Below are 230686 nucleotides of genomic sequence, written 5' to 3' on the forward strand. Positions count from 1 at the left end.
CCTCGACCACCGTGCCGGTGTTGCCGCCGGCAATCACGACCGGGCTGTCGTTGGTGCCGGTGATGGTGATGCTCACCGTCTCGGTCGCCGTCGCGCCCTTGTCGTCCGTCACCGTGGCGGTGAAGGACTGGGTGTCGCTGGCGCCCTCGGCCAGATGATCGGCGGCGCCCTGGTTCAGCGTGAACGTCCAATGCCCCGCGGCATCGATCGCGAACGTGCCATAGGTCCCCGTCGCCGAACCGCTCCAGCTCGCCGTCGCATTGTCGTCGACATCGCTCGACGACAACGTCCCGCTCGCCGCCGGCGTGCCGGGCACGACCGTGCCGTTGTCCTCATTGCCGGCCTCGACCACCGTGCCGGTGTTGCCGCCGGCAATCACGACCGGGCTGTCGTTGGTGCCGGTGATGGTGATGCTCACCGTTTGTGTGTCGGTACCGCCATGGCCGTCATTGGCCTTGACGGTATAGGTCAGTGTCAAGTTCTCGCCTGCGGCTAGGAAGTCAAAGGCCTGCGGCGTCGAATTGAACGACCAGCCTAGATTGTGAGTGTCGCCGGGATTGGCCGCGAGCGAACTCGCCGACAGCGACAACATGCCGAGAACGTCGGCGCTCGTCAGCCCGCCCTTGGTGCCGCCCAACGAGACCGAATCCACCGTTGCCGCAACCGTGTCCAACAGATCGGCATCGGTCACCGTCAGCGTGCCATTGGCGCTCAACGGCGCATTGGTCTCGGTCAGCGAGGCGGCTGCACTGTCGCCGGTCATCAGGTGGATGTCGGGCGCGTCGTTGGTGCCTGCTATGCGCACAGTCGCGGTCGCCCAGCTCAGCGTTCCGTTACCGAGCTTGATCGCATAGGTGAACGTGTCGGTAAAATACTCCCCTACACCGAACGCCTGCAATTGAGCGGTCACTCCGGTTGTATCGTAGTGGACGTAGCCGTCACTTCCGATCCAGATCTTCGCGCCCTTGGCGCTGGTATCAGAGGTACCAGAGAGTCCGGCAGCGTCGGTTGTGTACGTGACGTCCTTCGGAAGGAGATCGACGGGGTAAGTGTTGCCATTTGTGCTGGTTCCGAGCGGACCGGATGCATCGTCTACCGACCAGAGTGTCTTGGCCGCACCACCCGCGTCGTTGGCGAGCACGTCGAGCTTGAGCACACCTGTCAGGTCCTCTGTCAGTGGAACGCCTGAAGCGGTGAGCGTCAGGAGATCATCCTTGGCCTGCGGCGTGTTGGAGAAGGAAACAGTCGTACCGCCTGCGCCGGCAACCTGCTGAGTGGCCATTTTTTATCCCCCTGTCGGCAGACGCGGTGCATCTGCTCGTGGCCGCACGTGACGGCCGACAACCCATGCCGAAACCTTTAATGGCGTTCGGCGCCCAGTTACGTGAGATGGGGGTGACCATGCACCAAGCCGCGACCCCTCGCTCCGGCCGGCGGATGGCCAGCAAAAGCATGGCGATCCACGGACAGGTGGTGCTCAATGGCGATGGCTAATACGGCTATGATCGTCGCCTTGCGTTCCCCAACCCCAGTAGCGCCATGACTCGTTGTTGCCGGTCGAGAGATGTTCACGCTACCCTTATATTAGGACATTATTAACTCTGCAGATGCGTGCGTCAACGTCCAATCGAATGAAGGGTTAATGACAGTATTCGTACTTGTACGGGCCTGCTTCTAAATTGCGCTTCGGGACCTGACCCGTCGGCCCGCGCCAGGGGCCGGCCCTCGAGGCGTCATCGTGATACATCGGGAAACGCCCTTGAACGCCCGCTTCCGGCGCAACCAGGATCTCCAATTTGACGGCCGCATGTCGGCTTTCGGAAAATGGGTATATAGCCCTGAGCGACGGGAGTGCGGCGGAAGGCAGACCCGCCGATTTGCACGCCGCAGCACGCTGCTGCCCCCTGCGTAGCCAAACAGGATTTATTTCCGATGCAACGACGTGTCTGATCAGCCAAACGGCCAAAAGGAGTGCAAAACGAAAAAGTATCTGGGCGAGCATGACGACGGAGGTCGAAAGGTCCCCGGACCCTATGCTATTGCCGCAGTTCCCACTATTCCCACTCGATTGTGCCGGGCGGCTTCGACGTCACGTCGTAGACCACACGGTTGATGCCCTTCACCTCATTGATGATGCGGGTGGCGGCGGCGGCTAGGAAGTTCATGTCGTAGTGGTAGAAGTCGGCCGTCATGCCGTCGACGGAAGTGACAGCGCGCAGCGCGCAGACGAACTCGTAGGTGCGGCCGTCGCCCATCACACCGACGGTCTGCACCGGCAGGAGCACGGCGAAGGCCTGCCAGATGGCATCGTAGAGGCCGGCCTTGCGGATTTCGTCGAGATAGATCGCATCGGCCTCGCGCAGGATTTCGAGTTTTTCGCGCGTGATGCCGCCGGGGCAGCGGATAGCCAGGCCCGGACCCGGGAACGGATGGCGGCCGATGAAGCTTTCGGGCAGGCCGAGCTCCTTGCCCAGCGCCCTCACCTCATCCTTGAACAGTTCGCGCAGCGGCTCGACCAGCTTCATGTTCATGCGCGCGGGCAGACCGCCGACATTGTGATGCGACTTGATCGTCACCGACGGACCGCCGGAGAAGGAGACGCTTTCGATGACGTCGGGATAGAGCGTGCCCTGGGCCAGGAAATCGGCGCCGCCGAGCTTCTTTGCCTCTTCCTCGAAGACCTCGATGAACAGGCGGCCGATGGTCTTGCGCTTCTTCTCCGGGTCGCCCTCGCCCTCCAGCGCCGAGATGAATTTGTCCGAAGCATCGACCAGGATCAGCGGCAGATTGTAGTGCTGGCGGAACATCTCCACCACACTTGCCGCCTCGTCCTTGCGCATCAGGCCGTGGTCGACGAGGATGCAGGTGAGCTGGTCGCCGACCGCCTCGTGGATCAGAAGTGCCGCAACCGAGGAATCGACGCCGCCCGACAGCGCGCAGATCACCTTGCCCTTGCCGACCTGTTGGCGGATGGTTTCGACTGCGTGCTCCCGATAGGCGCGCATCGTCCAGTCGCCCTCGATGCCGGCGATGTTGTGGACGAAATTCCGCAGCAGCCGCGCACCATCAGGCGTGTGCACCACTTCGGGATGGAACATGATGCCGTACATCTTGCGATCGACATTGCCGAAGATGGCAAAGGGCGAGCTTTCCGACTTGCCGAGCACCTTGAAGCCCGGTGGCAGTTCGATGACGCGGTCGCCATGGCTCATCCAAACCTGGTGGCGCTGGCCGGGCGCCCACAAGCCTTCGAACAGCGGGCTTTCCTTCTCGATCTCGACAAAGGCGCGGCCGAATTCGCGGTGGTTGGAGCTTTCGGCGATACCGCCCATCTGCACGCACATGGCCATCTGGCCATAACAAATGCCGAGCACCGGCACGCCTGCGTCGAAGACGATCTGCGGCGCGCGCGGGCTGCCGATGTCGCCGGTCGAGGCCGGGCCGCCGGACAGGATCACGGCTTTCGGGTTGATGCGCTTGAAGGCGGCTTCGGCCGATTGGAACGGCACGATCTCGGAGAAGACGCCAGCCTCGCGAATGCGACGGGCGATGAGCTGCGTAAACTGGCTGCCGAAATCGACAATCAGGACGGTGTCGGGTTGATTGGCTGTCGTCATGGCGAGCCTTTAGAGAAAGAACCGATTCGACGCAATGGGTTGCGCGCTGCGGCTTTCCGTCTCTTCCCGAGCCTTTGATCAGGCTGACTGCTCGTTGAATCGTCCCTCCTGATCCAATTCGTTGTTAGAGCAATGACATACGCCGAAAGCCGGTTCCCACATTTCGGGATCATGCCCTAGGCCAGACGGATCGCTCCGGAGGCGATCGCCTGTTCGAGCAGGCCGACGGCGTCCGCCAGCTTCTCGTCGATGACATGCAGGTACTCGGTCCAGTCGTTGACGTGGCGCAGATCGGCAGCGCCGTCGGAAATGCCGCGCAGGCCAATCAGCGGCACGCCGAACAGCTGGCAGGCGCGCAGGCAGGCGAAGGTTTCCATGTCGACCATGTCGGCATCGATGGCATCGTAGGCCGCGCCGGAAATGATCGCGCCGCCGGTCGAGAGGGCAGCCGTTTTGATGCCGGGGATGACGAAAGGCAGCGGCACCGTCACCGGCAGATCGAGGAATGGCGTGGCGCCCTTTTCGAAGCCGAGCGGGGAAGCGTCCATGTCGCGATAGCTCACCGACACGGCCTGGTAGATTTCCGTCTGCTCCAGCCCGCGGCTGCCGGCGGAGCCGAGCGAGACGACGAGATCCGGCAGCGCGCCCTCAGCCTTCAAGGTAGCCAGCGAAGCGCCCAGTCGCACGGCGGCTTCCACAGGGCCAACGCCGGTCATCAGCGGCGTGAACAGCTTTTTCAGATGCGGGCCGTATTCAGCCTCCACCGCCATGACGAAGAGAACGTTCCTGCCCGCAATCTGCACGGCGCTTGCCATCGATCAGCCCTCGATGCCGTCACGGCCGACCACCGTCATCATCGTGCCGGTCATGGTGGCGATCAGCTTGGCCTCGCCGTCGGCGGCAAAGGCGTAGGCCTGGCCGTCGGCGACGATGATGGTGCGGCCGGGTTTGGTCACAGAGCCGCGGAACAGGAAGCGCTCGCCCCTGCCGGGCGCCAGCAGATTGACCTTGAATTCGATGGTCAGCACGCCGGAATTCTCCGGCATCAGCGAGAAGGCCGCATAGCCGCAGGCGGAGTCCAGCGCAGTGGAAATCACACCGGCGTGCAGGAAGCCATGCTGCTGGGTCAGTGCCGCCGAATAAGGCATCTCGATCTCGATGATGCCGGGCGTCACCAGCGTCAGCTCGGCGCCGATGGTCGCCATGGCCTTTTGCCGGGCAAAGGAAGTCCTGACGCGTTCCTCGAAGTCGGGAGCGGGTACGATCTTGGCTGCTGCCATGGCCTTCGCCTTCTCGTTTTGCTGGCGAAGCTTATTGCAGAGCCGAGCGAGACAGGCAATCTCTTATGTTGCAGCGCAGCAAAGCCTGTTCAGCCACGCGCTCAGGCAGTCTTGCGCAAGGCGTGGAAATAGAAACCATCCGTGCCGCTCAGCGCCGGCGACAGCGAGATGCCGCCGGAGTCGGCGATGCGGGCGGCCTTCCCGTGGCCGGGGAAGCGCCCGTCCCAGAGCGTCCGATGATCGACCGGCGAAAAGCCGTCATGGCGTGCGCGGAAGGCGGCGACCTGTTCGCCGTTCTCGGCGTCGAACACCGAACAGGTGATGTAGACCAAAAGCCCGCCCGGTTTGACGAAGGCCTGGGCAGTGTCGAGGATCGCCTGCTGCTCTCCCTTTCGGGCATCGAGCTGCCGATCGGTCAGCCGCCATTTGGCGTCGGGACGACGCCGCCAGGTGCCGCTGCCGGTGCAAGGCGCGTCGATCAGCACAATGTCCATATGAGCGGTGAGCGGCGCAAGCTCCGCCGGCTTGTTGACAACCTGCACATTGCGATTGTGCGAACGGCGGATGCGCTCGAAGATCGGCGCCAGCCGCACCTTTTCGGAGTCGTGGGCAAAGAGCTGGCCCCGGTTGTCCATCTCGGCCGACAGCGCCAGCGTCTTGCCGCCGGCGCCGGCGCAGTAGTCCAGCACCTGCATGCCGGGCTCGGCGCCGGCAAGTGCGGCAGCAAGCTGCGAACCTTCATCCTGCACCTCGAACCAGCCTTTCTGGAAAGCCGGCTCAGCCTGGACGTTCGGATGCCGGCCGTCGCCGTCGATCGGCGGAATGCGGATGCCATGCGGCGCGATTGACGACGGCGCAGCACCTGTGCCCTGGAGTTCGGCCAGCACCTTGTCGCGGTTGGACAGCAAGGTGTTGACCCTGAGATCCAGCGGCGGACGGGTGGCAAGCGCTGCGCCTTCCTCGACCCACGAGCCGTCATAGGCCTTCTCAAGCAGAGGCGCGCACCAGTCGGGAACATCGGCCCGCACCGCGTCCGGCGCATCAGCAGACCGGCGCCCGGCCACGGCCTTCAGTTCGGCGGCGCTGAGCAGCGGTGGCGCGAATTTGTCGCCGTCGAGCACGTCGTTGAGCGACTGCGCGGTCTGTCCCCATTCAAGCAGCAGCGCGCCGAAGCCGATGGCGCGCGGCGTGTCCTCGCCGAACAGCCAGCCAGCGGAACGCTTGCGGCGCAACGCGTCATAGACGATGTTGCCGATCGCCGCGCGATCGCCGCCGCCGGCAAAGCGATGCGACAGGCCCCAGTCGCGCAAGGCGTCGGCCACCGGCCGGTGCCGCCGGTCGATGTCTTCCAGAACCTCTATGGCCGCTGCCAGCCTTCCGCCCAATCGCATTTTGTCTTCCGTCGTTCCGTATTCTTCCGGCCGCTCTTAAAGCTTTTCCAGCCAGGATTGAAACAGTTCTGTTGCGGCGTTCATGCGTCGCCTGTGCGTGGGATGCGACAAAGCCGATGCCGGAAAGTCGGCTGGCAACATGAAAAGCCGGCCTCACAACAAGGTCTGGAGCAATTCCGGAAATACATTATCGAGCCCTAATGCAATTAACTGGCGCGCACAAGCAAGCAGCTTGGCTTAACCCCTGTGCTTTCCAAGATTCATCGGCAGGAATACTCTTTCGCCGGTGATTCGCGACGCGAGCAACGCGGTTCAGGCGGGTCCTATGAGGAGAGGGCAATGAAGACTTATCTGGCAGAAGTTCTCGGCACGTTTTTGTTGGTGTTCATCGGCACGGCCTCCGTGGTCACGGGCGGCTTCGGCGGCGCGCTGCCGCTTGGCCAGGAAGGCATCGGCCTGGCGTTCGGCATCGGCCTGATCGCAGCCGCCTATGCGATCGGTCCGATCTCGGGCGCGCATCTCAACCCGGCAGTGACGCTAGGCGTGTTCCTGGCGGGGCGGATGCCGGCCAAGGATGTCATTCCCTACTGGATCGCGCAGATCATCGGCGCCATCGTCGCCTCTCTGGCGCTGTGGATCATCGTTTCCGGCCAGACCGGCGGCCACACCGGCGGCTTCGGCGCCAACGGCTGGGACGAGGCCAAATGGGGCATGAGCTCGGCCTTCCTATGGGAGCTGATCGGCACTTTCACCTTCGTCACCGTGATCCTCGGCGTCACCAACGCCAAGCACACCACCGCTTTTGCCGGACTGGTGATCGGCCTGACGCTGGCGGGCATCCACTTCGCCATGATCCCCGTGACCGGCACCTCGGTCAATCCGGCGCGCTCGATCGGCCCGGCGCTGTTTACCGGGGGTGCTGCGCTTAGCCAGCTCTGGCTGTTCATCGTCGCGCCACTGATCGGCGGCGCCATTGCCGGCGTCGTCGCCAAGGCCGGCATCTTCGAGAAAGACTGACGGGTTTTGTCCGAGGCAATTCCGGACGGGGCAACCGCCACACGCTTTCCTGGAATTGCATCGGCCTGAATCGAAAAAGGCGCGGGGCAGGACCCCGCGCCTTTTCTTGGGAGGACGAGGCCTTACTTCGCGGCGATCTCGAAGCGGTCGGCGTTCATCACCTTGGTCCATGCCTTGACGAAATCCTTGACGAACTTCGTCTTGGCGTCGGTCGAACCATAGACCTCGGACAGCGCGCGCAACTGCGCGTGCGAGCCGAAGATCAGGTCGGCACGGGTGCCGGTCCATTTGACCTGCCTGGTCTTGCGGTCGTGCGCTTCGTAGACTTCGTCCGAACCTGGCGTCGAGCCGGCCGCCGGATCCCAGACAGTCGCCATCGACAGCAGGTTGACGAAGAAGTCGTTGGTCAGCGTGCCAGGCTTGTCGGTGAAGACGCCGTGCCTGGAGCCTCCGGCATTGGCGCCGAGCACGCGCAGGCCGCCGACCAGCACCGTCATCTCCGGCGCCGTCAGGCCAAGCAGCTGCGCCCGATCGACCAGCAGCGCCTCGACCGATAGCGGCTGCTTGCCACTGCTGTAGTTGCGGAAGCCATCGACTTTCGGCTCCAGCGCGGCAAAGGAATGGACATCCGTCTGCTCTTGCGAGGCGTCCATGCGGCCCGGCGTGAACGGCACATTCACCGGCTCACCGCCGTCCTTGGCGGCCTTCTCGACAGCAGCCGCGCCGCCAAGCACGATGAGGTCGGCGAGCGAGACCTTCTTGTCCTGCGCCGCGTTGAACTCCTTCTGGATGGCTTCGAGCTTGGCCAGCACCTTGGCAAGCTGCGCCGGCTGGTTGACCGCCCAGTCCTTCTGCGGGGCGAGCCGGATGCGGCCGCCATTGGCGCCGCCGCGCTTGTCGGAGTTGCGGAACGTCGAGGCCGAAGCCCAGGCGGTCGAGACCAACTCGGAGACCGAGAGGCCGGACGCCAGGATCTTCGTCTTCAGCGATGCAATGTCGGTCTCGCTGACCAGCTCGTGGTCGATGGCCGGGATCGGGTCCTGCCAGATCAGCTCTTCCTTCGGCACGAGCGGTCCGAGGTAACGCACGACCGGACCCATGTCGCGATGGGTCAGCTTATACCAGGCGCGGGCGAAGGCGTCGGCGAACTGCTCGGGATGCTCATGGAAGCGGCGCGAGATCTTCTCGTAGGCCGGGTCGACGCGCAGCGCGAGGTCGGTGGTCAGCATCGCCGGCGCGTGGCGCTTGCCCGGATTGTGCGCATCCGGCACCGTAACCGCCCCGGAGCCGCCTTTCGGCGTCCACTGGTTGGCGCCGGCCGGGCTCTTGGTCAGTTCCCATTCGAAGCCGAACAGATTGTCGAAGAAATTGTTGCTCCATTTGGTCGGCGTCGTCGTCCAGGTGACTTCGAGCCCGGAGGTGATCGCGTCGCCGGCAATGCCGGAGGCGTGCTTGCTCGACCAGCCGAGGCCCTGCGCCTCGATGCCCGCTCCTTCCGGCTCGGCGCCGACAAGTGCCGCGTCCCCGGCGCCATGGGTCTTGCCGAAGGTGTGGCCGCCGGCGATCAGCGCGACGGTCTCCTCGTCATTCATGGCCATGCGGCCGAAGGTCTCGCGGATGTCGCGCGCCGAAGCCAACGGATCAGGCTTGCCGTTCGGGCCTTCCGGGTTGACGTAGATCAGGCCCATCTGGACAGCGCCGAGATGGCCATGCAGCTCGCGATCGCCCGAATAGCGTTCATCGCCGAGCCATTTGCTCTCCGAGCCCCAGTTCACGTCCTGCTCCGGCTCCCAGACGTCGGCGCGGCCGCCGGCGAAGCCGAAGGTCTTGAAGCCCATCGATTCCAGCGCGACGTTGCCGGTCAGGATCAAAAGATCCGCCCAGGAGATCTTGCGGCCGTATTTCTGCTTGACCGGCCACAACAGCCGGCGCGCCTTGTCGAGATTGGCGTTGTCCGGCCAGCTGTTCAGCGGCGCGAAACGCTGCTGGCCGGCACCCGCGCCGCCGCGGCCATCGCCGATGCGGTAGGTGCCGGCGCTGTGCCAGGCCATGCGGATGAACAGCGGCCCGTAATGGCCGAAATCGGCCGGCCACCAGTCCTGCGAATCCGTCATGACATGGTGAAGGTCCTTGATCACCGCGTCGAGGTCGAGGCTGGCGAATTCCTTGGCATAGTCGAAGTCCTCGCCCATCGGGTCCGAAAGGTTCGACTGCTGGTGCAGGACGGTGAGGTCGAGCTGGTTCGGCCACCAGTCACGGTTGGTCCTCCCCGAGGAGCCGTGCGCTACGGGGCACTTGCCCGCGCTGTTGTCGTCGGTTTTCGCGTCCATCTTCGTCTCCGATTTTTGCCGAGGTTTTGCCGAGGCGTCGGGGGCAGAAAAAAGCCCCACGCCAATCTGGAATGATTCCAGACTAAGGCGGTCAGGCGATAAAGACAAATTGCCTTTCCTGTTTGTTTTGATAACCTTTGCTTATGATTGGCCTCACTGTCCGACAGATGCAATATTTCGACGCGCTGGCGCAGACACTGCATTTCGGCCGCGCCGCCAAGCTCGCCGGCGTCAGCCAACCGGCGCTCTCCGCGCAGATCGCGGAAATGGAGGAGCGGCTGAACTGCCTGTTGTTCGAACGCGGCGGCAAGACAATACGCATGACCGACGAAGCGCTGGCCTTGCGGCCGCGTATCGAGCGCATCCTGGCCGATATACGTGACGTCGAGACGACGGCGCGGCGCGGCCGTCCTTCCATGGAAGGCCGTTTCCGCCTGGGCATCATTCCGACCGTTGCGCCCTATTTGTTGCCGCATGTGCTGCCGGAACTGAAGAAGCAGTATCCGGTGCTGCAGCTCGAGCTGCGTGAAGCGGTGACCGCGGCGCTGGTGGAGGATGCGGTTTCCGGCCGGCTCGACGCTTTCATCGCCGCGCTGCCGCTCGATCATCCCGGATTCGTCACCGAAGAGCTGTTCCCCGACCGCTTCTTCCTCGCCGTGCCGACCGGCGACCCCGCCTTCGCCTCACCGCCGGTGCCGCCGGAAAGCCCGGCGCTGGAACGGCTGATGCTTCTGGAGGAAGGCCATTGCCTGCGCGAGCAGGCGCTGGCCGTCTGCGGCAATGTGCGGCCTGTGGCAATGGCAAGCTATGGCGCCACCAGCCTGACCACGCTCTTGCAGATGGTGGCGCATGGGCTGGGCGTCACGCTGGTGCCGGAAATGGCGGCAAGTGCCGCAGGTGTCATGCCAGACTTGCGGATCGTGCCATTCCAGGAGCCGATGCCGCAGCGCATGATCTGCCTGGCATGGCGCCGCAACAGGGCGCGCCAGGACGAGTGCGTAGAACTGGCACGGATTATCCGCGGGCTGGATCAGGCAGTGCTGGCGGCTTGAAGAGCTAGAGCCAGTCCGCTCCGGCTGGTGGCCGGTCGCAGTTCATTTTCCACGGCTCGGCAGCCAGCGCGCCTGCGCCCCAGAAGCTGCGGGCATTCCTTGCGGCCACCTGCCCGTGAGCGAAAACAGCTTTCTCCGATCGCCATCAACAATGGAACGGATTTCCTGCCATATCGCCTCTACCCGATCTATATATCGGATGAGATCGATGCAGGTGAAGATGGACAACGACATCATATTGAAGGCGCTGGCGCATCCGTTTCGGCGCGATGTCCTGGCGTGGCTGAAGAAGCCTGAACAGCACTTCGCCGAACAGGCGCATCCGCTTGAAATGGGCGTCTGCGCCAGCCAGTTCGACGGCCGCGGCCTGGCGCAGTCCAGCGTCTCGGCGCATCTGGCGACGCTGGCGTCGGCTGACCTCGTGACCACACGAAAGGTCGGTCAATGGGTGTTCTACAAGCGCAACGAAGAAACCATCGCCGCCTTTCAGGCCGCTCTGTTCGATCTCTGAACACATCCTCCCCGCCCCTAAAGAGTGCATGAAAGGCATTTCTCATGACTACCCTGTTTGATCCCCTGAGCGCCGGCGACCTGACGCTGGCCAACCGCGTCGTCATGGCGCCGCTCACGCGCAATCGTTCTCCGAACGCGGTGCCCGGCGACCTTGCCGTCACCTATTACAGCCAGCGCGCCACGGCCGGACTGATCGTGACGGAAGCCACCGCCATCAGCCATCAGGGCCAGGGCTATGCTCATGTGCCTGGACTCTACGGCGCCGACCAGCTAGCCGGCTGGAAGCGCGTCACCGACGCCGTCCACAAGGCCGGCGGCAAGATCGTGGTCCAGCTCTGGCATGTCGGACGCATCTCGCACACCACGCTGCAACCCGGTGGCGGCAAGCCGGTATCGGCATCGGCGATACGGGCCAAATCCAAGACCTATCTGGTCAAGCCGGATGGCAGCGGCGAGTTCGTCGAGACCTCCGAGCCGCGCGCGCTCGAAACGGCCGAACTCCCCGGCATCGTCGATGACTTCCGCCGCGCCGCGAAGGCTGCGATCGAGGTAGCCGGTTTCGACGGCGTCGAGATCCATGGCGCCAATGGCTATCTCATCGACCAGTTCCTGCGCTCGAGCACCAACCACCGCTCAGACAACTATGGCGGCTCGATCGAGAACCGGTCGCGCCTGCTGTTCGAGGTGGTCGACGCGGTGACGGGTGCTGCCGGCGCCGGCAAGACCGGGATCCGGCTGTCGCCGGTGACGCCTTCCAACGATGCATCGGATGCCGATCCGCAGCCTCTTTTCAACCATGTGGTGGAAGGTCTGGGCGCAAGAGGCCTGGCCTATATCCATGTCGTCGAAGGGGCGACAGGCGGCGCGCGCGATTTCAATCAGGGCGACAAGCCGTTCTCCTATGCCGAACTCAAGGCCACCTATCAAAAGGCCGGCGGTCAGGGCGCCTGGCTGGTGAACAATGGCTACAACAAGGAGTTGGCCGAAAAGGCCGTCGCCGACGGCCGCGCTGACCTTGTTGCGTTCGGCAAGCTGTTCATCGCCAATCCCGACCTTGTCAGCCGTTTGAAGCAGAATGTCGAGCTGAACGCCCCGGACTCGGCGACATTCTATGGCGGCACGGCCAAGGGCTATACGGATTATCCGACGGCAGCCTGAGATTCCTCGAGCGGTTCGTCGATGAACGACGAGCCGCTCGGCAAGGGCACGCCCGGAAAACGAACTCCGTAGAGCGCTTCACCGCTTCACGGCGAAGCGCTCTAACTCTTTGTTTTTACGCAATTCCAGACGGAAAACTGCTTCACGCTTTTCCTGGAAATTGCACTAGGACACGGCCCAGGATTGAACACCATTTCGAGCGTCGACTATCTCGATTGCCTTGCGGACCGCCCCACAGAATTTTTCCAGAAGTTCCGGCTCGCTCCCGAGACGACGGCGAAGAGACAGGGGCACTTCCAGTTGTGCGCCTTTGCCCGTCAGCCCTCGGTTGACGATGTTCGTATCCTGGATACCGGGAAACGGATGATTGTCCTTTTGCGTTTCGAAGCCGGCCTCCTGCAGACGCTCGACTATCTCTGAAACCAATGCGGCGTCCTTGCCGCCCATGTAGACTGTGGAGGGATCGTCCCGGTCCTGACGACCGTGGATGGTGACGACCGTGGACTTCGTCCGCAACAGTTTGAGCGCGGTCACCTCGTCGAAGTTCCGGGACGTTATGTGAAGCTCCCGGTTGCTTTCCGGCATCAGGCCTTCAAAGCAATACATGTCGAGATCGCGTCCTGCTATCGTCTCGGTGATCAGGGATGTGCGGGGTTCGATCTTCCCGCCGTGGGGAGCCATAACGATCGCATTGCCGGTCCGGGAGCCGCGCCGGACGACGATGCGATAGTCGACGTTTTCAATTTTAGCGGCTTTCAACGCCGCGAAATTTGGAAACTCGTTATCCATTAATCCGTCCAAACAAGCATGGTTGGCAGTTCGCGCCCTTGGGCGCGTTTTCAAAAGGCTGAATATTTCGGATCAATCCCGTTTCACGCCGTCTTCTGCGCCACCAGCCCCAGTTCCTCGACCATCGCCTCGCGCATCAGGAACTTCTGCGGCTTGCCGGTCACCGTCATCGGCAGTTCGGTGCGGAAGCGGATGTAGCGCGGGATCTTGTAGTGGGCGATCTGGTCGGCGCAGAAAGCCTTGATCTCCTGCTCGGTCGCGATCTGGCCGGGCTTGAGCACAACCCAGGCGCAGAGTTCCTCACCATATTTGGCGTCTGGGATGCCGAAGACCTGGACTTCCTTGATCTTGGGATGGCGGTAGAGGAATTCCTCGACCTCGCGCGGATAGACGTTTTCGCCGCCGCGAATGACCATATCCTTCACCCGGCCGACGATGTTGCAATAGCCCTCGGCGTCGATGGTGGCGAGGTCGCCGGTGTGCATCCAGCCGTCGGCGTCGATCGCCTCGCGGGTCTTTTCCGCGTCGTCCCAATAGCCCTTCATCACCGAATAGCCGCGCGTGCAGAGCTCGCCTGGAGCACCGACCGCCACGGTCGAACCGTCGGCGCCGATGGCCTTGACCTCGACATGCGGGTGGATGCGGCCGACGGTCGAGACGCGCTTTTCCAGCGGGTCGTCGACGCTGCTCTGGAACGAGACCGGGCTGGTCTCGGTCATGCCGTAGGCGATGGTCACCTCTGACATGTGCATCAGCGACACCACCTTCTTCATCACCTCGATCGGGCAAGGCGAGCCGGCCATGATGCCGGTGCGCAGGCTGGAGAGATCGAAGCTGGCGAAGTCGGCGTGGTCGAGCATGGCGACGAACATGGTCGGCACGCCGTAGAGCCCTGTGCAGCGCTCCTGCGCCACGGCCTTGAGCGTCGCGCCAGCATCGAAACCCTCACCGGGGAAAACCATGGTCGCGCCTTTGGAGACGCAGCCCATCGTGCCCATCGACATGCCGAAGCAGTGATAGAGCGGCACCGGGATGCAGAGCCGGTCGTCGACGGTGAGCTTGATCGCCGAGGTGACGAAATTGCCGTTGTTGACGATGTTCAGATGCGTCAGCGTCGCGCCTTTCGGCGCGCCGGTGGTGCCCGAGGTGAACTGGATGTTGATGGCCTCGTTCGGCTTCAGGCTCTCGGAAATGCGGTCGAGGCTGTCATGCTCGTCGCGGCCGGCCATGGCCAGCACATCGCCGAAATTGAACATGCCGGGCGAATTGTCGTCGCCCATGCGAATGATGGTCTTTAGCGCCGGCAGCTTCTTCGCCTTGAGCTTGCCGGGCTCGGCGGTGGCGAGTTCCGGCGCCAGCGTCTCGATCATGCCGAGATAGTCGGAGGTCTTGAATTTGGCGGCGGTGACCAGCGCCTTGCAGCTTACCTTGTTCAGCGCATATTCCAGCTCGGTCAGCCGGTAGGCCGGGTTGATGTTGACCAGGATCAGGCCGATGCGCGCTGTGGCGAATTGGGTCGCCAGCCATTCCCAGCGGTTGGGCGACCAGATGCCGACGCGGTCGCCCTTTTCCAGGCCCAGCGCCAGGAAGCCGGCGGCCAAGGCATCGACCGTGTCCGACAGTTCGCTCCAGGTGAAGCGCTTGTCCTGGCCGACGAAAACGGCGGCGTCTTGCGTGGCGTATTTGCTTGCCGTGTCGGAGAAGAGCTGCGGAATGGTCTTGTCGAGCAGCGGCACCGAGCGGTCGCCAGAGACATGCGCCGTGCCGTCCACCGGGGCGATGAAAGTGCCACGCGATTTTCGCCCCCGCAGACTGGTGGCGTTCTGGAGTTCGTCGAGATTGATCGCCATCGCCGTCTCCTCCCAGGATACGCCAACCTATCAGCCCGCCGGGGTAGAGGAAACCCGCCGATGGTAGAGGCGGTTCCCTCTCCTCAACGGGGCGGAAGGGCACCCATCTTCGTGGCGATGTCGCGAAGCACGGCGTCATCCGCCGGCGTACGATCTTTTCTGGACGCCACGAGGCAGGCCTGCGATTTCAGGATCGTGCCGTCGCCCAGCACCTTGAGATGGTTGGCGCGCAGCGTCGAGCCGGTGGTGGTGATGTCGACGATGACATCCGCCAATCCTGCCGCCGGCGCACCCTCGGTGGCGCCGAGGCTTTCGACAATGCGATAGACCTGGATGCCGTGCTTCAGCGAAAAGAACTGCTGCGTCAGCCGCCAGTATTTGGTGGCGATGCGCAAGCGCCGGCCATGACGCTGGCGGAAATCGGCGGCGACATCGTCGAGATCGGCCATGCTCTCGACATCGAGCCAGATATCGGGCACCGCGACCACGACATCGGCGTGGCCGAAACCGAGGCGGGCGACGATTTCGGCACTCGCTTCCCAGTCGGCGAGGTTCTCGCGTACCAGGTCCTCGCCGGTGATGCCGAGATCGACGGCGCCCTGGCCGATCTCGCCGGCGATCTCGGAGGCCGAGAGGAAGGCCACTTCGACATTGTCGAGGCCATCGATGCGGGCGCGGTATTTGCGGTCGTCGTCCGGCAAAGTGACGGCAAGACCGGCCTTGGCCAGCACCTCCAGCGACTGTTCCTTGAGACGGCCTTTCGACGGGATCGCCAGCGTGATCATCCGGTGTTCTCCCGCAAGGCTTCGATGCGGTCGAGCCAGACCGAGAAGCCGACGCCGGGGATCGGCTTCTTGGCGCCAAGCAGCGTCAGCAGCCGGTCATAGCGGCCGCCGCCGGCGAGTGGGCGGTCGCTACCTTGCGCCGCGATCTCGAAGACAAGACCGGTATAATAGTCCAGCGGCCGGCCGAAGGCGGCGTCGTAGCGGATAGTTGCCGGCGGCAAGCCATGCGCTTCGATCGCCTTGGCGCGAGTGGCGAAATTCTCCAGTGCCGGGCCCAGCGACAGGCCGGCAGCGGCGGCGAATTTTTCGAGCGAAGCGGTCGCGTCGCCCAAAGCGACGTCGATCTCGAGAAAGCCTTTCAGCGCCGAGAATGCTTCGTTGGAGAGCCTGACACTGCGCAGTTCCGCCTTCTCGATCAGACGCCTGGCGATATCGGCCGGCGCGCGGCCGGACGAAGCGGAAAGACCAGCCTGTTCCATGCCGTCGGCGATATGGGTGGCAAGGCCCTCGACATCGCCGTCGAGCACCAGCATGGCGACCGGGCCGGAAAGCTGGCTGTTGCGCGGCGGGTTGGCAAGATCGGCCAAGGCCGCTTCCAGCATCTGCGCCGAGCCGAACGCACGCGCCAGCCGCATGCGCCAGCCGCGCGGCAGGCCAAGGGCTGCCAGCACCGCCTCGAACAATGTCTGGTCGCCCAGTGTGATCGCCAGCGTCTGTCCCGGCAGCACCAGCGACAGCAGCGCATGCGCGTCGGCCAAGGAGCGGGCGTCAGCAGCGGCGATGTCGCGGTCGCCGAGATCCTCGATGCCGGCCTGAAAGAACTCGTTGCCGCCCTCGCGGCGCTGGCGGAAGACTTCGCCGAGATAGGAATAGCGGCGCGGTGTGCCGGCCTGGCTGGATATGTGATCGAGGCAGACCGGAATGGTGAATTCCGGACGCAGGCACAGCGTCTTGCCGGTCTCGCTCTCGGTCAGGAAGATGCGGCGGCGCAGGTCCTCGCCGGCCATATCGAGGAACGGGTCGGCGGGTTGGAGCACCGCGACTTCGACCGCATGGGTGTCGCGGGTGGCGAAGAGGTTGATGATGTCGGCTGCGATGGCGGGGCGGGAAGTCATTGATAGGTTGGGCGCGAAGTCCCCCTCTCTGTCCTGCCGGACATCTCCCCCTCAAGGGGGGAGATTAGCAGCTTCAAGCGCGGCGCCTTTTCTGCAACGTTGGAAATTGGCGAAGGCATGCGCGACATCCAATCTCCCCCCTTGCGGGGGAGATGGCCGGCAGGCCAGAGAGGGGGGCTCAAGCGCCACCCTTTGCGCGATCGGCCGCCTGCGCCGCCAGAATCTTCCGCACCTCTCCGACCAGCTCAGCTTCCCCCACCGTCACCTGCGCAGGCCTTGCAGCGCGCCATTCGGCGTTGTCGGTGATCTCGGCGGACATGCGCGCGCCCTCGATCAAATCCTTGATCTGCAATTCGCCCTTGGCGCGCTCGTCGCCGCCCTGGATGACGGCGACCGGGCTGCCGCGGCGGTCGGCGTATTTGAGCTGCGCCTTCATGCCGGCGCCGCCAAGATACATTTCGGAGCGAATACCGGCGGCGCGGAGCTCGGCGACCATCTTCTGGTAACGGCCGAGGCTTTCCGTGTCCTTGTCCATGACCAGAACGACGACCGGAGCGATGACGTCGGAGATGTCGAGCTTGCCGAGGTTCTTCAGTGCCGTCATCAGGCGGGAAACGCCGATGGAGAAACCAGTCGCCGGCACCGGCTCGCCACGGAAGCGTGAGACCAGCCCGTCATAGCGCCCGCCGCCGCCGACCGAGCCAAAGCGCACGATCTGGCCTTCATCGTTGGGGATTTCGGCCAGCAACTCGGCCTCGAAGACCGGGCCGGTGTAATATTCGAGGCCGCGCACGACGGAGCGGTCCATTAGGACGCGGTCCTCGCCATAGTCTGCCGCACGGACCAGAGCTTCAATCGTCGCGAGCTCGCCGACGCCCTCCTGGTACATAGCGTTGGCATTGACGCTGGAATCCTGGCCAGCCTGCGCATTCCTTGCTGTTGCCAGGAGAACCGCTTCGGCCTGTGCGTCATTCAACCCGGCGCCCTTGGCGAAGTCGCCTTCGCCTTCCTTGCCGCCGTCCCACCGTCCCGGGCCAAGCAGGAGCTTCACGCCTCCCGGTCCAAGCTTGTCCAGCTTGTCGATGGCGCGCAGGACCGTCAGCCGGCGGCCGGCATTCTCCTCGCCGCCAAGGCCGATCGCCTCGAGCACGCCGTCGAGCACCTTGCGGTTGTTGACGCGAATGACGTAGTCGCCGCGCTTGATGCCCAGCGATTCCATCACGTCGGCCATCATCATGGCCATTTCGGCGTCCGCGGCGACGCCCGGCGTGCCGATGGTGTCGGCGTCGAACTGCATGAACTGGCGGAAACGGCCGGGGCCGGGCTTCTCGTTGCGGAACACCCAGCCGGCGCGATAGCTGCGATAGGGCTTCGGCAGCTTCTCGAAATTCTCGGCGACGAAGCGCGCGGTCGGCGCGGTCAGATCATAGCGCAGCGACAGCCACTGCTCGTCATCGTCCTGGAAGGAGAAGACGCCTTCGTTAGGCCGGTCCTGGTCGGGCAGGAATTTTCCCAGCGCGTCCGTGTATTCGATCAGCGGCTGGTCGGCCGGCTCGAAACCGTAAAGCTCATAGACCGAGCGGATCGTCGCCATCATCTTTTCGACGGCGCGGATGTCCTCGGCGCTGCGGTCGGCAAAACCACGCGGCAGCCGCGCTTTCGTCTTTTCGGATTTGTCGGCCATGGGATGGGTACTCAGTGTTTCGTTGCCCGCCCTGAATAGGAAGCTTCCTACTTCCAAGGCGCGCGTGTCCTAACCGATGCTGCTTGGTGCGGCAAGCGTTTGCAGCCTGGACACCAATCGTCGCAGCCACCAACGGGTCAAAAGTAAACACCGGTATCCTTTTTGGGGATTCGGTAGCTTTTCAAAGCTCTCGAAACAAACCGCGCCAAAAACGAAACAATTCCGCCATCGGCGCGGCATGCTACCGACACAATCGACGATCATAAAGCGCGCCGAAACAAGGGCTTCGGGCAATGATCACGGCGAAAGACATCGACAGCGGCGAGCCGGCCGGCAGGTTGCGGCCTGCCGAAGGTCATGCGCTCAAGGCAGCCAGCCATCCGGCCGGTCCGTTCGACGTCGCAGTCGACGCAAGACAGTCCTCGTCGGCGCGCGATGCGCTGATGACCGGGCTGCTGGTGATCTATCCGGCCTTCGCTGCGTTGGCCGCTATCCTTGCCGGCCTGTTCCTGACCGGCGCCAGCGGCGTTTGAGCTGAGGTTTTAGCGAGAAATCTCGAAGGTCGGCGCCGCCCCTCATCCGCCCTTCGGGCACCTTCTCCCCGTAGAACGGGGAGAAGGGAAGGCGTCCCTCCTACGTCGGCCGCTTCAGCTTCTTCCTTTCCGCTTCCACCTCCTTGCGGCAGTAGCAGCCTTCGAGATGGTCGTTGACCAGGCCCATGGCCTGCATGAAGGCGTAGACCGTCGTCGGGCCGACGAAGCTCCAGCCGCGTTTCTTCAACTCCTTCGAGATCCGGACCGAGATCGCCGTCGTCGGATTGGCGCGCAGATGGGCGAGGTCGACGCTCCGGGGCCGCTCGTCCGGACCCGGCTCGAACTTCCAGAACCAGGCGGCCAAGGAGCCGAACTCGTCGACCATCTCGCGGGCGCGCTTGGCGTTGTTGATGGTCGAGACGATCTTGCCGCGATGTCGGATGATGCCTGCATTGCCGAGCAGGCGCTCGACATCCTTGTCGGTGAAGAGAGCCACCTTGTCGAAGTCGAAACCGGCAAAAGCCTCGCGGAAATTCTCGCGCTTGCGCAGGATGGTCAGCCAAGACAGACCCGACTGGAAACCTTCGAGGCAAATCTTCTCGAACAGCCGGCGGTCATCGGTTACGGGCCGGCCCCACTCATGGTCGTGATAGTGGAGATAGTCCGGCAGATTGCCGTGCCAGAAGCAGCGCGCTTTGCCGTCGGGCCCGTCGAGGATGCCGGTATTTTCAGTTCCCATTGCCGTAAATCCATTTCGTTAATGCGCTTCAACGGCGCGTTTACCGTGGCTTTACCAGATTCCTGAACCGGCCGGTAACCACACCAAAAGGTTTACTGACAGTTCCGCATTTTACGCATTCCGATTCATGTTTTGCTTGGCCCTGCGCGCCAAGGATCGCGACACCGAGGGCTATCCCCGCCCTTGGACGAGTTCGACGATCAAGGTGCGTTCCGATGAAGACAGCGTTTTGTTCCCTGCTAGGTGCCGCGGCGGTTCTTGCCGCCGGCGTCACGACCTCACTTGCCAACGACCGCTACGCCGACAGGCCGCCGGTGATGGTGAGCCCGGACCTTTCAGCACCCTGGGTGCTGCAACTTGGCAAGGCGCCCGGCATCGTGCGCCCTACCCGCCAGGCGGCAACGCAGCAGCCGCTGCGCCGGCTGTTCCAGGCACAACCCGACCAGCAGCGCACGGCGGCCGTGCAGCAGCCGGCCAGGCGCATGGTGATGCGGCCGCAGATCAACCCGATCTATTTGCCGCAGGAAGTCGCCTATGATGGACCGGCAAAGCCGGGCACCATCGTCATCGATACCCATCAGAACTTCCTCTATCTCGTCGAAAAGAACGGCAAGGCGCGGCGCTATGGCGTCGGCACCGGCAAGCCGGGCTTCGAATGGTCGGGCACGCACAAGATCACCGACAAAAAGCAATGGCCGGACTGGCGCCCACCGTCGGAGATGATCAAGCGCGAGGCAGCCAAGGGCCGCTACCTGCCGACCTATCTGGCCGGCGGCATCGAGAACCCGCTCGGCGCGCGCGCGCTCTATCTCGGCACCACCGAATACCGCATCCACGGCACCAACCAGCCATGGACGATCGGCGGCGCGGTGTCTTCCGGCTGCATCCGCATGCGCAACGAGGACGTTGTCGACCTTTATGAGCGCGTCAATGTCGGAACCACGGTCGAGGTGATATAGTCATAACGAATCAGCCGGTTAGGCGACGCAGCGCTTTTCGTCCCAAGCTGTTGCAGCGAAGTCATAGTGCAATCGCTCGGGATATGCTTAAACCGGTGAAGAGTTTACGGGGGACGGGCCGTGTGGGGATACGGCCGGTCACGAAAGGCAGCGCGGGCAACCGCGCTGCCTTTTTCGTTTCCTGACTGGGTAAGTCGCGCCTTAGGCAGGGTGGTTCGCTTTCAGGGCTGATTTTCGTGCGAACTTCTGTTATTGCAGCGCACAAATCTTGGTTTTACGCAATTCCGCACGGAAAACCGCTTCAGCGCTTTTCCCGGAACTGCCCTAGAAGGTGCCACCCATGTCCCGGACCGACGACAGCCGCTACCTGAAAGGCGGCCCTGTCGCGCAGCGCATCATTGCTTCAGTGCGCGAAGACGCTGCCATAGCCACCGCCGAAGGTTTTCCGCCGAAGCTGGTCTCGATCACCGTCGGCGACACCGACGCGGTCGATGTCTATGTGCGCAACCAGCGCGCCAAGGCCGCCCTTGCCGGCATCTCCTTCGAGGAGCGGCGCTTCGCCGCCGACATCACCGCCGGCGAGTTGGAAGCCGCGATCCACGGCCTCAACGCCGATCCACGCGTCACCGGCATCATCATCCAGCGTCCAGTGCCGGTGCATATCCCGATCAAGACGCTGCAGGCGGCGGTGCATCCGCTCAAGGACGTCGAAGGCATGCATCCGGCCTCGATCGGCAACATCGTCTACAACCAGCTCGATCTGGCGCCCTGCACGGCGGCCGCTTCGGTCGAATTGCTGAAGGAAACCGGCCTCGACCTCAAGGGGCTCGAAGTGGTGGTCGTCGGCCACTCCGAGATCGTCGGCAAGCCGATCGCCTTCCTGCTGATGAGCGAGGGGGCGACGGTAACGGTGTGCCATCACATGACGCGCTCGGTCGCCGCGCATGCGCGCCGCGCCGATGCGCTGTTCGTCGCCGTCGGCAAGCCCAGGCTGATCAAGGCCGACATGGTGAAGCCAGGTGCGGCCGTCATCGACATCGGCATCAATTCCGAGATCGGACCGGACGGGACCAGCCACATCGTCGGCGACGTCGACACCGAAAGCGTCAAGGACGTGGCGGCCTGGATCACGCCGGTGCCCGGCGGCGTCGGTCCGCTGACCGTGGCGATCCTGCTGCGCAACACGATGGTGGCGCTCAACCGCCAGCGCGCGCTCTATCGCGCGACCTACGGCGTCGCGGATCAGCTCGCGGCGGAGTAGCTATTCGGCAGCGACCAGCGCCGCTTCCAAAACGCCTTCCGGCCTCGGACCGCCATAAGCCCAGTCGAGCAGCTTTATCGTGTGCACCACCGGCAGCTTCGCCGCCGACGCGATCTGCGTGATGCAGCCGATATTGCCGGTGGCGATGATCTCGGCCCCGGTCGCCTCGATATTTTTCACCTTGCGGTCGCGCAGCTTGGCCGAGATCTCCGGCTGCAGGATGTTGTAGGTGCCGGCCGAACCGCAGCACAGATGGCTCTCGCGCGGCTCGCGCACGACGAAGCCGGCCTTGGCCAGAAGCTCCTTCGGCTGGCGCGTGATCTTCTGTCCGTGCTGCATCGAACAAGCCGAGTGATAAGCAACGACCGTGCCGGGTTTGCGCATCGGCTCGGGCAGATCGAGCGCGGCGAGATATTCGGTGATGTCCTTGGCCAGCGACGACACAAGCGCGGCCCTGTCCGCATAAGCCGGGTCAAGGCGCAGCATGAAGCCATAATCCTTGATCGTCGTGCCGCAGCCCGATGCCGTGATGATGATGGCGTCAAGACCGCCCTGGTCGACGGCGCGCGTCCAGGCGTCGACGTTCTGCCGAGCGGATGCCAGCGCCGCCGCCTCGCGGCCCATGTGATGGACGAGCGCGCCGCAGCAGCCCTCGCCTTCCGGCACCACGACCTCGACACCAAGCCTCGTCAGCAGCGAGATGGTGGCGTCGTTGATGGCCGGATCGAGCACCGATTGCGCGCAGCCGGTGAGGATGGCGACACGGCCGCGTTTTTGGGTCCCCTGCCCGGCATGCATGCCCGGCTTCGCCTTTGACGATGCCGCCGGTAACGACAATGGCGCGAGCTTCAGCATGGCGGCGACCGGCTTAAGCGCCGGCAGTTTTTCGAACAGGCCGACGAACGGACGGCCGAGCCCGGCCAGTTTCAGCGCGGCGCGGAAGCGGTTTGGGTGGGGCAGCACGAAGGCCAGCAGTGCGCGCGTCAGCCGATCGAGCAGCGGGCGCCTGTAAGTCTCCTGAATATGGGCGCGGGCATGATCGACCAGATGCATATAGTTCACGCCCGACGGGCATGTCGTCATGCAGGCGAGGCAGGACAGGCAGCGGTCGATGTGGGTGACGATTTCCTTATCCGCCGGTCGGCCGTTCTCGAGCATATCCTTGATGAGATAAATGCGGCCGCGCGGCGAATCCAATTCATTGCCCAGTGTCACATAGGTCGGGCAGGTGGCGGTGCAGAAGCCGCAATGCACGCATTTGCGCAGGATCTTCTCCGATTCCGCGACTTGCGGATCGGCGAGCTGGGCCAGGGAAAAATTGGTCTGCATATAACAATCCTACGGCAGGAAGCCCCAGCTTGCCGGCCTCGCGACAGGCTCGGATCCGAACGCGAGATTCAGGCAGCGGATCGAACGGACAACGCCCCAGATCACCAGGACAAGCAGCAACGGCAAGGTAGTCAGTACGAAATCGGCGATGAAATCTTCGCCAGCCAGTAACAGAACGATCGCAAGGGCAGCAGCAAACGCCAGCAAAGCGCAAATACCCACGGCCACCGTTCGCCGTGCCACTTGATAGTGGCCAGCTTGCCAGCCTCGCGCGCGCCCTGCCTGATACCAGGCAATGGCACCACCGAGCAGCGCGAATGGAAAGCAGACGAGGAAGCCGATCATCACTGCTGCGTTCGTCAGCCTGACCAGCCCATTGCCTGGTACGGATGCGTCCAGATTGTCTGCGCTGCCACGCTGCATACAATCAGCCTCCCATGCGACCGGGGTTGAGTATCTGCTTCGGGTCGAATTCGGCTTTCAGCCGCGTCGACAGCGCGGAGAGGTGCGGCGGCTGGGGCTCGAAGACGGGCAGCGCCGCGCGATGCGGGGCCGACGCGCGCACCAGCGTCGCGTGGCCGCCGCCATGCTTGCGGATCAAGCCGCGCAAAAGATCGGCTTCCGGATCGTCCTCGCGCATCGACAACCACACCAGCCCGCCCTGCCAATCGTAGAAGGCGTCGACCGCCGCCCGCATCCGCAGCGCCATGACCATGTGATGGGCCTCGGACGGCGCCATCGAGACGCGCCAGACCGGCCGCGCGCCGCCATCGGCGAAGGGCCGGCAATCGCGGATGTCGCGCCAAAGCGTCTCCGACGCCTCGCCGGCGATTTCCTCCAGCGGCCCGGCCTTGCCGAGCAATTGCTTGAGCGCCTCGATGCGGTAGACGACCGAAGGTCCAAATCCTTCGACGCGCAGCAGCGTCGCGGCATCGCTGCCATGCCTGCCGCCGGCAACCCGCGCGGCAATGCGCTCCGGCAGATGCGCCGCGCTCGATACTTCAGCGCTGAAGCCGAGCGCCAGCGCCATGGCGGCGACAGCGGCATCGTCGAGCAGACCGCGAATTGCCAGGGTCACTTCGGTCTCGGCGGCCGGCAGAACCTTGAAGGTGACGTCGGTCAGCACGGCCAGCGTGCCCCAGCTGTTAGCCATCAGCTTGGAAAGATCGTAGCCGGTGACATTCTTGACGACGCGGCCGCCAGATTTGAAAGCCTCGCCGCGACCGGCAACGGCGTTGATGCCTAGAATATGGTCGCGCGCCGCACCCGCCTTCAGCCGGCGCGGACCGGAGACGTTCGAAGCCAGCACGCCGCCGACCGTGCCTCTGCCCGACTCGCCGCCGAGTAGCGGGCCGTAGTCCATCGGCTCGAAGGCGAATTGCTGGCCGTTTTCGGCGAGCAGGGTTTCGATCTCGGCGAGCGGCGTGCCGGCCTTTGCCGACAGCACCAGTTCGGCCGGCTCGTAGAGTGTGACGCCGGTGAGCTTCGACAGGTCGAGCGTGTGCTCGCTCTGTTGCGGGCGGCCGATGCCGCGCTTGGAGCCATGGCCGAGGATTTCGAGCGGCGTTTCCTCGGCCGCCGCCCATTGGACGGTGGAGAGTGTTTCGGCGGAAGTGGTGGGGGTGAAGGTGGTCATTACGCAAAGACCTGGTTCCTCGCCCCCGCAAAGCGGGGGAGAGGTGGCTCGGGCGAAGCCCGAGACGGAGATAGGTCGAGTTCCTTCGCGCCCCTCTCTGTCCTGCCGGACATCTCCCCCACTTGGGGGGAGATTAGCGGCGTTGACGCCTCGCTCATTCCTGCCAGTTTGAAAGTTGGCGAAACCGGCGATAACGGCCAATCTCCCTCCTTGTGGGGGAGATGTCCGGCAGGACAGAAGGGGGCGTCGTAGACCGCCGACGCGCGAATTTGAACCCCCATCAAAACCTCGGAATGTCCGGAAAGGCCACCTGCCCCCGATGCACGTGCATGCGCCCCAGCTCGGCGCAGCGGCGCAGTTGCGGGAATACCTTGCCGGGGTTGAGCAGGTGGTTTGGATCGAAGGCGCATTTGACGCGCATTTGCTGGTCGAGGTCGACCTGGTTGAACATCTCGGGCATCAGGTCGCGCTTCTCGACGCCGACGCCATGCTCGCCGGTCAGCACACCGCCGACCTGGACACAGAGCCGCAAGATGTCGGCGCCGAAGCTCTCCGCCTTGTCGAGTTCGCCCGGCACATTGGCGTCGTAGAGGATCAGCGGGTGCAGGTTGCCGTCGCCGGCATGGAAGACATTGGCGACGCCGAGGCCGTATTTCTCCGACAGCGCGCGCATGCCAGCCAACACCTTCGGCAGCTCCTTGCGCGGGATGGTGCCGTCCATGCAGTAGTAATCGGGCGAGATGCGCCCAACAGCTGGAAAGGCTGCCTTGCGGCCGGCCCAGAAGCTCAGCCGCTCCTGCTCGGACTGCGAGATGCGGCAGGTGGTCGAGCCGTTGCGGTAGGCGATCGCCTCGACCAGGCCGATCAGGTGATCGACCTCGACGCCCGGGCCGTCGAGCTCGACGATGAGCAGCGCCTCGACATCGAGCGGATAGCCGGCATGGACGAAATCCTCCGCCGCGTGGATCGCCGGACGGTCCATCATTTCCATGCCGCCGGGAATAATGCCGGCGCCGATGATATCGGCGACGCATTGGCCGCCTTGTTCGCTGGTCGGAAAACCGATCAGCAACGCGCGCGCCATCTCGGGTTTCTTCAGGATGCGCACAGTGACCTCGGTGACAACGCCGAGCAGACCTTCGGAACCGGTCATGACGCCGAGCAGGTCGTAGCCTTCCTGGTCGAGGTGGCTGCCGCCGAGCCGCACCACCTCGCCATTCATCAGCACCATCTCGATGCCCAGCACGTTGTTGGCGGTCAGCCCGTATTTCAGGCAATGCACGCCGCCGGAATTCTCCGCGACGTTGCCGCCGATCGAGCAGGCGATCTGGGAGGATGGATCAGGCGCGTAATAAAAGCCCTCCTGCTCGACGGCGGTGGTGATGCCGAGATTGGTGACGCCCGGCTGGGCGACGACGATGCGGTTGGGATAGTCGATTTGAAGAATGCGATTGAAGCGGCTCATAACCAGAAGCACCGCATCCTCCAGCGGCAGCGCGCCGCCGGAGAGCGAAGTGCCGGAACCGCGCGGCACGACGCGGATGTTGCGGTCGTTGCAGTATTTGAGCACGCGCGAGACCTGCGCGACCGTTTCCGGCAGCACGACCACCAGCGGCAATTGCCGGTAGGCGGTCAGGCCATCGCTCTCGAAGGCGCGCATTTCGTTGGTTGCGTCGACAACCCCCTCGCCCGGCACGATAATGCGCATGTCGGCAACGATCTCGGCGCGCCGGCGCATCGTCTCAGCATCTGGCTTGGGCATGGCTAGGCCGGACATCGGGCAGCCTCTTCGCTTGACTGGTTAAAATCTTTTACCAGTGAAGCGCGACTGTTGCAAACGCTGCTTTGGCCGCGCTCGTCGGCAGGCGCAATTCCAGGCTTCCGCAGCGGCAATCTGCCGCTACGCTCCAATGACTGCCGAAGCAGGCTGGCGCCTACTCGCCGGGATGCTTCGCCGGCTCGGAGTGCATCATCCGCACCCGGCGCACGCCCCACCAGACAAGCAGGATGGCGACCGGCACGGAGGCGGCTGTGACGACTTCCGGCGCGAAGCTGTGACCGAAGACCGAGGCGCCCTTGGCGAGATAGCCGATCAGACCGACGACATAGTAGGAGACGGCGGCGACGGAAAGGCCTTCGACGGTCTGCTGCAGGCGCAGTTGCAGCCGGGCGCGGTTGTTCATCGAAGCGAGCAGATCGCGGTTCTGCTTCTCGACCTCGACATCGACCCAGGTGCGCAGCAGCGTGGTGGCGCGGGTGAGTTTGCGCGACAGATTGGCCTGGCGCTCCTCGACCGAGCGGCAGGTGCGCATGGCCGGCGCCATGCGCCGCAGCAAAAAGCCCGCCCAGGTGTCGTAGCCCTGCACCGGCTCCTCCTCCAACGCCTCCAGCCTTTCGGTGACGATGCCGTCATAGGCGCGGCTGGCGCCGAAGCGGTAGAGGCTGGAGGCGGCATCCGCCTCCAATTCGGCGGCAAGCTCGGTGAGATCGGCAAGCAGCGTCTGGCTGTCGCGGGTCTCGACCGCCTTCATTTCGAGCGTTGTCAGCGCCAGCCGATCCTCGATGCGGCGGGCGCGACCGGACAAGGTCAAGGCCAAAGGCAGGCCAAGCATGGCCAGCGTGCGGTAGGTCTCGATGTCGATCAAGCGCTGCGACAAGGCGCCGGTGCTGGCCGGCGTCAGGCCGCGATCGAGCACCAGCATGCGGGTCAGGCCATCGCCGTCCTGGCGGAAATCGGTGATAATGGCCGCCGCCCCGCGCTCGACCAGCGAATAGCACAGGCTGGTCGGATCGAAGCCGGCTATCACCTTTTCGCTCGCCTGCGTCCACTTGCGGATCTCGAGCCTGATGCCCGAAATCACCGTGCCCGGCGGCGAGAAGCCGTTGCCGAAGGGCGAATCCTCCTGGCCGCGGCCGTTCTCCGACAGCGGCCCTTCCCAGAGATAGGTCGAGAACTCGGTATGCCGCTCCCAGCGCAGCGTGCCCTTGCCCCATTTCATCGCATGGTGGCGGGCATGGCGCTCGGGCGCGGCTATGCCGAGGCGCCGCGACAGTTCCGACAGCACCGCGTGGTCGACGGCAGAGCCGCCCTCGGTCATGAAGGAGAGTTGGATGATGACGCGCGGTTTTTCGACCAACGGATGCGGGCGGGCATGCACTTCACCCAGCGCACCCGGCCGGCCCTCATGCGCGGGAAAGCCCATGACGCTGCCCTGGGCGCGTGGCTGGAATTCGAGGTTGGACGTTTCGTCCGACACGGCTGGTCCCCCTGGTTTCGACCCTCGTGTGGTCACGTCGTCTTGCGGCAATCGGTGAAGCGCGTAAACAGCAAAGTTTAACGCAGGACGGCCGGAGGGCGCCGTGTCGAAATCGACTGGTAGAGACGAATTGGATAAATAATTTGACCAGTTGGCGACAGAGGCTTTAATCTGCGCGACATCCTTTCCATTCCCGGGCGCCCCGCGTTGAGCGATATTTTCTCCAGGATCGAGCATTCGCGCACCGCCGACGAGGTGATCCAGCAGATCGAAAGCCTGATCCTCGAAGGCGTGCTGCGCACCGGCGACCGGCTGCCCGGCGAACGCGAGCTGGCGCGCCAGTTCGATGTCTCGCGGCCGATCCTGCGCGACGCGCTGAAGGCGCTGGAAGGCCGCGGGCTGCTGACGACCAAGGCCGGCGGCGGCACGCATGTCGCCGACATCATCGGCCAGCTCTTCACCAAGCCGGTCACGGATCTCATTTCCACGCATCGCAAGGCGGTGACCGACTATCTCGAATACCGGCGCGAGATCGAGGCGGTGGCGGCAGAATATGCGGCGCGGCGCGCGACGCCGGAGGATCTGGCGCTGCTCGACCGCATCATGGCGCGCATGGACGAGGCCGACCGTACAGGCGACTTCGATGATGAAGCCACGATCGACATCGAGTTCCATCACGCGGTGTGCGAATGCGCGCACAACATGATCCTGCTGCACACTTTGCGCTCCTGCTACAGGCTGCTCTCGGAAGGCGTGTTCCAGAACCGGCTTCTGGTCTTCACCGTCCCCGGCGCGCGCGAGGCGCTGCTTGAGCAGCACCGGGCGATCCATGCCGCGATCAAGGCAGCCGATCCCGCCGCGGCGCGCAAGGCGGCCATGGACCACATCACCTATGTCGAGCGCTCCATGGCGGAAGCCGAGCGCAGCGGCGACTGGCAACGCGTGTCGCGGCTGCGGCTGAGGCAACGCGCGGAAGCCGGCGACATCGAACCGACACGCAAGCGCTCCTAGCAGGGACCCACCATGAGCGAAATCCTCACCATCGCCGACCTCAAGGACCTCGCGCGCCGCAAGGTACCGAAAATGTTCTTCGACTATGCCGATTCCGGTGCCTGGACGGAGAGCACCTACCGTGCCAACGAAGAGGATTTCGGCAAGATCAAGTTCCGCCAGCGCGTGCTGGTCGACATGAGCAACCGCTCGCTGGAATCGACCATGATCGGCGAAAAGGTGGCCATGCCGGTGGCGCTTGCGCCGACCGGACTGACCGGTATGCAGCATGCCGACGGCGAGATGCTGGCGGCGCAGGCGGCGGAGGAATTCGGCGTGCCGTTCACGCTGTCGACGATGAGCATCTGCTCGATCGAGGACGTCGCATCGGCGACGAAGAAACCGTTCTGGTTCCAGCTTTATGTGCTGCGCGACAAGGATTTCGTGCTCAATTTGATCGACCGCGCCAAGGCGGCGAAATGCTCGGCGCTGGTGCTGACGCTCGACCTGCAGATCCTGGGACAGCGCCACAAGGATATCCGCAACGGCCTGTCCGCGCCGCCCAAGATGACGCTGGCCAACATCGCCAACATCGCGATGCGCCCGCGCTGGCTGATGGGCATTGCCGGTACAAAGCGCCGCACGTTTCGCAACATTGTCGGCCACGCCAAAGGCGTCGGCGACGTCTCGTCGCTGGGCTCATGGACGACGGAGCAGTTCGATCCGCATCTGTCCTGGAAAGATGTCGCCTGGATCAAGGAACGCTGGGGCGGCAAGCTGATCCTGAAGGGCATCCTCGACAAGGAGGACGCGTTGATGGCGACCAAGACCGGCGCGGACGCGATCGTCGTTTCCAACCATGGCGGGCGCCAGCTCGACGGCGCGCCGTCGTCGATATCGATGCTGGAAGAGATTGCCGATGCGGTCGGCGACAGGATCGAAGTGCATATGGATGGCGGCATCCGCTCCGGCCAGGATGTGCTCAAGGCGCTCTGCCTCGGCGCCAAGGGCACCTATATCGGCCGCCCGTTCCTCTATGGACTCGGCGCCATGGGCAAGGAAGGCGTCACCAAAGCGCTGGAGATCATCCAAAAAGAGATGGACGTCACGCTGGCGCTCTGCGGCAAGCGCCTGGTGACCGACATGGGCAAGGACCAGTTGCATCGCTAAGGCAATTCCAGGAAAAGTGTGAAGCGGTTTTCCGTCCGGAATTGCTTCAAAAAAAGAGAGAGCGGTTCGCCGTTTCGGCGAAACGCGCTTATGCCCTTGTTCACCGATCGGCGGTAGGTTCCGCCACAGCTTCCTGTCGGGAAAACGCTAGCCTTGACCGAATCCGGTATCCATTACCTCGACGCGCGCGGGCCGGACGGCATGCGGCTCTATGCCATCGGCGACGTGCATGGCCGCCATGACCTGCTCACCGCCATGCATCGCCGCATCGAGAGCGAGCTCGAATACAGGGCGCCGTCGTCGGACTGGCGCATCATCCATCTCGGCGACTATGTCGATCGCGGGCCGGACTCCAGAAGCGTCATCGACTTCCTGATCGAGGCGAAGAAGCGCGACCCGCGCAACATCATGCTCGCCGGCAACCACGACCTCGGCATGCTCGAGTTTCTCGCCAATGGCGAGCCGGACGGGCTGTTCATGAATTATGGCGGCATCCAGACGGCGCAGTCCTATGGCGTCGATCTCACGCGCGACACTCATTGGCACGGCAAGGCGGAAGTCGTGCGGCGGGGACATGCGGCCTTGGTGAAAGCGGTGCCGCGCAGCCATGTCGACTTCCTGCAGTCGCTGACGTTTTCCGTGACCTTCGGCGACTTCTTCTTTTGCCATGCCGGGATAAGGCCGGGCGTGCCGCTCGACGGCCAGAACCAGCAGGACCTGATCTGGATCCGCGATGCCTTCCACGACCACAGCGGGCTTTTTGCGAAAGTGATCGTGCATGGGCACACACCCGTGCCCGAGGCCGAGGTCAGGGCCAATCGCGTCAACGTCGATACGCTGGCCTGGAAATCGGGCATGCTGAGCGCGCTGGCTGTCGATGGAGACGACAAGCAAATCGTCACCGTGCAGGGCAAAGCGTTCTAAGCGCTATCCCGGCACGGCGTGCTTCCAGGCTTTTGAATAGGCTTGGCTTAAGGTGTGTTGAGATTCAGGTCAGGCCGAGTCGAAAATGTCGGTTTCCGAGAACCGGAGCGGAGCGTACTTGAAGTACGTGAGCACCGGAAGCGCAGGAAACCGACATTTGCAGGCCGGCATCACCTGAATATCAATACGCCTTAGTCGAGCGAGGCGGTGACGCCATAGCCGTCGACGGCTCGGTGGTTGGTGGCTGCGTCGGCGGCATAGATGCCCAGGCCGCAGATCACGATGGCAGACAGCATGACAAAAGACAGGATAGCTGCTTTCACGGACGTCATCTCTGGTTAAGCTTTCAGCATCTGGGCACGAGGCGGTTACCAATGCGTTGAAACGATAAAATGCGTCTCAATGTTTCGTCGATTTCACTCATCTAAGCAGATTCTGTTTCGCCGGTGTGTCGGCTGGATCACACAAAAGGTTCATGGCGGTTGCAACGACGATACAAAGCGCGCGCCCTCTTAGAGGAGCGACCGGACACAAACCAAGAAAGAAGAGCGTTTTCCCAAAGCGGAAGCGCCAAGGCGTGCCAATTATGCCACGCCTCACCCCACGACAGGTTCGGTGATCAGATCGTGGCCACCCAGGCGCGGGCGATCGCCAGGCCGGCAGCATCAGCGCCGGGACCATTGCGGGCCATCTCGTCGTCGAGCCGGTCATTCCAGTCGGGATGACGCTCGGCGATCATCGAGGCGAAAGACGTGCTCCAGTCACGCACCATCGGCGTATCGGCCTCGAAGTGGAACTGGAACCCGTAGACGGCACGGCCGAGACGGAAGGCCTGGTTTGCAGCGACAGAGCTGCCGGCCAGCCGCACGGCCTCCTTCGGCAGGCCGAATGTGTCGTCATGCCACTCGAAGATCGGGAAGGTTTCGGGCAAGGCCGTCAGCACCGGATCGGATTTCGCGGCCGGCGTCAGCGACACCTGGTGCCAGCCGAATTCGGTGGCGCCGCCGATCTGGTTCGAGCCGCCGAAGGCGCGGGCGAGCAACTGGCTGCCGAGGCAGATGCCGAGCACCGAGCGGTCCTTGTCGGCGAAGTCGCGGGTCAGGTCGAGCAGACCTGAGAAATACGGGCACTTTTCGTCGTCGAGCGCGTTCTGCGCGCCGCCGAGCACGACGATCGCGTCATGCCCGCTGCTGTCCTCCGGCAGCATCTCGCCGCGATAAGGCTTGCGCAGGTCGATATCGGCGCCGGCTTCGACCAGCGCCGCGCCAATCTGGCCAAGGCCTTCATTGTCGAAATTCTGCACGACCAGCACCCGCACCGAAAACCTGCTGACATGAAAACGCTGAGGCGAGCGATATCATGCGGCCCGTATTTCAGCCAAGATGCGTGCGGGAGAGAAGACTATGCCACTGCAGAACCGGGTCGATCCGTTCGGCGCTATCCATGCTGTCCCCGAGCGTGGCCTGTTCACCGGCAATCGCGGCATCATCCATGATCCCGAAACAAAGACACTGCTGAAAAAGCGCTGGGCGTTGCAGGCCTGGATCATCTGCGTGTGCCAGTTCCGCAATGTGCGGCGCGAGCCGATGGGCCGCAACCGGCCCGGTGGCAAGGCCGGCTGGACGGAGTTGTTCTTCCTCGACGAGGTGACGGCGCTGGCCGCCGGTCACCGGCCCTGCTTCTACTGCAGACGCGAACGCGCGGTCGATTTCGTGGCCCGGTTCGGCGCGGCCTTCGGCGTCGTGGAGCCCCGCGCGCCGATGGCCGACAAGCGACTGCACAAGGAACGACTGGCCTCGGGCGGCCGGCCGCCGGCAGTAAACGCGCAAGAGCTCGGCAGGCTGCCGGATGGTTCGATGATTGCCCGTGGAAGCACCGCCTATGCGATCCGCGCCGGCAATGCGCTCGAATGGTCCTTCGCCGGCTACGCAGCTCCCATAGCTTTCGACCATCTCGCCGACGAGCCTCTTCGGCTGCTGACACCAGCGACCAGTGTTTCCGTCTTGCGGCAGGGTTTCACGCCGGTCTGGCATCCTTCCGCCGATACTTGACGTCGTCTGTCGCCTCGCTCATTGCTCGGCGATGCGCGCCAATTACAAGATGCAACGGCTGTTCGTGCCGGACGACCTTGGGCCGGGCCTCGAATTCGATGCCGGCCAACAGCAGAGCCATTATCTGACGCATGTGCTGCGGCTTGGCGAAGGCGCCGAGCTCCTTCTCTTCAACGGCCGCGACGGCGAATGGTCGGCAGCGATCGCCGCCAAATCGAAAAAGGCGGTCCGGTTGAAGGTTCTGGAATTACAGCGGCCGCAGCCGCCGCTGCCCGATCTTGTCTACTGCTTCGCGCCGCTGAAACAGGGCCGTCTCGACTATCTGGTGCAGAAGGCGGTCGAAATGGGCGCCGGCATCCTGCAGCCGGTCATCACCCAGCACACGCAGGTGGCGAAGCCCGGCATCGGCCGGCTGCGCGCCAATGTCGTCGAGGCGGCCGAGCAATGCGGTATCCTGGCCGTCCCGGAGGTGCGTGAGGCCGAAAAATTCGAACGGCTGCTCTCCGGCTGGGACAAGGAACGGCGGCTGATCTTCTGCGACGAAGACGCTTCGACCAACAATCCGTTGCCGGCCTTACAGGCGCTGCGCGAGACAAAGCTCGCGCTCTTGGTCGGGCCGGAGGGCGGCTTTTCAGATGACGAGCGCAAGATGCTGCGGGCGCTGCCCTTCGTCAGCGCCATCCCGCTCGGCCCGCGGATTTTGCGCGCCGATACGGCGGCGGTGGCCGCTCTGGCGGTGATGCAGGCCACTGTTGGAGACTGGTAGGACTCCATCTGTTGCAAGAGGAGGCCCGGTGAGCGACCTTCAAATCCTGTTGACCTGTGGCTCAGGATTTTTCGCTTGATCGGCTGCCGGCATTTCGTCCATCTAGCCCCCGGCGGCCATCGGGCCGCCTGCTGAGGGGCTATTCATGGCGCGCGACACAACCGATTCCCGGCCGATCGAAGGCGTTGACGAACTCGTCGACTATCTGGCCGCGGGCAACAAGCCGCGCGAGAAATGGCGCATCGGCACCGAGCACGAGAAGTTTCCCTTCTATGTCGACGGCAACGCGCCGGTCCCTTATGGCGGCGAGCGCGGCATCCGCGCCATCCTCGAAGGCATGCAGCACAAGCTCGGCTGGGATCCGATTATGGATGACGGCCGCATCATCGGCCTGGTCGAGCCGACCGGCCAGGGCGCGATCTCGCTGGAGCCCGGCGGCCAGTTCGAGCTTTCCGGCGCGCCGCTGGAATCGATCCATCAGACCTGTCGCGAGGGCAACGCGCATCTGGCACAGGTGCGCGAGATCGCCGAGCCGATGGGCATCCGCTTCCTCGGTCTTGGCGGCAGCCCGAAATGGTCCTTGGCCGAAACGCCGAAAATGCCGAAGTCGCGCTACGAGATCATGACCCGCTACATGCCCAAGGTCGGTACCAAGGGCCTCGACATGATGTACCGCACCTGCACCATCCAGGTGAACCTCGACTTCGAGAGCGAAACCGACATGCGCCGCAAGATGCAGGTGTCGCTGAAGCTGCAACCGCTGTCGACGGCGCTGTTTGCCAACTCGCCCTTCACCGAGAGCCGGCCAAACGGACTGCAGAGCTGGCGCGGCGACATCTGGCGCGACACCGACAACCAGCGTTCCGGCATGCTGGAATTCTGTTTCTCGCCGGATTTCGGCTTTGCCGACTATGTCGAATGGGCGCTCGACGTGCCGATGTATTTCGTCATCCGCGACGGTCGTTATCACGACATGACGCACATCACCTTCCGCCAGTTCATGGCGGGTGCCGCACGCAACGAGATACCGGACGGGCTGCCGGAGATGGGCGACTGGGCCAACCATCTGTCGACGCTGTTCCCCGACGTGAGGCTGAAGCGCTTTCTTGAAATGCGTGGCGCCGATGGCGGCCCGTGGCGGCGCATCTGCGCGCTGCCGGCCTTCTGGGTTGGGCTGCTCTATGACGAGCAGGCGCTCGACGCCGCCGAGACGCTGACCGCGAGCTGGACGTTCGAGGAAGCGCTGGCGATGCGCAACGCCGTGCCCGAGCAAGGCATTTCGGCGCCATTCCGCAACACCACCTTGCGCGAGGTCGCCCGCGAGGTGCTCGGCATCTCGCGCATGGGACTGAAGAACCGGGCTAAGAAGAACCGCGACGGTTACGACGAGACCTCGTTCCTCAATACGCTTGACGAGGTGGTTGCGCGCGGCACCACCAGCGCCGAGGAAATGCTGTCGGCCTACCACACGCGCTGGGGCGACTCGATCGAGCCTGTGTTCATGGAATACGCGTATTAATCGTGCATCCCGCCGACTGAGGAAGCTGGAAAAGCTGCTTCAATCGAGGATGGAAACGAACTAGTCTGTCCCGCAGCATTGTTGCGGAGGAGAAACGCCATGCCTTCCCTGTTCGACATCTTTGCACAAGCCCAGAATGGCGCCGGCATGCAGGCGCTGGCGCAACAATACGGGCTTTCGATGCAGCAGACGCAAGCCGCGGTGCAGGCGCTGTTGCCCGCCTTCTCGCAAGGGCTCCAGCGCAACACCGCCGATCCTTACGGGATGGGCGCCTTCATGACGGCGATGGCAAGCGCCCAGCACGCCAAATATTTCGAGGACGCAACGCGAGCGTTCTCGCCGCAGGGCATCGACGAGGGCAACGGCATTCTCGGCCATCTGTTCGGTTCGAAAGACCTGTCGCGTGCCGTCGCCGCCCAGGCCGCTCAGGCGACCGGCCTCAGCCAGCAGGTTCTGCAGCAGATGCTGCCGGCGATGGCCTCGATGATGATGGGCGGGCTGTTCAACCAGACCAACAACCAGATGCGGGCTGCCGGCAGCTTCGGCGGCGGCAGCAACAACCCGCTCGGCGACATCATCGAGGAGATGATGCGGCAGGGCGGCGTTGCGCCGCAGCAACGCCAGGCGCCGCAACCGGCGCCCAATCCTTATGGCGAAAACCCGCTCGGCAAAGTGCTGCAGGACATGTTCGGCGGTGGCGCTCAGCAGCCGCAGAGCCAACCGCAGCAGGCGCCCAATCCTTACGGCGAAAATCCGCTCGGCAAGGTGCTGCAAGACATGTTCGGCGGCGGCGCGCCACAACAGCCGCAAAGCCGGCCTCAACCTCAACAGACGCAAAGCCCTTACGGCGACAATCCGCTGGGCAAGATTTTCGAGGAGATGCTGCGCCAGGGTGGCGGCGGCCTGCCCGGGGGACAGCCGGCACCGCAGCAACCGCAACAACGGCAGGCGCCACCAAGCGCGCCGCAACAGCCGCAGACCAACCCGAGCGGCCGGCCGCGAAACCCCTTCGACGACATCTTCGGCAAAATGTTCGAGACCGGCGCGCAGCAGCGCGACGAGTATGAAAAGAACGTCGGGACTATCTTCGACCAGTTCAAGCGCGACATGGACCGGCTGTAGAAGGCCTGTCGCGGTCCAAGCTGTGTCGAGATTCAGGTCAGGCCGACTCGAGAATGGCGGCTGGCGAGAACCGGAGCGGAGCGTACTTCTGGTACGTGAGCACCGGAAGCGCAGGAAGCCACCATTCGCAGGCCGACCTCACCTGAATGGCGACATAGCTTAAGAAAAATGCCCGGTCCTGGAGGCGGACCGGGCAATGTGCAGGCGGCCGGCGGGGAACCGGCAGGGAGTGTGGGAGCCTGCATGAAACTTGGTCGCGCCCGGCCTTGAAAAGGTTCAACGCGACCGGAATTTCAGACCTTCAAGCCGTTCAGCCAACTTGACGGGCGAGGTCCTCGATCGTGTCGGCGCGTTCGCTGGCAATGGCGCGCAGCTTCACCGTCGGATCGCGGCCGAAAGGCACCCCGATGGCGACATGAAGGTCGCCGCGCGTCAGGCCGATATCGGCAAGCTCGGCATCCGACATCTCGCCAAGGCGATAGAAGGCGCGGCGATTTTTCCAGGCGACAAAGGTGTTGGCGAGAGCATTGAGCACGCGCGTCGCAACGGCCGGACGCGTGGTGATGCGCGAGGTCTCGGTGGCGAATTCGATCGTGGTCATGTCGGTCTCTCCTTCGGAGTCGAGCGGACGAAACCAGGCAACCGGCGCCTGGGAGGGGCGCCGTTCCGAGTCTCGATACACTTAAAGTGATGCATGTCGTTGTCCCCAAAACCGGGGACCACTTTTGGGCGATATGCAGTGCTTTCATGTGGACAGTCCCAATTTGCCATTACGTGATTGATTAATCCAACGAATGTTTTTAATCTTTAGCATCAATGTCAATGATGGGTTGGACCGATGAAAGCGCCACTCGACCTCGATCAGTTGCAGACCTTCATCTCGATCGCCGACACCGGCAGCTTCACCCGCGCGGCTGAAGAGGTGCACCGCACGCAGTCGGCGGTGTCGATGCAGATGCGCCGGCTGGAGGAGCGGATCGGCAAGGCGCTGTTCGAAAAGGATGGCCGCACCAACAGGCTGACCGAGGAAGGTGACAAGCTGCTGTCCTATGCAAGGCGGCTGATCTTTCTCAACCGCGAGACCTTGGCCGCCTTCGACGACCAGCGGCTCGAAGGCACGATCCGCATCGGCACGCCGGACGATTATGCCGACCGCTTCCTGCCCGAGATCATGGCGCGCTTCTCGCGCTCCAACCCGCGCGTCGAGCTGACCGTGATCTGCGAGCCGACGCCGGGCCTGGTCGAGCACATCAAGCGCGGCAATCTCGACCTGGCGCTGGTGACGCACAACGATGTGCGCGGCCAGTCGGAAGTGGTGCGACGCGAGCCGCTGTTGTGGGTCACCTCGGCCAACCACGCCACGCATGAGCAGGAAATCCTGCCAATGGCCTTCGGCCGGCCGAACTGCATCTGGCGGCGCGCCGCCGTCGATGTGCTCGACCACCAGAACCGCGACTACCGTGTATTGTTTTCCAGCTTCTCGGCCACCGTCATCACCGCCGCCGTGCTGTCCGGCCTGGCGGTCTCCGTGCTGCCGGAGTGCGCGCTGCGGCCCGGCATGCGCGTGCTGGGGGAAGCCGACGGCTTCGGCGCGCTGCCCGACTGCCGCATCGGTATCATGCGCGGCCAGACTTCGCAGCCGGAGATTGTCGCGGCGCTTGCCCGGCACATTGCCGAAAGCCTCGACAACATTTCCGTCCCGGTCAGCGAAGAGGCGGGAAGCTTCGACTTCGCCGCACTTGCCTTCGCCAAGATGAAGCGCACCAAGGCAAATCAGATCATGCCTGGCTGGTAGACTGAAGCAATTCCAGGAAAAGTGTGAAGCGGTTTTCCGTAAGGAATTGCGTCGAAAATAAAGATAGGGCGCTTCCCCGTTTCCGCGAAACGGAGAAGTGCCCTATGCGCGAACGGCGGACCGCCTGGGTTCGTCGGACGAAAGACCCGGAAGCGCCAGCAGTTGGCCCGGCTCCAGCGGCGGTGACATCAGATAACCCTGTAGCTGGTGGCAGCCCATGCCGACCAGCAGGGCCTTCTGCCCGTCGGTCTCGACGCCTTCGGCGGTGACCTCGACCTTCAGCGCCAGCGCAAACTCGATCAGCGCTTTGACGATGGCGCAGGCGCTGTCGTCTTCGTCGAGCAGGCGCACGAAGGAGCGATCGATCTTCAACTTGTCGATTGCCTGGCGGCGCAGATAGCTGAGCGAAGAATAGCCGGTGCCGAAATCGTCGAGCACGATGCGGATACCGGATTTACGCAACGCGGCAATCGTCGTGCCGATCGCGTCGTTGTGCTCGAGCAACACGCTTTCGGTGGTCTCAAGCTGCAGGCGGGCGGGATCCAGTCCGGTTTCGTTGAGGATCGAGGCGACCTGTTCGGCGAACCCGGCATCACGCAACTGCATCGGCGAGATGTTGACCGCGATCCACGGCAATTCGGTTCTGACGGCAAAGCGACAGGCTTCCGTCAGCGCCCATTTGCCTAGATCGCCGATCAGGCCGCGCTCCTCGGCAATGGCGATGAATTGCGCCGCCGGCAGGGCGCCATGCACCTCGTGCCCCCAGCGGATCAAGGCTTCGGCGCCGAGAATGCGGCGGCCATCGGCCGCGAAGATGGGCTGATAAGCGAGCTTGATGCCGCCGCCGCCATTCAGCGCCTTGCGCAGTTCGGCCTCGACCTTGCGCTTGCGCAAGAGAAGGTCGTCCATGTCGCCGGCGAACACCTGGTAGCGGCCGCGGCCGTTCTTCTTGGCTTCGTAGAGCGCTATATCGGCCTTGCGCAGCAGGTCGTCGGCATCGGTCTCCTCACCGGCCGACAATGCGATGCCGATGCTGGCGCTGATGAAGACCTGGTCGCCAATCAGCTTGAACGGCTCGCGTAGCTTCTGCTGCAGCCGATCGGCGATATCCTCGGCGCTCCTGACGTCGCGGACATCGAGCAGGATGATGGCGAACTCGTCGCCGCCGAGCCGCGCCACGGTATCGACCTCGCGGATCGTGTGCCTGAGCCTGGCCGCCGTCTGCCGCACCAGCTCGTCGCCGGCCGGATGGCCGAGCGTGTCGTTGACATGCTTGAAGCGGTCGAGGTCGAGATAAAGCAGCGCCACTCTTGCCGCGTCGTGGTTGGCGAACAAAAGCGTGCGCCGCAAGCGGTCCTCGAACAGCGCACGGTTGGGCAGACCGGTAAGCGTGTCGTGGAAGGCGAGATACTGCGCCTGGTCCTGGCTGGTCTGCAGCGCGGCCGACGCGCGGCGCAGCCTGCGCAACAAGAACAGCAGGACGCCGCCGGCCAAGAGCAGCGCGATGGCCAGCGCCGGCGCGACCTTGCGCACCAGCGTGATGCCGGGCCGATCCTGATCCCAGCCGATATAGCCGAGGATGACGCCGCGGGAATCGATCAGCGGTATGGCGGCCGGACCGGTCGGTTGCGACAGCGGCACCAGACGCGCGCCGTCGAGCAGATATTTTCCGGCAATCTTGCCGATCACCGCGTCGTTGATGAATTCGACCGATACATGCAGGTATTCAGTGCCAGGCGCCTGGGTGACCCGATCCGAGCTTGGCACCAGCGGCATGACGCTCAGGATCGCCGGCTGGCCGCTGAGCGACACCAGATCCTCGGCAACCATCTTGGCCGGCTGGCCCGAAGCGTCGGCCTTTGGCGGCTCTGCCAGCATGGCACGCAGCTTTTGGACGGTGGGAGCAAGTTCCGGCTCATCCTCGCCGTAGCTGGACGCATCGACCACCTTGCCTTCCCGCATGGCATGGATCACATGGTTGGCGCTGTCCAGAATGTAGACCCGGTTGTGGCCGTAATAGGTGTACATCCAGACGCTGAGATTTTCGGCCATCCAGACCTGGTTGCCGGCTTTGGCGTTGGTGACGGAATCGTCCCAGACGGAGACGCTTTCCTGCTCGCGCTGTACATCAGCGACCTGGTCCTTCAGGCCATCGGCAATGAACAGTTTCTGCCGTTCGAGCGAGGCATGGTCGGCCTGGTCGGCGGCGTAGAAGCCGAAACCGACGACGATGGCCAACGCGAAAGCGGCGAGCGTCAGCACGGTCAGCGTGACCTGATGCGTCAACGGACTGCTGCTCTGGCGTGCGCTCATGCATTCTCGGGCCGGTTTACCTGTCGCCAGTCAAAGCAAATCGGGCTTAAGATCACGTTATAATATTAGCGAGGTTTGTCCCGGCTTGACGCGAGCCGATAAGCGCTCCCCAATCGCCAAATGAGCGAAACAGCAAGCGAATCACGCAGCAACGCCACCGAATACACGGTGAGCGAGATTTCCGGCGCGCTGAAGCGCACTGTCGAAGACACCTTCGGCAATGTGCGGGTGCGCGGTGAAATCTCGGGCTATCGCGGCCCGCATTCTTCCGGACATGCCTATTTCGCGCTGAAGGACGATCGGGCGCGTATCGACGCCGTGGTGTGGAAAACCACGATGTCCCGGCTGAAATTCCGCCCCGAGGAAGGCATGGAGGTGATCGCCAGCGGCAAGCTGACGACCTATCCCGGCAAATCCAACTACCAGATCGTCATCGACAATCTTGAGCCGGCCGGCGCCGGCGCGCTGATGGCGCTGCTCGAAGAGCGCAAGCGCCGGCTGCAGGCCGAGGGCCTGTTTGAGGCCGGCCGCAAGCGCCGGCTGCCGTTCATGCCGCAAGTCATCGGCGTCGTCACCTCGCCGACCGGCTCGGTGATCCGCGACATCATCCACCGCATCAAGGACCGGTTTCCGCTGCATGTCCTGGTCTGGCCGGTGCGGGTGCAAGGCGATACGGCGGGTAAGGAAGTGACGGCTGCCGTCAACGGCTTCAACGCGCTGACCTGGGACGGCCCGATCCGCCAGCCCGATGTCCTGATCGTGGCGCGCGGCGGCGGTAGCCTCGAAGACCTCTGGGGCTTCAACGACGAAGCGCTGGCGCGCGCGGTCGCGGCCTCCGGCATCCCTGTGATTTCGGCTGTCGGCCACGAGACCGACTGGACGCTGATCGACTTCGTGGCCGACATGCGGGCGCCGACGCCGACCGGTGCGGCCGAAATCGCCGTGCCGGTCCGGGCCGATCTCGAGGCAACGCTTGCCAGCCTCGGCGCCAGGCTGAAAGCCGCTGCATCGCGCACCTTCGAACGCAAGCGTCAGTCAGTGCGCGCCGCGGCGCGGGCACTCCCCTCGCCCGACCAGTTGCTGGCGCTGCCGCGGCGCCGCTTCGACGAGGCGACGAGCCGGCTCGGCCGCGGGTTGACCGTCAACATCGAGCGCAAGCGGGCGACACTGGAGCGACAGCGGCTGACGCCGGCGACGTTGTCGCGCCGCATCAATGAGGCACGCACGCTGACCGGCCGCGACATCGCGCGTGCGCAAGCCGCCTTCTTCGCCATCGTGCGTGAGCGCAGGGCCCGCTTCAAACGCACCGCCGCCAGGCTGTCGCCGGCACCGATCGCCAGACGGCAGAAATTGCAGGCCGATGCGCTCGTCGCTCTGTCACGCAGGCAGGACCAGGCTGTGGCGCGGCGTCTCGACCGGCTGCGCGCCGCGCTGACCCAGGCCGACCGGCTCTTGTCCACGCTGTCGCACAAGGCGGTGCTGGCGCGCGGCTTCGCGCTGGTCAAGGACGCCTACGGCGCGGTGATCAAGCGGGTCGAAGAGCTGGCGCCGGGAGCCGCCTTGCAGCTCGAATTCGCCGACGGCACCGCCGAAGCCATCGCCACCAGCGGCGGCGCGCGGCCGAAGCTCGCCGCCAAGTCTCCGCCGAAGACCAAGGCGCCCGGAAGCCAGGGTTCGTTGTTCTGAGGACCCGATGAGCAGCCACGATCCGCATCTCCGCACGCCATCCGGCAAGCCACGCCTGCGCTCGTTCGGCGTCGCGCTCGACGGCACGCCGGGCCGTTTCAATGCCATCACCGACGTTCCAGGCGTTTCGGTCGGCTATTCAACGCTGATTTCCGGCGACGGTCAGTTGCAGATCGGCACCGGCCCGGTGCGGACCGGCGTCACCGCCATCCTGCCGAGACCGCTTGCCAAGCTTGCGACGCCGATGTTTGCCGGCGTGTTCAGCCAGAACGGCAATGGCGAGCTGACCGGCACGCATATCATCGAGGAAACCGGCGCCTTCAACCTGCCGATCACTATCACCAACACGCATTCCTGCGGCGTAACCCGTGACGGCACGCTGCGCTGGATAGGCCGGATATTGCCGGACGCGCTCGACACATGGGGCCTGCCGGTGGCGGCCGAGACCTATGACGGTTTCCTCAACGACATCAACGGCCACCATGTCGGCTTCGAGCATGTCGCGGGCGCACTCGACGGCGCCGCCGGCGGTGCCATCGAGGAAGGCAGCGTCGGCGGCGGCACGGGCATGATCACCTTCGGCTTCAAGGCGGGATCGGGGACCGCCTCGCGCATCGTCGAATGGCAAGACAAGCGCTACACGCTCGGCGTGTTCGTCCAGTCGAATTTCGGCAAAAGGCGCAATTTCACCATTCGCGGCCATCGCGTCGGACCGGAATTGGCCGAGCCGGCGATCCGCGAAGGCACGCCGCGCGCCGAAAAGAGCTCGATCATCGCCATCGTCGCCACCGACGCGCCGTTCCTGCCGCATCAGATGAAGCGGCTCGCCCGGCGCGTGCCGCTCGGCGTCGCCATGACCGGCGGCTATGGCTATCACAGCTCGGGCGACATCTTTCTGGCCTTCTCGACCGCCAATCCCAATGCGGCGCTGGCAATTTCAGGCCGTATGGCGGGCGCGGATTTCATCCCGGATGTCGACATCGACCCGTTCTTCGACGCGGTGGTGCAAGGGGTGGAGGAAGCGATCCTCAATGCGCTCGTCGCCAATGAGGATATGACCGGACGCGACGGCAATTTCGTGCCGGCGTTGCCGAAGGCATGGCTGAAAAATCGCTTTGGATAGATGGGAGCCCGGCTCCGGCGGCCGGGCCTGACATTTATTCGGCGGGCTTGCCCGAATTTGCGTTGCTCAGGTCGGCCTCGGCCGCCTTTTCGAGCCGCGAGGCGATAACCTGACATCACGGTTATGCCTCCTCTCATCGCCCGGCTAGTCTAACGGCGGATTGCGAAATCGCCGTTAGACTGGTCCTTCATCGGCAGCACGGCTTGACGCTCATGGACAGCGCGACCAGCTCCGCCACGATGATGCAGATGTTCGTTTGCGGCTGGAAGGCGAAGCAGGGTCGACACACAGAGCCCAATCTTTGAGGACGAGATCCGGCTTCGCTGACTCGTAGCCACCACCTCAAGCCGTCATCACTACACGCCCGAAGGGGCGCGCCTCAATCAGATAGCGGACAGCATCCGGCGCCTGGTCGAGCGGGAACGTCTTGGCGACGGTGGGCTGGAGCTTCTTTTCCGCCAGATATTCCCGGAGTTTCGCCTGGGCCGCGCCCAGCTTTTCCGGAGTGAACAGTCTCATCGTAAAGCCTCGGATCGTGGCGGCCTTCCAGATGATGTCAGTCACGTCGACTTCCGCTTCGCGGCCTCCGGCATAGCCGACAACGGCGAGCAGTCCGCCCTGTGCAAGTGACCCCACCGAGTCTTTTGTGAGCTTGCCGCTTACGCCGTCGATGACGACGTCGACACCCTTGCCGTTGGTGATGCGCAACACGCCGTCCCTCATGCTCTCCTCGGAAAGATCGATAACGTGCTCGTATCCCGCGGCCTTGGCCTGCTCGGCCTTGGCCGTCGTGCTGGCCGTAGTGATTGCCTTCGAAGCTCTGAAGACCTTTGCGAGCTGCACCGCTTCCATGCCAACTGCACCTCCGATGCCCGGAGCAAGGATGGTTTGGCCTTCCTTGAATTGCGTAAATTCGGTGAGTACCAGATAGGCAGTCAGGTATCCCGCCCCCGCTAGGAAGGCAGCAGCGTGAGCGTCGTCAACATGGTCCGGTACCTTTGCCAGTCCGGCTGCGGGAGCGGCGACGTATTCGCGCCAGGTGCCGTCAGCGACGAGACCAAAGCCACGTCCGGTCACGAACACCCGGTCACCGACTGCGAAGTCCGCGGATTTGGATTCGGCAACGATGCCCACACCCGACTGACCACCGACACGCGGCAGGTTTTCCGCAGTTGCTGCGTAAAAGTGGCCGGACCGGAATGTGTTATCGAGAGGATTGATGCCGAACGCCTTCATGTCGACGAGAACCTCGCCGTCGGCCGCCTGAGGCTTTGGCAGGTCCACCACCCGGTTCTGATGGTAGTCGCCGTAAGCCTGATACTGGACTGCTTTCATGTCGAAATTCCATTTATGTTGGGATCAATGTTGCTTGGAGCCTCAGGCGGGCTTCCGCGCGAGAAATGCCTTGGCTGTGTGAGCGGCACCCCACAGGGATCCAGGATTGATCCGGTCGGGGTAAAGCTCGATCATGTGGTCATACAGCTCCTGCGCGGTGGCCGTCTGGCTATCGAGCCGATCAAATGCCTCGATGTACTTCCGGGTGGCGACGAGATGCGCCGCTGCATGGTCCGGATCGAGCGGACCATGGCCAACAACGACATGACGCGGTTGGAGCGCGGCGATTTTGTCGATGGCGGAAATCCACTCCAGGCGTCCAGCATGATCGGACTCGCCAAGATACGGATGTGTGTCGTTGTAGGCAGCATCTCCCGCCACGACGAGACCTATCGATGGCACGAACAAACTGGTCGTGTGGTCGGTGTCCGTGTGGCCGATCTCGATGGGAACGAGCTTTTCACCTTCTAGTTCGAACCCATCGGAGCCGACTTCTTCGGCAGCGACAAGCCTGTCAGGGATCTGGCCTGGAAATCGCTTCTCCCAGTTCTCGGCAACGAATTCGGGCGTAATGATCTTATGCATCAGTGCGACGACCTGTGGCAGGGCGATCGCGCGGGCGGTTGGAAACCGTTTCAGAAGCAGTGCGAGCCCAAAAAAATGATCAGGGTGGGCATGGGTGATGTAAATCCAGCGCAGGGTCTTGTGACGCGCCTCTATCCAGTCCCCGAGTTCGCTGTTCTGCTGGTCGCTGAGCAACGTATCAACGAGAACTGCATCGCTGTCGCCGTAGATGAGTGTGACAGCGTTCGATACCCATTTGAGGTCGTCTTTGCCGGGTGGAACTCCTTGGGTTGCGCTCGCGCGCTTGCGGATGAACACTTCCCATTCCAGAGGTAGGGCACTCTTGTTTTTCGCCATGATCGCACTCCGGCAAATGCAGTTTAAATTTGCAACCAGATTAGCTGTACGCGTTTGGTTTAAATTTGCAACAGGATTCTTTCGTGATATTATCTGTGAAATCGCAGGGGCGGCCGTCGTTCTCGTGTTGAAAGGAACGGACATCTTGAAAGGAAAGCGCACAAGTTTTGAGAAAAGCGCATGCGCCATAGCGCGCTCTCTGGGCGAAATCGGAGACTGGTGGTCTCTGCTAATCGTTCGCAACGCCTTCTATGGCACACGTCGATTCAGCGACTTCCAGAAAAGACTGGGTCTAGCCAAGAACATTCTTGCAGCCCGCCTCAAGAAGCTGGTGGACGAAAAAATCCTGGAGATGATCCCGGCGTCGGATGGCAGCGCTTATCAGGAATATGTGCTGACCGAAAAGGGCAGGGATCTGCATGTGATCATTGTGGCTCTCTGGCAGTGGGGGGAGAAGCACACGTTCGCGCCTGGAGAACTCAAGGCGAGCATGGTGGACAGTAAGCACAACGAGATACTGCTGCCTGTGGTACTTAAGGCGGCTGATGGGCGTGAACTGGACGGCTACGGATTTGAGTGGCAACGGTACGAGGGAACGCAGTAGGCCCGGAGTAATCAAGGTGCTCATCCTCCGGCTTGTTGATCTCTCGTTCACGCGCCCGATCAAGATCAACCTGTTGATTTTCGCTGAGAGCTGACCCCGGATTTTCGCCGAGAAGTGACCCGCCTTCATGTATGTTTTCGGGTTTCAGGTTTTGGTCAAGATGGGTGTTTTCTCCTTCTTTGCAGCAGTGGTCTGGGCTGAGCTGTTTTTGAAGCGGAAGCTGTCGTTGCCGGTCTCCAAGATGTGGCAGTGATGGGTGAGCCTATCGAGCAGTGCCGTCGACATTTTTCTCGCCTTCTCGACCGCCAATCCGGAGGCGGCGCTGGGGGCTTCCGGCCGCATGGCCAGCGCTGAGTTCATCCCGGACGTCGACATCGACCCGTTCTTCGACGCGGTGGTGCAAGGGGTGGAGGAAGCGATCCTCAATGCGCTCGTCGCCAACGAGAATATGACCGGACGCGACGGCAATTTCGTGCCGGCGTTGCCGAAGGCATGGCTGAAGAAGACATTCGGCTGAGGCACAAGTTCAGCCGGAATTACTGAAGGCGGTCCGCGTCGGGACCGCCGCGTGTCACTCGGACGGCTTTGCTTCGCCCCCGCTCTCCTCGACGACTTCGGCAAGGCGCGATGCGATCAGTTCCTGGATGTCGCCGACCTCTTCCTGGATGTCTTCCAGAAGTATTCCTGCCTCGGCGGCCTTGGCGCAGCACTCCTTGGCAAGGGTCTCGGCGTGCTTGTCGATCTTGATCGGCTCGTGCTGGCAATGAACCTTCTCGCCAATCCATCCGCGCAAGAACTCGATCGCATGTTCACTCATACTGCTTTTTCCCTAACGGCCAAGCCGGTTGGTAGATGCATGCCCATTCGAGCCGAGTCGGCCTCGACCGGCAAGACATCTTGCCCAAGGTCCGTGGAGCCGAAGGAATGGAAGGTTCAAGGGGCACGTTTCAGTTCGTTGAGGATGATGATGGTTCGATCGGGGCCGTCAAGCATACACCCTATTGTTTCCGCTTGCTTTTTCCCGGTTTTCCGGATCGATTCCTTAGCACGGCGCACTGCACAATCTACCGCGACTTCGCAGTCGCACTCAAGGGCCAGAGGCCGAAGGCCGCCGGTATATAGTGATATCCTCACACAATGTCGACTCCGCTTGCAGCCCTGCTTCTTTCCGCCGCGTCCACAGATCCTTGAAGGCCATGCGTGGGCTATCGCAACGGCATTTCGATCAGGCATAGGCCCAATGTCGCCATTGGCCCTTGAACGGCCAAGTTCGGGACGCTTAACATCGCCCAGTCTCAACTGAGTCTCACTTCATTCGTCCGGGCTAATGCACGGATCGGGTTGGATTTTTTCCTGTGCATAAGGATGCAAAAAGCAACGCGCCGGAGCGTGGCGGATCGTTTGCCCATGTGGCGGAAGCCTCCTGGGGCAAAGGCCTCGGCACCCTTCTGCGCATCATGCGCATGACACTGCGTCATCCCTGGCAGGTCGCGATCACCATTGTCTCGACCTTCATTGCCGCGACGCTGCAGCTGTTCATCCCCCGTCTCTTGGGACGCGCCATCGATCAGGCGCAGGGCGTCATGGCCGCGGGCGCTGGCACGGCCGCCGAGCAGGCGCTGTGGACCACCGCGCTGACATTGCTCGTCGTCAGCATCCTGCGCGGTCTCTTCACCATGGCGCAGAATTATTACGGCGAAGCCGTCGGTCATCACACCGGTTATGAACTGCGGCTCGCCTTCTACGAGAAGATCCAGCGTCTGAGCTTTGCCTTTCACGACAAGGTCCACACCGGCGATCTGATCACGCTAGGGCTGCTCGATCTCGACGGTGTGCGCATGTTCTTTTCAACAGGCGTGCTGCGTGTCGTACTGCTCGGCGTGCTGATCGGCGTCGGCGCCTATCTCCTGATCAGCACCGATCTTGTGCTCGGGCTGCTCAGCCTGAGTTTCGTGCCGTTCGTCGCCTGGCGCTCCTCGGTCACGCAACTTCGGCTGCGCAGCACCTGGCTGACGCTGCAGGAGCGGCTGTCGGTGCTGAGCCGGGTGATGGATGAGAATCTCGGCGGCATCCGAGTCGTGCGCGCTTTTGCAGCGCAACGCCATGAGTTGGCAAAATTCGATCGCGCCAAAAAGTCGGCGCTGGAGCTTGCCAATGAGCGCGTCGACATCCGCGTCGCCAACACCAGCGCCATGAACTTCTCCTTCCTCGCCGCCATGGGCCTGGTGCTGTGGTTCGGCGGCCAGAAGGTGATAGCGGGCCAGATCAGCGTCGGCACGCTGGCCCAGTTCCTCACCTTCATGACCATCCTGCAGATGCCGGTGCGCCAGCTCGGCCTGATGGTGAATTCATTCGCCCGCGCCTCGACCTGCGGCTCGCGGCTGTTCGAGCTGCTCGATACCGAGCTCGATATCACGGACGCGCCCGATGCGAAGGACCTCGTCGTCAGCGGCGGGGTGCTGCGTTTCGACAATGTCGGCTTCCGCTATGAAGGCGCTGGCGGTCGGCCGGCGCTGTCCGGCATTTCCTTCGAGACGAGGCCTGGCGACACCATCGGCATTGTCGGCCCGCCGGGCAGCGGCAAGTCGACGATCGCGCATCTCATCCCGCGCTTCTACGATGCGACGTCCGGCGCGATCACCATCGACGGCCAGGATATCCGTAAAGTCACGCTGCGATCGCTGCGCAAGGCGGTGGGCATCGTGCAGCAGGATGCCTTCCTGTTCACCACCTCGATCGAGAACAACATCGCGTATGGCAACCCCTGGGCGCGCGAGACGCGCATCGAGCGCGCCGCCGAGTCCGCGCAGTTGCACAACTACATCATCGGGCTTCCGACCGGCTATGACAGCGTCGTCGGCGAACGCGGCGCCTCGCTTTCCGGCGGCCAGCGGCAGCGCCTGACCATTGCCCGCAGCCTGATGCTGCGGCCCTCGGTGCTGGTCTTCGACGATTCCACCGCGGCCGTCGACGCCGGCACCGAGCAGCGCATACGCGCGGCGATGAAGCGCTTCGCCAAGGATCGCGTCACGCTCATCATCTCGCACCGCTTAAGCTCGTTGATGCATGCCGACCAGATCCTGTTCGTGGAGAGCGGCCGGATCGTCGAGCGCGGCACGCATGAGGAACTGCTGGCGCTCGGCGGACGCTATCGCGCGCTGCATGACCTCCAGCTTCGGCCGGACGACGAGCGATCCGCCGCGCAAGGAGCCGCCTGATGTCGACGCTTGACGACGACGAAGACGACGACACCAGCGGCCGGCCGACAAAGGCGGTCGTCGGCTCGCATCGCGACGAGGAAGAGGTCTTCGGCAAGGTCTACGATCCGCGCATCGTCCGGCGTATCTGGAGCTTCGTGCAACCGTACCAGGCGCGGATTTTCATCTCGGTCGCGGCGGTGCTGGTGTTCACGCTGACGCAGCTCGCGATCCCGTTGGTCATCCGCTACGCCATCGACCACGGCATGGCTGCGGGCGGACCGGACCGATCCGTCATGGTCTGGGCGACCGCCATTTTCGCGGCGATCATCCTCATCAACTACGCCGCAAGCTATGTGCAGGAGAGCGTTGTCGGCAAGGTCGCCGAGAACGTGCTGTCCGACCTGCGCCGCGCCATGTTCGGTCATTTGCAGCGCGTCTCGCTGAGCTTCATGGACAAGACCGAGGTCGGCCGGCTGATGTCGCGCCTGCAGGGCGACGTCAACTCGATGCAGGAGTTCCTCGAAACCTCGGTAATGTCGGTCGGCGACATCGTGCTGTTGTTCGGCATCGTAACGGTGCTGCTCTGGCTCGATTTCCGGCTCGGGCTCTTGACGCTGTCGACCATGCCGGCGCTGTTTATCGTGCGCCTGTTCTGGCTGCCGCGCGCCAAGGTCGCCTTCATGGCCGCGCACGAGACCAATTCGATCGCCAACGGCGCGCTTGCCGAAGGCATCCATGGCGTGCGCACGGTGCAGAGCCTCGAGCGCCAGCACGTCAATTTCGACCTCTATGACGAGAAGGTGCTGGCCAACCTTCGCGCGCATCTCAGGTCAGCCAGATATGCGCAGGTCATGGTGCCGATCGTCGACACGCTGACCGGCATCGCCATGGCGACGGTCATCGTTGTCGGCGGCTCGATGGTGCTGTCGCACCGGCTCGACATCGGCGTCATGGTGGCGTTCCTGTTCTACATCCAGCGCTTCTTCGACCCGATCCGTTCGCTCACCATGCAGTACAGCGTGATGCAGCGCGCCATGGCTTCGGGACAGCGCATTTCCGAAGTGCTCGACGTGCCGGTGGATGTCAGTGACAAGGAAAATGCGTTGACGCTGTCGCGCGACACGGACGGCTCGGTCGAATTCAAGAATGTCACCTTCGGCTATCGGCAGAACCAGCCGGTGCTGAAGAACATCTCGTTTCGGGTCAACCCAGGCGAGACCGTCGCCCTTGTCGGCCCGACAGGCTCCGGCAAGTCGAGCTCGATGGCGCTGGTGCACCGCTTCTACGATGTCTGGTCGGGGCAGGTCCTGGTCGGCGGGCACGATGTGCGCGAGCTGACGCAGGATTCGCTCGGCGACCAGGTGGCGATGGTGCTGCAGGAGCCGTTCCTGTTTTCCGGAACGGTGCTGGAAAACATCCGCTATCACAAGACCGGCGCCAGCCGCGACGAGGTGGTGCGCGCGGCGCAGGCCGTCGGCGCGCATGACTTCATCATGCAGTTGCCGGACGGCTACGACACCGAGCTCGAGCAGCGCGGCGGCAACCTCTCGCTTGGACAGCGCCAGCTGGTCAGCTTCGCCCGGGCGTTGGTGGCCGACGCCAAGATCCTGGTGCTCGACGAGGCGACGGCCAGCATCGATTCCTACACCGAGATGCTGATCCAGAAAGCGCTGATCAAGCTGCTGGAAGGGCGGACCGGACTGGTGATTGCGCACCGCCTGGCCACCATCCGCGGCGCCGACCGCATCATCGTGCTGCAGAACGGCGAGATCGTCGAAAGCGGCAACCACGCGCAATTGATGGCGCGCAAAGGTCTCTACGCGCGCCTCTACAACATGAACTACGCCTCGTTCGACGACATTTCCGAGGAAGAGATGGGCGTCGACGCGGTGGCCGGCAAAGCCACGTAAGAGCGCGGCTGGTCGCCTACTGCGTCACCGACGTCGACGTGCCCCAGGTGTCCGACAGCACATAGCCCTGCGGGTAGGGATCCGTCGGATCGAGATAGTAGGCATGCTCGCCGGTGATCCAGGCGCGGCCGGTGATCTCGGGCACGATCGCCTTGCGCCCGCCGATCTCGGTCAGCTCCACGATCCTGCCGGTGAAGCGCGAGCCGATGATCGATTCATGGATGAGCACGTCGCCAACGCCCATCAAGCCCCTCGCCTGCAGCACCGCCATACGGGCCGAGGTGCCGGTTCCGGTCGGGCTGCGGTCCGAGCGCCCTGGCGAGACGATGCAGGTGTTGCGCGTGACATTGCCTGGCCCCTGGAACGGCATGGCGAACTGCACGATCGATACCCCACGGACATTGTCGAACTCAGGATGCACGACGTCGAGCTGTTCGCGTGCCGCGCGCCGAACCCTCTCGCCGGCCACAGCCAGCTCGCGGGCCTCGTGGGGAACGACGGAGAAGCCGAGCGCCTGAGCGTCGACGATGGCATAGAACATGCCGCCATAGGCGATATCGACCTTGAGCGTGCCCAGACCTTCGACCTCGATGCTGGCGTCGAGTTGGTGGGCAAAGGCCGGCGCGTTGCGAAAGGTGATAGACAGGCATTTGCCGTCGCGGCATTCGGCGCGCACTTCGATGACGCCGCCCGGCATGTCGAGCTTGAAGCGGGTCTCGGGCTCCTGCATCGGCACCATGCCGGTCTCGAGCAGCACCGTGGCGACGCAGATCGTGTTGGAGCCGGACATCGGTGGGTATTCCGTCGGCTCCATGATGATGGCGCCGGCGACGCAATCGTCGCGAGTCGACGGGACCAGGAGATTGACATGGCGCGCGACGCTGCCGCGCGGCTCGCAGATCAGCATGCGCCTGATATGGTCGTGGTCACGTTCCATCGTGATCATCTTTTCCATCATCGTGCGGCCGGCCGGCGGCAGCACGCCGCCGACGATGACGTCGCCGATCTCGCCTTCGGCATGGCAGCCGACGACGCGAATGGAGGCTTTGGTGCGCATTGTTGCTCCTGTGCTTATCGCTGGCGACCGCGACTATTTGCTTGGCAAGCAGTGCTGCTCCGGGACAAACTGGTCAATCTGCCAGCCAGCCTCAAGGAGAGTCCCAATGAGCGCCAATGTCTTTTCCGGCTGCATGCCGGCCTTGATGACCCCGTGCACGCCAGACCGCCAGCCCGACTTCGAGGCGCTGGTGCGCAAGGGGCGCGAGTTGATCGCGGCCGGCATGTCGGCCGTCGTCTATTGCGGCTCGATGGGCGACTGGCCGCTGCTCACCGACGAGCAGCGCATGGAAGGGGTCGAGCGGCTGGTCAAGGCCGGCGTGCCGGTGATCGTCGGAACCGGCGCGGTCAATACCGCCAAGGCGGTGGCCCACGCGGCGCACGCCCAGAAGGTCGGCGCGCTCGGCCTGATGGTGATCCCGCGCGTCTTGTCGCGGGGCCCCTCGGTGACGGCGCAGCGCCACCATTTCAAGGCGATCCTCGCCGCCGCCCCCGATCTGCAGGCGGTGATCTACAACAGCCCCTATTATGGCTTTGCCACGCGCGCCGAGCTGTTCTTCGCACTGCGCGCCGAGCACCCGAACCTGGTCGGCTTCAAGGAGTTCGGCGGCCCGGCGGACCTGCGCTATGCGGCCGAAAACATCACCAGCCGCGACGATGAGGTTGCGCTGATGATCGGCGTCGACACCGCCGTCTTCCATGGCTTCGTCAATTGCGGCGCCTCGGGCGCCATCACCGGCATCGGCAACGTGTTGCCAAAGGAGGTGCTGCATCTGGTGAGCCTGAGCCAGACGGCGGCCAAGGGCGACGTCGAGGCGCGCCAGCGCGCGCAGGAACTGGACGCCGCGCTTGGCGTCCTGTCCTCCTTCGACGAGGGTCCCGACCTGGTGCTCTATTTCAAGCACATGATGGTGCTGAAGGGTAACCCCGAATACAGGCTGCATTTCAACGAGACGGATGCCCTGACCGACAGCCAGCGCGGCTATGCAGAAGCGCAGCTCAAACTGTTCGACGCCTGGTATGCCCAATGGTCACGGCAGCCCGGCGTGGTGGCGCGATACGCGGCCTGACCAAGGCGGCCGGTCGCTTGTTCGACCCGGCCCGCTCCAACCGGGAACCGTGGAGAATACGGTCGACCTCGACGATGCCGGCTCGCTTGCCTTACGCAGGGCGGAACCGCCCATCGAGGGGACCAAGCGCCGGCAAACTCGATAATCAGGGTTGGGGGGAGAATTTGCCGGCGCTCCGTGATCGCGGACTGGGGTGATTAGGGTGCCGCGAACTCAAGAACATTAGCATGTTCGAATATAATGAGAAGGGGCTTTCGCGCTATGGCCACCGTTATTATCGGAATGTTGCGGAGGATGACGCTGGATGGCCCGTATTCCGTCAGCAGAACGGACCGCGCGGTTCAATTGAGCTGGTTGAGAATCCCGGAGCTGTTAGCCAGCACCAGACTTTCATAGATGAGGAACGCTATCGCGCAGACTGCGGCTGCCGCTATCGGCACGCCGAATGGCACGACGCCCTTCCGATCCATATGCTCCACGTAGAGGCGAAACGCTCCCGCCGGCAGCATGAATGGATTTTTCACAAGCACCGCGGTGGCGACGGCGAAAAACAGGAGCAACACGGTAAAGACGACGAGACTGTCTCCTCCGATCAGCAATGGCATCACAGCCATCAGCTTTACATCCCCGGCGCCGATCTTGCGCAAGAGCCAGAACGGAAAGAGCGCCAGGAACAATACGATGCCGCCAAACGCGCTGAGCCCCATGTCCCACCAGGATCCGGAAAGGAGCGACATCAGCAACAGCGATCCCGCGCCAAGACAGAGCAGCAGCAGCACGTCGCGATTGGCTATTCTCTGCGTGGTAAAGTCAATGCACGCGATCCATGCGAGGAGAGGGATAGCAAGCGCCTTCAGCAACAGGGATTCGACGATCAACATGCTAGCGCTCGACGTTTTGGACGCTCGACGACAAAAGCTTCAGATTGTTGGCTACCGTCGGATCGTTAGGCGCCAGTTCATAGGCCTTGAGGAAACTCGCGCGCGCATCCTGCAGCTTGCCGCGCAGCAGGTAGGAATAGCCGACATTGTTGTAATATTCGGGTGACGCGCCAGTCAGCTTGAAGGCCCGGGCGTAGGCGCGGTCGGCAAGGTCGAAGCGGCGGATGCGGTCGCACGAAGCGGCGAGCCCCATCCAGGCGCCGCCGTCATTGGGCGCCAGCTGGGTCGCCTTGAAGAACAGCGCGCCGGCGTTGCCGTAGTTTTCGGCGCGGAACTGGTTGGTGGCTTCGGCCACGGCCTGGTCCGAGGCGTAATATTCGACGTCGCTGACGGTCTTCAACCCATCGAAGGCATCGCCAAAGGACGTGACGTCACCCTTCGACGGCTCGTTGGTACGGACGACACCTCCGGTGGTGTCCGTGCCATTCGTCTGGCAACCGGCAAGCACGAAGAGCAGCATGCTGGCTGCGGCGGTGAGGCGTATTGGCCCTGTCATTTCGTTCCTCAGGGTTCCTTCGACTCGGTTCATTAGAACCAAAGCATATTGGTTAGTGGTTGAAAATGGCCTGCATACGAATGACAACCGGCAAAAGGACGATCATTAGCACCACCGGGAAGATACAGATGCCTAGTGGGATCATCATCTTGACCGGCAGGGCATTTGCACGCTCTTCGGCTTGGAGGATTCTCTGGGACCGCATTTCGTCGCTGTAGACACGCAGCGCATCCGTCAGGCTGGTGCCGAGTTCTTCCGATTGACGGAACAGCACAGCCAACGCCCGCGCCTCGTCCAGGCCGACGCGGTCCGCCAGTTCACGTAGGGCCTCTCGCAACGGTTTACCCGCGCGCAGCTGCAAAGTCATGATCGAAAGCTGTATCCCCAGCCATTTGTGGGTCGCGACCAATTCCTGGCTCACTCGCTCGACGGCGGCCTCCAGGCTCATGCCGGCATCGGCACAGGTGATCATCATGTCCATGAAATCGGGGAAGCCGCGCCGATAGATCCGCTTCTGCGAATTTTCGAAACGATCGAGCATGATACTGGGAATGACGATGCAAGCGAGCCCAAACAAAGCTGACCCGGCAAGGGTCACGAACGCCGGCAAAGTAGGGGGCAGCACTTGAGACAGAAGCGCGTACATCAACAAGAAGCCGGCACAAACCGCTCCAAATCGCGACAAAGTGTATATCAAGGGAGCACTAGCTTGATAAAAGCCGGCGCGAAAAAGTTTCGCCTCAAGGGCGTTGGGCTCGTCCCGCTCTTTCTCTACGGACCGGAAATAGGCCTCGATCGGCCGCTGAGCCAAGGCTTTGGCCTGTTGCTCAAGGCCGAGCATTGACCGGCGATCGACGATCCCCTCCGCTTTTAGATTTTGCGCGACCAGCTTTCGTGTCTGCAACGCAGGCAAGAAAACAAAAGCGCCGAAGAGGAAAATCGCCACCGCCGCCAAAAAAACCGCGACCGAAACAAGAAACCCCAAGTCGCGTATATTTAAGAGTACGTTTATTCTACCCTCCCGTCAGAAGTCGAAATTGACCATTTTATACATGATGAAATCGCCCAGAAGCGCCCATGTCCCAAAAATCACGAACACGGGCATGATGAGTGGATTGTCCCAAACAGCACCATAGTAGGATGGCGCTAGCGCCAGGAGAACAAAGAACATCACGACAGGGAACAGCGAGATGATCCACGCCGACACTCTACCTTCCGCTGAAAGCGCTCTGATTTTCATCCCTAGCTTATGCCTTTCACGCAGCACCGACGAGAGATTGTGCAAGATACTGGTCAGATTTCCGCCTGTTTTGGCCTGAATGGACAGCGACACCGACAGCAGATGAAGGCCTTCGAAGCCGACACGCTGGGAGAGTTTCCGTACCGCTTGTTCCATGCTGAGGCCGAAGGTGATTTCGTCGGACACGATGCCAAACTCGGTGCCGAGAGGATCGGGCATCTCGCGAGCCACGAGACCAACTGCCACTGTGGAGGGATGTCCAGCCCGCAGCGAGCGCACGATCATGTCCAACGCATCGGGGAGTTGCCTGGCAAACTTCCGGATACGCTTGTTGCGAGCGCGTCGCAGAACCAGGAGTGGCAGTACAAGCCCAGTCACCAGGAAAATGATGAGTGAGACCAGGGTCGAGACACCCATGAAGAATGAGAGAACCATTGCCAAGGCAAGCCCGGCGACAAGAAATATCGCCGCGAACGTCAAGGGATTCCCGGTGACGCCGGATTGCGTGTAGAGCCTGTTCAGGCCCACGAGACCAAAAAGGAAGTCACCGGCGTTTGTCAGCCCGCGCTCGCGCAACAGTCGTTGCAAGGTCTGCTCGGCCGGAACCTCGTCAGCAAGGCGCTTCAACCGGCGATTGACCGCCCCGGCGCGCGAGCGGCGACTGGCGTAAGAAAGATACAGGGCCTCGGCGGCAAGAATGACGGACGCCGCCGCTACCGTATAGATGAAATAGAGCAAGGATTGGCCGGACAGCATCAGAGCGGAACCTGCGGATTGAAGGCGTCCTTGCCAAAATGATGTCCGAGTGTCGCCGCCTCCACCGAAAAGCGCGGGCGGACACCGGTTGCTCGAAATTCGCCGATGATCGCACCTTCCGCGGTGACGTCGCGGCGGACGAAGTGATAGATTTCCTGAAGCTGAACGACATTGCCTTCCATGCCGGTCAGTTCCGATATCGAAATGACCCGCCTGCCCCCATCCGAAAGGCGCTGGGTCTGCACGATAATGTCGATGGCCGAGGCAATCTGGGCCCTGATGGAATCATGTGTCATCGGCATGCCGGCCATGCCGACCATCTGCTCAAGACGCGATATGGCGTCGCGCGGCGTGTTGGCGTGGATGGTGGTCATCGAGCCTTCATGGCCGGTGTTCATGGCCTGCAGCATGTCGAAAGCTTCCTCGCCGCGCACCTCGCCGACGATAATGCGATCGGGCCGCATGCGCAGCGCGTTCTTGACCAACTCACGCTGACGGACCTCGCCCTTGCCCTCGACATTGGGCGGGCGCGTCTCGAGCCGACCGACATGCGGCTGCTGCAATTGCAGTTCCGCCGCGTCCTCGATGGTGATCAGGCGTTCCCTGGACGGAATGTAGCTCGACAGCGCATTGAGCAAGGTTGTCTTGCCGCTGCCGGTGCCGCCCGAGACCAGGATGGACTTGCGGGCCTGCACGGCAATCCGCAGCAGATCGACCATCGGCTGCCTGATCGAGTTCAGAGCCATCAGGCGTTCGAGCGAATAGGGATTCTTCGAGAATTTACGGATCGAGACCAGCGGGCCGTCCACGGAGATCGGTCGTACCGCGATGTTGACGCGTGAGCCGTCCTCCAGCCGCGCATCGACCATCGGCGACGATTCATCGACGCGCCTGCCAATCGCCGAGACGATCTTGTTGATGACGCGCAGCAGGTGCGCTTCGTCACGAAACCGGATGGCCGTCTCTTCAACCAAACCGCGCCGCTCGATGAATACGCGCTTATGCGTGTTGATAAGGATGTCTGTGATCGTATCATCCTTGAGCAGCGGTTCGATTGGTCCCAGCCCCAGCATCTCGTCGGCGGTGTCGATGGTCAACTGGTCGAGTTCACGGGCATTCAACGGCACGTTCCGGCCACGCACGAATTCGCGCACGATCGGCCGGATCTCGTTCAGGATTTCGTCCTTGGAGGCGCTTTCCAGTGCCGTCAGGTTGAAGCGATCGATGAGATGGCGATGCAGCTCGACCTTCAAGGTCAGGAAATCGAGACCTTGCGGTTCGGCCTCCGCCAGGATGGCGGTGGCTGTTTCATTGGCGGCAGCAACCACGCGCGACGCCTGCGGCGCCGTTTGCTCACCCTGCCCTTTGATGAAGCGACCCAACATGCCGCTCGCCCCTTTTAATTTCCCCAGGTCCGGAAACTAAGCGTTAACCACGAGGGGCACAAGCGGCCTGGAGGTCAACCGACATGTATTACTTGGGACATAGTTAAGAAATAAGTTTGGATTTCTCCTTTTTGTTTGGTTTTTGCTCCAGATTATCAGACAAAGGTCGCAGGACTAGTCCTAGGCCTTTGGTCGCATGTCGGCAAAATACCACAATAAATCATTAGATATAAAGGAATATGTCTGGATTCTAATGTTTGTGCGATGCGGCACGGCCGTGGCAAAATTGTGAATGAATGGTTAAAATCGCTTGAAAAATGAGGCGAATCAAGCCCTTGTAAAAATTAAAACGACTTCATTCCGAGTATTGAAAGGTTAAGCTTCCGTTAATCCGTTTGACACTGCTTTTTCGCACGACCTAGGATTGAACGTGACGGGGGATGCTTGGGTATGGGGTTCATCCTTGGCTCTGTCTCGTCGGGTTAGAAACTCCAAAGGGAGAAATTGACATGAAGAAGCTCATGACGATGACCCGGCAGTTCCGCGACGACGAAAACGGCGCTGCTATGGTCGAATATTCGATCCTCGTTGGCATCATTGCCGGCGCAGCCATCCTGGCGATCCTCGCCATCGGCGGCTGGGTGTCCGGCCGGTTCACCGGTCTCTGCGGTACACTGAACGGTAAGGCGGGCGGATCCTGCAACGCTGCTCTCGGTACCGGCTCCTGATCGGGACAAGCAACATGGATAGGCTCACCGCAATCACGCGGCAGTTCCGCGACGACGAAAACGGTGCTGCCATGGTCGAGTATTCGATCCTGGTTGGCATCATCGCCGGGGCAGCCGTCCTCGCCATTCTGGCGATCGGCGGATGGGTCAGCGGCCGGTTTACCGGCTTGTGCGGCAAGCTGCAGGCCAGTGGTGTTGGCGCCTGCGATGCTGTTGCTGGGACAGGAAGCTGATCGACAAGAAATCAGGCCCGGATCGTAAAATCCGGGCCTGACCCTAAATCGCGGCGGGCGAGTTCCCGCAGTATGACCTAGGGGCTTGGGTCTAATGCGCGCCAATACATTTATCATGATCGTGCTAGCCGGCGTGTTCGGCGTGCTCGCGGTGGTGCTTGTCAACATTTGGCTGGCCAACCAGCGTAGCGCCATGGCCGAGGCAAGCGGCGTCCAGCGCGACACGGTCGTGGTGGCGGCGATGCCGTTGAAGTTCGGCGACACGCTGACATCGGACAAGCTGCGTGAAATCGCCTGGCCGGCGGGCGCTGTTCCAGCCGGCGCCTTCAAGACAACAAAGGACGCGCTGGCCGGCGAAGGCGCAAAGCAGGCGCTGCAGACGATTGGTCTCAACGAACCCGTGCTTGCCAACAAGATCACCGGCCCAGGCCAGCGCGCCACGCTCTCGGCGGTGCTCGGCGAAGGGATGAAAGCCGTTTCCATCAGGGTCAATGACGTGCTTGGCGTCGCCGGGTTTGTTTTCCCGGGCGATCGGGTCGATATACTTTTGACGCGCACGGTGCGCGACAGTGATGGCCAGGACAAGAGTTTTGTCGACGTGTTGCTGCAGAGCATGAAGGTGCTCGCCGTCGACCAGGTCGCCGACGAAAGCAAGGACAGCCCGACCGTGGTCAAGGCAGTTACGCTGGAGGCCAGCACCAAGGATGCGCAGAAGCTGACCCTGGCGGCAGGCGCCGGCCAGCTGTCGCTGGCGCTTCGCCAGGCCGCGGCCAGCAAGGGCGAGACGACCGAACGCGTGACGCTGTCGGATCTGACCGGCGAAACGCCTGACGATGTTGCCAAAAGGCAGGCCGAACTAGCGAGACAAGCGGCGGCCGACGCCGCAGCTGCCGAGGAACGTAAGCGCGCCGACGACAAGATTGCCGGCCTCACCCAGGCCGTGGAGAAGGTGGGAAGCCGCCTTGACGATCTGAGCAAGATCAAACCCGCTCCGGCCGTAGCATCTGCGCCGGAAGTGCGCGAGGTCGTGAAGGAAGTGGTCAAGTATGTGCAGCCGGAACCGCCAAAGAACGTAACCGTGGGCGTATTTCGCGGCATGAAGCTCGATACATATGACGTGCCGCGACAACCATAACAGAGGCGCGGCGACGATTTGGCGCTGCCATAGGCAGCGATTGGGGAGATGGGGATGCAGGGGTTTTGGACTAGGATAGCGGCGGTTGCTTCCTGTGTGGCGGCGCTGCTGCTATCGGGCCTTGCGGCCGATGCGGCTGACCGTTTCATCGACGTGTCAAACCCCAGTGTCCATCGTGTTTTCCTGCCGATGTCGCAATCGGTTACGATCCAGGTCAGCGCCAACCTCGGCGATATCGTCGTCGGCGACGAGAAGATCGCCGATGCCCAGCCGATGACCGACCGCACGCTCTATGTCATCGGCAAGGGACCCGGCACCACCACGGTCAACCTGTTTTCACCTGAAAAGCGCTCGCTCGGCGTTATCCAGATCGAGGTCGGCGTCGACGTCAGCGACATGGCGGCGGCCATCCGCCAGGTGTCGCCAAGATCGCGCATCGAAATCGGCTCGGTCAACGGTAGGGTCAGGCTTGGCGGCCATGTCAAGGACGGTGCTACTCTGGCGGCGATCATGGAAGTGGCGCAGCAATACGGCCCCGACGCCATCATCAATTCCGTGATCGTGGATGACAGCCAGCAGGTCAATCTCGAAGTGCGCGTGCTGGAAGCCAAGCGCAACGCCGGCCGCGACCTCGGCGTCTCGATCAAGAGCACGAACAGCGACGGCACGACCAAAGTCGGAACCGGAATTGCCGCCGTGGACAGTGACAAGGTCGTGCTTGGATCGGGCACCTTGCTCAGTAGCCTGCTGTCCAATTCCACCCCGTTCGGCGCACTGCTCACCCGCGTCATCGACAGCAATATCAAAGTCGATTTGTACATCGAAGCACTTGAGGCCAAGGGGGTAGTGCGCACGCTCGCGAACCCCAATCTCACCACGCTTTCTGGCGAGCCGGCCAGCTTCAACGCCGGTGGCCAGGTGCCGATCCGCAGTGTCAACAAGGATGGCGAGGTCCAGATCGACTACAAGCAATTCGGCGTGAATCTCCTGTTCACGCCGATCGTGCTCGCCGATGACAAGATCCATATCAGCTTGGCGCCCGAGGTTAGCGACCTGACCGGCTTCACCTCCGCTGGCGACCCGATCTTCACCAATCGCAAGTTGGAAACCGTCGTCGAACTGCGCGATGGCCAGAGCTTCGCGGTCGGTGGGCTTCTGTCCAGCAAGACCACCAAGCTGCAGAACCAGGTGCCCTGGCTCGGCCAGGTGCCGGTCATCGGCACTTTGTTCCGCAATTCGAGCAGCCAGAAGGAAGAGACCGAACTGGTGGTCATCGTCACGCCGCACATCGTGCGGCCGGTGAAACCCGGCGAGCAGCTGGAGACACCGTTCGACAAGACGCGGCCGGCCAACGACCCGGAATTCTTCGTGCTCGGTCAGCTCGAGGTGAACAAGGACATGATCCGCAAATACGAAACGGGCGACGGCGTCACCGGCCCCTACGGCCACATGCTCAACTTCAAATCGAAGGACAAGATGCTTTATGTCAAGAAATAGCGCCTTGATCCTCATTCTCTGCGGGGGTGCACTGTCGGGTTGCGCCGCCGACTATCTGAACCATTACGACACGGTGACCTTGGCTGCCGGCGACACGCAGAAATACAACTCGATGCTGCAGACGGTCGATCCGCTCAATCCGGCATCCAAGAACACGCATATCGAAGGCGACGGCACGCGCGCTGCACTTATTGCCCACAACTACAAATTTCCGCCACCACCGCCACCGCCGCCGGCGATCACGGTCAATGTCGGCGGGTCTGGTGTGACGACGACGCAGTGAACTGAACGGAAGGATGCGGAGGGCGCCGGGCGTGCGAGGGGCCCTTGGTGCAAGAAAGCAAAGAGTAAGGTCATGTTGGGGACCATTCGTGCCTTCTGGAGAGATCAACGCGGCGTAGCGATGCTGTTCGCCGCAATCATGGTGCCGGTACTCGTCGGCTTGTCGCTTCTTGCCATCGACATGAGCCGCGCCAATGGTCTTCACAACGATATGCAGAAGGGTGCCGATGCCTACGCACTGGCGGCAGCGGCCGAGCTGGATGGCAATACTGACGCGATCACCAGGGCCAACAGCGCGGTTGGGAATCTTCTGAAGACCAACGCCACGAAATTTTCGACCTCGGGCGACCATACGCTGGTGCCCGCCGACCTGACCGTCACCTATCTGTCCGGCATCCCCGCCAGTGACACCATCGGACTCAGCGCCGCCGGCCGGGACGAAAACGGTCACGACTGGAGCACCACCGATCCGAAGGTGGCGAAATTCGCTGAAATAACGGTCAAGTCCACTGCGTTTGCGACAATCTTCCCGGCAAGTTTTGTCGGAAGCAATGATACCATGAATCTGCAGACGCAGTCGGTGGCAGGGTTCAACAACGCGCTTTGTCAATTCACGCCGATGTTCATCTGCAACCCCTATGCGTCTATCGGTGCTCTCCAGACAGCCTTGTCGGGAACCAAGAAGCCGATGATCTGGCTGAAGGAGCAGCAAGGCGGCGCCAGCGCCCAATATGGCCCCGGAAACTATGGGTTCCTGTCATCGCCGGAGGGCGACAAAGATACAGCCGCGATCACCGAGATGTTCGCCATTACGAATCCACCCGCCTGCTATAGTCAGAACGGGGTAACAACCCGCCCGGGCAACATCCCTCCGGTAAATGACGGCATCAACACCCGTTTCGACATTTTCACGAATGGCGGACCTTACAAGACCGATCCCGCCGTCAACCCGCCGGCGCCGAATGTTCGGAAGGGCATGGTTGTGAAGAATGCCGGCAAGCCAAGCTGTAGCTATGATGTACCCAACAGCGGGCAGGCAAACAACTATAAGGGGCTGCCTCGGGACAATTGCTTTTACTCGGGCGGCTGCACGCAGGCAGGTGTGCTCGGCGACGGCTCCTGGGACTTTGCAGGCTACTGGTCCGTGAACCACGGAAACGCCAGCACGTCCGGGGTGACAACGTCCTGCGGTGCAAGCCCTAGCCGATATTGCGTCTACAAGTATGAGATTGACAATCCTGGCTTGAAGAGCGGCCAGGAAGCGACTGCGCCGCAATGCAACACCACAACCCAGACCGCGGACCGACGGCTTCTCTACGTCGCGATCATCGACTGCGCGGCCAACTCCGTCAAAGGTGGCGGCCAGACATTGCCTGTGCAGGCCTTTGCCAGCGTGTTCGTGACCGAACCGGCAGGGGGCGCACCGAATGCCGACATTTACGGCGAGATGGAGGACATCAGCACGGTCGTCGGTCAAAACACGCTGAAGAAGCTTCAGCGCAATGAAGCCCAGCTTTACCGGTAGATGCAGCGATGATCCGGCTCAGCAAAATCATCCAGCGTTTCAGAGGCGAAGAGAATGGGGCGGCTCTCGTCGAGGTGGCGCTTGTCGTGCCGTTCCTGCTTCTGTTGTCGGCGGGTGTGTTCGAACTCTCCAACATCCTGAACACGCGCTTGCTGCTCGAAGCCGGCGTTGAGGACGGCGCGCGTTACATGGCCCGCTGCAACGACAGCAACTGGAACAATTGCGTTACCCTTGGAACAAACCTGGCGGTAAATGGCGCGGTGACCGGCGGCAGCCAGAGGGTGAAGGGCTGGCTCACTACGCAGGTCGGCGTCAAGGTGAGTCACACCCTTGCGGTCGACCCCGCCACCGGCACCGAGCTCTATCTCAGCAGCACCGCCAATGTGGATGTCGTCGAGGTCAGTACCTCGTTCCCCTACGCCGATCTCGGGCTTTGGAGCTATCTGGGCTTCGGAGCTCTCACAATAACCGTGTCGCATCAGGAGCGAGTCTTCGGATGGTGACGACGAGGAGAACATTCCGCGCGGACCAGTCCGGCGCTACCATGGTCGAAATGGCTGTCGCCATGCCGCTGCTGCTGACCCTTCTGCTCGGCTTTGTCGATTTCGGCTACCTCTTCTACCAGTGGAACGCCGGCAACAAGGCAGTCCAGACGGGCGCCAGACTGGCGCAGGTTTCGACGCCAGTCGCCATCGCGCTGCCTTCTGAAGGAAAAACCCCCGCCAACTCTTTGGATGTCGGCAATGCTGTACCGGCCGGCACCTATGATTATGTCTGCACCGCAAGCTCAGCAGGTGTCGCTTGCTGCAGTATCGGAGCAGGCCAGTGCCTACCTGCGAACGCGGACCAGACCTCGTTCGACGCCATCTATAACGGTAGTGGCGGCCGGGCGGGCATGATCACTCTTCTGCCAACCCTGCAGAAATCGGAGGTTCGGATAGAATACGCCGCCTCCGGTCTTGGCTACTGGACACGCCCGAGTGGGCCGGTGCCGACCGTCACGGTCAGCATCACCAATCATCCGTTTCAATTCTTCTTCCTGGGCGGACTGCTCGGGTTCAACAACATCACCATGCCCTCAATGCTCAGCACTGCTACGGGCGAAGACATGAAGAGCACCTTTCCATGAACGCCATCAACACCAAGGTTACACCGACCAAGCGAAAGCAGGTGGCGTTGTTCTCGTCGGATCCGAATTTCAGGCGCGAGGTGGCGACCCGGCTCGATGCGCTGGCGATCTATGATGTCAGGGTTGCCGAGACCGGCGACTTTCTCAAGGGCCCGCCGGCCGATACGCGCCCGGGCATCGTCATCCTCGATCTCGGCGATGGCGAGCTGCTTACGAGGCCAGGCATCGTCGAGGCGCGCGCTTTGTGGGCGGCCGTGCCGCTGATTGCGGTTTCCGACGAGCTGACCTCGGAACGGACGCGCGTTCTGGTGCGCATGAACGCTTCGGACTGGCTGCGCAAGCCGCTCGACGGCAAGGAGCTGCTCAACGCGGTCACCTTCCACGACACCGGCAACCAGGGCACGAAGAGCCGCATCATCACCTTCATCAGCGCCAGCGGCGGCGCCGGCGCCACGACGCTGGCGCTCTCGGCGGCCGAGCACCTGGCCTCGAAATCGACTGAGCGCGCGGCCTCCACCTGCCTGGTCGACCTCGATTTCCAGAGCGCCAATTGCGGCGCCTATATCAATCAGTTCAACCAGTTCGACCTGACCGGCATTATCGGCCAGCCCGAACGGCTCGATGTCGAGCTGATGGACGTCATCAAGCTTTCGCGCCCATCCGGCCTCACCCTCTACGCCTTCGAGCGGCCGCAGCTGCCGTTCGAGCCGCAAGGCAGCGATTTCGTCTTCCGGCTTCTCGACCTCGTCGCCTACCGCTTCGACGACATCGTCATCGACCTGCCCAATCTCGAAACGCCCTGGCACAATTCCGTGCTTTCGACGAGCGACGAGATCTTCATCGTCTTCGAGCTCAACGTCGCGTCGCTGCGGCAAGGCAAGCGGCTCTACACCAAGATCCGCGAATTGCGCGGCAACGCGGTCTCCATCACGCTCGTCGCCAACAAGCATAAGCGCAAATGGTTCGGGAACCATTTTTCGCGCAGCGAGCTGGAGAAGATCTTCAAGGCGCCGCACATCAAGTCGGTGGCGCTCGACAACGCGCTTCTCTCGGATTCGCTGAACCGGGCCATCCTGCCCTCCGAGGTGGACGGTCGCGCGCGCTTCAACAAGGATCTGAAGAAGATGTTCAAAGAGCGGCTCGATGACGCTGCCAAATAGGCATCGGATCATCCCGAGGCTGGCCGGCGCCTGCGCGCTCGGCGCGATGCTGGCGCTGTCCGTCCAGGGAACCGCAGACGCGCGGTCGGCACCCCCGTTGCCGGCGATGGGCCCCAGCCTGCGCAAGGCAGTTGCCTTCGCAACCGCCGAGCAGCCGGGAACCATCATCATCCGCAAGAACGAGAAGGCGCTTTACCTGGTGACCCGCCAGGGCCAGGCGCTGCGCTACCAGATCAGCGTCGGGCGTGACGGGTTTGGCTGGACCGGGGTGGTGAAGGTCGGGGCCAAGACGGAATGGCCGCAGTGGCGCCCGCCCCGGGAAATGCGCGCCCGCCAGCCGGAACTGCCGGAGCTGGTGCCCTCGGGTCCTTACAATCCGCTCGGCGCGCGGGCGCTTTATCTGTCGCGCGACGGGCGCGACACGCTCTATCGCATCCATGGCACCAACGATCCCAAGGGCGTCGGTTTCGACGGCACGTCCGGATGCTTCCGGCTGACGAACACCGATGTGATCGATCTCTTCAAGCGCGTCGCGGTGGGCGCAAAGGTGGTGGTTGAATGACGATGATCAGCGAGCCGGACGTTCCGGCAATCGAACTCGGTCATAGGGAAGCCGCTCCGGGACGGCCCAGCCGGGCCAGAATGATCGGTGTTTTGGCGGTGGGTGCCGCACTCGTCACCTTCGTCAATGTGACGGCCGCGGTCTATCTCTATCGCGGCGTCAACGACCTCAAGACGATGGAGGCGCGGCTGGAACAGCTCGGCCAGTTCGAGCAGCGCATCGGCGCCCGCATCGATACGGTCAACAACGGTTTCCAGAGCCGGTTCGAGACGCTGGACCACCAGCTGCAGGGCAGCTTCATCGAAATCAACGGCCACATGGCCCGGCTGGAACAGAACCTTCCCGTAGCCGGCGACGCCGGCATATCGAGCGCGCCGGAACCCGCTGCCGCGGCGAGCACCGTGGCCGAAGCGTCGTCCGACATCGAGGTCGCGGCCGAACCTGCCGCTGTCGACACGCCACGGCCGCCCAAGAGGCGGATTGCCACCGCGCCCCCCGCCCCGAACCCCGGTTACCAGCGAACCGAGACACCGGACGGCAAGGTCTATTACCGCAAGATCAACTGAAGCGCGTCGCGATGAAACGGATTCAGACGACGCGCTCTACAGATCGCGCTGCAAGGCGATGACACGCACGGCCAATGCTTGTGCGCGTTGCCGGGTTTCGCGAAGGAAGGCGACATGACAATAGGCGCAGGCCGCAAAGCCTAGGACCAGCACGAGGCTGTTCTCCCAGGTGAAGTCCACCATCAGCGAGAACGAGAAGCCGCTGGGCGCCGTGAATGCGGCAACCGTGCTCGCCGTTTCCGAATGACCGCCGACGGCGATCATCAGCCCGACGAAAAGCAGAGCCAGGTGATTGGCCAGGAAGAAGGCGGCTGAGCGTCTGACGCGGCAAGCGCTCCAGCAGGCGATCGCCGCTGCAATCAGGATGCCGGCATCCAGGGCCATCGAACCACCCAGATAGAGGTCGACCTGCTGCCAGAACATCGTCGACAAGGGACGCAACTCAAGCCAGATCCACCACATTGCAGGGCTGGCAGGATAGGTTCCGAGCAGGAGCGTCGCTGCTCGCTCGCCTGCCATAATCGCCAGGATGAATGCGGGAAAAGCGAAGAGTAATATCGACTTGCGCTTCATGTTGTCCTCGACAATCTGGCGTCAGCATAGATTGCAGAGGTTATGCGAGGCTTAACGCAGGGACGGCCCACATCGCTTGTTCATTTCGGGCCGCAGTTGAGACCGTGTCCGCTCGCCGTCCCCAAAAGCGCCGCTCGTGGATAGCCGAAGCTATTCGAACGAATAGGTGAACCCGTCGGCCGAAGCACCGACGGTGACCTTCGTCATCTTCGCGCCCTCCAGCGAGCGATTGAGCACGCCACGGCTGAGTTCCGGCAGCAATGTGTTGGTGAGGATGGCGTCTATCATGCGCCCGCCGGACTCGATCTCGCTGCAGCGCGCCTTGACCAGATCCATGACGCCATCGCCGATCACCAGTTCGGCATCGCTGGTTGCCCGCAGCCGGCGCGCGATCTTGGCGAACTGATGGCGCGTGATCGCTTCGATCATCGCATCCGAGAGCGGATAGTACGGGATCGTTACCACGCGGCCGAGGAAAGCGGCGGGAAACACTTTCAGCAGCGGCGCGCGCAGGGCGGTATCCAGATCGTCAATGCCGGTGCGCACGGTGCCGTTCTTGGTGCGGTCCATAATGACCTCGGAGCCGACATTGGAGGTAAGCAGGATCAGCGTGTTCTTGAAATCGATCCGCCGGCCCTCGCTGTCGTCCATCATGCCTTTGTCGAAGACCTGGAAGAAGATCTCGTGCACGTCGGGATGCGCCTTCTCGACCTCGTCGAGCAAGATCACCGAATAGGGTTTGCGCCGCACGGCCTCAGTCAAAATGCCGCCCTTGCCGTAGCCGATATAACCGGGCGGCGCGCCCTTCAGCGTCGATACGGTGTGCGCTTCCTGGAATTCGGACATGTTGATCGAGATCAGGTTCTGCTCGCCGCCATAGAGCGTTTCGGCCAGCGCCAGGGCTGTCTCGGTCTTGCCGACCCCCGACGGCCCGCAAAGCAGGAACACGCCGACCGGCTTTTCCGGCGCGCCGAGGCCGGCGCGACTGGTCTGCACGCGTCGCGCGATCATCTCCATCGCATGATCCTGACCGACGACGCGCTCAGACAAGGTGGCGGCGAGCTTGAGCGCTTTCTCGGTCTGACTGGAGAGCATCCGGCCCGTCGGGATGCCGGTCCAGTCCTGCACCACGGTGGCGACGGCGTTGCGATCGACCGAAGGCAGGATCAACGGCGTCTCGCCCTGCGCGCTGGCAAGTTCCACCATCAATTCGCGCAGTCGCGCCAGATCGGCAGCCGCTTCATCCGCCGGCTCGGCGGAAATCGCCTCGGCCTTGACCACATCGGCCTTGGACCCTTTGGCCTTCGACGCCTTGGTTTTCTGAGGCTTGGTCTCAGCGGCTTTGCCTTCGTCCGCCTTTTTCTCAGGTGTTTTAACGGCCGCGTCTGCGTTCTCCATTTCGACGGCGGCCTCCTCGGCTGCCGTCTCATCGAGCGGCACGCCGTCGCCACGTAATTTTGCGCGTAAGTCCAGGATTTCGGCCACCAGCGCTTTTTCTCGATCCCAGCGCGCCTGGGCGGCTGCCAAAGTGGTCTCGGTTTCGGCCAATCCAGCGTCCACGCGAGCCTGCCGCTCGGCAACGTCGATGCCGATCGCCGCCTCGCGGCCGATGATACCGTTCTCCACTTCCAGCGCCTGGCGGCGGCGCAGGATATCCTCGACCTCGGCCGGCGTCGCGTGCTGCGAGACGGCAACCCTAGCGCAGGCGGTGTCGAGAAGGCTAACCGCCTTGTCGGGCAATTGCCTGGCCGGGATATAGCGGTGCGAAAGCGAAACCGAGGCCTCGATCGCCTCGTCGAGGATCTGGACCTTGTGGTGCTGCTCGAGAACGCCGGCGACGCCGCGCAGCATCAGCACGGCCACCGCTTCGGAGGGCTCGTCGATCTTGACCACCTGGAAGCGGCGGGTCAGCGCCGGATCCTTCTCGATATGCTGCTTGTATTCGGCCCAGGTCGTGGCGGCGATGGTACGCAGCTCACCGCGCGCCAGCGCGGGCTTCAGGAGATTGGCCGCATCTCCAGTTCCCGCGGCACCCCCGGCGCCGATCAGCGTATGCGCCTCGTCGATGAACAGGATGATCGGCACCTCGGAGGACTGGACCTCGTCGATCACCGCCTTCAGCCGCTTCTCGAACTCACCTTTGACGCTGGCGCCGGCCTGCATCAGCCCGACATCGAGCATGCGCACGGAAACGTTCTGCAATGTCGGCGGCACGTCGCCCTGGGCAATGCGCAGCGCAAAGCCCTCGACGACCGCTGTTTTGCCGACGCCCGCCTCGCCGGTCAGGATCGGGTTGTTTTGCCGGCGTCGCATCAGGATGTCGACGATCTGGCGGATTTCGGGATCGCGGCCGACGACCGGATCGATCTTGCCGTCGCGGGCGCGCTGGGTGAGGTCGGTGGCGTATTTGGCCAGCGCCGAATCCCCGCCCGGGCCACGTTTCATCGGTGTTTCGGCGGCTGCGGCGGGAGGCGAGCCGGCTTCGAGCGAGCCTTCCGTGACATCGGCGAAACGGGAAATGACCCCGTCCGCATCGATCTTGTCGAATTCGGCGCTGATCTTCGACACCAGGCCTTCCAGCACCGGTGTCTTAAGGCAGGCGACCAGGATATGGGCGCTGCGCACCTCCTCGACACCGAATTCCAATGTGGCCAGGTTCCAGCCTTCCTGGATGGCGTGGAAGATGTGGTCGGAGAACTCTTCGACCGAGGTCGCGCCGTAGGGCAGCTTGTCGATGGCCCGCGTCATGTCCGCCGTCAACCGACTGGCATCGATGCCGGCGTCGGCAAGGATCATCTGCACGTCCGAGCGTTCCGACAACACCAGTTGCTGGACGAAATGGACGAGCTCGACATAGGGGTTGCCGCGCAGCTTGGCCGTGTCGGCGGCGGCCTTGAAGGCGCGCATCCCCGTCGGATTGAGCTTTGCAACGAGTTCCTTACGCTTGAAACTCTGCGACGACCGGCGCTGTTCCATTGAACCTTGCCCCCGAGATCTGCTGACCGCACCCTGCCATATAAGCGGCTGCTTGACAAAACCATGTGCCGGGCGAGGCCTTCGGACCCTATCCGGGCGGCACCTCGCGGTTACACAAGCCTTGCAAACTCCTGCAACAAACCCGGATTGCGCGCCGAACTATGCGAGCGATTTCACATACCCGGTCCGCCAATCGCGCAATGGGTTTGTCGAAAGATAACTGGGACGTTCAGCTTCTGTTAGTTTTTAAGCACGTGCTCAATTGTCGTGGCATAGGGCCGATGATAACGTTACGTCACATAGCCGCTTGCTGGGGGTAGGTGTGATTGATCTCGCACTCTGGCTGAATCCTCTGGACGGTGCGAACCCGTCGGGAGAGGATTTGCGCAACGACCCGGCTTTTCACGAGTTGGAGCGGCTCACGGAAACCCAGCTCAAGGTCGTCCATGACGGCGGCAACAAGACTTCGCAGTCCACCATCCCGGTTGACTGGGCAGCCGTTCTGGAGAAGGCGGAAGAATTGCGGCTCCGCGGCCGGGACTTGCGTTTGCTGGTTCTCGTCACACGCGCTCTCGCCAATGAAGAAGGGCTGGCCGGCCTCGCCCAAGGGCTGACGCTGATTGCGCGGACCTTCGAGCAGTACTGGGACAGCCTGCACCCGTCGCTGCGGTCGGGTGCGCCGCGTGAAGCCGCCTTGCGCCGCATGAACGCGTTGCTCGATCTGCAGAACGGCCAGGGAGGCCTGTTGGCGAACCTCAGGCAGACCGTATTCTTCTCACCGCGAGCGATCGGGCCGATCAGCGGGCGTGACCTGGAACAGGCAGCGCTCGACGAGCGCGTCATGCTCCAGGAAGCCGCCTCCGGCCTGGGAAACGCCGAAAAGGCGGCGCTGACGGCGGCGCACAACCAGTTGCTGAACCGGGTGCGCACAGGATGCGCGGCGCAGGTCGATCAGGCCGCGGACGCGATGACGACACTTTTGGCCGATGCGCGTGGCGCGATTTCGGCGCTGGAGGCGGTGGATACCGCTCTCAACCCCCGCATCGAAGGCAATGGCGCCACCGTTCCGGAATTAAGGAAGTTCCTGCAGCGTTTGCTGACGACGCTGGAGCGGAATTCCGGCCCTGGCGCCTTAGCCAACGGTGCGGCAAAGCCTGCTTCTCAGCCGGAGCAACGGGCATCGACGTCCACCCGAAACGGTCATGGAGCCGAGACGATGGCAAGTGTGGCAAGCGCTGTGGAAGCGAGCACCGGCCTGCCTGAACGGATCAATTCGCGCGACGAAGTCGTCAAATGCCTCGATCTTGTGGTCGCTTTTTACGACCGCACCGAACCGTCCAGCCCGATCCCGCATCTCGCCCGGCGCGTGCGCCGGATGGTGCACATGGATTTCGTGGAACTGATGGAAGATCTCGCCCCGTCGGGGCTGAAGGAATTCCGGCTGCTTGCCGGTGTCGCCGATCCCAAGAAGCCGGCCCAGAAGGATGAAAGGTAGAAAAGCATGCCAGCAGAGAGCAAAGCGAAGGTCATCGAAAGAAACCGCGCCCCGCGCGTGCAGATCGCCTACGACGTCGAGACCTACGGCAGCCCGACGACGATCGAGTTGCCGTTCGTCATGGCCGTGATGGCCGATCTTTCCGGCGCCTCGCAGACAAAGGAAGCGTCGAAGTCGGTGCTCGACCGCAATTTCGTCGAAACCGACGCCAACCGCTTCCCCAAATTCATGGAAGCGATGGGGCCACGCGTGAAGGCACGCGTGAAGAACACCCTGCCGCAAGCCGAGGGCCAGGAGCGAGACGAAGAACTGGCGATCGATCTCACCTTCGCGAAGATGGGTGATTTTGCGCCGGACAAGGTCGCCGAGCAGGTGCCGCAACTGGCCGAGATCCTCAAGATGCGACGTCAACTCGAGGAACTGCTGGGCTTCATGGATGGCCGCGTCGACGCCGAAAAGCGCATCGCGCAGCTTCTGAACAATGAGCCGCTGCTGAGCAAGATCGCCGACCAGGCGATCTCCGACAGCAAGGGCGAGGAGTAAATCATGGCCGAACAGCAAAAGACCGCAGCCGCCACCGCCGAGGCGGAAGCCATCGATCTTGGCGAATTCAGCGGACTCCTTGAAAAGGATTTCAAGGTCAAGAAGGACGACAGCGAGAAGCTGCAGCAACTGGTGCGCAACCTGGCGCTTGCCGCTCAATCGCGTTCCGAGACCACGACCATCTCGTCCAATGCGATCAAGTCGATCAAGTCGCTGATCGCCGGCATCGACAAGATGCTGACGACGCAGGTCAACGAGATCCTGCATGCCCCGGAGGTGCGCGAGATGGAAGGCACCTGGCGCGGCCTTTGGTACCTCATCAACAACACCGAGACGGATACCAAGCTCAAGATCCGGGTGATGAACATCTCCAAGGAGCAACTGGCCGACACGCTCGAGGATTATGAAGGCCAGATGTGGGACCAGAGCCCGGTCTTCAAGAAAGTCTACACGGACGAGTATTCGATGCTGGGCGGCGAGCCGATCGGCTGCATCATCGGCGCCTACGAGTTCTCCAACCATCCGCGCGACGTCGGCCTGCTGCGCAACATCTCGGGTGTCTGCGCCTCGGCGCATACGCCGTTCATCGCCGCCGCCTCGCCACGGCTGTTCCGCATGGACAGCTGGCAGGAACTGCCGAACCCGCAAGACCTGCAGATGATCGTGAACAACCCGGCCTATGCCTCCTGGCAGTCGCTGCGCGAGAGCGAGGACGCCCGCTATATCGGCCTCACCATGCCGCGCGTGCTGGCGCGCCTGCCCTACGGCTCGGAAACCGTTCCGGTGAAGGGCTTCACCTTCGAGGAAGAAGTGGGCGGCGACCACAACAAATATGTCTGGATGAACGCCGCTTTCCCGATGGGTGTGAACATCAACCGCAGCCACAAGCTCTATGGCTGGGGCACGCAGATCCGCGGCGTCGAAAATGGCGGTACGGTGCTGAACCTGCCGGTGCACGCCTTCCCGACCGACGACGGCTCAATTGCAATGAAATGTCCGACCGAGGTCGCCATCGACGACCGGCGCGAGGCGGAACTGGCCAAGCTCGGCCTGATGCCGATCCTGCACCGCAAGAACACCGACCTCGCGGCCTTCATCGGCGCGCATTCGCTTCAGGATGACGAGACGCGCGCCGGGCGTCTGGTCGACCCCGACGCCCAGTCCAACGAAAGGCTGAGCGCCAACCTGCCCTATCTCTTCCCGGTGTCGCGTTTCGCGCATTACCTCAAGGCGATCGCGCGCGACAAGATCGGCTCGTTCAAGGAACGCACCGATATGGAGATCTGGTTGACCGAATGGATCAACCGGTACGTGCTGGCCAACCCGGCCTTTGCCGACGACAAGGCGCGCGCCAAGCGCCCCCTCGCCGCGGCCGAGGTCCAGGTCGACAGCGTCGAGGGCCGGCCCGGTTACTACAACGCCCGTTTCTATCTGCGTCCGCACTACCAGCTGGAAGGCATCAACGCCTCGCTCCGGCTGGTGTCGGAACTGCCGTCGGTGAAGGGCTGAAATTGCAGGAAAGTCATTTTGTTTCATTGAAAGCGGTGGAGAAAGACAATGGCTACAACAACGAAAATCGATGGTTTTTTGAAAGTTCCGGACATAAAGGGCCCGAGCAAGCGCGACGGCCATGAGGACGAGATCGAGGTATTCGGCGTCGATTACAAGATGATCGCGCCTTACGATCCCAATTCGCTGTCGCGCCGCGGGCGCGTGTCGATGGGGATGATCAAGTTTTCCAAGCACTACGACAAGTCGTCGCCCTACCTGAAGAAGGCGCTGTTCGAGAACAAGGCGCTCGATGAAGTGAAGTTTTCGGCGCGCCGCACCATCGACGGCGAGACCAGCGATTATCTGGTCGTGACGCTCACCGACGCTTCGGTCATGGAGTACGACATGCGGCAGGCCGCTGACGAGGCGGACCTCATCGAGGAAGAAGTCAGCTTCGCCTACAAGAAGATCAAGTTCGTCTACAACAAGGACGACGAGATCGAAATGGACGTCTATGTCGGCAAGTGAGGCCAAGCGGCCTGGCGCGAAAGCGCAGCTTGCCGGCAGTTCGCGGGCAAAGCGCGAGGCGGTTCAGCCCTCCCTCTGGGACCGCCTCGTCAACGATTTGCCGGGGCTTACGTCGGAGATCGACGGGTTGCGCCGCCTGCTGGACGAGGAACTCGGCGCCGAGCGCATCGAGGCTCTTCTTGTTGGCAGCGCGCGCGCCATCGATGCCGACGCCGAACTCACATCCGAGCAGAAACGGCGCCTGCACCGACTGGTCTTCCAAACCGAGCATCGTGTCGAGATCGAAAGCCGCGGCGTGGTCGTTTCGGCGCGCGTATTGAGAGAAGCCGTCCGGCGCGACATCGAGGCATTGTTCAACACCGAGCGCTTCGAATCCGTACCGATGCTTTCCGACGCCGAGCACGAACAGCCGCTGGACGAGTTGCCGTCGCTCGCCGACTTTCCGGAAGTGCGCCGCAGTGTCGTCAACTATGGCGTGCCGTCCTTTTCCGGCCGCTCGTCGCGGGATTTCGACCGCGATGTGCTGGCGCGCGAAATCCGCGCGGTGCTTGCCACCTTCGAGCCGCGCCTGAAGGAAAGCGCCACGACCGTCAACGTCACGCTCGGCGACAAAACCGTCGGTCTCAAGATCGAGATCGACGCGGTGCTGATCATGACGCCGACACCGGAACGCATGCGGCTGCGCACGACGATCAATCTCGACAACGGCCTGGCACGAACCGAATTCCGGGAGGCCTGAGATGGATCGGGTCTTCGTCGAGTATTACGAAGAGGAACTGACCCATATCCGGGCGCTGGCCGCGGAATTCGCCGACATGCACCCGGCGGTTGCCCGCAATCTCTCGCTCGATACTGTGCCCTGTCCCGACCCCTATGTGGAACGACTGCTTGACGGCGTGGCCTTCCTTGCCGCGCGCACCCGGCTGAAGGTCGACGCGGAGCGCTCGCGCTTCTCGCGCGCCGTGCTCGATGTGCTTTACCCGGATCTGGTGACGCCGGCGCCGGCGACAGCCATGGCCGTGCTTAAACCCGGCCAGCAGGTGCAGTCGATGATTGCCGGCCACGCCGTCGCGCGCGGCACACGACTGGTCTCCAGCCTGCATCCAGGGCTTTCGACGCGTTCGACATTCACCACCGCGCAGGAGGTCACACTGTGGCCGATCGCAATCACCTCGGTCAGCTATTTCCAGGATCGCAGCGCGCTTGCCGCCGCCGGCATCGCGCCGCTCGGCGGCGTGCGCGGCGAGGCGGCGTTCCGCATCTCGCTCGGCCGCGCCGGAAAAGGCAAGCTTTCCGAACTGTCGCTCGACCGCCTCGATCTCTATTTCGCGGGCCGCACCAAGGCGCCGCTGCTGTTCGATGCGATCTTCGGCGCCTGCTCGGCCATCGGCGCGCGGGCGGAAGGCAAGACCAATCCGCTCACGGCCCTGCCCGAGCCAGAAATGATCGGCATACGCGACGACGAAGCCCTGATGCCGCGCACCCGCCCGACCTTCGAGGGATATCGGCTGCTGCGCGAATATTTTATGATTCCGGAGCGTTTCCATTATGTGCGGGTCGCCGGCCTGCAGCCGGTGGTGCGCAAGTGCGACGGCGGAATGGAGATCATCTTCCTGTTCCGGCGACCGGTGCCCGAGCTCGCCGATGTGGCGCCGACCGATTTCGAGCTGTTCGCGACGCCGATCATCAATCTCTTCGAACGCGAATGCAACGTCATCGAAATCGATCCGCGCAAGACGCGGCAGGTGCTGCATGCCGACCGCACGCGGGCGCGCGACTTCGAGATCTTTCGGGTCACCCGGGTCGAGGACGCCGACGCGGAGGGCAGCGAGGCGACGATCCCTGAATTGTTCAGCCTAGGGCAGAACCGTGGCAGCGGCTGGGTCTATTCGACGGAGCGGCGTCCGCGCCGGGCCACGGAAGACGAGCGGCGCGAGGGCCTGACCCGCACCTCCTACACCGGCGACGATCTCTTTATCGCCATCTCGCGCCCGGCCGGGAGCGCGCCAAACCGGCCGCTCAAGCGTCTCGACATCATGGCGCTCTGCACCAACCGCGACCTGCCGATCCTGGACGACACGCCGACGCTGACGCTGGAAACGGCCGATCCGGTGGAGGCGGTGCGCTTGCTCGGGGCACTGCGACCGCCACAGCCGGCGATTCCGGCAGCACTACCGGCGGGCGCCGAGGGCGAATCCCGCGCCGACAATCTCGCCTGGCGGCTGGTGGCGCAGCTCTCGCTCAACTTCCTCAGCCTGGCCAAGGAAGGACGTGGCGTCGATCCGCTGCATGCGCTGCTCGATCTCTATGCCGACCGGGGCGATCCGAGCCTTGCCCGCAACGTGCATTCGATCGTGCGCATCGATTCGCGCCCGGTGATCGAGCGGCTGCAGATCGACGGACCGATGTGTTTCGGACGCGGCACCGAAGTGACGTTGCATGTCGACCAATCCGTGCTGGCGGGTCAAAGCTCATTGCTGCTTTCGGCCCTGCTTTCGCGGCTGTTCGCCCGCCATGCCGGGATAAACGGGTTTGTGCGGACGCGCTCGCGGTTGCTGCAGAAACAGGAGGATGTGCCATGGCCGATGACGCCCGGCAATCGCTACCTGATCTAGCACAGCCCGCGACGAGGGCTGCCGAAACGCTGTCGGAGGGCTTCGACTTCTTCGAGCTGCTGCGACGTCTCGAGCAGCGCCGCGGATTGTTCGGGCATTCCGGAACGGCAGACCGCGAACCGGCGAGGCTTGGCCAGCACGTGCGCCTGAGCTTTTCGGCGCGCGACGTCGTCAAGTTCCAGGACACAGGGGACAAGTCACCAGCGCGTGTGACACTGGCCAATCTCGGCCTGCTCGGGCCGGAAGGACCCATGCCGCTGCATCTGACCCGCTGGGTGCTCGACCGGCTGTCGCAGCGCTGGTTCACCGGGGCCGACGCCGAGCAGACCAGCGACACGACCTTCATCGACTTCGTCAACATCCTGCAGCACCGCATGATGGCGCTTTACTACCGCGCCTGGGCCGACGCGCACCCGGCGGTGCAGGTCGAGCGATCCGTTGGCGGACGCGTCCGCGCCATGCTGGAGGCAATGTCCGGGATCGGTCTCCCCGGCACGCAGGATCCCGAACTCGACGCCGTGCGGCTGCGACAGGCTGGATCGCTCGCCAGCCAGGTCGACGGCGTGGAGCGGCTGACCCTGTTTCTCGCCACGGCCTTCAAGGTGCCGGTGCAGATCAAGGAATTCGTCGCCGCCTGGATCACCATACCAAAGGCGCTGCAGAGCCGCGTCGGCAGGGCCTACGCAACGCTCGGCAAGGGGGCAACGATCGGCCCGCGGGTCTTCAACCGCCAAAGCAGGATCGAACTGCGTGTCGGCCCGCTCGACCTCGACGACTTCAAGTCGTTCCTGCCCGGCGAGCGGCGTCTTGGCCTGTTCAAGAAGGCGGTGCGCGACATGATCGGCGAGGCGCTCGACGTCGATCTGCGCATCGTACTGGCGCGCGATGCCGTGCCGCCGCCGCGCATGGGAACCATCCAGCTCGGGCGAACCTCCTGGCTGCCACGGCGCCCCGAAAAAGGTGACGCCGACGATCTCAGACTGCGTACCATCGTCGGCTGGCGGCCGGAACTGGCGGAGGCGTCTGTATGAGCCTGCTGCTGACGCTGGAACAAGGCCCGCGCTCGCAGGTGGTCAGGCAGACCCGGCTGGACGAAGGCGAGCTGGTGATTGGACGCAGCGCCGAGGCCGGCTGGCAGATCGACGATCCGGACATGTTCGTATCGCGCGCGCATTGCAAGATCAGCGGCGGCCGCGACAGCTATTTCATCACCGACACGTCGAGCAGCGGATTGTTCGTCGACGACTCCGACACCCCTCTGGGACCCGGCCGATCGGTGCGGCTGCAGAGCGGCATGCGGCTGCGCATGGGCGACTATGTGTTCCATGTCGAGGTTCAATCCCAGGCGAGCCAAACCACAGTCGGGTCCGCCCCGGTCGCCAGCCGTCCGGCAGCTGCTTGGTCATCGCCGGAAGCCCGGACGCCCGCCAGCATCGGCGGTGACGACTTTTTCTCGGCCAGGGTCGAAGAGCAACCGCGGCCGCCACGCCCGGCGGACCTGCCGAACCCGTTCGAGCAGCCTGTTCCCGGGGCTTATGATCGCGCCTCCAGCCAACGCAGTTCGCCCGCCTTCGACGACCCGTTCAGCCTCGACCCGGTGGCGACGCCTGAATCCGGCGATGCCGCGACGCCAGGTCAACCAGATCCGTTCGGGTTCGGCGAAATGCCTTCGCGCAACGATGCGTCCGGGCCAGCGGCAAAGCCGGCTGGTTTCGATGACGATTTCAGCATCGGGCCGGCTGCGACGCCACCTCCCGCCAATGGCGCCGACATGGCAGGCCGTTTGCAGCATCAGGCTGAAAAGCCGCACCCGGCACAACCTTGGGATATGCCAGTGCAGGCAGTCGAGCCACCGCCGCAGCCACGTTCCGTTCCGGCGCCCAAGCCGGCCCGCCCGATGCAGGCCGCTCCGAACGACATGGCGCTTCGCGCCGCATTCTTGCGCGGCATGGGCGTCGAGGAGGCCGACTTTCCCGGCCGCGATGCGATCGCCGAAATGGAAAAATTCGGGCGTGAATACCGGCTGATGCTGGATGGCCTGATGCAGCTTCTGCGCAAGCGGGCCGAAGAAAAAGGAAGCGCGCGCGTGGCGCAGACGATGGTCGGCGCCTCCGAGGTCAACCCGCTTAAATTCCTGCCGACGGTCGAGGATGTCATCGTCACCATCGTCGCGGAACGCAGCCCGGGCTTTCTCTCCGGCGAGGCGGCGATCGGCGATGCGGTGAAGGATCTTGCGCAGCATCACGTACGCGCCTGGCGCGGCGTGCAGGCTGCGCTTCGGCGCATGATCGACCGTTTCGATCCGGCCGCGATCGAGGAAGAGCTCAAATCCAATTCGGCGATCGGCAACCTGCTCTCCGGCGGGCGTAATGCCAAGCTGTGGGAGCTCTACCAGAAACGCCATCGCGACATCGCCCAAAGCGCGGAATCGAGTTTCCTGGGTGAGATCGGCGCAGACTTCAGGGACGCATATGAAGAGGAGTGAGACATGATCGACAGACGCGAATTCATCATTGCCATCGGCGCCACGGGGTTGCTCGCGGCTTGCCAGAGCGGCCCGCCGAAACCATCGGTTATCTCGGTCAACGTGACCGGCGGGGCCGGCATGAATCCGGGGCCGGGCGGCGGCGACCGGCCGGTGACGGTATTGGTGATGCGGCTCGCCAGCACCGGCAAGTTCAACTCAGCCGACTATTTCGCGCTGCAGGGAGACGCGAGTTCGGCGCTCGGCGCCGACCTCATCGGCTCCGACACGATCTCGGTCGCGCCTGGCAAGACCGCGGCCAAGACCATCACGGTCGAGCCGAACGCGACGGCGCTCGGCTTCGTGGCCCTGATCCGCGAGCCGGGCGGACGCAATTGGCGCACGACCAAGTCGGTGTCGCCAGGGTCGAAATTCACAGTCAACGTCAGCCTCGGCAAGGGCGGCATTTCCGCCTAGGCGCGACGACAAGCGACAGGGCAGTGCAGAGAGTAACGGCATGAGCGATGCAAACAGGGTGCTGTGGTCGGAAGGCCTGTTTCTAAGGACCCAGCACTTCCAGCAGCAGGATCGGTTCTTCGAGGGCATGGTGCGCGGCGCGTTGCAGGCCGGCCAGCTCCATACGTTCGGTTTCCAGCAACTGACGCTCGACCAGTCGCTGCTCGATGCCGGCCAGGTTTCGATCGTGTCCGCCCGGGGCATTTTCCCGGACGGCACGCCCTTTTCCATCCCCGAGCTGATGGACGCGCCCAAGCCGTTGCCGGTCACGGCCGACACCGGCGCCGGGCCGGTGCTGGTGGCGCTGCCGCTCGAGCCGCCCGGCGGCGTCGGATTCGATCCGGCGCATGCGGCATCGACCGGCGCGCGCTATCACGGCAAGATCGTCTCGGTGCGCGACGCCGTCCAGAGCGGCGCCGACCCCGAAGAAATCGAAATCGCCCGGCCGCAAGCGCTCCTGCTCGCGCCCGGCAAATCGGTCGGCGGCTATACCGCCTTGCCGATCGCCGACATCAAAGGCGTTCGCGCCGACGGCGGCATTTCACTCGATGAAACGTTCCTGCCGCCGACGCTGATCACCGGCGCGGTCCATTGGTACCGGCAATTGCTGCAGGAGGTCGTCACTGGCCTCGACCAGATCGCCGAGGCGCATGGCAAGATGGTGATGGGCGGGGCTGGCCGCAGCGTCGAAGACCTTTTGATGCTGCACCTAGCCAATGCCGCACGGCCGCGGCTTGCCCATATGCTCGCGCAGGACGTCTTTCATCCGGCCGAGCTCTATCTCGAGCTTGCGGGCCTCGCCGGCGAGATGGCGACTTACGGCTCGAGCTCGCGGCGGCTCGGCGAATTGCCGGCCTACGATCACATGGCGCCTGGCCCTGCCTATATGGCGCTGGCCGATGCCTTGCGTTCGCTCATCCTCAGCCTTCGCTACATCGAGCCGAAATCGCGCGCGCTGCCGGTCATGCGGCACGCGACCAATGTCTGGAAAGTGCGCATCGACAATCCGAAACTGCTGGTTGCCAGCCGGATCGTCATCCGTGTCGGATCGGACCTTTCGGAAGACGCGCTGCGCAAGATCTTCGTCAACCAGGCGACTGTCGGTGCCGCCGACCAGTTCGAAGGGCTGTGGAAGTCGCGCCTGCCCGGCATTCCGCTGAAGCCGCTTCATACGCAGCCGCGCGAGATCCCCTACGATGGCGACAGGCTATGCCTGGAGCTGGATCAGAAGAGCGAGCATTGGGCCTCGCTGCTCGACGCCCCCGGCTTCGTCATCGGCGTTTCCGGTGTCCTGCCGAGCGAGCCGCAGGTCGATTGCTATTCGGTCAACAGGTGAGGCCATGAGCCGGGATGATCCTTTCGGACTGTCGGAGGATCGCGAGCGCACCCGCATCAGGCTGGCGGGCGCCACGCCCCGTCCACTGGCGCCGCTGGCGCCTGGCGCGCCGGTAAAAAGGGCGCGCGCCCATCCCAACACACTCATCAACATCTTCGCGCCGCTGCTCGAATTCGCGCCCGAGCTCGAAAGCGCACTGGCACCGGAGAACCCGGAAGTGATGCGCACGCGCCTGCTCGACGAGCTGGTTCGGGCGCGTGACGCCGCGGTTGCGGCGGGCTCCCCGCTGGAGCGCGCCGACCAGGCGGCCTGGGCCGTAGCGGCGCTGCTCGACGACCTTGCGCTCAACACACCATGGGGCGGCGCCAGCGCCTGGCCGCGCCAGCCGCTGGTGGTCATGCTGCGCGGCGACGTCGACGCCGGCACTCAGTTTTTCACCCGCCTTGACGAGCTGGAGCGCCATCCGAACCGCGACCGCGAAATGCTGGAGCTGCAGTATTACTGCCTGGCGCTCGGCTTCCGCGGCAAGTATCGAGTGCCCGGGCGCGCCGGCGACCGTTCGCTCAATGCCGTGCGTGTGGCGGCCGCGCGCTTCCTGCGCAATGCGGATGTCGAGGACGCGCCGCTGTCGCCGAACTGGAAAGGCGTGATCGCCTCTGACGAGCCGCAGCGCTTCATCGTTCCGATCTGGGTGATGGCACTTGCCGCGGTTGTCGTGGCCGCCGCTGCCTATATCGGCCTGTCGATGGGCTTGAGCAGCCAGGCGGTCGAACTCTCCGCGCTGGTGCGCACGCTGCCGCCGGCCTCGCGCGGCGACGTCACCCGCGCCGCGCCCAAGCAGGACGCCCCCGAACCCGAAGCACCGCAGCCGGTCGATTTCGCGCTGCTGCCCGAATTCAAGGCCGGGGCCCCGGATGACCTCAAGGGAGCGCTCAGCGGCACCGAGAGCGTCTCGCTCGCCAAGCTAGTGATACAGTCCTCCAACCCTGAGCTGTTCCAGTCTTCGCGACCGACACTGACCCAAGGCTACGAGCCGCTGGTCGAGTCGATCGCCAAGGTGATCCTGGACAACAAGGAGCTGATCGGAAAGATCACCGTCGTTGGCCATACCGACAATGTGCGCCTGCAAAGGTCCAACCCGCTGGCCAGCAACCAGCGTCTGTCGGAAGCGCGCGCCGAAACCATAGCCAAGCTTCTGGTGCAAGCCGGCGTGCCGCAGGAGAGTATCTCTTCCGAGGGCCGTGCCGAAACCGAACCAGTGGCCGACAACTCGACGCGCGAGGGCCGCGCGCTCAACCGCCGCGTCGAGGTCCTGGTCGAGAAGAGGCTCTGAGATGTTCATCCTGCGCTTCTTGTGGGCCGTCATCACGTCGCGCTTCCTCTGGACGCTGATCGGGATCGCGCTGCTGTCGCTATTGATCTGGGTGCTCGGCCCGATCGTACAGGTCGGTCCCTACGCGCCGTTCGAGTCCGACAATGTGCGCATCGGCATGATCGCCGGGCTGATCATCCTGTGGCTGATCTGGCTGATCATCGCGCAGCGCCGCGCAATCCGCGCCAACCGCATGTTCGTCGCCGAGATCGCGGCACCGGTGGCCGAAAAGCAGCTCACCCCCGGCGAGGAGAGCGTCGCGGCCGTCGGCGCCAAATTCGGCGAGGTGATGGTCGAGCTCAGGCGGCGCAAACTCGGCGGCAGAAAATTCCTGCGCGAGATGCCGTGGTATGTGATCGTCGGGCCGCCGGCCACCGGCAAGACCACGGCACTGCGCCAGTCCGGTCTCAACTTTCCCATCGACCTCACCGACGATCTGCAAGGCGTCGGCGGCACGCGCAATTGCGACTGGTTCTTCTCCGAGAGCGCGGTGCTGATCGACACGGCGGGTCGCTACGTCCAGCAGGAAAGCCAGCCGGACGTGGACGCCGCGGAGTGGCTGGGCTTCCTCGATCTTTTGAAGAAGCATCGGGGTCGCCGCGCGCTCAACGGCGTCATTGTCGCGCTGTCGATCGATGCGCTCTCGGAAGGCGAGGAAGCGATCAAGGCGCATGGCCGCAAGATCCGCCGGCGTCTGGCGGAGCTTAACGATCGGCTCGAAATCCGTCTGCCTGTCTATCTGATGCTGACCAAGGCCGACCTCATTAAGGGATTCGAGGCCTTTTTCGGCGGCTTGTCGACAACGGCGCGCGAGCAGGTCTGGGGAACGACTTTTCCGCTCGATGCCCGCATCAACGCCGGCACGATCCAGACCGAACTATCGCGGCTTGCCACGGAACTGGAGCGGCGGCTGGTGCCGCGCCTGGAAGACGAGGAGAAACTCGGTTCGCGCGCCGAAATCTTCCGCTTCCCGGCACAGTTGGCGAGCCTGTCCGAGCCGATCCAGGTGCTGATCGAGGCGATGTTCGGCGAAAGCCGCTACGAGGAAGCCGCCTGGCTGCGCGGTCTTTATCTGACATCGGCGACGCAGGAAGGCGCGCCCATCGACCGCCTGACGGCGGCGCTGTCGTCTTCCTTCGGGCTGCCGCCGCGCCGCGCCATGCCTGCGGCGCGAGTCGAGAAACGCAGCTTCTTCCTCAGGAACCTGCTGACCGAGGTGATCTTCAAGGAAGCCGGCCTCGGCACGTTCGACCCGCTGGCGCAGCGCCGCCGCGCCTGGATCTGGCGCGGGGCCGCCGCCGCCTGCGCGCTCGCCGCCCTCGTCGCCGGCGGTCTGTTCACCTGGTCCTATCTCGACAACCGCAATGCGATCACCGAACAGGCCGGCCAGTTCGAAGCGCTGCAGCAGCCGCTGACTGAAGTCGCCGCCATGCCGGCCGCGGTCGAGCAGCCGACGATGGATGGCGCGCTGGCGGCGATGGATGCGGTGGCGGCGGCCCGAACTGAGCCACCTAGCGCGATCCACAACCTGCTCGGTCCGACCGCCTCGCCCGAACTGGTGCGCGCGCAGACCGATACCTACGACCATGCGCTGCGCAACGTGCTCGAACCGCATATGGTCGCTCTGCTCGAAGCCACGATGTGGCGGCAGATCCGTGACCCGGATTTCATGCTCGGCGCGCTGAAGACCTACCGGATGATGACCGGGCTCTCGCAGATGGACACCGATTTCGTCCAGAACTGGTGGGTGAACAGCCTGCCGCAATTCGCGCCGGCCCCGCCCTTCCCGACCGCGGATGCCGAAGAGCATCAGCTTGCCGCCATCAGCCGCATGGCCGTCGACGACAGCTATATTGCCCCTGACAAGGAACTGGTCGCCGAGGCACTCAAGACGGTCTGCACGATCTCGCTGCCGGAGCGCGCCTATAAGCAGCTTCTGGCCGACCCGGAAGTGGCAGCCGCCAAGGAATGGGTGCCGGCCAATTTCGCCGGACCGAACGGCGCCAAGGTATTCGCCCGCCGCTCCGACAAGACGCTGCGTGTCGGCGTTCCTGGCCCCTACACCTATGCCGGCTTCCATGACGCGATCCTCGATCGGATCGAGGACGTGGCTGGCCAGGCGGCGCTCGACCGCGCGGTGTTCGCCGGCGGCTGCTCGGAGAATTCGGAAACATCGGTTTCAGCGCTGTCCGAGGACATCTTGAAACTCTACTACGACGACTATATCGCGCAGTGGGATTCCTTCCTGCGCGACATGCGGCTTGCGCCGTTGACCGACCTCAACGTCGCCAGCGAGAACCTCAAGGACCTTTCAAGCGCCGACTCCGCGCTGAAGCGCTTGCTGACCGCGGTGGTGCAGGAAACCGACCTCACCCGCTCCGACGATGCCTCCACCGACGACAAAAGCGGCGGCGCCGCCAAGACAGGCTCGAAGCTGCTCTCGAAGCTGGGCAAGCTCGGCAAGGTGGTCACGACAGGCGCCAAGCTGCTGCCGCGCGCCGGCTCCGCCAACCAGGTCGACATGACCGGCAGCCTTGTTGCGGATCACTTCAAGCCGCTGAAGGGCACGATCGCCCAGGTCGACGGCCAGCCGCCGGCGCTCGACGCCGCCGTCGTGGCGCTGACGGCGCTGTCCAACGTGCTGCAGACGGTAACCGCCAATCCCAACCCGCAGGATGCGATCAAGAAACAGGGCGGGCTGGCCGAACTGACAGGCGCGGTCGCCAGGCAGGCGCAGATTCTGCCTTCGCCGATCAACGACTGGCTGGGCGGCATTGCCGGCGATACCAGCGGCCTGTCGCAGAAGGCCGTAACCAACGAGCTCAACGCCATCTGGCGCGCCGACATCCTGCCCTTCTGCCAGGCCGCGCTCAACAACCGCTATCCGTTCAGCCCGGACAGCGCGGTTGACGTCAACGTGCGCGACTTCCAGCGCCTGTTCGGCCCGACGGGATTGATCGACGCCTTCACCAACGACCATCTGATCAACTATGTCGACACCGCCAGCGAGCCGTGGAAATGGCGCGCCGACTTCGGCCTTGACCCGGCGGCGCTCGCCGCGTTCGAGCAGGCGCGGCACATCCGCGACGACCTGTTTCCCGGCGGCACTGGACCGGTGATGAACTTCACGCTCGAGCCCAAGGACCTGTCGCCCAACGTGGCGCGGGTGACGCTCAACCTCGATGGCCAGAATCTCGTTTACTACAACAACGCGACCAGGCCACAGCCGATGACGTGGCCCGGCAAGGACGGCACGGGCGTGATCTCGCTCGCCTTCCAGCCGGTCGATGGCTCGCCCGAAACAATGCTCAACGAGACCGGCAGCTGGGCGTGGCTCAGAATGCTGCGTGGCGGCCGTTTCGCCGCGACCAAGCTCACCGACGTCTACAGCCTACGTCTCGGCACCAAGGGCATGTGGGCCGATTTCGAGCTCAAGGCCGCCAGCGTCGAGAATCCCTACACACTCGAAATGTTCAAGAAGTTCACATGTCCGCCGCAGATCTGATCCTGCCCGGCCTCTACGGCAAGATGCCCGCCGCCGGCGATTTCGTCACGCGGCGGCTGCCTGGCGATTTCGTGCGCGTGTGGGACCGCTGGCTGGCGCAGCACATCGTGCCGATGTTTGAGCTGGAAACCTGGCCGCAAAATACTGCGTTGCGTTTCCTCAGTGGTCCTGGTTGCTTCGGCGCCTGCGCCGGCATCGTCCTGAAGAGCGCCGACCGGGTCGGCCGGCAATTTCCATTGAGCGTCGTCGCAAGACTCCCGGAGGCGTCCCTCGAGCTGGCCTATGCGGACGCATGGTTCGAAAGCATCGAGGCCCTGGCGCTGGCCGCGCAACGAGGCGAGTTGACGCCCGACGAGCTCGATGCGGCGCTGGCCGGCCTGCCCGTTCCGGTCGTTGATGGCGATGGCGATGTTATCGAAGACCTTGTGATGTGGACGGCGCATACGGATATTTTCGACATCGATCAGCTGGAGCCACAGCCGACGTTAGAACAGATCTTCGCCGCGAGCTGGGAGACCAGTTGATGGAGACCTGGAACCAGGTGGGTTACCCGCATCAGTTCACCATGGGCATGGACAAGGCCGGCCACCAATGGATCGTTGTGGTGGTCAAAGGCACATTCGACTTTCCCGCGACGCCTGGCGGATTGGTGCAAAAATCGGCGGAACAGGTTCCGCTGGTGATGGCCGACACGCACACCGGCATGCCCGGCTATTCAGCGACGCTGTGGGAAACCGACTTCGCTTTCCGCAAGCCCCGTTGTGATGTCGTCGCCAACGGGTGCGCCTATGCGCCGGGCGGGCGTCCGGCCGAGCGCGTACCGGTCGGCATCAAGATCGGGAACTGGTCGAAGCGGTTCGAGGTGGTCGGACATCGCGAGTGGCGCGCCATCGGACCGGTGTTCACCGCTACCGCGCCGCAACCCTTCCTGAAATTGCCGATCTCTTACGACGTCGCATGGGGCGGTGTCGACAGGCTGGACCCGGAGGACAAACTGCCGGCCAGCTACAAATACAACCCCGTTGGCACCGGCTGGTCGCGGACCAGGAACCAGCGGCTGATCCCGGGCCTGAAACTGCCCAACACCCAGGCGGTGGGTGAGGAGATACGCTCACCCTTCGGCGATTACAGGCCGATGAGCTTCGGTCCGATGGGGCGTGGATGGCCGGGCCGCATCGAACATGGCGGTACCTATGACGACAACTGGACCGCCAACATCTTTCCCTTCCTGCCACCGGACTTCGACGAGCGTTATTTCCAGATGGCGCCGCCCGACCAGCAGATCGATGCGCCGAGGGACGACGAGGAAGTGCAACTCGTCAATCTGACGCCGGCAGGACGCGAGAGTTTCCGTTTTCCCAAGACAACGCTGCCGATTACGCTGTTCAAGGGCAGGCAAGAGGCCTTTCAAGGCGACCTTCTGCCCGACACGGTCCTGTTCGACCCGCAGAATCGTCGTTTCTCGCTGGTTTGGCGTTTGCAGCAACGCATTCAGCGCTCGATTCTCGAATTCACCGAATGCTGGGTTGGCCCGCCGACCAGAGGCATGCTGCGGGCGAGATTGACGGGCAAGCGATACATACGCGCCGACGTCCCTGCGAAATTCGACGACGAGGAGGCTGCCGCATGAAAGCCGCACTCGACTTCGTTTCGGCCGGCATGGTGACGGCGGTGGGCCTGGATGCGGCTTCGTCCTGCGCGGCCATGCGTGCCCGGCTGGACGGATTCCAGGAGACCAGGTTTGCGGTGCCCGGCGGTGACTGGCTGATTGGCGCGCCCGTCTCGCTGCCGCGCAACTGGATTGGCGAAGAGCGGCTCGCCCACATGGCCGCCGCGGCCATCGTCGAAGCGTTTGAAATCGCACCGCAGGCGCGCGGCCAAACCGCCCTCATCCTGTGCGTGGCTGAGGAGGATCGTCCCGGGCGTCCGGTTGGCAACGGACAAAACTTGTTGGGCCTGATCGAGGAAATCTCCGAGCTCGGGAAGACGATCCAGCCCCGCATGGTCGCTCATGGTCGCCCGTCCGGCCATGTCGCTCTCGACGCGGCCCGCCGTCTGCTAGCCTCGGGCAGCACTGGCTTTGTGATGATTGTAGGGGTGGATAGCTATCTGACGCCAAAGAGCGTCAACCATTATCTTGGCGAGAGGCGGCTGGTTACAACCATGAACTCGAATGGGTTCATTCCGGGGGAGGCGGCCGCTGCCATTCTCTGCGCGCCTTCTGGCGGTGTACTTCGTCTCACAGGGTTGGGTCTCGCACGAGAGCCGGCTCATATTTACAATGAAATGGATTATCCGCTCCGAGCAGAGGGGATGACGTCGGTCTACAAGAACGCACTTGCCGAGTCGCGGTGTCTTCATTCCGATGTGGTGCTCAAAATCGGAGATCTTGTAGGCGAAACTTATTGGTTTCAACAATCCGCCTTAGCCATGCTGCGCACACAACGGGAGCGCTCAGCGGTGCAGCCGATCTGGGCGCTGGCCGCTAGCTTAGGAAACATTGGAGCAGCCGCTGGACCAGCGATGTTGGCCTGGGCGGTGCAGGCTGTTCAACGCGGCTACGCTCCAGCAGGGCCGATCATGGTGGAAGCATCAGGTGACAATGGGGCCTGCGGCGCCGCCATCGTGGAGGCGCGATGACTGTCTTCGCAAACGGAAGGGAGATTTCAGCCGAGGCGCAGGGTTGCAAGGTCATCGCAGCCTTCCCCGATACCTGCTTTACGCCACCCGAGAACCCGGCAACCCCCCCCGGTGTGCCGGTGCCTTATCCCGACTTCGGCGTCGATTCCGACCTGACGTCGGGCAGCGGAACGGTAAAGATCGGCGACAAGCCGATCAGCCAGGAGAATAGCAGCTACTACAGCAAGTGCACTGGCGACGAGGCCGGGGCGGCCGCGAAGAAGGGGCTGATCACCTCGAAGAACACCGGCAAGGTCTATGCTCAAGCCTGGTCCATGGACGTGAAGGTCGAAAGCAAAGGCGTTGCGCGCTTTGGCGATATGGCAACAAGCAACCATGCCAGCAATCCCGGCGACACACCCACAATGGCGATCGTCGGGGTGGTGCATAATTCTTCCTTTGTTCAAGCGATGACGTGCGCTGAACTTGGGATACGAATTCGACAGAGGATTGAAGAATTAGAAGAGCGGCACCAAGATTTTCTAGACGACAATTATGACCTCTTCACGAATCATCGAGCGGTAACCAATCGTCATCCGAAGCCCGGAGTTGGAAGCTGGGACGGCCACGTCATCCAATATGACGGGCAGCAGCGAAATCTACGACGCATGTTGCTTGAATATAGCGGTCTCAATTGCGTTTCCATCGACTATCAACATGCAAACCATATAGCTTACAGGCCCCATCCGCCGAATCCTCGAAGGTTAAATCCAAGGTGAACCTGGTGAAAAAACAAAACAACGCCAGCGATTCTTATGCGGCCAATTTTATTGGCAACGCAAATGGTCGTATTTCGACTTTAACCAGCCCACCTTGGGTCGATATCCAGATCGAATATGACAGCTTATATCAGCAAGTATGGATTTGGGTTTTGGTCACTGACATTCATAGCGCGAAGAGAGCGTATGAGGTTCTGGTCAACAACGTTAGAATATTAGACATCGATGAAACGCAGTGCGAGCTTAATCTAATGATCATGTGTAAATTTCGTGACGGGAGAACTGGTCACATCGCCGATCTGTGCGGAAAGCAGGACGTCATCGATTTTTACTATAGAGAGACAGGTGAAGGCGATATCATCATCGGAGACGCATCCGATGCAGATATTTTTTCGAACCACTGATAGCGGGCGAGAGCGGCGGCCACCACGATCGGCGGATTACACGGCCTGCTGTAACCCTTTTCTCAACGTCGTCGAAAGAAACGCGCGAACTTTATCCAAGTTCAGGTCCCCGATGCGGACCGGAGCGCTGGCCTGCGATACTCTCAGCACGAACAATTCTCCAGGCTCCGGAAACTCTTCATACTGCTTTCGCGCGATCTTGCGCCCTTCCTCCCCCGCTACTCTCAGCCCGTCCAGATGCGCTTCCAGCCGCTCCACCAACCTGGCCAGGTGCTCTTCATCCATGTCCGGATTCTCGCCTGGATGCAGAAGATGGTAGTCGTAGACAGTCCAGAGATGTGCAGCCATCTCTGCGTGCTGGCGCACGATATTCTCGAGGATCGGAGCCTTCGCCATCAGTTCAGGTTCACCGAGCCGCCACGAATGCGGTTCGACGCGCTCGCATGACTGACAAGATAAGTTCCCCGAATGGTCAGATGCCCGTCCTTTTCCATGATGATGACCGATTTGCCGCAGCGCAGTTCCAGACGTTCGCCGGCAGTGATTTTGACCGTCTCGCCGTCGCGTGTGACGGTCATGTCGTCGCTGGACTCGGTCGGTTTTTGCGGCTGCTTTTTCGTCGGCCCCACAATCCGGCCGACAATCAGCGGCCGTTCAGGATCTCCGTCCTGAAACAGCAGCGCCACCTCCGCCCCGATCGACTCGCGCGACAGTTCCACAAGACTTCGCGCCGACAGAGCCGTCTCCTTCGGATTGCCGGAAAAGACAACCAGAGGCACATTCGCATCGAAACCGAGCAAGATACCGATTACGACGCCTTCGATTCGATCCCGGACATTGTTCATAGCCAGCGCCTCAGTTCTGATTGATTTTAGAGCCCTTCATCGTGATGTCGCTTGAAGCCTTCATGTCGATCTTGCCAGAGCCTTTGACTGTAATGTCCTTGCCCTCGATTGAGATTGAGCCATCTTTCTTCATCACTATTGTCGCCGAACCGCACTTGAGCGTGATGGAATCGCCGGCCTCGACCACAAGGTCCGTACCCATCTTGATCGCCCCGTCCTCACCGGCTTCGAGGAGATAGCCCTTGCCAACCTTTATCGCCTGCGAGCCGCCGACTTGCATCGCATCGTCAGCACCGATCTTGGTAGCCCGCCCGGCGCCTACGTCGAAGGATTGATCGGCACCAATGCTAATAGTCTGGGCAGCGCCGATGCTCACGCTCTGCCCGGCTCCGACGCTCCAGCTGTCCGAGGCGCCGATATCGTGGTTCTGACTGATCCCTACACTCACCGATCGCGTCGCGCCGATCGTGTTTGTCTGCGAAGCGCCCACGGTCCTCGCTTCGGCGGCCCCCACCGTGTCGATGCGCGCCGCTCCCACCGTCACCGTCTGAACGATCCCGACCGTCTGCGAATGGTTGGCGTCGATGTTTTCCGTCGAATTGGCGACGACGTGGATCGTCTCGTTCGCCTGGACGGTCAGCGAGCGGTTGGCGCCCACCGTCTCGGTGTCGTTCGAGCCGATGTTGGTGGTCTGATTGACCCCGACCTTGACCGTCTTGTTGTTGCCGACGTCCTCGTCGAGGTTGTGGCCGACAGAGTGTTTGGCGTCGTGGTCGATGCGATCGGACTGGTCGTGCTGCACCGTCTTGTTGCGATCATGCTTGATCAGCAGATGGTGGTCCTTCTGCGCCTGGAAGTTGACCAGTTCGGAACCGGCCTTGTCCTCGAACATCAGCTCGTTGTAGCCACCACCGCCCTTCGAGGAATTGGATTTCCAGCCCGATTGCGTGGCATTGCCCGGCAGCGCGTAAGGCGGCATCTCGGAGGCATTGTAGACGCGGCCGGTGATGATCGGCAGGTCCGGATCGCCTTCGATGAAATCGACGATGACCTCCTGGCCAATGCGCGGGATCTGGATGAAGCCCCAGCCGCTGCCGGCCCAGGTCTGCGACACGCGCACGAAGCAGGAAGAATTCTGGTCCTTCTTACCGAGGCGGTCCCAGTGGAACTGTACCTTCACCCGCGCGTATTTGTCGGTGAATATCTCCTCGCCGGAAGGGCCGACCACCGTCGCCGTCTGCGGGCCGCGCATGATCGGCCGCGGCGTGATGCGCGGCGGCCGATAAGGCAATTTCGTCGGCGCAGCGCCGAGCACGACCTTGAAGTTCTCGCTATGGGCCTCGTTCTGGGTCCGGTAGCCGGGATCGAACAGCCGATACTCGGCGCTTACCACCAGATATTCCTGGTTCTGGTCGTCACTCGGAAAACTTTCGAGCGTGAATTTGCAGCCGGAAAAGAGCCCTCGCACGGTTCCAACGGCTGTATTGCGCTGGTGCACCGCCTGAAGTTCCTCGCGGCGGATTCCCGCGATCTTATCGCCGCGCCCGACATCGAGATGCGCACCGGGCTGGCGGTAGTTTTCGCCCGAGGCCTCCTTGTGGCCGAAGGGCTGGGCGGACTTCGCCATCAGGTCCGCGCCGGGCTTTTCGAAATCATAGTCCGTATGGGCATAGGCGCCCGGTCGCACCGCGCTGCCGGGAATCCATTCGGTGATGTACTCTTTGTCGCGTCGCGAGCCGTGGCCCTCGAAATTGTAAAGCACCTTATCGTAACCCGGCGCGGGCTTCAGCTTGCTCATCGCGTCGCACAAAATGAGGGTGTGCTTGCCCTCATCATGCTCGAAGAAATAGAAGATGCCTTCGTGCTCGAGCAGCCGCTGCACGAAATCGAGATCGCTCTCGTCATACTGAACGCAATATTCGCGCTGCGGATAGGATCCCTGCAGCCGCTTCTCGAATTTGGCGATGCCATATTTCGAGAAGATCTTCTCGACAATCTCGACCGCCGTCATGTTCTGGAAGATACGGCAGTCGGTGGTGTTGCCGAGGAACCAGAGCCACGGTCTGACAGTGGCTTCGTAAAACGCCAGCCGGTCCTCGATGCGGGTCAGCTTGAAATCCGAAACCAGACCACTGAACCAGCGCTTTGGATCAGATTCACCCTCGACCGAAACAATACCGCCCAGCATCTTCAGCGGATCGACGTCGCGGCTCTTCGAAACGAATCCGACGGTGTAGGCAAAACAGCGGCTGATCTCATCGCGCCCGACGAGATGGGTAAAGGTCAGCACATCGGCGCCGAGCGGCGTCTGCACAACCGTGGCACGTTCGTTCGGCATGGGTCGTGCCCCTCCTGGACGCGGCCGCCAGTGTGATGGATTGAAGCCTCCGCTCTGTAAACTGCATCACGTTCGCGAGGTTTTCGAATTCACCGCATCGGACCGCCGCAAGCCTAGCATATGTTCAACGGAGGCCAAATAACAGCAATGGCTAAACCGTGCCGCGCATTCATGTGAAACGTACCTCGCCCGCTGCGCTGGTAAGCTGCTAGAATGTCTGGGATTTCAGGTTTGCCCACGGTTCGGATGTTCATTTCGCTGCAGATCAGTAACGTTGACAGGCTGCCCACCGGCATCGCGGCGAGCTATGCAGCCCGCGATCGAAGCTTCGAGATCGGCCGCGAAAATTGCGACTGGACCCTGTCGGACCCCGAAAAGTTCATCTCGGGCCGGCATTGCGAAATTCGCTATCAGGCAGGTTCGTTCTGGCTTTACGACGTCTCGCGCAACGGCACGTTCGTCAACGGCTCCAACCAGCGCATGAACGCCCCGCATCGGCTGACCCAGGGTGACCGGCTGCTGATCGGCCGTTACGTCGTTGCCGTTTCGATCGACGAAGAACCCGCCTCCATCGATCATCCGCAAACCAGGACCGGTTCGACGCAACGCGAGTTGCCGCCGGCGGCGGGAAGGCCGCTGGAACCTGGCAGCGCGCCACGCAATCCGCTGGAGCAGCGCCCGGCTGCGGCAGCGCCGATGCCGATGTCTTCGGCGCTGCAACCCGGCCCGGTTGCCCCGGTCAATCAGCCGGTGAAAGTGGACGAAATATTGCGTGATATCGCCAGGGCGGCCGGCATATCGCCGGAATTGTTGCAGTCGCGCGATCCACATGACGTTGCCGCCGAGATCGGCACGGTGCTGAGGACGACGGTCGAGCAATTGTCCTTGCTGCTGAAAGCGCGCGCGGCGGCCAAAGTGCTCGCCAAGAGTCCGAACCGCACGATGATCGGCGCCGAGGACAACAACCCGCTGAAATTCGTGCCGGGCACCGACGACATACTGGAGATCATGTTCGCCAAGCGCAGGACCGGCTATCTCGACGCCAGGCACAGCATCGAGGATGCGTTCCGTGACCTGAAGAGCCACGAAATCGCAACCTACGCCGCCATGCAGGCCGCATTGTCCCGACTGCTCGACGATCTTTCGCCGGAGGCGATCGCCAAAAGAATTCCGCCTGCGTCCTTTTCATCGAGAAAAAGCCAAGCCTGGGACGCGCTTGTCGCGACGTGGCGGATGATGGAGGACAAGCACGAAAACGGTATGCTGGATGTGTTCCTCGCCTATTTCGCCGAAGCCTACACAAAGGCCGGCAAACAGAAATAGCCAGAGCAATTCCAGGAAAAGTGTGAAGCGGTTTTCCGTTCGGAATTGCGTCAAACAAAGAGACAGAGCGGTTCGCGTTTCCGCGAAACGGTGAAACGCTCTGGGCGAGACTGATGCCGTCAGCGGCACGGTTGCCCGCTATGTGACGGGTCTCATAGAAGAAGCCCTCACTTTGATCATCCTGCTTTCCGATTTCCATCGGCTTCCCGTGCGATTAGAATAACGTATGGAAGCCTGCCTGGCGGGCAAAGCGGCGTGGCTTGGGGCGTGTGCGGGAATGTCATGTTTCGGCAAGATGAGCCTTTCCACCCGGCCGGCAGCTAAGGTTGAGCCTGGTCTGCGTTTCCTTTCCCCTCTTCAACATCCTCATTCCACGTCGACGGTCGCGCTCCGATGAGCTCGAAGGATGATTCCTCCAAGCCGCCGGACAAAACCGTCATCCGTGCGCCGCGGCAAAGGCAAAAGCCGCTTGCCAATCCCGATGGTTCCGGTCCCCGAGGGTTACCGTCTGCTCCTGCGCCCGCCAGGGGGTCGACGGTGTTCGATCCCGGCGTCGGCCGACAGATGCCGCCCGGCTGGTCGTCCGGGACCATGGTCTTTCAAGAGGCCACGCCGGGAGCGGCGCCCTCAGCGAGACCGGCGTTGCAGCAGGATGCTCTGCTCAACGCCACTGCCGGCGTGAAATACGCCGCGGCAAATCCCATCCTTGCCGCCGCGGCGCCATTGCTCATGCTGTTCGGCCAGTTGCGGCTGATACCGGTCGAACGGCAAGCGGCGGCGTTAGCGGAACATATCGCCGACGCCGTCGAAACCTTCGAGCGTACCGTTGCCAAGGCCGGTGTTGGGGAAGAAGACGCGCGGATTGCGAAATTCGCGCTTTGCGAAACCGCCGACGACCTTGTCGGCAACCTGCCGTGGCCAAGCAAGGAAACCTGGCTTCAGCACAGCCTGGTGCTGCAGTTCTTCCACACGCAACCGACAGGCGCCGGCTTCTATGAAGCGCTGAATCGGATGCTTGCCAAGCCCGAGGCGCATTACGACCTGCTCGAGCTGATGCATGCCTGCCTGTCTTTGGGTTTCGAAGGCCAGTATCGGGGATTGTCTGGTGAACAGAACGCGCTTGAGCGCATCCGTCGCGACGTTTACGACACGCTGCGCTATTTCAGGCCGCGTGCCTCCGAGGACATGTCGCCCCGGTGGCAAGGCATGGCAGCGGCGATGCCCAAGCCACGAGGGCGACTGCCGCTGTGGGCGGTCGCAGCCGCCGCAGCGACCCTGGTGACGGCCGCTTTTTTCGGGCTGCGGATATTGATCACAGACGAAGGCGACGCGACCGCCGGCGAGTTGCTGGCGCTCAATCCCCCTACCCCGATCACGATCGAACGCGCCAGCGTGGCGGCGCCGGCCGAACCGGTGCAGGCGACCCCGCCGGCGCCCGCCGTTCCAGGCACCTCACAGATCGATCGCATCAGCGCGGCACTTGCCAAGGACATCGCCGGGGGCGGTCTGAGCGTCGGGACGAAAGGCGACTTCATCGTTGTCGAGATCAGCAACCAGCTTTCGTTCGCTTCCGGTCAGGCTGAGTTGAAGGCGCAGTTCCCGCCCATCGCGGCGGATATCGCCGCAGCGCTCGACGCAGAGCCCGGGCCGATCAAGATCGTCGGCCACACCGACAATGCGAAGCCGAAGAAGTCGAGCACGTTCAAATCGAATTTCGACCTTTCGGTCGCCCGCGCGAAAGCGGTGCAGGCGCTGCTGGCCCAGAAATTGAAGGAGCCCACGCGGCTCAGCGCCGACGGCAAGGGCGAGGACGAGCCGATCGCCGACAATCGGACAGCAGACGGCCGCGCCAGGAACCGCCGCGTCGACGTGATGATCCCGAAACAGGAGACCTTGCAGACCGACCCGGCGGAGAGCGGCAACTGATGCCCTGGATGCTGCGGATATTCAGCCTGCTTGCCTTGGCCGGCTTCTCGGCCGTTGTCTGGTATGCCGGACCGCTGATCCGCTTCGCCGACACACGACCGCTCGGGTCTGTGTGGCTCAGGGCTGCGATCATCGGCGTCGCCGTGGCGATGTTTGCGCTGTTCTACGGCATACGCTTCTGGCAAGGCCGCAAAGCGCAAAAGGCGCTCGAAACGGCCATCGTGCGCAGCGACGACCGGAACGACGATGCACAGGTGCTCGAAGCGCGCATGAGCGAAGCAATCGCGACGCTGAAGCGGACGAACGGCAGGCGCAATTTCCTCTACGATATTCCCTGGTACATCATCATCGGCCCGCCCGGCGCCGGCAAGACGACGGCGCTTGTCAATTCCGGGCTGAAATTTCCGCTTGCGGGCTCCGGCGGCGCCCAGCCGGTGGCCGGCGTCGGCGGCACAAGATCATGCGATTGGTGGTTTACCGACGAGGCGGTGCTGATCGACACGGCGGGCCGCTACACGACGCAGGAATCGGACCGCGAGCGCGACAAGGCAAGCTGGCTCGCCTTCCTCGAATTGCTCAAGAAAAGCCGCGTCAAGCAGCCGATCAACGGCGTGATCCTCGCCATCAGCCTTGCCGATCTCATTGGCTTCGACGATCAGCAGCTCGAGGCGCATGTCACCGAGATCAGGAGCCGCCTGCGCGAACTGCACGAGACACTGAGAATCCAGTTTCCTGTCTATCTGCTTTTCACCAAGGTCGATCTCGTTTCCGGCTTCATGGATTATTTCGGCGAGTTCGACGAAGCGCGTCGGCGCAAGGTTTGGGGCGCGACATTCCAGACCGCCGATCGCACCAGGAACATGGCCGGCGAGGCGCCGGCCGAATTCGACGCGCTGGCGAAGCGCCTTGCGGAAGAAGTCGCCGACCGCCTGCAGGAAGAAACCGACCCGGTGGCGCGCATCGCACTTTTCGGCTTTCCGGCGCAGTTCGGTGCGCTCAGGACGCGGATCACGCAGTTCATCGGCAGCTTGTTCGATGCTTCCCGATCACAGGTGAATGTCAGCCTGCGCGGCCTCTATTTTTCCTCCGGCACCCAGGAAGGGACGCCGTTCGACCAGGTGTTGGGTTCGATCGGCCGCAGCTTCGGCGGCACTTCGCAGGCGCATCTTTCCGGCACCGGCAAGAGCTTCTTCCTGCATGATCTGCTGACCAATGTGATCTTCCCGGAATCGGGCTGGGTGTCGTTCGATCGGGCCGTTGAACGGCGCGCAAGGCTGGCCAGATTTGGCGGCCTTGCCGCGATTGCGCTTGCGGCCGTGGCGGCGCTCGGCTTGCTTGGCCTCAGCTTCTTCGCCAACAAGTCGCTGATCGCCTCGACCCGACAGGCGATGGCGCAATATCGCGACAGCGCGGATTCGCTGCTCAAGAGCACGGCCGTGACCGACGTTGACCTCGAAAACGTCATCGGCCCCCTCGACCAACTGCGCAACCTGCCGGCCGGGTTCGAAACCGGCGACCAGGGGAAGCCGATCGAGGAGATGTTCGGGCTCAGCCAGCGCGAGCGGCTGCTGTCGGCCTCCAAAGCCGCCTATCGGCAAGCGCTGGAGCGGACCTTCCGCTCCCGGCTCCTGGTGCAGGCCGAGCGGACCATCCAGGCCAAGATGGCCGATCCGATCGCGCTCTACGAGCCGCTGAAGATCTACCTGATGCTGGGCGGCAAGGCGCCTAAGGTCGATGACGAGCTGATCGTTTCCTGGATGCGGCAGGACTGGGAAGAGAACCGCTACCCCGGCGAGAACAACCGCGAGGGCCGCGCGCAGCTCGAAAAGCATCTGCGCGCCATGCTCGCGCTCGACGACGCCTACGATCCGGTCTTCGATCTCAACCAGCCGCTGGTCCAGGCTGCGCAACGTTCGCTTGGGCGCATGAGCCTTGCCGACCGCGCTTCGGCACTGATCAAGTCGGGTGTCTACGGCGCAAGGCTGGAAAAGTTCTCTGTCGCGGTGAAGGCCGGCCCCGAGGCACAGCTTCTGTTCGAACGCATGGATGGCAGCGATCTCGCCGATCTCAGCGTTCCGGGACTTTACACGCGCGCCGGCTTCAACCGCTTCTTCCTGCCGCAGCTTTCGCGCATCGCGCAAATGCTCGTCGACGACCGGTGGGTGCTCGGCGGCGGCGGCGAACAGGGCGGCATCGACCAGGACCTGCCCAAGCTCGGCCCCGAGCTCATCGACCGCTACGGCAAGGAATTCGCCGCCGCATGGAACGGCGTGCTCGACCAGCTGAAGTTCAAGGGGTTGCTCAAAGACAAGCCAGAATATCTCGCGCTTTCGGCCGTCGCCGCGCCGGACTCACCTCTCGATCAGCTCTTTACGGCGATCGCCGGTGAGACGGCATTGACGACTGAGAGCATCGCGGCCGAGGGGGAGAGCAGCGCGCCGCAACAAGACCTCGCCAGCATGGCCAAGGGCCTGGCCCGCATCGGCCTGCAGATCGCCGGCGGCAAATCGCAGAGCCGTGCCGGCTCGGGCCAGGGTGTTGCGCAGAATGCCGGCGCGAGCGTCGAGGCGCAGTTCCGGCCTTACCAGGCGCTGATCAGCGGCAGCAACGGACGCCGGCCGCTCGATGCGCTGACCCAGAATTTCCACGACATTTTTCAAAGCCTGAAACTGGCGGCCGATGTGCCGACCCAGACAGAACGTGTCAACACCAACCTGCAACTGCAGATCTCGACGCTGCGCGCCAATGTCTCGCGCCTGCCAAAGCCGCTGGCGCGCATGGTCAATGCGGCGGCGGACGAGTTCGAAGGCAATGTCGCCGAAGCCTCGGTGGCCAACCTCAACCAGAATCTCGACCAGACCGTCACGCGCGTCTGCGAGGAGGCGGTCAACGGCCGCTATCCCTTCGCCGGCGACGCCACGGAAGAGATCTCGATGGCGGATTTCGCCAAGCTGTTCGCGCCGGGCGGGTTGATGGACCGTTTCTTCGCGCAGAACCTTGCGCCGCTGATCGACATGACGGGCCAGGAGTGGACCTGGAAACAGGATGTCCGCTCCAGCCGCGACCTCGCGAAGTCGACCTTGAAAGCGTTCCAGTCGGCGGCGGAAATCCGCGGCGCCTTCTTCCCGTCGGGCGGATCGACGCCGTTGGTGTCGATCACCTTCACGCCCACCTCGCTGAACAGCGAAGCCGACAGCGCGGTGCTCAACGTGGACGGGCAGACGGTCCAGAGCGCGCAGGCCGGCAACGCGCCAAGCACGGTGACATGGCCGAGCGGCGCCGCTTCCGGATCGGCGAGCCTGAGCCTCGTCCCGGAAATGCCGGGCCGCGACTCCGCGCTCAGGTTCGAAGGGCCATGGGCGTTGAAGCGCCTGTTGGACAAGGCGACCATCACTGCCAATGGCGCCAACGCCGAAGCCCGCTTCGTGATCGGCGGGCGCGACGTCGCCTACACGCTCCAGACCGGATCCGGGGCCAATCCCTTCATGCTGCCGGCCCTGTCCGGCTTCAGCTGTCCGAAGGCGTTCTGACATGGCTGCGTTCCAGAGCATCGCCGGCTTCAGCCTTCATTTCGGTACTCTAATGTATGCGCTTGTGGCAAAGTGGGCTGGGCATGCGGCCCGTGGTTGTTCACAGAGGACGCTCGCGAAGCGCTTGGTGGCAAATTGAGCATTGTCGCGCTTCCCATCGAGAGCTTCGGCGTGAGCCATAAGGGCTGCGTGCGCGACCACAATGAGGACAACTACCTTATAGAGCCGCAGACCGGCCTCTGGGTGGTGGCCGATGGCATGGGTGGGCACGAGGCCGGCGAGGTCGCGTCCGCCAGCATCGTCGATCATCTGGCGACGATCGGCATTGCGAGTTCGGCGCCGGATCTTCGCGCCCGCTTCGAGGACCGGCTGAGCCGCGCCAATTCCGAGATCCGCGAGATATCGCGATCGCGCGGCATCACCATCGGCTCGACCTTTGCGGCGCTGCTTGCCATGGACGGGCGATTCGCCTGCCTGTGGGCTGGTGACAGCCGTATCTACTTGGTCCGCAACGGCACGATCTTCCAGGTCTCGAAGGATCACACCGAGGTCCAGGAACTGCTCGACCGCGGCATGATCAGTGCGGAAGAAGCGCTGACCTGGCCGCGCCGCAATGTGATCACGCATGCCGTTGGTGTCAGCGACGATCTCGAGATCGATTTCCAGCAGGGCGAATTGATGCCGGGCGATATCTTCGTTCTCAGCACCGACGGGTTGACCGCGCATGTCAGCGATGCCGAGATCGAAGCCGCAGTCAGATCGGGGACGCCGCAAGCGGCGTGCCGGAACCTGCTGGATACTGTGCTGGCGCGCGGCGGAACCGATAATGTGACTGTCGTACTCGTGAAGATCGGCGGCGAGCGCAACGGCGCGCTCCATCCGGATCGGTCCGGAGCGGAGAGCCTGGCGAAATGAGCGACGACGACAAGACCCGGATATCGACGAACGTCAATACTGGCGTCGGCACGCAACTCAGCGGCATTTACGAGCTTGATGAGAAGATCGCCTCCGGCGGCATGGGCGAGGTCTACCGCGGCCACAATATCCAGACCGGCGACCATGTGGCGATCAAGATCGTGCTGCCCGAATTCGCCCGCGACCAGACGATCCTGTCTCTTTTTCGCAAGGAGGCGTCGATCCTCAACCATCTGTCGCATGACGCGGTGGTGCGCTACCACGTCTTCACCATCGATCCGGGAATCGGCCGGCCCTATCTCGCGATGGAGTTCGTTGACGGCCAATCGCTGTTCGACGTGATGCGTCGCGGGCCGATGCCGGCCGAAGACGTGCGCCGGCTTTGTCATCGACTGACATCGGGGCTCGCCGCGGTGCACCAGGCGGGCGCGGTTCACCGGGATCTCTCGCCAGACAACATCATCCTGCCTGGCGGGCGGGTGGATCGCGCCAAGATCATCGATTTCGGCATCGCCCGTTCGGCGACCGTCGGCGGCGAAACGCTGATCGGTGGAAAGTTCGCCGGCAAATACAACTACGTCTCGCCGGAACAGCTCGGTCTCTATGGCGGCGAGGTCAGCGAGCAGTCCGATATCTACAGTCTCGGACTGGTGCTCGCCGCCGCGTTGCGCGGGAAGCCGCTCGACATGAGCGGTTCGCAGTACGAGGTCATCGAGAAACGTCGGACCGTGCCGGATCTGTCCGACATCGACCCCGATTTTCAGGAGCTTCTCGACGCGATGCTGCAGCCGGATCCGCGCGACCGGCCGGCCAGCATGGCCGAAATCGCCAGGGCAACGCGTGGCGAGGATGTCGAAGCGACATTGCCACCGGCATCGTTTGGCTCGCGTGCGCGCCCGGGCCTGCCGCGTGCCGGCTGGGCCGCACCGCCGGACTCCAAACCGCAGCCATCGACGCCTCCCGGCGAGCCGCGCTTCGTCGAACATGTGCGCCCGGCGCATCTGTCGGAGCCACGGCCTGCGCCGGTCGCGGCGCCGGCCAGCACGCCCATGCCGGCCGCGCCGCGAAAGTCCTCGCGAACGCCGGCTATCGCCGGCGGCCTCGTGACGCTGGCGGTCCTGTTGGGGGGCGGTCTTTACTTCAGCGGGATCGTGGCGCCTCCGCCGGCCGAAGAGAAACTCAAACCGCTGACGCCGAAGCCTGCGCCCAAACCCGTTGCGGAAGCACCCAAGCCGGTGGCCCCGGCACCGCAACCGGAAGCTCCGCAGCCGCAATCGCCGGCGCAGCCTCAGCCGGAACCCGCAAAACCGGACAACGCCGCCACTGACGGGACCGCGAACCCGCCTGCCCTGCCGGATGCAACGGTGAAGACGCCAACAGCGGCCGAGAACCAGGACGCGACAGCGGAGCAGAAAACGGAACCGGGAAAGCCCGCCGAGATCCCCGTGCCGACTCCCAGGCCCGAGGTGCCGCCGGCAACGGAGGCACAGCAGTCCGCCGAGCAAGCGCCGGCGCCCTCGCCGGTTGCCGCTGGCACGCAGGAGCCATTGGTGCCGCCCGCGAGCCCGTCAACGACGATGTCCCCGACTGCGGAAAGCGCGAAACCGACGCAGCCGGTCGGCGAGCCGCCAAAGACACCCTCGCCTGGCCAGGCGGAGGCAGAGAGCAAGCCGGCACCCGAGGCAATCCCGCCGGCGACAAAACCCAGCGCAACGGACCTCGTCGATATGCTGTCCAAGCTCGCCAAGCCAAAGGTTTCCCCGTCGCCGGGGAGCCAGGCGCCGACGCAACCAACCAGCCCGGCTGCTCAACCGGCGGCGCCCGCCCCATCGGCCAGCCAGCCGGCAGCACAAGCCGTACCGACGCAGCCGTCCCAGCAACCGCGGCCGCCGGCGACCACGCAGCCCGAAAATACCGACGTCGCCATCAATGTACCCAAGCCGGAGGTTCCGCCGGTGAAGACGGTCGACGAGACGGCACAACGCGCTTCATGGGTGCGCGACTTCAGCGGCGGCGACTGTTTCTACGCGTCGCTGACATCGGCAACGGATGGCGCCGCCGCCATCGAAGGCTTCGCAACAACCGTGCAGCCATTCGAGCAGATGCTCAATGATTTCAAGTCGAGGTTTCACCTCGAGCCGGACATCAGCGTTCGTCTCATCGACCAGCCGCAGTGTGAAGTGACCAACTTCCTGCGCTTTGTCGACCGCAATGGTTTGGAACGACCACAACTCGACCTCGATCGGACATCGGTGCCGGACGGCGCGCCGATCAGCGGCGCGCTGCTGACGCATGGCGGGCTCGTCTCAAACGTGATGCTGATCGACCACCGGGGCATCGCTTTCAATCTCGACGATCGCATGGTCGCGCAAACCGACAAGGCGACCTTCAGTATCCCGATCGGCCTTGGCGCCGCGGACAAGGCGGCAGGCAAGGCCCTGCCCCAGATCATGTTGGTGATCACCGGACCACGAGATATCCAGGCCGCGATGTTTACAAGACCGACACCGGTATCGGAACTGCTGCCCAAAATCCTCGAGGAGATCGAGGCGGACGGCTCGCAGTTCTCCGCCACCGCCAAGTATTTCAGGCTTGGCGGATAGACATGGACGCCGATGGATTTTCGTCCCGCGCACTCACTCGGCCAGACTTCGCGACGCAGGCGGCGTAGCTTGTTGCAGTTCCTAGCGGGAGCGGCTCGGCGTTTCACGGAATCGCCGAACCACTCTAAGTCTTTGGTTTCACGCAATTCCGGACGGAAAACCGCTATGCACTTTTCCTGGAGTTGCTCTAGCCTCTGCGGCCGCCTGGCATTTGCCGCGCTGTTGGGCATGGCGCTGCTCCCGATCCTCTCGACCGGCAGGGCGCACGCCGAATTCACCGTCTGCAACCAGACGCTCGACGTCGTCAACCTCGCCGTCGGACAGAAGGTCGACAATGCCGACCAGACCGATGGCTGGTGGACCATCGGCGCCAACCAGTGCGTGAACGTCATTCGCGAGGAGCTGGCAAACCGCTACATCTACCTTTACGCGACCGATGTATTCGGACATGCGATCCTCAACGGATCGACAGAGATGTGCGTCGATCGACGGCGCTTCTCTATCCGCGGCATCGACGAGTGCTGGCAGCGCGGCCATATCGCGGCGCGTTTCGTAGAGGTCGACACGCTCGAGCAGGCGCGCTGGACCTATTTCCTGACCGGAAACAGCCCGTGACGCACAGCATCGACACGAGCTTCAAACAGAAGAAGCTGGCGCGGCTGGCCGAGCGCAGACGCAAAATCCGGCGCGGCGTTCTTGCCGGCGTTGCCGCGCTTGGCGTCATCGCGATCGCCACCGGCTTCTATCTCACCAAGGACGATTGGTCATTTGGCGATGAGGATGAGGAACTGCATGCCGTCGAAGGCATGGAAGACGTGCCTGCCGATGCATCGGTCTATGTGCCGGCAATCATCGACCTTGCTGGTGACCCGATGTGGATCACGCTGGCGCCCGATGCCGACACCGCCACCAAGGGCCACGCTGTCGCGCGCCCGGCTGAGCTCGACAGTTCCGGGGCTTCGCCGCAGATCGAGATCCTGTCCGACGTGATGCTGAGCGCCAGCGAAAAGTTCATGACCACGATCCCGTCGACACAGGAGGATTTTGCTTTCTTCCAGGCGCAGCGGCAGGGCGCTGCCAAGCCTTCGGCAACGGCACCAGACGACCAGCAGCCGGCGCAACCCGCCCCGGAAACGACGCCGACCGACGATCAGCAAGGCGACCTGGAAAACGACCTGCAGGCGGCGCCGGAAGAGAGCGAGACTCCTGCCGGCTCGGCTCCCAAGGCGGATGCCGACGACCCCGAGGCCGGTTGGGGCGAGACCATAGACCAGGGCGAGGCGGCGCTGCCCGCCTTCAAGAAGACCGCGATCGAGAACAACACCACCGTCGCGACCGTCACCAGCGAATATCAGCGTTTCGAGGCGACTGAGGACAGTTTCGTCAAGATCCTCAACGATCGCAGCCTGGACAGCGTGGCGCTCGACGCGCATTTCTCCGCCGACGACGCCAAGCTTGCGGGCGAAGCGCTGAAGGCGCTGTTCAACCGCGACGGGCTGGAGCCCGGCTTTGTCGTCGCCATGCGCGGCTTCCGGCCGAACCGCGAGACGACGACCATGTCGCTGATGCAGGTCTCGATCTACGCCAGGAACATCTATGTCGGTACGCTGACGCGCAACGCGGCGGGCGCATTCGTGTCCGGCGTCGATCCCTGGGTGCGCGAGGACCTCTTCAACTATTCCGGCGCCTCGGATCAGGGCGGGCCCAAGCGCCAATACCGCCTGCTCGACGCGATCTATTCGACCGCGGCGCGCAACAAAGTGCCGACCAGCGTCATCGGCGAAGCGATCATGTATCTGTCGCGCGGACAGGATCTCGACGCCTTTGCCAGCGAGGACCAGCGCCTGGTGCTGATCTACTCGCAGACGCCGCGCGGCCAGGGAGAGATCTCCGGACGGGTGCTCTATGTCGGCGTCCAGGGCAAGGACAGCAAGCTCGACTGTTTCGTCTTCCAGCAAAGCGACGGCCAGTATGCCTGCGTGACCGGCGACGACCAGGTTCATTCGCTAACCGTCAGCAATGGCATGGTCACGCCGGTTAGCGGGGTGATGACGTCGACCTTCGGCCCGCGCAAGCACCCGATCCTCGGCACGGTTCGAATCCACAAAGGCGTCGACTGGGCGGCCCCGATCGGTACGCCGATCATGGCCGCCTTCGACGGCGAGATCAGCTTCCAGGGCGATGGCGGCAGCTACGGCAATCTTGTCAAGATCACGCATGCCAACGGGCGCGAGACGCGCTACGCGCATATGCAGAAATTCGCCATCGCCAGTGGCGTCGGCACCAAGGTGAAGGCCGGCGACGTCATCGGCTATATCGGCACCACGGGGCTTTCGACCGGCCCCCATCTGCATTTCGAACTCTACCAGAATGGCGAGGCGATCGACCCACTCGGGAGCGTAACCGCGGTCGCCAGCGCCGATTCCGGCACCTCTGTCGTTTACAGCGGCTCCGGTGATGCCGCCGTCGAGACGCTGACCGAGCGGATCGTGCATGTCGAAAGCGGCGGCAGCGCCCGCGCCAAGAACCCCAACTCGTCGGCGACCGGCGCCGGCCAGTTCATCACCAAGACATGGATCCGGATGATGAACACCTATCGTCCCGATCTTGCCCGGTCGCTGTCGACCGCCGACCTGCTTGCGCTTCGCTATGACGCGACGCTGTCGCGCGAGATGGTGCGCAATCTCGCGCGCGAAGGCGAGGCCTATCTGCGAGCCCGCGGCCACCAGATTACGGCAGGGCGCCTTTATCTCTGCCACTTCCTCGGCATGGAAGGAGCGCACCAGGTGCTGGCCGCGTCCGGCTCGTCGCAACTGAGCGCCGTTCTGGGATCGGCCGTGATACAGGCCAACCCGTTCCTTACCGGCAAGACCGTCGGCTACGTGATAGACTGGGCCGAGCGGAAGATGGGCCAGAAGGCGCCGCGCGTGGTGACGGATGCAAGCCAGCCGACGACCACCACGACCGAAATCCGGCAGACATCGCCGGAGTTCGAGAAGTACAAGCAGGCGATAACGGTGCTGGTCAATTCAATCCAGGATACGCTTGAGCCAGGCTAGCTCTCGGCTGAAAGGGCAGCAGCGTAGCGGTCGCCCGGTAGCCGACCGCCTACTCGGTCCTGATACGCATTTCCACGCGGCGGTTGACCGGATCGTAGGGGTCGGCGACACGCGGATGCGACTTGCCGACGCCGATTGCTTCGAGCCTGGCCGATTCGATGCCACTGGCCGTCAGGAAGGCCGCCACCGACTGCGCCCTGCGCTGCGAAAGGGTCTGGTTGTAGCGATCCGGACCGGTTGCATCGGTATGACCTTCGACAACGAAGTTGAAGGTGCTCAGCCGGTTGTCCTTCAGCGCCTTGGCGAACTCGTCGAGCTCGGTGCGCGCGGTCTGGTCGAGTTGCGCCGAATCCAGGGCGAAATTTATCATCATGTCGAGACCGGTTTTTTGAGACGAACCGCTCTTATCGGCCTTGCTCTTGCACTCTTCCTCCGTGCCGACGCAGATACCGCGCGAAGCGCCGAGATTGGCGGTCTGGCCGGCGAAGAATTTTACGATGTCTTCTGACTTCTGAAGCGGATCGGCGAAGACGTGTGTTGAAAAAAGCATGGCCGCCAATGCCAAGGCTGAACTGCCCCATCGCATGACTGTCACTCCTGTCCGAGAGGATTTCGCTGGTGCGCACGATATCAAATCGGGAAGCGATTGTCTGTGAACAAACGCACGTTGCCGATGGCTGCCACCTGCTACACGCTGAGGCTTGACCGGCTCTCGGCTAAAGGCTTGAGTGCTGTTCCGCTGGCTCTCGGGGTGTAGCAGCCATGGCCAATGAACTGGGATACAGAACGGCGCGGGACCTGTTCCTTGCCTGCCCCGCCATCGCCAGGGACATGAAATCGCCTGCCACCGGTCAGCCACCGCTTGATTTTTGCCGTGCTCTGCTTGCCGGACGCGTGCCGGAAGAAGCCGTCACCTTCTGTGCCTATCTCCTGCCTGAGCGAGCCGCCGTCTGGTGGGGACATGAATGCCTGAGCAATCTGGCTGAGCTCCTCCCGGACCGGGATGTCGAATTGCTGGCGCTTGTCCAGGACCGCGTCGGCGCACCTGACAGCCCACACCATCAAGCAGCCTTAAGCAATGCCCTGGACCTGCCTCCGGCGACGCCGGCTGCCTGGATCGCTTTGGCAGCGGCATGGCACAACCCCGGCCTCAACATGCTGTCGACCGGATTTCCGGCCGCCCACGCAGTCAATGCCGGAATTCTGGCCGGGCTGGCCCGCGCTTCGCTGGCCGACCGTTTCGCCGTGCTTGCCGCCTTTGTCGAAATGGGCATCCAGATGGTGGAGATGGAAGCGTAACGGCATTCGCCGATCCCTGCTCGCCTGCCATCAAAGCAGGCACGAGCCCGGCATCACCGGCAGCCGCCTTGCGCCCATCTGGCCAGCGCGACCTTGAAGCGGGTACCGAGCGGATGCTGCAGGCGCAGGACCGAGACGTCGTTGGCGGCGAAATTCTTCGCCTGCTCGCAGAGCCGGGCCTCGTTCCATTCATGGCAGTTGTCGCAATGCTTGCCTTGCCAGACCGACTTGTCGAGGCCTTCCACCGGGCTGAAAAGCGGTTCGCTCTTGATCAGCTGGGCGATGCTCTTGCCGTCGATCGCGGGGTCGCCGAACTTGATAGGATGATCGAAAAGGATCGGGCCGTCGGTCGCCAGCTTCGGGATCTTGGCGCGTAAAACGTTGAGCGCGAGCTGGTCGTCATTGTGGCCTGACGACGCGCCGGTGTTACGCCCATCGGAACCGGCTTCAGCCTGCGGGGCACTCGCCTCGCCGACGATCAGCGGCGCGTTGAGATCGACCTTATGCAGGACAACCTCGGTGGTCAGCGAGACATTGATCCAGGGTCGTTGCTTGCCGGCGGTCGCCTTGAAGACGTCGCTGGTCACCCTGTTCATCGCTTCGGTGATGGAGACGTTGGATTCCCCAATGTGCTGAAGCAATGCCGTCGTGAAGGGCGAGTGGTCGCCCGACCCGTCATAGGCGAGTTGGTCGGGACTGGCCGCAAACGCGACGAGCGTTCCGGCGCCGCCATTTTCGATCGGAATTTCCGCAAGGCCGCTGCTTGCACCCTTGATGCCCGCGGTCTTGGCCAACACATCGGCCAACGGATTGTCGCGGCATGCATCCAGAAACACCAGCCTTATGCTGGTCTCGCGCGACATCTGGCGCAGGATGAAATCGACCGACACGGCCTCGAAATCAAGCGAGGTCTCGTCCTCGAGCGCGGCATCCACCGGGAGCAGATAGTTCTTGCCTGAAACCTGCAAGCCATGGCCGGCATAGAAGAAGAGCGCCACATCGGAGCCGCGCACCTGCTTGGCGAATTGCGCGACCGTACTTTGTGTCTGTTGCTTGGTGAGGTCGAAGCCGGAGACCACCTCGAAACCGAGATTCTGCAAACGATCGGCCATCGCCTGGGCATCGCGCACGGGGTTGGCGAGAGGCGCGGCGTGCTGATACTGGGAGTTGCCGAGCACAAGCGCGACCCGGCGCTCGGCACTGGCGGCCGTCAACGTCAAAAGCAAGACAAACGCGGCAAGGCCGGCGCCGCGAAGCAAGCCAGCACAAAACGCGATTGGACGGGAACCCACCCGGACCTCAGTTCACGAGCTTCGTGGCGGAGAATTCGATCCGCCGATTGAGCGACTTGTTCTTGGGCGTGTCGTTGGCGGCAACCGGCTTATCCTCGCCATAACCGGCGGAACTGATCTGGTTACGCGGCACGCCATCAGCGACCAGCGCGTCGGCAACAGACTGGGCGCGCCGTTCGGAAAGCGCTTTGTTGGCCTCGGGCGAACCATCGGAATCGGTGTAGCCGGAAACCTCCACCTTGAGGCTCGGACATTTACCGACGACGCCTTCGACCTCCTTAAGCAACGGTTTGCTCTTGGCATCGAGCCTGGCGCTCGCCGTGCGGAAGTAAATGGCGCCGGTGCGCGACAGGACGGCAAACCGGTTGAGGCATTCCTCGTCGCTGAAATTGGTCTTGGCGGCGTCGGTGGCGACCGGACCTACCTCGGCTGCACCGGCAGCGACTGTCTTCACCGCGGCCGGCTTGCTGCCCTCGGCGGTAAAGACGAAATCGAACGACACCGAGGCGGTGGGCACGATGTTCGTCACATTGGCCGCCTGCTGCAACTTGTCGACGTTCGGCAGCAGGCCGAAGTCTTCGACGTGCACCGCGACGGGAGCTTCCGAAGCGACGGAGACCTGGGTGTCGCTGATCATGGTGACGACAACGCTCGCCTCCAGGTCCTTGTCGACACCGTGCATGCTCAGCCGGAACGGCAAAGTTGCCTTGATCCGGCGCTTGGTCGGCAAGTCGGCAAAAGCGGCCGGATCGACCTTCGCGGTCAGCTCGGCCGTTGGGAACTTGAATGTTTCGAAGAACAGGAAGCGCATGCGCACATTGCGAAGGTCGACGCCCGTGTCCACCGAATTGAGGTCGAAGCTGATCTTGGCGTCGCCGGCCGAGCTCAGCGTGCCGGTGATGTTCCTGATCTTGTTGGTCTCGACGATCGTGTTCTTCTTGACCGACTGATAGGTGAGCACCGAAGCGTCCGGGTCAAGCGTCCAGTTCGGCGCGGCACTCGCCATTGCCGGCCCGAAGACCAGCAATCCCAAGATCGCCGCAGCGATCAGGCCAATACGCCACGTAGCGGCTCTCGCCCGCGTTTTGCGCGACAATGCAACGACTTCGAACATGGAACGCCCCCGCCAGGACAACCTATCTCGATACCGGCACGAGGCGGGAGCATAGAGCACTTGCGCCTGCTTGGCGAGCGGTTCCAGCGGGCGTGAACGTTGCTAACCGCGGCTCAAAAAAACGTGGCGCGTCAAGACTTGTCACCACCCGCCGCCGCCACCGCCGCCAGAACCGCCACCACCGCCCAATGGCTTTATCACAGGCTTGGCTTCGCTGTTGACCGGTTCGGCCAGTTGCTTGGCAGTCGCCTTCTTCCGCTTGACCACCTTCGGCGCAGTCGTGGAGCGAATGTGCTGGGTGCGATGTTTCGTCGGCGGCGCCGGCTCCAGCCTGGGCGGCACGGTTGTGCACCCAGCGACCGCAAAGGATAGAAATGTCGCGATGACCGCCTGCTTCAATGCCCTGCCCACCATTGCCTCCTTGTTGATCAGAACAGATCCCGACGCGGATTGGCTTGCTCCCAGACGGCTCTTGCCGTCTTGACCAGTTGGTCGTCGACCGAGCCGCCCGCCGGGATTTTCGATTTGAGTTCCGAGCGCAGTTGCTTCAAGGCAGCCGTTTTCGGCTTCACGCCGAACTGCGCCAGCGTTGCGCGCGCGTTCGGCAACTCGTTGCGAAGATCGAGCCCTGCCGCGAACGCCAGGTATCGGACGGCGACGGCCTGGTCGGATTTGTCGCCCTTCTGCATCTCGATGGCCGCTCGATCATATGCCGCCGAGTAGTCGCCGCGATCGGTCGCCAACTCGAACAGCCTCTGCGCCTCGGCAAGGTTCTGGTCCACCCCCTCACCGTCACGGTACATGCGGGCAAGACTGCCGGGAGCATAAGGCTGGCCAAGATCCATCGCCTTCTGGAAAAGCGCCTGCGCCTGCTTCGGATCCTTCTCGACGCCAAGTCCGCTGAGATAGTTGCGCCCGAGAATGTTCATCGAATACATATCTTGCCGCTCAACGCCCGCCTTCAGGAAGGCAACGGCGCGCTCGGGATCGGCGGGCACGCCATTGCGGCCTTCACTGAAAATCGCGGCCAGGTCGTTCATGGCATAGGTATGCCCCATGGCCGCCGCCTTGAGCAGCAGGTCCAGTCCCTTGCCGGTGTCGTGCTCGACGCCGAGACCGTTGAACAAGGCACGCCCCCAGGCGGTCATGCCGTAGGGATCGCCTTTGTCGGATGCCTTCGCATAGAAGCCGTTGGCCTTCTTCGGGTCCACTGCCGTTCCTATTCCGGACGAGGCGATGTAACCCAGCTCGAACATGGCACGGACATGCCCCTTGTCGGCAGCTTCCTTGATAGCCGTCTTTGCGTCTTCGACCTTGCCGGCTGCAAGCAGCGCGCGTCCGAGCTCGTAACGGAAGCGGGCGACATCGGGATAGGCCTTCACCGCTGCCTGACAGGCTTTCACCGCGTCGGCGCCGATCTCGTTCGGCAACAGACCGGTGACGACACCTTGCAGGTCCAACGGCTCACCGGCCTCATTGTCGCAGGGATCGACGCTAGGCGACAACTTCATGTTGGCCGGCTTGGATGGAGTGTTGTCGGCACTGATTTGGAAGCCGACTATCAGTGGTTTGACGGCGCCTATCTGGGGTTCGTAGCGCAAATTATCGATCTCATCGGCCATCAGGCTCGAATCCGGAGACAAGGTGCGATCCGGTAAGGACAGTGTCCCGGTTGCCGGATAGGTGGCAAGTTTCAGGCTGACCGCCGGATCCCTGGTCGGGAAATCCAGCTTCAACGGCACCGGACCGACGCCGACAGGGACCTGGACGTCGCGGTTCTCGATCGCTTCGGCGGCGCCGGTGATGTGGATGCCGCGCTCCACCACCTCCTGCTTCTGCTCGGATTCGAGCGAGGCCACGAGTTGCTTACCCTCGGCGCCCTCGCCGTTCTTGACCCGGAACACCAGGATGCCCTGGGATCCGCCGCCCCAGTCGTCATGCGTGGCATAGGCCAGCATGTCGACTTCTTCCTGGGCGCCGCTACCCTTCGGCACATCCATTTGCAGTCGCGGCAGGTCCTTGCCGGCTATCGGCTCACCTGTAGCAACCGGCTTGCCATCCAGTATCAGGCGCCCGAGCGACGGCGGTCTCTCGATGCTCACGGTGACCGCGCCACCATCGACGTCGACCGGCACTGGCAAGTCGAGCGCGACGGGGCCGACGCCGGAGGGCACGACCTTTTCCAGCACCGGCGGCAGTGCAGGACGGTTGGTGCGACGCATGAGGACGACCTCGTCGATCAGCGAGGAGTTCTCCCAGGGCACCTGCTTGCCAGCCGTAGCCTCGACCACATCGCGGCGAACGGCCGCCATGACCGAGCGTATCTCCTGGTTCGGCGCCAGCGCGCGGCGCGAGAATGCGGAGGAAAACGGGCTGAGATCGCCTGTTCCGTCATAGGCGACGGCACCGGGCTCGGTGGCGAAGGCAATCAGCGTATTCAGCGAGCTTTTCACCTGCGCAAGGCCGGTGCCGCCGGCGGCGATCAACTGGTCACGCAACCAATAGTCCTTGCGCGGGAACGGGTTGTTGCGGCAAGCGTCGAGGATGATCACCTGAATCTTCGATTTCGCCCGCAACTGCTGCAGGACGTCGTCAAGCTTGACCGCCTGGACCTCGATGTCGGCCGCATTCTTGAGCGATGCATCGACCGGGATCAGGAAATTCTCGCCGCCGATCTGAAAGCCATGGCCGGAATAATAGACGACCGCCAGATCGGCGCCGTCCGCCGCCGCAAGGTAGTTGCGGAACTGCTTTTCAAAGTCGATCTTGGTGAGATCCCGGGCGACGAAGACATCGAACCCAGCCAGCCGGAAGGTCTTCGACACGTCCTCGGCGTCCTTGTCCGGATTCTTGAGGGCCGGAATTTCGCGGTATTCCGAATTGCCGATGACAAGGGCAACCCTTCGATCGGCGCGTGCCTGCATTGTCGTGAGGCCCACGAGGATCAAGGCTGCAATCAGCGCGCAGCGTCGCAGCATGGCAAAATCCCTAACCGCTATGACCTGTGGGCCACAAGAACGCAGCTTGCGACACGGAGGTCTGTTAAAGAGTTCACAATCCGCCGGGACAGACCGGAACCCTTCTGTTAACGACAGGAGGCATGCATATCGTCCAATCAGGCCGAGATTACCGTAGGGGCATCGGCACCGCAATGATCGCCCGCGAGCCGCCAGCGCCATATCGACGCCATAAACAGGGGCGGACCAAACGGGTGCTTTCAGGTCCGCGCCCGCGCCAGCCGCAGCTATTCCGCAGCCTCGACCCGATTGGCTTGAATAATTGCCCGTATCTCCGATCGGCAGGAGCCGCAATTGGTGCCGGCCTTCAGGGCGACGCCCATGGCTTCGACCGTCGTGGACCCAGCTGCCACTGCCGCCACGATCTGGTTGACCCCCACGTTGAAACAAGAGCAGATGGTCGCACCCGCGTCGGGTCGATCGGCGCCGGCGCGACCGGCGACAATCCTGAAGCGTTCGCGCGGGCTGGTGTGGATCTCGTCGAGCTGTCGTGTAGCCCAACCGCGCGAAACGACCACCGGGCCGGGCGCGACGAACAAGGCCCCGGTGAGGCGCTGGCCGTCGAAGGCGGCAATGCGATGCTGACCGGCGTTGCGGTCATGATAGGCAAGAATTTCGGCGCCAGCTGACATTCCGAATAAGGTGCCGGCGAAACCGGCCCAATCGATGTCGTCGTCGGCAAAGGCAAGTTCGACCCGCCAGCCGCCCTCGCATTTGGCCGCGGCCCAGTAATCTGCGGCTGCCGGTACCGGCTTCCGGCGCACCACCGCGAAGCCGAAGGCCTTCGCGGCGAACTTCTCGATGCGGGCGGCAACATGTTTCAGCGCCGGCTGGCCGGAAACCGGATCGGTGAGCGGCGCGGTCAGCGTGTCGAGGCGGCCCCTTGCGGCAAACTGGTCGGTCCAGTGCATCGGTGCAAAAATGCTGCCCTGGCGCTGGCGTACCGTGACCAGCGCGCGCACCAGAACGTCGCCGCGCGGACTGGAAACGCGCACGATGTCGGCGTCACCGATGCCATGACGCCCGGCATCCGCCGGGTGGATTTCGACGAAGGGCTCGGCAATGTGCTGAGACAGCCGCGAACTTTTGCCGGTCCGGGTCATGGTGTGCCAATGGTCGCGGACACGGCCGGTGTTGAGGATCAGCGGATTGTCCGGGTTGGTTCGGGATTCCACGGCTGGCCGGATAGCGATGAAGCGCGCCTTGCGGTTGGGTGTATAGAAATTGCCGTCGGCGAAGAAGCGGATGCTGGAAGGGCCGCATCGAAGCTGGGCGTCTCTTTCTTCCACGCTCCGCGCCGGCCACTGGAACGGGGCCAAGTCTTTATACCCGTCCGCATTGACACCGACATAAGCGCCAATATCGAAATCGCGCGCGCCATCATTTTCGAAACCCGACAGCTCGGCGTGTTCGGCGAAGATTTCCGCCGGCGACAAATAAGAAAACGCCGAGCCAAAACCCAGCCGTTTGCCGACCTCGGCGACAATCCACCAGTCGGGTCGCGCGTCTCCGGGCAGGTTCAGAAACGCACGCTGACGCGAGACGCGTCGCTCGGAATTGGTGACGGTGCCGTCCTTCTCGCCCCAGGCGGCGGCGGGCAGCCGGACATGGGCGTGTCGCACCGTGTCCGTGCTGGCCAGCATGTCCGAGACCACGACGAACGGACAAGCCTTGATCGCCGCTTCGACAGCGTCGGCGTCCGGCATCGAATCGACAGGGTTGGTGGCCATGATCCACAGCGCCTTGATGCGCCCGCCGGCTACGGCCTGAAACATCTCGACCGCTTTCAAGCCAGGCTTCTGCGCCACGGCCGGCGCGTTCCAGAAGCGCTGCACGCGGTCACGGTGCCCGGGGTTTTCGATCTCCATATGGGCGGCGAGCATGTTGGCCATGCCGCCGACTTCGCGGCCACCCATGGCGTTGGGCTGGCCGGTCACCGAAAACGGCCCTGCACCGGGCTTGCCAATGCGGCCGGTGGCGAGATGGCAGTTGATGATGGCATTGACCTTGTCTGTCCCCGAAGACGATTGGTTGACGCCCTGGCTGTAGACGGTGACGGTTTTCGCGGTGGCGGCAAACAGGCTGTAGAAACGGCCAAGCTCGTCCTCGCCGAGGCCGGCGGCGGCGGCAATGCCGGCAAGATCGAGTTTCGATGCGGCAAAAAGGGCTTGGCCGAAACCGGTGGTGTGGGCCGCGATATAGCTGCGGTCGAGCGCGTTGTGCCGGCCGAGCCAGGCAAGCAGACCCGTGAACAAAGCGACGTCGCCATCCGGTGCGATCGCCAGATGCATGTCGGCGATGTCCGCTGTCACGGTGCGGCGCGGATCGATAAGTACGATCTTCATCTCCGGCCGCTTTTCTCGAGCGGCGGCGATGCGCTGATAGAGCACGGGGTGGCACCAGGCGAGGTTGGAGCCGACCAGCACGATGAGGTCGGCGAGTTCCAGATCCTCGTAGATTCCCGGCACCGTGTCTGAACCGAAGGCGCGGCGATGGCCGGCAACGGACGAGGCCATGCACAGACGCGAATTGGTGTCGATATTGGCCGAGCCGATGAAGCCCTTCATCAACTTGTTGGCGACGTAATAGTCTTCGGTCAGCAACTGGCCGGAGACATAGAAGGCGACCGCATCGGCGCCGTGTTCGGCAATGGTTCGCGAGAAGGTCGACGCGACAAGGTCGAGGGCCTCGCCCCAGCCGGTGCGACGACCGTGAATTTCCGGATGGAGCAACCTGCCGTCGAGATCGATGGTCTCGGCCAACGCCGATCCCTTCGAGCAGAGCCGGCCGAAATTCGCCGGATGGTCGGGGTCGCCGCGGACGCTGACTTCACCATCCGCGGCAACCTTCGCCAGCACGCCGCAACCCACCCCGCAATAGGGACAGGTGGTCCTCACCTCGCGCGCTGCATCGATCTCCATGGTTCAGGCCGCGCGGCTGGCCAGCGCTTCCAGCGCGATGAACAGATGCTCGCCCTCGATCCGCACGGGAATGGTGCGCACTGCGCCCTCGTCGGCGCCGAGCGCCCTCCCGGTCTCCAGCGAAATGACCCAATTGTGCAAGGGACAGGTCACCGCCGTGCCGTGCACGATGCCCTGGCTGAGCGGCCCGCCTCTATGCGGGCAGTGATCGTCGATGGCATAGACCTGATCGTCCTGGGTGCGGAAGACCGCGACCTTGCCTTCAGGTGTGTAAACGCAGCGCGCCCCACGGCGTGGGATGTCGGAGAGCGGGCCAATGGCGATCCAGTTCATGGTGGTCACTCCGCCGCCTCGGCAAACCCGACCGAAGCCATCGGCCGGAACTCGTGCTTGTCCTTGCCGGAAACGCGCTCCGACCAGGGGTCGACCTGGGCGAATTTCTGGCTGAAGACGAAGCGGTCGTAATAGGCCTTGCGCTTCTCGCCATCGTCCATGATCTGGCGCTTGATCTCGGGAATGCCGATGCGCTTGGCCCATTTGTAGATGCGTTCGAGATAGCGGCCCTGCTCGCGGTACATCTGCGTCAGCGCCACGATGTGCTCCAGCGCCTCGTCTTCCGTCTTCACAAGGCCGAGCACCTCGGTGCCCTTGATGTCGAGTCCGGCGGCTCCGGCGAAATGGATTTCGTAGCCACTGTCGACGCAAATCACGCCGACATCCTTGCACGTTGCCTCGGCGCAGTTTCTCGGGCAGCCCGACACAGCCATCTTGACCTTGGCGGGCGTCCACGAGCCCCACATGAATTTCTCGATGCGGATGCCGAGCCCGGTCGAATCCTGCGTGCCGAAGCGGCACCAGTCGGAGCCGACGCAGGTCTTCACGGTGCGCAGCCCCTTGGCATAGGCATGGCCGGAGACGAAGCCGGCCTGGCCGAGATCGGCCCACACCGCCGGCAGATCCTCCTTGCGGATGCCGAGCATGTCGATACGCTGGCCGCCGGTGACCTTGACCATCGGGATCTCGAACTTGTCGACGACATCGGCGATAGCGCGCAGTTCCGCGGCGTTTGTCACTCCGCCCCACATGCGCGGCACCACCGAATAGGTGCCGTCCTTCTGGATGTTGGCGTGGACGCGTTCGTTGATGAAGCGTGACTGGTAGTCGTCGGCGTAGTCATCCGGCCAGTCGCAGACGAGGTAGTAGTTGAGAGCGGGGCGGCATTTGGCGCAGCCGCAGGAGGTCGTCCATTCCAGTTCCTGCATGACGGCAGGAATGGTCTTCAGACCCTTGGCGATGATCAGTCTTCGCACTTCGTCATGGCCGAGCGTCGTGCAGCCGCACATCGGTTGCACGGCGGCCGGGTTGTACTTGTCGCCGATCGTCAGCACCATCAGCTCTTCGACCAGTCCGGTGCACGAGCCGCAGGAGGCCGAAGCTTTGGTGTGGGCGCGTACATCGTCCAGCGAGGTCAGGCCTTTGCCCGTGATCGCGCCGGTGATCTTGCCCTTGCAAACGCCGTTGCAGCCGCAGATTTCCGCATCATCCGGCAAGGCTGCAACGGCCGCCATAGGGTCCAGCGGGGCACCCCCCTGGTATGACTGGCCGAAGATCAACGTATCGCGCATTTGCGAGATGTCGGTCTGCTTCTTCTTGAGGTCGTTGAACCAGGCGCCGTCCGCAGTCTCGCCGTAAAGCACGGTGCCGATGATGCGGTTGTCCTTGAGCACTAAGCGCTTGTAGACGCCGGCGGCGGCATCACGCAGCACGATCTCGTGGCGGTCCTCCCCCTCGGCGAAGTCACCGAGCGAGAACAGGTCGATGCCAGTGACCTTCAGCTTGGTCGGCGTGTCCATATGGACGAAGGCCGCCGCTTTGTTGCCGGCAAGCTGGCTTGCCGCGACACGCGCCATCTCGTAGAGCGGCGCGACCAGCCCATAGACCTGGCCGTTGACCTCGGCGCATTCGCCGAGCGCGTAGATGTCAGGGTCGTTGCTGCGCATGCCGGCGTCCACGACGATGCCTCTGTTGACGGCGATGCCCGCTTCTTTGGCCAGCGCCGAATTCGGCCTTATGCCGACGGCCATGACCACCAGCGTCGCCGGGATGATGGTGCCGTCGGCAAGTTCCACCTGCTCGACCTTGCCGTTGCCCGTGATCGCCTGCGTGTTGGCCTTGGTGATGACCTTGATGCCGCGCTGTTCGACGGCGCGCTGCAAGAGATAGCCGGCGGCCGGATCGAGCTGGCGCTCCATCAGCGTCGGCATCACATGCAGCACGGTGACGTCCATGCCTTGCGCGTTGAGGCCGGCTGCCGCCTCCAGCCCGAGCAGGCCGCCGCCGATGACCACGGCCTTGGCCCGCGACTGGGCGGCCAGCATCATGGCCTGGACGTCGTCGAGATCGCGATAGGTGAGCACGCCCGGCAGATTGTGGCCCGGTACCGGAATGATGAACGGCACCGAGCCGGTGGCGATGACCAGCTTGTCATAGGGCTCGGTGACGCCGTGATCTGAGGTGACGGTCTTGGCCGTCCGGTCGATGGCGACTATTCTGTGGCCCTTATAGAGGGTGATGTTGTTGGCGATGTACCAGCCATCGCCATGGATGATGATTTCATCAAAGGCCTTTTCGCCGGAGAGCACCGGCGACAGCATGATGCGGTCGTAATTGACGCGCGGCTCGGCGTTGAAGATGGTGACGGTGTAGCGCTCCGGCGCCTGTTCCAGCAGGTGCTCCAGCATGCGCCCTGGGGCCATGCCGTTGCCGATGATGACGAGTTTTTCGCTCATGGCGTTACTCCGCGGCTTCGACGAAGCGGTGGCGTTCGTAGAGGAACTTCAACACCGCCTCGCGGCAGCGCAGGAAGGTGCGGTGGGAAGAAAGCTCGACGCGCCGGCGCGGCCGCGCCAGCGGCACGGGCAGCACCTCGCCGATGGTGGCCGCCGGGCCGTTGGTCATCATGACGATACGGTCGGACAACAGCACCGCCTCGTCGACATCGTGGGTGATCATGATCGTCGTCGAGCCGAGCCTGGAATGGATGTCCATCACCGCGTCCTGCAAATGGGCGCGCGTCAGCGCGTCGAGCGCGCCGAACGGCTCGTCGAGCAGCAGAATCTTCGGCTCCATGGCGAGCGCCCGGGCAATGCCGACGCGCTGCTTCATGCCGCCCGATATCTCCGCCGGACGCTTGTCCCTGGCATGCGCCATCTGCACCAGGTCGAGATTGCGCATGATCCAGTCATGCCGCTCGGCCTTGGTCTTGCTACGGCCGAAGACTTTCGACACCGCCAGGTTGATGTTTTCGTAGACGGTCAGCCAGGGCAGCAGCGAGTGGTTCTGGAACACCACGGCGCGCTCCGGTCCGGGGCTGTCGACTTCCTTGTTTTCGAGCAGCACGGCCCCGGCGGAGACTTTGGTCAGGCCGGCGATCAGGTTGAGCAAGGTCGACTTGCCGCAACCGGAGTGGCCGATGATGGAGACGAATTCGCCCTTGTCGATGGTCAGCCTGATATCCCTCAGCACGTCGCTGACCTGGCCGCCGCGGGCGAAGGATTTGTCGATATGGTCGAGTTTCAGATAGGCGGTCATGGCGCTTTCCTCACTTTGCCGTCGTGCCACGGGTGACGAAGGCGCCGACGCCAGCGACCATGCGGTCGAGGCAGAAGCCGGTGACGCCGATATAGGCGAGCGCGACGATGATGTCGGGCAGCCGCGACGAGTTCCACGCGTCCCAGATGAAGAAGCCGATGCCGACGCCGCCGGTCAGCATTTCGGCGGCGACGATGGCGAGCCAGGACAGGCCGATGCCGATCCTGAGACCCGTGAAGATGTACGGCGCTGCGGCAGGCACCATGATCTTGACGAAGAACTCGAATGGGTTGAGCCGCAGGATGCGGGCGACGTTGCGGTAATCCTGCGGGATGTTGCGCACGCCCACGGCGGTGTTGATGATGATCGGCCAGATCGAGGTGATGAAAATGACGAACAGCGCCGACGGGCTTGAATCGCGGAATGCCGCCAGCGACAGCGGCAACCAGGCCAATGGCGGCACGGTGCGCAGGATCTGGAACACCGGATCGAGGCCGCGCATCGCCCAGATCGACTGGCCGACCAGCGCGCCGAGCGCGACGCCAACGACCGCCGCCAGGCCAAAGCCGATAGCGACGCGTTGCAACGAGATCAGCACCCGCCAGGCCAGCCCGATATCCTGCGGGCCGTTGTTGAAGAACGGATGCGCAATCAGATCATAGGCTTCGTTCCATACCTGGCTTGGCGGCGGCAGGCTCGACGTGGGCGACGAGCAGGCGACCTGCCAGACAACGAGCATGAGGGCGATGACGATAATCGGCGGCACCAGCGTGCCCGCCAGTTTGCCGGCGATGGCGAGCGGCTTGAAGCTACGCCGCGCCTTGGCGGTGAAGGCGATCACCTCCGCCGGTTTGGCGGGGAACGCCTTCACCTTGGTATCCTCGATAGTCTGGATCGACATGTCTGGGAAAAACTCCTTGGGCGGACCCTGGGTCGGTGTGGGCGACAAACGGTGCGATGCGCCGTTTGCGCGTCAAGCCGAAACCTTGATCTTCAGGCTGTCGAGATAGGCGGACGGGTTGGCCGCATCGAAGATCTTGCCGTCGAAGAAGGTCTCGACACCGCGCGACGAGGATGCCGGAATGTCGGCCGCCGCCACGCCGAGATCCTTGGCCGCCTCGCGCCACAGATCCTCTCGGTTGACCTGATCGACCAGCGCCTTGATGTCGGTGGTCGGCGCGAATTTGCCCCAACGGATGTTCTCGGCGAGGAACCAGGAGTCATGGCTCTTGAAGGGATAGGAGACGCCGCCTTTCCAGAACTTCATGTAGAGGTCGGTTCCAGAGGCGACGCGGCCGTTGCCGTAGTTGATGTCGCCCTTGAGGCGGCCGATGATGTCAGGGACCGGCACGTTCATCCATTGCCGCTTGCCGATGATGGCGGCCATCTCGTCCTTGTTCTCCTTGGCCTCGCACCATTGCTGGGCTTCCATGACGGCCATCAGGATCGCCTTGGTGGCGTTCGGGTATTTCTCGATGAATTCGGCGCGAAGGCCGAGCGCCTTTTCGGGATGGCCCTTCCACAATTCGCCTGTCGTGGCGGCGGTAAAGCCGACGCCCTGGTGGACGAGCTGCTCGTTCCAAGGCTCACCGACGCAGAACACGTCCATGTTGCCGACCTTCATGTTGGCCACCATCTGCGGTGGCGGCACAACGATGGTCGAGACATCCTTGTCGGGATCGATACCGCCGGCGGCGAGCCAGTAGCGCAACCACAAATCGTGGGTGCCGCCCGGAAAAGTCATGGCGGCCTTGACCTCCTTGCCGGCCGCCTTCTTGGCGGCGAAGGCGTCCTTCAGCTTGGAGGCATCCAGGCCGACACCGGTGGCGGCATATTCCTGGGCAACCGAAATGCCCTGGCAGTCGTAGTTGAGCCGCGCCACGATCGCCATCGGCATCGGCTGGTTGTTCTGCGTCACCTTGCCGGTGTGCATCAGGTAAGGCAGCGGCGTCAGGATGTGAGCGCCGTCAATGCCGTTGGCGGCGCCGCCGAGGATGAGATTGTCGCGTGTCGCGCCCCAGGAGGCCTGCTTGAGCACCTCGACATCGGGCATGCCATGTTTGGCGAACAGCCCCTTCTCCTTGGCGATCATCAGCGGCGCGGCATCGGTCAGCGCTATGAAGCCAAGCTTGGCGCCGGTGACTTCCGGCGCAGCGGTGGCGGCATAGGCGCCGGAGGGGAAGAGCTTGCGGGCCGCGACGAACAGGCCCGCCGTCATCGCACTGCTGACAAGAAAATCGCGACGCGTCATGTCCTTGAGCGATGTTCCCGTGCCGATCCATTTGTTCATCGTCTTCTTCATCGTCGTCTCCGGTTGAACGCGATTCCAAAACAAAAAAGCCGCCGGCCAGGTCTTCGCGCCCGAGAGACCGGGAGCGCGTTTTGACCTGAGCGGCAGCTTTGCCTGTGGCGCCCGTCATTGGACGCCTGTTCCGTGACCCGTGAAGGGCCTGATTATTTCAAAGCAGGAACCATGCCAGTTTGCGAAGAAAGGAAAAACATAAATGAAATCAGTGGCGCGCGCCCATCGACGGCGTGCCGGACACTGTGGTGGGCAGGCCAAAGATTGTTCATTAGAGCCGCCGCACGCACAATCTTTGTGCAATGCACAAGAATGGCGTGTAAATGATCAGGCTTCCGCGCGGGCCGATTTCTGTCGAGCGATGTAGCTGTCGATCTCATCGGGATCGAAGATCTGGCCGTCGAAAAAACCATCCGGACCGAGCACCAGGCCCGCCCCGGTCGCACCGACCGCGGTGGCGACCTTGAGCGCGCCCTCGACCTTCGCATTGGCGCCAGGCAGCGCGACACCGAGCGGCTTCAGCGCCGAACGGTAGAGGTCGGGCCGGTAGCAGTTTCTGGCGATGGCGAGATTGTCAGGCATATGCGCCACATGCCCCCAGCGCACCATCTGCGTGTAGAACCACAGCGCATGGCTCTTCCAGGGAAAATTGGCCGCCTTGTCGAAGGGCAGGAAGAAATCGTCGATATCCAGCGCCGCCCCGCCGCCCAACTGGAGACGTCCGGTCAGGATCGGCATCTGGACCGCCGGCGGCAGGCCGAGGAAGCCGGGTTGCGCCATCACATCTGCCAATTCGCCGTGGTTGGCCGGATCCTGACACCAGCGCGCCGAGTGATGCAGCGCGCGCAAGAGCGCGGCCAGCGCCTCGGGATTCTCGTCCGCCCAAGCCTTGCGCACGCCGATCACCTTCTCCGGGCTGTTGCGCCATATCTGCGCCTTGACGGTGACGATATGACCGGTGCCGGCAGCGACCGCAGCACTGTTCCAGGGCTCGCCGACGCAGTAACCGTCGATGCGTCCGGCGGCCAGCGCATCGGCCATGAAGGGCGGCGGCACGATGACGATCTCGATTTCACGCGCTGGATCGATGCCGCAGGCAGCAAGCCAGTAACGCAGTTCGTAATTATGCCCGGAATGCGGGTGCACGACAGCGAAGCGCAGCGGATCGCCACCAGCGGCGGCGCGCTCGCGAATGAGCAAGCCCAGTGCAGCCCCGGCACGCGCGGGATCGAGATCGGGTTCGGCGCCATGCTCTGCCATGCCGGCCCAGACGGCGTTGGAGATGGTGACGCAATTGCCGCCGAGCCCGAGCGAGAACGGCACGATGGTCTCGGAAGCGAGCGGCGTCAGCCCGAGATTGCAGGCTAGCGGCATCGGCCCGAGCATATGCGCGAGATCGAAGTGGCCAATGGCGATGCGGTCGCGGATGTTGGCCCAGGACGTCTCGCGGTGCAGCGTCAGGTCAATTCCTTCGTGCGCGGCGAAGCCAAGCTCGCTTGCGGCGACCAGCACGGCGCTGTCGAACAGCGGCATGAAGCCGGCGGTGATCTGGTGCTCGGCGCCCATGCTCATTCGTCCTCCGCCGGCCCCAGCAGCCCGGCGGCAGTCACCAGGCTCTGGGCGATATCGCTGATCTTGCGGTTCTGGTTCATCGCCGTCTTGCGCAGCAGCGTGTAGGCTGCTTCTTCGCTCAATCCGCGCGATTTCATCAGGATGCCCTTGGCACGATCAACCATCTTGCGGCCCTCAAGCTCGCCCCGAACTTCTTCCAATTCGCGCGCCATGCGTGAGAAAGCGTTGAAGCGGCTCACCGCCATGTCGAGGATCGGCTTGACGCGCTCTTGCCTGAGACCATCGACGACATAGGCCGAGACGCCGGCATCGACCGCCGCCTCGATCGAGGCCTGGTCCGATCGGTCGACGAACATGGCGATCGGCCGCTTCACCGCACGCGACAGCTGAAACATGTTCTCCAGCATGTCGCGATTCGGATTTTCGAGATCGATGACGATGACGTCCGGTTCGATCTCGGCGATCCGTCGGGCAATGCCGGTCACGTCATGGATGACGGTGACGTGCTGATAGCCGGCCTCGCGCAAACCGGCCTCGATAATCGCGGCGCGGATGCGGTTTTCGTCGATCACCAACACGGCGAGGGAGGAACGGACCATGCCGGCATTGTGATCAAGTGAAAGAATTGTGCAATGCGGGATGATCAACTGGTACTGAACGGCATCATGGGTCGCTAAGGACAGGTCCATATGATCCCCGCCCATGCCGGCTCCTTCGCAGCCTGTGCGTTACATCGGTTTGCCCAACCCGCGCACGTCTTTCGGCCCAACGCTGTCGGCCGGAGCAGGATGCTCTACCACCTTCGGAGTTAAGCGCTTCGACAAAGTCGAGATGGCTGCTTGCGTAACCGAGCCTGCCGACTTATCAGCCGCAGCAACAAGCCGGAACTGGTGGTTTGATGCGTGGGGCAAGGCGGTAGCGCTCTACCACCATCCCCCACACTCCTTTGACGTCGATGGGGAAAGCATCCTCGCCCAGAAGCGCCTTTGGACCAGCAGTGATTTTCGACTTCAATTTATCCTGGCGCCACTCTGGGCATCGAACAGGTGCACCTTTTGCACCATAATCTCCAGGTTCACCTCTTGATCCGGTTTGAAAAGTGGCTGGTCCCGGATCTCCGTTATCAGATCGACGCCATCAGCGGTTAACGTGATTTCCTGCGCTTCGCCGGTCGGCTCGACCACCTGGACTTTCGCCTTTGCGTGGCTGCCGCCGACAGCGATGTGCTGAGGCCGGATCCCGTAAACCACACCTTGCCTGTCCGCTATCCCTGCCTTGTCCGGCAGAGGCAGGCGCAGGCCTTGCTCGGCAATGAATGCTCCACCCTCGATGCGGCCCCTGATCAGATTCATTTCCGGCGAGCCGATGAAGCTCGCGACAAACAGATTGGCCGGGTTCTCATAGAGCTCCGAGGGGGTGCCAATCTGTTCGATGCGACCTTTGTTCAGCACCACGATGCGGTCGGCGAGTGTCATCGCCTCGGTCTGGTCATGCGTGACGTAGATGCTGGTACGCCCAAGCCGTTGATGAAGCTTCTTGATCTCGGCACGCATCTTCACGCGCAGCTTGGCATCGAGATTGCTGAGTGGCTCGTCGAACAGGAAGGCGGAGGGGTCGCGCACGATGGCGCGGCCCATGGCGACGCGCTGGCGCTGCCCGCCGGACAACTGACGCGGCATGCGGCCGAGCAGATCCTGCAAGCCGAGGATTTCGGCCGCAGCCTTCACCCTGGAGACGATCTCCTCCCTGGGAACCTTGGCCAGGCGAAGGGCGAAGCTCATATTGTCGGCAACGCTCATATGGGGATAGAGCGCGTAGCTTTGGAAGACCATGGCTATGTCGCGCGACTTGGCCGGCATCTCGTCGACGACGCGCCCGCCGATACGGATCTCGCCGGTCGTCTGCTCTTCCAGCCCGGCGATCATGCGCAGCAGCGTTGACTTGCCGCAGCCTGACGGACCGACCAGCACAACAAACTCGCCGCTGGCGATGTCGATATTGACGTCACGCAACACTTCCACCGCGCCGAAGCTCTTGCCGAGCTGTTCTATCTCGATTGCTGACACTTATTGTCCTCCCGTCCGGGCACCGCTCATTTCTGTTGAGCATGCCGCCATGCGCGGTATTCGGCCTCGCCCTCGGGGCTCAGCGGGTAGTATTTTCGCAGGTCTCCTCCTTGCGCCAGGCGCGAGCGCGAAAACTCTTCCCACTCGATATGCGCGCCGGCGAGCTCGACCAGCCTGGCGGCAAGGGCGATCGGAACGACGACCACGCCATCATCGTCGGCGACAATGATGTCGCCAGGAATGACCAGCACGTTCGAGCAGGCGATAGGAACGTTGACGGCGAACGGCACGATGTTGGTCTGGGCGTGGAAGTTCGGCGTGACATCTCTTACCCAGATGCCGATATCGAGCGCTGCTGCCTGAGCGGAATCACGGATGCAGCCGTCGACAACCACGCCGGCCCCGCCGCGCCCGGCGAAATAGGTCAGCATCATCTCACCGAAGATACCGCTGCCGAGGTCGCCGCGCGCATCGACCACAACCATATCGCCCGGCTGGGTGGGATAAAGCACGTGTCGATGAAGCTGCCGCTCCGGCTCCTCATACTCGGTCTCGTTGTAGAGATCCTCGCGCTTCGGCATGCACTGGAGCGTGAGAGCGGGTCCCGCCGCCGTGCGGCCAAGCCTCAGCGGACGCGGGCCTCGTATCTGCGGGTCGCGAATGCCCATCTTATGATAGAGTTCGCTGGCCAGCGTCGCCGAGCCGATCGCCGCAAGCGCGTCGACCAATTGTCTCGGCGGCCGCGAAATATCCGATATCGGCGGTATCTGCTCAGTTCCCATTCCTTGTCCTCCAATCGAGCGCCTTGCGGCGTATGTCCGCCATTCAGCCGCGAACCGCACCGGTGGTGAGGCCCTTGACCAGCAGGCCCTGGGCAAACCAGACGAACACCAGGGTCGGAATGACCATCAGGACGCCGGCAGCCGACATGGCGCCCCAGTCGATGCCGAACTGCGAGACGAAGTTGGTTAGCCCGACCGGCAGCGTCTGCGCGGCCTTGCTCGAGGTCAGGGTCAACGCAAGCAGCAGGTCGTTCCAGGTGAAGAGGAAGGTGATCACCGCGCTGGCGCCGATGCCTGGTGCAATCAGCGGCGCCACGATCTGCACCAGCGTGCGCACGGTGCCGGCGCCATCCGATTGGGCCGCCTCCTCGATCTCTTTCGGCACATCCTGGATGAAGCCCAGAAGCAGCCAGATGGCGACGGGGAGCTTGGCCGCCGTATGGCTCAGGATCAGCGCCCAGACGGTGTCGAGCAGGCCAAAAGCCGCGAACACGGCAAAGAGCGGGATGGCAAGCGCGATGACCGGGATCATGCGCATGATCAAAAGCAGCCCGAAAATCACCATCCCGCCCGGCATCTTGAAGCGTGACAGCGCATAGGCGCAGGGAATGGCCAGCAGATGCACGAGGATGACCGTCGCCACCGAGACGACGACGGTATTCCAGACATAGCCCAACGTGTCGTACTCCGTGAAAACGGAGACGTATTGCGTGAACGTCGCGGTCTCGGGGATGATGTGCACCGGCACTGAAAAGATGTCGGCCGAACTGCGGATCGAAGTCAGGAACAGCCACACCAACGGAAAGACGGTAAGCGCGACGGTAAAGGCCAGCGCCAGATACTGGCCGGCGATCCCCAAGGTGAACCGGCGGCGCCGGCGCTTTGGCCTGGGACGCGCGCTGACGGTTGCGACTTCGGTCATATCGCTCTCCGTTTCGCGATCAGCCACGGTACTCCGTAGAGGAGCCCGAGCACGAACAGCGACATGCCTAGCGCGATGTAGGAGACCGCCGCCGCGTGTCCGAAATCCACCGCCTGAAACGCCAGCAGATAGGAATAGACGGTGAGCAGGTTGGTGGCGCCGCCCGGCCCGCCCTGCGTCATCAGCCAGACGACGTCGAAGGTCCGGAACGTGTCGATGATGCGAAGCATCAGCGCTATCATGATGACCGGACGCATCAGCGGCAGCACGATGTGCCAGAAACGCTGCCATGGCGTCGCGCCGTCCACGGTAGCAGCCTCGAGCGGCTCCTGCGGCAAGGACTGCAGGCCGGCCAGGAACAGCAGCACCATCAATGGCGTGTTCTGCCAGACATCGGCGACGATCACCGAGACAAGCGCCCAGGTCGGGTGGTTGAGCCACGGAATGTCGGGCAGGTTGAACATGCGCAGCAGCGCGTCGACCAGGCCGTATTGAGTGTTGAACAGCCAGCGGAAATTCAGGCCGACGACGGCAGGCGCGATCATCGGCGGCACCAGCAGCAAAGTGCGGGCGAGCCGCATGCCGCGCAATTTGCCGTTGACGAGCACGGCGATCGCCATCCCAGCCACGACTTCTATCGAGATGGAAATGACGCTGAAGATGGTCTGATTTCGCAGCGCCTGGTTGAACTGGCGGCCGAAGAGTTCGTCGGTGTAGTTTGCCGTCCCGATGAAGGGCGCCGAACCGCTCAGATCCCAGCGGAAGAAACTCATGATGAAAGAGTATCCGAGCGGATAGATCAGGATGGCCAGCATGACGAGCAGCGCCGGGCTGGCCAGGAGGTAGCCTCGCTGCCAGGTGTAGGGCAACGGCGAACGTCGCCGACGCCCTGACACCTGGTGGTGCGCAACGGGCGGCATGCTCAATCGTAAGCTCCCGCCCGGCGCATGATCTCCTCAGCCTCGGTGGCCGCCTGGTTGAGCGAGTCTGCCGGAGAGACCTGGTCGGTCAGGGCCTGTTCGATGGCCGAGAACATCAGGGTGCAGACTTTCGAGAAGCCGGCCAGCTTCGGCCATTCCTTGCCGTTGGCTATCGTCGCCTCGAGCTGCTGCAGCCACACGGCCTGGGGGCCCTTTGCCGCCGATATCACTTCCTTGGCGACCGCCTGGCTGCTGGGGAAGTTGGTGAATTGATCGAATTGCAGCCGCTGCGCTTCCGGACCGACCGTATATTTGATGAATTCGACCGCGGCGTCCTTGCGCCCGGATTGCCCGTTTAGCGCCATGGCATGCGAGATGGCGCATGAAATCGCCGCCTTGTCCCTGATGTAGGGCGCCGTCGACCACTTGCCGACGACACGCGAGGTCTCCGGATTGGACAAGGTGGCGAAGGCGCCAGGCCAATCGAAATTGGCATAGACCGTGCCGGCTGAGAATTCGGTCGAATTCTCGTTCCATTGATAGCCGACCGCATCCGGCGGCACGATTTTGTGCTTCTGGATGAGATCGCGGTAGAAAGTGAGGGCCTTGATGCCTGCTTCCGAATTGAAAGCCGGCTTGTTGGCCTGGTCCACCCAATCGCCGCCAGCTTGCCAGAGCAGATCGCTGAAGGTGCGTTGCGCCGGATCGCCCTGCCCCGGCACGACAAGCCCATAGTGGCCATTGCCGGTGAGTTTCAGCCCGACATCGACAAGCTCTTCCCAGGTCTCGGCCGGCTTCAGGCCTTTCTCCTGGTAGATGTCGCTGCGGTAATACTGAACGCGCGAATCCATGTTGCGCGGAATGGCCGCCAGATTTCCGGTTTTGGGGTCGCGCAGATATTTGACCGCCACGGGATAGAATTCGGCCAGTTCGGAGTCGCTGAAATAGCTGTTCAGCGGCGCGAAGTGATTGAAGTAGGAATCGATCTGCGCCGTGTGGGTGCTGTAGACGTCGTATTGGCTCGACCGCGCCGCGCTCAGCGTGACCACCTTCGCCGTCAGCGGCGTGAATTCCAACAGGTCGTAGCGAACCTTGACGCCTGTCTTGGCAGTGAAATCCTGAACGATCTTTTCCCAGTATTTGGGATAGAGCGGGCCGCCGGTGATCAGCAGCGCGGTGATCTCGTTGGCGTCTGCCCTGGCAATCCACGGCGCGGCGAGCGAGCCAGCCGTCACCGCCGCGCTCGCGGCAAGGAATTTGCGTCTCGATAAGTTTGCGGACATCACAATCTCCTCCTTGGTTTGATTGGGCGGCCCATCCAGGGGCGCCGACGACTTTCAACCTTTCCGGCAAATCTTCGGCGGCTTGCTCCTCCCGCCGTGAGACTGCCTGGATTGCTCCCCGAACGACGCATGCGACCCGCGGGCGATTGGGGGGCACCTATGCTTCGCCACGCCATGGTGCTTTACGCGAAGGCGCTTCGGTCCTGATCTCGGACGACGGAAGCCTGGAGGCCGCGGTTGGAAGACCTCCACCGTTCGATCCTCCCTTCCCGCAGGCCGAGTTATAGGCTAGTGAGCGTTTCATGGGTTAAGTTGACTGCATATCTAGCTATCAGCCTATAAGCTTATCAGACAAGTGGATGTTAATGATGGATGCCATGGAGGTCAAGCTTCAAACTTTGCCCAAGCAGGTGGCCGGCGTGCTCGCGCGTCGCATCGCCAGCAGCGGCGTCAGCGGCGGCCAGGGACCGTCGGAGCAGCAGATCCTTCAGGAGTTCGGGGTCTCGCGTGCGGTCGCGCGGGAGGCGCTGAAGATGCTGGCGTCTCTGGATATGATCGAGATCGCGCAGGGACGGCGCGTGGTGCTGCGCCCCGCCGAAGAGTGGGACTATCTCAGCCCATTGCTGATCGACTGGCTGCCGCCCGAGCAGAGCCGCGAGATTCTGGCGGAAGCGCACGCGACGCGCATCATCATCGAACCGGCCATTGCCGCGATCGCGGCCAAGCATATGACCAAGGAAAACCTCGAACGTCTTGGCATCTTGCTCGCGGCGATGTCGGCCAGCGAGGACAATCCGGACGCTTATCTGAAGCTCGACCTGGATTTCCACATGGAGATTTGCCGGGCGGCGCAGAACAGGATCCTCGATCGCTTCATGTATTCGTCCCGGTGGTGGCAGATGGCGAGCAGGCGCATCAGCAACCAGATGCCTCATGCGCTTCCCTCGGCCACCGAAATGCACAGGGCTATCTACGAGGCGCTCGTGGCACGCGATGAAAAGCGGGCGGAAGAAGCAATGCGCCGGCATCTCAAGAAAACCACCGCGGTCGGCTTGCCTCGATGAAGGAGCGGCGCAGCCAGCATTTGCGCTGGCCGCGCTGCGGTGTGTCGGGAGGACACGGCTTGAATCGGGGTAATCCTGGGAACTAGGCTCTCTTCGCTTGCTGTTCCTGGCGCTGCCGCGCGCGAAAACCGAACATGTCGCCCTTGTCCTTGATTTCCGCCCATATGGGCGCGGTAATCTTTTCGATGGCCGCGAGATCCGCGTCGGAAATCGGCCAGCCGGCGCTCTCGACGTTTTCCTCCAGTTCGTTGACCGTGCGCGCACCGACCAGCGGCGAGCTGACGCCTGGCCGGCTGGTGAGCCACTGGATCGCAAGCTGCGGAACCGTTTTGCCATAGCGCGCCGCAATCGGCTTGAGGGCGTCGACGGCATCAACCGCCCGCTCGTAGGTGCCTGGCTGGAACAGCACGGTGGTGCGCCGCTCATCGCCTTCGACGAATTTGGTATCCGGCGACAGCAGCCCGGTGAGCAGCCCCTGGGCGAGACCGCTATAAGGCATGACGCCGATATTGTGCTTACGGCAGTAAGGCAGCGTCTCAACCTCCGCCTCGCGCCACAGCATGTTGTAAGGTGGCTGCAGTACGTCGATGACGCCGTGCTGGCGGGCGCTGTCCATGTCGGCGGTGCTGAAATTCGAAACGCCTACCGCCTTGATCCGCCCTGACGAGCGCAGCCGTTCCATCATCTCCATGGTCGGACCGATCGGAAAATCCGAGTTCGGCCAGTGGACAAAATAGACGTCTACATAGTCCGTCTGCATGCGTTTGAGCGAACCATCGAGCGCCGCCTCGATCGCGGCGGGTTCGAGATGATTGGGCGCCACCTTGGTGGCGATGACCGCCTTGTCGCGGCGGCCGGCCAGCGCCTTGCCGACGACCTCTTCGGCATGGCCATGTCCATAGGCTTCCGCCGTGTCGATCAGCGTGATGCCAAGCTCAAGCGCACGCCTGATCACCCGGATCGATTCCTCATCGTCAGCCGCGCCCCAAAACGCACCGGACATACCCCATGTCCCCAGGCCGATTTCCGATACCTTGACCGGCGACGGTCCGAGCTGTCGCTGTTGCATCCTGTTTCCTCCTGATTGGCCGCATGGTTGGGTTTCACCCACCCGGCCTTTAATTTATACGCTTATATACTCGTCTAACAAGTAGGGTTCGACACCTTTGTAGCGCGCAATCCGGATTCCGGGAATCTATCAAGAAACTCAACGGAATTTGCTCCAATTGCAAAGCGCCTTGAGCAAAATCATCAAGAGGGGGTTTACGTCTCATCGCTCACTCTTGTATGCTTATTAGACAAGTTGTTCCTGAGCTATCCACAGGCGTTTGAAAGCGCGGCGTGCCGTCACGGGAGAGGGTTTTATGAAGATTGTGGACATCAAGACGGCGGTCGTCGCCTATCACGGCAAGGCGACCCTGATCCGCATCGACACGGATGCCGGCATCTCCGGCTATGGAGAGGCGAATCCCGACGCAGGTGCGGCCGCGATCGTCGGGCTGATCTCGGAACTGAAGTCGGAACTCATCGGCCAGGATCCGCGCAATGTCGAATATTGCTGGGACAAGATCCGCCGCGATCACGTCTTTTCCGGCGCGCAGGCCGGCGTCTTTCTGATTGCGCTCACCGGGCTCGAGATGGCGCTGTGGGACGTGGCGGCGAAAGCTGCCGGCCAGCCGCTCTACCGCATGTTCGGCGGCAAGTTCCGCGACCGCATAAGGCTCTATGCCGATTGCGGCGACGGCGATGAGCAATCGGGATCGCCGCAGGGATGCGCGGCGCGCGCGCGCCGCATGGTGGCGGAAGGCTTCACGGCGCTGAAATTCGACATCGACAATCTGCGCCACCCGGCGAAGTTCGACGCGGTGAACCACACCATCAACGGCGCCGAGCTGCGTTTCATGATCGAACGCGTCGCGGCCGTGCGCGACGCAATCGGCCCCGACGTCGATCTCTGCATCGACCTGCACGCGCGCTATGACGTGCTGAGCGCCAGCCGCATAGCCGCCGAGATGGAGCGCTTCAATCTTCTGTGGCTGGAAGAGCCGATCCCGGCGGAAAATGTCGAGGCCTTGAAGCAGATCCGCATGCGGACCAAGACACCGATCTGCGTCGGCGAGAATCTCTATCTGCGCTGGGGTTTCCGGGAGCTCTTCCAGAACTATGGCGCCGACGTCATCATGCCCGACGTGCCGAAATGCGGCGGCCTGGCCGAAAGCCGCAAGATCGCGAATCTCGCCGAGATGTACTACGTGCCGTTCGCGCCGCACCTGGTGTCGACACCGCTGGGCACGATGGCGACATGTCATGTGTGTGCGAGCGTGCCGAACTTCCTGGTGCTGGAATGGCACGCGCTCGAGGAGCGCGAAGCCTGGGACAGCTATGTACGCCTGCCGAACGGCGCCAAGTCGATCGTTGAAGACGGCCACATCGTGGTGCCTGACGTTCCAGGCATCGGCGTCGAGCTCGATATGGATGGTGTGCGCAAGCACGCCGTCCCAGGCTACGGCATCTTCGAATAACGGATGACGGGGTTCTGCCAGCCGGCACCGGCTGCTCGACCGAACAAATCCGTTGGGAGGAAACGATGGGCAAACGGATCATTTTCACCGGCGGCAGCGGCAAGATCGGCCGCCACGCCATACCCTATCTCTTGAAGCGCGGCCATGAGGTCCTGAACCTCGACCTGACACCGCTCGATGTGCCAGGTGTGGACACAATCATCACCAACCTTGCCGACGCCGGCGAGACCTACAATGCACTGACGCTGCATTTCGGCTTCAGCGAGTATTTCGGCGGCAAAGGCCGTAGCCCGGTCGACGCCGTGGTCCATTTCGCGGCGCTGCCGCGGATCTTCCTGCGACCCGACAACGCCATGTTCGCCGCCAATGTGCAGTCGACCTACAATGTGATCGAGGCCGCCACCAAGCTCGGCATCCGCAAGATCGTCACCGCTTCCAGCGAAACGGTCTATGGCGTGTGCTTTGCCGAAGGTGTCCGCGATTTCACGTCGTTTCCGGTGGAGGAGGACTACGACGTCGATCCGACCGACAGCTATGGTCTTTCCAAAGCGCTGGGCGAGAAGATCGCGCGTTCTTTCGCCTCCCGCACAGGAGCCGACATCTACGCGCTCAGGATCGGCGGCGTCGTCGAACCGCAGGACTATGCCCGCTTCCCGGAATTCCTGGCCGATCCCTCGAAACGGCGGCGCGATGGATGGACCTATATGGACGCACGCGATCTCGGCCAGATCGTCGATCTCTGCATCGAGAAGGACGGCTTGGGCTTCCAGATATTCAACGCGGTCAACGACAATATCGTGGCCGAGGTACCGACGGCGGAATTTCTGAGCAAGCATGCACCCGACACACCCGTCACGCGCGCCATGGACGGGTTCGAGGGACCGATCTCAAACCGCAAGCTGCGCGACGTCCTCGGTTTCCGGCAAGAGCATGACTGGCGGAAACAGCGACCCGGCTGATGCGCTGACAGGCAGCTTCAGCGATCGAAGAAGCCCGCATCCTCTTCGCTGAGATATTTCCTGGCCGCTTCCGCGTCGATATCGAGACCCAGGCCCGGCGCTTCGAGCAGGTCCACCATGCTGTCCTTCACGATCTGCGATGGCAAGCCGATCACCAGATCCTCCCACCAGGGATCGGAAGCGCTTGGATATTCGAAGGCGACGTAGTTGGCGGGCAAGGTGGCGCAGACGTTGATCAGCGCGCCGAGCCCGAGCAGGCCGTTCGCGGTGCCGTGCGGGGCCATCAGGATCGAGTGCATGTAGGCGTGCTCGGCAACCCATTTGAGCTCGGCGATGCCGCCGATATCGGCCGGGTCCGGACCGATGACGCGCACCGCCTGTGTCTCGATCAACTCCTTGAAATTGTGCCGCAGATAGATCTGCTCGCCGGTGTGGATCGGCGTCGAGGTAGATGAGGTCAGTTCCCGGTAGGCCTGCGGATTGACCCACGGCACATAATCACCGGTCAGCATGTCCTCGAGCCACATCAAATTGTACTTCTCGACCGCGCGCGCGAACTTGATCGCATCGGGCAGCATCCAGCCCGGGCCGCAGTCGAGCGCCAGGCTGACCTTGTCGCCGAGCACCTCCTTCATCGCGATCACGCAGTCGAGCATGTGATTGAAACCGCGCTCGCTGATCACGCCCTGATCCATGGCGCCGTGATAGCCGGCCTTCTTCTGCGTCACGCCGTAGTGAAAACCCTCGACGCTGTCCTTCATGTTGGAGTGGAACGAGATGCCTTGCTTGACCATGAAGAAGTTCTGCGGCTGCTCCATCATCCATTTGACGTCGGCGGCATAATCCTGCGGCCGGTCGCCCGTGCGCTTGCGGCGGATCGAGCCGTTATAGACGCGCACCTTGTCGCGCACCTTGCCGCCGAGCAATTTGTAAACCGGCACGCCCGCGGCCTTGCCGGCGATGTCCCACAACGCATGCTCGATGGCGCTCACCGCGGCACCATAGGGTTTGAACGAGCCGCGCTGGCGGATCTTCAGCATCACCCGCTCGACATCGGTCGGGTCCTCGCCGATCAGCGCCTCGCGGAAATGCAGCACAAAGGGCTTGAGATAGCTTTTCGTATACTCGACTTCGCCAAGGCCGTAGAGGCCCTCGTCGGTGACGATGCGGACGATCGGGTGCTTGCCGATAACAGCACAGCGCAGGTCGGTGATCTTCATGGCGCAGTCCTATTTCACAGACGAGAAGGCCGTCGGCGTGAGCAGCTGGCTGCTGATATTGGCAACGATCTGCCCGTCGCGCTCAGACTCGTCGCGAGCCCTGTGCCATACCGGATCGGCGACGAAAGCCGTCCATTTCGCCTCACGCTCGGCCAGCGATTCCCAGGCGAGGAAATATGTGAGGCGATTGCTGTTTTCGCCGATCACCGTGGTGAAAAACCCGGCTTGACGGATGCCATGCCTCTCCCAGATGGCCAGCGTTTGGTCGGAAAAGCGCTTGAGCAAAGCCGGCAGCCTGCCCGGCAGGCAGTCATAGACACGCTGTTCGTAGATCATGGTTTCGTCCGTTTCTTCCTTCGCCTCTCCCTGGGAGAGGTCGACACGCATGGTTGGTCGTTGGCCTTGTGAGCCTGGGGGAATGAGGGAGGGTCCGGGCTAACTCCAGGTCCGGTCCCAGCTGTATTCATTGTCCCAATGCTCGGTGGATTGCCATATCCCCGTGACACCCGGTTGCAGGTGCAGCGAGATTACCTCGTCGACCACGTCGTCGATCCCCAGGCCCGGCTTGTCCAGCACGGTGATAAAGCCGTCCTTAACGAGCGGCTTGGGCAGGCCGGTGACGATATCGTCCCACCAGTCGACATCGGCCGAGTGGTATTCGAGCGCTATGAAGTTTTCGGTCGCGACGGCGACATGTGCGGCGGCCATCGCGGCGATCGGACTTTCGGCCATATGGATCGCCATGGCGACGCCGTGGTCCTGCGCCATATCGCCGATCTTCTTGGTCTCGAGGATGCCACCGCTGGTGAGCAGGTCCGGGTGGATAACCGAGAGACCGCCGCTCTTGAGCAGAGGCTCGAACCCCTCCTTGAGATAGATGTCCTCACCGGTGCAGATCGGCACCGTGGTGGCCTGCTGCAGTAGCCGGTACTGCTCGGTGTATTGCCAAGGGATCACATCCTCGAGCCAGGCGGGGACATATTTCTCGATACGGCGCGACAGGCGGATGCCGTCCTGCAGCGAGATATGGCCGACATGGTCGATGGCCAACGGGATTTCGTAGCCGATCACCTCTCGAACTTCGTGAATATACTGCTCGAGCAGGTCTATGCCTTTTTCGGTGAAATGCAGGCTCGTGAACGGGTGCTGCACGTTCTGCGCGTCGTAGGCAAGATTGCGCGCCTTGCGTTCCTCAAGCGTGCCGCCACGGCCGCGCGGACTGGCGTTGAAACCTTCGAGCGCGCCGGCGGGCGCAACCACGGCGCCCGGGACATGGGCGATCTGCATCAAGCCCAGGTCCATTTTGAGGAAGCTGAAACCACGCTCCATGCGCTGCTTGAGGCGCTTGCCGGTTTCGGTGCCGCTCGGTTTCTCGGCATCGGTATCGCAATAGACACGCACCTTATCGCGAAACTTGCCGCCGAGCATCTGGTAGATCGGCACGCCATAGGCCTTGCCGGCCAGGTCCCAGAGCGCGATCTCGACCGCCGAGACGCCGCCGCCTTGCCGGCCGTGGCCGCCGAACTGCTTGATGCGGCGAAACAGGCGATCGATGTCGCAGGGGTTCTCGCCAAGCAGCCGGCTTTTGAGCATCAGCGCGTAAGTGGCGCTGGCTCCGTCACGCACCTCGCCAAGCCCGACGATGCCCTGGTTGGTATAGATCTTGAGCAACGCCGAGGTGAATGGCGCGCCGACGATTTCGGCAACCCGCATGTCGGTGATGCGAAGCTCCGACGGCCTGGAGTTCGTGTTGATCCGATTGAGAGCCTCGCCGGCTCCACCCGTCTTTGGCATGATTTATCCTCGTTCTGATCGGCGGGGGCTGTTGCTGGGCGCTGCTAGCCGAGTTCAATCTCATGGGCCTGCAGATAGTCGCGGTTCATCTCAACCCCGAGACCAGGCTTGGAGGTCAGTTTGAGGTTGCCATTCGAAACATCGAGCGGTTTGTCGATGAGGTGATCATATTTGCCCAGGTTCCATTCCGACGTTTCGAGTTTGTAGAAGTTGGGAACGGTCATCATCACCTGCGCCCCCGCAACCACGTTGATCGGTCCGGCGGCGTCGTGCGGCGAAACCGGGATGTAGTATGCCTCGCACAGGGCGGAGATCTTCTTGAGTTCGGTAATGCCGCCCGTCCAGGTGACGTCGGGCATGATGTAGTCGGCGAGCTTGTTCTCGAGCACCGGCACGAAATCCCACTTGGTGTGGCCGCGTTCGCCCCATGAGATGGCGGCATTGACCTTGTCGCGCACCTGCTTGAGGGCGTTGAGGCTCTCCGGCGGGCAGGGTTCCTCGAACCAGTCGATCTGGCCGGCTTCCTCAAGGCTGCGGCAGAGGCGAATGGCGGTGGGAACGTCGAAGCGGCCATGCGCATCGATGAGGATGTCGACATCAGGGCCCGCCGTTTCGCGGATCAGAGCCGTGAGCTCGGCCGCCTCGCGTTCGTCTTTTCGAGTCATGCTGCCATCGAGGTAACCGTCGCGCTGTTCGCGCGACAAGCCATCGGCGGTGCGGCCCTGATGGGGGAACGGGTCGAACTTGAGCCCAGTATGTCCGGACTCGACGATGTCTCGAATTTCGCGGACCACGGCCTCCTTGCTGGTAAACTTGCGCTGGTTGGGATGGGTGTAGAGTGCGATCTCATCGCGCACCGGCCCGCCCAACAATTCGTAGATCGGCTTGCCCAGGACTTTGCCGCGGATATCCCAGAGCGCGATGTCGATCGCGCTGACGCATTCGACAGCCGCGCCGCGGCTGCCCATATAGGTGAAGCTGCGGAAAATCTTGTGCCACAGACGCTCGATACACGCCGGATCCTCGCCTGCCACGGCGATGCCGATCTGCCGCAGGATCGTGCAGAGAGCGCGGTTCGCCAGCTTCGTCGTGGTGGTGATCTCGCCCCAGCCGCTCACCCCCTCGTCCGTCGTCACTTCGACGAACAGGTACTCGCCCCAGTATGAAGCATCGGACTTGATCAGCCACGGCCGAACGCTCGTGATTTTCATCTCAACTACCCTTTTCTGAAATGGCCAAGCTGACTGTGTCTGGATTGGTTATCCAGCCCGGGCGGCGCTGCGTGCGCGCATGTGTTCGAGGACGTGCCGGCCGGAACCCTCGACATGGCGCGCGATGAGCTCGGCTGCCTCGTCCGCGTTTCCCGCTTTGACATGCGCGATGAGCTCGCGGTGCTCGCGCAGGATCGCGGCACGCCGGGCGAGCGTAAAATTGAAACGCCGGCTCACGGCGCGCAGCACTTCGCGATGCTTCCACCAGAGCTCGGCGGCGTGGCGGTTGTAGTGCCGCTGATACATCACAGTGTGAAAGGCGGTATCCAGCTCGCTGTGCCTGAACGTATCGGCAAAATTGTTCTCTTCGATCAGGCCTTGGAGACGTTCGAGTTCGGCGATGTCTTCGTCGGTAGCCATGTTCACGAACCATCGCGTCAGGGCCGGCTCGATCAGGACACCGATCTCGTAGATGTCGCGGACAAAATCCTGATCGATGGGCCGCACGCGTGCCCCGCGATTGGGCAGAAAGGTGACAAAGCCTTCGCCACGCAACAATTGCAGGGCCTCGCGCACGGGATTGGTCGAGGTGCCGTGGCGTCGGGCGAGATCGGTGACCACAAGCCGTTCGTTGGCGGCGAGCCGCCCCTCGATGATGTCCTCCCTGATCAGTTCATAGAGCGAGGCGCCCTCGCTGGAAGCCCCGAGGGCGTCGATCCCTTCCGGTGGCTCCGCTTTAAAATCGCTTGTTTCGGCCAAGTCCTGCTCCCCAGTCCATACACATCCTACCCTATATCACGCTCAGGTTTGATAAAACAATGTACGATTCTGTCCGTTGACAGCCAATCTGCGATCTGAAAACGTATTAAGCGCTCGAAGAGATACACAGATGGAGCCCCCCCGCTATCGAACGAGCAAAGACCGCTCGCCTCGATGCAGAGCGGCATGGGAGAGAAACCTGGAGGATACCTATGACGAGGATCACACTCGGCGGTGCCGTCCTGCGCGGCACCGTCTCCACTGCTTTAATGGCATCGTTGATGTCCGCCCCGGCGCTGGCTGCGCCCCCGGTCGATCTGAGCAAGTGGTCGCCGGAATATGTGCGCTCCATCGCCGGCACACAGGATTTTGATACGGCTGGCGATTGCGCCAAGGTCACCCCGCTCGACTACAAGGGGCGACTGACGTTCTGGTATCAGGGCGTGTTCGAAGGTGACCCCGATCTCCTGCGTCAGTACTACAAGGATTTCTTCGAGACCTTCCGCAAGACCTACCCGAACATCCAACTCGAGGAAGAAGCCCTCACCTATAACGATCTCCTGGACAAGTTCCGCACGGCGCTGCTTGGCAATGCCGCGCCGATGGCGGTGCGCCTGCAAATCCTGGGAGGCACCGAGTTCGCCTCGAAGGGCTATCTGCAACCGCTCAAGCCCGAGGACGTGGGATATTCGACCGAGGATTTCTGGCCCGGCGCCATGAAGGCCGTGACCTGGGACGGCGTGACCTACGGCATTCCGACCAACAACGAGACGATGGCCTTCATCTGGAATGCCGACATCTTCAAGCGCGCTGGCCTCGATCCGGAGAAGGCTCCGGCAACCTGGGACGATGTGGTCAAGTACTCCAAGCAGATCCACGACAAGCTCGGCATCGCCGGCTACGGTCTCGTGGCTCGAAAGAATGCGGGCAATACTCCGTACCGCTTCATGCCGCAGCTGTGGGCCTATGGCGGCGGCGTCTTCGACGAAGCCACGGCGAACCCGACCTACAAGGACATCGAACTCAACAGTCCGCAGAGCAAGGCCGCGCTGCAAGCGTCTTACGACATGTATGTTCGCGACAAGTCGGTCCCGGTTTCAGCGCTCACCAACCAGCAGGCCGACAACCAGCCGCTGTTCCTCGCCGGCCAGCTCGGCATGATGATCTCGCACCCATCCGACTACAATGTCATGCTCGACCTGCAGAAGAAGGCGACGGGCACCGACAAGGACAAGGCGCAGACTGTTATCGACAACATGCGTTACGGCCTGATACCGACCGGCCCCGACGGCAAGCGCGCCGTGGTCTTCGGTGGCTCGAACATCCACATCCTGAAGCCCGAATATGTCGACGGCGGCAAAGTGGACGAGCCGGCGGCAAAGGCCATGATCTGCATGTGGACCAGCCCCGAATGGTCTTTGAAGATGGCCTATGCCGGGTCGAACCCCGGCAATCTCAACGGCTTCAAGACCAAATGGATGAAGGAGCGCCTGGACAGCATCAAGTTCCTCGATGTCACCACCTCGATGCTGCCATACGGGATCCCGTTCCCGGCGCTGCCGCAGTCCCCGGAAATCATGAACATCATCGTCCCCGACATGCTGCAGAATGCCCTTACCGGAGCGATGACGGTCGACCAGGCAGCGGACGACGCAGCCAAGAAGGTGAAAGACCTGATGGGAGGCGGACTCTGATCCAGGTCTGAGCGACGATCCGACCGGCTGCCTCGTGAGCGCAGCCGGTTCTTCCCAGAAAAACGAGGGCGACAGTGACGACCGTGACCGGCAAGGCCGAGGCTCGCGACAGATTGCAACCGGATAGGTCTGGCCTGCTCGGCAGGATCTGGGAGCACCGCGCCGATTACGCCTATGTGCTTCCGGCGATCGCGGTGATGCTCATCGTCATCGCCTATCCGATCTACTACACGATCGAGCTGTCGTTCTTCAACACGCCGCCCGGCTTGCAACTGCGCGACAAGATCTTCGTCGGCGTCAACAACTACACGAGCATCCTCGCCAGTGAGGTGTTCTGGCAAGTCACCTTGAACACCCTGATCTGGACCGTAGCATCCACATTCTTTTCCTTCGTCCTGGGATTTGCCGCCGCGCTGGCGCTTCATCGCGACTTTATCGGCCGGGGGATCTTGCGGGCCATCCTGATCATTCCCTGGGTCATCAGCGCGGTCGCCGCCTCCTATATCTGGAAGTGGATCTACCATTCGGACTTTGGCATCATCGGCGCGGTGCTGGTCGAGCTTGGATGGGCCGACCGGCCGCCGAATTTCATCGACAGTGTCTCAACGGTGCTGCCCTCCCTGATCGTCGTCAACATCTGGCGGGAGTTTCCATTCGCCATGATCATGATGATGGCCGGGCTGCAGACGGTGCCCGACCAGTTGCTGCGCGCCGCGAAAGTCGACGGGGCCAATGCGTGGCAACGCTTCTGGCATGTCACGTTCCCGCATCTGAGAAACGTCTCGACGGTGACGATCCTGCTGCTGGCGGTGGCCAACTTCAATTCCTTCATCATCCCCTGGATCATGACCGGCGGCGGACCATCGAACGCATCGCATATCTGGATCACTCACATTTATGAGCTCGCCTTCGGCCGCCAGCGCTGGGGAGTGGCGTCGGCCTATTCGGTGCTGCTGTTCCTCATCCTGATGGCGTTCGGCTATTTCTACGTCCGGGCACTGAGCGGCAACGAGCGGAAGGATGGCGCATGACAACGATTGCCACGACAGCTCCTCGAGGCCAGTCGCGCCGCCGCATGCGCGTCGATGGATGGCGATGGGCGGGGCGCGTCTTCCTCGTCTTCATGCTGCTTTACACCGCATTGCCGATGATCTGGATGCTGCTTACCTCGATCAAATCGGGCTTTGCGGCGATGCAGTTTCCACCGCAATGGTGGCCAGACCAGCCGACTCTTGCCAGCTACCAGAAGCTGCTCGATCCGCAAAACAGCGTCGGCCACGACTTCCTCCGCTTCTTCTGGAACAGTCTTCTCGTCTCGACCGCCACGACCGTCCTTTCCGTGATCGTGGCGGTCCCCGCGGCCTACGCGTTTTCGCGCTTCACTTTCCCGGGCCGGAACTTCCTGTTCTTCGCCGTGTTGCTGCGCAACATGTTCCCGGCGGTGATTTTTCTCGTGCCGCTCTTCATCCTGATGCGCGCGATCGGGTTGGTGAACACGCATGGTTCGCTTGTTCTCACCTACCTTACCTTCGGCCTGCCGCTGGCAATCTGGCTGCTCAAGGGCTTTTACGACAACATTCCGGTGCAGCTCGAACAGGCGGCGCGCATCGACGGGGCGACGCGGTTCCAGGCGTTTATCCTGATCGTGATGCCGCTCTCGGCGCCAGGAATCATCGCCACGGCGATCTATTCCTTCATCGGCGCGTGGAACGAGTACATCTACGCCTACACGTTCCTCTCCAAGAACGACCAGTTGACGCTGCCGGTCGGCATCCAGCGTTTCTTCTCGGAAAATACGACGGACTTTCCGGGGCTGATGGCAGCCAGCTTCATGATGAGCGTGCCCGTCGTGGTGCTGTTCCTCGTCCTGCAACGATACTTCGTACGCGCCCTTACAGAAGGCGCGGTCAAGCACTAGGAGCTGCCGATGGCCCACGTGGTCCTCAAAGATCTCGTCAAGACCTATGGCAGCTTCAAAGCTGTCAATGACGTTTCGCTGACGGTCAATGACGGTGAGTTCGTTGCGCTTGTCGGCCCTTCAGGCTGCGGCAAGACAACCACGCTCAATCTCGTCGCGGGGCTGATCCCGATCACTTCGGGCGGCATCCTTATCGGCGATCGGGTGGTCAACGACCTCGACCCGAAGGACCGAGACATCGCCATGGTGTTCCAGAACTATGCGCTCTACCCGCAAAAGTCGGTCTATATGAACCTCGCCTTCCCGTTGCAGATGCGCAAGCTGCCCAAAGCCGAGATCGACAGGAAAGTCAGGGAAGCGGCGCGCGTCCTCGACATGACACAGTTGCTCGAACGCAAGCCGCGCGAACTTTCGGGCGGGCAACAGCAGCGCGTGGCGCTCGGCCGCGCCCTCGTCCGAGATCCGGCGGTGTTCCTGATGGACGAACCGCTCTCCAATCTCGACGCGAAGCTGCGCGTGCAGATGCGCTCCGAACTCAAGCGTTTCCATCAGGATCTCAAGGCGACGATCATCTATGTGACGCACGACCAGCTCGAAGCCGTGACCATGGCAGACAGGATGGCTGTGATGAACGGCGGCTATCTGCAGCAATACGATTCGCCGGCCCAGGTTTTCGCCCATCCCGCCAACATGTTCGTGGCGAGCTTCGTCGGCAGTCCGGCAATGAGCCTTGTTCCACTGGCAGCATCGACGGCAAACGGCGACACCGTCCTGACGAGCGCCGAAGGTTGGAGCCTGGCGCTGTCGCCTCTCAATGCGCGCAAGGTTCAGAAAGCAACCACCAGGAAGGTCGTGCTCGGCGCGCGACACTCGACGATCAAGCTGCATAAGAGCGCCGTTCCCGGTGCCATTCCAGCCAAAGCCTATACGGTGGAACCGACCGGAGACGTCACCTTCGTGCAGGCGCTCCTCTCAGGCGCCATCGTCAACATCAGCGTGGCTCCCAATATTGCCGTCACACCCGACGAGCAGATCTGGCTCGAGTTCGACCAGGAGCGCATCCACCTCTTCGATGGCGAGACGGAGATGGCCCTCGAGGCCGAATGAGACGGCCGGATGCCGTGTGAAACGAGTGTGAATTGATGATGAAACTTAAGATCACGGCGATCAAGCCCTATCCGGTATGGGTCGGAACGCGCAATCAGATGCTCGTCAAGGTCGAGACCGACCAGGGCATTTTCGGCTGGGGCGAGAGCGGCTTGAGCAGTCGCGAGAAGGCCGTGGCTGGCGCGATCGAGCACTATCGCGAATTTCTCGTCGGCCGAGACCCCATGCAGACCGGCCGGATCTGGCAGGAGCTCTATCGCAGCCAGTATTTCGAAGGTGGGCGCGTTCTGCAGGCGGCGATTTCCGCCATCGACATTGCCCTGCACGACATCAAGGGCAAGGCGCTGGGGGTGCCGGTCTACGAGCTGCTGGGCGGCAAGCAGCGCGACCGCATTCCGACCTTCGCCTCGACCGGCGACGAGGCCGAGAGCGATGCTGCCATCGAACGAGCCAGTGAACTGCGCGCACAGGGATGGCAGGCGATCCGCTTCTTCCCCGTCGGGCAAAGCAGCAGGGACATCTTCGAGCCGCGCGAGTCGATTGGCCCTACCGCCAGGATGCTGAACAAGGCCCGCGAGGCGCTCGGCGACGAAGTCGTGCTCGGCATCGACTATCATCATCGGCTGTCGGTGGCCGAGGCGGCAAGCTTCTGCAACAAGCTTGGCCGCGGCGTGCTGGATTTCCTTGAGGAGCCGATACGCGACGAGACACCGGAGGCCTACGAATCCCTGCGCTCGATGACGGCCATCCCGTTCGCCATCGGTGAGGAATTTGCCAGCAAATGGCAGTTCCTGCCCTACATCGAGCGCGGCATCCAACAGTTCAACCGGCTCGATGTCTGCAATGTCGGCGGGCTTACCGAAGCGATGAAAGTCGCTGGCTGGAGCGAGGCGCACTATGTCGACCTGATGCCGCACAACCCCCTTGGCCCAGTGTGCACGGCCGCGACCATCCATCTCGCCGCCGCGGTGCCGAATTTCGCGTGGCTCGAGACCAGGGCGCCGGAAAGGAAGCTGGGCTTCGACAATTCCGAATTCTTTTCCGTGCAACCACGGCTGGACGGTCCCGACTATCCGGTCAGCGATCTGCCGGGGCTGGGCGTCGAGGTCAACGAGGCGGCGATCCAGGCACAGAGTTTCCGTTTCTGGGAAGCGCCCCACCTCAAGCGCCGCGACGGGTCTGTCACGAACTGGTAGTTCCATTCATCGGAGTCTAAAATGACGCATACGCCCGACATCACGCGACCGCCTAAAGACCTGATCGACGGGCTAAGGGAGATCGGTGCCGCGACGGTTGCCGGCACGCTTGGCCATATGGGCTTCCGCAATCCTCATATGGTCGGTCCGGTGGCGCAGAATCATGGGAAGTCGATCGTCGGGCCGGCGCTGACGCTGCAGTTCCTGCCGCAGCGGCCGGATCTCTTCAGCGAGGGAGAATATGCCGACCCGGAAACGCAACTGCACCGGCACGTGCTCTATCATGCGCAGGAAGGCGATGTGGTCGTCGTTGACGCGCGCGGCGACATGAGCTCGGGCGTCTTCGGCGATATGATGTCGACCTATTTCAAGGGCAGAGGCGGCGCGGGCATCGTCATCGATGGATGCATGCGCGACCGGCCCAATGTCGAAAAGCTCGATCTCCCGCTATGGCTGCGCGGCTGGACCCCCAACTACCATGTGCAGACCAGCATCTATCCAAACGCGGTCAACGTTCCGATTGCCTGCGGCGGTGTCACGGTGATCCCCGGCGACATCATCGTCGCGGACGATGACGGGGTGGTAGTCGTCCCCGTCGCGATGGCCTCAAAAGTGATTGAAGAATCGAAGAAGCATCACGATTGGGAGGAGTTCTCCCGCGAGAAGCTCATGCAGGGCGCGCCGCTGCAACGCTACTATCCGCTGCATGACGATGCCCGCGCAGAGTATGAGGCATGGCGCAGCGCAAGGCGCTAGCAGAACCGGTTAGCGTCTTCACGCCAATGGAAAACGGCCGATCAGCAATGGCCACCCTCACCGGCGGTTGCCTATTTCAATTATATCGGCGTCGTCTTAGGCGTGATTATTTTCTTGTTCGTTTGGCGGCATCGATGCGCTTCAGCAGCGCACGCATGGAGTCCGGCAACCACTTTTCGGTTTTGAAGATCGGAAGACTTCGAAGATACCTTCTCATGATCTCACTGCGAAAATAACGTCGCGTGACCATTCGTCTCTCTTCGTCGTCCAGCTTCTTGGGCATTGCGTTACTTGCTCGCGCGGTGCTGCATCGGAAACACCGGCCCCACCGACTGGTTCCTCCGCATGAAAGAGAGTTTCGTCCATCGCCTGGAACCACGATGAAGTCGCGGCATTGAGGACTCATCGATCCTTGTTTGCGAATGCAGAAAGCAACACGATGACCACGACTCAAAACAATCGCGAGACCGGGGCCACGAAGTATCCCGCTCGTGAAGGCCGCGATCCCACCGCCGAGTTTTCCCAAGACGCTGCGGAAAACAAGAAGCCGAAGGACGGGCTGTCGAGGCCGCCCGGCGAGGTCGACGACAAAACCCATCAATCGGACGGCCAAAATCCGCCCCGCGCGGCGACGCCATCGCCTGCCACTCAAAGGGTGGCCGGCGCCGGCCCGGCCATTGCCGAACGTTCGAAGGACGCGGGGATGCCGAGAGATGGCCGCCAGCCCGGCGAGAATTCAAAGGACTGACTCATGTCGTCAACGCGGGCCCGTCCAATCGCGCGTGCTGTTAAGGGCGATGAATGGAACCGACGGCCATGACCAATTTATTGAAGCTTCCTACCATGGCGGAGCGCTATTTCCGGATGGTGATCGAGACGCCGAGGGGTTCGGCCGCAAAGCTCGCCTACGAACCGAAATCAGGTGTTTTTCAATATTCACGACCGTTGCCGGTCGGAAACACCTACCCCTTCGATTGGGGGTTCGTTCCCTCGACCCTGGGAGAAGATGGCGATCCGCTGGACGGCATGGTCATCCATCAAGCGGCGACAGCGCCCGGCGTCGTGATCAAATGCGAACTGCTGGGTGCGTTGCGCATCAAACAGAAGGACCCCGATGGCAACGAGATCCGCAATGACCGCTATATCTTCTGCCCGCACAAAGAGGATGCACCCGACGAGGCTGTTGCCGACCATGTGCCGGACGAACTGCGCCGCGAGATCGAACAATTCTTCTTCTCGTCGGTGTTGGGCACCGGCAAGAAGATCAAGCTGAAAGGCTGGCAGAGCGCCGACAAGGCAGTTGCTTCCCTGCGCAAGGGCATGAAGGCGTTCCGCCGGCGATCGGGTTGAGGATGACGGTCGAACGGCCCCTTTCCGACAGGACGGCGCATATCTGCGTCGATATGCAAAAGATGTTCATGCCGCCCGGCCCTTGGGCCGTAAGCTGGTTGCCGGCGACGCTGCCGATGGTGATCCGCCTCGTCGAAAGGAATCCGAGCCGGACGGTCTTCACCCGTTTCATTCCGGCCCGGCGGCCCGGCGACGGCCACGGCATGTGGCGAAGCTACTTCCAGCGCTGGCAGGAGATGACCTTGGAAAGAGCCGGCACCGATATCATCGAGTTGGCGCCGCCGCTGGGATCGTTCGTCCCTCCCGCGAGGACCTTTGACAAATCGGTTTATTCGCCGTGGTTCGGTGGCGAGCTCGCCCGGTCCTTTTATCACCGGGAGGATCGACACCCTCGTCATCAGTGGCGGCGAAGCCGACATGTGCGTGCTCGCGACGGTCATGGGCGCCATCGACCTCGGGTTCCGCGTGGTACTCGCGGAGGACGCTATCTGCAGCACGTCCGATATTGCCTATGACAACATTCTCAGGCTGTTCAACGAGCGGTATTCGCATCATGTCGAGACCGGACCGGTCGAGGAGATCCTGGATTGGTGGAAGTGAGAATTGCGCTCGACCGGCAATCTACGCAGGAGGCTCCTGAGGGGGAGACGTTGATAGGTGTCGATTTCGGGCGACGGCAGCGAACCTGATCTGCCCAAACGATTTTCAGCGCATCCGCAGCGGCCAGACCCGGAACAGGGAGCGCGGGAAGGCTTCGGCCTTCCCGGTTGATGCGCCGGCGTGGAGTGTTGCAGCGCGTCGGCCCACAAGCCCCAAGCCGCCTTGCACGAGATTCGGCCAACTTTTGTTGACCGTCGTAGACATAGCTGAATTTGGTGCCGAACGGTAAACGAGCGGTAAGGTCGCCGTCTCCCATGACGGAGACTTGGACTTTAACGAGTTTAGCTATCAGCTAGCTTGGCAAGCCATTGATTTGCAAGTATTTTTTCAAGTGCTTTTGTAAGCCGATGGTACCGTTGGCTGGGATCGAACCAGCGACCTCCGGATCCACAATCCGGCGCTCTAACCAGCTGAGCTACAACGGCACTTCTGCCTGGGCAGGATCGCGGTGGAAGTCTCCGCAAACCGCCTTATCGTCGGCGAAGCGTCCAATACGGGCTATCGGATTTTAATTCAAGGCCTTTGATATGGCAAAGGACAAGGTTGTCCTCATCGCGTCTTGGGAAAAGGCAAAAGAAAAGGCCGGCGGGAGGAGGTGCCGGCCTTTTCCTGTTACGAGCCAGCGGGAGGAGGTGCTGGCTGGTCACCCCGGAAACGGAGGGAGGAGGTTCCATTTCCGGGTATCTGGTTAATCAAATCTATCGCACGTATTTGTCTGACGAAATGCGACGTTTTGATGCATCGCAGTTTTGTGCGTCTAAATTAGGCAGCCTTAACGTCCTTGATCGCCTTTTCGAAGGCGGTCTTGACCGGCTTGGAGACGTCCTCGACCGCCTTGGTGGCAACGGTCTGGAGTTCCTTGGCCTGCTCGACAGCGGTCTCGACACGCTTGCGCAGGAAAGAGGTCTGCAGCTCGACGACTTCCGAGAGGCTCTTGGCGCCGATCAGCGCTTCGAGATGCGAGAAGCCGGCTTCGAAATTGGAGCGCAGCACGGCGATGGTCTTGAGCGAAACGTCGCTGGAAACGGTCTTGGCGGTCTCGAAGGTCGACTCCAGAACCTTCTGGGTCTCCTCGGCGCCGGTCTTCAGCTTGGCATAGGCTTCCTTCGACTGCTCGACGCCCTTCTCGGCGAAGGCGCGCATCTGATCGGTGGCCTTGGAAGCGTCAAAGCTCGGAAATTCGATGTTTTCGATGGTGTCTGCGGTCTTGGTGGCGGTCTTGGACATTTTCCAACCTTTCAGGATAGCGGCTTTGACAGAAAGCCGTCTCGTTCATGTATGATGGCAATATAGAGGTTTTTTTGTGCAACGCAACATCTTTGTTGCACTGCACCATAAAATCTTCCCCCACGTCAGCCAAGGGCGCCGTTAACCACGAGCCCAGAGATTTCGACCGTTAAACCGCCCAGCTTGTGGACCTTCCGGCCGCGGGCTTTTATTAACAAAGCGTTAACTGAAACGCCTGCGGAGGGTTGGCCAGCGCATGCCGCCTGAGAACTACTCCTTCCTCGACGTTGCCGTGCTCGACGCGGTGCGCCAGCGCTTTGCCGCCGGCGACGCCTTGGCCATTCTGTCGGCGGACCTCGAACAGGTGATCTGGGCGAATGGCCCGGGGGCGGCGGCGTTCGGCTATCCGGATATCGAAGCCATCATCGGCGCGTCCGCGGGGCTGCCGCTGATTGCCCGGCGGCAAATCATGGCGACCAGCGGTTTTCCCGATATCGGCAGCGATCGCTCCATCCTGGTAAGGCTCGCCACCGGCATGGTTAGCCGCGCCGTCGGCTTCCTGGCCAGCGCGGTGACGATGCCAGACGGCGAAAAGGCGATCATGCTGGCCGTGCCGGCGGCGCAGACCAGCTCGCGAAGCGCAGCCGAAATCGCCAGCCGCGCCATCGGCGGTTTCACAGAGGCCGGACATTTCATCGCATTCGTCGACGCACAAGGCCATGCCGATGCGGCATCGGACGGCTTTGCGGCGCTCGGCATCATGCCGGAAACACTGGCCGCCCTGGTTGCGGATGTGGCAAGCAGCGGCGACCGTGTGGTCAAGCGCCTCGTCCCCGGCGCCAGCACTTCTTACCCGGCCGGTTTTGCGCGCCTCACCGATACGCGCCATCTGCTGGTGGTGATCGATGAGGACCAGCTTGAAGAAAGCCATGAAGGCGCACAGCCACATGGCGACGTCCCCAGCGACCAGGTAGCGGCGGTAGCGGAACATGACGCGGCGGCGCCCGGCGTGCCGACTGTCGAACCACAACCCATACAAGACAACAGTCCGCCGCCTGCGACTGCCGAACAGGCTGCCGCCGTTGCGGAGGCGCCTCGGGTCGACGCTCAGCCTGCCGAGGAACGGCAGCCCGTGGCCGACGCCGCGCAACCGGAGGCGGCTCCCTCGCAAGACAATGCAATGCCTGCCGAATTGGCCCAGACTCCGGTCGACCAAACGCCGGCTTCAACCGAGCAGTCAGCCAGCTCCGTCGAATCCGGGCAAAAAGCGGCGAACAGCGATCCGGGTCAGCACGATCGCTGGTATTTCCATTCCGGCGACGACGAGACCGAGCAGGCTCCGCCGCCGGCTGAGGGCAAGCCGTTCGAGGCGACTGAAGCCGAAGCTCCCCGGGAGATCGCGGAAATCCAGGCGCCAGCTCAGCCCGTGGCACAGCGCAATATCGATCGCTCGGCGCCACCGCTGCGCTTCGTCTGGCGCACCGATGCCGAGGGCAAGTTCAGCGCGCTGTCGCCCGAGTTCGCCGAAATCGTCGGCCAGCCGGCGGCCGATGTGATCGGCCGCCGCTTCAAGGATGTCGCCACGACGTTCGGTCTCGACGCCTCCGGCGAGATCGCCGGCCTGCTCGAACGGCGCGACACCTGGTCGGGCCGCTCGGTGCTGTGGCCGGTGGCCGGTAGCGATCTCAAGATCCCGGTCGATCTGGCGGCGTTGCCTGTCTATGGCCGCAGCCGCGCCTTCGAAGGGTTTCGCGGTTTCGGCGTCGCGCGCAGCGCCGACGCCGTGGTCGACCCGGAGGCGCTCGGCCTGGCGCTGGTGCCCAACGCCGGCGCACCCGCTGAGGCGCCCACAGCAGAGCTTCCCACAGCAGAGCCATCGAAGCCTGAGGATCCGTTCCAGGGTGAGGTGCCGGCACTGACCATCGTGCCGCAGCCCGAACGGCGTTTCGCCGACAAGGTGATCCGGCTCGCCGAACATCGCCAGCCGGCCAATGACAAGCAGCCAGGAAGTGACAGGGGCCTTTCCGTCCTTGAACGCAGCGCCTTCCGCGAGATCGGTGAAAGGCTGCGCAAGGACAGTTCAGCCCCGGCCGAACCGCCTGCGCCCGAAACCGCGAAGCGGCCGGTTGCTGTCGACAAGGTTGAGACGCCGCAACCGCCAGTCAGCGAAGCTGGCATTGAAGACGCCAAGCCGGCCGCGGCCGACGTGACGCCGGACGAGCCTGAGGCACCGCCTGTGACCCCGCCGTCGGAGTCTGAGGCTTCCGAGACGACGCAAGCCACGGCCGAGGCAAAGAGCTCGCAGACGGAGACCGAGGCAGAAACCGCCGAAGCTCAGACCGAGGCGGAGGACCAGAAGGATCTGGCACGGCTCGATGGCGCCGAAGACGCCACGCCGGCGAGTTCCGCAGACCAAGGCGCAACGCCGCCCGTTTCCGGCTCGCTGCTCAACTATGCCGATGGCGAGAAACCCGCAGACGTCGCCGGTGATGCGTCCGTTGCCGACCAAAAACCGGATGCGCCGCGGACGGTCGAACCCGCTGCCGTTGAGCCCGTGCAGACCGTCGAACCACCCGTGGCGCAGCCGCTCGTCACGGAACCGGCGCCTGACGCGACGGCGGATGGCGACAGCATGACCGCCGACGATTTCCGCGACGCCCAGGACAATGAGGATTGGGCTGGTTCCGATGCCGATGCCGGCGCCACGGCAAAACAGTCGGAAGCACCGGAAGCCGCTCCACCGGAACGGCCACGCCTTCAGGTGCCGCCGCTCAAGCTGGAAGGCTTCGTGCCATCGGCCTTTTCGACCGGTGAGGACGCCAGGGCGCCGGACACCGCCATCCTGTCCAGGTTGCCGGTGCCGCTGCTTATCCACTCAGGCGACGTGCTGCACTATGCCAATGAGGCTTTCCTCGAGCTCACCGGCTACGACGCTGTCGACGACCTCGCCGATGCCGGCGGGCTGGGCGCGCTGTTTGCCGACCACTACGCCGATGATGGCGCTACGGACGAAAGCGACCGCTCGCTGAAGCTCAAGACCCGCCAGGGCCAGGAGTTTCCGATCGACGCGCTGCTGCGGTCCGTGCCATGGCGCGAGGGCAAGGCGTTGATGCTGGTGGTACGGCGCTCCGGCGAGGACGATGCGTCGCATTTCAGCGCCGCGAATGACGAGCCGGCGTTGCAGCCGGACGTGCCGGAGCTGAAGTCGCGCATCTCCGAGATGCGCACCATCATCGACACCGCAACCGACGGCGTCGTGCTGATCGGCCGCGACGGCAACATCCGCTCGATCAGTCGGCCGGCCGAAGCGCTGTTCGGCTTCGACAGCGACGAGGTCGTCGGCAAGCCGTTCGCCTCGCTGTTCGCCATCGAGAGCCAGCGCGCGGCCCGCGACTATCTCGCCGGCCTTTCCGAGCCCGGCGTGGCAAGCGTCTTGAACGACGGCCGCGAGGTCATCGGCCGCGAGGCGCAGGGACGTTTCATTCCGCTGTTCATGACCATCGGCAGGCTGCCCGGCGACAGCGGCTTCTGCGCCGTGGTGCGTGACATCACGCAGTGGAAGCGGGCCGAGGAAGACCTGACGCAAGCGCGCGCGGTCGCCGAGCGCGCCTCTTCGCAAAAGACCGATTTCCTGGCCCGCATCAGCCACGAGATCCGCACGCCGCTCAACGCCATCATCGGTTTTTCCGAACTGATGGTGGATGAGAAGTTCGGCCCGATCGCCAATGACCGCTATCGCGATTACCTGCGCGACATCAACCGCTCCGGCAACCATGTGCTCGACCTCGTCAACGACCTGCTCGACATCTCGAAGATCGAGGCCGGCCAGCAGGAGATGGCCTATGAGGCGGTGTCGCTCAACGACACGCTGGCCGAGACGGTGGCGATGATGCAGCCGCAGGCCAACCGCGAACGCGTCATCATCCGTTCCAGCTTTGCTTCGCGGCTGCCTGAGGTGGTGGCGGATTTGAGAAGCGTGCGCCAGATCGCACTCAACATCCTGTCCAACGCCATCCGTTACACGCAGGCCGGCGGACAGGTGATCGTGTCGACGGCTTACGAGGCCTCGGGCGACGTCGTCCTGCGCGTGCGTGACACCGGCATCGGCATGACGCCGGCCGAGATTGAGCAGGCGCTGAAGCCGTTCAAGCAGATCAATGCGCTGAAGCGTGGACGCGGCGACGGCACCGGCCTTGGCCTGCCACTGACCAAGGCGATGGTGGAGGCGAACCGGGCCCGGTTCACCATCACCTCGACGCCTGGCGAAGGAACCCTGGTCGAGGTCGCCTTCCCTTCGACCCGCGTGCTCGCGGAATAAATTGAAGACCACGGCCAGCCGCTATGGCGTGCAGGAAATGCAGCCGTAGTTTCCCGACCTGCCGCCGCCAGTATTGCGCGGCGTGAAATAGGTCGGCGGCGGGAACAAAGCCCGCAGGTGCTTGTTAGGCTCACATCACCATGTGTGCCAACGAGGATCTTTCCATGAAAAATAGACTGTTACTGGTTGCGCTTGGCGCGGCCACAGCCATGACTTTTGCTATGCCTGTTTTCGCCGCCGACAAGGCGCAGGATTTCGTCGACAAGGCAGCCGCCGGCGGCATGTTCGAGGTCGAGTCGAGCAAGATCGCCGAAGGCAAGGCCCAGGACAAAAGCGTCAAGGACTTCGCCCAGAAGATGATCGACGATCATGGCGCGGCCAACGCCAAGCTCGAAACGATCGCCGGCGAACAGAAGCTGACTGTGCCTTCGGAAATCGACGCAAAGCACAAGAGCGATCTGGACTCCCTTCAGGCCACGAAGGATCCGGTCGACGAGTCGTACGTCCAGATGCAGCGCGACGCGCATGCCGACGCCGTCAAGCTGTTCGAGAGCTATGCTTCCGACGGCGACAATGCGCAGTTGAAGAGCTTCGCGCAGGAAACAGTGCCGACGCTCAAGATGCATCAGGAAATGATCGAGAAGATCGCTTCCACGATGGGCGACACGTCATCGGCCACGAGTTCGACGACCCCAGCTGTCGCCACACAGGACACGGCCAACCCGGCCGCTCCGGTTCCCGGCGCCAACAGCTTCACCGAGGACCAGGCCAAGAGCCGCATCCAGGATGCCGGCTTTTCGGAAGTTTCCGCGCTGAGCAAGGACGACCAGGGCATCTGGCGGGGTCAGGCGACCAAGGACGGCAAGAAGACCGCCATTGCGCTCGACTATCAGGGCAACGTCGTTGCCGGCGCTAACTGAACAGCGAATTTGGAGATCATGATCATGAAAACAGTGACCGGACTTTTCGACAATTACGATGATGCTTCCGACGCCGTCGGCGAATTGGAAGCCAGCGGCGTTCCACACGCCGATATCAGCATCGTCGCCAACAATTCCTCCGACTGGTACGACGGTGATAACGACAGCTCCAAGACTGCCGCGGATGCTACCGGCGGGGCTGGCGTGGGTGCCGTCATCGGCGGCGCCGGCGGCCTGCTGACCGGACTTGGCCTCATGGCTATTCCCGGTGTCGGTCCGGTCGTGGCCGCCGGTTGGCTGGCAGCCACGGCAGTCGGCGCGGTCGGCGGCGCTGTTATCGGCGGTGCTGCCGGCGGCATTGTCGGAGCGCTTACCGATTCAGGCGTTCCAGAGCGGGATGCCCATGTCTATGCCGAGGGCGTGCGCCGTGGCGGCACGCTCGTGACAGCGAAGGTCAGCGACGAGCTTGTCGACGAAGCCGAGCGGATTCTCGGGCAGACCGACTCCGTCAACCTGGAGCAACGCCGCAATGCCTACGAGGCCGGCGGCTGGACCGGTTTCGATCCCAAGGCAGATCCCTACACCGATATCGAGGTTGAGCGCGACAGAACGCGCAACGCCAGCCCTCTCTGATCATCGAAGCCCCGTCGCCGAAGGGTGGCGGGGCTCCATGACATTCGGCCACCCAGGAATGCGTGCACTCCCTGCAAGGAACCCATCATGACCAAGTCTCCAAGCCGCGCCGGCAACCAAGCTGTCGTCCACGATCAGAAGCTGGTTCGTGGCCAAGGCGGCGAGTTGCACCAGATTGCGGCGGGGACCGTTCCTGTCCTCACCACGGCCCAGGGCGGCCCGGTTTCGGACGATCAGAATTCGCTGAAGATCGGCGCGCGCGGGCCGACCGTGCTCGAGGACTTCCAGTTCCGCGAGAAGATTTTCCATTTCGATCATGAGCGGATTCCCGAGCGGGTCGTGCATGCGCGCGGCTATGGCGCGCACGGCTATTTCGAGACGTATGAATCGCTCGCAAAATACACCCGTGCCGACATCTTCCAGCGCGCCGGCGAAAAGACGCCGGCCTTCGTTCGCTTCTCCACGGTGGCCGGCTCGAAGGGTTCTTTCGACCTGGCGCGCGACGTTCGAGGCTTCGCGGTCAAGCTTTATACGAAGGAGGGAAACTGGGACATCGTCGGCAACAACATTCCGGCCTTCTTCATCCAGGACGCCATCAAGTTTCCGGACATGGTCCATGCCGTAAAGGAGGAGCCCGACCGGGCCTTTCCACAGGCTCAGTCCGCGCATGACAATTTCTGGGACTTCATTTCGCTGACGCCAGAATCGATGCACATGATCATGTGGGTCATGTCGGACCGCGCGATTCCGCGCTCCTTCCGCTTCATGGAAGGTTTTGGCGTGCACACATTCCGCTTCCTGAACGCCCAGGATGAGTCGACCTTCGTGAAGTTTCACTGGAAGCCGAAGCTCGGCCTGCAGTCGGTGGTTTGGAACGAAGCCGTGAAGATCAACGGCGCCGACCCCGACTTCCATCGCCGCGATCTCTGGCAGGCCATCCAGTCCGGGAATTTCCCCGAGTGGGAACTCCGGGTCCAGCTTTTCGACCAGGATTTCGCCGACAGCTTCGACTTCGACGTGCTCGACCCGACGAAGTTAATTCCGGAAGAAGACCTTGAGCCGATCCCGGTCGGTCGGCTGGTGCTCGATCGCATGCCCGACAATTTCTTCGCCGAAACCGAGCAGGTGGCGTTCATGACGCAAAACGTGCCGCCAGGCGTCGACTTCTCCAACGACCCGCTGCTGCAGGGCCGCAACTTCTCTTATCTCGATACGCAATTGAAGCGGTTGGGCAGCCCGAACTTCACGCACATCCCGATCAACGCGCCAAAATGCCCGTTCCATCATTTCCAGCAAGATGGGCATATGGCAATGCGCAATCCGGCAGGCAGAGTGAACTACCAGCCCAATTCGTTCGGTGAAGGCCCGAGGGAATCCCCGCAGCCCGGATTTCGCGCCTTTCCCGATGTTGAATCCGGCCAGAAGGTCCGGCTGCGCGCGGAGAGCTTTGCGGACCACTACAGTCAGGCGCGACAGTTCTTGAACAGCCAGACACCCCCCGAGCAGCGCCACATCGCGATGGCCCTGACCTTCGAACTGAGCAAGGTCGAGACGCCTGTCATTCGCGAGCGGATGATCGCCCATCTCATGAATGTCGACGAAGCGCTCGCGACAACCGTCGCCGACAAACTCGGCATCGCGAAACTACCCAAGCCGGCTGACGCCGCGGTCGCACCGAGGAACGATCTCGAACCGTCGCCGGCGCTCAGCATCATCGAAAATGGACCGGACAGTTTTGCGGGCCGCAGGGTCGGCGTGATGGTCAGCGCGGGCGCGGATGCAGCGGTTCTCAAGCGGTTGCAAAAGGCCATCGAGAAGGAAGGAGCAACCATGGACGTGGTCGCTCCCAAGGTCGGCGGTATCAGGGCCGACGACGGAAGCTGGATCGAAGGCCGGCACATGATCGACGGGGGACCGTCCGTCCTGTTCGACGCTGTTGCCCTTGTTCTCTCCGAGGAAGGAGCAGAGCGCCTGACCGGCGAGGCGGCCGCGCGCGACTTTGTCGCCGATGCTTTCGCCCACTGCAAATTCATCGCCTTCACATCCGGAGCCGTTGCGCTGTTGCACAAAGCAGGTGTCGATCCGAAGGCCGATGAAGGCATGATCGACCTCAGCGATCCGAAGGCGGTGGCCGGCTTTGTCGAGTCTTGCCGCAAGCTTCGTCTCTGGGGGCGGGAAATGGCCGTCAAACTATAACCAGACCATCGCGACCAAAGGATGCTGCCATGCAAATCATGCGAACGGAAGTGGCTGAGGCCACCTCCCCTGCCGGCCGGCTGATCCAACGGGTGCGGTTTTGTGGTGAAGGCGACGAGTGCGTCACCGTTGAAATGGCCTGCTTAGAGGGTTCGGCGGCGGACGACGCAGCGGCTTTGCAGCGAGCCAGAGCCATCCTGGTCCAGACGGCCACCTTCGATGCGGCGTCAAATGCATACGATGCCCAAAGCAATGGCAATTTCGATGAGCTTGCCGTCACCCTCCTCAATGATGAAAGCGGCGGGATCTACGTCTTCGAGTATCGCGACGGCGAAGGGTCTCGACAGGTTCCTCCAGTCAGCATGCCGAGCCTGGAGGCCGCGCGCGAGGAAGCGGTCCGGTCGGCTATCGACGTGCTTGTCGATCTGCAACCGGGCACGGACGATCTGTCGGGCTGGCTGGTGCGCGTGCGGGATGAAAACGGCGGACTGCTCTGTGCCATCGACGTGGCGGAGGCGCAAGCCGCCCTGCAGACACGCAGCACAACAGGGCCTTAAGCGCCAAAGAAAAAGGCGTCCTGGGGGACGCCTTGAGAAATGGGATGCTGTCACAACGGGGGCTTGAGCTGAACCTCAGGGGCGAGGAACGGGATTTCTCCCTCAAGTTACTCGCGACTATCGGGGGCGTCCCTTAACAACTCCTTACCGGGTCGCAAAAAAATTTACGAATGTGTACCACCCATGAAATCTAGGTAAATTCGTCGGTTAGATTTCATTAACCACACGGGCCTGGGCGGTTCATCGTTTTCATGGAACCGCTGAACCGCTCCATTGTTATTTCGACGCAATTCCGGACGGAAAACCCCTGCACACTTTCCTGGAATTGCCCTAAAGCGCGTCGCGCTGAAACGGATTCAGACGAACGCGCTTTAAGTCTTTGTTTTGAGCATGTCGTCGTCCCAGAACCGCTGCACACTTCCGGGCGACATGCATTAGCTCGCCAGTTGCGGCAGGTCGCGGAAGAGTTCAAGCGCCTCCGGATTGGCGAGCGCTTCCTTGTTCTTGACAGTGCGGCCATGGACGATGTCACGCACGGCGAGCTCCGTGATCTTGCCGGATTTGGTGCGCGGTATGTCGCTGACGGCGACGATCTTGGCCGGCACGTGGCGCGGGCTGGCGCCCGAGCGGATCTTGGCGCGGATGCGCTTTTCCAGATCCTCGTCGAGGCTGACGCCGGCGGCAAGCCGCACGAACAACACCACGCGCACGTCGTTGTCGAAATCCTGGCCGATGCACAGTGCCTCGAGGATCTCCGGCATCTGCTCGACCTGGTTGTAGATCTCGGCCGTGCCGATCCTGACGCCGCCCGGATTGAGCGTGGCATCCGAACGGCCATGGATGATCAGGCCGCCATGCACGGTCCATTCGGCGAAATCGCCATGGCACCAGATGTTGTCGAAGCGTTCGAAATAGGCGGCCGCGTACTTCTTCCCGCCCGGGTCGTTCCAGAAGCCGATCGGCATCGACGGGAAAGCTTTTGCGCAGACAAGCTCGCCCTTCTCCTGCCGCACCGGTTTGCCGTCATCGTCCCAGACATCGACCGCCATGCCGAGGCCCGGCCCCTGGATCTCGCCGGTCCATACCGGCTCGATCGGCACGCCGAGCACAAAGCACGAGACGATGTCGGTGCCGCCTGAAACCGACGCCAGATGGACGTCCTGCTTGATGCCGTCATAGACAAAGCGGAAATCCTCCGGCGACAGCGGCGAGCCGGTCGAGGAGATGGCGCGCACGGTGGAGAGATCGTGGCTCGCTATCGGCTTCAGGCCGACCTTGCGCAGGGAATCGATGAACTTCGCCGAGGTGCCGAAGAAGGTCATCTCATCCGCATCGGCGAAGTCGAACAGCGCATTGCCGTCGGGATAGAAAGGCGAGCCGTCATAGAGCAACAGCGTCGCGCCGGAGGCGAGGCCGGAGACCAGCCAGTTCCACATCATCCAGCCGCAGGTGGTGAAATAGAAGAACCGGTCGCCATCGATGAGGCCGGCATGCAGACGGTGCTCCTTGACGTGCTGGATCAGCGTGCCGCCGGCCGAATGCACGATGCATTTCGGAATGCCGGTCGTGCCCGACGAGAACAGGATGTAGAGCGGATGAGCGAAAGGCAGCCGCTCGAAGGAAAGCGTCTTGGCGGCAACGGGCGCGAGCGCCTCTTCCAGCGCCGTGGCCTTGTCGATGGTGGCGGCGACATCGGTCGAGGTGCCGAGATAGTCGACGATCAGCACCTTGCGCAGGCTGGTCAGCTTTTGCGCCACCGCGCGGACCTTGTCGGCGACCTCGATCGCCTTGCCGTTATACCAGTAGCCGTCCGGCGCGATGAAGACGACCGGCTCGATCTGGCCGAACCGGTCGAGCACGCCCTGTTCGCCGAAATCGGGGGAGCAGGAGGACCAGACGGCGCCGATCGAGCTTGCCGCCAGCATGGCGGCCACCGTCTCGGGCATATTGGGCATCATGGCGGCGATGCGGTCGCCCGCCTTCACGCCAAGCGACAGGAAGAGCTGCTGCAGCCGCGATGTCAGCGCGCGCAGCTCGTTCCAGGAAAGCCGGCGTTCGACCTTGTCCTCGCCGCGAAAGACGATGGCCGGACCGCTACCGCTCTTCTTCAAAAGGTTCTCGGCGAAATTGAGCTTGGCGTCGGGAAAGAAGGCCGCGCCCGGCATCTTGTCGCCATCGACCAGCACTCGCTCGCCTTTGTCGCCGACAAGATCGCAGAAATCCCAGACCAGGCTCCAGAATGCCTCGCGGTCGTCGATCGACCAGCGATGGAGCTCCGCATAGCCGGAGAAAGATGCGTCCGCCTTGACCGCCGCGGCCTTTAGGAAAGCCGTCATCGGTGCTGCGTCGACCTGGTCCTGCCTCGGGGTCCACAAAGGTGTCTCGGCGGCCATGATCGCTCCTCCCAACCGCGTCGCGTTCGGGGCAGTTAAGCCCAACATGGCTTATGCCATTATCCCAAAACCGGCGCGCCATTGCGGAGCGGGATCGGGCAGACCGCTTATGCCTATTGCAGCGCAGCAGAGCAAGATTTTGTCAGAGCATGATGCCGAAAAGTGTGAAGCGGTTTTCGGAAGACATCATGCTCTATCTCTCTGATTTAGAGCCGGATTCGGATTTCAGGTCGAACAGACCTGAAATCATCCGGCTCTAGGCCGCTAATGCCGGGTGGCGGGCAAATGCCATTGCAAGGCCATAAAGACTTGAAAAGCGTCAGCGCTCGGTTACACCCGTCGGGCGGTTTTTGTCGGCAACGGAAGCATACGGGGCGAAATGCCATCATCTTTGATCCGGCGCGGCGTTTGGGTGATCGGCGTTGTGGTGCTGATCATCGCGCTCGCCGTCGCGGCGCTGCCGCTGATTGCCTCGACCCGGATCGTGCGCGACCGCATCGCCTGGGAGCTCAGTGCCTGGAGCGGCTTCCGGGTGACGATCGACGGCTCGCCGCGCATCGAGGTGTGGCCAAAATTCCGAGCCATCCTCAGCGACGTCACGCTTTCGCAGTGGACGGAGACCGACGCGCCGCCGGTGGTCGAGGCCGATCGCGTCGAAGTCGACCTGTCCGCCATGGCTGCCTTGCAGGGCGACGTGGCGTTCACGACCGCAAGGCTGGTGCGGCCGACGATCAGGGTCGAGCGCACAGCGAGCGGCTTCTACCTGCCGCCGCTGCCGACCGGCGGGCGCATCTCGCGCTCGATCGATACCGCGCGCGGCGTGGTGACGGCCAACCCGCAAAAGCCCGATCTCGGCAAATTGCCGTCCGATCCGTTCGGCATCGTCGAATTCCGCGATGGCCGTGTCGTGACGTCGGCCGAAGGCAAGGACACGGAAATCCTGAGCGGCCTCAACGGCCAGGTCAATTGGGAAGCCATGAACAGCGACGCGTCGCTGACCGCCAGCGGCATCTGGCGCGGCGAAAGCGTGCAGCTCGATTTCTCCACGGCCAAGCCGCTGGTGCTGTTTGCGGGCGGGTCGGCGCCCGTCACGCTCTCGTTCAAGGCGGCGCCAGCGACATTCTCCTTCGACGGCACGGCTTCGATGTCCGACAATGCCTATTTCGACGGCCAGGCGAAGTTTGCCGCGCCATCGCTCAGGCGGGTGCTGGAATGGTCGCAGGCCGGCATCGCGCCCGGCGCGGCGATCGGTTCGGTTTCGTTCGCCAGCAAGGTAAATGCCTCGGCGGGGCGGGCGAAGTTCGAGAATACGACGGTGACGCTCAACAACAATCCGGGCATGGGAGCGCTGGACTTCTCTTTCGCCGAAGCGCGGCCGGTGGTTGCCGGCACGCTTGCGTTCGACACGCTCGATCTCAGGTCTTTCCTGACGGCGTTCACGCCTGTCGCGCCGACCGGCGAGGACGGCCCAGGCGACATCGATACCAGCTTCGCCGACCGCATAAATCTCGACCTCAGACTGTCGGCCGCGCATGCCACGGTGGGACCGGTCCAGCTTGCCGATGTCGCCGCGACGGCGCAGGTCAAGGATGGCCTCGCCGTCTTCGACATCTCCGATGCATCGGCTTTCGGCGGCACTATCCAGAGCAGCCTGCGCTTCGACCGCAAGCCCGACGGCACACAGGTCGAGATGCGGCTGCTGGCTTCCGATGTCGACACCGGGGCGTTTGCCACGGCGGCGGGGATGACGCGACTGGTGCCGGCCGGCACCGGAAGCGTGTCGGTCATCCTCAAAGGGCCGGGCAAGGCGTGGAATTCGATCTTCGAGAATGCCGACGGATCGTTTTCGGCGACATTTGGGCCCGGCACGCTCAACGGCCTCGACCTCCAGGCCTTCCTGAAACGTAACCAGCAAGGCGGCTTCTTCGCGCTTGACGATGTCGACAAAGGATCGCTGCCGATCGACGGCGCCGAGATCAAGGCAAGCATTTCGAAGGGCGTCGCACGGCTGGACAAGGCCGAGATCAATGCGCAGAAATACAAGATCTGGCTGTCCGGCATCGCCTCTTATGCCGGGCGCGGACTGGCGCTGTCGGGCGGCGTCGTGCCGAACGGACAGCCGGCGCAGCAGCCCCAGGCCAACGGCCAGGCGGCCACTCCGGCGCCGCCCGCCCAGAACCAGTCGCTGTTCTTCGTCGGCGGCAACTGGAGCACGCCGTTCATCTCGCCGATCGCGCCCGGCGTTTCAGGCCAGTAGGCGCATCTGATTTCCGAAATGGCCGAAGGCGGAGGCGCAAGCCGCGCCGCCGCTCTTCCTGTCGCTTATCCGCGTTGCGCCGCCTGCTCGTCGAGTTGGCGCTGGACCTCGCGGCGCTTGTTGGCGATCGAGGCGATGATGACGCCGACAGCCACCACCGCGATCAGGAGGGTGCAGGCGGCGTTGATCTCAGGCGTCACGCCGAGACGCACCTGGCTGTAGATCTTCATCGGCAGCGTCGTGGCGCCTGGACCCGACGTGAAGGAGGCAATGACCAGATCGTCGAGCGACAGCGTGAAGGCCAGCATCCAGCCGGAGACGATCGCCGGCAGGATAACCGGCAAGGTGATCTGGAAGAAGGTCTTGACCGGCGGCGCGCCAAGGTCCATCGCGGCCTCTTCCAGCGAGCGGTCGAAGGTGATCAGGCGCGACTGCACGACGACGGCCACGAAGCACATGGTCAAGGTGATGTGCGCCAGCGTGACGGTCAGGAAGCCGCGGTCGAGCCCGACGGCGACGAACAGCAAAAGCAGCGAAAGGCCGGTGATCACTTCCGGCATGACCAGGGGCGCAAAGACCATGCCCGAAAACAGGATGCGCCCCCTGAAGCGCGTGTAACGGGTCAAGGTGAGAGCAGCCAGCGTGCCGAGCACGGTCGCGACGCTGGCGGAGATGACACCGACACGCGCGGTCACCCAGGTCGCGTCCATCAGACCCTGATTGTGGAACAGGGACACGTACCATTTGGTCGAGAAGCCGCCCCAGACGGTGACCAGCTTCGATTCGTTGAAGGAAAAGATGACCAGAAGAACGATCGGCAAATAGAGGAAGGCAAAGCCAAGCACGACCGAGGTGACGTTGAAGCGGCTCCAGGTCGAATTCATTTGCCTTGCTCCTGAGCGCGCGCCTGAGCCTGCTGGTAGAACATGATCGGAATGGTGAGCACCAGCAGAAGGATGACGGCAACCGCCGACGAAACCGGCCAGTCGCGGTTGGAGAAGAATTCGCTCCACAGCGTCTTGCCGATCATCAGCGTCTGCGAACCGCCCAGAAGATCGGGAATGACGAACTCACCGACGGCCGGAATGAACACCAGCAGGCAGCCGGCAACGACGCCCGGCAGCGACAGCGGGAAGGTGATCTTCCAGAAAGCGACGATTTGCGGACAGCCGAGGTCCTGCGCCGCCTCGATCAGCGAGTTGTCCATCTTCTCCAGCGACGAGTAGAGCGGCAGCACCATGAAGGGCAGATAGGAATAGACGATGCCGATGAAGATGGCGGTGTAGGTGTTGAGGATGACCAGCGGCTCGCTGACAATATGCAGCGACAAAAGCAACTGGTTGAGCAGCCCTTCCGGCTTCAGGATGCCGATCCAGGCATAGACGCGGATCAGGAACGAGGTCCAGAACGGCAGGATCACCAGCATCAGGAGAGTGGGCCGGACCGTCGCCGGAGCCCGCGCCATGCCATAGGCGATCGGATAGCCGACGATCAGCGTCAGCAGGGTCGAGATCGCAGCGATGATGACGCTGCTCAGATAGGCTTTGAAATAGAGCGCGTCCTGGGTGAGCCAGACATAGTTGTCGAAATTGAGCTCACGGAACCCTGCGAAGAAACCGGAAATGCCGTCGCTGAAATCGAGCACCGGCGTGTAGGGCGGCATCGCGATCGCCGACTGCGACAGCGATATCTTGAAGACGATGACAAACGGGATGAGGAAGAAGAACAGCAGCCAAAGATAGGGAACGATGATGACGAGCCGGCTGACGAAGCCCTTGGCCAACCTCGTCGGCAGAGCGTCTGTTCCAGCGGCGGTGGATCCGGTCACAGCGATGTCGGTCATGGCCCTCTCCTACCTGGTCAGCACGACGCCGGCATCGGGCCGGAAGGAAACCCAGGCGCGGTCGTTCCAGGTGAGCGGGTCCTCGGTGACACGCGAGGCGTTCAGGGCGCTCGCCCGCACGATCTGCCCGTCATCAAGCTTGATGTGATAGACGGTCATGTCGCCGAGATAGGCGACGTCATAGACCTCGCCTTCAAGCGCGTTGACGGCATCTGCCGGCTTTTTGGACGACACCTTGATCTTTTCCGGTCGGATCGCGAAAACGATGTTGGCGCCGGCGGCGGTATCGCCGCCATTGTCGACGACGATCTCAGCACCCGTCGCGCCGGTGATGCGCGTGGTGTTCGCCGTTCGCTCGCCAACCTTGCCCTCGAACATGTTCACATTGCCGACGAAATGCGCCACGAAGCGCGAGGTCGGGGCTTCATAGACTTCCGCGGGCGTCGCGACCTGCATGACCTCGCCCTTGTCCATGATGGCGATGCGGTCAGCCATGGTCATGGCTTCTTCCTGGTCGTGGGTGACGACGACGAAGGTGAGGCCGAGTTCCTGCTGCAGGTCCATCAATTCGAACTGCGTTTCCTCGCGCAGCTTCTTGTCCAAGGCGCCGAGCGGTTCGTCCAGAAGCAGAACCTTCGGCCGCTTGGCGACCGAGCGGGCAAGCGCGACGCGCTGGCGCTGACCGCCGGACAATTGGTGCGGCTTGCGCTTGGCGAACTGCTCGAGCTTGACCAGCCTCAGCATCTCGGCGACGCGCTTTTCGATGTCTGGGGCAGGCATGCCTTCCTGCTTCAAGCCGAAGGCGATGTTCTTCTCCACCGTCATATGCGGGAACAGCGCATAGGACTGGAACATCATGTTGACCGGCCGCCTGTAAGGCGGGATGCCGCGCAGGTCCTGGCCGTCGAGCAGGATGCGCCCGGCGCTCGGTTCTTCAAAACCGGCAAGCATCCTGAGCAGGGTCGACTTGCCGCAACCGGAGGCGCCGAGCAGGGCGAAGAACTCGCGCTCGAAAATGGTCAGCGACAAATTGTTGACGGCTGTGAAATCGCCAAACTTTTTGGTGACCTTGTCGAACTGGATATACGGCTTGGCGTTCGGATCAGTCCATGGCGCGAAATCCCTGCGGATGCTGCCAAGCGATTTCATGTCCCACTCCGTACTTAAATTTGCTTTTCAAATTCCCCAAAAAAACGCGACCCCGGCAGTTGGCTGCCGGGGTCGCTTCTCAATGCTTACTGGCCGGTGACGACCTTGGTCCAGGATCTGGTGACGAGCCGCTGCGTCTTGGGATCGTAAGGACCCACGGTGAACAGCTTGGACATCATCTTGTCGTCGGGATAAACACCCGGGTCTTCGAGGATTTCCTTGCTGACGAATTGCTGCGAAGCCTTGTTGCCGTTGGCATAGAAGACCACGTTGCTCGACTTGGCGATGACTTCGGGCCTCATCATGTAGTTGATGAATTCATGCGCCTCGGCGGCATGCGGCGCATCGGCCGGGATCGCCATTTCGTCGAACCACATTTCGGCGCCTTCCTTCGGAATCGCGTAGGCGATATCGACGCCCTTCTTGGCTTCCGCCGCGCGGTCGCGGGCCTGGAAGATGTCACCCGAATAGCCGACGGCCACGCAGATATCGCCATTGGCGAGCGCGTTGATGTATTCCGAGGAATGGAACTTGCGGATCGAGGGCCGGACGCTCAGCATCAGGTCTGTAGCCTTGGCAATATCATCGGGAGAGGTCGAATCCGGCTTGAGGCCGAGATAGTTCAGCACGGTCGGGAAGATATCGGTCGGAGAATCCAGGAAGTAGACGCCGCAGCCGGCGAGCTTGGAGATGTTTTCGGGCTTCAGAACGGCGTCCCAGCTGTCGATCTTGTCGACACCAAGCGCTGCCTTCACCTTTTCGGTGTTGTAGCCGATGCCGGTGGTGCCCCACATATAATTGACCGAGTATGTGTTGCCGGGATCGAACTTGGCAACCCGCTCCATCACCGTGCTCCACATGTTGGACAGGTTGGGGAGCTTCGATTTGTCGAGCTTCTGGTAGACATTGGCCTGGATCTGGCGGGCCAGGAACGGACTTGCCGTCGGCACCACGACGTCGTAGCCGCTGCCACCGGCGAGCAGCTTGGTTTCCAGGATTTCATTGGAATCGTAGGTGTCGTAGACGACCTTGATGCCAGTCTCCTTGGTAAAGTCCTCGATGATCGACGGGTCGATATAGTCCGACCAGTTGAAGACGTTGACGACACGGTCCTCGGCATGGCCGCTTGCCGTGAAAAGCGTCAGTAATGCTGAAGTCGCCGAAAGCCAGAGCGCTTTGCGGATCATGCTGTTCTCCTTTGGTAAGTGTTCCCTCGCCGGCTCGTCGCTAGATGGCGGGGCGGCGTTGATTTCAGACTATTGAGCTTTCCAGGGGGCGACAAGCGCGAACTGTCGGCGCTGCGCTGGGGTGTGGCAAAAGGGTTGGAAGCCCTGTCAGCGCCCCGAAGAGGCATGCTGGTGTCGTCAGCGGCATTCGCCGTGGCGTATGCAAAGATATGACGATGCTGTCCGGTCCCGATCGGGCCGGCGGAGACACTTGGCAAGATACGCCTGTCTTGTTGTTGCCGTAATCGCAGCCTGCCCGTCCGGCAACGGGGTTGTCAATGGGGAAGGCCGGCTATCGTCCTTGATGCATGTCGTTCTCCCAGAACCGCTGCACACTTCTGGGCGACATGCATTAGTCAATTGGGTGACGGCAGACCGGTGACGCCGGGGCGCGCCGGGCGCGCCTGCCGCTTGAACTCCAGGCCGATATGGACGAGCAGCGCCGTGACAACGACCGCGCCGCCGATGATGGTGCGCAGCGACGGCACCTCGGAATGGACGAGCCAAACCCAGATCGGTCCGAGGATCGGCTCGAACGTGCCGAGCAGTGCTGCGATCGCCGCCGGCACCAGCCGCGCGCCCATGGCGAAAAAGGCGAGGCCCACACCGAGATTGATGACGCCGAAGGCAAAGAGAAAACCCATGTCGCGCGACGAGACAGCGAATTGCGACGCCTGGGAGGCGGCGAACGCGCAGGCGAGCAGCGCCGCCAGGCAATTGGCCGGCACCATGCGCACATGGGCAAAGCGGCGCGTGATCACGGTCGCCACCGAAAACATCACCGCAATCAGCAGCGCCAGGCCATCGCCGATCGGCGAGACGGCTCCGTCGAGGGATTCGGACACCATGATGGCGACGCCGGTGATGACGGCGGCGATCGCGACCCAGGTTGCCGGGCTGACGCGTTCGCGAAACAGAATCCACGCCAGCAGGGCGGCCAGCAACGGCACGCCGGCCTGCATCAAAAGGATGTTGGCGACCGTGGTGTAGCCAAGCGCCACGACGAAGCTGGTCGATGCGGTGGCAAAGCACAAGGCAACGCCTAGTCCGGGCAGCCCCATGTCGCGAAACAATCTCACCGTGCCGCGCGGGCCGTCGCGCCAGAGCATGAAGGCGACAAGGAAGGCCACTGCCCAGAACGAGCGCCAGAACACCACCGTCCAGCTGTCGTCGATATGGATGAAGCGGGCAATGGTGCCGCCGAAGCTCCACATCAGCGCCGACAGGAAGACCAAAAGCATGCCCGCCCGCTCCTCGCGCGGCGAGACGGCTGGCAAGGAGGGGCTGGGAGTGGCGGTATCGGTCATGGACATGACTGTCAGCGAGTCGTTCGCATTACGATGCACCAGGGACGACGGGACTGTGTCTCATCCGCGTAGCGCAAAGCAGAAAGCCGGGCGTGATCCAGCATTCGCTTAAATGTTGGACAACCCCGCCCGGGCTTTTACTTTGATGCGCGTCGTCATTCCCAAAACATCGGCCCCAAAACATCGGCGCGGTTTCGGGCGTTATGCATCAGCCCTGAAAATCGAAAGCGCTCAAACCCGTCACCATCTCGTCGAGGCCGAGAGGGCGCGTCACCGGCGGCTCGGCGCGCGCCAGGCAGCCGACACGTTCGCAAAGCCGGCAGGCCGGGCCGACCGCCGTCGCAAGGCTCTGTCCGGGCTTGCCGGCGGCTGCCGCCGGCAGCGCCGCGCCATAGACGATCTCGTCGCGAAAGCCGATGTCGCAGCCGAGCAGCAACGCGGTGCGCCGCGGCCTTTCGGAGAACGCACCCTGCGGACCTTCGAGCGTGCGGGCAATGCATAGGAATTCGGCGCCGTCAGGCATCTCCACCGCCTCGACCAGGATTTGACTCGGCTGCGAAAAGGCTGCGTGGACGGGAAGCTTCGGGCAGCCGCCGCCGAAACGGTTTTGCGGATAGCCCTGGCTGCCGGCCCGGCGGAAGCGGTTGCCGGCATTGTCCACCTCGAGCATGAAAAACGGCACACCGCCAGCGCCGGGACGCTGCAGCATGGTCAAGCGATTTGCCGCCTGCTCGAAGGAGACGCCGAAGCGGGACCGCAGCACGTCGATGTCGTAACGGGCGCGGACGGCGGCGGCGTGAAAGGCCTGGTAGGGCATCATCAGCGCATGCGCGGCATAGCGGCCGAGCTCGAAGCGAGCGAGCCGGCGCGCCTCGTCGGTGCCAAGCTTCAGCGCCTGGATCTCGCCGGCGACGGCAACCGTCATGCGGATCAGGCTCGCCTCCATGGCGACTTCTCGCAGTTGATCGAAAGGCGACAGCCGCTCCGACAGGAACAGACGCTGCGAGTGGCGATCATAGCGGCGTCGCCAGTTGGGCATTGTGGCGACCGGCAGCACCTTGACGACGACACCGTGCTCACGCCTCAGCCATGCCTTCAATGCCCCGAACAAATCATCACCGGGGTCGAGCACCGAGGTGAAGGCCTCTGCCTCTTCCTCCAGCGCGGCGAAGTGGTTCGGCCGCCGTTCGAAGGTTTCATGCACTTCGTCCGCAGGCAGGCGCGTGCCCGACAGCGCGGTCGCCCTGCCCTCCTTCGCCAGCAATTGGTTGAGGTCGGACAGGCGCTCGGCCTGCTCGCGATAGGCGCGAAAGAGTTTTACCATCGCGGCCGACGCATTCGGCGCTGTCTCGGCAAGATCGATCAGTTCCTGATCGCCGGGCAGCTCGCCGGCCAGCAGCGGGTCGCCGAACACTTCCTTCAGCGCCGCGATCGAGCCCTTGGCCTCGCCCTGCAATTCATGTGGATCGACCTTGTAGGCGGAGGCCAGCTTGAGGATCAGCTGCACCGTCAGCGGCCGTTGGTTGCGCTCGATCAGGTTGAGGTAGGAAGGCGAGATACCGAGCCCTTCGGCCATGGCCGTCTGGGTCAGACCCCTGGCGTTGCGCAGCCGGCGCAGCCTCGGCCCGGCAAAGATTTTCTGGTCAGCCACGCTTCTGTCCTTGACAAGATTTTACACATAAACCGCCATCGGCAGTCAGCGTCATCTTTTACAATCGTGACAAATTTACAGCGCTGTCCTGTCAAAGACAACACAGGTTTTCTTTTATTTTCCGGCCAGATTACCGGTTTGCCTAGGTGATTTTGCGCCGCAATGTAAATGATGTCACAAGCGAGTGACGCTGAACGAACGTTTGCGGCCGACCGCTCAAACCAACCGCCAATGATCTCGGAGTGCCAAATGACTGATTTTTACAACCTCGTTCCATCCGCGCCGGAAGGCCGTTTCGACGGCATCGAGCGTTCTTATTCGGCCGAGGATGTGAAGCGGCTGCGCGGCTCAGTGCAAATTCGCCAGACACTGGCTGAGATGGGCGCGAACCGGCTGTGGAAGCTGATCCACGAGGAGGACTTCGTCAATGCGCTGGGCGCCATGTCGGGCAACCAGGCCATGCAGCAGGTGCGCGCCGGCCTGAAGGCGATCTATCTATCGGGCTGGCAGGTGGCGGCCGACGCCAACACCGCGTCAGCCATGTATCCGGACCAGTCGCTCTATCCGGCCAATGCAGCGCCGGAACTGGTCAAGCGCATCAACCGCACCCTGCAGCGCGCCGATCAGATCGAGACCTCGGAAGGCCGGGGACTTTCGGTCGACACCTGGTTCGCGCCGATCGTCGCCGACGCGGAAGCCGGCTTCGGCGGACCGCTCAACGCCTTCGAGATCATGAAGGCCTTCATCGAGGCAGGTGCCGCCGGCGTCCATTACGAGGACCAGCTGGCGTCGGAAAAGAAATGCGGCCATCTCGGCGGCAAGGTGCTGATCCCGACCGCGGCGCATATCCGCAACTTGACCGCCGCGCGCCTGGCGGCCGACGTGATGGGCACGGCGACCCTGGTGGTGGCGCGCACCGACGCGGAGGCGGCCAAGCTGTTGACGTCCGACATCGACGAGCGCGACCAGCCCTTCGTCAACTACGACGCCGGCCGCACGGTCGAGGGCTTCTACAATGTCAGGAACGGCATCGAGCCGTGCATCGCGCGCGCCGTGGCCTATGCGCCGCATGCCGACCTGATCTGGTGCGAAACCTCGAAGCCCGATCTGGCGCAGGCCAGGAAGTTCGCCGAGGGCGTGCACAAGCATCATCCGGGCAAGCTGCTCGCGTATAATTGCTCGCCGTCGTTCAACTGGAAGAAGAACCTCGACGACGCGACCATCGCCAAGTTCCAGCGCGAACTCGGCGCCATGGGCTACAAGTTCCAGTTCATCACGCTGGCCGGTTTCCACCAGTTGAACTTCGGCATGTTCGAGCTGGCGCGTGGTTACAAGGACCGGCAGATGGCGGCCTATTCCGAGCTGCAGGAAGCCGAGTTCGCCGCGGAGGCCAATGGCTACACCGCGACCAAGCATCAGCGCGAAGTCGGCACCGGCTATTTCGACGCCGTGTCGATGGCGATTACCGGCGGCCAGTCTTCGACCACCGCAATGCATGAGTCGACCGAGCACGCGCAGTTCAGGCCGGCGGCTGAATAACAACAGAGGAAACGCCCGCAAGGGCAACAAGGAGAAGAGCAATGGCATCGATAAGCCGAGTCAAGGAAAGGGCGGAGGAGCAGTCAAGCGCAATGAGCGTCGACCAGCAGGCGACGATCCGCATGCTCGCCAACGACCTGCACAGGTTGAACCAATCGGTCATGAAGGCAGTCGAGGCGGGCGTCTCGGTCGAGCTGGTGCGTTCGGCCAGGCACCATGGCGGCGACGGCAACTGGGGTGATCTTCTGATCCCGGTGATTGTTACGCAGCAAAGCCACGGTTGACGTTACGTCAACAATCTCGGCGATGGTTTCCCGCGCGCTATACGTTCGGGAAACTATCGTTTTTTTTCGATTTGCATTGGGAACGGATGCTAGGACTTGGACTGAGTTTTAAATTTTCTTGCTATATTTTCGACCGCAGCCATTTCAGCTTGACAGCGGCCGTGAACTCACGCCAATTGAGCCTCAGGTTTCAACCCTGCATTGAACCAGAGTGCCTGCCCGCCAATGTGTCCCGCCGACCCTAACGACCGCCAAAATCATCCGAAACCCCTACACCGCACCGGCGCCGCGCCGACGGATTTTTCCAAGGTGCTTGTCGTCGGAAAGTCGTCGATCAACCGGGTCGTGGTGTCGAAGATCGTCGAGCGTTCGGGACTGAGGCCGATATCGGAATCGCCGGAGACCGCGGAGAAGGCCCTGGCAGGCGTTACGCCCGGCGTCGTCATCCTGGATGGCGGCCCCGACAACAAGGATTGCGACCGGCTGATGTCCACAATCGACGCGTTGCGGCGCGCCTCGGGCAAGGCGCTGCCCGCGGTGATCCTGCTTTCCACCAAGACCGGCACACCTGAGACCCTCGGCCTGTCGAGCGTGGTCGATACCGTGGTTGCCAAGCCGATCACGCCTGAGAGACTGCAACCGGTGGTCGACCGGCTGGCAGGACGCGGCTAAAGCAATTCCAGGAAGTGTGAGCGGTTTTCCGTCTGGAATTGCCTCAAGATAGAGCCCATCTCCGTGAAACGGCGAACCGCTCTGGAATGTTTCGGACAGGCTCTGCCGGAACTCTATCCTGCTACCAACGGTCGAGCGCGGCCGACTCGAAGCGAACTCCGGGGCGCGCCGAGGCGACACTCCGGCGTTTGTTCTCATGAGCCTGGTCATTCCAGCTCGCCGCGTTCCCTCATTCCCTGCGCGACCTGCCGGAAAAATTCGAGGACCGCCGGATCCAGTGGGAGAGGCTCGGACCTGGCCTGCGCCTCGGCGGCCGTTTTGGCATAAGCGTCGCGAATAAGCGCTTGCTCAGCCTGGGAGGTCGAACGCCTGATGCCGACCGTACGGGATCGCATACGCCGAACCAACTCTTTGGCGGCTTCGGAATTGATGTCCCCCGCCTCTTTCAGCCGGCTGGCTTCCGCCGCAATAGCCTTCAGCGCAGCCGTGTTGGCATCTCCGCTATACTGTTTCCTTATCTCGTCAAAGGTGCGGCTTGTTCGCCCGGTCGGATCCTGCTCCGCGATCAGAGCTTCAACCCTTGCGGCGAATTTCTTGTTATCGGTGGTTTGCTGCACGACAGTCTCCTTGGTGAGGTTTGCTAACTCGTCCAGCGAAAGGTCTCGCCCCTCATCAATCTGACATAGCGCCACCTCTATGAGGGCGATCGCCCGTCTAATCTTGTCTTGTTGGGACTCCAGGGTTTCGCGTTGCAACCGCAAGACATCCCGAAGCCGGGAATGGCTCCCGACAAGCTTCCTCATCGATTTGAGGGACAGGCCGAGATCACGAAGCACGATGATCTGGTGCAGGCGGGCGATTTGAGTTGGACCGTATAGGCGCCACCTCGATTCAGCGCGGTGAGGAACAATGAGTCCCTCCCGCTCATAGACCCTGAGCGCCTTGGTGGTGACACCTAACCGCCGAGCTGTCTCCCCGGGGCCGAACCATTGCTCCTTTTCGCCGACCATATACCCGACCTTCCGTTCCGGACCCCCCGCTTCTGTAAGGGCGGTCCCAGGGTCCGATGCAAGAGCTTGTTGGCCGGTTCGTTCGGGGCGACCGCTCACCACTCCGAACCGAAGTTCAGAGCGAACGCTGACCCCGATGCTGCCAGGTGTGCCGCCCAGCGGTTTTTTGCACAGCTTGGGAACATCCCCTAGCGTCGTCAGCCTGCCTTGGCGATCGTCTCAACCAACGCCGGCAGCTCACCCAGATGGGCGATCTGGCGGAAGCGCGGGGCTGCAACCGGCGCCTCGGCGTGCTCGATGGCCCAGGTCAATTCATGCGGCACATGGATGCCCCAGCCGCCGGCCTCGATCGCCGGCACCACGTCGGACTTGAGCGAATTGCCGACCATCATGCTCTTTTGCGGCCCGTCGCCATGGCGGCTGAAGATGCGGGCATAGGTGTCGGCGTTTTTGTCGCTGACAATCTCGACGGCGTCGAACAACTCGCCCATCCCAGACTGCGCCAGCTTGCGCTCCTGGTCGAAGAGGTCGCCCTTGGTGATCAGCACCAGGCGATAGGCGCCGGCCAGCTTCTCGACGGTCTCACGGGCATGCGGCAGCGGCTCGATCGGATGGCTGAGCATGTCGCGGCCGGCCGCCAGGATCTCGCTGATGACCGAACCGGGCACCCGGCCCTCGGTGACTTCGAGCGCCGTCTCGACCATGGACAAGGTGAAGCCCTTGATGCCGAAGCCGTAGACGGCAAGGTTGCGCTTTTCCGCCGCGAGCAGCCTTGCCGCGATGTGAGCGTGATCGCCATGGTCCGCGAGCAAGGCGGCAAAGCGCTTCTCGGTCAAACGGAAGAACTGCTCGTTTTGCCAAAGCGTATCGTCGGCATCGAAACCGATTGTGGTAACAGCGGTCATTGCCAGTTCGTCCTCCTCGCAAGTTCGTGGTGTAGACGCCTTCACGCGGCACTGCTAGCTAGAGATCGCAAAGCGCGGGGGTGCATGCTGAATTCCTGGAAAGACGAGTTGGAGGCCTTCCTGGCAGGCGCAGGGGCGCGCACGCCGACCGAGCTGATCAACGGAATTCGCGATATTGGCGTTGCCATGGGCCATGAGGCCGGCGAGGCGCTGCTGCACACTCATCCGGAGCTGTTCTCGCACCGGCCGATGCTTACGCAAGCTTTCATAGAAATGGTTCATGCCCAAGACGTCGCCGAAATCGGGCAGATGCTGGGCCAGGACCTGAAGGAGCCGACTTCGTTCGGGCAGATCGCAACGGAGAAGACGACTATAGGGGTTATGTCGTCGAAGGATGCTTACAAACGCCTCGATGAAGTCTTCGAGCATGTCGATTTCACCGAATGCAGGCGTGCCGTGATGGTCGGCTGCGGCGGTCGACCGTTCACAATGTTTCGCATCCACGATCAGACACCGGTTCCCGAAATAGTCGGCCTCGATATCGTGCCAGATGCGGTCGAGACAGCCAACATTCTGGCTGCCAAGCTCGGCTACACACGCATGCGCGCCGAATTCTGCAACGGGCGCGACTATGACTATCGCGCCGCGCAAATGGTTTACATAGCCAGCATGGTTTCGCCCAAGGCGGAAATCGTGTCGCGCATCGCTGACACGGCCCCGCGCGACCTGCAGCTGGTTTTGTGGGAGCCGTATTCGCTCGCGCGCCTGTGGTCGGAGCGCGCGGAGGACGCACTCGATCCGCGTCTGGAGGTTGTTGGCCGCACCCGCGTGTCGCGCAACATGACGCGCGATGTGTTTGTCCGCTTCCGGCCAGGCGCCGCCGCTCGCCGAAACGAGGGCTGAGGCATTGACGATGAGTGCGGCTGATCGTGTGATTTTGACCGCCGCCAGGGCCTGGTGCCTGCTTCGCCATCCGGTGATCTGGAAAAAGACGTACGACCACAGCGGCATCTTTCCCGATCCCGCCAGGCCGACATCCTATGCCGACAAGTTCTTGTGGCGGAAAATCTTCGATCACAATCCGCTTTATGCAACAGCCTGCGACAAGCTGGCCTCCAAGGATTATGCGCTCTCCGTATGCCCCGAACTGAAAACGGCAAAAGTTCTGTGGAGCGGCAGTGACGCCAAACAGATCCCGCCGGCGCTGCTGACTGGAAATGTCGTGGTCAAGGCCAACCATGGCAGCGCCTGGAACATGATGATCCATAATGGCGACGTGGACATGGCGAAGTTGCTGAAGCGAACGGAGCGTTGGATGCATCGTCGCTATGGCCGGAAATACGGCGAGTGGGGCTACAAGGACGCAAGACGGCTGATCTTCATCGAGGAGATGCTTGTCCAGGATGAACTGCCGGCTCCGCTGGAGTACAAATTCCATGTGTCGAACGGGAGGACGGCTTACGCCTATGCCTCAAAGCGCGACGGACAAGGCAACGAATTGAAATGCCATTTCGACCGCGACGGCAGCTATGCGCCGGTCCCGCCCGGCAGCGGCGGCCAATGGGCGAAGATCGACCTGCCGGCCTCGTTTTTGCATATGCGCGAGATCGCGGAGCGACTGACGGAGCCATTCGACCACATGCGCAGCGATTTCTATGAGATCGATGGCGAAATCTACTTTTCCGAGTTCGCGGTTTACCCACTATCCGGCCAAGGTATCATCAACACCAGGCTGCGCGATCTGGCCGGCGACACGTGGGACATACGCCAGTCCTGGTTCCTGACGAACCCTCAGACGGGTTGGCGCAAGTTCTATGCGGCGGCGCTGCTGCGATGGCTCGATGCGGTTGAGGAAAGGCGGCGCTGAGCCAAGGTTCGGTGTCCGACGACCTGCGCATCTGGAGGCTTCCCCTTCCCTTCCCCCATGACGCCCGGCTATAGTTCGAAATCCGCAACACAATCTGGTGAATGATGCCGCCTGAAAAAAAGGAAGTCCGTCCGTCAAGCCGGGGGGGACGTGCCCGCACGCCTGCTTTCCTGAAAAACGAACGCGGTGTGAAGAACTGGAAGGAAGCCACCGCCTGGCTCGAATGGCGCGGCATCGAGGATATCGAGTGCATCACGCCGGACCAGGCCGGCGTTGCCCGCGGCAAGATGATGCCGTCGAAGAAGTTCACCTCCAATACGTCGCTGGCGCTGCCTTCGGCCGTGTTCATGACGACGATCTCCGGCGGCTATCCGGAAGACGGCAACGGCTTCCACTATCCGGAAGATGACGGCGACCTGAAACTTCTGCCTGACCTCTCGACGCTGACCGCGGTGCCCTGGGAAGAAGACCCGACGGCGGCGGTGATCTGCGACCTCGTCCACCAGGACGGCCGTTCGGTCGAATTCACGCCGCGCAATGTCTTGAAGCGCGTGCTTGCCGCCTATGACGAGCGCGGCCTTCGCCCCGTGGTGGCGCCCGAGATCGAATTCTACCTGGTGCGCAAGAACCCGGATCCGGACTATCCGCTGACGCCGCCCGTCGGGCGCTCGGGACGGCCGATCGGCGGCGGCGCCGGCTATTCGATCGCCGGCGTCAATGAGTTCGACGAGCTGATCGACGACATCTACCATTTCTCCGAACGGCAAGGCCTGGAGATCGACACGCTGATCCACGAGGAAGGCGCCGGCCAGCTCGAGATCAATCTGCGTCACGGCAATCCGATCGAGCTCGCCGACCAGGTGTTCATGTTCAAGCGCACCATCCGCGAGGCGGCGCTGAAGCACGAGATCTACGCCACCTTCATGGCCAAGCCGATCCAGGGCCAGCCTGGTTCGGCGATGCATATCCATCAGTCGGTGGTCGATAAGAAAACCGGCAAAAACATCTTTTCGGCCGAGGATGGCTCGGAGACCGAGGCATTCTTCCATTTCATCGGCGGCATGCAAAAGCATGTGCCGAACGCGCTGGTGATGTTTGCGCCCTATGTCAATTCCTACCGCCGCCTGACGCAACAGGCCTCGGCTCCGGTCAACAACAAATGGGGCTACGACAACCGCACCACGGCCTTCCGCGTGCCACGCTCGGACCCCGCGGCGCGGCGCGTCGAAAACCGCATCCCATCTTCAGATGCCAATCCGTACCTGGCGCTGGCGGCGTCGCTTGCCTGCGGGCTGCTCGGCATGACCAAGAAGATCAAGGCTGAGCCGCCAGTGCTGACCACGGCCAATGCCGCCGAGATCGACCTGCCGCGCAGCTTGCTGGAAGCGGTCGATTTGTTCGAAGGCGACACGGAGCTGTGCGCCCTGCTCGGCAAGTCGTTCGCCGCCACCTACGCGGCCATCAAGCGAGCCGAGTTCGAAACCTTCATGGAAGTGATCAGCCCGTGGGAGCGGGAGTATTTGTTGCTCAACGTTTGAGGGGAGTAGGGGAGTAGGGGAGTAGGGGAGTAGGGGAGTAGGGGAGTAGGGGAGTAGGGACGGATGACTGAAAGAACAGGTTCCTACAAGGATTGGTGGTGTGGCAGCAGGCGATGGATTTGGCTGTAGCGGTTTACGGCGCGACGAAATCCTGGCCCAAGGAGGAGCTCTATGGACTGACCAGCCAAGTGCGCCGCTCTGTAACCTCAGTACCTTCGAACATCGCAGAAGGCTATGGCAGAGAGATCCGCGGTTCCTATCAGCAATTTCTACGGATCGCTCAAGGGTCGCTGAAGGAATTGGAAACACAACTTATGATCGCTGAACGTACCGGTATCGCCCCGCAAGCAACAACGGCTTCGTTGCTAGCCGGCACCGAAAGTGTAGGGAAGCTTCTCCGACTCCTGATTCGGAAGCTAGCAGTCGACTAGGCATCTACTCCCCTACTCCCCTACTCCCCTACTCCCCTACTCCCCTACTCCCCTACTCCCGAGCATCATGCCCTACCAATCCCCCATCTCCCCCGGCCGTTCCTGGTATGAGGATACGGCTGGGCTTCGGCCCGAATATCCGGCGCTGGACGGCAATCGGACTTGTGATGTTGTGATTGTTGGCGGGGGCTTTACCGGCCTGTCGGCAGCGACGCACCTGGCCAAGGCCGGCGCCAATGTCGTGCTGATCGAAGCCTATCGCTTCGGCGACGGTGCTTCCGGGCGCAATGGCGGCCAGCTCGGGACCGGCCAGCGCGCGTGGGCCGAGGAACTGGAGGCCGAATACGGACTGTCGCGCGCCAAAGCGTTGTTCGATCTGGCGGAAGAAGCCAAGACGCATCTGCTCGATTTCGCTGCCGCCAACGCGATCGAGATCGACTATATGCCGGGTCAGTTGTCGGTGGCGCACAAGCAGCGCTATGTCGACGATTACAAGCGCCACGCCGAGATCATGGCGAGCCGCTTCGGCTATCGGCATATCAGCTTCATGGACGCCAAGGAGACGGCCGAGCGGTTGGGCTCGACGCGCTATTTCGGCGGCACGCGCGATATCGGCACTGGGCATATCCATCCGCTGAAGCTGGTGATCGGCACAGCAAAAGTTGCCGCCGCGGCCGGCGCGCATCTGTTCGAGCAGACGCCATCCACCGGCATCGTCGCCGGCGGCGGCAAGGTGAGGGTCGCGACGGCCAAAGGCACGATCACAGCGGAAAAATGCCTGATCGCCGTCAACGCCTATGGCGGCAATCTGGAGCCGGTAAGTGCGGCGCATATCATGCCGATCGGCTCCTTCATCGGCGCCACGGTGCCGCTGGGTGCTGCTTCCACAGTGCTGCCCGGCAGCGAGTCGGTCGACGATTCCCGCTTTGTGGTGCGCTATTTCCGCAAGTCGAAAGACGGGCGGCTGCTGTTCGGCGGCCGCGAGGTCTATGCCGTCAACGATCCCAAGGACATCCATATCCACATCCGCCGGCAGATCGCGGAGCTCTATCCGGAGCTCAAGGACGTCGAGATCACACATGGCTGGGGCGGCTATGTCGGCATCACGGTGCCGAGAAAGCCGTTCGTGCGCGAGGTGATGCCCAAGGTGATCTCGATCGGCGGCTATTCCGGCCACGGCGTCATGTTGTCCAACTTCTTCGGCAAGCTCTATGCCGAGACGGTGGCCGGCAATCGCGACCGGCTGAAGCTGATCGAGGACCTCAAGATCCCTGCCTTTCCGGGTGGGCGCCGTTTCCGGGCACCGCTCTTGTTTCTGGCGCTCAATTGGTTCGCACTGCGCGACAGGATCTGAAGCCGGCGCTCCGCGGGAACTGCCGACCGAGCTTGACCGCTGCCGTTGCGTTACCGTTTGAAATCCTTAATGAACGGTTTGAATTTCGCAAAATGGCGCACTCGTGCCATAATCAACAGTCAAAGATGCCATCCTGGGCGACTATCCGGGGATTTCGCGGGCCTGTCCGCAATGATTTCGGGACCGATGCCGGTCATGCGCAAGTTTTCTGCCGCAAGATCGAAAGAACGTCGGCCCGCTTGTTGGAGGTGGTTTGAGTGAACGAGCCCTTCAGTTTCGGCACGCCGGAACGACGGCGCCTGACAATGCAGTTCGGTTACGACATGCGGCCGTCTTTCTGGCAGACCATGCAGTCGAATTCGCATCTGGTGATTGCAGCCGTCGGTACCGCGGCGCTGCTTGGCGTGGCGGCGATGGGTCTATGGTTGTGCATGCCAGGCAGTGACCGACAAGCCGTCGCAAGTGCCGCGCAGGCCGTTCCGACAATCCCGGTGAAGACCATGAAGATTGTCCCGGCGGCGAACGCAGCGGTGACCGTGGCCGCGGCACCGCAAGCCGCGCGCAAGGCGGACGCGGTTTCGCCGGCAATCGCGACGCGTGAGGCCAACATCACTGCGCTCGCTTCGAACAATCCGCGTTGGACGGCTCCCGGCGCGCAGACCCCGCCGGCTCAACCCGAGGCCCAGCCGGCCTCGTCCGGTGGCGGCCAGGCAGCAAGCCCAGAGCAGAAAACGACCGATACGGCTTTCGCCGAGCCCGATGCCGAAAACGACGCTTCGACAGCGCTGTCGGAGGTCGCGGCTCCCGCTCCGGCGAACGGCCCGTCTGCGGACGCTAAGCCTGACGACAAGGATGGCGCCCGGACCGCCGCCATTCCCGAAACCCAGCCGCAGGTTCCCGACGCGCAACCGGCAGCGGCGGACAGCGCGGCTGAGTCAACGCCGAAAGCGCACAAGGTCGGCGCGGCCGGCAGTGGACGTATCCTGCGGGCAGTCACCATGCGCAGTGGCCCCAAGAAAGGCGCAGGCGCCATCGCCACCGTGCCCGCCAGGGCGTCGGTACAAGTGATGAGCTGCAAGCAATGGTGCGAGATCGTCTATAACGGCAAGCGTGGCTGGGTCTACAAGAGCTACGTCAAGACCGGCGCCTGACACGTTTCGTCAATGCAGTCCGCAGCGCAATGGGCCGGAGCGATCAAAGCGATGGCCGGCCACCTAATGCATGTCGCCCAGAAGTGTGCAGCGGTTCTGGGACGACGACATGCATCAAAACAAAGACTTAAAGCGCGTTGTCTGAATCCGTTTCAGCGCGACGCGATTTAAGAAATGGCGAATAAACTGCCAGCGGCGAGCACGCCTTCGCTGGCGGACGCGGGCCCTGTGCTGCTCGAACGGCACTTCGTACAACCCACACGCACCACATCCCTCCTCCTTGCCGCACGCCGCCACCCAGCATCTGACATCATGCGTCCAGGACAGCGCAACCCGTTCCAGATGTAGATTGGACGAACTTTTGAGCAGAATGAGCTCACCGGGCAAAGCCGTCTGCTTGATGAATTCCGACACATCCTTCACGCTTCTGATTTCTTGAAATCGGCCACTGTCGCGATCTGCTTCGCTGGCCCTGGAACGATGGGCGTTGTCCCCGACATAGATGACCTGGTCTGCAGCTTCGCGTGCCGACTTATAGGCGGCGCCGTATTTTCGGCTGGAACCGGCGTAGTCCGAAATCTGGCCGAGGACGATACGCTTTCGTCTGGCAGTGGCCTTTGACATCATCTCGATAGCAAGGTCGATCGAGTGCCAAGGCGCTTTTGCCGTATCGATGATGAATGCAGGGCCGGTTCCGGTAACCAACACCTCGCACCTGTTTTGCAAAGGCAAAAATGTTTCCAGCCGCGACGCCACCATCTCCGGCGGGACACCGAGTTCGAGGGCCGAGGCCGTGGCCGCGGCCAGCGGCAGCCAGAAATAGTCGGCGGGAAACGGAGCCTTCAGCGCAAGGGTGTTTTGTTTCCAATGGATCTTGAATGTCAGCGGTTCAGGATAACCGGCACGCACATCGCTGATGCGATAATCCGCGTCATCCGACATTCCGAAAGTCACGACGCGGCACTCGGCGCCGACTGCCATGGTTCTCACATAGGGATCGTCGGCATTGAGGATCGCGAGCCCATCAGCGGGAAGAGCCTCGACCAGCAAGCGCTTTTCATCCGCTACATTCGCAAGCGTCTTGAATTTGGTGAAATGCTCCAGACGGACCATGGTAACGACAGCGACGCTGGGCCTCAACAGCTCAGCCATTGGCCCTATCGAGTCCTTGCCGGCGCCAAGCTCAGAGACGACATAGTCGAAGTTGCTGCTGCTGACGCGTTTGCGGAGTGCGGAAACAAGCGCCATGATGGTGTTGGCGAACACCTGCGAACACACCGATGCATGTCCAGCCAGCAGATGCGCCAGCAGGGCTGAAGTGGTTGATTTGCCGGAGCTTCCGGTCACACCGATGAAAGTCGCCCGGCTTTTGGCGCGGGCCTGCTTCGCAAGATACAGCTTCGCCCTGTGCCTTGCGTTGCGGCGAATCCTGCGCAGCAGCAATTTTAGTTCTACGCCAGCCATTCCTCGCCCCATCGACCTATGCCCTCGGACGAACAGTTACGCCTCAGATGCAGCGCCCGCCATCGACCTCCAGCGCCACGCCGGTAATGAACGCGGCTTCGTCCGAGGCCAGCCACAGCGCCGCGTTGGCGATGTCGAGCGGCGTCGAAAGCCGACCGAGCGGGATCGAGGCACGGAATTTCTCTCGGATTTCCGGCGTGTCGGCGCCCATGAACTTTTCCAGCATGCCGGTCTCGCCGGCGACCGGACAGAGGCAGTTGACGCGGATGTTCTTCGGCGCCAGTTCCACCGCCATCGACTTGGTGGCGGTGATCGCCCAGCCTTTTGAAGCATTGTACCAGGTAAGCCCCGGCCGCGGTCGCAGCCCGGCCGTCGAGGCGGTGGTCAGGATGACGCCGCCGCCCTGCCGCTCCATGATCGGCACGACCGCGAGGGCCGCGTGATAGATCGCCTTCATGTTGACGGCGGTGATCAGATCGAAGGTTGCCTCGTCGACGTTGAGCATGTCGCCATTGCGATGCGTATAGCCGGCATTGTTGACCATGATGTCGATTCGGCCGAAGGCGCTCTTGGCGGCATAGACCATCTCGTCGAACTCGGAGCGCAGCGAGACGTCGGTCTGGGTCCAGATCGCCTTGTCGCCGATCTCGCCGGCAACGCGCGCGGCGCCCTTGGCGTTGAGGTCGGCGACGACGACACGCGCGCCCTCCTCGGCAAAGCGCTTCGCCATGCCTTCGCCGAAGCCGGCTGCCGCGCCGGTGATGACGGCAACCTTGTTTTCCAGACGCATGGTTTTTCCGCCCATTTGGATATTCCCCAGTTTGAGACGACCGCCGACTGGCTACCGGAATGAAGGCAGCTATGACGGCCGGGCGACGCCCGGTGATTTCCCCCTTAGCTTTCGTCACATTCGCGTTCTATGGTGCCGCCGCAAACGCTTCCGGAAGCCATCGCTTGCCGACAAGCCTGCCGGCGGCGTGAGTGTCAACGACACATGTGGACCATGCAAGTCCAAGCGATTGGTCTTCACATGTGACACCATGGCACTGGAAAATTTAAATCGATTAGATTATACCAACCTCGCTGCCGGCGCCCGGCATCAAATCGGACAGACCATGACCAGCCAGATCATTCCCGTCGACCCGTTCGACTTTATCATCTTCGGTGGCACCGGCGACCTGTCGGAACGCAAGCTCCTGCCCTCGCTCTACCACCGCCAGCGCGACCATCAGTTTTCCGAGCCGACCCGCATCATCGGCACATCGCGCTCGAAGATGAGCGACGCCGAATTCCAGGCTTTCGCCAAGCAGGCGATCTCCGACCATGTGAAAGCGAGCGATATTGACCAGAAGGAACTCGAAACCTTCCTGGCAAGGCTCTCCTATGTCCCGGCGGATGCCACGACCGGCGCTGGCTTCGACAAGCTGAAGAAGGCGATCGGCGACAGCGACCGCGTCCGCGCCTTCTATCTGGCGGTGGCGCCGGCGCTGTTCGGCGACATCTCGCACCAGCTCAGAGAGCATAAGCTGATCACGCCGAACTCGCGCATCGTGCTGGAAAAGCCGATCGGCCGCGACCTTACCTCGGCGCGCGCGCTCAACGACGCGGTGGGCGACGATTTCGACGAAAGCCAGATCTTCCGCATCGACCATTATCTCGGCAAGGAAACGGTGCAAAACCTGATGGCGCTGCGCTTCGCCAACGCGCTCTATGAGCCGTTGTGGAATTCGGCCCATATCGACCATGTGCAGATCACGGTCGCCGAAACGGTCGGCCTGGAAGACCGCGTCACCTATTACGACAAGGCCGGCGCGCTGCGCGACATGGTGCAGAACCATATGCTGCAACTGCTTTGCCTCGTCGCGATGGAAACGCCGTCCTCGATGGACGCCGACGCCGTGCGCGACGAGAAGCTGAAGGTGCTGCGGGCACTGAAGCGCATCAACGGCAACGAGGCGCCGAAGCACACCGTGCGCGGCCAGTATCGCGCCGGCGCCTCGGCCGGTGGCGCCGTCAAAGGCTATGTAGAAGAACTCGGCAAGGACAGCACCACCGAGACTTTTGTCGCCATCAAGGCCGAGATCGGCAACTGGCGCTGGGCCGGCGTTCCCTTCTATCTGCGGACCGGCAAGCGGCTGGCGAGCCGGGTTTCGGAGATCGTCATCGAGTTCAAGCCGATCCCCTTTTCGATCTTCGACGACAGCGCCGGGCCGATCTTCGCCAACCAGTTGGTGATCCGGCTGCAGCCGGACGAAGGCGTCAAGCAGTTCATCATGATCAAGGATCCGGGTCCCGGCGGCATGCGGCTGCGCCAGATCTCGCTCGACATGAGCTTCGCGCAGTCCTTCGACGGGCGCGCGCCGGACGCCTATGAGCGGCTGATCATGGATGTGGTGCGTGGCAACCAGACGCTGTTCATGCGCCGCGACGAAGTCGAAGCGGCATGGAAATGGATCGACCCGATCCAGAACGCCTGGGAAAGCGCAAGGCAGGAAGCGCAGGGCTATACCGCCGGCACCTGGGGGCCATCGGCCTCGATTGCCTTGATCGAACGTGACGGACGGACATGGCACGAGAGCAATTGAGCGAAGCTCACTTCACCTGGAACGGCTTTGCCGACCGCCAGCAACTGGCGGCGGCGCTCGCCGGCCATGTTGCCGGACGGCTGACCAAGGCGATTGCCGAGCGCGGCACCGCGCTGCTCGCGGTCTCCGGCGGCACGACACCGGCGAAATTCTTCGCAGCCCTTTCCGCCATCCCGATCGCCTGGGACAAGGTCGTCGTGACCTTGGTCGACGAGCGCTTCGTGCCGCCGTCCTCGCCGCGTTCGAATGCCGGGCTGGTGGCTGCCAATCTTTTGCAGAACAAGGCCGCCGCGGCGCGCTTCGTGCCGCTCTACCATGAGGCTGAAAGCATCGAAGACGCGGCCGCTGCCGACAGCGAAGAGCTGAGAGCGCTGCCCTGGCCGCTCGACGTCGTCATCCTCGGCATGGGCGGCGACGGCCATACCGCGTCGTTCTTTCCCGATGCAGGCAACCTTGACGCATTGCTCGATCCGTCCTCGCAGCGGATCGTAATGCCCGTGCATGCGGCGAGCGGCGGCGAGCCGCGGCTGACGCTTTCGATGGCGCGCATCGTGGCTGCCGGCTTTATCGCGCTGCACATCGAGGGCGAGGACAAGCGTACCGCGTTCGACGGCGCGATGGGACCAGACGCGAAGAAACCCATACGCAAGGTGCTCGAGGCAGCGCCGATACCGGTCGAGGTGTTCTGGGCACCCTGATTTCAATGTGAGTGTCCCGACGGCGCTGGGAGGACGTCAGCCGGGTTTGAGAGGACGGACCATGACAGCCAGACGCGATATCGAAGCCATCACGGAACGCATCCGCCAACGTTCGAAAGCCGGCCGCGAAACCTATCTCGGCCGCATCGCGGAGGCATCTGGCCGCAGCGCCAACCGCGCGGTGCTGGGCTGCGGCAACCTTGCCCACGGCTTCGCCGTCTGCAGCCCATCGGAAAAGATCGCGCTCGGCGGCGACCGCGTGCCCAACCTCGGCATCATCACCTCCTACAACGACATGCTGTCGGCGCATCAGCCGTTCGAGACGTTTCCAGCGCTGATCAAGGAAGCCGCGCGTGAAGCGGGCGGCATAGCTCAGGTCGCCGGCGGCGTGCCGGCGATGTGCGATGGCGTCACCCAAGGACAGCCGGGCATGGAACTGTCGTTGTTTTCGCGCGACGTGATCGCCATGGCGGCGGCGATCGGCCTGTCGCACAACATGTTCGACGCCGCGGTCTTCCTCGGCGTCTGCGACAAGATCGTGCCGGGACTGGTGATCGGCGCGCTGACCTTCGGCCATCTGCCGGCGGTGTTCATTCCGGCCGGGCCGATGACGACCGGCCTGCCGAATGACGAGAAGGCCAAGATCCGTCAGCTCTATGCCGAGGGCAAGGTCGGCCGCGCCGAATTGCTGGAGGCGGAGTCCAAATCCTATCACGGACCGGGCACCTGCACCTTCTACGGCACTGCCAACTCCAATCAGATGCTGATGGAGATCATGGGCCTGCACACGCCGGGCGCCTCCTTCGTCAATCCGGGCACGCCGCTGCGCGACGCACTGACGCGCGAGGCAACCAAGCGGGCGCTGGCGATCACCGCCCTCGGCAATGCCTATACGCCGGTCGGACGCATGATCGACGAGCGCTCTTTCGTCAACGGCGTCGTCGGCCTGCATGCCACCGGCGGCTCGACCAACCACACCATCCACCTGATCGCCATGGCCGCCGCCGCCGGCATCACGCTCACCTGGCAGGATATTTCCGACCTGTCGGATGCCGTGCCGCTGCTCGCGCGCGTCTACCCGAACGGGCTTGCCGACGTGAATCATTTCCACGCCGCCGGCGGGCTCGGCTTCCTGATCCGCGAACTGCTCGACGAAGGCCTGCTGCATGAGGACGTGCAGACGGTCTGGGGCGAAGGCCTGCGGCCCTATGCGGTCGAAGCGCGGCTTGGTGACGACGGCAGCGTGGCGCGCGAAGCTGCACCGCTAAAGAGCGGCGACGAGAAGGTGCTGGCGCCAGTCAACAAGGCGTTCCAGTCGACCGGCGGCCTGAAGATGCTTGGCGGCAATCTCGGCCACGCGGTGATCAAGACCTCGGCCGTCAAGCCTGAACGCCGTCTTATCGAAGCGCCGGCGAAAGTGTTCGACAGCCAGCAAGGACTGAACGACGCCTTCAAGGCGGGCCAGCTGACCGGCGATTTCGTTGCCGTCATCCGCTTCCAGGGCCCGAAAGCCAACGGCATGCCGGAGCTGCACAAGCTGACCACGGTGCTCGGCATTCTGCAGGATCGCGGCCAGCGCGTCGCGCTGGTGACCGATGGGCGCATGTCCGGCGCTTCCGGCAAGGTGCCGGCGGCGATCCATGTGACGCCGGAAGCGGTCGAGGAAGGGCCGATCGCCAGGATCCATGATGGCGACATCATCCGCCTCGACGCCGATGCCGGCACGCTGGAAGTGCTGGTGCCGGGAACGGAATTCGCGCTGCGGCGCACGGCGGATGCCGACCTCATCGGCAATGAGTTCGGCTTCGGCCGCGAGCTTTTCGCCGGCTTCCGGCAACTGGTCGGCCGCGCCGACCACGGCGCCGCAGCGTTCGGCAACGCTTGACAACCGCTGATACGTTTCAAGCAAAAGGGCGGCTCGAAGCCGCCCTTTTTCGTTCTTGTCCGACCGGATGCTACTGGACGGTGAGCTCGTTGCGCTCGCCGGCCTTGATCGTGAACGGCGTTTCCTTGTCGGCTTTGTCGGTGGTGAAGTTGGTCACCAGCACATAGTCGCCCGCAGCCAGCGTGGTCTGCATCTTCTCGCCATAGGCATAGGTGACCTGCTTGCGCTCGCCCTGGATGTCCTTCTTGGCTTCGAAGATCTTGAAGCCGTCTGCGCCCGGCGCGTCGACCGACAGCACGCCCGCGTTCAGCGTCACGTTGACGTCACTCATCTGCCCGACCTTGACGCTGAACGGCTGTTCGGTGGACACGGCCTGCACATCGACGCCCATCACATAGTCGCCGGGCGGCAGGTCGAACTGGCTGTCGGGGCCGTAAGCGTAGGTCACCTGGTCGCGGGTGCCGTCGAGCTTCTTGGCCGCCTTGTACACTTTCCAACCCACATCGGTGGAGGCCTTTTCGCCGCCCTGGGTGTAGAAGGCGTTGGCCTTGGCCTTGCCGACGCCGACGATCATGTCCTTGTCGACGACCTGGCCGGCGGCAAGCTGCATGGTCTCGCTCACCTCGCCGGCTCCCAGCTTCACGGTAACCTTGGTCTCACCCGTCGGGACGACGAACTTGACCTCGCCATAGTTGGCGTCCGAGGTGCCGCCGGGATAGGCGATGCTGATCTGCGCATTGCGGTCGACTTCGGCGCCTGGCGCCGGCCGCGCGTGGATGGAGATTTCCGCGGCGTTCAGGTCCAGCGCCAACTCTGTTGTCCTGTCGGCCGTCAGCGAGATCTTCTGCTCGGTCTTGGCGCCGCCACTCGAGGCGACGACGATGTAGTTGCCGGCGGGAACGTGAAACTTGATGCCATTATAGCCGTAGTCGACATGGTCTCCACCGACACCCTTCGCGTCGTCCTTGAAGACTTCATAGTAAACGTCGATCTTCGGCACCTCGCCGCCCGCTTTCAAGAACGCCTGCGGGAGGAGATTGTAGTCGACCTCGGCCGCTTTCGGAGCCGGCGCGGGAGCCGGCGCCGGTTCGGGAGCCGGTGCGGGGGCCGGCGCCGGAGCCGCGACGGTCTCGACCAGCGCTTGCTGCAGCGCCTTCTCGTCGGACGCCTGGATGTATTTGCCGCCGGTGTTGTCGGCGAGGCAGGCGATCTGCTTGCCCTCGTCGGCGGTCAGGCCGAAACCGACAACGTCGGCGGTGAAGTCGACACCGGAGGCCTTCAGCTCCTTGCCGAGCGCGCATGGGTCGCCGCCGCAGGTTTCCAAACCGTCGGTGATCAGAACCACCGTTGCCTTGTCCTCGGTGTATTTCAGCGCCTCGGCTGCTTGTTTGACGGCCGCCGTCAGGGGTGTCTTGCCAAGGAATTTCATGCTGTCGGCGGCCGCCGTGATGGCGCTTGCCGATCCCGCCTGCGGCGGCACGATCAGTTCGATGTCGTCGCAGCTGCCCTTGGTGCGATGGCCATAGGCCATGAAGCCGATCTCGTCATCGGCCGGTACCGACTGCAACACCGTGCGCAACGATTCGCGCGCGATTTCCAGTTTCGGCTTGCCGTCGATCTGGGCCCACATCGAGCCCGAAGCGTCCAGAATGATGATGACCTTGTTGGCGGCAAAGCCAAAAGTCGTCATCGACAAAAGCAAGGCCGCCGCAGCGACGCCCCGTATCAGTCCCGCCATGGATATCTCCTGATTGATCCCTCGTCCGCGTCGCGGAAGCTATTTTAGGCGGCCCTCAGAGACAAGCGGCAAAAGCTCAGGCTGCCGGCACATGTGCCGGGACAAAGCCCTGCGCCTCGACGATTGCCCGGGATCGCGGATCGCCGCGCAGGCTCTTGAAGCCGGAACGATGCGCACCGCCGAGCAGGTCGTCTTGCGCGTTACCGATTGCTCCAGGTAGCGGATCGCGTCGTCATCGTGGCCGAGCATGGCGGCGGTGGCAGCGATCTTCTATGTCGGGTCGCGGTCGCGCAGGTCCTGCCGCTGTTGTTCGGCGAACATCGCCTTGCGCGCGGCACAGCACTCAGTAGGTGGTGCGGCGTTCTTCCGATGGCGGGCGGCCGAACTGCAGCCGGTAGCTCTGCGCGAAATAGGAATGCGAGGTGAAGCCGGTCGCGATCGCCACGTCGAGGATCGGCATGTTGGTCTGGCGCAGCAATTCGCGCGCCCGCTCCAGCCTGAGACGCATGTAATAGCGGCCGGGCGTGACGGAGAGGTGGCGCAGGAACAGGCGTTCGACCTGGCGCACAGAAAGCCCCGCCGACTTGGCGAGCTGCACCGCCGACAGCGGCTCGTCGAGATGGTCGGCCATCAGCTCGACGATGCGCCTGAGCTTCTCCGACTTGCCGGTGAGGTCGCGCTCCGGCCCGACGCGCTGGCGGTCGCCAGCCGAGCGGATGCGCTCGTGCTGGAACTGGTTGGCGACGCCATTGGCGAGATTGGAGCCGAAATCGCCGCGCACGATCTCCAGCATCAGATCAATCGACGTGGTGCCACCGGCGCAGGTGTAGCGCTTGCGGTCGATCTCGAAGACATTGCCGGTGCAGTTGATGTCGGGAAAGCGTTCCATGAAGCCGGCGCGGTTTTCCCAATGGATGGTGCAGCGATAGCCGTCGAGCTGACCGGCTTCGGCCAGGAGATAGGAACCGACCGACAGCGCGCCGAGCGCGTTGCCGCGCCGGCCCCAGCTGCGCAAAGCGGCCAGCACCTTGCTCTTGCCGGGAAATTCTATGGAGAGGCCGACCGAGACGAACAGGATGTCGACGGGCGGCATATCGGCGACGGAATAGTCGATCTTGAGCGGCAGGCCGTTGGAAGCCATGACCGCGTCGCCATCGGCCGAAATCGTCGTCCAGCCATAGAAATCGCGGCCGAGCAGGCGGTTGGCCGAGCGGAAACAGTCGATGGCCGCGGCCAGCGAGAACATCGAGAACTTGTCGACCAGCAGAAAACCGAACTGACGGCCGCCCTGAACGGGATCGTTCGTGATCGGCCGCTCGACGGAGGCAGTCAGGTTCGGCAATGCAAAGGCTTTCTCGGTCAGAAGGACGGCCGCTTCAACCCGGCCGCGAGGTAGGCGGAAACTACAGTGTTCGCCATCAGCATGGCAATGGTCATCGGTCCGACGCCGCCCGGGACAGGCGTGATTGCGCCGGCGGCCTTGGCCGCTTCGGCATAGGCGACGTCACCGACCAGCCGCGACTTGCCCTCGCCCTTCTCGGGCGCCGGGATGCGGTTGATGCCGACATCGATGACGGTGGCGCCGGGCTTGACCCAATCGCCCTTGACCATTTCCGGCCGGCCGACGGCGGCGACCAGGATGTCGGCGGTGCGGGCAAGCGCGGGCAGATCCTTGGTGCGGCTGTGCGCGATGGTGACTGTGCAGTTGGCCGCAAGCAGAAGGTTTGCCATCGGCTTGCCGACGATGTTGGAGCGGCCGACGACGACCGCATTGAGGCCGGAAAGATCCTTGCCGCGCACGCGCTCGATCAGAAGCATCGAACCTGCCGGCGTGCAGGGCACGAAGGCGGTCTCCAGCTCGCCGGTGCCAAGCTTGCCGACATTGATGAAGTGGAAGCCGTCGACATCCTTCTCCGGCGCGATCGTCTGGATGACCTTGCCGGCATCGATATGGCCGGGAAGCGGCAACTGCACCAGGATGCCGTTGATCGCCGGATCGGCATTGAGGTCGCCGATGATCTTCAAAAGCTGCTCTTCGGTGGTATCGGCCGGCAGCGTGTGCTGCAGCGAATGAAAGCCGCATTCCTTGGCGGTGCGCGACTTGGAAGCGACATAGACCTGGCTTGCCGGGTCCTCGCCGACGATCACCACGGCGAGACCTGGCTTCATGGCGCCTTTGGCCACCAGCTCCGATGTCAGCGCCTTCACCTTCGAAACCACGTCCTCGGCGACGCTCTTTCCATCAATCACTTCGGCCATCACTATCCTCAGCTTCGCTTGAGACCGCCTCGATGCACGGCCTCGTTCTTCCGTCCGGCTTTGTCGACATGCCAAGGCAAGGCGCTGACGGCCGAACTGCAGCGCGGCATTTTCACGAAAATTCGACAAGGCAATCCCGCCAAAGCGTCGTCGGATGCCGTAAACCCGAAACCGGGCGCTTTTATCGACCGCTGAGGCTTTAGAAATAGCGACGGCGTGTACGGCTTTCGCTCAGATCGCGCACCGACTGGCGGAATTCGCGCAGCCTGGCACGGATTTCGTCGATCTGGCCCTGCTCGTCGGCGGCCGATTGCGAGGCTTCGGCCAATGGCGGTTGCGGATAGGTGGTTTCGTATGGGTCAGCCCGCGCGCTGTCGGTCCGATAGGCATAGCTTTGCGCGGGCGCCGGCTGGAAGCCTGGCTGAGCCGGCGCAACCGGCGGCGCGTAGCGGGCTTGCTGGGTGGGCGCGCGCCAGGCGCTTTCAGGCGGAACGGTATCCGTTTCGGCGGCTTCCGCCGTATCTGCTTCCCCCGAATCGCGCCGCACAAAGTAACGCAAGGACGAAGCGAGCGTACCCAAGAAGCCTGAGCGGCCGGCATCATCGACCGGCGCCGAAACAACGGCGACTGGTGCAGGCGGAGGAGGAACGGCTTGCGAAGCCGGCCGCGCGGCAGCCGGCGAAACCGGTTGCGGGGCTACAGCTGGCTGACTTTGTTGGGGCACGGCAGGCCGTGCCGGCGACCTGGACACAGATGCAGGAGTCAAGGGCGGTGGCGGCGTGACGGGGGGCGGAGGCGGCGCTTGGCTGGACCTGTCTTCAACGACAACGCGGCGCTCGTTGCCGCCGCGGCGCGAACGGCTATCGGCGGTCTCGCGCAGGCTGGCATAGATGCCGCGCAGCCCACCGAGGCCGATGCCGGCGAACAGACCCGCGAACAGGCCGGCCAGGGCCTTGACGACGCGCGACGGGCCTTTGGCCTCGAGCGGCGGTTGGGCGGGCGAAAGCACGTTGATGTTGGCGGAGTTGACGTCCTTTTGCTCGCTGGTTTCCTTGGCGCGCAGCAGATATTGCTCATAGACGGAGCGCTTGGCGGCGGCTTCGCGCTCCAGCTCGCGCAGCGAAACAAGATTGCTGTTGACGTCTCCGCTCTGCACCTTGGCCTGCGCCAGGCGCGACGACAGATCCTGCTCGAGCTGCACGGAGCGTTTCAAGTCGACCTGCAGCGAGGCGGCAATGCGCTGCAATTCGGCGGCGATGCGTTCGCGGGCGCCGGCAAGCTGAGCGTTGAGCGCCTGGAGCTCCGGATGGCGTGGTCCGAACTTGATCTCGGCGCGATCGGCCTCCTGCTTCAACGCCGCATATTGCGAGCGCAGCTCGCTCATCATGTTGGAGGTGATCTCTTCCGGCAATGTGCCGCTAAGAACCGAATTGACATTCAACGAGCGCGCCGACGCGGCGCGCGCATTCAGTTCCAGTGTGCGGGCGCGCGCCACGGAAAGCTGCTCGTTGAGCTTCAGCATCTGGTCGTCACTGATCAGGCGGCCCTGCGCGTCGACGAGGTCGTGCGTGGCCCTGAAATCCTCGACGTTGCGCTCCGCCGTCTCGACGCCCTTGCGCAACTCGTCGAGCTTGGACGTCAGCGTGCTGGTCGCACGTCCGGCCATGTCGGACTGGTATTGGCCGATCTCGCGCTGGAAGACGTCTCTCGTCCTGTTGGCGATCAGCGCCGACTTGTCGGCATCCTGCGTGGTGGCGCTAATGGAAATGACAAAGGTCTTGCCGGTGCGGTCGACCGAAAGGCTCTCGGCCAGGTTGCCGACGGCCAGTGCCTGGCGGCGAACCTCGCCGCCGCCGGTCGGCTCGTCATGTCGCGACAGTATAGAGCGCACGAAGGACATGACGCCGAGACCGCCGGAACCCTGGCCGTTGAACTCCGGGTCATTGACGAGATTGAGTTCCTTGACGACCTCGTCGAGAACCTTGCCGGAGGTGACCATCTTGATGCGGGTTTCGACGACGGCCAATGCCGCATCGGGTTGCCCCACGGCTTGGGTGAGATCGCGGTCGGACAGCTTGAGGTCGCCCGGCTCGATGGTCAGCTCGGTGGTCGCCTCGTATTTCTTCGGCGTCGACAGCGCTATCGCAATGCCGAGCGCGGCGCCCAGGATCGTCGTCGACAGGATCAGTGCCTTGGAGCGGGCAATGCCGCCGATCACCTGCATCGGATCGATCAGCGGTTTCCATTCCTGCGCGTTGGAACCCTCACCGGCAGACGGCTGCCTTGCCGAGCGGGACCCGAGGGCTGCTTGAGGCTGGTAGTCCGAGGCATCGCCGGCATCGCTCCGCCCGGCGGGTGCGTGGCGACCCGTTCTTTCCCATTCGTTCTCGGCTTCTATCCGATCCGCAGCCGGTTCGGGCCGGGCGTTACCAGTATCGCCGCGCTGCGGATCTGTCCGCCCTTCGCGTTCGAAGCGCGCTGCGCGATGGCGCGCGGCGGCATCCTCGCGCCATGAGGAATTGGCCCCCCCGCCGATCGGAACCGTGTTGTCTTCGCCGCGCACGGCCTGGCCGAGCGCAAGCAGAGAGCGCTCACGCCTCCAATCCTCGCGGTTTTCCCTGTCGACCATGGTCCTGGAATTACTTTCTGGCGGCTTGGGAGCGGCAGTCGGCCAATCGTTAAGCCACGCTAAACAGGCATAGGAAACAAAAGGTTAATTTTTGCCGCCGCGGGGCGCGGTTTTTGGCTTTGTTTGCAACGATTGCGCGATTCCTGACGGGTCGCCAGAACGTCACGTTAAACTTTCCGGCCTATCTGTCGGCCGTTAGATGACCCAGACCAGCGACATACCGCAAAGGCGGCCTCTCGCGCGGATCGGCCACTTCGTGGCCACCCGCCGCAAGCTGGTTTTGGACTATTTCTCGGCGATTAGCGGCGCCGGCGGCCGACTGGTTTTCTCGCTCGCCTATTTCGTGGCCCTGGCCAACACGCTGTCGATCGCCGAATTCGGCATGTTCGCCACCGCCTCGGCGGCCGGCATCATGCTGTCGCGCATCCTTGCCTTCGGCTTCATCTCGGCGCTCTACCGCACCGCCACGATCCGCCCCAATCTGATCGGCACCTTCACCGCCGGCTTCCTGTTCCTCGGCGTGCTGTCGCTGCCGTTCCTGGCCGCGGCATCCTACATGGTCTACCTGATCTTCTTCGCCGGGACCGTCCCGCTCGGCGTCTTCGCCGCGGTCGTCTTTGCCGAAGCGCTTTTGTGGCGACCGGTCGAGGTGGTGCTGATCGTCAACAACGGTCTCGGCAAGTTCGGCCGCGCCGCGGTGCTGGCGATCCTGGCGACGGCGCTCAGGGCAATCGGCGCGGTGATGTTCGTGTTCGCCGCGCAACGCACGGTCGGCGTCTGGTCATTGTTTTACATCGGCGCCAATGCCGCCTCGCTGATCGTCGCCTTCGCCTTCTTCTATCCACGTCAAAGGCTGAAGCTGCGCCCGGAGCTCTATTTCCGGCGGCTCGCGGATTCGATCTATGTCGCTGGATCGGATGTGCTGTTCTACCTGCAGATGGAGTTTGACAAGCTCTTGGTGCTGTCGATCGGCGGCGCGCATCTCGCCGGCATCTACGCCATCATCATGCGGCTGGTGGATCTCACCGCAATCCCCATCCGCACCTTCTCGATGATGCTGGTGCAGCGCATGATGCGGGCGCCGGAGCTTCTGTCGCGGCTGGCGGTCAAGAGCGGCATCGAAAGCGGGGTGTTCCTGGTCTCGACGCTGGCGCTGGCGTCGCTCGGCGTCGTGCTGCATTTCTTCCCCAATGCTTTGGGCAAGAACGTCGCCGAGGCTGCCCCCCTGGTTGCACTGGCCATCTGCGTGCCGGGCCTGCGCAACCTCGTCGAATACCAGGCCGAGTTGCTCTTCGCGCGCGGCCAGACGGCGATGCGGGCGATCAATCTCGGCCTGCTGGCCGGCCTGAAGGCCGTGCTGCTCACCTATGTGCTGACGACGATCGCCGACACACCCAACCTCGTACTGTCGCTCAACATCGTCTTCCTGCTGCTTTATCTCGCCTCGATGCTGCTGACCTATTCGGCGATGCGCAGGCCGGCCAAGGCAATCTGATCTAACGATCAAGCCCGATCAAACGGCGGATGCGGCCGAGATCGGTGCCGATGAAGGATTGCATGCCGATCGCCACCTGCTCGGGCGCCATCGTATCGACGAAGTGGCGGAAGCCGTCGTCGGACAGCGGCTCGCCGTTCCAGTGGACGCGGCAGAATTCCTCCGACCCGTGGAAATGGCCGGCGCCTGCAAGCATGTCGTCGACATAGCGGCCGTAGATCATGCATTCGGAGAATTTGCGCGCGGCGCCGATGACGCTGACCCAGTCGCGGTCATGCGCCTTCTCGATGCGCTCGCACATCGCGTTGACCGTCTCGCGGCGCCAGGCAATCAGCGTCGAGATGTAGTCGTGGTTCGAGACATTGGCCGCATCGATGCCAAGCGCTGCGCCGGCATTGCGCGACCAGACGCGATGCTCGTCATGGCCATCCTCGGCAAGCACGCCGTCGCGCCGGAACAGGCGAACCTTGCCGTCGCGCCAAAAAGCGCCGGTATCGAACGGTTTGAGGAAGGCGACATCGGAATCGCAAAAGACGAGCACGTTTTCCCGTGCATGGCCGGCAATGGCAATGCGGCGCAATTGCTGCACATGCCAGCCGCGCAGCGGCTGTGTTTTGAAACTCAGCCAGACACGGCGGCGGAACAGGCTGAGCGGATCGTCGAAAGCGCGCAGCCAGCGCGGCAGGAGGTCCCGTTCGTCGACGACGCTGCGGCGGCTGCCTTCCAGTTGGCGAAACAGCGCGACGTCGCGGTGCTCGGTGAGGATGTAGTGATGCGCCATACCGGTGACGTGGCGGTCGATGGTTTCGCACAGCAGCCGGCAGCGTTCGAAATCCGGCGCATAGCTTGCCGTCACGATCGCGGCCGACGGCGAAGCCGGCAAAGGCTCGATCCTGGTGGCCGTACCCGGCACGAAACGGCTGTTCACCGGTGTGCCTCCGCCGGTCGAGGCCGATGCGTCAGCTTCTGCTTGAAAACCCGCCACAGGAAAACCGGATTGCCGACCACGTAGCGACGCCACAGGCGGCCGGGTTCGATCCACAGGCGAAACAGCCATTCCAGGCGCAGCCGGCGCAACCACAACGGCGCGCGCGGCACCGTGCCCGAAAGGAAATCGAGCAGCGCGCCGACAGCGATCGGCAGCGTGCAATGGCGGGCGTCGATATGGCGCTCGATCCACAGTTCCTGGCGTGGCACGCCCATGGCGACGAGCAGAATATCGGGCCGCACCCTGGCGATGCGCTCGACGATTTCGGGCTCCTGCGCGGCGGAGAAGTATCCGTCATGGATGACGACGAATTTGTGCTGCCCGGCCAGCGCCGAGAGCTTCGCCGATGCCGCTTCGGCGTTGACGCGCGTCGCGCCGAGCAGCGCCACGGTCAGCGGCCGCGACGAGGCCTGCAGGAAGGCCGGGATGAAATCGGTGCCGTTGAGGTTGCTGGGAAACGGCGCGCCATAGAGCAGCTTTGCCGCGATATCGACGCCGACCCCGTCCGGTAGGATGAGGAAGTCCTCGAGCGCTTCGGCAAAGGTCGGGTCGGTATAGGCGATGTTGGCGTTGTGGGCGTTGAGGAAGCTCACCTTGGTGAAGCGTCGCTCGTCAATCAACCTGGTGAGCAGGGTGACCGCCTCGTCCCAGCGGATGGCGAGCACCGAGATGCCGAGGATGGTCTTCAGCGTGTCGAAACCCAAGGCGGCGCGCGCGGCATGCATGTTCATGCGGCGACCTCCTGCCTGACCGCGCCGATCCTGGCGAGGCCCGATTCGATCGCGGCGTCGAGCGCCTTGAGCTGGCGGCGGTGGAAGGCGCTGCCGTCCACATCCCGGATATTGCCTGCCGCCACTTCGAGCGCCGAGGCGAAAGCAACGGGATCGTCGGTGACGACGCAATTGTCGGGGCGATAGCCGATACCGCGCAGCGAGCGGCTGGTGGCAACCGACGGCAACCCGAGCTCGAAGGTCTCGATGGTTTTCAGTTGCACACCGCTGCCAGCGGTGCTGATCAACGGGATGACCGCGGCGCCGCGCACAAAGGCCTGAGCGTCGGGAACGCGTCCGACGAAGGTGACGCCGGGATGCGCCGAGGTGACGCCCGCAGGCATGTTGCCGGCGATCTTGACGCGGAAGTCCGGCTTCAGATGCGGCACGATTTTGGTCAGGAACCAGTCCAGCCCGATGCGGTTCGGCTGCCAGGTCCAGGTGCCGATCAGCGCCGCGTCGCAGTCGATTTGGCGCCGCGTCTTGCTTGCCGGCGCCTGCGCGCGGGTCACCAGCGGCAGCACCGCCGAGCGGCTGTCTGAAGCGACGCCAAGTGCCGCGCGATCCTCCTCGGCCAGCGTGAAGACGAAGCGCGCGGCGCCGCAGAGGCGCTCTTCCACGATCTTGAGCAGCCGCGCCTCGCGGCGGAACATCCACCGTTGCAGCGCACTGCCGGCCGCGGCGGCATTCTCCTGTGCCGAACGGTGCTCGACATTGTGGGCGACGAAGACGAATGGACGGTCGGCGAGGATTTTTTCGAAGGCGCCGGCGAACTGCACCGAATTCAAAACATAGCCGTCGAAAGGGCCGGCGCGATCGATGGCGGCGCGAACCTCACCGTCCGCGACGACACGCAATTTGACCGAGGAGAAGGTCAGGCCTGAAAGAACCGCCTTGCCCAGCCAGACGAGCTTCTGCAATCCCGAAGCGCTTTCGGTGCGCACCTCAACGGCGTCGAGCACGATTGTGTTTTGCGGATCGGACGGCATCTTTCCCGGCCAGATGAAGCCCATAACCGTCACGCGCGCGCCGGCGCGCCGCAGCGCGTCGATGATCGCGGCGTTGGCAATCTCGTAGCCCGAGGCAAGAGCGCCGTCGGGCACGATCGATGTGGCAAACAGCAGATGCATCTTATCTATCCATTGGTGTAGGCGGTAGCAAAGCGCGGTGAAGCGTTGATTAAATGGCTCTGTCAAAGGCCGAAAACCTGGGCTTTTCAGCAACCGCGCAAGAAGGTGATTAACGAAGCGTTATCATCGCCATGCTACCGAGGCGTGAAACCCACGCTCTGGAAACGGATGATCCCTTTGCCGTCCGACGCTTCTGTATCGATCGCGGGGCGGTCTCCGGGGCTTGTCGCGGAAACCGTCGAGGCGGTGGTGACGCTGCCGACCTTCAAGCGGCCGAAACAGGTGCTGGAAACGCTGGCTTCGCTCAAGGCGCAGCAAACCGCCAGGCGCTTCGCCGTCATCGTCATGGAAAATGAGGCCGAGGCACGCGAGGGCGCAAAGGCGGCGCTGCCGCTGTTCGAGCGCGGCGAGATGCAGGGCCTGGTCATCGTCGCGCATGAGCGCGGCAATTGCAGCGCCTACAATGCCGGCTGGCAGACAGCCTTGCTTCAGTTCCCGAACTTCAGGCATCTGCTGGTCATCGATGACGACGAGCTCGCCGAGCCCGATTGGCTGGAGCGCCTATGCAGCGCTGCCGAAACGCTCGGCGCCGACATCGTCGGCGGTCCGCAAGTGCCGATCTTTTCCGACCCGGTGCATGCCAGATGGGCCGAGCACCCGGTGTTCGCACCGCCCTATCGGGTAACGGGCGGCGTGCCGGCGCTTTATTCGTCCGGCAATCTTCTGGTCGGCCGCAACGTGCTGGCGGCGATGGGGCCGCCCTTTCTCGACCTGAAATTCAACTTCATGGGCGGCGGCGATTCCGATTTCCTCAGCCGTTCGGCACAGAAAGGCTTCGCGCTCGGCTGGTGCGCCGAGGCCAGGGTCAGCGAAACCGTCCCCGCCCGACGCGTCGAGGCCGACTGGATCCGTGCCCGATCCTTGCGCAACGGCGTGATCTCGACACTGGTCGAGAAGAAGAAGCGCGCCGGCACGCCGTTCGCTGGCGCCAAGGTTTTGCTGAAGAGTCTGGCGCTGCTTGCCGCCTCGCCGCTGCGCGGGGCCGTAAGGCTGGCGCGTACCGGCTCGCTGACGACTGGGCTTTATCCCGTCTATGTCGCGCTTGGCCGGGTAATGGCCGAATTCGGATATGCCAATGAGCAGTATCGCCAGCCCGAGAAGAACTGAGCGCGCGCCGCTCATCGCCGCTTTCACGCGCGACGGTGTGGCGACGGCTATCGCTGCGCTTTTGTTCACCGTCATCATGGTCTCGTTCCGGCCCTTCCAGCCGGCCGGCGCCGAGCTTACCGGCGACGGCGGCGACATCGTCAACCAGCTCGGCTTCGGCGCGCTCGGCGCTGTCTCGATCTTCGCGCTGCTCGCCTTCGCCGATCCGCGCGTGGTGCGCTCGCTGGTCAGCCCCTCCTGGGCGCTGATGCTCGGCTTCTTCTTCCTGTCGGTGGTGCTGGCGACCGATCCGCCCTCGGCGATGCGCGCCGCCTCTTTCACCATGATCGGCATCATCACCATGGCGACGATCCTGGTGCTGCCGCGCGATGCCGAATCCTTCGCAAGGGTCATCATCTTCACCGCGGTGGTGGTGATGGGCCTTTCCTATATCGGCCTTATCGTCTTCCCGAACGAGGCGTTGCATACGGCCGACTCGCAGGAGCCGGAGCATGCCGGCTTGTGGCGCGGCGTCTTCACCCACAAGAACATCGCCGGCCCGGTGATGGCCTGCTTCAGCTTCGCCGGCCTATACCTGTTCCGGCGCGGGCAGCGCTGGTGGGGCGCCGGCATCTTCTGCGCGGCGATGATCTTCATGCTGCACACCGGCTCCAAGACGACGGCGGGGCTCATCCCGTTCTCGATCATGATCGTCGTGCTGCCGAGCCTCATCGGCATGCGGCTCGGCACGCCGATCCTGTTCCTGTCGGCCATCATCGCGACCGCCGTCGGCACGCTCGGCATCGTCTTCATTGCGCCGGTAAAACAGCTGGCGGCGGTCTATTTTCCCGACCTCACCTACACAGGACGCACGACCCTTTGGGAGTTCGCCGGCGAGATGCTGGCCAAGAAGCCATGGACCGGTTACGGCTACGAAAGTTTCTGGGGAACGCCGCTGCTGCTCAACCAGGACCAGCCCTTCGACCGGCCCTGGGACATCCGTACCATCGTGCATGGACATGACGGCTATCTCGACATCGCCGTGCTGATGGGCATCCCGGCACTGTGCGTGGCCGTCTACACCTTCCTCATCGCGCCGCTGCGCGACTACATGCGCATCCCGCCGTGCAAGGAAAACATCTTCCTCGGCGATTTCTTCATGATGGTGGTGCTGTTCACGGCGCTGAACGGTTTCCTCGAAAGCTTCTTCTTCCACCGCGGCGACCCGGTCTGGCTGTTCTTCGTGCTGGGCGTGCTCGGGCTCCGGCAGGTCTCGCTGCGGCCGATCCCGGTGCGCTCGCCTCACTGATCCCTGGCCGATCGGACTTTGCCGAACTGGACTTTTCCGCCGGCGCGCAAGTGTCTCTTTGTCCACGCAATTCCGGCGGAAAACCGCTTCACACTTTTCCTGGAATTGCTTTAAGGAAAGCCGTGGTATGGAGGCTTTCATGACGATCAGGCTCGTTCTCGCCGGTTGCGGCAATATGGGTTACGCCATGCTCTCGGGCTGGCTGAAATCCGCAAAGCTCGAGCCGTCGGCGGTCTTCGTCGTCGAGCCCAACGCCGAATTGCGCAGCCGCGCCGAACATCTCGGCTGTCCCGCCGCCGCCGATGCGCAAGGCATTCCGGCCGATGCGGTGCCCGATCTTGTGGTCATTGCCGTCAAGCCGCAGGTGATCCGCGAAGTGACGGCGCACTACAAACGCTTTGGCGACGGCCGCACCACGTTCGTCAGCGTCGCCGCCGGTACGCCGGTCGCGACATTCGAGCAGATCCTGGGCGAGCACGTGCCGGTGATCCGCTGCATGCCGAACACCCCGGCGGCGATCGGCAAGGGCATGATGGTGGTGTTTTCCAATGCGCTCGTCTCCGATGACGTTCGCCGCTTCGTGCTCGAGCTGCTGTCGGCAAGCGGCGTCGTCACCACCATCGACGATGAAGGCCTGATGGACGCGGTGACGGCGGTTTCCGGCTCCGGCCCGGCCTATATTTTCCACTTTATCGAGGCACTGACCATCGCGGCCGAAAAAGCCGGCCTGCCGGCCGAGACCGCCAGGTTGCTTGCCATGCAGACGGTTTTCGGCGCCGCTTCGCTCGCCGCCGAAAGCGACGATGAGCCCGGGGAACTGCGGCGGCAAGTGACCAGCCCCAACGGCACCACCGCAGCCGCGCTTGCCGTGCTGATGGGCGATGACCGGCTGACGAAGCTCGTCACCGAAGCCGTCGAGGCAGCGCGACTGAGGTCTATCGAACTCGGGAAGTAAGGACCTCGCCAATAACGACAGGACGCTCTTGGCGCGCGATCGCCTATGGAGACGTTCGGTCGACCATTGTTGCCTCGGCAAACCAATTCCGCAAAACAATCTCGATGAGATCGAGGCCGAGCTGCGGAAATAACCGGTCGAAGGGCCAAACTCAGGCTGATAAAGCCGGCGAAACTATCTTTGTCCCGTAGAGCATCTCGTCCTGCAACGCGCGCAGGGCGTAGAGCCTGGTCGTGCGGTCGGGCGATGCGTTGTCCTCAGTCAACAATTCGCCCTTCCTGACCGGCTTCACCACCTTGCCGCCCTCGAGCAGCCCAACCGGCACGGCGCGGTTGGCTCGGGCGTCACCGATTGTCATTGTCCAGGAGCGGTAGCAGGTCTCGCCGATGGCGTCGAAGGTTTCGCCGGCGGCAAGATCGCGCTTGGCCACCGCGCAGACTTCCGCCACCGGCTTCGGCAACGGCACCATGTCGGGTTTGCCATAAAGCATGATGCGCGCGGCGGTCAGCGGCACTTCCAGCGACGTCAGGTGAAAGGGCCGGAACAGGCCGTAGTAAGGACCCTGGCCGACATGCAGATCGTCCATGCGCTCGACGATGCGCGGATGCATCGCCTCGACGATGACGAAGACGCCGGGCGCCACGCCCTTGCCGATCGTGTAGTCGACCACGCCTTTCCTCGACAAAAGCCCGCCGTCCGTCTTCGGGATCAGCACCTTGGCGAGCTGGTCGCGATCGGCCTTCGGGCCGTGCATTCCGGGAACATCCGGCACCAGGCCGGTGGCGTTGGCGATGGCGCACATCTCGACCATGGTCTTGGAGCCATCGACAAACTCGACCAGCATGCGCGGGTTCATGTTGCGGCGGAGCGCTTCTTCCCGGTAGTCGTCGGGCACGGCATCGTGGTTGAGCGGGTTGTTCTTGCCCTTGCCGGCCGAGACAATGGTCAACCCAAGCGCCGAGGCGAACTCGATCAGCTCCATGCAGCTCGATGGCTCGTCTCCGGCGCCGACCGAATAGACGACCCCCAGACGATCGGCCTGCTGCTTCAAATAGCAACCGATGGTGACGTCTGCCTCGACATTCATCATCACCAGATGCTTGCCGTGCTCCATCGCCATCAGATCGAAATCGGCGGCGACGCCGGGCTTTCCCGTAGCATCGATGACGACGTCGATCAGCGGATTGGTGACCAGCATCTCGTTCGAGGTGATGGCGATCCTGTCGCTCTCGATCGCCTGCGTGACCTTCGATGCCGTCTCGGCCTCAACGGCCATCGCCTCGTCGCCATAGGCGATGCGGATCGCCTCGCGGGCGGTGTGCGGGCGTCGCGTGGAAATGGCCGCGATCGAAATGCCCGGCATCAGCATGCCCTGCGTCACCAGGTCGGTGCCCATCTCGCCGGAGCCGATGACGCCAATACGCACCGGCCTGCCTTCGGCGGCGCGGCGGGCGAGATCGCGGGCAAGCCCGGTCAGGGCAACATTGGTCATGAGCCGTCCATGCTTTCCGGTTTCGGAGCCGCAATAACAGGGAATAGGCCCGCTTTGCCAATGAAAGCATTCACACGTGGCAATTTCGCGCGCGCAATTTGCAGAAGCGCAGCAAATCCTTTGCAGCAAGCTTCGGTCTGGCATTCATTAGCCGAGCCGCTAATCTCTGGCGCTACCAACATCCAAGGGGGCAGACATGACGGACGTCACGCCAAAATTCGACCTGAACGGCAAGGTTGTGCTGGTCACCGGCGCCTCGCGCGGCATCGGCCGCGCCTGTGCACTCGCTTGTGCCGGCTCCGGCGCCGACATGATCGTCGGCGTGCGCAGCGCCGCCGACGGCACGGAACTTGTCGCCGAGATCGAGCGCATGGGCCGCAAGGCGCTCGCCGTGCATATGGACGCGACCGATCTTGCCACGGTGCGCAGCGCGGTGGCCGAAGCCCATGCCGCCTTCGGCCGCATCGACGTGCTGATCAACAATGTCGGGCTCGGGCCGGAAAACCTGGCCGAGAACGTCACCGAGGAGGATTTCGACCTCACCGTCGACGTCAATTTGAAAGGCACGTTCTTCACCACGCAGGCGGTCGGACGGCTGATGATCGCGCAGAAGTCGGGCCGCATCATCAATATCAGCTCGCAGGCCGGTACGGTGACGCTCAAGGGCGAAGCGATCTACTGCATGTCGAAGGCCGCGATAAACCACCTGACCCGGTGTCTCGCCGCCGAATGGGCGCAGCATGGCATTGCCGTCAACAGCGTGGCACCGACCTTCATCTGGACCGACGGCACGCGCCCCTCTCTCGCCGACAAGGATTTCCGCGCGCAAGTGCTGGGGCATATTCCGCTGGGGCGCATCGGCGACCCTATCGATGTCGCGGGCACCGTTGTGTTCCTGGCGTCGCCGGCAGCGTCGCTGATCACCGGGACGAATATCTTGGTGGATGGCGGCTGGTCGGTGGCGTGAGCTGGTGTGACGGGATTCGCCTGGCGAAACCAGTCACGCAGAGGGCAGGCTGTCCACGAGGAAACGATGCCAGGCGCCGCCCAGCACGAGCGACGTTTCAGCCTTGCTGAAGCCGACCGAGAAAAGGCCCTCGGAAAGCCCGGGAAAATCGAGGTTCGATACGAACCAGGACGGTTGCGGCGGAAAGCTTGCGGCGCCGTTTGCCTGACGGGTCCAACGGCCCTCGCGCATCCAGCGCACGACACTGTCGGGCTGGTCCTGGCAAAGATCGGAGCCGACGCCGAGATGCTCCGCACCCATGATCTCGGCGGCTGCTGAGGCCATTTCGCCGAATTGCCGAAGCGTCGTCTGCGACCCGTTCGCAAGATGCAACGGGTAGAGCGAAAGACCGAGCAGTCCCTGCTTTTCTCGCAGCGCCTGCATGACGGTCCTGGAAACATTGCGGTTGCTGCCGCAGAGCCAACGCGGATTGGCGTGGCTGATGACCACCGGCTTTTGCGACAGCGCGATCGCCTCCAGCGCCGTTCGCTCGCCCGCGTGCGACAGATCGATGATCATGCCTAGCCGATTCATCTCGGCGATCGCCTCGCGCCCCATGCGGGTGACGCCGCTGTCTTCCTTTTCCATCCAGCCGCAGCCGAGCAGCGACTGGTTGTTGTAGGTGAGCTGCATGAAACGGATGCCGAGATCGAAGAGCATTTCGACCAGGCCGAGATCGTCCTCGATCGGCATCGGGTTCTGCAGCCCGAGGAAAATCGCTGTGCGGTTCGTGACGCGGGCACGCTCGATATCGGCGCCGTCGCGCCCCAACAGGATGAGGTCCTCGTTGTCGCGGAAGCGGGTGCGCCAATCCACCAGGTGGCGCACCGTCTCGCGAAAACCTTCATGGTAGCCGACGGTGGCGTGGACCGCGGCCAGGCCGCCCTGGCGCATCTGTTCAAAAATCGCGCGCGACCAGTTGCAGTATTGCAGCCCGTCGATGAGCACTTGCGGGGTATCGGCGGTCATTCGGCCGCGCCCGCATGGATGTAGGACGTCTTGACCTGGGTGTAGAACTCGACCGCGGCAGGCCCTTGCTCACGCGGACCGTAGCTCGAGGCGCGCACGCCGCCGAAAGGCACGTGATAGTCGGTGCCGGCGGTCGCCAGGTTGACCATGACGCAGCCTGAACGCGACGCATGGCGGAACTTCGTGGCGCGCGCCAAAGAGCGCGTGGCAATCCCCGCCGTCAGCCCATACGGCGTGTCGTTGGCGAGGAAGATCGCCTCGTCGAGATCGTTGGCTTGAATGACGCAGGTGATCGGCGCGAACATCTCTTCCTGGTTGATGCGCATGCGCGAGCGCCCGTCGAGGAAAACGGTGGGCGCCATGTAATGCCCCTGATGCGCCCGGTCGAGCGCTTCGCCGCCCGTCGCAAGCTCGGCGCCTTCGCTTTTGCCGAGCGCCACATAGTCGAGATTGGCCGCGAGTTGCCCGGCGCTGACGACCGGCCCCATCTGGACCCCGGCCGCCAGGGCATGGCCGACTTTCAGCGCCTTGGTTTTTGCGAGGAACTTCTCGACGAAGGCATCATGCACCGGCTTGTGGACGATCAGGCGCGAGGATGCCGTGCATTTCTGGCCCGAACCGCCAAAGGCGCCGTTCACGGCAAGGTCGACCGCTCGGTCGAGGTCGGCGTCGTCCATGATGACGAACGGATTCTTCGACCCCATTTCGAGCTGCAGTTTCACGAACCGGGCGGCCGCCGATGCCGCGATGCCCGAGCCGACGGCGCCGGAGCCGGTGAAGCTCAAGCCCTGGATGTCGGCACTGGCGGAGAGCTCGCGACCGATTGTCGAACCCGATCCCATGACGAGGTTGAAAAGCCCTTTCGGGATGGCCTGCCGGCTGATGATCTCAGTCAGGGCCCAAGCGCTGGCCGGCGTGATGCTGGCCGGCTTCCAGACGACGGCGTTGCCGAAGGCCAGCGCCGGCGCGATCTTCCACGACGCGGTGGCGATGGGGAAATTCCACGGCGAAATGACCGCGACGACGCCGAGCGGCTCGCGCTCGGTCAGGACATCCACGCCGGCGCGGACAGAGTCGGCCGAGGAGCCAAGATTGCGCAGCGCCTCGGCGGCGAAATAGGTGAAGAACTGCCCGGCGCGGTAAACCTCGCCGACACCCTCGGGAAGGGTCTTGCCTTCCTCACGGGACAGCAGTTCGCCAAGCTCTTTCGAGCGCGCCATCAATTCGCGCCCAATGGCATCGAGGACCGCCGCTCTCGCTTCCAGGCCAGCGGCTGCCCATTGGCGCTGCGCGCTCTGCGCCGCCGACACGGCGTCATGAATATCGGAGAGCCGTGCCTGCGCAAAACGCCCGACGCTATCGGTTACATCGGACGGATTGCTGTCCTCGATCCAGTCGGCGCCATCGCGCCACTCGCCGGCGACGAAGTTCTGTCCGTTCAGCATCGCGTTCGTCCTGCATCAATTCGGTTGACAACGACCTAACCAATGTTGTGAACTTCAATCAAGCTCAATTTTTGGTACAAATGTTCAGGCAAGCTTAACAGTGACCAAAACCATCAGCCTGACCGGCATGCGCAGCTTCGTCGCGGTCTATGAGACCGGCGGCGTGCGCGCCGCGGCGGACCAGATTGGCCGCACGCCGTCTGCTGTTTCCATGACCCTGAAGCAGTTGGAGGACGGTATCGGCGCGCCGCTGTTCGAGAGCGAACGCAAGGGCGCGCTTTCAGCCGTCGGCCGCATCGTGCTCGACGAAGCGCGTGCGATGATCGCCCACTACGATCGCGCCTGCCTGGCGATCGCCAGCTATGCCGCCGACCGGCAAGGTCGCTGCGATATCGCAAGCGTACCTTCCGTTGCCGTGACGCTACTGCCACGGGCAATCGCCCAGTTGCGCGCCGAGGGCGACCGCTTCGACATCCATGTTCGCGACAGCGATTCCAACGCCATCGTCGAAGCGGTCGAGAACGGCATGGTTGAGGTCGGCCTGTGCGTGCTCGCCGGCAAGCGGCCGCAGCTCAGCTTCGAGCCGCTGTTCCAAGAGCCGCTCGATTTCGTCTGCCCGGTCGATCATCCCTTGACCGAATCGAAACGTCCCTTGAAGTGGGCGCAGCTGGAAGGCGAGAGTTTTATCCGCAATGGCGCGGCCGCAGCACTTGGCATTGCCGAGATCGAGGCGCTTGCCGCCGGCTCCAAGCTCACGGCGACCAATGTGAGCTCCAACCTGGCGATGGTCGAGGCCGGGCTGGGAGTGACCATCCTGCCCCGGCTTTGCCGCTGGAAATCCAGCCACTCCGTTCGCTTCGTCCCGCTCGCCGACCCGCGATCGAGCCGGACGGTCGGCTGGATCGCCAAGGAAGGCCGCAATTTGCAGCCGGCTTCGCTCAGGTTCATCGAAGGCATTCGGCTGCAGACGCAAGCGAGCGAAAAAGAGTTCGGCTATGTGGCAGCGTGATTGGTGGATGACCGGATGACCCATCTCACCCAAGCCCGGATCGAGACGCTGGCTTGCACCGCCCTGATGCGCCACGGCGCCAGCGACGAACAGGCCCGGGCGCTGGCCGCCGGCATCGCGGCGGCCGAACGCGACGGCCTGAAGTCGCACGGCCTGATGTATCTGCCGACCTATTGCGAACATCTGGCCTGCGGCAAGGTGCTGGGATTAGCCGAGCCTCGCCTGACACGGCCGGCTCCAGCTGTCGTCGCTGTCGATGCCGGCAACGGTTTCGCACATGCCGCCATTTCCGCCGGCCTGCCGCCACTGATCGAAGCGGCGCGTTCGCAAGGTGTCGCGGCGCTCGCCATCCGCAACTCCTACAATTGCGGCACATTGGGCTATCACACCGAACGCATCGCGCAAGCCAGCCTGGTCGGGCTGGGCTTCACCAACGCACCGGCCTCGATCGCGCCATGGGGCGGCCACAAGGCGGCCGTCGGCACCAATCCCTGGTCGCTGGCGGTCCCGGACGGGCAAGGCGGCGCACGCTTCGTCATCGATCAGAGCGCCAGCGTCGTCGCCAAAAGCGAGGTCATCAAGCGGGCGCGCGCCGGCGAACCTATCCCGCCCGGCTGGGCTTTCGACGCAAGCGGCGAAACAACCACCGACGCCGGCGAAGCGCTGAAGGGCACAATGGCGCCGGCCGGTGGCTATAAGGGCGTCGGCTCCGCGCTGCTGGTCGAGATTTTTGCCGCATGCCTGGCGGGAGCCAATCCAGGGCTGGTCGCCAGCCCGTTTTCCGGCACCGCCGGCGGTCCTCCGGGGACCGGCCAATTCTTCCTGGCAATCGCACCCGACGCCACCTCGGGTGGAGCGTTCGCCGGAGCGCTGGAGATCGTCGCCGGCGCTTTTGCCGGCGAGGCCAGGCTTCCCGGCACAAGGCGCTTTGCCGCGCGCGAGCACAATACAAGCGAGGGCATCGAAGTGGCGGCCGAAACGCTTGCCACGCTCGAAAAGCTCGCCGGGACGGCCGCATGACGACAATTGCATTGCGCCCGCCCGAGATCGTCATGCGCCTGCAGCGGCTTGGCGCGGCGCATCCGACGCGGCTGAGTTTCCTGCGCCAGCTGATCCGCCGCGCCACCAAGGAACAATGGCGTGTGCGCAAGGATCGGTTCGAACTGGACGACAACGGTTTCGGACGCGCGGTCTACGCGGTCGAGACGCCGGCGAGGGTCTACAGCCTGGTGGCGTTCTCGACGCGGCTCGATGATGAAAACCGCTCCGACCGGGTGATCGCGCAGGCCTGGGATACGAGCTACGTTCTTTACGACGGCTTGCCCGATGAAGCCGAAATCGCCCGGCTGGAGGCGAATGCGCCCCTGCAGGAAGCGGGCCGCTACACGAGCCGCGAACTGGTGCTGGCGCGCGCCAACAAGAGCGTGCGGCTGTTCGAGGACGTCGCCGCGGCGTTGGCGCAAGGACAACAGCCCGACGAGGAGCAACTGCTCGGCGTCGGCTATCTGCTGCGCACGACGGCAGTCTATGGCAACGGCAAATTCGGCATTGCCGACCGCGACGAGATCGCGTCGCGGCCGGAGCTCGCCGGCTCCTTCCAGGCCGAGATGCTCACCGTCTGGCTGATCCGGTCCTTCACGCTCGATCTGGTCGATCACATCGCCCATCGCCTGAATCCGGCCGGCGCGGCAAGGCTAGCGCCGGATCTGCGCCGGGCGCTGGGCGTGGGCAATGCGACGGGGCTGGGCATGGCGCCTTTCCTCGTGCGCCATCCGCTGCTGACGCACAGCTGGTTCCTGGCGCGCGAAACCGCGCTGGCGCGGGTTCGCGCCGAGCCGCATGCCGGCGAGGCGGAACGAAGGGGCTTCTCGACGGCCCTCGCCGATCTGCGCCGACGCGTCGCCCGCTGGCATAGCGACGACAGAAGCCAAGCTGCAGCAACACAGGCATTGGCGGGAGATCTCGATGCGCTGGCGGAAAACCTCGATCGTCTCCTGGCAAAGCCGCTGCCTTGGGATGCGCTCTATCGATTCGCGGAAGAGCAATTCTCCCTGGAGGGGCAGGAGGCCAGCGTTTCGCTGATCCTCGAGCCGCATGGCGCGCTGGTCGACGAACTCGGCGAGACGATGAAAGCCGACGAGACGCCTGGGCACGCGATCGAGGGCGGCATGAGCTGCGGTTCGCTCCGCCACATGCTTCTCGACGGCTATTCCTGGGCGGCAAATATCGACTTCGCCGAACCGGCCGCCAACGCGCGGTTCTGGTATGTTTCCGCCGAGAAGCTCGAGCCCCGGCTTGGCGAACGCTTCGAGGAAGAGGGTGCCGAACTCGAACAACCTCTGGCAACGGCGCGCGATGCGCTCGAACTCGCCGCCGCGGTGGCGCGGGAAACCGCTTCAACCAGTGTCGCGGAATTTCTGCTTCGCCGGCCGGAGTGGCGCCATGCCGTGCGTCGCGCGCAGATCGTCGCCAGATTTCCCTATTCCGAGATCCACGACAATCTGATCGGCGCCGAATTGCGACCCGTCGACATATTGCGCGCCAAGCTTGCATTTTTCGGCGCGCGCAGTTTCGATCCGCGCTCGGACCGCTGGCTGCGGATCGCGCTGTTCAGCGGCGAGCCGCTGATCGAGCATGTCGCCACGACGGCGCCGGCCGGAGAAGCCGGATGATCGACCTGTCGCTCAACGAGGTGGAAACGCTGAGCGCCAAGGCGGCGCGGGGAGCGGGTTTTTCATGGGGCCTGGCCGAGGATATCGGGCGGGCGGCGCGACGGATCGCCGTCGAAGATCAAAACTGGGGCCAGGCCTTGCTTGGCCTGCTCGACAATGCCCAATCCTTCGCGCCGCCGGATCCCGCGTGCGCGGCGCGCTGGCGCATCGGCGAGGCCGACGTCGCTGCCGGAAGGCCGCTCTGTCCGATCCGGACGGCAACCCTTTTGCTCGACGATCCGCCGCCTGAGGAGGTGATGCCGCTCACCATCCTCGATGTCGCCTTGCCGCTCTGGCTCGACGCCATGCTGCGCCGGTCGACCATGCGCCTGGCGCATCCGGTGGCATTGGCCCGGGCCGATGTCGTCATCGAACGCCAGTCGGGGATCGCGCCGCCAGTCGCGGGCCGGCGCGGGGCCATCGACCGGGAGACGCTTGCCGCGCTCAACGGCCTTGCCGCCCGCACCTATGTGCCGGAAAGCGAAAGATCGCGCACCCGCGGCGCTGGCGGAGGCCGTGTGGACGACTGATAAGGGGAGAAAGCAATGAGCGCAGCCGACAGCCAGAAGATTGCCATGCGCGGAGCGGGCTACTATTCGGCGAACACGGTGGGAGCCAAGAAGGTCATCGACAAGGTCGGCGACCTCGTCGTCAAAACTGTCGCCAAGATGCCCCGGCTTGCCGACGGCCAGCCGTTTGCGATAGCCGATTTCGGCGCGGCCGACGGCGGCACGTCGATGGACATGATGCGGCGGCTGGTCGGCGCCATCCGCGAAACGGAACCGCATCGGGCGATCTCGATCACCTATACGGACCTGCCGCACAATGATTTCTCGACGCTGTTCAGGCTGAGCCAGGGATTGGTTGGGCCCGCCACGGACGCTCCGCTGGCCGAGACTCCCGCGCTCTACATTTTCGGCAGCGGCACCAGCTTCTATCGCCAGATCCTGCCCGACAATTCTCTGTCGTTCGGCTTTTCCGCCACCGCGATGCACTGGATCAGCAAGCGCCCCTGCATGATCGCCGACCATGTCCAGGCGGTCGGCGCGACTGACGCCGAGCGCGCGCAGTTTCGCGCCCAGGCGCTCAGCGACTGGGAAACGATCCTGCTTGCCAGGTCGCGCGAACTGCGGTCTGGCGGCAGGCTGGCGCTGGCCAATTTCTGCGTCGATGAGGAAGGGCGTTATCTCGGCCACACGACAGGGGTCGACATGTTCGACAGCTTCGCACGCCATTGGCGCGATCTTCTCAAGGCCGGCCGGATCAGCGAGGCGGAGTATGTCAACGCGACGTTCCAGCAATTCTACAAGACGCCGGACGAGTTTGCCGCGCCCTTTAGCGATCCCGCTTCCTCGGTGTCGCGCGCCGGATTGGCCCTGGAGACGATGTTCACCATGGTGACGCCCTGCCCCTACGCGGAGGCGTTCCGGGTGCATGGCGACGCCAGGGATTTCGCCAAGGCCTATGTGCCGACGCTGCGCTCCTGGTCGGAAGTGGTTTTTGCCAACGCGCTCGATCCGTCGCGTCCCGCCAGCGACCGTTCGGCGATCGTCGATGCGCTTTATGGAGCTTATGAAGCCGAGGTGGCCCGAGCGCCCGAGGGGCACCGCATGGACTACGTCCACTGCGTGACGGAGATCATCAAAGGGTAGGAATGGGCGCAGCACGTGTCTTCGGTCTGCCGCAATAGCTGGCTTCCATCAAATTGTAGGCTTCCCTGAAACTGAAATTGCAGCACACCGGCCTTAAACAGATGCCTCCGAGAGGAGATTGGCTTGGTGACCACAAGAACTCAGACCGCGCCGGTTCAACCATGGCGGCAGATCATTTGGCGAGCGTTTCTGGGCACTGTCGCCTGCGTGTGCCTGTCGCTCGGCCTGAACTATCTGCTGTTCTTCAGCGATGTTCTGACGCCGTTTGGCCGCAGCATCGTAACCGCGACGCTTGTGCCCATCATCATTGGCCTGCCGCTCTTCCTCCTGCTCGGCCGGATGCAGATCGAGATCGGTCGCTGCCGGCGGGAACTCACAAGATCCGGCACCTACGACAAGCTGACCGGCTGCCTCAATGGGGTGGTGTTCACGTCGATGGTCGACAGAAGGGCCGCGCTGCCGGCCGGCCCGCGTTCCGGCGCCTTTCTGGTCATCCATCCGGAACATCTGGCGTCAATCAACTCGCGCTTCGGCCTCGGTTGGGGCGACGAGGCCTTGCGGCTGCTCGCCTCGGCCATCCGCTCCTCGGTACGCACGGACGACCTGATCGGCCGCATCGGAAACTCGATGTTCGGCGTCTTCCTTCCCGGCGCGACGAAGCAGGACGCCAGGGAGGTCGGCGAACGCATCAGACAGGCGGTCGGACAGATTTATTTTGCGCCGAAAGGCGAAAAGGACGTGCTTGCCATTCGCGCCGGCGGCGTCGTCTTCGAGCATGAACTGGCGTTCGAGGACATGTTCCGGTCGGCGGAGGAGATGCTGCTGGAGGCTCAGGACGAGGCGGAGCTGGCGTTGTCGCACATCAGCAACTGAGCCGGTGCAAATCGACGGCCAGGCGCAATTCAATGCCGTAGGGAACTGGTGCTGCGAGAGAGGATTGAACTCTCGACCTCTCCCTTACCAAGGGAGTGCTCTACCACTGAGCTACCGCAGCCTGCGATGGCGGCGCTTCTGCCATATCGAATCGGCAAGCGCAAGGCCAAGAGGAACCCAAAGCGTCGCATGTGAGGGCCGCGAATGCGGCACGCTTTTGGGCGGCGCCCTGGCTAGCCATGATCCGGCGACCAACAGTCATGACATGGCGGCGTTAAAATGTTAGCCGTTCCTCAAATCGCCGCCGGTCCACCGCCGGCCAGGAACGGGATAATGAACGACAAGGCAAATCCACCTAAAACGGGCGGCGGCGGGCGCAAGGACCGGCTTGCCGAAGCGCTGCGCGCCAATCTGCAGAAGCGCAAGGCGCAGACGCGTTCGCGGCGCACCGGCAGTGCCGACCAAAGGCCGGAAGGGCTGCCGGCTGCTGGAAAAATGCACAAGGACTGACCAAATCAGCCACACCGGCCGGCGAGAGTTGGTTCGGTTTTAAGAAAATCCTATTTCTTGAACCAAGCCGGCCAATGGTCTAAGCCGGCACACTCAACCGATTGAAGCGGCCTTTCGGGCCGAGGGGACTTTTTCTCATGGATCGCATCAGAATCGTCGGCGGCAACAAGCTGACCGGTACCATTCCGATCTCGGGCGCCAAGAACGCGGCGCTGCCGCTGATGATCGCCTCGCTGCTTACCGACGACACGCTGACGCTCGAAAACGTGCCGCATCTGGCCGATGTCGAGCAGCTGATCCGCATCCTCGGCAATCACGGGGTCGACTATTCCGTCAACGGCCGCCGCGAAAAGCAGCAGGAAGGCTATTCGCGCACCATCAATTTCTCCGCCCGCAACATCGTCGACACCACCGCGCCCTATGAGTTGGTGTCGAAGATGCGCGCCTCGTTCTGGGTCATCGGGCCGCTGCTTGCGCGCATGGGCGAAGCCAAGGTGTCGCTGCCCGGCGGCTGCGCCATCGGCACGCGCCCGGTCGATTTGTTCCTCGAAGGCCTGCAGGTGCTGGGCGCCGAGCTCGATGTCGACAATGGCTATGTCTTGGCCAAGGCCAGGAACGGCCGCCTGATCGGCAACCGCTACGTCTTCCCGAAGGTCTCGGTCGGCGCCACCCATGTGCTGATGATGGCGGCCGCGCTCGCCAAGGGCGAGACGGTGCTGGAAAACGCCGCCCGCGAGCCGGAAATCGTCAATCTTGCCGAATGCCTGATCGCCATGGGCGCCAAGATCCACGGCGCCGGCACCGCCACCATCACCATCCAGGGCGTCGAGGCGCTGTCGGGCGCCCGCGTAAGGGTCATTCCGGACCGTATCGAGACCGGCACCTATGCCATGGCGGTGGCCATGACCGGCGGCGACGTCATGCTCGACGGCGCGCGGCCGGATCTGCTGCAGACCGCGCTCGACGTGCTTGTTGAGACCGGCGCCGAGATCACGCCGACCAATGAAGGCATCCGCGTCAAGCGCAACGGCGCCGGCATTTCGCCGGTCGACATCACGACCGCCCCTTTCCCGGCCTTCCCGACCGATCTGCAGGCGCAGTTCATGGGTCTGATGACGATGGCCAAAGGCAAGTCGCGCATCACCGAGACGATCTTCGAAAACCGCTTCATGCATGTGCAGGAACTCGCCCGCCTCGGCGCCCACATCACGCTTTCCGGCCAGACGGCGATCGTCGACGGCGTCGGCAAGCTCAAGGGCGCGCCGGTGATGGCAACCGACCTACGCGCCTCGGTGTCGCTGGTCATTGCCGGCCTTGCCGCGGAGGGCGAGACGACGGTCAACCGCGTCTATCACCTCGACCGCGGCTTCGAGCGGCTGGAAGAAAAGCTCTCCGGCTGCGGCGCGGTGATCGAGCGCATTTCGGGCTGACGCTAACCGGCAACAACCGAGACAAAAGGTCGGCCTCTCCGGCGTCGAACCGGCCAATTGTGGACGCCGGCGCTGCCCCTCATCTGCCTGCCGGCATCTTCTCCCCGTAAACGGGGCGAAGGGGCTGGTCGTGGCCTTGGCGCCTTTCCTGCAACGTAGGCGATTGGCGAAATCCCTGGCGAAGGCGCTTCTTCTCCCCGTCACTACACCGGGAGAAGTGCCCGGCAGGGCGATGAGGGGCAGCGCCGACCTCACGTGGTTGCTTCGGGCAGGATCCGTGCTGAGGTTGCACGGACCGGAAAGACCGCCTAACAGAAGGCTGAAGCCAACCTCAGGTGCGCATTCCGCATGGCAGCCTTAAAACTCATCGCGCTCGACGACCAGGATCTGAGCATCGTCTCGGCACACGTCCAGGACGCCGTGATGAAGATCTCCGACCTCGAATATTTGCCGGCCGCCAAGCGCTTCGTGATGACCATGAACCGCTTCGTCTGGGAGGCGAAATCGGGCCTGTTTCGCCAGCACAACGAGCGGCGGCAGGCCGTTTTGCATTTCGACCGCGTGCTCGGCGCGAAAACCAACGGAGTTCCCCGCGACAAGCCGGCCGAGGTGCTCTCGCTGCTGGCGATCAGCTTCGTTGCGATCAGCAAGCCGGCCGGCATCGTCGAGCTGGTGTTCGCCGGCGGCGGCACCATCATGCTCGACGTCGAATGCATCGAGGCGCGGCTCGCCGATATCGGCGGCTCCTGGGAAGCCTCCTCGCGCCCGGCGCATAGGGGCTAGGGCGCAATGGCGATAACGCTGCGCCTGGAAGACGCCGATTTCGAGCGGAGTTTCGCCGCCTTCCTCACCACCAAGCGCGAGGTGTCGGCCGATGTCGAGGCCGCGGTGCGCGACATCATCGGCCGCGTCCGCGCCGAAGGCGACAAGGCGCTGATCGACTACACGCTCAAATTCGACAAGGCCGACCTTGGCAAACTTGGCATTGCCGTCTCGAAGGACGATACCGCCAAAGCCTATGCCGCGGCCGATCCGGCGACCATCGAAGCGCTCAAATTCGCGCGCGACCGCATCCGTTCGCACCATGAGCGGCAAAAGCCGAAAGACGACCGCTACACAGACGCCGCCGGCGTCGAGCTCGGCTCGCGCTGGACTGCGGTCGAGGCCGCCGGCCTTTATGTGCCGGGCGGCACGGCGAGCTATCCAAGCTCGGTGCTGATGAACGCCGTGCCGGCCAGGGTTGCCGGCGTCGAGCGCATCGTCATCGTGGTGCCGGCCTCGGGCGGCGTCATCAACCCGCTGGTGCTGGTGGCGGCCGACCTTGCCGGCGTCTCCGAGATCTACCGTGTCGGCGGGGCGCAGGCCGTTGCCGCCCTTGCCTATGGCACCGAGACGATCAGGCCTGTCGCCAAGATCGTCGGTCCAGGCAACGCCTATGTCGCGGCGGCCAAGCGCCAAGTGTTCGGCACGGTCGGCATCGACATGATCGCCGGTCCCTCGGAAGTGCTGGTGGTGGCCGACGCCGACAACGATCCGGACTGGATCGCCGCCGACCTGCTCGCCCAGGCCGAGCATGACGTGTCGGCGCAGTCGATCCTGATCACCGATAATGCCGAATTCGGGCAGGCGGTGGAGCAAGCGGTCGAGCGCCAGCTCAAGGTGCTGCCGCGCGGCGAAACCGCTGCCGCAAGCTGGCGCGACTTCGGCGCTGTCATCCTGGTGCCGACGCTCGAAGCCTCGCTGCCGCTGGTCAACCGGATCGCCGCCGAACATGTCGAGCTTGCCTTCGATGATGCCGAGGCGTTTCTCGCCAGGATGCGCAATGCGGGCGCGGTCTTTATCGGCCGGCACACGCCGGAAGTGATCGGCGACTATGTCGGCGGCTCCAACCATGTGCTGCCGACGGCGCGTTCGGCGCGGTTTTCCTCCGGCTTGTCGGTTCTCGATTTCGTCAAGCGCACATCGATCCTCAAGCTCGGGCCCGAGCAGCTCAGGGCACTGGGGCCGGCGGCGATCGCGCTCGCCAAGGCTGAGGGGCTCGACGCGCATGCGCGCTCCGTGGCGATCCGGCTGAACATGTAGCGATGTCGGGCCACCACCAAACCCGCGACAGGCTGATCGACGTCGAGCTCGACGAGACGATCGGCCGTTCGACGCCCGACGTCGAGCATGAGCGGGCGGTGGCGATCTTCGACCTGATCGAGGAAAACAGTTTTCGACCGGTCAATGACGACGGCGCCGGACCCTACAAGCTCAAGCTGTCGCTGGCCGAGTCACGCCTGGTGTTTGCCGTCAGCCGCGACGATGGCGCCGCCGTGGTCACCCACATCCTGTCGCTGACGCCGCTCAGGCGCATCGTCAAGGATTACTACCTGATCTGCGAAAGCTACTACGAGGCCATCCGCTCTTCGACGCCGAGCCACATCGAGGCGATCGACATGGGACGGCGCGGCCTGCACAATGAAGGCTCGCAGACGCTGATGGACCGGCTTGCCGGCAAGATCGAGATCGACTTCGACACGGCGCGCCGGCTGTTCACGCTGGTCTGCGTGCTGCACTGGCGGGGTTAGTCCTGATCGGGTTGCCACATTCGATCCTGTTTTTATGCGGCATGAACGCCGTGCGCTCACCGATCGCCGAGCAATTGGCGCGGCGCATGCTGCCGGCCACCACCTTCGTCGCTTCGGCAGGCGTGCGCGCCGGCGAGCGCGACCCCTTCGTCGACGCGGTGCTGACTGAGGACGGGCTTTCGCTCGGCGCGCGCCAACCCAGAACACTGGACGATCTGGAAGACGACTATTTCGACCTGATCGTCACGCTGGCGCCCGAGGCCCATCATGCGGCACTTGAGCTGACCCGCTCGCTCGCCGTCGAGGTCGAATACTGGCCGATGCCCGACCCGACCGACACCGGCGGCACACGCGAACAGATCATGAGCGCCTATCGCGACGTGCGCGAGCGGCTGAAAGCGCGCATTGGCCGCCGTTTTCCCGGTCCAAAGGCCGAAAACGCGACGGATTAAGCGTGTTCACAAGCGCACGATTATCATATAGGTTCCGCCGAAATTCCGGCCTGGGCACTCCTGGGCGCCGGAACTGAAATCCAAGCAAAGGTATCGAATGCCGAAGGAAGAAGTCCTCGAGTTTCCGGGTGTCGTGACGGAATTGTTGCCGAACGCGATGTTCCGGGTGAAGCTCGAAAACGAACACGAGATCATCGCCCACACGGCCGGCCGCATGCGCAAGAACCGCATCCGCGTGCTGACCGGCGACAAGGTCCTGGTCGAGATGACGCCCTATGACCTGACCAAGGGCCGCATCACCTATCGTTTCAAGTAACAGTCCGGCGCGAAGAGCGATGAGCATCCTGCAGAAGCTCGTGCTTGCCTCGGGTTCGCCGCGCCGCATCCAATTGCTGCAGCAGGCCGGCATCGAGCCGGACCGCGTGCTGCCGGCCGATGTCGACGAGACGCCGCTGCGCGCCGAGCACCCGCGCTCGCTGGCCAAGCGGCTGGCCAAGGACAAGGCCGACAAGGCGCTCGCCTCGCTGAAAAGCGAAGAGGATTACGCGCCGGCCTTCATCCTCGCCGCCGACACGGTGGTGGCGGTCGGACGCCGCATCCTGCCCAAGGCAGAGACGATCGACGACGCCCGCAACTGCCTCGGCCTGCTTTCCGGCCGTTCGCACCGTGTCTATTCCGGCGTCTGCCTGATCACGCCGGGCGGCAAGCAGCGTTTGCGGCTGGTAGAGACAAGGGTCCGCTTCAAGCGGCTGCCGCGCGAGGAAATCGACGCCTATGTCGCGTCAGGCGAATGGCGCGGCAAGGCCGGCGGCTATGCCGTACAGGGCCTCGCCGGCTCCTTCGTCGTCAAGCTGGTCGGCTCCTACACCAATGTGGTCGGCCTGCCGCTCTATGAGAGCATTGCGCTGCTTTCCGGCGAAGGCTTCAAGGCCCATCAGAACTGGCACGCTTCGCGCCCATGAGCCTGGACGACAAAGTGACGCCGCTTCGGCCGAAGCGGCCCTGCCCCGAATGCGGAAAACCTTCCGCGCGCGAGCATTATCCGTTCTGCTCGGTGCGCTGCAAGGATATCGACCTCAATCGCTGGCTGAAGGGCGCCTATGTCATTCCAGGTCGCGACAGCGAGGAGGACGAAGACGACAACCCGAAGCCAGGTCCGGCAGCCAGGGACGAGGACTGAGCAGCGGAGCCGCTGCTTTCCGACGATTTTTCTTTCCGGTGAAATCAACCGCCAAGCTAAGTGATTGTTTTCACGCAATTCCGAGCCGGCAAACCGCTACATACTTTTCCGGGAATTGCTCTGGACAGGCAGGATACCCGTGCTATAACCCACGCGCTTTCCAGGGGCGCCGCATGGTGCTCCCGTGAAATCCGGCAGGCGGATCCCGTTAGTCGGCGCAGGCCCAGATAGCTCAGTTGGTAGAGCAGCGGACTGAAAATCCGCGTGTCGGTGGTTCGAATCCGCCTCTGGGCACCACTTCTCTTCGGTCCATTCCGGACACATAGGTACGGTTTATACCGGAGACATGGGTAACACTGGGCCCGAATGGGTTTTGGAGTGGTTCGAGCCTGCATGTCTCATCATCGAAGTATCCCAATCATAGTCCATGAAGTTCGTCAGCCAAATGTGGTCCTCGACCTGCTTGATGCCGACGGTCTGGCCGGCAAAGACAAGGCTGAGGTTGATCTTCCTGCGATTGTAGCGGATGCGGCCGCAGGTGGTGACGATGACGGCCTTGTCGTGAAACGGATAATCGAGGTCAGACAGGCCAGTGTAGGGGCGCGTTGACGGCGTGTAGCGCTCTGCCGGACAGTCCATGCCGAGTGCCTGATGTGGACGTTCTTGAGTTGAGTTCGTTGATGAAGTCGTCGAACCTGGCCTGCTGCTGAAGGAAATGCCCGCAGCAGAACGGACGCCATGGGCGTATGCACCTCACCCTGAAGAAGGAGACCACCAAACCGGCCGGCGCCCTGCGTCCGGAAATGACAGCGGATCTGGCTCAAAAGGACGGAAGCCGACTTCTGACGAGGCTGCCACCGCCCAATGAACTACCGGCACTTCTCCTAAGTCACATCCGCAGCAAGCCCCGTCAACTCGTGGGGAGCTGACGGGCAGCGGCATCCGCAGTGTCCTCTGGTCTCGTGTTGAAGGCTATGGCAGCGTTCGGCGCCGCCTTGTGGATGATGTTCACAACGGTTTCGAATAGCGGCAGGCTCTTGGGCGGCAGCCTGAGGCCGCCGCCGATCACAACGCAATCATATGCAGCATCGCCCAGCGCTTTCTTGAGTGCGGCAAATCCGGCGGCATCGGGCGTGATCATGCAGGTATCGCCCTGCCAACCTCGGTCCTCAATCTTCGCCACGCCCAAAGCGATCCCGGCATTGATCTTTTCGGCATTGAAGCCGGGAGGCAAGGACGGGTCCGAGAAGTCGACAGTTTCAGGCTTCTGGCCGACGAACAATATTCGGGTCATTGGAATTCTCCATGAAGTTACGGGATTCTGAAACTGGCCGTATATCGTTCGGCGCCAAGGTGTCGCCATTGAGGACTGGTTGTTGGCCGAGACCTTTTTTGCTGCTCTCGAACAAGGAGCGCTACCGAACAAGGAGCGCTACACGCGCCTGCCGAGAAGGATATCCATCATCGATGAAATGGGTCAAACCCGGCACTTCGATCGGCCGTTGATCAACTCAGCTAGGGCGCGTCGGCTAATGCTCGATCGTCTGTGGGTGGGGCGGATGGTGGCGGACCAAGGGCATCTACGCCGGCGACTCGTACGTGCCGGGGCTGTTGGGCGTTGCGCGCCACTCGGGCTGACGTTCGGCGATCGCCTCGGCGAGCGCGCGCCGGACGCCCTTGACATCATAATCCTTGAGATAACCGGGAGAGCCCGGCTGCTGACGCCATGACTCCGCGATAGTGCCCGCGTCCACGGCGTCGAAGCCGATCCCGTCGATCAGCGCCATCGCCTTGGACTTGGCCCGGACGTCATCACCCGCCACCGCCAGAGCGATGCGGTCCGCGGAGCCCGCCGGCTTGGCGCCCGGCTGAAGATGGGTCGCTTCGATCGTGTTGAAGGCTTTGATCACCGGACGCCCAAGGTGCTGCTCGACCCATTCGCTTTCAGTGCCCCCGTCCTCAATTCCGTCCAGACGACCGTCGCGCTGTTGTGGATAGTAGTTGGTCGTGTCGATGACGACTACGTCGGCAGGCGTGGACGCGAACAGTTCGCGGGGCAGACTAGGGATTTTGTTTGTAGGAACGGCGACGACCACGACCTCCTGGCCGCGGACAGCATCTTCCATCGCAGCTGCCCGCGCTCCGGTTTCCGCCGACAGGTCCGCCAAAGATTCTGGTCCGCGCGAATTGGCGATCGTGACCTCGTGCCCTGCGGCCCGGAAGAGACGGGTGAGTGCGCTGCCGATGTTGCCAGCGCCAACAATGCCGATTTTCATGTTTGTGCCTTTCTAAGATGTCCAAGGGTGGGGAAGCCAATAGTGACAACCTAAATGCACCCTTGCATTCTATCGATAAATGGCGCCATGAAACCGGCTCTCCCAACCAGGAGTGTGGAATGGATCGCCTCGCCAGCATGGCCGCATTCGTAAAGGCGGCAGAAAGCGGCTCCTTTGCAACGGCGGCATCGTCGCTCGGCATCTCACCGCAGATGGTGGCCAAGCACGTCACCTATCTGGAGGCACGCTTGGGGGCACGCCTGCTCAACCGCACAACCCGAAAGCAAAGTCTGACGGTGATCGGCAAGTCCTATTACGATCGGTGCAAAGTGGCGCTGGCCGAGGTCGACTGGGCGGATGCAATCGCTGATGAGGCCAGGGGCAAGCCCCGAGGGCTTTTGCGCGTCAATGCCCCGGTTTCATTCGGAGCTCACTGCGTGACACCTGTGGTCGCACGATATTTGAGTAGCCATCCCGGTGTCGATGTCGACCTGGTTCTCAACGACCGCTTTGTCGACCTTATCGACGACGGGTTTGAGGCGGTGTTCCGGATCGGTCCGCTCGGAGAATCCAACCTCGGGGCGATAAAGCTCGCACCCTTTCAGACTATCGCCTGCGGGTCGCCTGCATATCTAAAAGAGCGAGGGATGCCATCGACTGTATCGGATCTGGCCAATCATGAATGCCTGCTCTTCGGAAACTGGCCCGAACCAACGTTCAGCGACTGGCTCTTTCTACGGGACGGTCTCACCTCAAAGGCCCTGGTCCACGGCCGTCTCAAGGTCAACAGCCCCGCTTCGTTGCTGGAGGCCACGCTCGCAGGTTTCGGCTTGGCGCTCATCGGCGAAGAGTCGGTGCGCCCTCACCTCGCGACTGGGCGGCTCGTCCGAGTGTTGCCGAACTACGAAACGCCTCCGCGTCCCATTCATCTGCTGTTCCACCCTGATCGGCGACAAACGCCGAAGCTGAAGAGCTTCATCGAGATAGTGGTGGAACAGCTGGGATCCGCCGAGGCGGCTGGCAACGGACAACAGACCTAGTCCGGCAGGCGTCTACCGACACGCTCGGCGAGCAACCGGACCTTGTTACGGCGGCTCGAGAAGCTTGGACGCGCACCTCCGACCCGCGGCGATGGCCAGAATTCAGGACGCGGCCGAGTGCTTCCTTGCTGCTCTCGAACAAGGAGCGCCACACGCACGTGCCGACGAGGACATCCATCATCAACGATGAAATGGGTCAACGCCGGCACTTCGATCGGTCGCCGATCAGGTCGGCTAGGGCGCGAGTTTTACCAGTGACTTTCACCAACTGATCAGCGGTGATTTGCGCAGCCACGTATCCGCAGTGAGTTGCTGAACGACGAAATCCGCGACATCGGCTCGGGCGATCGACCCGCCATGTACGCCCGACAGGTCGGTCAACGCCTTGATGCGACCGCGCGCCGGCTTGTCGTTGAGGACCATTGGTCGAACGATGGTCCAGTCCAGTGCGCTGCCCCGGATTGCATCTTCCTGGCGATCCTTGTCTTCATAGACCTTCCGCAGCATCAGCGGCAGCAACAGTCGGTCGAAGAAGAAGCCGCCATGGCCGCGGCTGTCGCCGGCGCCGAGGCCAGTAATGCACACGAGACGACGGATGTTCTGCCGCTCCATGACGCCGACCAGCGCGCGCGTCGCCGTCGACAGCAGGGTCACCTCCCGGAACGGGCTCATGGCGGTGCCCAATGAACTGATGACGGCATCACAACCCGCTATGGCCCTGGCTAGCGCTGCGGCATCGCGCGCGTCGCCCTCGACGAGCTCGGCGCCGGCGAGGTCCCCGGCCTTTGCCTTGGAGCGGACGAGGGCTACGACTTCGTGTCCCTCCGCGATGGCCTTGCCGACAATCAGCCGGCCGGTTGCGCCCGTGGCGCCCAATACCAGAATTTTCATTTCAAGCCTCCGAAGGTGTGCTGTTGGACGGGGAAACATCGATTAGCCGCTGCCGGAGGAAGGCACCGATGGCGTCCACCGACTGCTCGGCCGCGAGAAAGTGGCCGAGGGAAGACTGGAAGACATGCGGCATGCCCTCCCAGATCGACAGCGTGACCTCCACGCCTGCCGCTCGCGCCCGGTCGGCGTAGCGGATGGAGTCCGCGAGCAGCAATTCGTCGTCGCCGACATCGATCCGGATCGGTGGCAGGCTGTTGAGTTCCGCATAGAGCGGTGATGCCTTGGAGTTCGTCGCATCCTGGCCCTGAAGATACATGTCTGCGAAGGCCTGGAGCACGCCGCGCGTGAAGATCGGGTCCGCCCCTGCCCTCGTCTCGAAGCTGTCGCCGGTGAGCGCCAGGTCGGTCCAAGGCGACATCGCGGCAGCCCCGGCCGGTTGCACCATGCCCTTCGTCTTGTCGTCAGCGAGGATCGACAGCAGCGACAGCGTCAAACCGCCGCCGGCCGAATCGCCGGCAACCACGATCCTTTCCGCCCCCTCTGCAACCAGACCACGATAGGCGGCGATGGCGTCATCAATCGCAGCTGGGAAAGGGTGTTCCGGCGCGAGCCGATAGTCGGGGACGAAGGTATCGGCGCCAACGCGAACGGCGATCTGGCCCGCGAAGTTCGTGAGCGCCTGGGCTGAGCCGAGCACATAGCCACCACCATGAAGATAGAGCATGCGCGCACCCGGTCGTGCGTTCGGCAGCCGAAGCCAGAAGCCGGCAATGCCGCCGACCGTCGCAGGTTCAATCCGCACATCCGCGGCGGCGGGCGTTGCGGCAAACATGGCGTCGAACATCGGCCGTGCCTCGGGCCCGAGCTTTTCACCCTTGTGGGCCGAGGCGGCCTGTCGCATCGCGGCCACCGCTGGAGCGTCTTCAGGCAAGAGGGAGTGGATCGTCATCACGGCGGGTCTCCTTTGTTGGGGGCCAAGGTGCGGGCTCAGCCCTTCGCCCACTGGGCGGCGGCATCCCTGGCAAAAGCGGCATAGGAGCGGGGGGCGTGGCCGAGGAGCTTGGTCAGGCGCTCGATGTCGTCAGCGGTCGCCACCGCGCCTTCCGTCTGATACCGGCCGAACATCAGGCGCAGATCAAGCGCATGCCAGGTGGGCAGCATCGTCTTCGTGCGCTGTTCCATGACGACGAGATCGTCGCCGCCATGGCGGATCGCGCGGCCGAGGGCCTCGCTCCAGATGGTGGCGATGCCGTCGCCGGTCAGGCTGTCCGGACCAACCAGGGCGTAGGTCTCGCGGCCGAGCGGCGTGGCGGACTGTTCACGGCGGACCAGCTCGATCGCCGCGGCCTCGCCGATGTCGCGAATATCGACCATCGAGACGCCTTTCCTGCCGATCGGCGAGCCATAAATGCCATTCTTCAGAAGTCCGTCCTTCTGGCGAAGATCGTTCTGGATGAAGTAGGCGGGACGCAAGATCGTCGCGGGCAGGTCGAGGGCCTCGATCATGCGTTCGACCGTGTACTTGCCCGCAAAATGCGGCACGTCGGCATAGGCATCGCCGCCGAAGACCGAGAGATAGACGATGCCTTTGACGCCGGCCTCTCGTGCGACCGTCAGGGTGAGCATGGTCTGGGTCAATTCATCGGCGACGTTCGGGGCGAGCAGGAACAGTGTGCTGACGCCTTGCAGTGCCGCGCGCACCGAATCCGGGTCGGCGAGGTCACCGCGGACGGCTTTTACGCCGGAGGGAAATTGCGCCGTTTCAGGTGAGCGCGTCAGGGCGCGGACCTCTACGTTCCGTCCCTGCAGGTGGGCCAGGACCTGGGAGCCGATCGTGCCGGTGCTGCCGGTTACCAAAATAGCCATTGTGAAAACTCCTTATGTTTGGTTGCTTCCAGAAAAAGATAGCCGTTCCAAAATTGATGAATAGATGACATGATTGAAACATCTCGTCTCATTATTGGAACAGAAGAATGGATCTGGAAGCACTGGTCGATTTCAATCTCGTTGCCGCCCATGGCGGTTTCGGCCGAGCCGGTCGCATCTCCGGCCGATCCAAGGCGACATTGTCGCGCCATGTCAGCGAACTCGAACAGAGCCTGGGTGTCAGGTTGATCGAGCGTGGATCCCAAAGTCTGCGACTGACAGACGAAGGGTTATCGCTGCACGAGCGCACGGACGGATTGCTGTCGGAAATCGCCGAAGCCGGGGAGGCGATTGTCCTGGGTGCCTCGACCCCGAGAGGCAGGCTGCGGGTAAGCGCCCCCATGGTTTTCGCGCATGTGGCGCTTCCCAGGATCGGCGCCCGTTTCGCGCTCGCCTATCCGGAGGTCAAGCTTGAGATTGTTGCCGAGGATCGCAAGGTCGATCCGGTCGAGGATGGCTACGACCTTGTTATCCGGATCGATCCTTCACCGGATGAACGTCTCATCGGTCGCCGTTTTCTCAATGACGAGCGCCTGATCGTTGCCTCACCGGACATGCCATGCCCACAGCCGGCGCCGGATGGCGGACCGAGTATCGTGAAGGCAGTCTTGCTGAGTGCTACTCCGCCGAACGTTGTCTGGCGCCTGAAATCCGATTCTGAGGACGAAGTCCTTTTCAAGCCCGAGCCGATCCTGCGCTTCTCTTCTCTGCTGATGGTGCGCGATGCCGTTCTTGCAGGTGCGGGCGCGGCGGTGCTTCCGAAGCTTCTTGCCGAAGGCGATGTCGAGGCGGGTCGGCTCGTTTGCTGGGGAACTCATGCCGGTCCATCGGTGGAAATCTGGGCGCTGCAAAGCTCGCGACGTCTTGTCGGTGCGAAGGTTCGCGCTTTCCTGGAGGTGATGGAGAAGGCGTTTCCAGCGAGAGTTTTCGTTCGCCCATCGTGAGCGGCAACTCAGCGGCTGCAGGCCAACCAATTCTGTTGGCATGACATGGATTCGATCAATCATCGATACGCTGCCGTAACCTCGATTTGCCGGAGATGGAGATGGTTGTTGGTCGACATTGCGAAATAAGGGCGGCAAAAAGTATCAGGCTTCACCCTATTCACTTGCCAGCGCTCGTCGTCCCGATCCAGCTCATGTAAATCTGCGGCGGACATCGCATGCCGGTCACCCAACAGGAGGATTTGAATGCCCGAGCTTTCATTTACATCGGCTGCCCCCGGGGCTTGGCGCGACAAGCCCTGGCATCGCGCCTGGCTCGAAAGCCAAGCAAACATCCTGTTCGATCTTTTCGATCCCGTCGCAATCAATCCGAAGGGCGGGTTTTTCGATCTCGATCCTTCCGGCAAACCGCTGCCGGGCAGCGCCGTGCGGCCAATCCACACCACGGCCCGGGCCGTCCACTGTTATGTCATCGCCAGCCTGCTTGGCCGCCCCGGCAGCGACCGGATGATCGATCACGGAATGAATTACCTCTGGCATTCGCACCGCGACGCACAGCATGGCGGTTACATGTGGTCGCTTGACGATAACGGCCCGAAAGACGCCAGCAAGCAGGGCTACGGGCACGCCTTCGTACTGCTCGCGGCGTCGAGCGCGAAGCTGGTGGGGCATCCCCTGGCCGACAGGATGCTGGATGACGTCACGACGATCCTGAACGATCGCTTCTGGGAAGACCAGCACGGCGCGATCACCGAGGAGTTCGAACGCGATTGGACGCCGATGCGAGGCTATCGCGGTCAAAACTCCAACATGCACCTGACCGAAGCGTTGATGGCCGCCTATGAGGCGACCGCCAATCAGGACTATCTTCGCAAGGCCGAGCGTATCGCGGACCTGATCATCAACCGCCGTGCCCGCGAATGCGATTTTCGCGTCGCCGAGCATTTCGATGAGCAATGGTCGGTCGACCGCTCCTACAAGGCCGTCAACGAGATGTTCCGGCCCTCGGGAACGACGCCGGGCCATTGGCTTGAATGGTCCAGATTGACACTCCAGCTCTGGGTGCTGGGCGGCAAAAGCCATGATTGGATGCCCGCAGCCGCGGAGACGCTGTTTCGCCGGTCTGTCGAGCTGGGCTGGGACAGAAGCAAGGGTGGCTTTTTCTACACCCTCGATTGGGCCGACAAGCCGTCATTCCGTTTCAAACCCTGGTGGCCGATAGCGGAAGCCGCGGGAGCTGTCACTTTTCTGATCGAACACCGCCCGAGTCCATTCCATGAAGAATGGTATCGGCGCATCTGGAACACGATTGCCGAATCCTACATCGACCGCGAGCACGGCGGCTGGTTCGAGGAACTCGACGAGAACCTTGTTCCGGCGCATTCGCTGTTTGCGGGCAAGGCAGACCTGTATCACGCGCTGCAGGCTTGCCTGATACCGCTGTACCCGGCGCAGGGAAGCCTTACAAAAGCGATCGGCTGATTGGAGCCCAGCGAACTCAACGCCCTTCAAACTAATACGGCCAGAACAGACACACAGTCGCCGGCCTTGACCAGACCGGGAAAATGACGGGCGGCGAGCAGGCCCGCCATCCTGGCCTTGATCTCTTGCGGCGCCTGACCGGTGCGTCCGACCGAATGGATGCGGGCAATCACCTGGCCCTCCTCGACGGGCTCGCCGAGATCGACCATGGTCTCGATCATGCCGTCATCCTCGGCGAAGGCAAAGCAATCGCCGGACGGCATGTCCAACCATTTTGTTCGAGTCTTCTCGACCGCACCATCGACGATACCGGCATGGCGCAGCACATTGAGGATGCCGCGCCGCGCGATGCGCACGGTTTCAGCGCGCGACGTCCCGCCGCCGCCGAGCTCGGTGGTGACGAAGACCTTGCCCATTTCCTCGGCCGCGGTGTCGTACATGCCGACCGCATCGATCTCGGTCATGCGCATCGAGAACGGCGCCGAGAAAGCTTCGACGGCCGCGAAGGCTTTGGCTTCCTGCGCCTTGTCGGGCAGCGTGTGCGCGGCGCAGAACGGCACGAAGTCGAGCGTTTTGCCGCCGGAGTGGAAGTCGAAGACAATGTCCGCGCGCGGCAGCAGCTCACGCTGGAAATAGTCGGCGATCTTCTCCGTTACCGTGCCATCGGGGCGACCGGGGAAGCTGCGGTTCATATTGCCTTTGTCGATCGGCGAGGTGCGCGTGCCAGCGCGAAACGCCGGATAGTTCATCGCCGGCACGATGATGACCGTGCCGGAAACATCCTTCGGGTCGAGCGTGCGGGCGAGTTCGTAGAGCGCCAGCGGCCCTTCATACTCGTCGCCATGATTGCCGCCGGTGAGCAGCGCGGTCGACCCTTGGCCGTTGCGCAGGACGCAGACCGGGATCATCACCGAGCCCCAGGCGGAATCGTCGCGGCTGTAAGGCAGGCGCAGGAAGCCGTGCTGGACACCGTCGCGCTCGAAGTCGACGGTCGCCGCGATCGGCGACGGACGCGTAGCTGACATCGGCTCAATCCTTCACGAACAGCTTGCGCGGCACATTGGCCAGGCATTCGACGCCGGTGTCGGTGATGAGGATGGATTCGGTGATCTCCAGCCCCATCGTCTCCAGCCAGAGACCGGTCATGAAATGGAAGGTCATGCCGGGCTTGAGCTCGGTGCGGTCGCCGGGACGCAGGCTCATGGTGCGCTCGCCCCAATCCGGTGGATAGGACAGACCGATCGAGTAGCCGGTACGGTTGTCCTTGACGATGCCGTATTTCTTCAGGACGGCGAAGAAAGCATTGGCGATGTCCTCGCAGGCATTGCCGGGCTTGGCGGCGGCAAGGCCGGCTTCCATGCCTTCCAGCGTCGCCTTCTCGGCATCGAGGAAGGCCTGTGTCGGCTTGCCGAGGAAGACGGTGCGCGACAGTGGCAAGTGATAGCGGTTGTAGCAGCCGGCGATCTCGAAGAACGTGCCCTCGCCCGCCTTCATCGGCTTGTCGTCCCAGGTGAGATGCGGCGCGGAAGCGTCGGCGCCGGACGGCAGCAGCGGCACGATCGCCGGATAGTCGCCGCCGATACCATCGACGCCGCGTGTGCCGGCGTCATAGATTTCGGCGACGAGGTCGCATTTGCGCATGCCGACCTCGACCTTGTCGACGATGCGCTGATGCATGGCTTCGACGATGCGCGCGGCCTTGCGCATGTAGTCGATCTCGGTCGGGCTCTTGATCGCACGCTGCCAGTTGACCAGTGCCGTGGCGTCGGCAAAGCGCGCGTTGGGCAGGTGTTTCTGCAGGGCCGCGAAGGCGGCCGCCGAGAACCAGTAATTGTCCATCTCCACGCCGATGGTGAGCTTGTCCCAACCGCGCTCGGCCAGCACGCCGGCGAGATAGTCCATCGGGTGGCGTTCCGTCGACTGCACATAGTGGTCGGCGTAGCCGATGATGTTGTCATGGGCGAGGTAAGCAGTTCGCCTGGCGCCGTTGGCGTCCTGGCCACGGCCGTACCAGACCGGCTCGCCCGATGGCGGCACGATCACCGCCTGATGGACATAGAAGGACCAGCCGTCATAGCCGGTGAGCCAGGCCATGTTGGACGGATCGCTGACGATCAAGAGATCGACGCCCTTGGCCTCCATGGCACGCCGCGTCTTGGCGAGGCGATCGGCGAATTCGCCTCGCGAGAATTTCAGGTTTGGCTGCATTTTGTTGGTCCTCGTTTGTTGGGCCTAGAGCCTGATTCATCTTCGTTGAATCCGGCTCGTCGTCTGTTTCTTGTTTGCGCGTGATCTTTTCGGAAAACCGGTTCCCACTTTTCCGGATCACGCTTTGGCCAGCATCAGCTTTCGAAAATCGTTCCGGCATTGGCCGCCCGCGCGCGATCACGGGCCAAAGTGGCGATCGCCGTGTCCTGCACGCCGGTGCCGGTGAGGTCGGCGATGGTGATGTCGCTGGCCGAACGCCGGCCGTGCTTAGCGCCAGCGATGATCTGGCCGAGTTCAGTGACCTCAGCGTCGGCGGCCATGACGCCAGCGGAGATGGCGTGGTGAAGCTCGCCAAGACGCCGCGTCTGCTTCGCGCTGTCGGCGACATAGAGATCGGCCATGCGCAGGATCGCCGGCGCGATCTCGTTCTTGTGCTCGGCGTCCGAGCCCATCGCGGTGAAGTGCTGGCCGGAGGAGACGAAGCCCGGCTTGATCAGCGGTTCGGTCGACGGTGTGGTGGTGACGATGATGTCGGCGCCCGCCGCCGCCTTCGCCGCCTCCGGTTCGGCGCGGACCAGAATGCCGAGCTTGTCGCGCAAACGGGTGGCGG

General features: G+C 63.0%; 199 protein-coding genes, 3 tRNA genes and 3 pseudogenes (1 of these 205 cut by a window edge). 112 read left to right on the forward strand and 93 right to left on the reverse strand.

The window, feature by feature from the left end; translation table 11 throughout:
* The 5 genes from AB6802_RS15675 to AB6802_RS15695 all read right to left on the reverse strand — a co-directional run.
* On the reverse strand, window positions 1-1282 hold a 1282-nt coding region (locus AB6802_RS15675), incomplete at its 3' end, for a VCBS domain-containing protein (RefSeq protein WP_371011039.1).
* 772 nt (window positions 1283-2054) lie between these two features.
* Complete coding sequence (guaA, locus tag AB6802_RS15680) at window positions 2055-3617, reverse strand: glutamine-hydrolyzing GMP synthase (protein WP_371011040.1); 1563 nt, start codon at window positions 3615-3617, stop codon at window positions 2055-2057.
* A gap of 176 nt (window positions 3618-3793) precedes the next feature.
* Window positions 3794-4432, reverse strand: a complete 639-nt coding sequence (locus tag AB6802_RS15685) for a 5'-methylthioadenosine/S-adenosylhomocysteine nucleosidase (protein WP_371011041.1) — start codon at window positions 4430-4432, stop codon at window positions 3794-3796.
* Between the two features lie 3 nt (window positions 4433-4435).
* Entirely contained in the window at window positions 4436-4897 is a 462-nt protein-coding gene (locus tag AB6802_RS15690; protein WP_371011042.1) for a PaaI family thioesterase, read from the reverse strand.
* 101 nt (window positions 4898-4998) lie between these two features.
* Window positions 4999-6288 (reverse strand): RsmB/NOP family class I SAM-dependent RNA methyltransferase, encoded by a 1290-nt coding sequence (locus tag AB6802_RS15695; RefSeq protein ID WP_371011043.1) that lies wholly within the window; start codon window positions 6286-6288, stop codon window positions 4999-5001.
* Between the two features lie 339 nt (window positions 6289-6627).
* Here AB6802_RS15695 and AB6802_RS15700 point away from each other — a divergent pair, with 339 nt between their 5' ends.
* Entirely contained in the window at window positions 6628-7305 is a 678-nt protein-coding gene (locus AB6802_RS15700; RefSeq protein ID WP_371011044.1) for an MIP family channel protein, read from the forward strand.
* A 122-nt stretch (window positions 7306-7427) separates the two neighbouring features.
* Here the strand turns inward: AB6802_RS15700 and katG are convergent, their stop codons facing one another.
* On the reverse strand, window positions 7428-9635 hold the full coding sequence (katG, locus tag AB6802_RS15705; RefSeq protein WP_371011045.1) for a catalase/peroxidase HPI: 2208 nt from the start codon (window positions 9633-9635) through the stop codon (window positions 7428-7430).
* Window positions 9636-9778: 143 nt separating this feature from the next.
* On the opposite strand from katG, the gene AB6802_RS15710 reads away from it, so the two are divergent.
* From AB6802_RS15710 to AB6802_RS15720, 3 genes are all read left to right on the forward strand, one after another.
* On the forward strand, window positions 9779-10687 hold the full coding sequence (locus AB6802_RS15710; RefSeq protein ID WP_371011046.1) for a hydrogen peroxide-inducible genes activator: 909 nt from the start codon (window positions 9779-9781) through the stop codon (window positions 10685-10687).
* A gap of 220 nt (window positions 10688-10907) precedes the next feature.
* On the forward strand, window positions 10908-11198 hold the full coding sequence (locus tag AB6802_RS15715) for an ArsR/SmtB family transcription factor (RefSeq protein ID WP_371011295.1): 291 nt from the start codon (window positions 10908-10910) through the stop codon (window positions 11196-11198).
* 44 nt (window positions 11199-11242) lie between these two features.
* Window positions 11243-12358 carry an alkene reductase gene (locus AB6802_RS15720; RefSeq protein WP_371011047.1) on the forward strand — a complete coding sequence of 372 codons (1116 nt, stop codon included), beginning with the start codon at window positions 11243-11245 and terminating at the stop codon, window positions 12356-12358.
* Window positions 12359-12523: 165 nt separating this feature from the next.
* Here AB6802_RS15720 and AB6802_RS15725 read toward each other — a convergent pair whose 3' ends face one another.
* The 5 genes from AB6802_RS15725 to hisS all read right to left on the reverse strand — a co-directional run bounded on the left by AB6802_RS15725 (window position 12524) and on the right by hisS (window position 18581).
* Window positions 12524-13147 carry a poly-gamma-glutamate hydrolase family protein gene (locus AB6802_RS15725; RefSeq protein ID WP_371011048.1) on the reverse strand — a complete coding sequence of 208 codons (624 nt, stop codon included), beginning with the start codon at window positions 13145-13147 and terminating at the stop codon, window positions 12524-12526.
* Between the two features lie 83 nt (window positions 13148-13230).
* A complete protein-coding gene (locus AB6802_RS15730; RefSeq protein WP_371011049.1) occupies window positions 13231-14997 on the reverse strand; it encodes an AMP-binding protein in 1767 nt (588 codons plus the stop codon).
* 83 nt (window positions 14998-15080) lie between these two features.
* Window positions 15081-15782 carry an ATP phosphoribosyltransferase gene (hisG, locus tag AB6802_RS15735; protein ID WP_371011050.1) on the reverse strand — a complete coding sequence of 234 codons (702 nt, stop codon included), beginning with the start codon at window positions 15780-15782 and terminating at the stop codon, window positions 15081-15083.
* Window positions 15779-16897, reverse strand: a complete 1119-nt coding sequence (locus AB6802_RS15740; RefSeq protein WP_371011051.1) for an ATP phosphoribosyltransferase regulatory subunit — start codon at window positions 16895-16897, stop codon at window positions 15779-15781. Before AB6802_RS15740 ends, hisG begins: the two co-directional genes overlap by 4 nt.
* Before the next feature lie 178 nt (window positions 16898-17075).
* Window positions 17076-18581: a histidine--tRNA ligase gene (gene hisS / locus AB6802_RS15745; RefSeq protein WP_371011052.1), complete on the reverse strand. Its 1506-nt coding sequence runs from the start codon at window positions 18579-18581 to the stop codon at window positions 17076-17078.
* Window positions 18582-18874: 293 nt separating this feature from the next.
* Between hisS and AB6802_RS15750 the strand changes: the two genes are divergently transcribed.
* A complete protein-coding gene (locus AB6802_RS15750; protein WP_371011053.1) occupies window positions 18875-19114 on the forward strand; it encodes a hypothetical protein in 240 nt (79 codons plus the stop codon).
* Window positions 19115-19214: 100 nt separating this feature from the next.
* Here the strand turns inward: AB6802_RS15750 and AB6802_RS15755 are convergent, their stop codons facing one another.
* The gene (locus tag AB6802_RS15755) at window positions 19215-19853 is read right to left on the reverse strand and encodes a DNA-3-methyladenine glycosylase I (RefSeq protein ID WP_371011054.1); all 639 of its coding nucleotides are present in this window, start codon (window positions 19851-19853) and stop codon (window positions 19215-19217) included.
* 215 nt (window positions 19854-20068) lie between these two features.
* Between AB6802_RS15755 and AB6802_RS15760 the strand changes: the two genes are divergently transcribed.
* Together AB6802_RS15760 and AB6802_RS15765 are read left to right on the forward strand one after the other, a co-directional pair.
* Window positions 20069-20812, forward strand: a complete 744-nt coding sequence (locus AB6802_RS15760) for a L,D-transpeptidase (protein ID WP_371011055.1) — start codon at window positions 20069-20071, stop codon at window positions 20810-20812.
* A 340-nt stretch (window positions 20813-21152) separates the two neighbouring features.
* Entirely contained in the window at window positions 21153-22073 is a 921-nt protein-coding gene (locus AB6802_RS15765) for a bifunctional 5,10-methylenetetrahydrofolate dehydrogenase/5,10-methenyltetrahydrofolate cyclohydrolase (protein ID WP_371011056.1), read from the forward strand.
* On the opposite strand, the gene glcF is transcribed toward AB6802_RS15765, so the two are convergent.
* The 5 genes from glcF to AB6802_RS15790 all read right to left on the reverse strand — a co-directional run bounded on the left by glcF (window position 22074) and on the right by AB6802_RS15790 (window position 28295).
* Window positions 22074-23402 (reverse strand): glycolate oxidase subunit GlcF, encoded by a 1329-nt coding sequence (glcF, locus tag AB6802_RS15770; protein WP_371011057.1) that lies wholly within the window; start codon window positions 23400-23402, stop codon window positions 22074-22076.
* Window positions 23403-23411: 9 nt separating this feature from the next.
* Window positions 23412-23825, reverse strand: a complete 414-nt coding sequence (locus AB6802_RS15775) for a hypothetical protein (protein WP_371011058.1) — start codon at window positions 23823-23825, stop codon at window positions 23412-23414.
* Between the two features lie 4 nt (window positions 23826-23829).
* On the reverse strand, window positions 23830-25038 hold the full coding sequence (locus AB6802_RS15780) for an FAD-binding protein (RefSeq protein WP_371011059.1): 1209 nt from the start codon (window positions 25036-25038) through the stop codon (window positions 23830-23832).
* A gap of 280 nt (window positions 25039-25318) precedes the next feature.
* Window positions 25319-26815 carry an FAD-linked oxidase C-terminal domain-containing protein gene (locus tag AB6802_RS15785; RefSeq protein ID WP_371011060.1) on the reverse strand — a complete coding sequence of 499 codons (1497 nt, stop codon included), beginning with the start codon at window positions 26813-26815 and terminating at the stop codon, window positions 25319-25321.
* Between the two features lie 157 nt (window positions 26816-26972).
* Complete coding sequence (locus AB6802_RS15790) at window positions 26973-28295, reverse strand: DUF3422 family protein (RefSeq protein ID WP_371011061.1); 1323 nt, start codon at window positions 28293-28295, stop codon at window positions 26973-26975.
* Window positions 28296-28502: 207 nt separating this feature from the next.
* Here AB6802_RS15790 and AB6802_RS15795 point away from each other — a divergent pair, with 207 nt between their 5' ends.
* From AB6802_RS15795 to AB6802_RS15805, 3 genes are all read left to right on the forward strand, one after another.
* A complete protein-coding gene (locus AB6802_RS15795) occupies window positions 28503-29306 on the forward strand; it encodes an FCD domain-containing protein (protein ID WP_371011062.1) in 804 nt (267 codons plus the stop codon).
* A gap of 12 nt (window positions 29307-29318) precedes the next feature.
* On the forward strand, window positions 29319-30455 hold the full coding sequence (locus tag AB6802_RS15800) for an L-lactate dehydrogenase (RefSeq protein ID WP_371011063.1): 1137 nt from the start codon (window positions 29319-29321) through the stop codon (window positions 30453-30455).
* 153 nt (window positions 30456-30608) lie between these two features.
* The gene (locus tag AB6802_RS15805) at window positions 30609-31379 is read left to right on the forward strand and encodes a metallophosphoesterase (RefSeq protein ID WP_371011064.1); all 771 of its coding nucleotides are present in this window, start codon (window positions 30609-30611) and stop codon (window positions 31377-31379) included.
* A gap of 191 nt (window positions 31380-31570) precedes the next feature.
* Here the strand turns inward: AB6802_RS15805 and AB6802_RS15810 are convergent, their stop codons facing one another.
* Together AB6802_RS15810 and AB6802_RS15815 are read right to left on the reverse strand one after the other, a co-directional pair.
* A complete protein-coding gene (locus AB6802_RS15810) occupies window positions 31571-31702 on the reverse strand; it encodes a hypothetical protein (RefSeq protein WP_371011307.1) in 132 nt (43 codons plus the stop codon).
* Window positions 31703-31998: 296 nt separating this feature from the next.
* On the reverse strand, window positions 31999-32697 hold the full coding sequence (locus AB6802_RS15815; RefSeq protein ID WP_371011065.1) for a type 1 glutamine amidotransferase: 699 nt from the start codon (window positions 32695-32697) through the stop codon (window positions 31999-32001).
* An 85-nt stretch (window positions 32698-32782) separates the two neighbouring features.
* Between AB6802_RS15815 and AB6802_RS15820 the strand changes: the two genes are divergently transcribed.
* The 4 genes from AB6802_RS15820 (at window position 32783) to AB6802_RS15835 (ending at window position 36837) form a co-directional block, all read left to right on the forward strand.
* Entirely contained in the window at window positions 32783-33430 is a 648-nt protein-coding gene (locus AB6802_RS15820) for a hypothetical protein (RefSeq protein ID WP_371011066.1), read from the forward strand.
* A 31-nt stretch (window positions 33431-33461) separates the two neighbouring features.
* The gene (locus AB6802_RS15825; protein WP_371011067.1) at window positions 33462-34196 is read left to right on the forward strand and encodes a 16S rRNA (uracil(1498)-N(3))-methyltransferase; all 735 of its coding nucleotides are present in this window, start codon (window positions 33462-33464) and stop codon (window positions 34194-34196) included.
* 145 nt (window positions 34197-34341) lie between these two features.
* A complete protein-coding gene (locus AB6802_RS15830; protein WP_371011068.1) occupies window positions 34342-35715 on the forward strand; it encodes a glutamate--cysteine ligase in 1374 nt (457 codons plus the stop codon).
* A 99-nt stretch (window positions 35716-35814) separates the two neighbouring features.
* Window positions 35815-36837, forward strand: coding sequence for a DUF937 domain-containing protein (locus AB6802_RS15835; RefSeq protein ID WP_371011069.1), 1023 nt, complete (start codon window positions 35815-35817; stop codon window positions 36835-36837).
* A 310-nt stretch (window positions 36838-37147) separates the two neighbouring features.
* Here the strand turns inward: AB6802_RS15835 and AB6802_RS15840 are convergent, their stop codons facing one another.
* A complete protein-coding gene (locus tag AB6802_RS15840) occupies window positions 37148-37438 on the reverse strand; it encodes a DUF1127 domain-containing protein (RefSeq protein ID WP_371011071.1) in 291 nt (96 codons plus the stop codon).
* A gap of 237 nt (window positions 37439-37675) precedes the next feature.
* Between AB6802_RS15840 and AB6802_RS15845 the strand changes: the two genes are divergently transcribed.
* Window positions 37676-38632: a LysR substrate-binding domain-containing protein gene (locus tag AB6802_RS15845; protein WP_371011073.1), complete on the forward strand. Its 957-nt coding sequence runs from the start codon at window positions 37676-37678 to the stop codon at window positions 38630-38632.
* 102 nt (window positions 38633-38734) lie between these two features.
* On the opposite strand, the gene AB6802_RS15850 is transcribed toward AB6802_RS15845, so the two are convergent.
* The gene (locus AB6802_RS15850) at window positions 38735-40945 is read right to left on the reverse strand and encodes an EAL domain-containing protein (RefSeq protein ID WP_371011074.1); all 2211 of its coding nucleotides are present in this window, start codon (window positions 40943-40945) and stop codon (window positions 38735-38737) included.
* A gap of 120 nt (window positions 40946-41065) precedes the next feature.
* On the opposite strand from AB6802_RS15850, the gene xseA reads away from it, so the two are divergent.
* Window positions 41066-42631, forward strand: coding sequence for an exodeoxyribonuclease VII large subunit (gene xseA, locus AB6802_RS15855; RefSeq protein ID WP_371011075.1), 1566 nt, complete (start codon window positions 41066-41068; stop codon window positions 42629-42631).
* A 7-nt stretch (window positions 42632-42638) separates the two neighbouring features.
* Complete coding sequence (locus AB6802_RS15860) at window positions 42639-43754, forward strand: P1 family peptidase (RefSeq protein WP_371011076.1); 1116 nt, start codon at window positions 42639-42641, stop codon at window positions 43752-43754.
* Window positions 43755-44096: 342 nt separating this feature from the next.
* Here AB6802_RS15860 and AB6802_RS15865 read toward each other — a convergent pair whose 3' ends face one another.
* Together AB6802_RS15865 and AB6802_RS15870 are read right to left on the reverse strand one after the other, a co-directional pair.
* Complete coding sequence (locus AB6802_RS15865) at window positions 44097-45089, reverse strand: zinc-binding alcohol dehydrogenase family protein (RefSeq protein ID WP_371011077.1); 993 nt, start codon at window positions 45087-45089, stop codon at window positions 44097-44099.
* Between the two features lie 42 nt (window positions 45090-45131).
* Window positions 45132-46010, reverse strand: a complete 879-nt coding sequence (locus AB6802_RS15870) for an MBL fold metallo-hydrolase (RefSeq protein ID WP_371011078.1) — start codon at window positions 46008-46010, stop codon at window positions 45132-45134.
* Here AB6802_RS15870 and AB6802_RS15875 point away from each other — a divergent pair.
* Window positions 45997-46614, forward strand: coding sequence for a winged helix-turn-helix transcriptional regulator (locus tag AB6802_RS15875; protein ID WP_371011079.1), 618 nt, complete (start codon window positions 45997-45999; stop codon window positions 46612-46614). The two genes, AB6802_RS15870 and AB6802_RS15875, sit on opposite strands and share 14 nt — an antisense overlap.
* A gap of 144 nt (window positions 46615-46758) precedes the next feature.
* Here AB6802_RS15875 and AB6802_RS15880 read toward each other — a convergent pair.
* Window positions 46759-46902 (reverse strand): annotated as a pseudogene (locus AB6802_RS15880) (ATP-binding protein); the annotation flags it as partial.
* Between AB6802_RS15880 and AB6802_RS15885 the strand changes: the two are divergent.
* A pseudogene (locus AB6802_RS15885) lies at window positions 46886-47131 on the forward strand (P1 family peptidase); the annotation flags it as partial. The pseudogenes AB6802_RS15880 and AB6802_RS15885 overlap by 17 nt on opposite strands.
* 54 nt (window positions 47132-47185) lie before the next feature.
* Here the strand turns inward: AB6802_RS15885 and AB6802_RS15890 are convergent.
* Window positions 47186-47431 (reverse strand): hypothetical protein, encoded by a 246-nt coding sequence (locus tag AB6802_RS15890; RefSeq protein WP_371011080.1) that lies wholly within the window; start codon window positions 47429-47431, stop codon window positions 47186-47188.
* A 538-nt stretch (window positions 47432-47969) separates the two neighbouring features.
* On the opposite strand from AB6802_RS15890, the gene AB6802_RS15895 reads away from it, so the two are divergent.
* The gene (locus tag AB6802_RS15895; protein ID WP_371011081.1) at window positions 47970-49832 is read left to right on the forward strand and encodes an ABC transporter ATP-binding protein; all 1863 of its coding nucleotides are present in this window, start codon (window positions 47970-47972) and stop codon (window positions 49830-49832) included.
* A complete protein-coding gene (locus tag AB6802_RS15900) occupies window positions 49832-51724 on the forward strand; it encodes an ABC transporter ATP-binding protein (protein WP_371011082.1) in 1893 nt (630 codons plus the stop codon). Before AB6802_RS15895 ends, AB6802_RS15900 begins: the two co-directional genes overlap by 1 nt.
* Before the next feature lie 16 nt (window positions 51725-51740).
* Here the strand turns inward: AB6802_RS15900 and AB6802_RS15905 are convergent, their stop codons facing one another.
* Window positions 51741-52781, reverse strand: a complete 1041-nt coding sequence (locus AB6802_RS15905) for a proline racemase family protein (protein WP_371011083.1) — start codon at window positions 52779-52781, stop codon at window positions 51741-51743.
* A 106-nt stretch (window positions 52782-52887) separates the two neighbouring features.
* Between AB6802_RS15905 and AB6802_RS15910 the strand changes: the two genes are divergently transcribed.
* A complete protein-coding gene (locus AB6802_RS15910; protein WP_371011084.1) occupies window positions 52888-53850 on the forward strand; it encodes a dihydrodipicolinate synthase family protein in 963 nt (320 codons plus the stop codon).
* A 341-nt stretch (window positions 53851-54191) separates the two neighbouring features.
* Here the strand turns inward: AB6802_RS15910 and AB6802_RS15915 are convergent, their stop codons facing one another.
* The 5 genes from AB6802_RS15915 to AB6802_RS15935 are packed head-to-tail and all read right to left on the reverse strand — an operon-like array spanning window position 54192 to window position 58668.
* Window positions 54192-54731: a prepilin peptidase gene (locus AB6802_RS15915; protein WP_371011085.1), complete on the reverse strand. Its 540-nt coding sequence runs from the start codon at window positions 54729-54731 to the stop codon at window positions 54192-54194.
* Between the two features lies 1 nt (window position 54732).
* Window positions 54733-55287, reverse strand: coding sequence for a tetratricopeptide repeat protein (locus tag AB6802_RS15920; protein WP_371011086.1), 555 nt, complete (start codon window positions 55285-55287; stop codon window positions 54733-54735).
* A 52-nt stretch (window positions 55288-55339) separates the two neighbouring features.
* Window positions 55340-56272 carry a type II secretion system F family protein gene (locus AB6802_RS15925; RefSeq protein WP_371011087.1) on the reverse strand — a complete coding sequence of 311 codons (933 nt, stop codon included), beginning with the start codon at window positions 56270-56272 and terminating at the stop codon, window positions 55340-55342.
* A 39-nt stretch (window positions 56273-56311) separates the two neighbouring features.
* Window positions 56312-57283: a type II secretion system F family protein gene (locus AB6802_RS15930; RefSeq protein ID WP_371011088.1), complete on the reverse strand. Its 972-nt coding sequence runs from the start codon at window positions 57281-57283 to the stop codon at window positions 56312-56314.
* On the reverse strand, window positions 57283-58668 hold the full coding sequence (locus AB6802_RS15935) for a CpaF family protein (RefSeq protein WP_371011089.1): 1386 nt from the start codon (window positions 58666-58668) through the stop codon (window positions 57283-57285). Before AB6802_RS15935 ends, AB6802_RS15930 begins: the two co-directional genes overlap by 1 nt.
* A 509-nt stretch (window positions 58669-59177) precedes the next feature.
* Between AB6802_RS15935 and AB6802_RS15940 the strand changes: the two genes are divergently transcribed.
* The 11 genes from AB6802_RS15940 to AB6802_RS15990 all read left to right on the forward strand — a co-directional run bounded on the left by AB6802_RS15940 (window position 59178) and on the right by AB6802_RS15990 (window position 67485).
* Window positions 59178-59396 carry a Flp family type IVb pilin gene (locus tag AB6802_RS15940; RefSeq protein WP_371011091.1) on the forward strand — a complete coding sequence of 73 codons (219 nt, stop codon included), beginning with the start codon at window positions 59178-59180 and terminating at the stop codon, window positions 59394-59396.
* 14 nt (window positions 59397-59410) lie between these two features.
* Window positions 59411-59629: a Flp family type IVb pilin gene (locus AB6802_RS15945; RefSeq protein WP_371011092.1), complete on the forward strand. Its 219-nt coding sequence runs from the start codon at window positions 59411-59413 to the stop codon at window positions 59627-59629.
* A 94-nt stretch (window positions 59630-59723) separates the two neighbouring features.
* Window positions 59724-60764 carry a Flp pilus assembly protein CpaB gene (gene cpaB / locus AB6802_RS15950; RefSeq protein ID WP_371011093.1) on the forward strand — a complete coding sequence of 347 codons (1041 nt, stop codon included), beginning with the start codon at window positions 59724-59726 and terminating at the stop codon, window positions 60762-60764.
* 54 nt (window positions 60765-60818) lie between these two features.
* Window positions 60819-62261, forward strand: a complete 1443-nt coding sequence (locus AB6802_RS15955) for a type II and III secretion system protein family protein (protein ID WP_371011094.1) — start codon at window positions 60819-60821, stop codon at window positions 62259-62261.
* A 4-nt stretch (window positions 62262-62265) separates the two neighbouring features.
* Window positions 62266-62544 (forward strand): hypothetical protein, encoded by a 279-nt coding sequence (locus AB6802_RS15960; protein ID WP_371011095.1) that lies wholly within the window; start codon window positions 62266-62268, stop codon window positions 62542-62544.
* A gap of 72 nt (window positions 62545-62616) precedes the next feature.
* On the forward strand, window positions 62617-64068 hold the full coding sequence (locus AB6802_RS15965) for a TadE/TadG family type IV pilus assembly protein (RefSeq protein ID WP_371011096.1): 1452 nt from the start codon (window positions 62617-62619) through the stop codon (window positions 64066-64068).
* 8 nt (window positions 64069-64076) lie between these two features.
* Window positions 64077-64571, forward strand: coding sequence for a TadE/TadG family type IV pilus assembly protein (locus tag AB6802_RS15970; protein ID WP_371011097.1), 495 nt, complete (start codon window positions 64077-64079; stop codon window positions 64569-64571).
* A complete protein-coding gene (locus tag AB6802_RS15975; RefSeq protein WP_371011098.1) occupies window positions 64565-65197 on the forward strand; it encodes a TadE/TadG family type IV pilus assembly protein in 633 nt (210 codons plus the stop codon). The genes AB6802_RS15970 and AB6802_RS15975 overlap by 7 nt, the downstream gene beginning before the upstream one ends.
* On the forward strand, window positions 65194-66357 hold the full coding sequence (locus tag AB6802_RS15980) for a CpaE family protein (protein ID WP_371011099.1): 1164 nt from the start codon (window positions 65194-65196) through the stop codon (window positions 66355-66357). Before AB6802_RS15975 ends, AB6802_RS15980 begins: the two co-directional genes overlap by 4 nt.
* Window positions 66341-66919, forward strand: a complete 579-nt coding sequence (locus tag AB6802_RS15985; protein ID WP_371011100.1) for a L,D-transpeptidase — start codon at window positions 66341-66343, stop codon at window positions 66917-66919. Before AB6802_RS15980 ends, AB6802_RS15985 begins: the two co-directional genes overlap by 17 nt.
* Window positions 66916-67485 (forward strand): hypothetical protein, encoded by a 570-nt coding sequence (locus AB6802_RS15990; protein ID WP_371011101.1) that lies wholly within the window; start codon window positions 66916-66918, stop codon window positions 67483-67485. The genes AB6802_RS15985 and AB6802_RS15990 overlap by 4 nt, the downstream gene beginning before the upstream one ends.
* A gap of 36 nt (window positions 67486-67521) precedes the next feature.
* Here the strand turns inward: AB6802_RS15990 and AB6802_RS15995 are convergent, their stop codons facing one another.
* A complete protein-coding gene (locus AB6802_RS15995) occupies window positions 67522-68058 on the reverse strand; it encodes a hypothetical protein (protein ID WP_371011102.1) in 537 nt (178 codons plus the stop codon).
* A 150-nt stretch (window positions 68059-68208) separates the two neighbouring features.
* Window positions 68209-71034, reverse strand: a complete 2826-nt coding sequence (gene tssH, locus AB6802_RS16000; protein WP_371011103.1) for a type VI secretion system ATPase TssH — start codon at window positions 71032-71034, stop codon at window positions 68209-68211.
* A gap of 322 nt (window positions 71035-71356) precedes the next feature.
* Between tssH and tssA the strand changes: the two genes are divergently transcribed.
* From tssA to AB6802_RS16085, 17 genes are read left to right on the forward strand one after another with little or no spacing between them, the layout of a single operon-like run.
* Complete coding sequence (gene tssA / locus AB6802_RS16005) at window positions 71357-72529, forward strand: type VI secretion system protein TssA (protein WP_371011104.1); 1173 nt, start codon at window positions 71357-71359, stop codon at window positions 72527-72529.
* Between the two features lie 6 nt (window positions 72530-72535).
* Window positions 72536-73072, forward strand: coding sequence for a type VI secretion system contractile sheath small subunit (gene tssB / locus AB6802_RS16010; RefSeq protein WP_371011105.1), 537 nt, complete (start codon window positions 72536-72538; stop codon window positions 73070-73072).
* 3 nt (window positions 73073-73075) lie between these two features.
* Window positions 73076-74581, forward strand: a complete 1506-nt coding sequence (gene tssC / locus AB6802_RS16015; RefSeq protein ID WP_320251167.1) for a type VI secretion system contractile sheath large subunit — start codon at window positions 73076-73078, stop codon at window positions 74579-74581.
* 48 nt (window positions 74582-74629) lie between these two features.
* The gene (locus tag AB6802_RS16020; protein ID WP_371011106.1) at window positions 74630-75091 is read left to right on the forward strand and encodes an Hcp family type VI secretion system effector; all 462 of its coding nucleotides are present in this window, start codon (window positions 74630-74632) and stop codon (window positions 75089-75091) included.
* Window positions 75078-75830, forward strand: a complete 753-nt coding sequence (gene tssE / locus AB6802_RS16025) for a type VI secretion system baseplate subunit TssE (RefSeq protein WP_371011107.1) — start codon at window positions 75078-75080, stop codon at window positions 75828-75830. Before AB6802_RS16020 ends, tssE begins: the two co-directional genes overlap by 14 nt.
* Before the next feature lies 1 nt (window position 75831).
* Window positions 75832-77706 (forward strand): type VI secretion system baseplate subunit TssF, encoded by a 1875-nt coding sequence (tssF, locus tag AB6802_RS16030; RefSeq protein WP_371011108.1) that lies wholly within the window; start codon window positions 75832-75834, stop codon window positions 77704-77706.
* The gene (gene tssG, locus AB6802_RS16035; RefSeq protein ID WP_371011109.1) at window positions 77670-78737 is read left to right on the forward strand and encodes a type VI secretion system baseplate subunit TssG; all 1068 of its coding nucleotides are present in this window, start codon (window positions 77670-77672) and stop codon (window positions 78735-78737) included. The genes tssF and tssG overlap by 37 nt, the downstream gene beginning before the upstream one ends.
* A complete protein-coding gene (gene tagH / locus AB6802_RS16040; RefSeq protein WP_371011110.1) occupies window positions 78734-80191 on the forward strand; it encodes a type VI secretion system-associated FHA domain protein TagH in 1458 nt (485 codons plus the stop codon). Before tssG ends, tagH (AB6802_RS16040) begins: the two co-directional genes overlap by 4 nt.
* A gap of 3 nt (window positions 80192-80194) precedes the next feature.
* The gene (gene tssJ, locus AB6802_RS16045; RefSeq protein ID WP_371011111.1) at window positions 80195-80647 is read left to right on the forward strand and encodes a type VI secretion system lipoprotein TssJ; all 453 of its coding nucleotides are present in this window, start codon (window positions 80195-80197) and stop codon (window positions 80645-80647) included.
* Between the two features lie 40 nt (window positions 80648-80687).
* Window positions 80688-82022, forward strand: coding sequence for a type VI secretion system baseplate subunit TssK (gene tssK, locus AB6802_RS16050; protein ID WP_371011112.1), 1335 nt, complete (start codon window positions 80688-80690; stop codon window positions 82020-82022).
* A 4-nt stretch (window positions 82023-82026) separates the two neighbouring features.
* Window positions 82027-83355 carry a type VI secretion system protein TssL, long form gene (gene tssL / locus AB6802_RS16055; RefSeq protein WP_371011113.1) on the forward strand — a complete coding sequence of 443 codons (1329 nt, stop codon included), beginning with the start codon at window positions 82027-82029 and terminating at the stop codon, window positions 83353-83355.
* 1 nt (window position 83356) lies between these two features.
* Window positions 83357-86899, forward strand: coding sequence for a type VI secretion system membrane subunit TssM (gene tssM, locus AB6802_RS16060; protein ID WP_371011114.1), 3543 nt, complete (start codon window positions 83357-83359; stop codon window positions 86897-86899).
* Window positions 86881-87423 (forward strand): type VI secretion system-associated protein TagF, encoded by a 543-nt coding sequence (tagF, locus tag AB6802_RS16065; RefSeq protein ID WP_371011115.1) that lies wholly within the window; start codon window positions 86881-86883, stop codon window positions 87421-87423. Before tssM (AB6802_RS16060) ends, tagF begins: the two co-directional genes overlap by 19 nt.
* Complete coding sequence (locus AB6802_RS16070; protein WP_371011116.1) at window positions 87423-88529, forward strand: DUF2169 domain-containing protein; 1107 nt, start codon at window positions 87423-87425, stop codon at window positions 88527-88529. Before tagF ends, AB6802_RS16070 begins: the two co-directional genes overlap by 1 nt.
* The gene (locus AB6802_RS16075; RefSeq protein WP_371011117.1) at window positions 88526-89539 is read left to right on the forward strand and encodes a 3-oxoacyl-ACP synthase; all 1014 of its coding nucleotides are present in this window, start codon (window positions 88526-88528) and stop codon (window positions 89537-89539) included. The genes AB6802_RS16070 and AB6802_RS16075 overlap by 4 nt, the downstream gene beginning before the upstream one ends.
* Window positions 89536-90297, forward strand: a complete 762-nt coding sequence (locus AB6802_RS16080) for a DUF4150 domain-containing protein (protein WP_371011118.1) — start codon at window positions 89536-89538, stop codon at window positions 90295-90297. The genes AB6802_RS16075 and AB6802_RS16080 overlap by 4 nt, the downstream gene beginning before the upstream one ends.
* Window positions 90298-90302: 5 nt before the next feature.
* Window positions 90303-90701 carry a hypothetical protein gene (locus AB6802_RS16085; protein ID WP_371011119.1) on the forward strand — a complete coding sequence of 133 codons (399 nt, stop codon included), beginning with the start codon at window positions 90303-90305 and terminating at the stop codon, window positions 90699-90701.
* A gap of 36 nt (window positions 90702-90737) precedes the next feature.
* Here AB6802_RS16085 and AB6802_RS16090 read toward each other — a convergent pair whose 3' ends face one another.
* From AB6802_RS16090 to tssI, 3 genes are read right to left on the reverse strand one after another with little or no spacing between them, the layout of a single operon-like run.
* Window positions 90738-91097 carry a hypothetical protein gene (locus tag AB6802_RS16090; protein WP_371011120.1) on the reverse strand — a complete coding sequence of 120 codons (360 nt, stop codon included), beginning with the start codon at window positions 91095-91097 and terminating at the stop codon, window positions 90738-90740.
* Window positions 91097-91546 (reverse strand): D-lyxose/D-mannose family sugar isomerase, encoded by a 450-nt coding sequence (locus AB6802_RS16095; protein WP_371011122.1) that lies wholly within the window; start codon window positions 91544-91546, stop codon window positions 91097-91099. The genes AB6802_RS16090 and AB6802_RS16095 overlap by 1 nt, the downstream gene beginning before the upstream one ends.
* 10 nt (window positions 91547-91556) lie before the next feature.
* A complete protein-coding gene (gene tssI, locus AB6802_RS16100; protein ID WP_371011123.1) occupies window positions 91557-93884 on the reverse strand; it encodes a type VI secretion system tip protein TssI/VgrG in 2328 nt (775 codons plus the stop codon).
* A gap of 246 nt (window positions 93885-94130) precedes the next feature.
* On the opposite strand from tssI, the gene tagH (AB6802_RS16105) reads away from it, so the two are divergent.
* The 7 genes from tagH (AB6802_RS16105) (at window position 94131) to AB6802_RS16135 (ending at window position 107240) form a co-directional block, all read left to right on the forward strand.
* Window positions 94131-95207 (forward strand): type VI secretion system-associated FHA domain protein TagH, encoded by a 1077-nt coding sequence (gene tagH, locus AB6802_RS16105; RefSeq protein WP_371011296.1) that lies wholly within the window; start codon window positions 94131-94133, stop codon window positions 95205-95207.
* Between the two features lie 393 nt (window positions 95208-95600).
* On the forward strand, window positions 95601-97133 hold the full coding sequence (gene tssL, locus AB6802_RS16110) for a type VI secretion system protein TssL, long form (RefSeq protein ID WP_371011124.1): 1533 nt from the start codon (window positions 95601-95603) through the stop codon (window positions 97131-97133).
* Window positions 97133-100663 (forward strand): type VI secretion system membrane subunit TssM, encoded by a 3531-nt coding sequence (tssM, locus tag AB6802_RS16115; protein ID WP_371011125.1) that lies wholly within the window; start codon window positions 97133-97135, stop codon window positions 100661-100663. Before tssL (AB6802_RS16110) ends, tssM (AB6802_RS16115) begins: the two co-directional genes overlap by 1 nt.
* Window positions 100664-100798: 135 nt before the next feature.
* Window positions 100799-101578, forward strand: coding sequence for a PP2C family serine/threonine-protein phosphatase (locus AB6802_RS16120; protein WP_371011126.1), 780 nt, complete (start codon window positions 100799-100801; stop codon window positions 101576-101578).
* Entirely contained in the window at window positions 101575-104181 is a 2607-nt protein-coding gene (locus tag AB6802_RS16125; protein ID WP_371011127.1) for a protein kinase, read from the forward strand. Before AB6802_RS16120 ends, AB6802_RS16125 begins: the two co-directional genes overlap by 4 nt.
* A 228-nt stretch (window positions 104182-104409) precedes the next feature.
* On the forward strand, window positions 104410-104796 hold the full coding sequence (locus AB6802_RS16130; protein WP_371011128.1) for a DUF1036 domain-containing protein: 387 nt from the start codon (window positions 104410-104412) through the stop codon (window positions 104794-104796).
* Complete coding sequence (locus AB6802_RS16135; RefSeq protein ID WP_371011129.1) at window positions 104793-107240, forward strand: M23 family metallopeptidase; 2448 nt, start codon at window positions 104793-104795, stop codon at window positions 107238-107240. Before AB6802_RS16130 ends, AB6802_RS16135 begins: the two co-directional genes overlap by 4 nt.
* Before the next feature lie 49 nt (window positions 107241-107289).
* Here AB6802_RS16135 and AB6802_RS16140 read toward each other — a convergent pair whose 3' ends face one another.
* Window positions 107290-107790: an OmpA family protein gene (locus AB6802_RS16140; protein WP_371011130.1), complete on the reverse strand. Its 501-nt coding sequence runs from the start codon at window positions 107788-107790 to the stop codon at window positions 107290-107292.
* A gap of 212 nt (window positions 107791-108002) precedes the next feature.
* Between AB6802_RS16140 and AB6802_RS16145 the strand changes: the two genes are divergently transcribed.
* The gene (locus tag AB6802_RS16145; protein ID WP_371011131.1) at window positions 108003-108539 is read left to right on the forward strand and encodes a hypothetical protein; all 537 of its coding nucleotides are present in this window, start codon (window positions 108003-108005) and stop codon (window positions 108537-108539) included.
* A 53-nt stretch (window positions 108540-108592) separates the two neighbouring features.
* Here AB6802_RS16145 and AB6802_RS16150 read toward each other — a convergent pair whose 3' ends face one another.
* From AB6802_RS16150 to AB6802_RS16230, 17 genes are all read right to left on the reverse strand, one after another.
* Window positions 108593-109765 (reverse strand): caspase domain-containing protein, encoded by a 1173-nt coding sequence (locus AB6802_RS16150; RefSeq protein WP_371011132.1) that lies wholly within the window; start codon window positions 109763-109765, stop codon window positions 108593-108595.
* Window positions 109766-109838: 73 nt separating this feature from the next.
* Window positions 109839-110945 (reverse strand): OmpA family protein, encoded by a 1107-nt coding sequence (locus AB6802_RS16155; RefSeq protein WP_371011133.1) that lies wholly within the window; start codon window positions 110943-110945, stop codon window positions 109839-109841.
* A gap of 141 nt (window positions 110946-111086) precedes the next feature.
* On the reverse strand, window positions 111087-111359 hold the full coding sequence (locus AB6802_RS16160; protein WP_371011134.1) for a hypothetical protein: 273 nt from the start codon (window positions 111357-111359) through the stop codon (window positions 111087-111089).
* Window positions 111360-111373: 14 nt separating this feature from the next.
* Window positions 111374-113923 carry a caspase family protein gene (locus tag AB6802_RS16165; RefSeq protein WP_371011135.1) on the reverse strand — a complete coding sequence of 850 codons (2550 nt, stop codon included), beginning with the start codon at window positions 113921-113923 and terminating at the stop codon, window positions 111374-111376.
* Between the two features lie 266 nt (window positions 113924-114189).
* The gene (locus AB6802_RS16170) at window positions 114190-116883 is read right to left on the reverse strand and encodes a molybdopterin-dependent oxidoreductase (RefSeq protein WP_371011136.1); all 2694 of its coding nucleotides are present in this window, start codon (window positions 116881-116883) and stop codon (window positions 114190-114192) included.
* Between the two features lie 3 nt (window positions 116884-116886).
* Entirely contained in the window at window positions 116887-117216 is a 330-nt protein-coding gene (gene nirD / locus AB6802_RS16175) for a nitrite reductase small subunit NirD (protein ID WP_371011137.1), read from the reverse strand.
* A 5-nt stretch (window positions 117217-117221) separates the two neighbouring features.
* Window positions 117222-119672, reverse strand: a complete 2451-nt coding sequence (nirB, locus tag AB6802_RS16180; RefSeq protein WP_371011138.1) for a nitrite reductase large subunit NirB — start codon at window positions 119670-119672, stop codon at window positions 117222-117224.
* A 4-nt stretch (window positions 119673-119676) separates the two neighbouring features.
* On the reverse strand, window positions 119677-120474 hold the full coding sequence (locus AB6802_RS16185; RefSeq protein ID WP_371011139.1) for an ABC transporter ATP-binding protein: 798 nt from the start codon (window positions 120472-120474) through the stop codon (window positions 119677-119679).
* Between the two features lie 10 nt (window positions 120475-120484).
* Window positions 120485-121375 (reverse strand): nitrate ABC transporter permease, encoded by an 891-nt coding sequence (gene ntrB / locus AB6802_RS16190; protein ID WP_371011140.1) that lies wholly within the window; start codon window positions 121373-121375, stop codon window positions 120485-120487.
* A 72-nt stretch (window positions 121376-121447) separates the two neighbouring features.
* Complete coding sequence (locus AB6802_RS16195; protein WP_371011297.1) at window positions 121448-122764, reverse strand: CmpA/NrtA family ABC transporter substrate-binding protein; 1317 nt, start codon at window positions 122762-122764, stop codon at window positions 121448-121450.
* Between the two features lie 339 nt (window positions 122765-123103).
* A complete protein-coding gene (locus AB6802_RS16200; RefSeq protein WP_371011298.1) occupies window positions 123104-124342 on the reverse strand; it encodes a CmpA/NrtA family ABC transporter substrate-binding protein in 1239 nt (412 codons plus the stop codon).
* Window positions 124343-124344: 2 nt separating this feature from the next.
* A complete protein-coding gene (locus AB6802_RS16205; RefSeq protein ID WP_371011141.1) occupies window positions 124345-124947 on the reverse strand; it encodes an ANTAR domain-containing response regulator in 603 nt (200 codons plus the stop codon).
* 411 nt (window positions 124948-125358) lie between these two features.
* Window positions 125359-126414: an ABC transporter ATP-binding protein gene (locus AB6802_RS16210; protein ID WP_371011142.1), complete on the reverse strand. Its 1056-nt coding sequence runs from the start codon at window positions 126412-126414 to the stop codon at window positions 125359-125361.
* Window positions 126415-126440: 26 nt separating this feature from the next.
* Complete coding sequence (locus AB6802_RS16215) at window positions 126441-127196, reverse strand: ribonuclease activity regulator RraA (RefSeq protein WP_371011143.1); 756 nt, start codon at window positions 127194-127196, stop codon at window positions 126441-126443.
* 43 nt (window positions 127197-127239) lie between these two features.
* Entirely contained in the window at window positions 127240-128118 is an 879-nt protein-coding gene (locus tag AB6802_RS16220; RefSeq protein WP_371011144.1) for a carbohydrate ABC transporter permease, read from the reverse strand.
* Window positions 128115-129038, reverse strand: a complete 924-nt coding sequence (locus AB6802_RS16225; RefSeq protein ID WP_371011299.1) for a carbohydrate ABC transporter permease — start codon at window positions 129036-129038, stop codon at window positions 128115-128117. The genes AB6802_RS16220 and AB6802_RS16225 overlap by 4 nt, the downstream gene beginning before the upstream one ends.
* Before the next feature lie 2 nt (window positions 129039-129040).
* A complete protein-coding gene (locus AB6802_RS16230; protein ID WP_371011145.1) occupies window positions 129041-130321 on the reverse strand; it encodes an extracellular solute-binding protein in 1281 nt (426 codons plus the stop codon).
* Between the two features lie 368 nt (window positions 130322-130689).
* Between AB6802_RS16230 and AB6802_RS16235 the strand changes: the two genes are divergently transcribed.
* Window positions 130690-131385, forward strand: a complete 696-nt coding sequence (locus AB6802_RS16235) for a FadR/GntR family transcriptional regulator (protein WP_371011146.1) — start codon at window positions 130690-130692, stop codon at window positions 131383-131385.
* Between the two features lie 82 nt (window positions 131386-131467).
* Here the strand turns inward: AB6802_RS16235 and AB6802_RS16240 are convergent, their stop codons facing one another.
* On the reverse strand, window positions 131468-132454 hold the full coding sequence (locus tag AB6802_RS16240) for an aldo/keto reductase (RefSeq protein WP_371011147.1): 987 nt from the start codon (window positions 132452-132454) through the stop codon (window positions 131468-131470).
* A gap of 295 nt (window positions 132455-132749) precedes the next feature.
* Here AB6802_RS16240 and AB6802_RS16245 point away from each other — a divergent pair, with 295 nt between their 5' ends.
* Window positions 132750-133907: a mandelate racemase/muconate lactonizing enzyme family protein gene (locus AB6802_RS16245; RefSeq protein WP_371011148.1), complete on the forward strand. Its 1158-nt coding sequence runs from the start codon at window positions 132750-132752 to the stop codon at window positions 133905-133907.
* Window positions 133908-133972: 65 nt separating this feature from the next.
* Window positions 133973-134866, forward strand: a complete 894-nt coding sequence (locus AB6802_RS16250) for an NAD-dependent epimerase/dehydratase family protein (protein WP_371011149.1) — start codon at window positions 133973-133975, stop codon at window positions 134864-134866.
* 17 nt (window positions 134867-134883) lie between these two features.
* On the opposite strand, the gene AB6802_RS16255 is transcribed toward AB6802_RS16250, so the two are convergent.
* From AB6802_RS16255 to AB6802_RS16275, 5 genes are all read right to left on the reverse strand, one after another.
* Window positions 134884-136086: a mandelate racemase/muconate lactonizing enzyme family protein gene (locus AB6802_RS16255; protein WP_371011150.1), complete on the reverse strand. Its 1203-nt coding sequence runs from the start codon at window positions 136084-136086 to the stop codon at window positions 134884-134886.
* 9 nt (window positions 136087-136095) lie between these two features.
* A complete protein-coding gene (locus tag AB6802_RS16260) occupies window positions 136096-136422 on the reverse strand; it encodes an NIPSNAP family protein (protein ID WP_371011300.1) in 327 nt (108 codons plus the stop codon).
* Window positions 136423-136521: 99 nt separating this feature from the next.
* Window positions 136522-137880, reverse strand: a complete 1359-nt coding sequence (locus tag AB6802_RS16265) for a mandelate racemase/muconate lactonizing enzyme family protein (RefSeq protein WP_371011151.1) — start codon at window positions 137878-137880, stop codon at window positions 136522-136524.
* Window positions 137881-137924: 44 nt separating this feature from the next.
* The gene (locus tag AB6802_RS16270; RefSeq protein WP_371011152.1) at window positions 137925-139091 is read right to left on the reverse strand and encodes a mandelate racemase/muconate lactonizing enzyme family protein; all 1167 of its coding nucleotides are present in this window, start codon (window positions 139089-139091) and stop codon (window positions 137925-137927) included.
* Window positions 139092-139139: 48 nt separating this feature from the next.
* Window positions 139140-139850, reverse strand: coding sequence for a GntR family transcriptional regulator (locus AB6802_RS16275; RefSeq protein WP_371011153.1), 711 nt, complete (start codon window positions 139848-139850; stop codon window positions 139140-139142).
* 212 nt (window positions 139851-140062) lie between these two features.
* Here AB6802_RS16275 and AB6802_RS16280 point away from each other — a divergent pair, with 212 nt between their 5' ends.
* From AB6802_RS16280 to AB6802_RS16320, 9 genes are all read left to right on the forward strand, one after another.
* Window positions 140063-141544, forward strand: a complete 1482-nt coding sequence (locus AB6802_RS16280; protein ID WP_371011154.1) for a sugar ABC transporter substrate-binding protein — start codon at window positions 140063-140065, stop codon at window positions 141542-141544.
* Window positions 141545-141618: 74 nt separating this feature from the next.
* The gene (locus AB6802_RS16285) at window positions 141619-142575 is read left to right on the forward strand and encodes a carbohydrate ABC transporter permease (protein ID WP_371011155.1); all 957 of its coding nucleotides are present in this window, start codon (window positions 141619-141621) and stop codon (window positions 142573-142575) included.
* Window positions 142572-143462: a carbohydrate ABC transporter permease gene (locus AB6802_RS16290; protein WP_371011156.1), complete on the forward strand. Its 891-nt coding sequence runs from the start codon at window positions 142572-142574 to the stop codon at window positions 143460-143462. The genes AB6802_RS16285 and AB6802_RS16290 overlap by 4 nt, the downstream gene beginning before the upstream one ends.
* Before the next feature lie 9 nt (window positions 143463-143471).
* A complete protein-coding gene (locus AB6802_RS16295; RefSeq protein WP_371011157.1) occupies window positions 143472-144569 on the forward strand; it encodes an ABC transporter ATP-binding protein in 1098 nt (365 codons plus the stop codon).
* A 32-nt stretch (window positions 144570-144601) separates the two neighbouring features.
* Window positions 144602-145765: a mandelate racemase/muconate lactonizing enzyme family protein gene (locus AB6802_RS16300; protein WP_371011158.1), complete on the forward strand. Its 1164-nt coding sequence runs from the start codon at window positions 144602-144604 to the stop codon at window positions 145763-145765.
* A gap of 21 nt (window positions 145766-145786) precedes the next feature.
* Window positions 145787-146521 carry a ribonuclease activity regulator RraA gene (locus AB6802_RS16305; protein WP_371011159.1) on the forward strand — a complete coding sequence of 245 codons (735 nt, stop codon included), beginning with the start codon at window positions 145787-145789 and terminating at the stop codon, window positions 146519-146521.
* Window positions 146522-146960: 439 nt separating this feature from the next.
* Window positions 146961-147269: a hypothetical protein gene (locus tag AB6802_RS16310; RefSeq protein WP_371011160.1), complete on the forward strand. Its 309-nt coding sequence runs from the start codon at window positions 146961-146963 to the stop codon at window positions 147267-147269.
* Between the two features lie 53 nt (window positions 147270-147322).
* The gene (locus tag AB6802_RS16315; protein ID WP_371011161.1) at window positions 147323-147871 is read left to right on the forward strand and encodes an inorganic diphosphatase; all 549 of its coding nucleotides are present in this window, start codon (window positions 147323-147325) and stop codon (window positions 147869-147871) included.
* Window positions 147872-148288: 417 nt separating this feature from the next.
* Complete coding sequence (locus tag AB6802_RS16320; protein WP_371011162.1) at window positions 148289-148471, forward strand: isochorismatase family protein; 183 nt, start codon at window positions 148289-148291, stop codon at window positions 148469-148471.
* Window positions 148472-148879: 408 nt separating this feature from the next.
* On the opposite strand, the gene AB6802_RS16325 is transcribed toward AB6802_RS16320, so the two are convergent.
* Window positions 148880-148956, reverse strand: a tRNA-His gene (locus tag AB6802_RS16325).
* A gap of 337 nt (window positions 148957-149293) precedes the next feature.
* Window positions 149294-149758 carry a phasin gene (locus tag AB6802_RS16330; protein WP_371011163.1) on the reverse strand — a complete coding sequence of 155 codons (465 nt, stop codon included), beginning with the start codon at window positions 149756-149758 and terminating at the stop codon, window positions 149294-149296.
* 256 nt (window positions 149759-150014) lie between these two features.
* On the opposite strand from AB6802_RS16330, the gene AB6802_RS16335 reads away from it, so the two are divergent.
* From AB6802_RS16335 to AB6802_RS16355, 5 genes are all read left to right on the forward strand, one after another.
* Window positions 150015-154076, forward strand: a complete 4062-nt coding sequence (locus AB6802_RS16335) for a PAS domain S-box protein (RefSeq protein ID WP_371011164.1) — start codon at window positions 150015-150017, stop codon at window positions 154074-154076.
* 164 nt (window positions 154077-154240) lie between these two features.
* Window positions 154241-154996, forward strand: coding sequence for a DUF4142 domain-containing protein (locus AB6802_RS16340; RefSeq protein ID WP_371011165.1), 756 nt, complete (start codon window positions 154241-154243; stop codon window positions 154994-154996).
* Window positions 154997-155020: 24 nt separating this feature from the next.
* On the forward strand, window positions 155021-155629 hold the full coding sequence (locus tag AB6802_RS16345) for a hypothetical protein (protein WP_371011167.1): 609 nt from the start codon (window positions 155021-155023) through the stop codon (window positions 155627-155629).
* An 87-nt stretch (window positions 155630-155716) separates the two neighbouring features.
* Entirely contained in the window at window positions 155717-157825 is a 2109-nt protein-coding gene (locus tag AB6802_RS16350) for a catalase (RefSeq protein ID WP_371011168.1), read from the forward strand.
* Window positions 157826-157854: 29 nt separating this feature from the next.
* Window positions 157855-158382, forward strand: coding sequence for a hypothetical protein (locus tag AB6802_RS16355; RefSeq protein WP_371011169.1), 528 nt, complete (start codon window positions 157855-157857; stop codon window positions 158380-158382).
* A gap of 434 nt (window positions 158383-158816) precedes the next feature.
* Here AB6802_RS16355 and AB6802_RS16360 read toward each other — a convergent pair whose 3' ends face one another.
* Window positions 158817-160775, reverse strand: coding sequence for an acetoacetate--CoA ligase (locus AB6802_RS16360; protein ID WP_371011170.1), 1959 nt, complete (start codon window positions 160773-160775; stop codon window positions 158817-158819).
* A gap of 379 nt (window positions 160776-161154) precedes the next feature.
* Between AB6802_RS16360 and AB6802_RS16365 the strand changes: the two genes are divergently transcribed.
* Window positions 161155-163032 (forward strand): AsmA family protein, encoded by a 1878-nt coding sequence (locus AB6802_RS16365; RefSeq protein ID WP_371011171.1) that lies wholly within the window; start codon window positions 161155-161157, stop codon window positions 163030-163032.
* Window positions 163033-163097: 65 nt separating this feature from the next.
* Here AB6802_RS16365 and AB6802_RS16370 read toward each other — a convergent pair whose 3' ends face one another.
* From AB6802_RS16370 to AB6802_RS16395, 6 genes are all read right to left on the reverse strand, one after another.
* Complete coding sequence (locus tag AB6802_RS16370) at window positions 163098-163916, reverse strand: ABC transporter permease (protein WP_371011172.1); 819 nt, start codon at window positions 163914-163916, stop codon at window positions 163098-163100.
* Window positions 163913-164875 carry an ABC transporter permease subunit gene (locus AB6802_RS16375; protein ID WP_371011173.1) on the reverse strand — a complete coding sequence of 321 codons (963 nt, stop codon included), beginning with the start codon at window positions 164873-164875 and terminating at the stop codon, window positions 163913-163915. Before AB6802_RS16375 ends, AB6802_RS16370 begins: the two co-directional genes overlap by 4 nt.
* A 9-nt stretch (window positions 164876-164884) precedes the next feature.
* Window positions 164885-166024 (reverse strand): ABC transporter ATP-binding protein, encoded by a 1140-nt coding sequence (locus AB6802_RS16380; protein ID WP_371011174.1) that lies wholly within the window; start codon window positions 166022-166024, stop codon window positions 164885-164887.
* Between the two features lie 86 nt (window positions 166025-166110).
* Complete coding sequence (locus AB6802_RS16385) at window positions 166111-167211, reverse strand: polyamine ABC transporter substrate-binding protein (RefSeq protein ID WP_371011175.1); 1101 nt, start codon at window positions 167209-167211, stop codon at window positions 166111-166113.
* Window positions 167212-167606: 395 nt separating this feature from the next.
* Entirely contained in the window at window positions 167607-168557 is a 951-nt protein-coding gene (locus tag AB6802_RS16390) for a DMT family transporter (protein WP_371011176.1), read from the reverse strand.
* Window positions 168558-168765: 208 nt separating this feature from the next.
* The gene (locus tag AB6802_RS16395; protein WP_371011177.1) at window positions 168766-170208 is read right to left on the reverse strand and encodes a short-chain fatty acyl-CoA regulator family protein; all 1443 of its coding nucleotides are present in this window, start codon (window positions 170206-170208) and stop codon (window positions 168766-168768) included.
* A gap of 249 nt (window positions 170209-170457) precedes the next feature.
* Here AB6802_RS16395 and aceA point away from each other — a divergent pair, with 249 nt between their 5' ends.
* The 3 genes from aceA (at window position 170458) to AB6802_RS16410 (ending at window position 172703) form a co-directional block, all read left to right on the forward strand.
* Window positions 170458-171747 (forward strand): isocitrate lyase, encoded by a 1290-nt coding sequence (aceA, locus tag AB6802_RS16400; RefSeq protein WP_371011178.1) that lies wholly within the window; start codon window positions 170458-170460, stop codon window positions 171745-171747.
* A 41-nt stretch (window positions 171748-171788) separates the two neighbouring features.
* Entirely contained in the window at window positions 171789-172031 is a 243-nt protein-coding gene (locus AB6802_RS16405) for a hypothetical protein (protein ID WP_137929594.1), read from the forward strand.
* Between the two features lie 225 nt (window positions 172032-172256).
* Window positions 172257-172703 (forward strand): response regulator, encoded by a 447-nt coding sequence (locus tag AB6802_RS16410; RefSeq protein WP_371011179.1) that lies wholly within the window; start codon window positions 172257-172259, stop codon window positions 172701-172703.
* A 206-nt stretch (window positions 172704-172909) separates the two neighbouring features.
* On the opposite strand, the gene AB6802_RS16415 is transcribed toward AB6802_RS16410, so the two are convergent.
* Both AB6802_RS16415 and AB6802_RS16420 read right to left on the reverse strand, forming a co-directional pair.
* A complete protein-coding gene (locus tag AB6802_RS16415) occupies window positions 172910-173713 on the reverse strand; it encodes a MerR family transcriptional regulator (protein WP_371011180.1) in 804 nt (267 codons plus the stop codon).
* A gap of 197 nt (window positions 173714-173910) precedes the next feature.
* Window positions 173911-174618 carry an HAD family hydrolase gene (locus tag AB6802_RS16420; protein ID WP_371011182.1) on the reverse strand — a complete coding sequence of 236 codons (708 nt, stop codon included), beginning with the start codon at window positions 174616-174618 and terminating at the stop codon, window positions 173911-173913.
* Window positions 174619-174726: 108 nt separating this feature from the next.
* On the opposite strand from AB6802_RS16420, the gene AB6802_RS16425 reads away from it, so the two are divergent.
* From AB6802_RS16425 to AB6802_RS16450, 6 genes are all read left to right on the forward strand, one after another.
* Window positions 174727-175521, forward strand: a complete 795-nt coding sequence (locus tag AB6802_RS16425) for a hypothetical protein (RefSeq protein ID WP_371011183.1) — start codon at window positions 174727-174729, stop codon at window positions 175519-175521.
* Between the two features lie 10 nt (window positions 175522-175531).
* Window positions 175532-176485 (forward strand): ATP-grasp fold amidoligase family protein, encoded by a 954-nt coding sequence (locus AB6802_RS16430; RefSeq protein WP_371011184.1) that lies wholly within the window; start codon window positions 175532-175534, stop codon window positions 176483-176485.
* A gap of 101 nt (window positions 176486-176586) precedes the next feature.
* Complete coding sequence (locus AB6802_RS16435; protein WP_371011185.1) at window positions 176587-178023, forward strand: glutamine synthetase family protein; 1437 nt, start codon at window positions 176587-176589, stop codon at window positions 178021-178023.
* A 113-nt stretch (window positions 178024-178136) separates the two neighbouring features.
* Window positions 178137-178454, forward strand: a complete 318-nt coding sequence (locus AB6802_RS16440) for a four helix bundle protein (RefSeq protein ID WP_371011301.1) — start codon at window positions 178137-178139, stop codon at window positions 178452-178454.
* 67 nt (window positions 178455-178521) lie between these two features.
* A complete protein-coding gene (locus AB6802_RS16445; protein WP_371011186.1) occupies window positions 178522-179808 on the forward strand; it encodes an NAD(P)/FAD-dependent oxidoreductase in 1287 nt (428 codons plus the stop codon).
* 257 nt (window positions 179809-180065) lie between these two features.
* Window positions 180066-180959 (forward strand): SH3 domain-containing protein, encoded by an 894-nt coding sequence (locus tag AB6802_RS16450; RefSeq protein ID WP_371011187.1) that lies wholly within the window; start codon window positions 180066-180068, stop codon window positions 180957-180959.
* A gap of 114 nt (window positions 180960-181073) precedes the next feature.
* Here the strand turns inward: AB6802_RS16450 and AB6802_RS16455 are convergent, their stop codons facing one another.
* Both AB6802_RS16455 and AB6802_RS16460 read right to left on the reverse strand, forming a co-directional pair.
* A complete protein-coding gene (locus AB6802_RS16455) occupies window positions 181074-182423 on the reverse strand; it encodes a Mur ligase family protein (protein ID WP_371011188.1) in 1350 nt (449 codons plus the stop codon).
* A gap of 43 nt (window positions 182424-182466) precedes the next feature.
* A complete protein-coding gene (locus tag AB6802_RS16460) occupies window positions 182467-183213 on the reverse strand; it encodes an SDR family oxidoreductase (protein WP_371011302.1) in 747 nt (248 codons plus the stop codon).
* A 325-nt stretch (window positions 183214-183538) separates the two neighbouring features.
* Here AB6802_RS16460 and zwf point away from each other — a divergent pair, with 325 nt between their 5' ends.
* The 3 genes from zwf to edd all read left to right on the forward strand — a co-directional run bounded on the left by zwf (window position 183539) and on the right by edd (window position 187591).
* Window positions 183539-185008: a glucose-6-phosphate dehydrogenase gene (zwf, locus tag AB6802_RS16465; protein ID WP_371011189.1), complete on the forward strand. Its 1470-nt coding sequence runs from the start codon at window positions 183539-183541 to the stop codon at window positions 185006-185008.
* Complete coding sequence (pgl, locus tag AB6802_RS16470) at window positions 184990-185706, forward strand: 6-phosphogluconolactonase (protein WP_371011190.1); 717 nt, start codon at window positions 184990-184992, stop codon at window positions 185704-185706. Before zwf ends, pgl begins: the two co-directional genes overlap by 19 nt.
* Window positions 185707-185767: 61 nt before the next feature.
* Window positions 185768-187591: a phosphogluconate dehydratase gene (gene edd / locus AB6802_RS16475; RefSeq protein WP_371011191.1), complete on the forward strand. Its 1824-nt coding sequence runs from the start codon at window positions 185768-185770 to the stop codon at window positions 187589-187591.
* Between the two features lie 70 nt (window positions 187592-187661).
* On the opposite strand, the gene AB6802_RS16480 is transcribed toward edd, so the two are convergent.
* The 4 genes from AB6802_RS16480 to AB6802_RS16495 all read right to left on the reverse strand — a co-directional run bounded on the left by AB6802_RS16480 (window position 187662) and on the right by AB6802_RS16495 (window position 194217).
* Window positions 187662-189329: a VWA domain-containing protein gene (locus AB6802_RS16480; RefSeq protein ID WP_371011192.1), complete on the reverse strand. Its 1668-nt coding sequence runs from the start codon at window positions 189327-189329 to the stop codon at window positions 187662-187664.
* 343 nt (window positions 189330-189672) lie between these two features.
* Window positions 189673-190671 (reverse strand): GlxA family transcriptional regulator, encoded by a 999-nt coding sequence (locus AB6802_RS16485; RefSeq protein ID WP_371011193.1) that lies wholly within the window; start codon window positions 190669-190671, stop codon window positions 189673-189675.
* A 17-nt stretch (window positions 190672-190688) separates the two neighbouring features.
* Window positions 190689-191588, reverse strand: coding sequence for a bifunctional methylenetetrahydrofolate dehydrogenase/methenyltetrahydrofolate cyclohydrolase FolD (folD, locus tag AB6802_RS16490; RefSeq protein WP_371011194.1), 900 nt, complete (start codon window positions 191586-191588; stop codon window positions 190689-190691).
* Window positions 191589-191787: 199 nt separating this feature from the next.
* Complete coding sequence (locus tag AB6802_RS16495) at window positions 191788-194217, reverse strand: Wzz/FepE/Etk N-terminal domain-containing protein (RefSeq protein WP_371011196.1); 2430 nt, start codon at window positions 194215-194217, stop codon at window positions 191788-191790.
* Window positions 194218-194416: 199 nt separating this feature from the next.
* Between AB6802_RS16495 and AB6802_RS16500 the strand changes: the two genes are divergently transcribed.
* Entirely contained in the window at window positions 194417-195712 is a 1296-nt protein-coding gene (locus tag AB6802_RS16500; protein ID WP_371011197.1) for a lipopolysaccharide biosynthesis protein, read from the forward strand.
* A 1-nt stretch (window position 195713) separates the two neighbouring features.
* Here AB6802_RS16500 and AB6802_RS16505 read toward each other — a convergent pair whose 3' ends face one another.
* Genes AB6802_RS16505 through AB6802_RS16515 form a run of 3 tightly spaced genes read right to left on the reverse strand, consistent with a single transcriptional unit; the run spans window position 195714 to window position 198600 of the window.
* Window positions 195714-196640 (reverse strand): DUF6492 family protein, encoded by a 927-nt coding sequence (locus tag AB6802_RS16505; protein ID WP_371011198.1) that lies wholly within the window; start codon window positions 196638-196640, stop codon window positions 195714-195716.
* Window positions 196637-197431: a WecB/TagA/CpsF family glycosyltransferase gene (locus AB6802_RS16510; protein WP_371011199.1), complete on the reverse strand. Its 795-nt coding sequence runs from the start codon at window positions 197429-197431 to the stop codon at window positions 196637-196639. The genes AB6802_RS16505 and AB6802_RS16510 overlap by 4 nt, the downstream gene beginning before the upstream one ends.
* Entirely contained in the window at window positions 197428-198600 is a 1173-nt protein-coding gene (locus tag AB6802_RS16515) for a glycosyltransferase (RefSeq protein WP_371011200.1), read from the reverse strand. Before AB6802_RS16515 ends, AB6802_RS16510 begins: the two co-directional genes overlap by 4 nt.
* Before the next feature lie 168 nt (window positions 198601-198768).
* Between AB6802_RS16515 and AB6802_RS16520 the strand changes: the two genes are divergently transcribed.
* The 3 genes from AB6802_RS16520 to proC all read left to right on the forward strand — a co-directional run bounded on the left by AB6802_RS16520 (window position 198769) and on the right by proC (window position 202010).
* Window positions 198769-199767: a glycosyltransferase family 2 protein gene (locus tag AB6802_RS16520; protein WP_371011201.1), complete on the forward strand. Its 999-nt coding sequence runs from the start codon at window positions 198769-198771 to the stop codon at window positions 199765-199767.
* Window positions 199736-201055 carry an O-antigen ligase family protein gene (locus tag AB6802_RS16525; protein ID WP_371011202.1) on the forward strand — a complete coding sequence of 440 codons (1320 nt, stop codon included), beginning with the start codon at window positions 199736-199738 and terminating at the stop codon, window positions 201053-201055. The genes AB6802_RS16520 and AB6802_RS16525 overlap by 32 nt, the downstream gene beginning before the upstream one ends.
* Before the next feature lie 139 nt (window positions 201056-201194).
* On the forward strand, window positions 201195-202010 hold the full coding sequence (gene proC, locus AB6802_RS16530; RefSeq protein WP_371011203.1) for a pyrroline-5-carboxylate reductase: 816 nt from the start codon (window positions 201195-201197) through the stop codon (window positions 202008-202010).
* Window positions 202011-202161: 151 nt separating this feature from the next.
* Here the strand turns inward: proC and AB6802_RS16535 are convergent, their stop codons facing one another.
* Entirely contained in the window at window positions 202162-203502 is a 1341-nt protein-coding gene (locus AB6802_RS16535; RefSeq protein ID WP_371011204.1) for an NAD(P)H-dependent oxidoreductase, read from the reverse strand.
* Between the two features lie 196 nt (window positions 203503-203698).
* Here AB6802_RS16535 and AB6802_RS16540 point away from each other — a divergent pair, with 196 nt between their 5' ends.
* Window positions 203699-204469 carry an SDR family NAD(P)-dependent oxidoreductase gene (locus AB6802_RS16540; protein WP_371011206.1) on the forward strand — a complete coding sequence of 257 codons (771 nt, stop codon included), beginning with the start codon at window positions 203699-203701 and terminating at the stop codon, window positions 204467-204469.
* Between the two features lie 33 nt (window positions 204470-204502).
* On the opposite strand, the gene AB6802_RS16545 is transcribed toward AB6802_RS16540, so the two are convergent.
* Together AB6802_RS16545 and AB6802_RS16550 are read right to left on the reverse strand one after the other, a co-directional pair.
* Window positions 204503-205477 (reverse strand): membrane dipeptidase, encoded by a 975-nt coding sequence (locus tag AB6802_RS16545; protein ID WP_371011207.1) that lies wholly within the window; start codon window positions 205475-205477, stop codon window positions 204503-204505.
* Window positions 205474-206922 (reverse strand): aldehyde dehydrogenase family protein, encoded by a 1449-nt coding sequence (locus AB6802_RS16550; RefSeq protein ID WP_371011208.1) that lies wholly within the window; start codon window positions 206920-206922, stop codon window positions 205474-205476. Before AB6802_RS16550 ends, AB6802_RS16545 begins: the two co-directional genes overlap by 4 nt.
* 100 nt (window positions 206923-207022) lie before the next feature.
* Between AB6802_RS16550 and AB6802_RS16555 the strand changes: the two genes are divergently transcribed.
* The 6 genes from AB6802_RS16555 (at window position 207023) to AB6802_RS16580 (ending at window position 213167) form a co-directional block, all read left to right on the forward strand.
* Window positions 207023-207931: a LysR family transcriptional regulator gene (locus tag AB6802_RS16555; RefSeq protein ID WP_371011209.1), complete on the forward strand. Its 909-nt coding sequence runs from the start codon at window positions 207023-207025 to the stop codon at window positions 207929-207931.
* Window positions 207932-207946: 15 nt separating this feature from the next.
* Complete coding sequence (locus AB6802_RS16560) at window positions 207947-208951, forward strand: Ldh family oxidoreductase (protein ID WP_371011210.1); 1005 nt, start codon at window positions 207947-207949, stop codon at window positions 208949-208951.
* Window positions 208948-210603 (forward strand): hypothetical protein, encoded by a 1656-nt coding sequence (locus AB6802_RS16565; RefSeq protein WP_371011211.1) that lies wholly within the window; start codon window positions 208948-208950, stop codon window positions 210601-210603. Before AB6802_RS16560 ends, AB6802_RS16565 begins: the two co-directional genes overlap by 4 nt.
* Entirely contained in the window at window positions 210600-211172 is a 573-nt protein-coding gene (locus tag AB6802_RS16570) for a DUF3726 domain-containing protein (protein ID WP_371011212.1), read from the forward strand. The genes AB6802_RS16565 and AB6802_RS16570 overlap by 4 nt, the downstream gene beginning before the upstream one ends.
* 15 nt (window positions 211173-211187) lie before the next feature.
* Window positions 211188-212294 carry an SAM-dependent methyltransferase gene (locus tag AB6802_RS16575; RefSeq protein ID WP_371011213.1) on the forward strand — a complete coding sequence of 369 codons (1107 nt, stop codon included), beginning with the start codon at window positions 211188-211190 and terminating at the stop codon, window positions 212292-212294.
* Window positions 212295-212420: 126 nt separating this feature from the next.
* Complete coding sequence (locus AB6802_RS16580) at window positions 212421-213167, forward strand: GGDEF domain-containing protein (protein WP_371011214.1); 747 nt, start codon at window positions 212421-212423, stop codon at window positions 213165-213167.
* 46 nt (window positions 213168-213213) lie between these two features.
* On the opposite strand, the gene AB6802_RS16585 is transcribed toward AB6802_RS16580, so the two are convergent.
* A tRNA-Thr gene (locus tag AB6802_RS16585) sits at window positions 213214-213288 on the reverse strand.
* 212 nt (window positions 213289-213500) lie between these two features.
* Between AB6802_RS16585 and AB6802_RS16590 the strand changes: the two genes are divergently transcribed.
* The 10 genes from AB6802_RS16590 (at window position 213501) to AB6802_RS16635 (ending at window position 219606) form a co-directional block, all read left to right on the forward strand.
* Window positions 213501-213677, forward strand: coding sequence for a hypothetical protein (locus AB6802_RS16590; protein ID WP_371011215.1), 177 nt, complete (start codon window positions 213501-213503; stop codon window positions 213675-213677).
* 137 nt (window positions 213678-213814) lie between these two features.
* Window positions 213815-215107 (forward strand): UDP-N-acetylglucosamine 1-carboxyvinyltransferase, encoded by a 1293-nt coding sequence (murA, locus tag AB6802_RS16595; protein ID WP_371011216.1) that lies wholly within the window; start codon window positions 213815-213817, stop codon window positions 215105-215107.
* 348 nt (window positions 215108-215455) lie between these two features.
* Complete coding sequence (locus tag AB6802_RS16600; RefSeq protein WP_371011217.1) at window positions 215456-215890, forward strand: DUF2948 family protein; 435 nt, start codon at window positions 215456-215458, stop codon at window positions 215888-215890.
* A gap of 6 nt (window positions 215891-215896) precedes the next feature.
* Window positions 215897-217189 carry a histidinol dehydrogenase gene (gene hisD / locus AB6802_RS16605; RefSeq protein WP_371011218.1) on the forward strand — a complete coding sequence of 431 codons (1293 nt, stop codon included), beginning with the start codon at window positions 215897-215899 and terminating at the stop codon, window positions 217187-217189.
* Between the two features lie 2 nt (window positions 217190-217191).
* Complete coding sequence (locus AB6802_RS16610; protein WP_371011219.1) at window positions 217192-217677, forward strand: UPF0262 family protein; 486 nt, start codon at window positions 217192-217194, stop codon at window positions 217675-217677.
* Window positions 217665-218129 carry a low molecular weight phosphatase family protein gene (locus AB6802_RS16615; RefSeq protein WP_371011303.1) on the forward strand — a complete coding sequence of 155 codons (465 nt, stop codon included), beginning with the start codon at window positions 217665-217667 and terminating at the stop codon, window positions 218127-218129. Before AB6802_RS16610 ends, AB6802_RS16615 begins: the two co-directional genes overlap by 13 nt.
* 97 nt (window positions 218130-218226) lie before the next feature.
* On the forward strand, window positions 218227-218445 hold the full coding sequence (gene infA / locus AB6802_RS16620) for a translation initiation factor IF-1 (protein ID WP_006200926.1): 219 nt from the start codon (window positions 218227-218229) through the stop codon (window positions 218443-218445).
* Between the two features lie 19 nt (window positions 218446-218464).
* A complete protein-coding gene (locus tag AB6802_RS16625; RefSeq protein ID WP_371011220.1) occupies window positions 218465-219091 on the forward strand; it encodes a Maf-like protein in 627 nt (208 codons plus the stop codon).
* On the forward strand, window positions 219088-219309 hold the full coding sequence (gene yacG, locus AB6802_RS16630; RefSeq protein ID WP_371011221.1) for a DNA gyrase inhibitor YacG: 222 nt from the start codon (window positions 219088-219090) through the stop codon (window positions 219307-219309). Before AB6802_RS16625 ends, yacG begins: the two co-directional genes overlap by 4 nt.
* A 221-nt stretch (window positions 219310-219530) precedes the next feature.
* Window positions 219531-219606: transfer RNA gene (locus tag AB6802_RS16635), tRNA-Phe, on the forward strand.
* A 43-nt stretch (window positions 219607-219649) separates the two neighbouring features.
* Here the strand turns inward: AB6802_RS16635 and AB6802_RS16640 are convergent.
* The 3 genes and pseudogenes from AB6802_RS16640 to AB6802_RS16650 all read right to left on the reverse strand — a co-directional run.
* Window positions 219650-220021 (reverse strand): annotated as a pseudogene (locus tag AB6802_RS16640) (integrase); the annotation flags it as partial.
* Between the two features lie 198 nt (window positions 220022-220219).
* Window positions 220220-220591, reverse strand: a complete 372-nt coding sequence (locus AB6802_RS16645; RefSeq protein WP_371011222.1) for a hypothetical protein — start codon at window positions 220589-220591, stop codon at window positions 220220-220222.
* A 298-nt stretch (window positions 220592-220889) separates the two neighbouring features.
* Window positions 220890-221585, reverse strand: a complete 696-nt coding sequence (locus tag AB6802_RS16650) for an NADPH-dependent F420 reductase (protein ID WP_371011223.1) — start codon at window positions 221583-221585, stop codon at window positions 220890-220892.
* Between the two features lie 119 nt (window positions 221586-221704).
* On the opposite strand from AB6802_RS16650, the gene AB6802_RS16655 reads away from it, so the two are divergent.
* Window positions 221705-222625, forward strand: coding sequence for a LysR substrate-binding domain-containing protein (locus AB6802_RS16655; RefSeq protein WP_371011224.1), 921 nt, complete (start codon window positions 221705-221707; stop codon window positions 222623-222625).
* A gap of 261 nt (window positions 222626-222886) precedes the next feature.
* Here AB6802_RS16655 and AB6802_RS16660 read toward each other — a convergent pair whose 3' ends face one another.
* From AB6802_RS16660 to AB6802_RS16670, 3 genes are read right to left on the reverse strand one after another with little or no spacing between them, the layout of a single operon-like run.
* The gene (locus AB6802_RS16660) at window positions 222887-223516 is read right to left on the reverse strand and encodes an SDR family oxidoreductase (RefSeq protein WP_371011225.1); all 630 of its coding nucleotides are present in this window, start codon (window positions 223514-223516) and stop codon (window positions 222887-222889) included.
* 1 nt (window position 223517) lies between these two features.
* Window positions 223518-224465: an alpha/beta hydrolase gene (locus AB6802_RS16665; RefSeq protein WP_371011226.1), complete on the reverse strand. Its 948-nt coding sequence runs from the start codon at window positions 224463-224465 to the stop codon at window positions 223518-223520.
* 38 nt (window positions 224466-224503) lie between these two features.
* Window positions 224504-225382: an NmrA/HSCARG family protein gene (locus AB6802_RS16670; protein WP_371011227.1), complete on the reverse strand. Its 879-nt coding sequence runs from the start codon at window positions 225380-225382 to the stop codon at window positions 224504-224506.
* A gap of 107 nt (window positions 225383-225489) precedes the next feature.
* On the opposite strand from AB6802_RS16670, the gene AB6802_RS16675 reads away from it, so the two are divergent.
* Window positions 225490-226386 (forward strand): LysR family transcriptional regulator, encoded by an 897-nt coding sequence (locus AB6802_RS16675; protein ID WP_371011228.1) that lies wholly within the window; start codon window positions 225490-225492, stop codon window positions 226384-226386.
* A gap of 246 nt (window positions 226387-226632) precedes the next feature.
* Window positions 226633-227868 carry an AGE family epimerase/isomerase gene (locus AB6802_RS16680; RefSeq protein ID WP_371011229.1) on the forward strand — a complete coding sequence of 412 codons (1236 nt, stop codon included), beginning with the start codon at window positions 226633-226635 and terminating at the stop codon, window positions 227866-227868.
* A gap of 26 nt (window positions 227869-227894) precedes the next feature.
* Here the strand turns inward: AB6802_RS16680 and doeB are convergent, their stop codons facing one another.
* The 3 genes from doeB to AB6802_RS16695 all read right to left on the reverse strand — a co-directional run.
* On the reverse strand, window positions 227895-228893 hold the full coding sequence (doeB, locus tag AB6802_RS16685; protein WP_371011230.1) for a N(2)-acetyl-L-2,4-diaminobutanoate deacetylase DoeB: 999 nt from the start codon (window positions 228891-228893) through the stop codon (window positions 227895-227897).
* Window positions 228894-228897: 4 nt separating this feature from the next.
* Complete coding sequence (doeA, locus tag AB6802_RS16690; protein ID WP_371011231.1) at window positions 228898-230076, reverse strand: ectoine hydrolase DoeA; 1179 nt, start codon at window positions 230074-230076, stop codon at window positions 228898-228900.
* A gap of 134 nt (window positions 230077-230210) precedes the next feature.
* Window positions 230211-230686: the end of a cyclodeaminase gene (locus AB6802_RS16695; protein WP_371011232.1), read on the reverse strand. It continues 517 nt past the right edge of the window; 476 of the gene's 993 nt are visible here — the last part of the coding sequence; its start codon lies beyond the right edge, outside the window — the gene reads right to left on this strand; it ends in the stop codon at window positions 230211-230213.

The organism is Mesorhizobium sp. RCC_202, from assembly GCF_041355295.1.
In the GTDB taxonomy this organism is placed as follows: domain Bacteria; phylum Pseudomonadota; class Alphaproteobacteria; order Rhizobiales; family Rhizobiaceae; genus Mesorhizobium.

What these genes read in the sequence shown, in the direction of transcription:
- guaA (WP_371011040.1), bottom strand. Translation starts at nt 3,617, where the DNA reads ATGACGACAGCCAATCAACCCGACACCGTCCTGATTGTCGATTTCGGC.
- AB6802_RS15685 (WP_371011041.1), bottom strand. Translation starts at nt 4,432, where the DNA reads ATGGCAAGCGCCGTGCAGATTGCGGGCAGGAACGTTCTCTTCGTCATG.
- AB6802_RS15690 (WP_371011042.1), bottom strand. Translation starts at nt 4,897, where the DNA reads ATGGCAGCAGCCAAGATCGTACCCGCTCCCGACTTCGAGGAACGCGTC.
- AB6802_RS15695 (WP_371011043.1), bottom strand. Translation starts at nt 6,288, where the DNA reads ATGCGATTGGGCGGAAGGCTGGCAGCGGCCATAGAGGTTCTGGAAGAC.
- AB6802_RS15700 (WP_371011044.1), top strand. Translation starts at nt 6,628, where the DNA reads ATGAAGACTTATCTGGCAGAAGTTCTCGGCACGTTTTTGTTGGTGTTC.
- katG (WP_371011045.1), bottom strand. Translation starts at nt 9,635, where the DNA reads ATGGACGCGAAAACCGACGACAACAGCGCGGGCAAGTGCCCCGTAGCG.
- AB6802_RS15710 (WP_371011046.1), top strand. Translation starts at nt 9,779, where the DNA reads ATGATTGGCCTCACTGTCCGACAGATGCAATATTTCGACGCGCTGGCG.
- AB6802_RS15715 (WP_371011295.1), top strand. Translation starts at nt 10,908, where the DNA reads ATGGACAACGACATCATATTGAAGGCGCTGGCGCATCCGTTTCGGCGC.
- AB6802_RS15720 (WP_371011047.1), top strand. Translation starts at nt 11,243, where the DNA reads ATGACTACCCTGTTTGATCCCCTGAGCGCCGGCGACCTGACGCTGGCC.
- AB6802_RS15725 (WP_371011048.1), bottom strand. Translation starts at nt 13,147, where the DNA reads ATGGATAACGAGTTTCCAAATTTCGCGGCGTTGAAAGCCGCTAAAATT.
- AB6802_RS15730 (WP_371011049.1), bottom strand. Translation starts at nt 14,997, where the DNA reads ATGGCGATCAATCTCGACGAACTCCAGAACGCCACCAGTCTGCGGGGG.
- hisG (WP_371011050.1), bottom strand. Translation starts at nt 15,782, where the DNA reads ATGATCACGCTGGCGATCCCGTCGAAAGGCCGTCTCAAGGAACAGTCG.
- AB6802_RS15740 (WP_371011051.1), bottom strand. Translation starts at nt 16,897, where the DNA reads ATGACTTCCCGCCCCGCCATCGCAGCCGACATCATCAACCTCTTCGCC.
- hisS (WP_371011052.1), bottom strand. Translation starts at nt 18,581, where the DNA reads ATGGCCGACAAATCCGAAAAGACGAAAGCGCGGCTGCCGCGTGGTTTT.
- AB6802_RS15750 (WP_371011053.1), top strand. Translation starts at nt 18,875, where the DNA reads ATGATCACGGCGAAAGACATCGACAGCGGCGAGCCGGCCGGCAGGTTG.
- AB6802_RS15755 (WP_371011054.1), bottom strand. Translation starts at nt 19,853, where the DNA reads ATGGGAACTGAAAATACCGGCATCCTCGACGGGCCCGACGGCAAAGCG.
- AB6802_RS15760 (WP_371011055.1), top strand. Translation starts at nt 20,069, where the DNA reads ATGAAGACAGCGTTTTGTTCCCTGCTAGGTGCCGCGGCGGTTCTTGCC.
- AB6802_RS15765 (WP_371011056.1), top strand. Translation starts at nt 21,153, where the DNA reads ATGTCCCGGACCGACGACAGCCGCTACCTGAAAGGCGGCCCTGTCGCG.
- glcF (WP_371011057.1), bottom strand. Translation starts at nt 23,402, where the DNA reads ATGCAGACCAATTTTTCCCTGGCCCAGCTCGCCGATCCGCAAGTCGCG.
- AB6802_RS15775 (WP_371011058.1), bottom strand. Translation starts at nt 23,825, where the DNA reads ATGCAGCGTGGCAGCGCAGACAATCTGGACGCATCCGTACCAGGCAAT.
- AB6802_RS15780 (WP_371011059.1), bottom strand. Translation starts at nt 25,038, where the DNA reads ATGACCACCTTCACCCCCACCACTTCCGCCGAAACACTCTCCACCGTC.
- AB6802_RS15785 (WP_371011060.1), bottom strand. Translation starts at nt 26,815, where the DNA reads ATGTCCGGCCTAGCCATGCCCAAGCCAGATGCTGAGACGATGCGCCGG.
- AB6802_RS15800 (WP_371011063.1), top strand. Translation starts at nt 29,319, where the DNA reads ATGAGCGAAATCCTCACCATCGCCGACCTCAAGGACCTCGCGCGCCGC.
- AB6802_RS15820 (WP_371011066.1), top strand. Translation starts at nt 32,783, where the DNA reads ATGCCACTGCAGAACCGGGTCGATCCGTTCGGCGCTATCCATGCTGTC.
- AB6802_RS15825 (WP_371011067.1), top strand. Translation starts at nt 33,462, where the DNA reads ATGCGCGCCAATTACAAGATGCAACGGCTGTTCGTGCCGGACGACCTT.
- AB6802_RS15830 (WP_371011068.1), top strand. Translation starts at nt 34,342, where the DNA reads ATGGCGCGCGACACAACCGATTCCCGGCCGATCGAAGGCGTTGACGAA.
- AB6802_RS15835 (WP_371011069.1), top strand. Translation starts at nt 35,815, where the DNA reads ATGCCTTCCCTGTTCGACATCTTTGCACAAGCCCAGAATGGCGCCGGC.
- AB6802_RS15840 (WP_371011071.1), bottom strand. Translation starts at nt 37,438, where the DNA reads ATGACCACGATCGAATTCGCCACCGAGACCTCGCGCATCACCACGCGT.
- AB6802_RS15845 (WP_371011073.1), top strand. Translation starts at nt 37,676, where the DNA reads ATGAAAGCGCCACTCGACCTCGATCAGTTGCAGACCTTCATCTCGATC.
- AB6802_RS15850 (WP_371011074.1), bottom strand. Translation starts at nt 40,945, where the DNA reads ATGAGCGCACGCCAGAGCAGCAGTCCGTTGACGCATCAGGTCACGCTG.
- xseA (WP_371011075.1), top strand. Translation starts at nt 41,066, where the DNA reads ATGAGCGAAACAGCAAGCGAATCACGCAGCAACGCCACCGAATACACG.
- AB6802_RS15860 (WP_371011076.1), top strand. Translation starts at nt 42,639, where the DNA reads ATGAGCAGCCACGATCCGCATCTCCGCACGCCATCCGGCAAGCCACGC.
- AB6802_RS15865 (WP_371011077.1), bottom strand. Translation starts at nt 45,089, where the DNA reads ATGAAAGCAGTCCAGTATCAGGCTTACGGCGACTACCATCAGAACCGG.
- AB6802_RS15870 (WP_371011078.1), bottom strand. Translation starts at nt 46,010, where the DNA reads ATGGCGAAAAACAAGAGTGCCCTACCTCTGGAATGGGAAGTGTTCATC.
- AB6802_RS15890 (WP_371011080.1), bottom strand. Translation starts at nt 47,431, where the DNA reads ATGAGTGAACATGCGATCGAGTTCTTGCGCGGATGGATTGGCGAGAAG.
- AB6802_RS15900 (WP_371011082.1), top strand. Translation starts at nt 49,832, where the DNA reads ATGTCGACGCTTGACGACGACGAAGACGACGACACCAGCGGCCGGCCG.
- AB6802_RS15905 (WP_371011083.1), bottom strand. Translation starts at nt 52,781, where the DNA reads ATGCGCACCAAAGCCTCCATTCGCGTCGTCGGCTGCCATGCCGAAGGC.
- AB6802_RS15910 (WP_371011084.1), top strand. Translation starts at nt 52,888, where the DNA reads ATGAGCGCCAATGTCTTTTCCGGCTGCATGCCGGCCTTGATGACCCCG.
- AB6802_RS15915 (WP_371011085.1), bottom strand. Translation starts at nt 54,731, where the DNA reads ATGTTGATCGTCGAATCCCTGTTGCTGAAGGCGCTTGCTATCCCTCTC.
- AB6802_RS15920 (WP_371011086.1), bottom strand. Translation starts at nt 55,287, where the DNA reads ATGACAGGGCCAATACGCCTCACCGCCGCAGCCAGCATGCTGCTCTTC.
- AB6802_RS15930 (WP_371011088.1), bottom strand. Translation starts at nt 57,283, where the DNA reads ATGCTGTCCGGCCAATCCTTGCTCTATTTCATCTATACGGTAGCGGCG.
- AB6802_RS15935 (WP_371011089.1), bottom strand. Translation starts at nt 58,668, where the DNA reads ATGTTGGGTCGCTTCATCAAAGGGCAGGGTGAGCAAACGGCGCCGCAG.
- AB6802_RS15940 (WP_371011091.1), top strand. Translation starts at nt 59,178, where the DNA reads ATGAAGAAGCTCATGACGATGACCCGGCAGTTCCGCGACGACGAAAAC.
- AB6802_RS15945 (WP_371011092.1), top strand. Translation starts at nt 59,411, where the DNA reads ATGGATAGGCTCACCGCAATCACGCGGCAGTTCCGCGACGACGAAAAC.
- cpaB (WP_371011093.1), top strand. Translation starts at nt 59,724, where the DNA reads ATGCGCGCCAATACATTTATCATGATCGTGCTAGCCGGCGTGTTCGGC.
- AB6802_RS15955 (WP_371011094.1), top strand. Translation starts at nt 60,819, where the DNA reads ATGCAGGGGTTTTGGACTAGGATAGCGGCGGTTGCTTCCTGTGTGGCG.
- AB6802_RS15965 (WP_371011096.1), top strand. Translation starts at nt 62,617, where the DNA reads ATGTTGGGGACCATTCGTGCCTTCTGGAGAGATCAACGCGGCGTAGCG.
- AB6802_RS15970 (WP_371011097.1), top strand. Translation starts at nt 64,077, where the DNA reads ATGATCCGGCTCAGCAAAATCATCCAGCGTTTCAGAGGCGAAGAGAAT.
- AB6802_RS15975 (WP_371011098.1), top strand. Translation starts at nt 64,565, where the DNA reads ATGGTGACGACGAGGAGAACATTCCGCGCGGACCAGTCCGGCGCTACC.
- AB6802_RS15980 (WP_371011099.1), top strand. Translation starts at nt 65,194, where the DNA reads ATGAACGCCATCAACACCAAGGTTACACCGACCAAGCGAAAGCAGGTG.
- AB6802_RS15985 (WP_371011100.1), top strand. Translation starts at nt 66,341, where the DNA reads ATGACGCTGCCAAATAGGCATCGGATCATCCCGAGGCTGGCCGGCGCC.
- AB6802_RS15990 (WP_371011101.1), top strand. Translation starts at nt 66,916, where the DNA reads ATGACGATGATCAGCGAGCCGGACGTTCCGGCAATCGAACTCGGTCAT.
- AB6802_RS15995 (WP_371011102.1), bottom strand. Translation starts at nt 68,058, where the DNA reads ATGAAGCGCAAGTCGATATTACTCTTCGCTTTTCCCGCATTCATCCTG.
- tssH (WP_371011103.1), bottom strand. Translation starts at nt 71,034, where the DNA reads ATGGAACAGCGCCGGTCGTCGCAGAGTTTCAAGCGTAAGGAACTCGTT.
- tssB (WP_371011105.1), top strand. Translation starts at nt 72,536, where the DNA reads ATGCCAGCAGAGAGCAAAGCGAAGGTCATCGAAAGAAACCGCGCCCCG.
- tssC (WP_320251167.1), top strand. Translation starts at nt 73,076, where the DNA reads ATGGCCGAACAGCAAAAGACCGCAGCCGCCACCGCCGAGGCGGAAGCC.
- AB6802_RS16020 (WP_371011106.1), top strand. Translation starts at nt 74,630, where the DNA reads ATGGCTACAACAACGAAAATCGATGGTTTTTTGAAAGTTCCGGACATA.
- tssE (WP_371011107.1), top strand. Translation starts at nt 75,078, where the DNA reads ATGTCGGCAAGTGAGGCCAAGCGGCCTGGCGCGAAAGCGCAGCTTGCC.
- tssF (WP_371011108.1), top strand. Translation starts at nt 75,832, where the DNA reads ATGGATCGGGTCTTCGTCGAGTATTACGAAGAGGAACTGACCCATATC.
- tssG (WP_371011109.1), top strand. Translation starts at nt 77,670, where the DNA reads ATGGCCGATGACGCCCGGCAATCGCTACCTGATCTAGCACAGCCCGCG.
- tagH (WP_371011110.1), top strand. Translation starts at nt 78,734, where the DNA reads ATGAGCCTGCTGCTGACGCTGGAACAAGGCCCGCGCTCGCAGGTGGTC.
- tssJ (WP_371011111.1), top strand. Translation starts at nt 80,195, where the DNA reads ATGATCGACAGACGCGAATTCATCATTGCCATCGGCGCCACGGGGTTG.
- tssK (WP_371011112.1), top strand. Translation starts at nt 80,688, where the DNA reads ATGAGCGATGCAAACAGGGTGCTGTGGTCGGAAGGCCTGTTTCTAAGG.
- tssL (WP_371011113.1), top strand. Translation starts at nt 82,027, where the DNA reads ATGAGCCGGGATGATCCTTTCGGACTGTCGGAGGATCGCGAGCGCACC.
- tssM (WP_371011114.1), top strand. Translation starts at nt 83,357, where the DNA reads ATGTTCATCCTGCGCTTCTTGTGGGCCGTCATCACGTCGCGCTTCCTC.
- tagF (WP_371011115.1), top strand. Translation starts at nt 86,881, where the DNA reads ATGTCCGCCGCAGATCTGATCCTGCCCGGCCTCTACGGCAAGATGCCC.
- AB6802_RS16070 (WP_371011116.1), top strand. Translation starts at nt 87,423, where the DNA reads ATGGAGACCTGGAACCAGGTGGGTTACCCGCATCAGTTCACCATGGGC.
- AB6802_RS16075 (WP_371011117.1), top strand. Translation starts at nt 88,526, where the DNA reads ATGAAAGCCGCACTCGACTTCGTTTCGGCCGGCATGGTGACGGCGGTG.
- AB6802_RS16080 (WP_371011118.1), top strand. Translation starts at nt 89,536, where the DNA reads ATGACTGTCTTCGCAAACGGAAGGGAGATTTCAGCCGAGGCGCAGGGT.
- AB6802_RS16090 (WP_371011120.1), bottom strand. Translation starts at nt 91,097, where the DNA reads ATGGCGAAGGCTCCGATCCTCGAGAATATCGTGCGCCAGCACGCAGAG.
- AB6802_RS16095 (WP_371011122.1), bottom strand. Translation starts at nt 91,546, where the DNA reads ATGAACAATGTCCGGGATCGAATCGAAGGCGTCGTAATCGGTATCTTG.
- tssI (WP_371011123.1), bottom strand. Translation starts at nt 93,884, where the DNA reads ATGCCGAACGAACGTGCCACGGTTGTGCAGACGCCGCTCGGCGCCGAT.
- tagH (WP_371011296.1), top strand. Translation starts at nt 94,131, where the DNA reads ATGTTCATTTCGCTGCAGATCAGTAACGTTGACAGGCTGCCCACCGGC.
- tssL (WP_371011124.1), top strand. Translation starts at nt 95,601, where the DNA reads ATGAGCTCGAAGGATGATTCCTCCAAGCCGCCGGACAAAACCGTCATC.
- tssM (WP_371011125.1), top strand. Translation starts at nt 97,133, where the DNA reads ATGCCCTGGATGCTGCGGATATTCAGCCTGCTTGCCTTGGCCGGCTTC.
- AB6802_RS16125 (WP_371011127.1), top strand. Translation starts at nt 101,575, where the DNA reads ATGAGCGACGACGACAAGACCCGGATATCGACGAACGTCAATACTGGC.
- AB6802_RS16130 (WP_371011128.1), top strand. Translation starts at nt 104,410, where the DNA reads ATGGCGCTGCTCCCGATCCTCTCGACCGGCAGGGCGCACGCCGAATTC.
- AB6802_RS16140 (WP_371011130.1), bottom strand. Translation starts at nt 107,790, where the DNA reads ATGCTTTTTTCAACACACGTCTTCGCCGATCCGCTTCAGAAGTCAGAA.
- AB6802_RS16145 (WP_371011131.1), top strand. Translation starts at nt 108,003, where the DNA reads ATGGCCAATGAACTGGGATACAGAACGGCGCGGGACCTGTTCCTTGCC.
- AB6802_RS16155 (WP_371011133.1), bottom strand. Translation starts at nt 110,945, where the DNA reads ATGTTCGAAGTCGTTGCATTGTCGCGCAAAACGCGGGCGAGAGCCGCT.
- AB6802_RS16160 (WP_371011134.1), bottom strand. Translation starts at nt 111,359, where the DNA reads ATGGTGGGCAGGGCATTGAAGCAGGCGGTCATCGCGACATTTCTATCC.
- AB6802_RS16165 (WP_371011135.1), bottom strand. Translation starts at nt 113,923, where the DNA reads ATGCTGCGACGCTGCGCGCTGATTGCAGCCTTGATCCTCGTGGGCCTC.
- AB6802_RS16170 (WP_371011136.1), bottom strand. Translation starts at nt 116,883, where the DNA reads ATGGAGATCGATGCAGCGCGCGAGGTGAGGACCACCTGTCCCTATTGC.
- nirD (WP_371011137.1), bottom strand. Translation starts at nt 117,216, where the DNA reads ATGAACTGGATCGCCATTGGCCCGCTCTCCGACATCCCACGCCGTGGG.
- nirB (WP_371011138.1), bottom strand. Translation starts at nt 119,672, where the DNA reads ATGAGCGAAAAACTCGTCATCATCGGCAACGGCATGGCCCCAGGGCGC.
- AB6802_RS16185 (WP_371011139.1), bottom strand. Translation starts at nt 120,474, where the DNA reads ATGACCGCCTATCTGAAACTCGACCATATCGACAAATCCTTCGCCCGC.
- ntrB (WP_371011140.1), bottom strand. Translation starts at nt 121,375, where the DNA reads ATGTCGATCCAGACTATCGAGGATACCAAGGTGAAGGCGTTCCCCGCC.
- AB6802_RS16195 (WP_371011297.1), bottom strand. Translation starts at nt 122,764, where the DNA reads ATGAACAAATGGATCGGCACGGGAACATCGCTCAAGGACATGACGCGT.
- AB6802_RS16200 (WP_371011298.1), bottom strand. Translation starts at nt 124,342, where the DNA reads ATGGGCGCCGAGCACCAGATCACCGCCGGCTTCATGCCGCTGTTCGAC.
- AB6802_RS16205 (WP_371011141.1), bottom strand. Translation starts at nt 124,947, where the DNA reads ATGGTCCGTTCCTCCCTCGCCGTGTTGGTGATCGACGAAAACCGCATC.
- AB6802_RS16215 (WP_371011143.1), bottom strand. Translation starts at nt 127,196, where the DNA reads ATGGGAACTGAGCAGATACCGCCGATATCGGATATTTCGCGGCCGCCG.
- AB6802_RS16220 (WP_371011144.1), bottom strand. Translation starts at nt 128,118, where the DNA reads ATGACCGAAGTCGCAACCGTCAGCGCGCGTCCCAGGCCAAAGCGCCGG.
- AB6802_RS16225 (WP_371011299.1), bottom strand. Translation starts at nt 129,038, where the DNA reads ATGCCGCCCGTTGCGCACCACCAGGTGTCAGGGCGTCGGCGACGTTCG.
- AB6802_RS16230 (WP_371011145.1), bottom strand. Translation starts at nt 130,321, where the DNA reads ATGTCCGCAAACTTATCGAGACGCAAATTCCTTGCCGCGAGCGCGGCG.
- AB6802_RS16235 (WP_371011146.1), top strand. Translation starts at nt 130,690, where the DNA reads ATGGATGCCATGGAGGTCAAGCTTCAAACTTTGCCCAAGCAGGTGGCC.
- AB6802_RS16240 (WP_371011147.1), bottom strand. Translation starts at nt 132,454, where the DNA reads ATGCAACAGCGACAGCTCGGACCGTCGCCGGTCAAGGTATCGGAAATC.
- AB6802_RS16245 (WP_371011148.1), top strand. Translation starts at nt 132,750, where the DNA reads ATGAAGATTGTGGACATCAAGACGGCGGTCGTCGCCTATCACGGCAAG.
- AB6802_RS16250 (WP_371011149.1), top strand. Translation starts at nt 133,973, where the DNA reads ATGGGCAAACGGATCATTTTCACCGGCGGCAGCGGCAAGATCGGCCGC.
- AB6802_RS16255 (WP_371011150.1), bottom strand. Translation starts at nt 136,086, where the DNA reads ATGAAGATCACCGACCTGCGCTGTGCTGTTATCGGCAAGCACCCGATC.
- AB6802_RS16260 (WP_371011300.1), bottom strand. Translation starts at nt 136,422, where the DNA reads ATGATCTACGAACAGCGTGTCTATGACTGCCTGCCGGGCAGGCTGCCG.
- AB6802_RS16265 (WP_371011151.1), bottom strand. Translation starts at nt 137,880, where the DNA reads ATGCCAAAGACGGGTGGAGCCGGCGAGGCTCTCAATCGGATCAACACG.
- AB6802_RS16270 (WP_371011152.1), bottom strand. Translation starts at nt 139,091, where the DNA reads ATGAAAATCACGAGCGTTCGGCCGTGGCTGATCAAGTCCGATGCTTCA.
- AB6802_RS16280 (WP_371011154.1), top strand. Translation starts at nt 140,063, where the DNA reads ATGACGAGGATCACACTCGGCGGTGCCGTCCTGCGCGGCACCGTCTCC.
- AB6802_RS16290 (WP_371011156.1), top strand. Translation starts at nt 142,572, where the DNA reads ATGACAACGATTGCCACGACAGCTCCTCGAGGCCAGTCGCGCCGCCGC.
- AB6802_RS16295 (WP_371011157.1), top strand. Translation starts at nt 143,472, where the DNA reads ATGGCCCACGTGGTCCTCAAAGATCTCGTCAAGACCTATGGCAGCTTC.
- AB6802_RS16305 (WP_371011159.1), top strand. Translation starts at nt 145,787, where the DNA reads ATGACGCATACGCCCGACATCACGCGACCGCCTAAAGACCTGATCGAC.
- AB6802_RS16310 (WP_371011160.1), top strand. Translation starts at nt 146,961, where the DNA reads ATGACCACGACTCAAAACAATCGCGAGACCGGGGCCACGAAGTATCCC.
- AB6802_RS16315 (WP_371011161.1), top strand. Translation starts at nt 147,323, where the DNA reads ATGGAACCGACGGCCATGACCAATTTATTGAAGCTTCCTACCATGGCG.
- AB6802_RS16320 (WP_371011162.1), top strand. Translation starts at nt 148,289, where the DNA reads ATGTGCGTGCTCGCGACGGTCATGGGCGCCATCGACCTCGGGTTCCGC.
- AB6802_RS16330 (WP_371011163.1), bottom strand. Translation starts at nt 149,758, where the DNA reads ATGTCCAAGACCGCCACCAAGACCGCAGACACCATCGAAAACATCGAA.
- AB6802_RS16335 (WP_371011164.1), top strand. Translation starts at nt 150,015, where the DNA reads ATGCCGCCTGAGAACTACTCCTTCCTCGACGTTGCCGTGCTCGACGCG.
- AB6802_RS16340 (WP_371011165.1), top strand. Translation starts at nt 154,241, where the DNA reads ATGAAAAATAGACTGTTACTGGTTGCGCTTGGCGCGGCCACAGCCATG.
- AB6802_RS16345 (WP_371011167.1), top strand. Translation starts at nt 155,021, where the DNA reads ATGAAAACAGTGACCGGACTTTTCGACAATTACGATGATGCTTCCGAC.
- AB6802_RS16350 (WP_371011168.1), top strand. Translation starts at nt 155,717, where the DNA reads ATGACCAAGTCTCCAAGCCGCGCCGGCAACCAAGCTGTCGTCCACGAT.
- AB6802_RS16355 (WP_371011169.1), top strand. Translation starts at nt 157,855, where the DNA reads ATGCAAATCATGCGAACGGAAGTGGCTGAGGCCACCTCCCCTGCCGGC.
- AB6802_RS16360 (WP_371011170.1), bottom strand. Translation starts at nt 160,775, where the DNA reads ATGGCCGCCGAGACACCTTTGTGGACCCCGAGGCAGGACCAGGTCGAC.
- AB6802_RS16365 (WP_371011171.1), top strand. Translation starts at nt 161,155, where the DNA reads ATGCCATCATCTTTGATCCGGCGCGGCGTTTGGGTGATCGGCGTTGTG.
- AB6802_RS16370 (WP_371011172.1), bottom strand. Translation starts at nt 163,916, where the DNA reads ATGAATTCGACCTGGAGCCGCTTCAACGTCACCTCGGTCGTGCTTGGC.
- AB6802_RS16375 (WP_371011173.1), bottom strand. Translation starts at nt 164,875, where the DNA reads ATGACCGACATCGCTGTGACCGGATCCACCGCCGCTGGAACAGACGCT.
- AB6802_RS16380 (WP_371011174.1), bottom strand. Translation starts at nt 166,024, where the DNA reads ATGAAATCGCTTGGCAGCATCCGCAGGGATTTCGCGCCATGGACTGAT.
- AB6802_RS16385 (WP_371011175.1), bottom strand. Translation starts at nt 167,211, where the DNA reads ATGATCCGCAAAGCGCTCTGGCTTTCGGCGACTTCAGCATTACTGACG.
- AB6802_RS16390 (WP_371011176.1), bottom strand. Translation starts at nt 168,557, where the DNA reads ATGACCGATACCGCCACTCCCAGCCCCTCCTTGCCAGCCGTCTCGCCG.
- aceA (WP_371011178.1), top strand. Translation starts at nt 170,458, where the DNA reads ATGACTGATTTTTACAACCTCGTTCCATCCGCGCCGGAAGGCCGTTTC.
- AB6802_RS16405 (WP_137929594.1), top strand. Translation starts at nt 171,789, where the DNA reads ATGGCATCGATAAGCCGAGTCAAGGAAAGGGCGGAGGAGCAGTCAAGC.
- AB6802_RS16410 (WP_371011179.1), top strand. Translation starts at nt 172,257, where the DNA reads ATGTGTCCCGCCGACCCTAACGACCGCCAAAATCATCCGAAACCCCTA.
- AB6802_RS16415 (WP_371011180.1), bottom strand. Translation starts at nt 173,713, where the DNA reads ATGGTCGGCGAAAAGGAGCAATGGTTCGGCCCCGGGGAGACAGCTCGG.
- AB6802_RS16420 (WP_371011182.1), bottom strand. Translation starts at nt 174,618, where the DNA reads ATGACCGCTGTTACCACAATCGGTTTCGATGCCGACGATACGCTTTGG.
- AB6802_RS16430 (WP_371011184.1), top strand. Translation starts at nt 175,532, where the DNA reads ATGAGTGCGGCTGATCGTGTGATTTTGACCGCCGCCAGGGCCTGGTGC.
- AB6802_RS16435 (WP_371011185.1), top strand. Translation starts at nt 176,587, where the DNA reads ATGATGCCGCCTGAAAAAAAGGAAGTCCGTCCGTCAAGCCGGGGGGGA.
- AB6802_RS16440 (WP_371011301.1), top strand. Translation starts at nt 178,137, where the DNA reads ATGGATTTGGCTGTAGCGGTTTACGGCGCGACGAAATCCTGGCCCAAG.
- AB6802_RS16445 (WP_371011186.1), top strand. Translation starts at nt 178,522, where the DNA reads ATGCCCTACCAATCCCCCATCTCCCCCGGCCGTTCCTGGTATGAGGAT.
- AB6802_RS16455 (WP_371011188.1), bottom strand. Translation starts at nt 182,423, where the DNA reads ATGGCTGGCGTAGAACTAAAATTGCTGCTGCGCAGGATTCGCCGCAAC.
- AB6802_RS16460 (WP_371011302.1), bottom strand. Translation starts at nt 183,213, where the DNA reads ATGCGTCTGGAAAACAAGGTTGCCGTCATCACCGGCGCGGCAGCCGGC.
- zwf (WP_371011189.1), top strand. Translation starts at nt 183,539, where the DNA reads ATGACCAGCCAGATCATTCCCGTCGACCCGTTCGACTTTATCATCTTC.
- pgl (WP_371011190.1), top strand. Translation starts at nt 184,990, where the DNA reads ATGGCACGAGAGCAATTGAGCGAAGCTCACTTCACCTGGAACGGCTTT.
- edd (WP_371011191.1), top strand. Translation starts at nt 185,768, where the DNA reads ATGACAGCCAGACGCGATATCGAAGCCATCACGGAACGCATCCGCCAA.
- AB6802_RS16480 (WP_371011192.1), bottom strand. Translation starts at nt 189,329, where the DNA reads ATGGCGGGACTGATACGGGGCGTCGCTGCGGCGGCCTTGCTTTTGTCG.
- folD (WP_371011194.1), bottom strand. Translation starts at nt 191,588, where the DNA reads ATGGCCGAAGTGATTGATGGAAAGAGCGTCGCCGAGGACGTGGTTTCG.
- AB6802_RS16495 (WP_371011196.1), bottom strand. Translation starts at nt 194,217, where the DNA reads ATGGTCGACAGGGAAAACCGCGAGGATTGGAGGCGTGAGCGCTCTCTG.
- AB6802_RS16500 (WP_371011197.1), top strand. Translation starts at nt 194,417, where the DNA reads ATGACCCAGACCAGCGACATACCGCAAAGGCGGCCTCTCGCGCGGATC.
- AB6802_RS16510 (WP_371011199.1), bottom strand. Translation starts at nt 197,431, where the DNA reads ATGAACATGCATGCCGCGCGCGCCGCCTTGGGTTTCGACACGCTGAAG.
- AB6802_RS16515 (WP_371011200.1), bottom strand. Translation starts at nt 198,600, where the DNA reads ATGCATCTGCTGTTTGCCACATCGATCGTGCCCGACGGCGCTCTTGCC.
- AB6802_RS16520 (WP_371011201.1), top strand. Translation starts at nt 198,769, where the DNA reads ATGATCCCTTTGCCGTCCGACGCTTCTGTATCGATCGCGGGGCGGTCT.
- AB6802_RS16525 (WP_371011202.1), top strand. Translation starts at nt 199,736, where the DNA reads ATGAGCAGTATCGCCAGCCCGAGAAGAACTGAGCGCGCGCCGCTCATC.
- proC (WP_371011203.1), top strand. Translation starts at nt 201,195, where the DNA reads ATGACGATCAGGCTCGTTCTCGCCGGTTGCGGCAATATGGGTTACGCC.
- AB6802_RS16535 (WP_371011204.1), bottom strand. Translation starts at nt 203,502, where the DNA reads ATGACCAATGTTGCCCTGACCGGGCTTGCCCGCGATCTCGCCCGCCGC.
- AB6802_RS16540 (WP_371011206.1), top strand. Translation starts at nt 203,699, where the DNA reads ATGACGGACGTCACGCCAAAATTCGACCTGAACGGCAAGGTTGTGCTG.
- AB6802_RS16545 (WP_371011207.1), bottom strand. Translation starts at nt 205,477, where the DNA reads ATGACCGCCGATACCCCGCAAGTGCTCATCGACGGGCTGCAATACTGC.
- AB6802_RS16550 (WP_371011208.1), bottom strand. Translation starts at nt 206,922, where the DNA reads ATGCTGAACGGACAGAACTTCGTCGCCGGCGAGTGGCGCGATGGCGCC.
- AB6802_RS16560 (WP_371011210.1), top strand. Translation starts at nt 207,947, where the DNA reads ATGACCCATCTCACCCAAGCCCGGATCGAGACGCTGGCTTGCACCGCC.
- AB6802_RS16565 (WP_371011211.1), top strand. Translation starts at nt 208,948, where the DNA reads ATGACGACAATTGCATTGCGCCCGCCCGAGATCGTCATGCGCCTGCAG.
- AB6802_RS16570 (WP_371011212.1), top strand. Translation starts at nt 210,600, where the DNA reads ATGATCGACCTGTCGCTCAACGAGGTGGAAACGCTGAGCGCCAAGGCG.
- AB6802_RS16575 (WP_371011213.1), top strand. Translation starts at nt 211,188, where the DNA reads ATGAGCGCAGCCGACAGCCAGAAGATTGCCATGCGCGGAGCGGGCTAC.
- AB6802_RS16590 (WP_371011215.1), top strand. Translation starts at nt 213,501, where the DNA reads ATGAACGACAAGGCAAATCCACCTAAAACGGGCGGCGGCGGGCGCAAG.
- murA (WP_371011216.1), top strand. Translation starts at nt 213,815, where the DNA reads ATGGATCGCATCAGAATCGTCGGCGGCAACAAGCTGACCGGTACCATT.
- AB6802_RS16600 (WP_371011217.1), top strand. Translation starts at nt 215,456, where the DNA reads ATGGCAGCCTTAAAACTCATCGCGCTCGACGACCAGGATCTGAGCATC.
- hisD (WP_371011218.1), top strand. Translation starts at nt 215,897, where the DNA reads ATGGCGATAACGCTGCGCCTGGAAGACGCCGATTTCGAGCGGAGTTTC.
- AB6802_RS16610 (WP_371011219.1), top strand. Translation starts at nt 217,192, where the DNA reads ATGTCGGGCCACCACCAAACCCGCGACAGGCTGATCGACGTCGAGCTC.
- infA (WP_006200926.1), top strand. Translation starts at nt 218,227, where the DNA reads ATGCCGAAGGAAGAAGTCCTCGAGTTTCCGGGTGTCGTGACGGAATTG.
- AB6802_RS16625 (WP_371011220.1), top strand. Translation starts at nt 218,465, where the DNA reads ATGAGCATCCTGCAGAAGCTCGTGCTTGCCTCGGGTTCGCCGCGCCGC.
- yacG (WP_371011221.1), top strand. Translation starts at nt 219,088, where the DNA reads ATGAGCCTGGACGACAAAGTGACGCCGCTTCGGCCGAAGCGGCCCTGC.
- AB6802_RS16650 (WP_371011223.1), bottom strand. Translation starts at nt 221,585, where the DNA reads ATGAAAATCGGCATTGTTGGCGCTGGCAACATCGGCAGCGCACTCACC.
- AB6802_RS16655 (WP_371011224.1), top strand. Translation starts at nt 221,705, where the DNA reads ATGGATCGCCTCGCCAGCATGGCCGCATTCGTAAAGGCGGCAGAAAGC.
- AB6802_RS16660 (WP_371011225.1), bottom strand. Translation starts at nt 223,516, where the DNA reads ATGAAAATTCTGGTATTGGGCGCCACGGGCGCAACCGGCCGGCTGATT.
- AB6802_RS16665 (WP_371011226.1), bottom strand. Translation starts at nt 224,465, where the DNA reads ATGACGATCCACTCCCTCTTGCCTGAAGACGCTCCAGCGGTGGCCGCG.
- AB6802_RS16670 (WP_371011227.1), bottom strand. Translation starts at nt 225,382, where the DNA reads ATGGCTATTTTGGTAACCGGCAGCACCGGCACGATCGGCTCCCAGGTC.
- AB6802_RS16675 (WP_371011228.1), top strand. Translation starts at nt 225,490, where the DNA reads ATGGATCTGGAAGCACTGGTCGATTTCAATCTCGTTGCCGCCCATGGC.
- AB6802_RS16680 (WP_371011229.1), top strand. Translation starts at nt 226,633, where the DNA reads ATGCCCGAGCTTTCATTTACATCGGCTGCCCCCGGGGCTTGGCGCGAC.
- doeB (WP_371011230.1), bottom strand. Translation starts at nt 228,893, where the DNA reads ATGTCAGCTACGCGTCCGTCGCCGATCGCGGCGACCGTCGACTTCGAG.
- doeA (WP_371011231.1), bottom strand. Translation starts at nt 230,076, where the DNA reads ATGCAGCCAAACCTGAAATTCTCGCGAGGCGAATTCGCCGATCGCCTC.